The sequence below is a fragment of the Paraburkholderia phytofirmans OLGA172 genome (genome assembly GCF_001634365.1).
In the GTDB taxonomy this organism is placed as follows: Bacteria; Pseudomonadota; Gammaproteobacteria; order Burkholderiales; family Burkholderiaceae; genus Paraburkholderia.
The window spans coordinates 2,470,568-2,698,651 of the sequence record NZ_CP014579.1 but is presented as its reverse complement, the minus strand read 5'-3'; the positions used below and the strand labels follow the sequence as shown (position 1 = coordinate 2,698,651).

The following is a 228,084-nucleotide window of genomic DNA, read 5'->3' as shown; positions in this document are numbered from 1 at the left end:
ATACGCGGCGCCGGCCAGTTTGATCGCAAGAAAGAACCACTCGGATGCGTGCAGCACGACGGCAAGGCCGGTCGCAGCCAACACCAGCATCAACGCGAACGCGACAAGCCGGCCGGTGCCGCCGACGAAGGCTGTCATGAAGCCGTGACGCGCGGCGACGTTGATCGATAGAAGATTGTTTGGGCCGGGCGCGAGGTTGATCGCGAAGCAGGCGGGCAGGAAGAACAGCCAGGTGGTGATGGACATGACGGCTCGCACGGAGAAGGGGACGTGGCTGCAACGAATCGGGCGCGCGAGACGGCAGGCGTCAATGACGCCTCGATTCTGCGCGATTCAGCTTTTCCCGATATTTCCCCGATTGTAGCGAATCGGCGGAACGCGCCGATTGAACCCATCCGCTCAATTCACCGATTTAACGAAGCCCGGGTCGCTGATCAGCGCATCGACGCTCAGCCTGACCGTGTCTTCGATGGCAATGGTGTTACTGGTGAATTTAGGCGACTTCTGCCGGACCGTCTTGACGGTTGAGAACACCACTTTCTGGGTCGCGGCATCGGTCACGATGTAGCGCATTTTCAGCGTCCAGAATGCCGGCGACCGCGCATCGTCGACCGTGAACGTCTCGATGCTGCCGCTCAGAACCTTCCCGCCTTCAGTGAGATGGAAACCGGCGATCCGCAAACTGCTTGCGACGCCGTTGCGCACGGCCTCGTTGATATCGGTTTTTAGCACGATGCCGGTCATCGCGGTGTTTTCGATCCGGTTCGGCGAAACCTGGCCGTTGCGAGCCGGCATGTACACGAAATCGCTTGCGGGGGCGACGCTGAGCCAGCCGGTGGAATGCGCGGCCGCGCGCGGCGGGCTATTCAGGCCGAACCACGACCAGGAGCAGGCGGACAGCATCAACGGCAGTGCGACGGCGCCGCAACCCTTGAGCACAGCGGATCTCAGGGCCGGGCGCAGGGGGCCGAGCGATTGCCGCAGAGACTGACGCTGTTGCGGCGACTCGGGCGCTGTGCTGGAAAAAGCGTCGGTCGAGGTCAGAGGAGTTGCCTTTCAAGTTGAGTCATCGCGGTACAGAGCATCATGGTAACAGCGAGCCGATCCTGTGCGTTTCCTGAACCGGATCAGGGGCCGGAATTTTCGAACGATTGAAACAGCCTCGCCCTTCGCGGGGAGGGCCGCACGATCAAAAGAAACCGGCTTTGCCCTGAGTCATATCCACCAAGGCTAGCCGGGCATCGTCTACTGCGGTGACGGGCAGCCGGACAGTCATCTTCACCAGCATCCCGTAGGCGCTGTCCACGAGTCCGTAACCTTCAGCCTCGATCCATCTGCGCACTTTCGCTTCATCGGCGTAACTCACTTCGACGATCAGCGTAACCTGAGCAATCCGTTCCACCCGCGGCGCGTCCAGCAGAGCCGAGGCAATCGCGTCGGTATACGCTCGCACCAGCCCACCGGCGCCCAGCTTCACGCCGCCGTAATATCGCACGACGGCCGCCAGCACGCCGTCCAGATCGTGATGCCGCAGCACTTCGAGAATGGGCCGGCCCGCGGTTCCGGACGGCTCGCCGTCGTCGGACATGCCTGACTGGCCACCTGCCAGCAGCGCCCAGCACACATGCGTCGCGCCAGGATGCTCGTTGCGCAGACGCCGCAATTCGGCCATCGCGGCATCGCGGTCGGCGACCGGTATCGCATGCGCGATGAAACGGCTCTTGCGAATCTCGAGTTCCGCGCAAAGCGGCGCGGGCAAGGTATAGGTGGGCAAGGCAAAGACTTCAGTGAATGAAAAATGCGGGCCTCATGCAGGTCTCATGTGGCCCTGTGCCCACCATGGTAACGGATCGCCGATGGGCGATCCGCGAATGTCTATAATCGTCCGCTAAACGCGTGCCGGTCTGCTGAATCGGGCGCGCCACTCAGGAGACGACATGCTTGATCTTTCTACGCTAGGAGCGTTCGTTGCCGTTGTTTTAGGGCTCTTTCTGATTCCCGGTCCGGCCGTGCTGCTGGTTTTGACTCGCACGGTGCATGGTGGGCGCAAGGCCGGCATTCTCACGGGTCTTGGTGTCGCAGTTGGCGATTTCATACACACGTTAGGCGCATCGGTCGGGCTGTCGGCCTTGCTGATGACGTCGGCACTCGCCTTCAATGCGGTGAAATTCGTCGGCGCCGCGTACCTCGTCTATCTGGGCATTCGCGCGTTGCGAGAAAAGCAGGCGAGCGCGCATCTGTCGGCGGTCGCGCCGGTTTCCGCTTCTAAAGCCTTTTTTCAGGCGATCCCTGCCGAAGTGTTGAATCCCAAGACCGCGCTGTTTTTCCTCGCGTTCCTGCCGCAGTTCGTTCGCCCTGAGCACGGCTCCTCATTCCTGCAGTTCACAACACTCGGGCTGATCTTCGTCGGCATGAGCGCGCTTTATACAACGCTGATCGTGCTGACCATTCGTCCGCTGGGCAAACTCGTCAGGCGCCTGACATGGCTTAGCCGCTGGCAAAACAAGTTCATCGGCGTGCTGTTCATTTCGCTCGGCCTGCGCGTAGCGACGCAAACGCGCTGACCCAGCGGTACTGACTCAACCGCGCGCTGTATTTTCGTTCGGACGCGCGGCGATACGCTGGCCTGCCCGCGCTAGATATTCCGGCGCTGCCGCCTCAGGCGGCCTTCGCGTGCGTATTCCATCTGGCCCTGGGTGCGCACGGCGAGCCTTTCCTGTTCGGCGCGGCTTATCTGCCGCGTATCGTCGATATCGCCAACACGCAGCACTTCCTGCGCAATCCGTATGCGTAGCGTCATTAATGGTTCGCCGCGCTCCACTAGTGTGCGGTCGGTGGCACGCGCCTGCTGGACGCCGCTGTCGATCAGGTTGCGCAGTTCAAGCAGCGTGAGCCGCTGGCGTTGGATCTCGAGGATGAGCCGCTGGATGGCCTGCTCGTCGCGCGTGCGCCACCAGGCGCGCAGTTCGGCGAGCGTGGGAGGGTCGAAGGGAGGAAGGCGCATTGTTCAGACGAAAAATACCTGTATATATGTACAGTATATCCCGTCCTTTTACGGAAACGCGTAGAGCGCGTTGACCGGCTTGCCCCCCTGCAACAGAGGAAACCGAACGGCGCGGGCGAAACACCTTCCGCCTAGCGTCCACGTCCCTTCGCTGCGGCTTTGCCCGTTGCAGGCACAGGCGACGCGCCCGCACTGCCGCATATCAACGCCCCCCCGCAACCGCTGTCGCCCGCAGTGATGCGCGCGAGTCGCCCGCGCGAGCGCGCAACGCGAGGTTGTGCAGAATCGCCGACGCGAGTTTCGCGAGGAGCGGCGCTTGCGCATCGGCGGCCAGTTCGCCCGTGGCTTGCGCCAGCAGGCGGGGGCGCAGGCTGGGTACATTCAGGTCGACACGAAGTCGAAACAGTTGTCGGATGGATCGGACTTCCAGGCGTTCTGCAAGATCATCTGGCGCGAAGCGAGTATCTGCTCGACGCGTTCAGTGTGGGCGACGCCTATCTGGTCACCGTGCTGAACTGGGCGTCGTATGGCGGCATCGATCTGTCGCAATGGCCGGCAGTTGCTGAGTACTACAAGCGATTGATGCAGCGCCCGAGTGTCGCAAAAGCCGCTGCGGAAGAATTCGCGTTGTTTGAGGAAGAAGTGGCAAAGCGCGCGCAAAGCCGAGAGCAGGTTGCCGGCTGCGCGATTAGTCGTCGCCTTGCTGGCAGAAGCGGCGCCCCGGAATGTGCGACACCACTGCCTGTGCGATTTCGAGTGGCGTGCTTTCAGCGGGCACCACGCGGCGGCTCGATTCGGGGGTGTGTTTCATGGTCCATTCGACGAGTCTGTACGAGCGTCCCCAAAGGGGTTGTAAGGGGGCCGAGACCTTGCACGAGTGGATCTGGCGCACCCATTCGTTGCCGGGCATCGCGCGCAAATGCTCGAATACCGTGTCTTCCACCATCGTTTGACTCCTTCTTCGCAGGCATGCTGTCCATCTATCGGCGCGTCGGCGACATCCCTCGAAAAAAAGCGCCGCCAATGTTCTGGCGGCTCAACAGGGGATGTTGTGCGGCATAGTTACAGGTAAGAATTAAGCCAAACTTAAGACCCCGCTCAAAATCCCCGCGTTGGGTCGCACTGCCTGATCGCTTCGTTGAGCTGCTGTTTTGCATGCCCGGCGATCCAACCCTCAAGACCTCGCGGAATTGGCCGTTATTACAGCGATTGGGGCTGCCGACCCCGCTCCGCCTCCGCGCCCGCATCGATAACGTGACGAATCTCGCTCAAACGCCGCTTTCAGACCGCCTTCGCGCGCTCGTCGATACTGTGCAGCACAACGAGCGCACGCTGCGCCGCTTCCAGAACGTCGAGTTGAGGTTGATCGGCGCACGGGATTTCGCGTCGTTTCTCGACACGCTGTTCAGCCATCTGCCGCAAGCATTCTCGCTGGCGAGCGTGGTGTTGTGGCTCGACGACCGCGCGCCGATGTTGCTCGAACTGCTCGAGCCGGGCGCGTTGGATGCGATCGACCAGCCCAATCTGAGAACGTCGCGCGAGGGTGGTCTCGCCGCCCAGGGGCTATGCGACGAGGGACGGCCGTGGCTGGGCAAGCTGGGCAAGCTCAATGAAACGGCGCGCCGCGCGTTCTTCGGCGACGCTGACACGCCGGGGAGCGCGATCTTGCTGCCGCTTGCCGCCGGCGACACCGTCAGCGGCTATCTATGCCTCTGCAGCGACGATCCGGGGCGTTTCGCTGAAGGCATGGCCACGGATATTCTGGAGCGCTTTGCGAGCATCGTGACAGCGAGTCTCGACAATGTCGCGCATCGCGAGCGGCTCAAGCAACTCGGTATGACCGATTCGCTGACCGGCCTTGCCAATCGCCGCTACTTCGATGAACGGTTGCGCGAGGAGCTCATGCGCGCCGTCCGGTATGGCGTACCGGTCGCGTGTCTGTTCATCGATGTCGACAGTTTCAAGCGTATCAACGACACCTACGGACATCAGACCGGCGACCGCGCTCTGGCGGCGGTGGCGGCCTGTGTGCGACAGCAGGTGCGGCTGGGCGATACCGTGGCGCGCTATGGCGGCGAAGAGTTCACCGCGCTGCTGCAAGGCGATCGGACCGATGCGCTGACGGTGGCCGAGCGCGTGCGGTGGGCTGTCGAAAAGCTGGATTTGCAGGACGACCACGGCGAACGCATCGCGTTGACCGTGTCGATCGGCGTAGCAGCGCGCACGATTGCCGGTACACCGTCCGACGCGGCCGTGCAGGGCCGCGCGATGATGGAAGAAGCCGACCGGGCGATGTACCAGGCCAAACGCAATGGCCGCAACCGCATCGAGGCGCTGGTGAAAGCGGGCAGCAATAACGCGCCACGCTAAACCTGCGCTGCTGGAACAGTGCAGCGTGATTAACGGAGCAGCGGGGCCTTCTCACGCATCCGGCGGCACCCCCAGCAGTTGCAGCGCTCCACCCGTCACCGCTCCGAACACCGGCCCGGCCACCGTCCCGCCATAGAACGCCTTGCCGGCCGGGTCGTCGATCATGACGGCGACGATCAGCCGTGGGTCGCTCATGGGCGCCATGCCGACAAACAGCGCGCGGTAACGGTTTTTCGCGTAAGTCGCGCCGACCTGTTTGCGTGCTGTGCCGGTTTTGCCGCCGATCCGGTAGCCTTCCACTGCCGCGGCTCGCCCTGTGCCGCCAGGGCCGGTGGCCATTTCCAGCATCGAGCGGATCGCGCGCGCGGTGGCGGGCGTGGTGACCGCATGGCCCTTGCCGGTGGCCTGCGCCGCGCCACTTGCACCCGCGTTCCCGTCCGCGTTCCCGTCCGCGTTTTTGTCCGCTTCTTTGTCCGCTTCTTTGTCTGTACGCAGCAGACTCACGCGATGCAGGGTGCCGTCGCCGGCATAAGCGGTGTAGACCTGCGCGATCTGCAGCAGCGAAGTGGACAGACCGTAGCCATACGCCATGGTTGCCTGTTCGATCGGGCGCCAGCGTCTGAACGGGCGCACCTTGCCCGACGCGACACCCGGAAAGGTCAGTTCGGGCCTCAACCCGAGCCCGTATTCCTGATACTTGTTCCAGATCTTTTCGGCGGGCAGATTCAGTGCGAGCTTGGCGAGCGCGATATTGCTCGACTTCTGCACGGCTTCGGCAACTGTCATCGCGCCATGATTCGACGTGTCGTGAATCACGGCCGGGCCGATCTTGTACCAGCCCGGTGCAGTATCGATGACGCTTTGCGGCCGCACCTTGCCCTCGTCGATCGACAGCGCGACGACGACCGGCTTGATGGTCGAGCCCGGCTCGAAGGTGTCGACGACCGCGCGATTGCGCAGCTGCCGGCCGGTCAGACGCGCGCGGTCGTTCGGATCGAAACTCGGATAGTTGGCGAGCGCGAGAATCTCGCCGTTGCGCGCATCGAGCACGACCACGCTGCCGGCTTCGGCGTGATGTTTGGCGATGGCGTCCTTCAGTTGGGCGTAGGCGAGTTGCTGAATGCGCCGGTCGATCGTTAGATGAACGGTGTCGCCGTTCTGCGCGGGCACGAGCGGCCGGGTCTCGGACACCACCCGGCCCAGACGGTCACGGATCACTTCGCGCTGGCCCGGCACGCCGAGCAGTTGTTCGTTGGCAGCGAGCTCGACGCCTTCCTGGCCGTTGTCCTCGATATCCGTGAAGCCGACCACGTGCGCCGCCGATTCGCCTTCGGGATAAAAGCGCTTCGAGTCCGCGATCTGTGTGATGCCGGCGAGGCCCAGTTTGTTCACGTGATCGGCGGTGCCGGCATCCACCTGGCGCTTGAGCAGCACGAAGGTCTTGTCGCCGCTCAGACGCCGGCGCAGTTCCGCCAGCGGCAGGTCGAGCAGCTTCGAAAGTGGCGCGAACGCCGCTTCGTCGAGTAGCTTCGGGGAGGCCCAGATCTCATAGGTCGCGAGGCTGACGGCGAGCATCGAGCCATTTCGGTCGACGATGCGCCCGCGCGTCGCATCGAGTTCTAGCGTGCGCTGATAGCGTTTTTGCCCCTGATCGACGTAGAAGTCCTGATTGACCACCTGGACCCAGAACGCGCGTCCCGCCAGCGACGCGAACGCGCCGAACACCAGCAGGACGACAAGTTTCGAGCGCCACATTGGCAGGCGCGCGGCCAGCAACGGGTTCTTCGCGACGGGCGCGTACGGATCGTGCGACTGCGATTTCTTCTTTTGGATCATGAGTGCGGGTAACGAACAGCAGTGCGAGGGCGAAAAACCGGCGGCGCCGGTGGCCTGTTGCGCGTGACTGTCGAGCGTGCTCCTCGAACGAAAGCCACACGCGCGTGGCGTGCAGTGGGATTAGCTGGCGCCGCTCGAATCGGCGGCGGTGAATATCTTGAGTTGCCGGTGACGCAGCCATTTGGCGCTGGCCGCGGCAATCGACGCTGCCCCGATTGTAATGAGAACGTAATCTGGATGCGAGATCCATGCAAGGGGATCGTGGCCGGGCGGCACGTCGTGCACGGTGTCGCCCGCCGAGCACGGTGACGGTGCCGGCGAAACACAGGCCGAATTCGGCGATGCCTGATCTGGCTTAATCGGGTTGCGGGATCGGGTAGGGCAAGCGGTTGCTGAACGGCGCGGCTTCGCCTTCGCGGCGCAGACGGGCTGTGGCCGTAACCGCAAGGCGTAGTCACAGCCACAGGCGGCCACAAAAAAGCCGCGCGGAGTTGAAAAATCCGCGCGGCTGGTTCGTTCGATTGATGCGTCGACTCCGACGCGGCGTGTTAAAGAGGCGCTCTCTGCCTGTAGAGCGCCTTCTCTTTCTCTGCCTTTCCTCTCCTCGCGCCTCGCTGCCTGAATCGAGGAGCCTGCGGCCTCAGGCCGGCAGCGCAAAGCTCGAGATCGCCTCGCGCAACACGCCCACCTGATCCTTTAGCGAATGGGCCGCGGCAGCGGCTTCTTCGACGACGGCATTGAGCGCCAGGAGGTTGGTCTGGAACGCGATGCCGTCGATTACGCCGATGATGTCGCCGATCGGCTGGTGATTTCGCCCATCGTGCGGACCACGTCGCCGACGAAGCCGCCGCCGTCCTTGCCGCCGTCCTTGCCGTAGAGCTAGCCCATTCTCAAAGCCCGTAAAACCGAAACCCCGTGCACACCATGTAACCAGACATGCTCACCAATAAACCAGGCCGCAACCCACGAAGCCGCAACAACGATCAAATCACAGTGCCCGCTATTCCAAAGATTCAAGGAATGCCGTCCGGCAACCCACGGCACCCCCAAAGGATTGGGCCAATCGGCCAACAGATGCATCAGCCCACCACAAGCAAAACCAAACCCCGGCGCAGCATAAACAGACCGCCCAAGCCAATGATAAGAAACCGCGAGCAACGCGACCCACCCCACCCCCCAATGCGTCAACGTACGATGCGTGATCCACAGCCTTCGCGCGCGCGACCACCAAGCCACCTCCAGCCAGTCCGGCGCCGTACTCCCTGCCACCCCGGCGATGAAACTCAAGAACACGCCGATATGAAACGAACCGCCGCCGCCGACGCGCGCGACAACAGCCGCGGCGATGACGCCGGCTGCGAACCCAGTCGCGTGATGTGCTTTGTTGGATGCCATCGAACCTCACGACGCAGCGCGCCGGATAGAAGCTAAAGGGCGGCTATGTTCGCAGATGAACAGATAAAAAAATAGCCGACACGCGATATAAAAAATCGCGCATCGGCGTGGCCTTCAGTGTTGTTCTCAAAACGCAGCCGCGCGACCAAAAACTCAGGTCGCGCAGCGCGCAATATCGAAGCGCATTTCCGATTCAGGCGGGTCGTCTGGTGCATTCGCGGGATGTATCACCTTGATGACCGAGCCGGCGTTGAGCGGCGTCAGCGTAACGAAATATGAGTTGTTCGAATCGGAGCCGACGGCGATCTCGGTCGCGTCGCCTACGCGCGACATCCGCACGCGTGACAGCTTGCTTTCAAGGCAATCGGCGATATAGGCAGGGGCGCGCTGCGAAGACACGTACATCATCGGTTGGGATGCATCGTGGGCGGGGCCGCCGGAGGAACCGCAGGCAGCGAGAAAAGCGGTAACGGCAGCAGCGGGAGCAAGCAGAAGAAGTCGTTTCATGGTCAGATCGTCGGCGTCCCCGGTCGTGCGCGGGAACTTGGGGCGCGGGCGAAGCGCGACGCGATTGAACGCAACGCCATGCTTCGCGACGAAGCCGCCGTTCGACCGCAACGACGTTACGGCAAGGAAGGCAGCCGGCCTTAGTATACCCACGGCGCGCTTGCGCCGTCACTATGACTACGTCGAGCGTGCTGGTACGCGCCTTCCACGTACACGTCGGTACGCCTGCTCAGCGAGTAGTCGCCTTGTAGCGACGCCATGTGCCACTTCGGATCGCCCGAGCCATTCGAACCTGCCGTCAGGCAATCTTCCATTCATTCAGTTTTCTGCAATGCACTCTTCCAATTCGGATGGTCTATCTCGGCGAATTACGGTTCTACAATTCACTTCACACCCCTGACCAAGGGTGTCTTTTTCATTTCTTCTTTATACGCGGCTTTCGGGCCGCGTTTTTTTGCGCTTTTATAATCGATTTGTAAGTTCCCGCGCATAACGAAATACATCACTCCGATTGGCGAGGAGCTTGCCCCGGCTTGTCCGTTCGTCAGGGGGCCGCATTCGGCGTGTGCGGGACGGGTAGAATCGCAGGCTTGAGATGTGTTTCCGCCCCGCGAACGTGAGTAAACCTGTAATGACCGATACCCCCCTTCCATCGTCCGACACCGCTGCTGACTCCACGACGGAAGGTGCGCCCGAAATCCACGAAACCCCGCACGAGCACCTGGACGAAGCGCAGCCCGAAATTCAGCACGAAGCGCGTCTGTGGCGCGACGACGGCTGGACCGCGCGCGTCATCAAGAACGAAGACGACGAAGGCTGGGCCGTCGCAATGATCAAGGACGGCGAAGCGGAACCGGCGCTCGTCGGTCCGTGGACGATGGGCCGCAACAAGAAAGATCCGAAGCCGCTCGACACGTCGGCGTTCAACACACTGGTGAAAACCGCCTCTGAGGTGCTGCGCCGCCATGAGCAGCAACTGCGCGCCCAGTTGCATAAAGAAGTGCGCGTGGCCAGCGCGGACGGCAATGACGAACTCGACATCACGCTCGACATCGTCCCAGACGAAGACGAACCGTACGCGCTGCTGACCGCGCTCGACACATTTGGCGAACAGCTCGCGCAAGTGCAGGTCGCGCCGAACTTCAAGCTGAGCAAGGCGAGTGCCGCCGCGTGGGTCGAAAACGAATTCCGCCGTCCGGGCTAGACCGGTGATGCCTGGTTTAGCTAGCGAAATGCTAAACACAATCTTGCTAAAGCCTGCCAATTTGCTTTCGCACTCGCTGCACAGAATCCTCGCAGGACCGCTTCGGCACGACGGTCGGGTATCTGACGGGGGGCCGGCGGGGATCAAACTGTAGGGGCGGCGTGGGGCAGCGCGGCCGGCCGTCTCAACTCCGCTTGCAGAAAATCGCCGTCACGAGCGGCGCCACCCGATGGACGATCGCTGTGCTGCCGGCCGCGGTGACCGCGTTCTGGACCTTTGATTCGCTACCAAACACCACGACACCATAGGCCGAGCGGGCCAATGGTTCACCTTTGCCGACGCGAAACATCGGATCGTCTTTTTCGTAGCCGACCACCGCGAAAACGTGAAAGCCGAATGCGGTCAGGTCGGCGCCCTGCGTCGGCGAAAACGCATTGATGGAGTTGCTTTCGACCCGCGTCGGTTTCGGGTCGATCAATTGTTGCTCGACGAGGTCGGCAATGAACTGATGACCGCTCTCATTGCAGACCAGCGGCGCATCGAGGGCTGCGGCGTGGCTAGTGAGCGGCAGTGCCGCGATGGCCAGAGCAAGGAGTACAGAAGAAAACAAGCATTTCATAGGCGTGAATAGCGACCCGCGTTCGATGTAGTGTGTTCGCAACGGGCGGCGGCCGGGTGTCGCGACCCGAAGGACGTTGCGTATCGAAAGGATCTGGCGTGACAGGCGCAACTGGGTTCGCACTTTAACGTGATTTGGCATATTTTGCGCGGCGCCTGGCACGCAGCGGCAACGACGGATCCTTAAGAAAGCGTTAAGGAAGGAAGCAAGCTTTCACGATCCCGTATATATTTCCGGGTTATGAATTCGCGACAACAAATTCCATTGAACGTTCCGACCCCCAGAACATGGGACGCGAGGCTCGCCCGCCGGCTTGTCACGCCGCTCGTCAACACCTGGGTCACGCCGAACCACTTGACCACGCTGCGCCTGCTGATTGGTCTGGCTGGCGCACTGTGCCTTGCTCACGGCGGATTTGCCTGGGCCAATGCGGGCGCCTTTCTGATCGTCCTGTCGAATTTCGTCGACCACACGGATGGCGAACTCGCACGCATCGGCGGCAAGTCGAGCCGGATCGGTCATTTTTACGATCTGGCTTGCGACGCGCTCGTGACCGTCATGTTGTTCGTCGGCATGGGCATCGGTACGACGCATGTCGGCTCGTTGAAAGTTGCACCCGGATGGCTCGGTGCCGTGGCGGGCGTTGCAGTCGCATTGATTTTCTTCCTGCGCATGCGCATCGAGGATATGGCGGGCAAGGCGGGTACAAAGCAGGCGTCGGTCGGCGGTTTCGAAACCGAAGACGTGCTGTATCTGCTACCCATCGTCACGCTGACGGGCGTCGTCATGCCGTTCATCGTCGTTGCGTCGATCGGCGCGCCGCTCTTTGCCGCCTGGGTCGTGGTCGACTACTGGCGCGTCGCGCACCTGGCGGCCGCTCCCGCCAAGGCGTCGGAAACCAGTCAAATGTGGGCCAGCAAATGAGTATGCACGCCGAAGACGACGTGATCGCGCCAATCTCAGTTGAACGTTCGTCGGCCTCTTTGTCGGCCATGCCGGTCGCGCCTGCGCCGAATGCCGGGCGTGCCGTTGCGAGCCGCACGCGCACGTTCGACACCCCGCGTCTCGTCAGGGATTTCGCCGCTCAGGACGCGTTCCTGTATCTGGAAGATTTCCTCGCGCCTGAAGTCACCGCCCAGCTCGTCCAGAGCGCGCGGGGTCTGCTCGACGAAGTGAACCGCAACTATCTGCCGGGCCACAAGCAGGGCGGCAGCGTAAGCCGTCATACGATCGACCGCCTCGCGCCGTTCATCGCCGAGCTGTATCGCTCGAAGGAACTGATCGGCTGGCTCGAGCAGCTCAGCGGCGACAAGCTGCAGGTTTCGCCCGCGGACGATCCGCACGCGTATGCGCTGTATTACTACACGCGTGCCGGCGACCACATCGGCTGGCACTACGATACTTCCTACTATGACGGCCGCCGCTACACGCTGCTGCTCGGCGTGATCGACGAATCGTCGTGCCGGCTCGATTACGAATTGCACACGCGCAATCCGGACGTGCCGGACCAGCCGGGCTCGGTACAGATTCCGCCAGGCGGCCTGGTGTTCTTCGACGGCGACAAGCTGCGTCATCGCATCACGCCCGCTGGCGCGAATGAAATGCGCGTGTCGCTGACTTTCGAATACGTCACCAACCCGAACATGCGGCCGTGGCGCCGTTTCATCTCGAACATGAAGGACGCCATCGCGTACTTCGGTTTCCGCCAGGTTTTCCGTCAGATGACCAGGCGCGGCAAGGACCTCGCATGACACGCGCGGCCCTGATTCTGCTGTCGATCGGGACGGCGCTTTTTGTCGGCCTGCTCGCGTGGCAGGGTTTCGGTTCCGTCGCCGCGGCGCTGGCTGCGGCAGGCTGGGGGCTCATGCTGGTCGCGGCGTTCCACCTCGTGCCGCTGGTGCTCGACGCCGGCGCCATCGCGCTGCTGTTCCAGCGCCGGCGCGACGGCGTGCATCACGCTGTGACGCTGCGCGATGCATTGTTTGCACGCTGGATCGGCGAATCGGTGAATAGCCTGTTGCCGGCCGGCCAGATCGGCGGCCCCGTGGTGATGGTGCGGCAACTGTCCCAGCGCGGTATGCGCATGCGCGATGCGGCCGCCGCCATCACCGTCAGCACCACGATGCAGGCGCTCGCGCAAATCGTTTTCGCACTGTTCGGGCTGCTGCTGTTCGGCGCTTACGCCGCGCACGGCGCGCTTCACGATCTGCGAATCGCTACGCTTATTGCCACTGGCGTGCTGGGCGCGATGATCGCTGGCTTCTATTACGCACAGCGGCGTGGCCTGTTTGGCCGTCTGCTGGGCGTGGTCTCCAAGGTGTTCGGCAAGCGCGACTGGTCGTCGCTGATGACGCGCGCCGAAGCCGTCGACGCCGCCGTGCAGGCGATGTACCGCGAGCGCGGTCGCGTTGCGGCGAGCTTCGCACTGAGTCTGGTGGGCTGGATCGTCGGCACGGTCGAAGTGTGGCTCGCGCTGCGTTTTCTCGGCCATCCGGTCGGCTGGGTCGATGCACTCCTGCTCGAAAGTCTCGGGCAGGCGATTCGTGGCGCAGCGTTCATGATCCCGGGCTCGCTCGGCGTGCAGGAGGGTGGGTATCTGCTGCTTGCGCCGCTCGTGGGTCTGCCGCCGGATGCGGCGCTGGCATTGTCGCTCGCCAAGCGCGCGCGTGAAATCCTGCTGGGTTTGCCGGGGCTGCTGGTTTTGCACTTCAGCGAACGAAGCTGGCAACGGCGGCGCGCCACGGCGCGCGTGCCGGTTGCCGATTAGGCTGACGCTTAGGTTATCAATTAATTTCCGAATTTTTTCAAAGGACCGCGCATGCGTGCCATCATCCTCGCAGCGGGCCTCGGCCTGCGTCTCCAGCAACCGCCGCAGGCACAGTTTCCGAAGTGCCTGTTGCAGTTCGACGGTATGAGCCTGCTCGAACGGCATCTGCAAATGCTTGACGCTGCCGGCGTGACTGATGTCGTGCTGGCGCTCGGTTTTCAGCCGGAATCGGTGCAGGCGGAACTGGAGCGGATCAACTGGCCGCATAAGGTGGAAACCGTCCTGAACCCGCGTTACGACCTGGGCAGCGTGCTGACGGTGCACACGGTGGCCGAGGCGCTGACGCGCGGCGGCGACGTGCTGTTGATGGACGCCGACGTGCTTTACGATGAGCGCATTCTGAGCGCGCTGGTGGCGGGCGAGACGATCAACCGTCTGCTGATCGACCGTGATTTCGAAGCGGGCGACGAGCCCGTCAAGCTCTGCCTGAAAGACGGCGTGCCGGTCGAATTGCGCAAGCAGCTCGCCGTCAATCTCGCGTACGACACCATTGGTGAATCGGTCGGCTTCTTCCGCTTCCGCCAGGAAACCGCGCAACGTTTCACGCAGATCGTCGCGGGCTACGTGGATAGCGGCCGGGCCAACATGCCGCACGAAGAAGCGGTGCGCGACCTGTTGCTGGAGCGCAGCCAGGTGTTCGACACGGCCGACGTGACCGGCTTGCCGTGGATCGAGATCGACTTCCCGAACGACGTCGCTCGCGCCAGCACCGAGATCCTGCCGCAGCTGCAACCGCTGGTCAGCGCCTCGCGCTAAGTCTCGCTCCCGAATCGCTGCTGTATTGCATGGTGAGCCGGCTGTATGCCGGCTCGCCATCGCGTCGTTTTTTCGCTTCTTTTTCACTCCTGTTTTTCCTGGTCCTTGCAGTCTCGTTGCGCGCTCAACTATCGGGCGGCGGATAATAGCGCGTCATTCGCGTGAATACGGCAACGCTTCGTTTGGCAACATCTGTTGTCGATGCGGTGCGATAATTGCCCCTTTATACCGGTGGCCTTGCAACCCGCCGTCATGCCAATGCCTCTCGCTTTAGGCACTTTTATTGTTCCGCTGATCGTCGCGTGTGCCATGTTCATGGAAAACGTGGACGGCACGGTCATCGTGACGTCGCTGCCAGTTCTGGCGCGCGACCTTGGCCAGGACCCCATCACCCTCAAGCTTGCCGTGACGGCTTATGTCATCGGCCTCGGTGTCTTCATTCCCATTTGCGGCTGGGTCGCCGACCGCTTCGGTTCGCGCACGGTGTTTCGCACGGCAATCGGCATCTTCATGGCGGGCTCGCTGATGTGCGCGGCGTCCACTTCGCTCGGCACCTTCGTGGTTGCTCGCTTCGTGCAAGGCATCGGCGGCGCGATGATGGTGCCGGTGGGTCGCATCATTATTTTTCGTTCGGTGCCCAAGTCGGACTTCATCCGCGCCGTCAACTATCTGACGGTGCCTGCGCTGCTCGGTCCCGTGGTCGGGCCGCCGCTCGGCGGTTTCATTACGACCTATCTGCACTGGCGCCTGATCTTCTTCATCAACATTCCGATTGGCCTGCTGGGCATCTGGCTCGCGAACAAGCACATTGCCAACGTGCGCGAAGCGCATCCCGGCCGGCTCGACTGGACCGGTTTCGCGTTGTCGGCGAGCGGGGCGTCACTATTCATGCTGGGGCTCTCGCTGGTAGGCGGCGAACTCGTCCCCAACACGGTATCGGTCAGCATGTGCGTGATCGGCGTGGTGCTGCTCGCGATGTACGTGCTGTACGCGAACCGCGTCGAGTTGCCGGTGCTCGATTTGCGGCTGTTGCGCATTCCGAGTTTTCACGCGAGCGTGGTGGGCGGCTCGCTGTTTCGCATCGGCCTCGGCGCGGTGCCGTTTCTGTTGCCGCTTGCATTGCAGGAGGGACTTGGCATGACGGCGTTCAAGTCGGGGTCGATCACCTGCGCGTCCGCGTTCGGCTCGATTTTCATGAAGGCGGCCGCGTCGCGCATTCTCGGCCGTTTCGGTTTCCGCACGGTGCTGATGTTCAACGCGGGCTGCGCGGGCCTCGCGATCGCTGTCTACGGGTTGTTCTTTCCCGGCACGCCGCACTGGCTGATCTGGTGTGTGGTGCTGTTCGGCGGCTTCTTCCCGTCGTTGCAGTTCACCTCGTTGAATACCTTGGCGTATGCGGATATTCCGAGCCGCGACGTCGGCCGTGCGACGAGTGTCGCGAGCGTGATCCAGCAGATTTCGTTGGGGCTCGGCGTGACGATCGCCGGCATCGTGCTGCAAATCTCGCATAACGTGCAGGGTCATTCGAGCATCGTGTTCTCCGACTTCTGGCCGGCGTTCCTCGTGGTCGGCCTGTTCTCGTTCCTGTCGATTCCGGTGACCGCGCGCTTGCCGCAAGGCGCCGGCGATGAAATCGCACGCGGCAGCAGAGGGAATGCTTGAGTGTTCAATGCGCGGTGCGCCGCGCCTTGTGACGCGGTGCATCAACCGCGTGCGATGCCGATTCGAATACCGCTATCCGCAACAATTAGCGTCATGAAGGGGGCGTTTTTGTGTACTGCAGCATGCACCCTAAGCGTGTAACGGCTTCGCATATGCCGGATCGGCATGTTATAAGCCCAAGGCAGCTTTCATTATCGTCAGATGAAGAAGTCGTCTTGGGGGATATCCAATGAAGTTGTTTCACAACGCCAAGTCGTCCGTTAGCGGACTTGCGCTAGTCGCACTCGTCTCTGTTTCAAGCGGTTTTCTCGAAGTCACCCCGGCCTTTGCTAAAGCGCCCGCGAAAGCGCAACCGGCAATTCTCACGGCGTCCGCCATTGCGGTCGCCGACAAGTACAGCGCCGATGCCGCAGAACAGATTTTCAAGGAAGGCGGCAACGCCGTCGACGCGGCAGTCGCGATTGCCTTTACGCTTGCCGTGACGTATCCGGAAGCGGGCAATATCGGCGGCGGCGGTTTCATGACGCTGTATGTCGACGGCAAGCCGTACTTCCTCGACTATCGCGAGCGCGCGCCACTGGCTGCGACGAAGAACATGTACCTCGACGACAAGGGCGAGGTCATCAAGGACATGAGTCTGTTCGGTTATCGCGCGGTGGGCGTGCCGGGCACCGTCGACGGCATGTGGCAAGCGCAGCGCCGCTTCGGCAAGCTCAAATGGAAGCAGGTGCTCGCACCGGCCATTCATTACGCACGCGACGGCTTCGAGGTCAGCGAGCAATTGCAGCAACGCCGCGACGACGCCGCGAAAGACTTTGCCGGCAAGACCAACTTCGATACCTACTTTGGCAACCTGAAGCAGGGCGTCAACTTCAAGCAACCGGATCTCGCCGCCGTGCTGCAACGCATTTCGGATCAGGGCGCGAAAGACTTCTACCAGGGCAAGACGGCTGATCTGATCGCGGCGTCCATGCGCGGTCACGGTCTGATTACGAAGGCCGATCTGCAGCAGTACAAGGCGGTGTGGCGTCATCCGATCCAGGCCAACTGGAACGGCTATCGCGTGATTACCGCGCCACCCCCGAGCTCGGGCGGTATCGGTCTCGTGCAGTTGTTGAAGATGAAGGCCGACATTGCGCCCGACTTCAAGGACGTCAGGCTTAACTCCGCGCAATACGTGCACCTGATCGCTGAAATCGAGAAGCGCGTGTTCGCCGATCGTGCGCAGTATCTCGGCGATCCGGATTTCTACAAGGTGCCGGTCGCGCAACTGACCGACGACGCATACATCGCCAAGCGTGCCGCGGAAGTGAACCCGAATACGCCGTCGGATACGAAGAGCGTGCAGCCGGGTCTGGGCACAACGATGCCGGAGAAAGCGGAAACCACGCACTTCTCGGTGATCGACAAGTGGGGTAACGCCGTGTCGAACACGTACACCATCAACGGCTACTTTGGCTCGGGGGTGGTGGCGGATCGCACGGGCATCGTGCTGAACGACGAGATGGACGACTTCTCCGCGAAGCCGGGTGTCGCGAACATGTTTGGTGTGGTGGGCAGCGACGCGAATTCGATTGCACCGAAGAAGCGCCCGTTGTCGTCGATGAGCCCGACGATTCTGACGAAGGACGGCAAGGTGTCGCTCGTGATCGGCACGCCCGGTGGCTCGCGCATCTTCACGTCGATCTTCCAGGTGATCAACAACATCTACGACTTCAACATGCCGTTGCCGGAAGCTGTCGGCGCGATGCGCTTCCATCACCAGCTGTTGCCGCCGAACACGATTTTCTGGGAGCCGTACAAGCCGATCGACGGCGAGCTCGCCAAGCAGATCGAAGCCAAGGGCTACACGCTGAAGGGGCAGGATTTCAGCGGCGACATCCAGGCGATCAAGGTCAATGGCGATACGCCGGAAGCCGCAGCCGATCCGCGCGGCCGTGGTGTCACGCGGGTGATTCAGTGAGCGTTTGATTTAACTTGTTTCAGTGCACCTGAGCGGCGCATCTTTGCAGATGCGCCGCAGGCAGAAGAAAGGCCTCGCACTCCATTGAGTGTGAGGCCTTTTTTTTCTGCGTGATTAATGGCGCGTCAGGCACGGAGCGAAAAGGCACGGAGCGAAAAGAGGAGCGCGAAACTTCTTTGAGCCGCTGTGCAGCCACTCAGTCAGCTTGTCTGCTCGACCGGCGTCAAGGTCAATTCGAGCCGTTGCGCACCACGCAGCACGGTCACGTTGACCGGCTTGTCGATACGCGAGGCGTCGAGCGTGCGTTGCAGGCTATCGACGTCTTGGACGGCAAGCGCATCAATCGCGACGATCGTGTCGTCGGTGCGCAGACCGCCGAGCGCGGCCGGGCTGCCTTTGACGATTTCCATGACGTGTACGCCGCTTTCCGAACTCAGCGCGAAATAGCGCTGCACGCGGCGCGACAGCGGCCTCGTGGTGCCGGCCACGCCGATGTACGCGCGCCGCACGCGGCCGTGCGCGAAGATCTGCATGATGACCCACTTGGCCGTATCGATCGCGGTGGCGAAGCAGATCGCCTGCGCGCCGGGAATGATCGCGGTGTTCACGCCGATCACCTGACCGGCCGAATTGATCAGCGGGCCGCCCGAATTGCCGGGATTGAGCGCGGCATCCGTCTGAATTACGTCGTAGATCATGCGGCCCGAATTCGAACGCAGCGAACGGCCAAGCGCCGAGACCACGCCAGTCGTCACGGTTTGCGCGAGGCCGAGCGGATTGCCGACCGCGATCGCAATCTGGCCGGCCCGCAGCTTCGACGATTCGCCGAGTTCGACGTGCGGCAACGGCTCCGGCGAGCCGATGCGCAGCACGGCGAGATCGCTGCCGGGATCGTCGCCGACCAGATCGGCGTCGAATTTCGCGCCGTCGGCGAGCGTCACCTTGATGTGCGTGGCGCCATGCACGACGTGGCTGTTGGTGAGCAAATAGCCGTCGGGCGTGAACAGAAAACCCGAGCCGGTGCCGCCGCGCGCGCCGCGGCTCTCGCGCCCGGAGGGGGCGCCGGGCAGCCGGCGTTCGACTGAAACGAAGGCGACCGCCTGCTGTACGCGTTCCAGCGCGCCGATTACGGTGCGGGAATAGGCGTCGAGCAGAGCGTCGTCGGATAAAGCGTTGAGTGGATCGGGCCCGGGGGCGTTGGATGCGGCGCGCGGCAGGTCATCGATGAAGCGTGGACGGCTTCCCATGGCGATGCTCCGGATAAGCGGGAGTCGAGATGCGGGGCGGTGGACGGGTTTTCAAGTGTGGGCGCGGCAGGGTACGCGACACACGCCATACAAGCCGATCAGGCGCTACCATGCCAACAAGGAGACAGCCGCCATGAACTCACCCGCCACCTCAGCCGCAGCCTCTGCCTCGTCGGGCGCGCCGACCGACCCGACTGACCCGGGCGAGCCGCACATCGAGTCGCTCAGCGCCATCACGCTCGCCACCCGCGACATGCCGCGCGCAGTGCTGTTTTACGAAGCGCTTGGTTTTCCGATCAAATTCGGCGGTTCGCACGAAGCGTTTACGTCGTTTGCATTCGGCGGTTCGTATCTGAACCTGATCGTCGATACGCGCGCCCCAGTCAACTGGTGGGGCCGCGTGATCATTTATGTCTCGGACGTCGATGCGCTCTACCGGAAGGCGCTGGCGGCGGGTTTGACGCCGTCGCTCGAACCGTCCGATGCGCCTTGGGGCGAGCGCTATTTCCACATTAGCGATCCCGACGGTCACGAACTCAGCTTTGCGAAGCCATTGCGTTAGCGCCGGGCGACCGGGCAAAACTCGCTATGATGAGTATCCAAAAAGCGCGTAAGCCGCTGGAGAACGCGCCGCGCCCCAACGCGCGGCTGCCGCGCTGGTAACACGGCTGACACTTCGCGCTTCGATAATCGAGCGCGTTCGCGACGCGCATGCGCCGCGCGCCTAACCATTTCCGTTGCCAGGAGAGTCGCAATGAAAGAGCTGGATCCGAGACCCGAGGCCGAAGTCATGGCAGAGCGGCAACGCCGTTTCGAGGAAGACCTTATCGATGCGTACGACGAGGAGCTCGAAATGGAGGTCGACGACCGCATCATCGACGGTGCGGGAGGCTTCACGCCCGAGCTTCGCGAGGCGCGCAAAGTGTACTTCCGCGAGCTGTTCCGGTTGCAGGGCGAGCTCGTCAAACTGCAGGACTGGATCGTGCAGACCGGCCATCGCCTGGTGGTGATTTTCGAAGGGCGCGATGCGGCCGGCAAGGGCGGCGCGATCAAACGCATCACGCAGCGGCTCAATCCGCGCGTGTGCCGCGTGGCGGCGTTGCCGGCGCCGAACAACCGCGAACGCACGCAATGGTATTTCCAGCGTTACGCGTCGCATCTGCCGGCCGGCGGCGAGATGGTGCTGTTCGACCGCAGCTGGTACAACCGCGCGGGTGTCGAACGTGTGATGAATTTTTGCAGCGACGACGAATACGAAGAATTTTTCCGCTCGGTTCCGGAATTCGAAAAGATGCTGGTGCGAAGCGGCGTGCAGATTCTCAAATACTGGTTTTCGATCACGGACGAAGAACAGGAGATCCGCTTTCAGAACCGCATCCACGATCCGCTGAAGCAGTGGAAGCTGAGCCCGATGGACCTGGAAAGCCGGCGCCGCTGGGAAGCCTATACGCAGGCGAAAGAAGTCATGCTGCAGCGCTCGCACATTCCCGAAGCGCCCTGGTGGGTCGTGCAGGCGGTCGACAAGAAACGCGCGCGCCTGAACTGCATTCACCATCTGCTGAGCCAGGTGCCGTATCACGAGATCGAGCACCCGCGTGTCGAATTGCCGGCACGGGTCTATCACGACGAATACAGCCGCCAGCCGGTGCCGCCGTCGATGATCGTGCCGGAAGTGTATTGATTGAGTCTCGGGCTTCGGCTCGGTGGAATGAAAAAAAGCGCGGCAGATACCGCGCTTTTCTTGTCTTCGCTGTGGCCGGACTTGCGAGCGGCACCCGCGGTTTCAGCCGTTTCAGAACACCAGCCTGAAGAACCAGTACAAGCCCCCTGCCAGCGCGATTGAAACCGGCAGCGTCAGCACCCACGCGAGGATCAGGCTGCGCACGGTGCCCCATTGCAAGCCGGAGCCGTTAGCCGCCATGGTGCCGGCCACGCCGGACGACAGCACGTGCGTTGTCGAGACCGGCAAGCCGTACATGTCGGCCGCGCCGATCGTCAACATCGCCACCACTTCAGCCGACGCACCCTGTCCATAGGTCAGATGCTGCTTGCCGATCTTCTCGCCGACTGTGACGACGATGCGCTTCCAGCCGACCATCGTGCCGAGACCCAAGGCGATGGCCACGGCGACCTTGACCCACGTCGGGATGAACTTGGTGGCGTGATCGGTTTGCACCTTGAAGTTGTCGATGGCCTTGGCGTCTGCCGGTGCGAAGGCCGGCTGTTTGGTCTTCTCCATCAGGCGAATAGCTTCGGACGCAACATACATGTTGTTGCGCACGTTATCGACGATGCTTTGCGGCACAGTTGCTATCGATCCGGACTCGGTGACCTGCCTGCCGATCATATCGGTCAGTTGCTGCAAGGCCGGCAATGTGGCGGGCGTCAACTGGCGCGTGCGCACGTACGCTTCGACATCGGCGCGCGGATCGGTGGACGGCGCCGCGCCCTGGGCGTACTTGGCGAACGTGGCCGAGGCCTGTTGCGCGACCGCGAGGTAGGTCTGCGTTTCCGCCGGCGTGACCGCCTTGTTCAGCGCGTAGGCCGTCGGCACCGTGCCGATCAGGATCAGCATGATGAGACCCATGCCTTTCTGCCCGTCGTTCGAACCGTGCGCGAACGAAACGCCCGTACAGGTCAGAATCAGCAGGGCGCGAATCCAGAACGGCGGCGGCTCCTTCCCCTTCGGCTCCGCATACAACGCGGGAACGCGTACCACGGCCTTGAGGATCAACAGCAGCAAGGCGGAAGCAAGAAAGCCGACCAGTGGCGACAACAGTAACGACTTGCCCACGCCGAGCGCCTGATTCCAGTCCACGCCGCTCGTGCCGTTCGCGCCGTGCATCAGTTGATTCATCAGGCCGACGCCGATGATCGAACCGATCAGCGTATGCGAGCTCGAGGACGGCAGTCCGAAATACCAGGTGCCCAGATTCCAGATGATCGCCGCGATCAACAGTGCGAAGACCATCGCAAAGCCCGCGCTGCTGCCCACTTGCAGAATCAATTCGACGGGCAGGAGTTGCAGAATGCCGAACGCGACCGCGCCCGTTGAAGTAAGCACACCGAGGAAATTCCATCCCCCTGACCAGACCACCGCAATGTTCGGCGCAAGCGAATGCGTGTAGATCACCGTGGCGACAGCGTTGGCCGTGTCATGAAAGCCGTTGACGAATTCGAAGCCGAGCGCGATCACGAGCGCAATGCCGAGCAGCAGGTAGGGCAAAAACGAGGCTTCGCGAACCGGTTGCAGATCGTCCGCCAGATGCATGGCGCAATAAGCAGCGCCGATCGCAATCACAACGAGGAAGATGATCAGGCCAATATTGCGTCCCTTTCCACTTGCAGCGCCCGGTTGTGGGTACGAAAGTTCCGGCATGGCGTGAGCCCCAAAAAAGTTTGTCGCGGAACTGCCGATCCTGCGGTGCCTGTGTGTCGTAATGATGACAGTTGCGTGACGGCTATGCGGAACGGATGTTCGCGGAAAGTGCGTGGAGGTTGGCGCTACGGATAGACCGCCGCCTGCGCGGCGCGCAATAATGATAAGTGGTCCGAAAATAACTATGCACGAGAAGTGCACTCTGTGCGGTGGAACGGATTTTCCAGTTCAACTGCCGCCAAGGTCGCATACAGACTCGCGCGACCCAAGGGCCTCCACGACTTGCGGCGGATTGCGACTCATGCAACGCGGATTTTCTTGCGGCCATCCTCGTGCAGTTTAGGTGACGCGCCGGCGGATATCCACCGGGCCCCTTTTTTGCTGGGCTGACATGAAAGGGACTTTTGAAGGACGTCCGATGAAGGGAGCAAGCCGGAAAATCGACAAACGGGCTTCGGATAGCAAGCCGTCCGGCGCTGAGTCCTCGGCGGAGACGGCCTTCGTGTCGTACGCGTCGCCCCTTGTCGACGAGGCCATCGAACACGCCAATGCGGTGCGCGAAGACGCGTCGCCCGAAACGCTGCACAAACTGCGGGTGTCGCTGCGGCGGTTGCGCTCATTGTGGTGGGCGTTCGAACCCTTGCTGGACAAAGGTGAGAACACGCGCCAACGGGCGCTGTTCAAGTATCTGGCGACGGCAGCCGGCAAGACGCGCGATTGGGACATTCTGATCGAACTGATTGCCCAGCACGAGCGCGTGGCGCGCGAGATGACACCGATGCTTGAGGAGGCGCGCGGCGGCGCGTTGGCGACGAGCCGTGAAACGCTTTCGAACGCGGACGTCAAACATCTGCTGCAAGACGCCCTGACCAGTGCCAGTAAGGAATTGAACACGGCCCATGAGCGCGTGCCGCTGCAAGCGTTCGTCGATCGGCGCGTGGCCGCTTCTGAACGTTCGCTGAAAAAGCGCATAAAACGCGCGTCTCACGCAAAGCGCTCCGACTACACCGCGTTTCATGAAGTCAGAAAGGCGGGAAAAAAAGTGCGCTATCTGCTCGAGTTTTTCGAGCCGGTGCTGAGCGGTAGCCACAAACGTGTCCTGAAGCGGTTAAAGCAGATTCAGAAGCGTTTCGGTACGCTGAACGATATTGTCGCGAGCGAGATGCTGCTGCGCGACAACCTGGGCTTGCTAGCCGGATCCGGCGACACCGGTGCAGCGCTTGATTGGCTCAGGAAGGAGCGCAAACGGCGGATGCGTGCGGCAGCGGGACTGCTGCGCAAACTGTGATACGGCGGAAGGTGCGAATGCGCTTGATCTGCTGGCCGCTGCCAACCGGCACCAGGCCGAGTGGTTACTCAGGGACTTGCCCAGGCGCTTTTTCTGCGCCGAGGGGCGAACCCGCGCAGCGTCACCGCGCCGCTTGCTTCGCCGTAAGTCTCCGGCGTGCGTTTGGCGGTGGTCGATTCGTCCGTCGGCGAGAGAGGTTCGACCGCAAACCCGCGCTTTTGCCAGGCGTCGAGGCCGCCCCTCAGCGCGCGAATTCGCGTGTAGCCGTTCTGGCGCATCCGTTGCGTGATCTCCACGGCGGTCGCGCTGTCCGGGCAAATGCAGTAAATCACCATGTCGTAGGCGAGCAGCGCACTGTCGACCTGTTCAGGCGAGTGCGGGTCGAGCGTCAGCACGCCGGGAAAAGGGCACAGCGCTTCACTGGCCGATGCGGGTGGGCGGGCATCCAGGACCTTGGGGGGCGTGATGTGGCGCCATCCGCCGGGCGTCGCTTGCGACGCGCTCGCGCCGGCGGCGTCGGCGCAACGGCGCCGTTCGCGGCGTCGCTGCAGCAGGCGGTACAGCAGATAGGTCAACGCGGCGGCCAGCAGGATGTCGATCACCGTGCCGCCGCGCGCTCTGACGAAGGCGAGCAGCATATGCAATTGCCGTTCCGCCGCGGCGCCGCCGAGTAGCCAGAAGGTGGCCCACGCCAGCGCGCCGGCAAGGTCCCACACCGCGTAGATGCGGCTATCCACGGCGGTCGTGCCCATGAGCGGCGGCGTGATGAGTCCGAGTCCAGGGACGAACTTCGAGATCGACACGAGCGGCACGCCGAAGCGCTCGAATAGCGAGCGAGCCATGTCGACCCTGGAATCGACCGCCGGGGAGATCCGGCTCAAGGCGGCGATCAATTTGCGTCCGTAGATGCGGCCGGCGGCGAACCATGTGCCGTCGCCGATGAGCGCGCCGAGTACGGCGGCGAACAGGATCGGCCAGAAAGACAGGGTGCCGGCGGCAATCGCGGAGCCCGCGAAGAGCAGCACGGGGACCGCAGGAATCGGCACGCCGAGGCGCGTCAACAGGACGTTGACGAAGACGAACGCGCCGCCCCAGGTTGAAACCGCCGACGACGGAAACTCTACCAATTGCAGAACTCCTGTTTTGCGCGCTGGCGATGACGGGGTCGGCAGCACGGTTGTCGTCAGCAAGTCGATTGCAGGCGGACTTCGCGTTGGCCGCTGCCGTGTTGCGGGAACCGGTCAGCGCGGCGCGACCGGATCGCGATTCAGGTATTGGCGACCGCCACTACACCAGGATTGCCCACGATCGACAAAAACTCGCGGCGCGTCGACGGATCGGTACGGAACGTGCCCAGCATGCGCGAGGTGACCATCGTGACACCGGCCTTGTGCACGCCCCGTGTGGACATGCATTGATGCGCCGCTTCGAGAATCACGCCGACGCCCTCTGGTTGCAGCACGTCGTTCAACGTATCGGCGATTTGCACGGTCATCTTTTCCTGGATCTGCAGACGCTTGGCGAATGCATCGACGAGTCGCGCCAGCTTCGAAATGCCGACCACCCGATGCCCAGGGAGATACGCGACGTGCGCCCGCCCGATGATCGGCACCATGTGGTGTTCGCAATAGCTTTCGAAGCGGATATCTTTCAGCACGATCATTTCGTCGTAGCCGTCCACCTCGGAGAAGGTGCGGGCGAGGATCTCGCGCGGATCGACCTGATAACCCGCGTAGAACTCCTCATAGGAGCGCACCACGCGCGCTGGCGTATCGATCAGGCCTTCGCGCTCGGGATCGTCGCCGGCCCAACGCAGCAGCACGCGTACGGCTGCTTCGGCTTCCTCGCGGCTGGGGCGGCCTACCGCGGCCGCGGGTTTGATTTTCTTGGGTTTGCTGCTGGCCATCCGTCGCTCCTCTGGGATCGCGCGTCGACGCTGGACGGAGCGCGCGGGTTCAATGAGTGCGGCCATTGTTCCATGTTTTGCGTCGCATCGTGCCGATGTCCCTTTCGCGGGCGGGGTGCGAGCTCACTTTGGCCACTCGTCCATCTCGTCGTTGAAGAGCTCGGCGACGATACTGCGCAGCCAGCTCGCCCGCGGATCGTTATGAAACTTGCGATGCCAGTGCTGCCGCAGATCGAAGCGCGGCAATGGCAGCGGCGGCTCGACCAGCGTGATCGATGCATGTTCCGACACGTACGCGAAGCCGATGGCGTGCGGCACTGTCGCGAGCAGATCGGTGCGCGCGAGGATGAACGGCAGGCTCATGAAGTGCGGCGTTTCGAGTACGGCGCGGCGCTTGATACGTTTCTTTTCCAGGTAATGTTCGAGGATTTCCTGGCTGCGTCCTTCGGCACGCACGACTGCGTGGCCCGACGCCACGTACTGGGGCAGCGTGAGGGGCGCCTTCGACAGGGGATGCCCCGTGCGCATCAGGCAGATGAACCGATGGGTGAAGAGCCGTTGCTGGAAGAAGTTGTTGCCCGACAGATCGGGAAAATAACCCACGGCGAGGTCGACGTCCCCCGATTCGAGTCCGCGTTCCACCTGCGAGGGCGAGAGCGACACCGAGCGCAGATTCGCATTGGGCGCGCGTTCGGCGAAGAGTTGCAGGAGCCGTGGCAGGAAGACGATTTCGCCGACGTCGGAGAGGGCGATGGAGAAGGTATGAGTGCTCGTGGCCGGATCGAAGTCCTGCACGTCGAGCATGCCTTTCTCGATACGCAGAAGCGCGTCGCGGGCGGCGGGGAGGATGGCGAGCGCGCGCGGCGTGGGCTCCATGCCTTTCGATGTCCGCACGAAGAGCGGATCGTCGAAGTATTCCCGCAGGCGGCCTAGCGCGGTGCTGACGCGGGGTTGGCTGACGCCGAGTTGTTCCGCTGCGCGGCTCACGTTGCGGGTGTCTTCCATCGCTACCAGGTAGGGGATCAGGTTTAGATCCAGGGTTGTGTCGGACATGCTGGTTGTTGCCTGCGGCGCTTGGGGTTTGGGTATTTGCTATCTCGATAGAGGGTAGTTTAGTTATTTTGATTTGGGATAGTGGTTTTTTCGCCGCGCAGGCAAACAATTCAGGGAAAGCCGCCAAAAGCCAGGCACTCGTACAGCAACGACCCCCCGCCGGGCAGGCAAAAAACCTATGATTAAGGGGAATCTCCAGCCTTGACAACCCGCCCGGAGGGCAACCATAATCGCTGAGTGGTTCGCTAACCGAATCCGTGTTCACATATAGAACAAATCGACCGCGAACAAACCAACGGCGCCAGCCCGCATCTCCATCCGGCGAGCCGCCGCCAGCCCAGGCCCGGAGACCGTCCCGCACAAGCCTATGCCTGCCAAGGCAACAAGCCCAGCGGCACGCAGCGCCGCAAAAGGAAATTCGACATGATCAACAAGATTTTCGAGTCACTTCAATCGGCGGTCGCCGATGTCCACGACGGTGCGACTGTCATGATCGGCGGCTTCGGCACGGCCGGCATGCCGTCCGAGCTGATCGACGCGCTCATCGAACAAGGCGCGCGCGAACTCACCATCGTCAACAACAATGCCGGTAACGGCGATATCGGCCTCGCGGCGCTGCTCAAAGCCAAACGCGTGCGCAAGATCATCTGCTCGTTCCCGCGCCAAAGCGATTCGTATGTGTTCGACGCGCTCTATCGCGCCGGCGAAATCGAACTCGAACTGGTGCCCCAAGGCAACCTCGCGGAACGCATTCGCGCCGCGGGCGCAGGCATCGGCGGGTTCTTCACGCCTACTGGCTATGGCACCAAGCTCGCGGAAGGCAAGGAAACCCGTCTGATCGACGGCAGGCATTACGTGCTGGAGTCGCCGCTGCATGCGGACTTCGCGCTGATCAAGGCATTCAAGGGCGACCGTTGGGGCAATCTGGTCTATCGCAAGACCGCGCGCAACTTCGGGCCGATCATGGCAAGCGCGGCGAAAACGGCCATCGTGCAGGTGTCGAAAGTGGTGCCGCTCGGTGAGCTCGATCCGGAAAATATCGTCACGCCTGGCATCTTCGTGCAACGCGTGATCGAAGTGCCGCAAGCCGTGCACCAAGCCGAGCTTGCATCCGCGACCGCCGCCTGAGGAGACCGACATGAAAAAACTGACCCGCGATGAAATGGCCAAGCGCGTTGCCCAGGATATCCCTGAAGGCGCTTTCGTGAACCTCGGCATCGGCGTGCCCACGCTGGTGGCCAACCACCTCGCTGCCGACAAGGAAATCTTCCTGCATAGCGAAAACGGCTTGCTCGGCATGGGCCCGGCGCCCGCAAAGGGTGAGGAAGACGACGAACTGATCAACGCCGGCAAGCAGCACGTCACGCTGCTCACGGGCGGCGCCTACTTCCATCACGCAGATTCGTTCGCGATGATGCGCGGCGGCCATCTGGATTTCTGCGTGCTCGGCGCGTTCCAGGTGTCGGCGAAAGGCGATCTGGCGAACTGGCACACCGGCGCGCCCGACGCGATTCCGGCAGTCGGCGGCGCCATGGATCTCGCCATCGGCGCGAAGCAGGTCTACGTGATGATGGAGCACCTGACCAAGCAGGGCGAAAGCAAGATCGCGGCGGAATGCACGTACCCGGTCACGGGCGTGAATTGCGTCAACCGCATCTATACGGATCTGGCGATGATCGACGTCACCGACCAGGGCCTCGTCGTGCGCGAGATCTTCTCGGACATCGACTTCGATGCGCTGCACAAACTGACCGGCGTGCCGCTGATCGACGGCACTCAGGCGGCTCGCGCGGCCTGAGCCCAGGCGAACGCGGCAGGCGTCTTCGCGTTTGCCTCGCAGAGAAGCCGAAACGCTGGCGAGGCAAGCGAAACCGTGCACGCCGCGCCAGCATCCCGCCGCATTGTCCGGAACGCGCATGAGGCCCGCTTCCTGCACGTCATCCGGCATCACGGCGCATACCGCATATAGGGCACATCCAGCGTATACGGCACATACGACACGTCCGGCCCGCTGTCGCGGCGATGTTCGGCGCACGACGCATCCTGCCCCGCCGTCGCGGCGATATTCGGTACTCAATGCGCGGCGACGCCGGGTGCGGTACGCTCTCGATAGACAGCGCCTGGGGGCGCGCCTCGCAGCGCATCCAGATAGCCCCGGCGAAACCTTCACTTTCGATTTCCTCTCATCGACGCCATCATGCTCGACTCCAGCGCCCGTCTGACTGGCCTTCTTTGCGGCACGCAGCCGATGAACGATGTCTGGGCGCCGCGTGCCACGCTGCAACGGATGCTCGATGTCGAAGCAGCGCTTGCGCGCGCTTCGGCTGCGTATAACGTGATTCCGCACAGCGCCGTGGCCGCGATCGAGGGCGCCTGTCAGGCCGATCAACTCGACGCCGACGCACTTGCGCGCGACGCGGCGCTCGGCGGCAACCTCGCGATTCCCCTCGTCAAACAACTCACCGCGCGCGTCAAGGCGGCGGATGCGGAAGCGTCGAAGTACGTCCATTGGGGCGCGACGAGCCAGGACATCATCGATACGGCGACGGTGCTGCAATTGCGCGACACCTTCGATCTGCTCGACAGCGGCTTGCAAACCACGTGCGATGCACTGGCGAAACTCGCGGCCACTCATCGCACGACGCCAATGATCGGCCGCACCTGGTTGCAGCAGGCGCTGCCCATCACGCTCGGCCTGAAATTCGCGCAATGGCTCGACGCGTTGCTGCGTCATCGCGAGCGGCTCGATGCGTTGCGTGCGCGTGTGCTGGTGCTGCAATTCGGCGGCGCGGCGGGCACGCTGGCGAGCCTGCGCGACGCGGCGCCACAAGTCACGCAATCGCTGGCTCAAGAACTCAAGCTCGCCGTGCCCACCTTGCCGTGGCACACGCAGCGCGATCGCATCGCCGAAACTGCGGCACTGTTCGGCATGCTGATCGGCACGCTCGGCAAAATCGCGCGCGATATCTCCCTGCAGATGCAAACCGAAATCGACGAACTGGCCGAGCCCGCCGCGGCAGGCAAGGGCGGTTCGTCGACGATGCCGCACAAGCGCAACCCGGTCGGCTGCGCGGCGGTGCTGACGGCGGCGACACGCGCGCCGGGCCTGGTGGCCACGGTGTTTGCCGGCATGGTGCAGGAGCACGAGCGCGCGCTTGGCGGCTGGCAAGCCGAGTGGGACGCGCTGCCGGAGCTCGCGCGCCTCGCAGGCGGCGCGCTCGCCAACATCGAGCAGATTGCTGTGGGGCTCAACGTGAATGTGCCGCGCCTTGCCGCCAATCTCGACGTCACGCACGGATTGATTCTCGGCGAAGCGGTAATGCTCGCCCTCGGCGACAGCATCGGCCGGCTCGATGCGCATCATCTCGTCGAGCGCGCATCGAAAGCGGCGATCGCCGAGCGCAAGACGCTCTTCGACGTGCTCTCGGCGGACCCCGCCGTGACCGAACATCTTTCGCTCGAGCGCCTCACGCAACTGCTCGATCCCGCTCAATACGTCGGCCAGGCGCACGCTTATGTGGACGCCGCGCTGGCACTTCATCACACGCGCGCCAAACGCGTCACTTCCAAGGAGTAACCGGCATGCCCTACGCAGCAGTCAACGGTACCGAGCTTCATTATCGAATCGACGGTGACCGTCACGGCAGTGCGCCGTGGATTGTGTTGTCGAATTCGCTCGGCAGTGATCTGTCGATGTGGACGCCGCAAGTCGCGGCGCTGTCTAAACACTTCCGCGTGCTGCGCTACGACACGCGCGGTCATGGTCACTCGGAAGCGCCGAAAGGTCCGTACACGATAGAACAACTGACCGGCGACGTGCTCGGTCTGCTGGACACGCTGAAGATCGCGCGCGCGAATTTCTGCGGTCTGTCGATGGGCGGCCTCACCGGCGTCGCGTTGGCCGCGCGTCACGCGGATCGTCTCGAACGCGTCGTGCTGTGCAATACGGCAGCACGCATCGGTTCGCCGGAAGTGTGGGTGCCGCGCGCCGCACGAGCCCGCACTGAAGGCATGCTCGCACTGGCCGACATGGTTCTGCCGCGCTGGTTCACCGCCGACTTTATCGAACGTGAACCGGTGGTGTTTGCCATGATCCGCGACGTGTTCGTGCATACCGACAAGGAGGGCTACGCATCCAATTGCGACGCCATCGACGCCACCGATCTGCGCCCTGAAGCCCCCGGCATCAAGGTGCCTGCGCTGGTGATCAGCGGTACGCACGATCTGGCCGCAACGCCGGCGCAAGGCCGCGAACTGGCGCAAGCGATTCCGGGCGCGCGCTATGTCGAACTGGATGCCTCGCATATTTCCAACATCGAGAAAGCCGAGGCCTTCACGAAGACCGTGCTCGACTTCCTGGCGGAGCAGAAATGAACGATGAAGACCGTTACGAAGCCGGACTCGATGTGCGCCGCGCGGTGCTGGGCAGCGCGCACGTCGACCGGTCGCTCGCGAATCGCACCGAGTTGACCGACGAGTTCCAGAATCTGATCACCCGCTATGCGTGGGGCGAAATCTGGACGCGCGAAGGTTTGCCGCGTCACACGCGCAGCCTGCTGACCATCGCCATGATGGTCGCGCTCAATCGCAGCGAAGAACTCGCGTTGCATTTGCGCGCTGCGAAAAACAACGGCGTGACGCGCGAGCAGATCAAGGAAGTGCTGCTGCAAACCGCGATCTATTGCGGCGTGCCGGCAGCCAATTCGGCGTTTCATCTGGCCGATAAACTGTTTCGCGAAGACGACGCTGCCGCGGCAAAGCCGTAACGACGCTGCAATACTGGCGCGGCGTGTGGCCGCGCCGGCACTCGCCGCGTGCTGCGCCGTCGCGCTGTCTCGCGGGTCCTGCCCCTTGCCTCCCGTCTTCTGCCTCTCGCCGCGATGATGCGGCGCAAAACGTGATGCGGAGCCTGAAGCGTACGTCAGACGAACCCCGCTTCAGGCAATCCTGCTCTCGTTCATCACGGCAGTTTCAGCCGGCAACTGCGAGCGCACCGCGCGCAACACCGTATCCTTGATGACCTCGCACCAATGCGCGAGTGCGTCTTTTTCCATCAGCGATTCACCGAGAAACGCACCCAGTGTGTACTGATTGGCGTTATAGAAATAACCGAGCGACGCGATCATCAAGTACACGTCACGCGCTTTGACGTCGGTACGAAAGACGTTTTGCGCCTTGCCCGCATCCAATAACTTCTGCACGACCGAAATCGCATAGCCGGAAATCTCCTTCAGCTTTGACGATTTATTCGCGTGCTTGCCCTGGTGCAGATTCTCGCTCGACAGCAGCGTGACGAACTCGGGATGATCGAGGTAGTACTGCCAGACGAATTCGACCATCTGCTCGAGGCCATGCAGCGGATCGTCCAGATCGAGATCGAGCCTGCTTTCGGCCTCGTTGAACTGCGTGTAGATCGTCTCCAGGACTTCGACAAACAACTGTTCCTTGCTGCCGAAGTAGTAATAGATCATCCGGTCGTGCGAACGCGCGGCCTTCGAAATACTTTCGACTCGGCCGCTTGCATAGCCTTGCTTTGCGAAGACCTTGATTGCCGCTTTGAGAATCTTGGCGCGCGTATCTTGCGCCTGCTTCGCTCGGATGCCGATAGCGCCCGGCTTGCGGGCGGCGGTGGGACTCATGACGGTCTCGGATCTCTTTGTTAGCGTAGGATGATTGAACGGCATGCGCCGTAGCCGCCGAGGCACGCTTAGGTGCGCTCGAGCATGGCGCGCCTTCATCATACAGCCCATATTGCGCGCGGCGAAATGCTCTGCACGATCACGTGCTTTCGGCGTAGATTGAATCGGGATTCGTGCCGCGATGCCGCGCCGCAGCATTCGGATGTCCGCCGGGAAACTCGTTGCGCAGTCTATTTTGATCGAGTAGATTTCAAGCAAGTTTGGTGTAGCGCATACTACACGAACGGTGAGTGGCCGCAACATGGAAAAATGCGGATCACGCGAAAGACCCTTTAAACAGGGGCTATTCGTCAGCCGGACAGGACCGATTGTAATGTCGTCGTATGGGAACCCCACCATGACAGAACATACGAAGGTCGATTTCGGTGTGGACGGCGTCGACGGCGAAACCGCCTCGACGCCAGGTCCGACCGTGCTCGAGAAAGCGGTGCCGCGCAGCGAGCGGATGGCGTCGAACAAGATCGAATGCAACGCGTGTCCGGTGTTGTGCCAGATATCGGAAGGCCGCACCGGCGCGTGCGATCGTTATGCGAATGCGGATGGGCGGCTGATTCGTGTCGACCCCGTGGTGTTTCTGTCGCGCGCCGCTTTACCCGAAGCAAGCACGAGCAGTGCGGAGGCCACGGTCGAATTTGGTGCATCTTCTGAAGCACACGATCCTGTTGCGGACCAGGCGCTGTTCGTTACGGGCATTGGCGCATCGTCCACGTATCCCGACTACAAGCCTGCGCCTTTCATTGTTTCCTCGAAGCTCGACGATGTCGACATGATTACCGTCGTCACCGAGGGCATTTTCAGCTATTGCAGTTTCAAGGTGAAGATCGACACCGACCGCTTTCTCGGGCCGGAGCAATCGAACGTGCGTTGCCATGGCGAGATCGTTGGGCATGTGACCACGGCGGAGTATGGCTCGCAGATGCTGAGCCTCGGCGGTGTTCATCATCTGACGGGCGGCAGCAAGAAAGAAGGCCGCGTGACGTGCGACATGATGCTCGCGCTCGGCAACAAGGAAGCGGTGGAGCTGAGCATCGACGGCGGTGCAAGTCTGGTGATTCGCGCGGGCGCGGCGCCGATTGTCGACGGCGTCGAAGAGCAACGTATGCGGGTGGGCTGCGGGTCGGCCACCATCGGCATCTTTGCGAAGCAATGGTTCGGTCACGCCGACGAAGTGGTGGTGGTCGACGATCACATCACCGGCGTGCTGACTGAACACCAGGCCGGCCGCTGTCTCGGCATGACGCGCTCAGGTCTGAAGATTCGCGGGCGCAAATCGACTCCGGGCCGCTATTTCCAGGTCGCGAATCCCGGCACCGGGTGGGGCGGCACCGACATTCAGGACCCGCTCGCGATTGTCGAAGGTTTCGATCCCGCCGTGGCGAAGCCGGGCATGCGCTTGCTGATGGTGTCGACCACCGGCGAACACGCGCAGTGGTATGAACTCGATCAGGACCTCGTGCCGCGTATCGCAGCCATGCCGGATGCCGTGCGCCGCACGGTCGAACGGATCGGCGAGAACTGCGAGCCGTCGCTTGCGACGGTGCTATTTCTTGGCGGCGCGGGCGGCAGCTTGCGAGCGGGAGCAACGGAGAATCCGGTCCTGCTTACACGCGCCATCAAACAGAAACTGGTCAACGTAACATGTGGCGGGGCGCCCGCCTATGTATGGCCGGGTGGCGGCATCACGGTGATGGTGGATGTTTCGCGCATGCCCGATCGATCGTTTGGCACTGTGCCGACGCCCGCAATCGTCGCGCCGATCGAATTCACCATGACGTATGACGCATATCGCGACCTCGGCGGCCATCTCGACGCGGTGCGTTCGCTGGAAAGCGTACTGGCGAACGGGCCGGAGCATACGGAAGGGGCGCCGCTCGCGCGCAGAACACTGGCGAGCAATCCCGACAACCCGTGGCCGCCCGCCATGCCGCCGATGCTCGGCTAACGGCGACACCATGAGCGACACAACGAGCACAACGAGCGCGACGAGCACAATGAACAACGCAACCCGCACCCCACTCGACGTGGCCCGCTGGCATTGGCAGCATGGGCCGATCGATCTGATCCTCGGCGCGGACGGCGAGCCCTCGGCGGTGCAGGCCGCGTACGAGGTTTGCTGGGCGCGCTTTGTAGACGTATTGCCTGAGTTGGTCGGCGAGTTGGCGCTGCTTCGGCAACCTGTGCCGAGCAACGCGGCGCAGGGTGACTGCGCGCTGAAAGGCCCAGTTGGCCGCCGCATGTGGAGCGCATGTCATCCTCACCGCGCGCGTTACATCACGCCGATGGCGGCCGTTGCAGGCAGCGTCGCGGACGAATTGATCACGGCGTTCGCGCGTGAAGGCATATCGCGCGCCTTTATCAACAACGGCGGCGACATCGCACTCTATTTGACCGAAAGACAGCAGTACCGCGTAGGCGTGTTCGCCGATCTGGCGGCATTGTCCGGCGCAAGGCTGTCAGGCGATCAAACTTTAGACGCAAACCTGACGCTCGACGCCGTCATGCCAACTCGCGGCGTCGCGACGAGCGGCTGGCGCGGGCGCAGCTTCAGCCTCGGCATTGCCGACAGCGTGACGGTGCTCGCCCGCAACGCCGCCACCGCCGATGCTGCCGCGACGATGATCGCCAACGCCGTCGATCTGGACCATGCGGGCATCGTACGCAGGCCGGCTTCCTCGTTGAAGGACGATAGCGATCTTGGTGACATGCTCGTGACCGTCGACGTGCCGTCCTTGCCGCAACCGTTGATTGATTTCGCGCTGGCGCGTGGTGTCGACGCGGCGCAGCGATTACAGGAACAAGGTTTGATCGAAGGCGCCGCGCTGTTCCTGCAAGGGCGGGTGCGTGTGGCCGGTGGTACCTGTCGGAATGGCGCGTTGTTTGCGCAGCGCGCCCAGATAACAACGGAGGCCCCGTGTTCGAGATACGCCGCGTGCTGACGCACGTCGAGGACATTTTCCACGAGTTCGGCCCCGCGCCCGCCCAGCCACTGCGGCGCGGCGCGATTGCCGCGGTGATGACGAATCCGTTCGCCGGCCGCTACGAAGCCAGAATCGAACACGCCATGGAAGCGCTCAAGCCGATCGGCTTCGACATGGCGCAACGGCTGCTGGCGGCGATGGCCGTACCGCACGCGTCGATCGAAAGCTACGGCAAGGGCGCCATCGTCGGCTCGCGTGGCGAACTCGAGCATGGCGCGCTGTGGCATGTCCCCGGCGGCTATGCGATGCGCGAATTGCTGGAGAAAAATGGCGTGCCGACCCATGCGATCGTGCCGTCGACCAAGAAAGTCGGTGCGCCGTCCACCGCGCTCGATGTGCCGCTGACGCATGTCAACGCGAGCTACGTGCGCAGCCATTTCGACGCGATCGAAGTGCGTGTGCCCGGTGCGCCCGCCGCGGACGAACTGGTGTATATCCTCGTGATGAGCACCGGACAGCGCGTGCATGCGCGTGTCGGCGGGCTGGCGAAAGAGGCGATTGTCGGCAAGGACGGCTTGCGCTGAGCGGCGCTTGAGCCACGCAATGCGCTGAAGCATTGCAACGAAACAATGAGTCGAAGCGCGGAGCTGAAGCATTGCGTTGCGGCGAGTAAGTAGAACACTAAGCAGAACATGCATCGAAACACGGAGATCGAAATGGCAATCAAGCTTCGCAAGCTGGTCGTGCAGGTCGATGAAACGCGCATCGAAATGGGGCAGACTATCGAGCCGCCGGCACGCCGTGCAGTCGCGATTGCGGTGATCGACAATCCCTATGCGGGCCGTTACGAGGCCAGGCTGGACGCGCTGATCGAAGCCGGTGAGGAACTGGGTGCGTTGCTCGGCAGCAAATGCGTAGAAGCGCTAGGCATCAAACCGGGCGACGCGCAAAGCTACGGCAAGGCGGCGATCGTCGGCGAAGCAGGTGAACTCGAGCATGCGGCGGCGATTCTGCACCCCAAGCTCGGCGCTCCGCTGCGGGTAGCAGTCGAGAAGGGCGCGGCGCTGGTGCCGTCGGCGAAAAAAATGGGTACGCTCGGCACCGCGATCGATGTCCCGCTGGGTCACAAGGACGCCGCTTTCGTGCGCAGCCATTTCGACGCCATCGAGGCGCGGGTATCGGACGCGCCGCGCGCGAATGAAATTGTCGTAGCCGTCGCGGTGACGGCCTCGGGCCGGCCGCTGCCGCGCATCGGCGGGTTGCAGGTGAATGAGATCAAGGGTGAAGACGGTTTGCGCTGAGTTATTTCAAGGGTCGCGATGCTTTCGAATTTGCTGGTACAGCTGGTCAACGGACTCGCCGACGCGTCGACGCTGTTTCTCGTCGCCGCCGGTTTGTCGCTGATCTTCGGCGTGACGCGCATTGTCAACTTCGCGCACGGCTCGTTCTATATGTTCGGCATCTATGTCGCGTATAGCATCGCGAGCCGTTTCGGCCATACGGCGGGTGGATTCTGGCTGTCGGTGCTGGCTGCCGCTCTGGTGGTTGCGGTGCTCGGCGCGCTGGTCGAAATGATCGTGTTACGGCGCATCTACCAGGCTCCCGAGTTGTTTCACCTGCTGGCGACATTCGCGCTGGTGCTGATCTTTCGCGACGCCGCGCTGTGGTTGTGGGGTCCGGAAGACCTGTTCGGACCGCGTGCGCCGCATCTGGCAGGCGCGGTCGATTTTCTCGGCCATCCGCTGCCGACCTACGATATCGCACTGATCGTGATCGGGCCGGTGGTGTTGCTGCTGCTCTGGTACGCGTTGACGCGTACGCGTTGGGGCACGCTAGTGCGCGCCGCGACCCAGGATCGCGAGATGCTCGGCGCACTCGGCATCAATCAGGCATGGCTGTTCACCGGCGTGTTTTTCGTCGGCGCGTTTCTCGCCGGTTTGGGCGGTGCGCTGCAAGGTCCGCGGATGTCGGCGAATCTGTCGCTGGATCTGGAGACCATCGGCAATGCGTTCGTCGTCGTGGTGGTCGGCGGCATGGGGTCGATTCCGGGCGCGTTCGTCGCGGCCTTGCTGATCGCCGAGATCAAGGCGCTATGCATCGGCATCGGCCATGTGTCGGTGTTCGGTATCGACTTGTCGTTGAGCCGCTTTACGCTCGTTGCAGAATTCGTCGTGATGGCAGTCGTGCTGGTGGTGCGGCCCTGGGGCTTGTTAGGGAAGGCGAGTGCCGCGGTGCGTGGCATGGCTGCGCCTGAAGCGCCATTGAGGCCTGCAGGCAAGCGTCTGAAGTGGCTGGCGGCAATCGCTTTGTTGGTGCTGCTACTCGCGCCGCTGGCGGCCAATGCGTTTCCCTACATGCCTGTGCTGCTGGTTGAAATCCTGATCGCCGTGTTGTTCGCGACGAGTCTGCATTTCATCATGGGCCCCGGCGGGATGCATTCGTTCGGCCACGCGGCGTACTTTGGGCTGGGCGCATACGGCGCCGCATTGTTTCTCAAAGTCCTCAATCTGCCGATGGAAGCCGCGTTGCTGCTCGGCCCCTTGCTCGCGGTGGCGGGCGCGCTGGTGTTCGGCTGGTTTTGCGTGCGGCTCTCGGGTGTCTACCTCGCGATGCTAACCCTCGCGTTCGCGCAGATCGTCTGGTCGGTGGTGTTCCAGTGGGACGACGTGACGGGCGGCAGTAACGGCATTCTTGGCTTGTGGCCGTCGAACTGGTTGTCGTCGCCAGTGGCTTTTTATTATCTGACGCTCGCCTGCGCTGTGGCCGGTGTGGGGCTGTTGCGCAAGATGCTGTTCTCGCCGCTTGGCTACGCAATGCGGGCCTCGCGCGATTCGGTGCTGCGCGCCGAGGCGATCGGCATCGACGTGAAACGGGTGCAGTGGGCGGCCTTCGTCGTGGCGTCGCTGTTTTGCGGGCTTGCCGGATCGCTCTATGCCTTCTCCAAGGGGACGATTTCGCCGGAGGTGATCAGCGTGAGCCGCTCGGTGGATGGCCTCGTGATGGTGCTGCTCGGCGGCTTGCAGACGTTGACCGGCCCGATCGTCGGCGCCGCCGTGTTCACCTGGCTGCAGGACACCGTCGCGCGGCAAACCGATTATTGGCAGGCGTTGCTGGGTTTCGCGATTCTGCTGCTGGTGATTGCGTTTCCGCAGGGCATCGTCGGTTTCATTCGCGAGCGTTTTGGCGACGATACGGTGGATAAGGCTGAAGAGCGCACTCCATCGCCATCGCAGGGCACGGCGATCAAGGAGGGGCTATGAGCTTGCTGCGCGTCTCCGGCCTCTCCAAGTCGTTCGGCGGGCTGAAAGCGGTCGACGATGTCTCCTTCGATCTCGAAGCGGGTCAACTGCTGGCCCTGCTGGGTCCGAATGGCGCTGGCAAGTCGACCTGCTTCAACATGGTCAACGGGCAACTGCGGCCGTCGTCCGGTTCGATTCGTCTCGACGATCACGAACTGGTCGGCATGCGGCCACGCGACATCTGGCGGCTGGGCGTCGGCCGCACGTTTCAGATTGCCGCGACCTTCAATTCGATGACCGTGCGCGAGAACGTGCAGATGGCGCTCGTCTCGCGCGAACGCAAGACCTTCGGTCTGTGGAAACCCGCGGGTTCGCGCTACGCCGATGAAGCCATGGCGCTGCTCGAACAGGTCGGCATGGGCGCCGACGCGCACCGCGCCTGCGGCGTGCTCGCATACGGTGACGTCAAACGCGTTGAACTCGCGATCGCGCTGGCAAACCGCCCGAAGCTGCTGCTGATGGACGAGCCCACGGCCGGCATGGCGCCAAAGGAGCGCAACGCGCTGATGGCGCTGACCAGGCGTCTCGTCACCGAGCACAAAATCGGCGTGCTCTTTACCGAGCACAGCATGGACGTTGTATTCGCGTACGCCGATCGCATGATCGTGCTCGCGCGTGGCAAGCTGATCGCCGGGGGCGACGCCGAAGCGATCCGCAACGACGCACGCGTGCAGGAGGTCTATTTCGGCACCGGCAAGACGTTCCAGCCACGCGCGCCGCTGCACGAAGCGGCCGGCGGCCATCAAGGACAAGGAGCGCTGCAATGAGCGAGCCGATGCTGAAAGTCTCGGGCCTCAATGCGTTCTATGGCCGCGCGCACATCCTGTTCGACGTGGGCCTCGAAGTCGGCCGCGGCGAAGTCGTCGCGCTGATGGGCCGCAACGGCGCCGGCAAATCGACGACGATGAAAGCGGTAATGGGGTTGCTGCCGCGCCGTCAAGGAGAGGTACATTTTCGCGGGCAAAACATTACGGCTTTGCAGCCGTATCGAATTGCGCGCATGGGCATGGGTTTCGTTCCCGAGGACCGTCGCGTGTTCTCGGATCTGACGGTGATGGAAAACCTCGATACAGGCCGCCAGCCGCCACGCGAAGGCGCGCCGCAATGGACGCCGGAAAAGCTGTTCCGCCTGTTCCCCAATCTTGGCGAAATGCCGAAACGCCCAGGCGGCCAGATGAGCGGCGGTGAGCAGCAGATGCTTACGGTCTCGCGCACGCTAATGGGCAATCCGTATCTGGTGCTGCTCGACGAACCGTCCGAGGGCGTCGCACCCGTGATTGTCGAGCAGATGGCGAACATGATTCTCGAACTCAAGCGCGAAGGGCTGTCGATTCTGTTGTCCGAACAAAATCTGCATTTCGCCGAGCTGGTCAGCGACCGCGCGTACGTCCTCGAGAAAGGACAGATCCGCTTTAGCGGCACGATCGGCGAACTCGCAAAGAACGAAACAGTGAGGCGCGCTTATCTGAGTGTGTGATTCCACCGGCGCACGAGGCGTGCAGGGTACGCACACACACGGCGCCGGGCAGTCGTTGCGAACCGTTGCGAAAGGAGAGGCAGATGGCAGCAGAGACGTTGACAGGCTTGTCGGGCAAGGTCGCCGTAACGAACATCGGTCTGCTGTTATCCGGCGACATCGACCAGCCGATTCTCGACGCCGACACGCTGGTGATCGACGACGGCGTGATCGTCGCGATCGGCAAGGAGGCGGATTGCGACCTCGAAGGCGCGCGGACGACCGTTGACTGCAAAGGCACCACGGTCGCCCCGGGCCTGATCGATTCGCACGTGCATCCGGTGTTCGGCGACTGGACGCCGCGGCAGAATCAGATGGGCTGGATCGAATCGAACCTGAACGGCGGCGTGACGACCATGATCTCTGCCGGCGAAGTGCATTTGCCCGGCCGTCCGAAAGACGTGCTCGGTGTAAAGGCGCTTGCTATTACCGCTCAACGTTCGTTTGAAGGAATGCGTGGCGCGGGTGTCGGTGGCGGTGTGAAAGTCATGGCGGGTGCGCCGGTGATCGAGAAGGGCATGGTCGAGGAGGACTTCAAGGAGCTCTCGGAAGCGGGCGTGAAGCTGCTCGGCGAAGTGGGGCTCGGCAGCGTGAAGGGCGGCGAGGAAGCGGCGCAGATGGTCGCGTGGGCGCGCAAGTACGGTATTCAAAGCACGATTCACACGGGCGGCCCGTCGATTCCCGGCTCGGGTCTGATCGATAGGGACGTGGTGCTCGCCGCCGATGCGGACGTGATCGGCCATATCAACGGCGGCCACACGTCGCTTTCCTATCGGCATGTATGCGATCTGTGCGAGCAATCGAGCCGCGCGCTGGAGATCGTTCACAACGGCAACGAACGGATCGCCTTGCTCACCGCACGTCATGCGGTCGAATTGAAGTGCCCGCATCGCATCATTCTCGGCACCGATAGCCCGGCGGGCTCCGGCGTGCAACCGCTCGGGATTCTGCGGATGATCGCGCTGATCTCCAGTCTCGCCGATGTCCCCGCGGAAATCGCTTTCTGCTTCGCGACCGGCAATACCGCGCGGCAGCGCAATCTGCGGCAAGGGCTGATCGAAGTGGGCCGTCCCGCCGACCTCGTCTTCATGGACCGTGCACAGCACACGGCGGCCGATACGTTGCTGGAAAGCGTGCAGCTCGGCGATATTCCCGGCGTCGGCATGGTGATGATCGACGGTTTGATCCGCTGCCGGCGCAGCCGCAATACGCCACCGGCGACTGAAGTGCCGGTGGTGTTTTGAACGCGCGCCGTGCCGCGTGGCCGGCATTGCCATGAACCGCCCGGCGCCTCTTACGCTGCACGTCAACGGCGCGACGCATCTTGTCAGCGCCGCCGCCGACACGCCACTGCTTTATCTGCTGCGTAACGACCTCGCGTTGAACGGTCCCAAATTCGGCTGCGGCCTTGGCGAATGCGGGGCGTGTACGGTGTTGCTCGACGGCATGCCGACGCGTTCGTGCGTAACGACAGCGAAGGTTGCCTTGGGACGTGAGATCACCACGCTCGAAGGACTGGGTGCGCGTGCTGCGCTGCATCCGGTGCAACAGGCCTTTATCGAAGAGCAGGCCGCCCAGTGCGGCTATTGCCTGAACGGCATGATCATGACCGCCAAAGCGTTGCTCGATCGCGATCCGCATCCGAGTGTCGAGACGATTCGGCGGGAATTGTCGCGCAACCTCTGCCGGTGCGGCACGCATGTCGAGATCGTGCGCGCGGTGCAGCGCGCAGCGGTTTTGCTTGCCGAGCAACCGGTGCTGGATCAAGGAGCGCGCGCATGACGGGACCCGATTTGAGTGTCGATCGCCGGGCCGCGCCGCCGTCGAGGCGGCAGTTCCATGACGCGCAGAATGTGCTGATCGTCACGCGGCCGCCACAAGCGCCGGTGCGAGCCGCGGTTGGGCAGCCGGGATCGCGGTCCACGTTCGTGCCGACGGAAGCGGACCTGTTTCTCGTCGTGCGCGACGACGGCAGTGTGGTCGCGTTCAACGGCCACGTCGATCTCGGTACCGGCATCGGCACGGCGCTCGCGCAGATCGTCGCGGAAGAACTCGACGTGCCGTTGACGCGCGTATCGATCGTGCTTGGACACACGAACGAAGCGCCGAATCAGGGGCCCACGATTGCAAGCGCGACGATCCAGATGTCGGCCGTGCCGTTACGGCATGCAGCGGCGCAAGCGCGGCAGTTTCTGCTGGCGGAAGCGGCCGCGCGTCTGAACGTAAGCGCAGAGCAACTCGACGTGCGAGACGGTGTGGTCTTTCAGCGCGACGACGCCAAAAAGGGCATTGGCTACGGCGAGTTGATCGCCGGGCGGCGCATCGAATTGACGCTCTCCCATGACGCGCCTTTGAAATCGCCGGACGCGTACAAGATTGTCGGCAAGAGTTCGCCGCGTGTCGATATCCCCGCGAAAGCCACGGGCGAATTGAGTTTCGTGCACGACGTGCGCGTGCCGGGCATGCTGCACGGCCGCGTCGTGCGGCCGCCTTATGCGGGTGTCGCGCAGGGCGAGTTCATCGGCAATAGCCTGCTGCATGTCGATGAACATTCCATCGGCGATTTGCCAGGCATCGTCAAGGTCGTGGTGATCCGCGATTTCGTCGGCATCGTGGCTGAGCGCGAAGAGGTCGCGCAGCAGGCGGTGAAGCGGTTGAATGTGCAGTGGAAAGCAGTCGAGGGTTTGCCTCCGCTCGAAACCAGCGCGGAAGTGGAAGCCGCGCTAAGAGCCAATCCGGCTAAACGGCGCGATCTGGTGATCGAGGGCGATATCGACGCCGCCCTCGCGAAAGACCCTGCTCGAACGCTGGAACGCACCTATGTATGGCCGTTTCAGATGCATGCGTCGATTGGACCCTCGTGCGCGGTGGCCGACTACCGGGATGCGAAGCTGAAGGTCTGGTCGGGCACGCAGAATCCCCATTCGCTGCGTGCCGACCTCGCCTTGCTGCTGGCGCTGGATGAAGCGCACATCGAAATCGTGCGCATGGACGCGGCAGGTTGCTATGGCCGCAATTGCGCGGACGATGTCGCCGCCGACGCCGCGTTGCTATCGCGCGCCACCGGCAGTCCGGTGCGCGTGCAACTATCGCGCGAAGACGAGCATGCATGGGAGCCCAAAGGCGCTGCGCAATTGATGGATGTGCGCGGCGCTTTAGATGCAGAGGGCGGGCTCGCGGCATACGACTTCGCGACGCGCTATCCATCGAACGACGCCCCGACGTTGGCGTTGCTGCTCACCGGAACCATTTCCGCGCAGCCGCAAGTATTCGAAATGGGCGATCGCACGTCCGTGCCGCCGTACGACTACCGAAGCATGCGCATTGTCTGCGACGACACGCCGCCGATCGTGCGCGCGTCCTGGCTAAGAGGCGTGTCCGCCTTGCCGAACACGTTCGCGCACGAGTCCTTCATCGACGAACTCGCGGCGCAAGCGGGCGTCGATCCCGTTGAGTTTCGGCTGAAACATCTCACTGATCCGCGCGCGATCGATCTCGTCAAGGCAGTGGCTGAAAAAGCCGGCTGGCAACCTCGTACTGTCGCTTTGAAAGAGGCGGCTCAGGAAGACGGCGACGTCGCGCGCGGCAGAGGCTTCGCTTACGCCCGCTACGTGCACAGCAAGTTTCCCGGCTTCGGCGCGGCATGGTCCGCGTGGATCGCCGACGTCGAAGTCAATCGCAAGAGCGGCGAGCTTGCCGTGACGCGCGTGGTGGTCGGGCAGGACACCGGCACGATGGTGAATCCCGACGGCGTACGTCATCAGATTCACGGCAATGTGATTCAGGCAACCAGCCGCGCACTGAAAGAGCGCGTGACGTTCGGCGAGAACGCGGTGACGAGCCAGGAGTGGGGCGCGTATCCGATCCTGACGTTTCGCGAAGTGCCGGTGATCGACGTCGTGATGATGCCGCGCCACGGCGAGCCGCCAATGGGCACTGGCGAATCGGCGTCGCTGCCTGGCGCCGCCGCGATCGCCAACGCGTTGTATGACGCGACCGGTGTGCGTTTTCGCAGGCCGCCGTTCACGCCGGAGACGATTCGCGCCGCGCTCGCCGATGCGCAAGCGGAAGAGGCGGCTGCGCGCAAAAAGAAGCGCTGGCGGCTCGGCTTTCTCGGCGCAATCGCCGCAGGCGCGGCCGGCTGGCTGGGCGCAGTGGCCATGGCGCCGCAAGCCATGGCGCCGATTGCGCCACTTCGCGCGAGCGCGTTCGCGCCCGAACTGGTGGCACGCGGCAAACTGCTCGCGTCGCTGGGCAATTGCGCGGTTTGCCATACCGCGCACAACGGCGTGCCGAACGCGGGCGGCAAAGCGCTCGATACGCCATTCGGCACCGTCTACAGCACCAACATCACACCCGATGGACAGACGGGCATCGGCACATGGTCGCTCGACGCATTCGTGCGGGCGATGCGGCGAGGTATCAGCCGCGACGGGCATCGTCTGTATCCCGTGTTTCCATACACGTCGTTCAAAAACACCTCCGACGACGATCTGAAAGCGCTCTACGCGTACCTGATGGCGCAGACGCCGGTGCGTTCCCGTCCACCGGAAACGAAGCTTGCGTATCCGTTCAGGGTGCGTCCGTTGATGGCCGCATGGAACGGGCTCTTCCTCGGACGCAATACGTTTGCCGCGAGCGCGACCCAGAGTGCGCAATGGAATCGCGGGGCGTATCTCGTGAACGGCCTCGGCCATTGCAGCGCATGCCATACCCCGCGCAATGCATTCGGCGCCGAGAAAACCGGTCCCGCATTCATGGGTGGCGGCATGGCGGAAGGGTGGGAAGCGCCTGCGCTGTCGACGCTTTCCAACGCGCCCGTCCCCTGGAGCGAAGACGAACTCTTCAGCTATCTGCGCTACGGTCACGCGCCGCTGCATGGTGTCGCGGCCGGGCCGATGGCGCCGGTCGTCAGCGATCTGACGGCATTGCCCGACAGCGATATTCGCGCGATGGCGACGTATCTGGCGTCTTTGAGTCCCCTGGAGGCCAACGCGGATCCGGTGGCGACGGCGCGTCAATACGAGCAGGCCAGCACGATGACGGGTACGGCAACAGGCTTGGGTGCACGTCTCTTCGACGGCGCGTGTGCCGTCTGTCATCACACTGGCAGCGGGCCGCAATTGTTTGGTGCGCATCCGTCGCTGGCGCTTAACACGAATCTGCACAGCACGACACCTGATAATCTGATTCGCGTGATTCTCGATGGTATCGGCTCGCCTGCGCGCCCCGAACTCGGTACGATGCCGGCTTACCGCGACAGTTTCAACGACGCCCAGGTCGCCGAACTCGTGTCATACCTGCGTCAGCAATTCGCCGGCGGCAAGCCGGCATGGCAGGACGTCGCGGCGAGCGTCGCCAGAATCCGCGCGACGTCGCGGGCCGAGTGAAATTGCAACACGCATTGCGGCACGGTTTGCCGCATCGCTCGCAGCACCACTTGCAGCACAATTCGCAGCACGGATCGCAACACGGCTTGCAACACAACTCGCAGCACAACTCGCAGCACGGCTCGCCGAACGAATCGCGAGACGCTTGAACGCTCGATAAGAACGACCGCATTCCCGCAATCCTTTTGATAACGGAGAAACGCATGACCACGCGCGCAGGATGGATCTCTCGCCTTACGGTTTCAACGGTTCTATCGCTTGCTGCCTTCGGTGCGAGCGCCCAGCAGACCATCAAGATCGGTGAAATCAACAGCTACAAGGCGCAACCTGCCTTTCTCGGGCCTTACAAGAACGGCTGGAATCTTGCGCTCGACCAGGTGAACGCGGCGGGTGGCGTACTCGGCAAACAGCTCGAAGTGGTGTCGCGCGACGACAACGGCAATCCGGGCGACACGATCCGCGTCGCGCAGGAGTTGATTGCACGCGAGCAGGTGCAATTGCTATTCGGCGGTTTCCTGTCGAACACGGGTCTCGCGCTGACCGACTTCGCGAAGCAGAAGAAGATTTTCTTCCTTGCTGCCGAGCCGTTGACTGACAAGATCGTTTGGGCCGACGGCAACAAATACACGTACCGTCTGCGTCCTTCGACGTATATGCAGGTGGCGATGCTGGTGCCCGAGGCGGTGAAATTGAAGAAGAAGCGCTGGGCGCTCGTGTATCCGAACTACGAGTACGGGCAATCGGCGGTGGCGACGTTCAAGAAGCTGATGACGGCGGCGCAGCCTGATGTGCAGTTTGTCGCCGAGCAGGCGACGCCGCTGGGCAATGTCGATGCGGGCGCGGTGTCGCAGGCGATTGCCGATGCGAAGCCGGATGCGATTTTCAACGTGCTGTTCGGCGCCGATCTTGGCAAGTTTGTGCGCGAGGGGAATACACGCGGGTTGTTCAAGGATCGCAGCGTGGTGTCGTTGCTGACGGGCGAGCCGGACTATCTCGATCCGCTGGGGGCGGAGGCGCCGACTGGCTGGATCGTCACGGGTTACCCGTGGTATTCGATCGATACGGCGGCGAACAAGAAGTTTGTGGATGCGTATCAGGCGAAGTATCACGACTATCCGCGGCTTGGGTCGGTGGTGGGATATTCGGCACTGATGTCGATTGCGGCGGGGATCAGGAAGGCGGGGTCGACGGATTCGGATAAATTGGCGGTCGCGTTCAAGGGGCTTGGGGTGGAGACGCCCTTCGGGACGATTACCTATCGCGCGCAGGACAATCAGTCGACGATGGGGGCTTTTGTCGGTGTCACCGGTCTCAAGGATGGGAAGGGGGTGATGACTTCCTATCGGTATATTGACGGGGCTAGTGTGCAGCCGTCGGATGCGGAGGTTAGGAAGTTGAGGCCTGCTGACTAAGTTTTTTTTCCTTTTGCGGCGGCATTGGGGTGGTTTTGTGGTTTTGGCTTTGATGGTTTTTTGCCTGCCTGGCGTTTTTACAAAACGCCAGGCAGGCAAAAGGCTTACTCCTCCGCATCATGCTCAATCACAAACCGCCTCAAATAAGCCAGCACGGCGGCTTCGACAGCCCGATGATCAGCGGTACTCTTCGACCCTGCATTTTCCTCATCGCCAAACAACGTGGACGGCGCATTATGCACATCCACTTCCTGGCCTTCGCGAAACACGCGAATCTCGTGAACGTCTTCGGCGTACTCGGCGATCCAATGCACGCCTTCAATATGCGCGCCTGCGCGAACGGTAGGTATCTTCATGGACGTCTCCCGTCAGGTCGGACCACGGCGCCGACCCTTGCCATCACCATACGCCGTCCAGGCGGCAGGCGCGAGCGTTGTAGGGCAATTTCCTGAGGTTCGCTGCGCTGCAACGGGCGTCCCTGACGCTTAACCATGCTACTGGTGGCGCCCTCGCAACGGGGAATTCGTCAAGGAACAGATCGATAAGGTGCGCGCCGGCAAGCGCGGCGTCAGATCGGCAAAGCAGGCGATTGCAATCGGCCTGTCGGAAGCGCGCCGGGCGGGCGTCGCCGTGAAGCCGCCGAAGAAGGCAGCGCACACCAGAGCGACCCGAGCGCGCCACTGACGGTAGCGCCCGAGCGGGCGTGCGGCAGGTAACGCGGCTAGGCTCGCGCACTTCTCGTACGCATCGCTGTCCCGAGTGGCAATGCGGCGCGCGCAACATCCACGCGCGCCGCATCTTTCCAGCCGTCTTACTGCACCGTCGCCAGCACGTCGCCCACGGTCTTGAAGATGTGTCCGATCTGCTCTTCGTCGATGATGAGCGGCGGCGAGAACGCGAGGATGTCGCCGGTAAAGCGCACCAGCACGCCCGCCTCGAAGCACTTCACGAACGCTTCGTAAGCACGCGCGCCCGGCGCGCCGTCGCGTGGCTCGAGTTCTACGCCCGCGATCATGCCGAGGTTGCGAACGTCCTTCACATGCTTGGCACCGCGCAGCGAGTGAGCGGCGGCTTCGAACTTCGGCGCCATCGTCGCCGCGCGCTCGAACAGGCCTTCGCGGCGATACAGGTCGAGCGTCGCAACCGTCGCGGCCGCCGCGGCCGGGTGGGCCGAATACGTGTAGCCGTGGAACAGCTCGATTGCGCCCTGCGCGCCGCTGTTGACGATCGTGTCGTGGATCGTGCGGCTTGCGGCCACCGCGCCCATCGGGATCGCGGCGTTGTTGATCGCCTTGGCCATCGTGATCAGGTCCGGCGTCACGCCGAAGTATTCGCTAGCGGTCGCTTTGCCGACCCGGCCGAAACCGGTAATCACTTCGTCGAAAATCAGCAGGATGCCGTGCTTCGTGCAAATCTCGCGCAGCTTCTGCAGATAGCCTTGCGGCGGAATCAGCACGCCCGTCGAGCCGGCCACCGGTTCGACGATCACGGCGGCGATCGTCGAGGCGTCGTGCAGCGTGACAATGCGCTCGAGTTCGTCGGCGAGATGCGCGCCCCATGCGGGCTGGCCCTTCGAAAACGCGTTGTGTTCAAGGTTATGCGTGTGCGGCAGGTGGTCGACCGCCGGCAGCAGCGCGCCGGAAAACGTCTTGCGGTTCGGCGCGATGCCGCCGACCGAAATGCCGCCGAAGCCCACGCCGTGATAGCCGCGCTCGCGGCCGATCAGCCGTGTGCGCTGAGCTTCGCCACGCGAACGGTGGTACGCCAGCGCGATTTTCAGGGCGGTGTCGACCGATTCCGAGCCGGAGTTCGTGAAGAAGATCCGGTCGAGGCCGTTCGGCATCAGTTCGGCGACTTTCGTGGCCGCTTCGAATGCCAGCGGATGGCCCATCTGGAAGGTCGGCGCGAAGTCGAGCGTCGACAGTTGCTGGGTGATCGCAGCGACAATCTCGTCGCGGCCGTGGCCGGCGTTCACGCACCAGAGGCCGGCGCAGCCGTCGAGCACTTCACGCCCGTCCGTGGTGCGGTAGTACATACCCTTGGCCGATTCCAGCAGGCGCGGCGCGGCCTTGAACTGGCGGTTGGCGGTAAAGGGCATCCAGAAAGACGACAGGTCGTCGATGACGGGGCGCGAAGTCATGGTTTTTTCCTCGAAGTGGTCCCCCAAGGGGACTTCCTTCGGGGCGTAGCCAAAACTGTAGCGTTCGCGGTTTAATGGCGGCATAAACAGTTGACGCAGTGTGGTGCTAACTGTGTTGGTGGAATTGCGATAACTGTGTCGATCGCACAATGACGCAATTCGATGCTTTATCGGGCCATCTATTTGGCAACCTAGCCGGCCGTCGCGACCGGCCTCTCAGTCCAAACCATGATCGAACTACAACTTGAGCGCGACCGGCGCGCCGCTCCCACGCTCGTCGAGCAGGTCGTGCAGGGTTTCACGCGCGCTATCGAGGCGCAGTCGCTGCGCGCCGGCGCGCTGTTGCCGTCGGTGCGGCAGTTGGCGCAAAGCCACGAACTGAGCACCTTCACCGTCACCGAGGCGTACAACCGTCTTGTTTCGATGGGCCTCGTGGTGGCGCGGCGCGGATCCGGTTATCGCGTGGCGGCACGCTCGCAGTCCGCGCGGGCCGCCCCGACCGACTGGCAGCCGCCCAGCCTGACCGCGACCTGGCTGCTGTCCGACGTGTTCGCCGACCATTCGGTGCCGATCAAGGCGGGCGGCGGCTGGCTGCCGAACGAATGGATCAACGAGACGGGCTTGCAGCATGCGCTGCGTGCAATGAGCCGGGTGCCGGCGGCGCGGCTCGGCGACTACGGGCATCCGTACGGTTTCGCGCCGCTGCGCGAGCGGATCGCCGAGCAACTCGACCGGCGCGGTTTGCCGGTCGACGTCTCCAACGTGCTGCTCACGCAGGGCGCGACCCAAGGGCTGGATCTGATCGTCCGCACGTTGCTGCGCGCGGGCGACGCCGTGATCGTCGAAGATCCCGGTTATTGCAATCTGCTGCAGATTCTCAAGCTGGCGGGGCTGGTGGTGCATGGGGTGCCGCGCACGCCGGCCGGCGTCGATACCGACGTGCTCGAAGCGCTGGTCGCACAGCACAAGCCGAAGGCGATTTTCGTCAACACCACGCTGCAGAATCCGACCGGCGCGACCTTCGGCATGGCGGCGGCGTTCCGTCTGTTGCAGATCGCCGAGCGTCAGCGCATGTGGGTGATCGAAGACGATGTCAGCCGCGAACTGGCGCCACCCGGCGCGCCTCTGTTTGCCGCCATGGAAGGCTTGCAGCGCGTGCTCTACGTTGGCGGCTTTTCGAAGACGGTGACGCCGGGCCTGCGCTGCGGCTATGTGGTTGCCGAGCGGGCGGTGTTGCGCGAGCTGGCGCGCACGAAGATGGCGGTGGGCCTGACCTCGTCGGAAGCGATCGAGCGGATTGTCGACAAGGTGCTGCTCGAAGGGCGCTATGCGCGTCACGTCGAAGCCGTGAACGAGCGGCTCAAGCTCGCGCATGCGGCGGTCGAAGAACGGCTCGATTCGCTCGGCCTCGAACTGTTTCATCGGCCGCGAGCGGGCCTGTTCCTGTGGGCGCGGCTGCCGATCGAAGCGGAGCGCGCCGGTGAAGTGGCGACCGCCGCGCTTGCGCATGGCATCTGGCTCGCGCCCGGCTCCTACTTCCGTCCCGACGATGCCCCGAGCGCCTGGTTCCGTTTCAACGCGCCGTACTCGACCGACGACGCGTTGTGGCGCTTCATCGAGCGAGTCGGGCAGGGCGCGAGCTAGCTGTGCTCAATGTCAAACGGCTTGGCCGAGCAGCTTTAGTGCGATCGGATACAGCGAAAGCACCAGCAGCAGCGCCATCGCCACATTGAAAATGCGCAGCCGCTTCGGGTCCGACAGCACGCGCCGCATCGCGGTGCCGAAACCGGCCCACAGGCAGATGCACGGAAAACCGATCACGTAAAAGACTACCGCCATTGCGATGGCGTTCATGCTGGTGCTCTCGCTCAGGTGGATCGTCGTGGCGGCGGTCAGCACCATCATCCACGCTTTCGGATTGATCCACTGAAACGCGATGGCTTCATGAAACTTCATGGGCCGGCGATCGCCTTTCCTGACCTTCAGTTCGCCCGAGGTGCCGATTTTCCACGCGAGATACAGCAGATACGCGACGCTCGCGACTTCGAGCACCGTGTACAGCACGGGAAAGTGCACGAAGGCTTCGCCCAGGCCAATCCCCACCGACAGCATCAACAGGACGACCCCGGCGCTGATGCCGGAAACATGGGGCAGCGTACGGCGAAAGCCGAAGTTGACGCCCGAGGCCAGCAACATCGTGTTGTTCGGACCGGGCGTGATCGTCGTGACGAGCGCGAACAGAATGCCGGCGGGCAGCGCACTGAGGCTGAGGTAAGACATAGGTGGCTCCGGTGGCGGTCGGTAGGACCTTGGGAGCATTCTAGCGAACCATGCCGGTACAGTACCTGTACGGATTATGGGATGGTGTCCGGTACAGGTGCGCGCATGAGGTTCGCATTGGACGCGCCCAGCGGCCTTCGGACGACAGTAATAGTGGGATTCGCGCCACTATTACTGAGATTTACGACACTATTAATGAGACTATTTAGTCCGCGTTGGGTTAGGGGAGGTCAGTGTGCCCACCGCAACGAATTTATGATGCTGGGTTCGGTGGGCAATTGCGAGGCCAGACAGTGGCACGTGTTGTGACTCGTAAGGAAGTCGGCAACCTGAAAAAGCGTCGATATCATTTTCCGTGGTTCTGGTGCAAATAGGCTCATTGGACCGGTCACAATAGCGATCGAATCAATTACCTGTCATGGGATAGCCGTCAAATGCAGCACCTGGCTGACCAGGTAGTTCACATTGAGCCAGTTGATTGCAAGGTTACTGACGTTGACCGTCCCGATACCCGTGGCAAAATTCCAGCCGGTGCTGGCGCCATAGGCTTTTGCGTAGCTGGTACCACTCGTTGAGAGCACACCGTAGGTGCCACTCGGGAGAAAGCAATTGTTCGAACCTGAGCAATTCACGTCCATGTCGCCAGAGGTGACGTTATAAAAGATGCAGTTGCTGGCGTCGCGATTGCCAAGACTCGAATTGCAGACACTGCTACCCAGCAGGACATTCTGAACCGCGGCCAGTTCGTAATAGACGGGGCTTGGATTGCCTTGGCGGGCTTCGCCGGTGTACTGGTTCACCAGGGCCTGAAAACCGGCCCAGATCGGCGCGGAAAACGATGTCCCGCCACCGCCGGACCATCCGCTTGGCGCGCCTGTACAGGCGACACCGCCGTTGGACGTGTCGGTGTCGCAGACAACGTAGTAATGGCCCCAAACGCCGCTGGCCGCAAACAGAGAGACATCGGGAATATCACGTACCCCATCGGGCGGATTGCCCGTTGCCAGCGGCTGCCAGGCCGGCTTGGCGTATCCCTTACATGTTCCGCTGACCACCCCGCCTAGTGATGGACTTCCTGTGGCACAACCGCTCGGTCCGCCGCTGCCGGCGGATATCGTCAAAAACGCGGCCTTGCCCGTTGGGCTGTTGCAAAACCCGTTTGCGCCATAAGTCGTGCTATAGCCGTAGGCCTTAGCAATCAGCACGCTGGCGCACGAATTGTTCCACGGGATTTCAGGAATATAAGATATCGCGGAACCATAGGTCGACGTATTGCCTGAATTCCAATAGGAACTGGTGACGCCTGCCGAGGCATCGCCGAAATCCGTACCCCCCACAGCAACATTGTAGGGTGTCGAGGCAAGGCCGCTGACGCCGATTCCATGTGTCGAAATTGACTGCCCTGCGTCACAGCTCGTAGCGCCCTGATCACCCGCTGCGACAAAGACAGAGATGCCGAGTGCGGCTGCCTGCTGATAAATGGTCGCGTACGCCGCATTGGCCGCCGCCCCGTTTTTCGCCTCGCACTCCCCGTAGCTAACGCTGATGATCGCAGGTGGGTTGATACCGTTCACCACGTTCTGCAGTGCGATCAGACCGCCAAATGTCGTGCTGGTATCGCCACAGGACGCCAGCACAATGGATGCGCCAGGGGCGGCGGCGCTCGCCCATTCTGCATCGAGCACGGCTTCTCTTTCGCTAGCTGCGACGACACCGGGATTAGAACAATTGTTAGCACTGCTCGCGGCTGCCGGGTGAACCTGCGTGAATGCACCGCTTGTATAGCCAGATAAACCGAAGGTCGAGCGGAATGTGGTCCAGTCAGCTGTGTTGTAAACGTTTGTATTCTCTATGACGACGATCGTCTGCCCTTGGCCAGAGACGCCTGAACGAAACAGCGGATTCACATTGTAGATGGTCGCGAGATCGGCCGGCACAACCGCATGGCGCGTTGCGTTGCCACTGGTGTAGGTGTAATCGGAGCGCGGGATGAAATTTGTATGCGGCTTGAAATCGCTCAGCGATACTATCCCGCGTACGGCGTCCGCAAGCGCAACCGGGATCCGTGGATTGCTTACGTTTGCTATATGCGTCACTCCATTTGACACGATATGATGGATTTCGGTCCGAAACGCGTCGCGGATCTGCCCCGCTGTTCCCGAGAAATCGATCACCATCCCGCCTGACTCAACGCCGTTTACCGTTAGTCCGTGCCGGGAAAGCCAATCGCTGACCGCGTTGACATCCGCGTCCGCCGGGCCGAACTCCGAGCGGAACTGTGCTGCCGTGAGCCATTGATGGAAATGTGCGGATTTTGGATCCTGAAGACTTGTAATGAATCTGGCGAGATCTGCGTCCCTCTCTGCCGGCCTCTTCAGAAGAAGCTGAACATGGTAAAGCACTAGCGCGTCGTCCACCCGGCCGCCCTCATTGAGAGCGTTCAACTCCGGACGAGTATTGCCTGGCAACTCCACCGTCTTGCTCTCGTCGACGACCTGCGTGACAAGCTGCCTTGCGGACTGCGCCAATGCTACGGATACCTTGCCGAATATTACGATCGGTATAAGCAGGCTCACCACGAAGACTGGATTAGGTCTTTTGAACATAGCGTATCTCCCGACGCGCCCGACCAGTATTGACTGCTGGAATCGAGCATACGAAATTCAACAATCGTTGATTCCGGACCCGCGCAGAACAGCACTCCGTCATCGAACCGTTGCTGCATTGGGCATGCTTTGACGACCTTCAGTAAAGCCAGACACCTGCGCGACACAATCGTCGTCGTGTTGAAGACGCGATTCATCTCGCCCCCTGAATTTCCGGCCACCGACAGAACGAGAAGCAAGCTTTACGCCATTCGTAAAAAGTCGTCTCCACATCTCCGCTAACTCAGCTCAGGCGGGGCAGTGGGCAAATTCCCGAGACTTGTCGGAGAACCACGGGTATCAACGTGTCGTAGAACACGCTGCGATCCAACGCGCGCGTAACGTAACGTGACGTAACGTCAGATCCGCCATTCCGTGCGGTGCAACCTCACGATCCCAGCGAAACGTTTCGAGAGACCGCTTCTGGGATCTCTCCCGCGAGGAAGTTCACGCCTTGTTGGGGGCACCCGATTCGGGTACGTGGCTCGGACGGCGCGATCGTGTATTGCTCACGCTGCTTTACAACACTGGCGCCCGAGTGTCAGAACTGATCGGAATTCGGGTGGCCGATGTAAAGCTCGCCACGACGCCGTGGGTACCGGTATCTGCCTGATCGAATGAAGCGTGTACGCGAATGAGGAGCGCAGCGTGCAGGCACTGGTTGATATCGTGCGTCGTTCGTCTGGGCGCGAACATCCGCGTATGACCCTGGCAAGACTTCTGATGTCAAACGAAAAGGTGAGAGCGCGCGCAATGGAAGCTTTGTCAAAGGTGAGGGTTTCAGGCGCGCCCGATCCTCCAAAGGACCCGCGCGGGGAACCGGTCCCTTGGGATGTCGCAAAGGCTGCGTTGGGCGCCCGATCCGACGGAGAACTAAACGAGATTTGAAAGTTATGCCTCGAACGCGCTGACAGTCGAGAAAACAAGCATGTCTTTACCCGAGCGAGTGCGCCTACTCCCATCCCTGATATCCGACAGGCTGTGCCGAATTGCCGTAACCGGCGGGGTACGGCCGCCGCAGTTCAGGTGGCGTGTACATCTCGTTATATGCCGGATAGGCAGGCGGGCGGCCCACTATGATGACCTGCGGCGCCGCCGCTTGAGCGGGCGGCCGAGGTACGTAGGCGGACTGCGCGTCAGCCGGCTGGTACCGGGCGGGCGGATACGGAGCGGGCGCGTACTGGTAAGCCTGAACGGTTCGAGGCGGCGGGGGCGGCGGCGCGTATTCCCGCCAGGCGTACCCACCTGACTCCTGAGACTCTGTTGACATCTGGTTATAGGCCGGCGCCGCCGCGTATTGCTGGGGCTGCTGGTTCTGATATTGCCGAGGTTGCCGGTTGTGCGCCGCTTGAGACGGTAGAGGCGCTTGAGTTCCTTGCTCCACGGCGTATTGCGGTTCCTCATCGGCCTGCCGATATCGCGGCACCGCCCGCTGAGCGTTCTGGAAATCGCGCCTCTGCGTCACCTGCGCGTCGTCATCATTGTCCGACTTTGCTTCCGGCAATGCCGTCACGGCTTGCGTCGGAATCAGTATCGGAGGCTCGGACTCGGTGGCAAACAGCTTCGGCGACGTAGTCCGCGTAGAAACCTGCTTCAGAGGCACAGGTTGCATTTCAGCCCGCTCAGGCGGCGTAACCCGCGCTGAGGCCTGCTTCAACGACGCGACCGGTGCATAGACCCGCCTCGGCGGCGCAGACGCGACTTGCGCGGGACCGTGCTTCAGCTGCACAGGCTCGGCTTGCGCGGGACCGTGCTTCACCGGCACAGGCTCGGCCTGCGCGACGACCAGCCTGGACGGCGTAGCTCGCGCAGCAGCATCCCGTTTCGGCGATGTGACCGGCGCGGTTACATGCCTCAGCGACACGGCTTGCGCTACAACCCGCCTTGGGGGGGCCACCCGCTCGGCAACCGGCTTCGGCGATGCGGGCATGGCCGGCGCAGCAAGCTGCTTTTGCCGATGCTTCACCTCGTCGCCCAAGGTCGCATAGGATTTCGAGTCTTCCCTGGCGCGCGCGTTATAGCCGATGAAATACGCATAGCGCAGGTCTGCAAGGCGCGCCTGAATGTCGGCTTCGGCGGAGACGCGTTTTTCGCCGGGATCGAGAGATGCGTCGACGGTCGAGTCTTCGAAGGCCGAGGCTTCAGCATCAGCGGCACGGGCGGATCCGGGATGCAGCGCGCCCACAGAAGACATAAGCGCAGCGGCTACCGCGACGAGCACTTTTTTTTCCATACTTTCACCTCGGAATTCCGTGCGACAGACCGCGTGGGATTCTCCAATCTCCGGACCGGACTTCCAGGCGCGCTTCCGGGATATCGGCTCCTTTTAACACGTCCTTAAGGGCCCAGGATAGTGTTTCCGGGTATAACCTGGGCGAATGACTATATGCCGTACAACCATAGTCATACCGACGTTGTCGGTCCGGAAATTCTTGCCTGCTCCGGCGGCCATAGCACGCATCAGCTCGCGCCGCGGTCGGTGGAAAAGTTCGGCCTCGAGAACACTCGCAAGGCCGTTCGCCAAAGCATCGAAAGCCTCCCACCCGCTGACAGCGCGCGCAGCGGGCAGCCTGTTCATGCTCGTAACCGACGAGCATGTCATCGATCAGGGGCATGCCGGCGACCGCCGTCACCTTGAGTCCCGCGAGACTTGCCTTACAACGGAACGCCCAACAACTCGCCTCCCCAAAAATAGGTGCCGACCCCTCTCATGCCGTGCTGACAGCATCTGATTATTTCCATTCATGAAGAAGACTATTTGTTTGAATGGCACGTGACGGCACGCGCAGGATCCCCGACAATACGAGTCGCGACGGGGCGTAGCACTGGCTGGTGCGACACTGGATTCCTCATCCGGTCCCCGCCGTACTCCTGCATTCGCGCTAGTAGCAGGGCGGAAGGGCCTTGAGAGTTGCACAAATGGAGTCGCGCACGGATCGACTGCTGCGAAGCAGCTCGACAGCTAACCCCGTCAGTTGGAGGCTTGCTTCAGAGCAGGACCGGCGCCTAATTTGCGGTGTCAACGCCCTCTCGCGGCCATCAACCCCTGCGACATTGCTCTCTCAACTGACGTGCGTCGCATCAGGTTGACTTTGGCGTTTCGCATTACAGCCGAGCGTGCCATTCAGAACGATGATGAACATCTGGCCGAAGAATGCGAACGGGTAGTTTCACTGCAGGGCGTTGCGCATCCGTGTCAGGTTTTTCATGGTCCTTGGCGGAACAACCGTCTAAGGGCCAATATTTCATAACGTTTAGGAGAGTTTATGGCTTTCGAACATCGTGGCTTTCGGGTGACTGCCGATGCTGTGGCTGATGAGCTTGGCGTTCAGTGGGTATGTCATGCCCTTATTGAACGTACCGATGGCGATGCGAAGAAAGGCGCGCCCGCAGGCATCGAACTAACTATTCCCAGGGCTAAGATTGATCCTTTGATGGCAATCAGCGCACTGGAGCACAAATCCCGGGCCGCCATCGATGATTGGCATGAGGCAGGGCAAGCATAGAGGCAGGTCTTCATTCACTTTGAGCTGCCCTGCGCCGGCGCGAGACCCGCGGGTTCCAGCTCAAATACGCACCGATTGATGTTCTTGCTAAAGCCACGCGCCGTTGGCGCTGGCGTCCAGTTCGCAACCAAGGTTGCGCATTTAGTTCCGTTTATGACTAGCCGAAACGCATGCGCGGTGCTTTGTCAAGTTGGCGTGCGTAGGCTATCTGTGTAGAGAGCAAGCGTAGTTATCCTTATCAGATAACTTTCTCGACGAATCCAGCGCCGGTTTTGTCGCACCGGCAACGGATCGTTTCGTCCCACAAGGGGACTTCCTTCGGGGCGTATGAGACCACGCCACCACGCTCGAGCAACAACTCCTCAATGTCGCGCAGGTTCAGGTTGAACCGGAAATACCAGCGAACCGCCAAACTGATGACGACCGCAGGGAAGCGGTGACCGTGATAAAGCGATTTCAGCGCTTTCGTTTTCTTCATCGCCTCATTTACCGCCGCCTTATCATCAACCTGACAAAGCCTTCGGGGCATGTATAAACGGTATATACTGTTTATACAGTTATTAACGCGGAGAAGCACATGGCAGCGCCCGTCACTAAAGAGCACACCAAGAAGGCATTCCATTTCCCTAAGAGCTCGCCCAGGCACGCGGTCAATGGCGCGGAGCCGGCAGTCGCGCTGGAACAGCCGGCGCAAGCGGCGCCTGTAGTCAAGAAAGCGGCCAAAAAGGCGAAGCGCTCGGCAACGGTTGAAGCAAAGCCTGTCGCTAGGAAAGCAGCCAAAGCGAAGCGCTCGGCAGCTGCGGATTCGAAGCCCGCCGTTAAGAAAGCGGCCAAAGCGAAGCGCTCGGCAACCACGGAAGCAGTGCCTGCGGCTAGGAAGGCAACCAAAGCGAAGCGTGCCGCAACTGCGGAAGCCGCGCCGGTCAGCGCATCTGAAGCAAAAAAAACCAAGCAGCCGAAGAAAGAAAAAGTCGTGCGCGACAGCTTCACGATGCCGAAATCGGACTACGACAAGATTGCGTCTCTCAAGCAGAAGTGCCTCGACGCCGGCGTGTCGGTCAAGAAGAGCGAGCTGTTGCGAGCAGGGTTGATGATGCTGGAGTCGGCGGCGCCGCAGCGCCTGCTTGCCGCGGTGTCGTCGCTCGAGACGGTGAAGACGGGGCGTCCCGCGAAGCTCTAACCCGGCATCGTGGTCCGATGCGAGGTTTTAATCAATTAGTGCCCGCCCCGGCGATGTCGGACTGCAGCGCATCCGGCTGCAAGTGCTCGAGCCGCTGGGGCGGCTACGAGGCATCATCATTACATCGCCATATTGCTGGAAAGTGACGGACAGATTACGTCGAGCCGCCGCAGCAGCGGCGTGACGCTCGAAGTGACGCTGATCAAGCCTGCCGCGGGGTGCTTATCCTTTGATGTGCTCCGTCGAGAGCCAGCCCCCGCTTACGCCGATCTGCGCCACCTGTTTCGCCACCGCGTCGGCGAGACGCTTCGCATCCGCTGAAACACCGGCCTTCCTGGTTTCGGATACGGCGTGCAAGCCGCCGCCCACGGCCGCGGAGGTCGCGATGCTCCCGGCTGCTGCGCCCACGCCGGCTGTTTCGGCCATGCCGGGGGCCTTGCCGCTGTCGCCGGTGGCATTGAAACTTTGCACCAGGCGCGCGGTGCCGCCCGCCGGTTTGTACAGAATCTGCACGGAACTGCTCACCTCGCTCTTGCCTGCGCCCAGGCCGATCAGCACGCGGCGGCGGCGATTGCCCGCGTCGATCGTGTCGAAGCGGCCTTGCACGAGCAGCACGTTCTGATCGGCGGGGGCGGGGATGTCGGAGCGAATTGCGCGCAACCCCATCGATTGCAATTGATGCACGATTTCGTTGGCGACCTGCTCACGTACGGCGATCGCATCGGCTGATTGCTTATCGGCGGCGGACGAGCCGTCGAGGTGCGATTTCAATTTCTGCAGCATGCCGCCGTTGTCCAGTTTCACCTGATCCGGATTGCTGTCGAAGGTGTAGACATAAATGTTGTCCGGGCGCACTTGCGGCTCTGCGCTGCTCTGGGTCGCGTTGTTGATGCTGCCGCCGGCGCAGCCGGTCAGGAGCGTGCCGCAGCAGACCATTGCGACGCATGCAAATCGAGCGGCATTCTTTTTGAGGAAACTCACTGAAGTCAACATGTTCATCCTGTCGTCGGCACGCGGTGCCGTGATGGTCGAATGCACATTCCGATGATCGGGCAACCGTGGGATCGTTGATCATCGGGATCGCATTCGCACATAAAACACCCTTGATCTCATGCGTCTTTTTTCTTACGCACCGGCAGCGAAACGAAGTATGGGTGAGTCACTTCCCAAACTCCATTCAACAATTATTTCGCGCTATGTCACGGCGAAACATGCAGTCGCGGGGCGTGGTTCGGCGTGGGATGAAAGCGACGGTGAGCGCATCAGACCAAGGCGAGCTTGATGATGCAGAAAAGAACGAAGACGAGTAGCGCGGCGGCGACGGCCATATTCAGCGGATAGCGCATTATTCACCAGGCACTAGCGATGCGGTGCTCTCATCCTAATCAACTGAGGGAAGATGAAAAGTGGCCAGACAGGCTGCTATGTACGAAAGCGAACGTAGCGCACCGAACGGCCGCGCTGTTTTTTTGCGGAAACGTTTCCAGTTGATTTTGCATCGTGCGCCAGGGTGTGCCCGCTGGCGCAATGTTGGCGGATAGCGCATGATTGCAGCAATGTGCCGTCCGACCCCAGATGCAGCAAGCCTTTGCGGGCGGTGCGGCGCACACGACGCCACGGGTGCATCTGTCGGAGAAACCCATTGCGGCGATGCACCGCGGGCGAGTATTCAATCGTTAAGGAGGATTTCGCATGGACCGACCTGACGCCGCCAATCCGTTTGGCGATTTCACCAAAATGCTGGAGCAGTTCAAGCTTCCCGGCTTCGACGTGCCCGCCATCATGGAAGCGCGACGCAAGGACATGGAAGCACTGGCTCAGGCGAATCAGACGGCATTCCAGGGCATGCAGTCGCTCGCGCAAAAACAAACCGAGATGCTGCGCACCACGCTGGGCGAATTGCAGTCGCTCACGGGGCAGTTGTCGGCCGGCGGCGCCGCGCCTCCAGCGAAGGCCGCCGAACTGATTCAGCAAAGCCTGCATAAGTCGCTAGCGGATATGCAGCAGTTGGCGCAAGCCGCATATCAAACGCAGGCTGAGTCGTACGCGGTGATCGCAAAACGCGTAGAAGAAAATGTGCAGGAGCTCAAATCGCTCTTGCAGCAGCAGAAAAAGTAATGGACGCAACCGCGTCGAATCGCTCGATCGAGAATCCGGATTTGGCGCGGCTCGCAGAAGTCGCAATGAATTAGCAGGAAAGTTGGGACGAAACACCCGGTGCCGCGGATGACGACCAAGTTATCCGCGGCATTTTTTTTCGCCTCGAATCGTGCTCATCGCGTGATTTTATCTTCACACAAAAGCAGTCTGGCCGCGCCGCAATAATCAGAAGAAATAGGCCCATGCACACGAGTTATTCAGCGTGCGCTTACATTGACTGCCACATGCCGCACGCATTGATATTTTTCTGCTGTGGCCCCGTTATTTCATGTGTGTGTTCGCTTTAAACAGGCCATATCGGAAAAATCTGCGTCGAAGCGCCGTCCCTTGGTGATCCTGTCCTCAAATATCAAACGGATTCGAACGGCACAGCACCCGCATTGGGTTTAAATCGGCCCGCAAACGATTGCCATGCCCCTTCGCGATGGCTAAAGTTTCGCGCCGCCACTCCGTAGACGCATTCACACAACCCAACCGGTGTGAATGCAATACCGGCACCGCCGGTCTGGAGTGCCCACCTGAATTCCCGTTCGTGATCGGCCTACGCGCCGGTCACGAGCGTTTCACCGCGAAGGAAATCTTTTGAAACCGATGCTCTCTACAAGCATTGCTCGCGCAATGCTAGGGGCCAGTTGCGCGCTGTCGTTTGCCGCGCATGCCACGCTCGGCCAGAACGCCAACACTGTCGACAGCGATCTGACGCGCCTTCACGCAGTGGCTCACACGTCCACTACGCAAAGCGCGTATTCGGTACACCTGATTACGATGCCGTCCGGCACGCTGGTGCGCGAGTACGTCGCGCCCAACGGCATCGTCTTCGGTGTCGCGTGGCAAGGCCCGACGCTGCCGGATCTGAAATCCATGCTGGGCACGTCGTTCGACCAATACGTCGCCGCTACCGCGACGCGCCGTGGCACGCCGCTGGCGGTGTCCAACAACGATCTGGTCGTATTCTCCGGCGGGCATCTGCGCGCGTTTGCCGGCCATGCCTATCTGCCGCAAGCGGTGCCCGCGGGCGTCGATGTCGGCATCATTCAATAACGGAGCGGATCATGCGTCATACGTCTTCGTTCGTTACCTTGTTGGGGGCGGCGCTGCTCGCGGTGCTCGTCAGCGCCTGCGGCGGCGGGGGCGGCGGTTCCAGCGGTTCCGGCTCCTCCGCGAATTCCAGCAACTCGACGAGCGTTTCGGCCGGTCCCACCGTCACCAATACGTCGCCTTCGCCGCAAGTGGTGGCTGCCAACGCAGTGCGCGTGACAGTCGACTCCGGTGTGAGCAACGTGCCGAACATGCCGTTCGTCAGCATCACGATTTGCGCGCCCGGCACCAGCCAGTGCCAAACCATCGATCACATCCTGGTGGATACCGGTTCGTGGGGCGTGCGTGTGTTCGCCTCGCAATTGCCCGCGTCGATGGCGCTGCCGCAACAGAAGGACGGCTCGGGCAATCTGGTTGCCGAATGCATGCAGTTCTTCGACGGCTACACGTGGGGTTCGGTGAAGCTTGCCGACGTGCAGATCGCCGGTGAAAAAGCGGCCTCGCTGCCGGTTCAGGTGATCGACCCGAACTACGCTTCGCTGCCGTCCGATTGCGCGAGCCTTGGCGCGTCGCGCAACACGCCGGGCACGTTGCAGGCCAATGGCATTCTGGGCATCGGCGTGTTCAAGCACGACTGCGGCGCGAACTGTGTGCAGAAGGCGGTGGCCGGCACGTATTACGGGTGCAGCGGCACGGCATGCACGTCGATTCCGCTCGCCGAGGCGCTGCAGGTCGCCAATCCGATTCCGTACTTCGCTACCGACAACAACGGTTCGATGCTGAGCCTGCCAACGGTGTCGGGCGGCGCGCAGTCGGTCAGCGGGCAACTGGTGTTCGGCATCGGCACGCAGAGCAACAATTCGCTAGGCAGCGCGCAGGTGATCGGCGTGAGTCCGTCGAATGGCACCTTTACCACGGTGCAGAACGGCACGACGTATTCGAGCAGTATTCTGGACAGCGGCTCGACTGGCCTGTTCTTCCAGACCAGTGCGTTGCCGGTATGCGCGAGCCCCAATAGCGCGTACTACTGCCCGGTGTCGGCCCAGTCGTTGAGTGCAATGATCCAGGGCGCGAACGGTACGACGAGCACGGTGAACTTCACCGTTGGCAATGCCAACACGATTGCGCAGACGTACAGCGGCGATGCGGCGTTGCCGTTGCTGGCGGGACCGGCCTTTGTGACGTCGTCGATTTTTGACTGGGGCCTGCCGTTCTTCTACGGCCGTAACGTATACGCCGCCGTCGAGCAGCAGGCGACGCCCGGCGGTACGGGGCCTTATGTCGCGTATTGAGCGATAGCCAGGTTAGGCTCCGATGGAAGCAAGCCCGCTGCCGGTTTATTCGGCAGCGGGCTTTTTTGTGGGTTCGCAGAGCTGTGTTTTATCGGCAGCCGCCGCAATCACCCGATGCACGAACCGCAGCTTGTCCACCACCGGCGAGGCTAGCGTGAACGGATAGCCGTCGGGCATGCCGAGACTGCGGTTCAGGCTGTTCAACGCATACGTGAGCGGAAACCAGCGCTTCATCAGATTCTCGAAGCTCGCGTCTTCCACGGGTGTGCGGTCGGTCAGCGTCGGCTCGCTCGGGTCGTCGGGCAACAAGGCGAGGCCGTACGAGGTCGCTGTATCCAGCACGTCGACGATCAGCATGTAGTGCGCCCACGTCTCAGCCCAATCCTCCCAGGGATGCATCGTCGCATAGGCGCTGATCGTCGAGGCCTGCCAGTCCTTCGGTGCCCCGTCGCGGTAGTATGCCGTCAGCGCCTCGCCGTAGTCCGCGCGCTCGTCGCCGAACAGCTTGCGGTAGGGCCCGAGCCAGCGCCGGTTGTTCGCCACCAACTGGTTGAAGTAGTAATGGCCCGTCTCGTGGCGGAAGTGGCCGAGCAGTGTGCGGTAGGGCTCGCCCATCGCGCTGCGCACCTTTTCGCGGTAGGCGTCTTCGGCTTCGGCGATGTTCAGCGTGATGAGGCCGTTATCGTGGCCGGTCATGACCGATGAACCGTCGCCGCCGTCCTCGAGGAATTCGAAGGCCAGGCCGGATTCGGGATCGGCCTGGCGTGACGGCACGTCGAGGCCGAGCGCGGCCAGCGTGTACAGCAGACGCCGCTTCGCCGTCTCCAGCCGGTACCAGTAGAGCCGGTTGTCAGGCATGCTCAGATTCGGAATCGTGCGCGTAAGCTGGCAGGCGCGGCACAGCGTGTCGGGCGAGTCGGCGGGGATCATCCAGTTGCAGACGTTTTCGACCGCGTAGTTGTGGCACTGCCGGAACAGCGCGCCCTCGGCACGTGGATGCAGACTGCGCCAGAGCCCTTTATCGGCTTCTTCGAAGGCGCTGATTTCGGCCAGTTCGGGCACATATCCGAGCAATGACTCGCACCGTTCACATCGAACGTTCTCGTAGAACACAAGGTGCGCGCAACGATTGCAGTGGAAGGTTTTCATCGATCGAACCCGGGTGGTGGGGGCAGTCATGGGGCGAAGCTGACGCGCAATCTTCATGCCGCATTTGCCAGACGTCACTGGTTTAACGCACATTACGTACATGATCGTGCATCGGCGCTGCGCCGCCTTGGTGCGCGGCAGCCGAAACGGCGGTGGAAAGGCGTGCTGATCGATCGACCGGACGGCCGGCAGACGCGGCAAACTTCGCAACAGGCGGTAATCCGGGCGGGTCGGGCAGTTCACGCGGTTTTTCGCGCTTGTTCTATAAACGGCATGAAGCTTGCTTTTTTGGCGGGCTGCCATCCTTTGTCAAGGAGTCCGGTGTGTCCATACGCGTCGCGTTGAATCACGTCACACATTACCGTTACGACAGGCTGGTTGCGCTGTCACCCCAGGTCGTGCGTCTCAGGCCTGCGCCGCATTGCCGGACCCCGATTCTGTCTTATTCGATGCGGGTCGAACCGGCCGAAAACTTCATCAACTGGCAGCAGGACGCGTTCGCCAATTATCAGGCGCGTCTGGTGTTTCCCGAGAAGACGCGCGAATTCAAGGTGACCGTGGATCTGGTCGCCGAGATGGCGGTCTATAACCCGTTCGACTTCTTTCTCGAACCGTCGGCCGAACAGTTTCCGTTCGAGTATGCGCCCGGCCTTGCGCTGGAACTTGCGCCGTACCGCGTCAAACGCTCAATGACGCCGCGCTTTGCCGAGTTCGTTGCGAGTATCGACCGCACGCCGATGGGCACCGCCGACTTCCTCGTCGGACTGAATCAGCGGCTGCAACGCGAGATCCGCTACCTGATCCGTATGGAGCCAGGCGTGCAGACGCCCGAGGAAACGCTGGTGAGCGCCGCGGGCTCGTGCCGCGATTCGGGTTGGCTGCTGGTCGAGACGCTCCGGCAACTGGGGCTGGCGGCGCGCTTTGTCTCCGGCTATCTGCTGCAACTCGCGCCCGATGTCAAATCGATCGACGGCCCGAGCGGCACCGAAGTCGACTTCACCGACCTGCACGCCTGGTGCGAGGTGTACCTGCCGGGCGCGGGCTGGATCGGCCTCGATCCGACTTCCGGCTTGCTCGCCGGGGAGGGCCATATTCCGGTTGCCTGCACACCCGAACCCGGCAGCGCGGCGCCGATCTCCGGCGCGGTCGACGAATCCGAAGTCGAGTTCGAGCACACCATGTCGATTGAACGGGTGGTAGAGACGCCGCGCGTCACCAAGCCGTTCAGCGAGGCGGTGTGGAACGACGTGCTAAAAATGGGCGCGCAGGTCGACCAGCGCCTGACCGAGATGGACGTGCGCCTGACGATGGGCGGCGAGCCGACCTTCGTGTCGGTACGCGATCGCGACGCCGCCGAATGGAACACCGACGCGCTCGGTCCCACCAAACGCGGCTACGCGGTCGCGCTGATGGACAAGCTGCGCTCGCGCTACGGCGCGAACGGCTTTCTGCACATCGGCCAGGGTAAGTGGTATCCCGGCGAGCAGTTGCCGCGCTGGGCGATGTCGCTTTACTGGCGCGCCGACGGCGAGCCGTGCTGGCACGACCCCACGCTCTTCGCCGACGAACGCGAGCCGGGCACCTACACGGCCGGCGACGCGCAACGTTTCCTCTCTCATCTGGCGACAAAGCTATCGCTCGACACGGACTGTATCCAGCCCGGCTTCGAAGACGTCTGGTACTACCTGTGGCGCGAGCGCCGCCTGCCGGTCAACGTCGATCCGCTCGATGCGCGCCTTGACGACGAACTGGAGCGCGTGCGTCTGCGGCGCGTGTTCGATGCGGGCCTGGGCGGCGCGACCGGTTATGTCTTGCCGCTCGCGCGCGAACGCGACGTGCCGAACGAGGCGCCGAAGTGGGTCAGCGGCCGCTGGTTTTTCCGCGACAAACGCATGTTCCTGATTCCCGGCGATTCGCCGATGGGTTATCGCTTGCCGCTCGACTCGCTGCCGTGGGTGTCGAAGACCGACTATCCGTATCAGCATGCGCACGATCCGTTTGCGCCGCCGGTGCCGTTGCGCCCGGCCGCGCAATTGCGCATGCAATACGACGGCGACGGCGAGTCCCGCCGCACCATGAGCACCACCGATGCGCGGCATGCGGCCGCGTTGTCGTCGTCAGCGGCGGATTTGCTGAGCGGCATGGCGGGCAGCGGCGTGCTGGCCTTTGCGCCTCAACCGGGCGACGAACAGGCGCCGGCGCGCGGGCAGTCGTCGAAGGAAACGCTGCGTACGGCGATCTGCGTCGAAGCGCGCGACCCGAAACGGGCCGCCGGTCCGAAGGCGGAAACCCAGGCGTTCGGCAGCGGCCGCTCGCTGCTGCATGTGTTCATGCCGCCGCTCACCGAACTCGACGACTACCTCGATCTGCTCGCGGCCATTGAAGCGACTGCCGCCGAATTGCGGATGCAGGTGGTGCTCGAAGGCTATCCGCCGCCGCGCGATCCACGGCTGAACGTCCTGCAGGTGACGCCGGACCCGGGTGTGATCGAGGTGAACATTCATCCGGCTTCGAGCTGGGCGCAACTGGTCGACAACACGGAGTACCTGTATCAATCCGCGGCCGAGAGCTATCTGAGCAGCGAGAAGTTCATGACCGATGGCCGGCATACCGGAACCGGCGGCGGCAATCACTTCGTGCTCGGCGGCGCGACGCCGGCGGATAGTCCCTTCCTGCGGCGTCCCGATCTGCTGGCGAGCCTGATCGCGTATTGGCACAACCATCCGTCGCTGTCGTATCTGTTTTCCGGGCTCTTCATTGGCCCGACGAGCCAGGCGCCGCGCGTCGACGAGGCGCGCAACGACCAGGTGTATGAATTGGAGGTGGCGTTCCGCGAGTTGCAGCGGCAGATCGATCTGCTCGGCGGCCGCGAAAGCGCGAACCTCCCAGCGTGGATGATCGACCGCTCGTTGCGCAACATCCTGATCGACGTGACGGGCAATACGCACCGTGCCGAGTTTTGCATCGACAAACTCTATTCGCCCGATGGTCCGACTGGCCGCCTCGGCCTGCTCGAATTGCGCGGTTTCGAAATGCCGCCGCATGCGCGCATGAGTCTCGTGCAGCAGTTGCTGCTGCGCGCGCTGGTGGCGCGTTTCTGGCACGCGCCGTATACGCAGCGGCTCACGCGCTGGGGCACGGAACTGCACGACCGCTTCCTGCTCGGCACCTTCGCGAAGCTGGATTTCGACGACGTGCTCGGCGAACTCAACCAGGCGGGCTTCGCCTTCGAGAGCAGCTGGTTCGCGCCGCACTTCGAATTCCGCTTCCCGCTGGTCGGCGCGACCACGGTGAACGGCGTTTCGCTGACCATCCGCAGCGCGCTCGAACCCTGGCACGTGATGGGCGAGGAGGGCTCGCCGGGCGGCACGGTGCGCTACGTGGATTCGTCGGTGGAAAGGCTCGAAGTGCGTGCGCTCGGTTTGAATGACAACCGTCATGTGGTGACGGTCAACGGTGTGCCGGTGCCGCTTCAGCCGACGGGCCGCGTCAGCGAATATGTGGCCGGCGTGCGCTTTCGCGCCTGGTCGCAGCCGTCGGCGCTGCATCCGACCATCGGCGTGGATGCGCCGCTCACCTTCGATCTGGTCGATACATGGACTGGCCGCTCGGTCGGGGGATGCCAGTATCATGTCGCTCATCCGGGCGGGCGCAACTATCAGACCTTCCCGGTCAACGCCTACGAGGCGGAAAGCCGGCGGCGCGCGCGCTTTTTCGCCTCCGGCCATACGCCGGGGCTGCTCGCGGTCGACATGCCGCAGCGCAGCCTCGAGTTTCCGTTCACGTTGGACCTGCGCTACTGGTAACCTGGTAGACTAACAGCGGCGGCAGACCTTTAAGAACGACACGACCTTGGCCTTTCAATCGACTTTTCCCTTCGAAGCGTCCGCGGCTCGCGCGGACGCTTCATCCTCATTGCGGCTGTTGCCCGCCTACGAAGGACATTGGGACGAGTTACGCGACGCCTCAGGCGCGTTGCGCGAACCGTGGCGGCAATTCTTCGAGCGGCTGGGCGAAGACGGCATCGCGCGATTGGAGGATCACTACGCCTCGGTCGCGCAGCAGATCCGCGACAACGACATCAGCTACAACGTCTATGCGGATAACGGCGAGCCGCGGGCCTGGGCGCTCGACCTGCTGCCATTCCTGATCAGCGAGGCCGAGTGGGCGCATATCGAGCGTGGCGTGACGCAGCGCGCGCATCTGCTCAATGCGATCGTCGCCGACGTCTATGGGCCGCAGACCTTGCTCGAACGTGGGCAGCTGCCGCCCGCGCTGGTGTTCGGGCATCCCGGTTATCTGCGCTCCGTGAAGGGCTTTACGCCGCCTGGCGGACAATATCTGCAGGTGGTTGCCGTCGATCTGGCGCGTACGCCCGACGGTGACTGGACCGTCATGGCGCATCGCACCGAGGCGCCTTCCGGCCTGGGTTATGCGCTGGAAAACCGGTTGATCGTGTCGACGCTGTTTGCCGATCCGTTCCGCGCGATGCGCGTGAGCCGCCTCGCGCCGACCTATTCGCAGCTGATTGCTACGCTCGCACAGGCCGCGCAGGCCACAATGCAGCACGACAGGTCGGGTGCCGATGGCTCGACGCATATCGCGTTGCTCACGCCCGGGCCATTTAGCGAGACCTACTTCGAGCACGTGTTTCTGGCGCGGTATCTCGGCGTCACGCTGGTCGAAGGCAAGGATCTGACCGTGCGCGACGACATGCTGTATCTGAAGACGCTCGCCGGTCTCGAACGGGTGCACGTCGTGCTGCGCCGTCTGGACGATGCGTTCTGCGATCCGGTCGAACTGCGCGCGGATTCGAGCATCGGCGTGCCGGGCCTGCTGCAGGTGATGCGCGCGGGCAATGTGATCGTGTCGAATGTGCCGGGTTCGGGCTTTGTCGAATCGCCGGCCTTGCATGGTTTTTTGCCGGGCATCGCCGAAGTGCTGCTCGATGAAGACCTTGTGCTGCCGAGCGTGGCGACGTGGTGGTGCGGCGAAAAGGCGGCGCGCGAGCACGCGTTCGGGCGTCTGGACGAAGCGTTCATTGTGCCGACCTGGCCGGTCGCGCCACGCGATGCGCCGCCCGGGATCGAACAGGGCAGGCAGCGGCTCTCGCCATGGCGTGAGCGCATCGAAGCGATGCCCGACACCTATACGATCCAGCAGCCGCTGCGCTTTTCCTGCACGCCGCGTTACGAAGACGGCACCATTGGCCGCCGTCCATCGGTGCTGCGCGTCTTTGCGATTGCCGACGTCGACGGGGGCTGGCATGTGATGCCCGGCGGCTTCACGCGGATGGCCGCCGAGCGTCAGGCGACGGTGTCGATGCAATACGGCGGCAGCAGTGTCGATACGTGGGTGTTGTCGAGTCAGCCGACCTCGACCTTCACGCTGCTGCCTTCGCCGATGCAACCCGCCGACCTCGCGCGCAAGCATCGCACCGTCTCGAGCCGCGCGGCTGAAAATCTGTTCTGGGCCGGACGTTATGGCGAACGCGCCGAAAACAACGTGCGGCTGTTGCGGCTGATTCTCGGCTCGCTGGAAGGCAACGACGCCGACGCGATGTTCCCGACGCTGGTCGAACTCGCCATGCATTGCGGTCTCGTGCAATCCGGCGATATGTTCTCGCCGGTTTCGCCGCCAGCATTCGAGCGCGCGCTGGTCGCGAATCTGAGCGAGAGCACCGGCGTTGCGAGCATTGGCCAGAACCTCAACTATCAGGCGCGTGCGAACGGCGAAGTGCGTGGGCGTTTGTCGAACGATCACTGGCGTACGATTCTCGCGGCGCGCAACGATTTCCGCGATGCACTGCAGACCGAGCGTAACGATCGTTATGACCGCGTGACGCTGATGAACGCGCTCGAACGCTTGTCGGTGCAACTGTCGGCGATCAGCGGCGCGCAAGGCGACCGCATGACTCGCGACGAAGCGTGGCGTCTGTTATTCGTCGGGCGGCACATCGAACGCGTGTCGGCGATGACATCGTTCTTGCGCGTGATCGCCGATAACGGCCAACTCGCGAAACCGGCCGGGTTCGATCTGCTGCTGCAATTGTTCGACAGCACGCTGACGTATCGCTCGCTGTATCCAGGCCGTTTCGAAGTGCCGGCTTTGCTCGATCTGCTGGTGATCGAGCCTACCAATCCGCGCGGAATCTACGGCGTCTATGACCGCCTGCGCACAAAACTCGACGAGATCGCCGTGGCCGCGGGCAGCATGCGGCATCGTCCGTTTGCGGAATTGATGCTGCCTGCCGATTCGTTGCCGACGCTCGAATCGCTGTGTTGCATCGACGAAAACGATTCATACGCCGACCTGATGGCGGTGTGCGATCAGATCGGCGGTTATGTCGGCGCGGCGGCGCATGAGATCAGCGCACGCTATTTCAGTCATGCCAGTACGGTGGCTTCGCAGGTTTGGTCATGAAGAACGCGCCGACCGTGTTGTCCGTCTCGCATCGCACGACCTACCACTACTCCACGTATGTGGAGACCGCCCAGCATCTCGCGACGATCAGGCCGATCGCCTGTGCGTGGCAGCGAGTGGTTTCGCATAGCGAAAAGATCGAACCGGAGCCGTCGTATCAGACTAGCCGTATCGACGCATTCGGCAACGACGTACTGTACTTCGCGTTGGACGCCCCGCACGAGCGCTTGCAACTCGTTAGCGAAACCACGGTGGCGGTCATGCCGCGCTGGACCGATCTCGATCCCGATGAAACGCCGGAATGGGAAGACGTGGTGGATGCGTTGCGTTTTTGGGTCGGCGGCGAGTTCCGGCCCGAGGTGGAGTTCTGCTTTGCGTCGCCGAACATCGTGCCGCGGCCGTCGTTGCGCGCTTATGCGCTGCCGAGCTTTCCTCCCGGCATGCCGATTGTGGCGGGGGCGATCGATCTGATGCACCGAATTCACGAAGACTTCGCGTATAAACCCTCGGCGACGATGTTCGACACGCCCGCCGAGCGCGCTTTCGAAATGAAGAGCGGGGTATGCCAGGACTTTGCGCAGGTGATGATCGGCTGTTTGCGTTCGCTGGGTTTGCCGGCGCGTTACGTGAGCGGTTATCTGCGCAACGATCCGCCGCCTGGGCAGCCACGCTTGATCGGTGCGGATGCCTCGCATGCGTGGGTGTCCGTGTATTGCCCGGAGAGTGGCTGGATCGATCTCGACCCCACCAATGACGTGTTCGCCGATAGGGACCACGTGACGCTCGCGATCGGCCGCGATTACAGCGACGTGTCCTTGCTGCGCGGGATGATCCTGGGGGGCGGGGCGCATCGGGTGGAAGTGGGGGTGACGGTGCTGGCGCTTTAACCTGCCGCCTTTTGTTCTGGCATTCTGATTCCGCTATTCATTGCGGGTAGTTTTCATCGTGAACGCGGAACAGAGGGTGACAGGGGCTGAGCGGGTGCTGCTGGTGCCGGCGCCGGATCGTCGGTCATGACCGGCTGATTGTTCCCTTTCAGGAGCAGACCGCACACCGATCCGACGATTTTTGCGAGGCACTTCCTGCGCGAAAGTGAGCTTGACTATGTGTGTATGCACATATACACTGCCCACCATGACCCGTCCTCTCTCTTACGACGAATGCAACTGTTTCGCGCTGCGCCAGGCGGCCCGGCACGTCACGCAAATCTACGAGCGCCATCTGGGCCAGGTGGGGTTAACGGCTGCGCAGTTCACGATTCTCGCCAAGCTCGCGCGCACGCCGAACCTGCCGATGGTGGACCTAGCGGACGCCATGGTCATGGAGCGCACCACGCTGCTCCGCGCCATGAAGCCATTGCAGCGTGACGGGCTGGTGGTCGCCGAATCGGCGGAGCATGACGGCCGCACGTTTCTGTTCAGTCTCACGGAGAAGGGCGCAACGACCTTCGATCAGGCCACCATCGCATGGCGTGCCGCGCAGGACGAGTTCGAGGAAAAGTTCGGTCACGCGCGCGCCAAGGCGCTGCGCTCCGAGCTCTTCAGCATCACCGGATAGACAACGCGTATGCGCTCGTTCCGACGAGCTTTGGCACGTCTGATTATGTGCATACGCACACGCAAAAAGGAGGCGCAGCGATGGAAGGGCTCTTCGACGACGACTGCTTTGCGATCCGCCAGGCCGCACGTTATATGTCGCAGCTTTACGACCGCCATCTGGAGAAAGTTGGCCTCACCATCACGCAGTATTCGCTGATGGGGCGCCTGGAGCGCACCGGTCTGATGACCATGAAGCAGCTGGCCGAAGCCATGCACATGCAGCGCACCACGCTGGTCCGCACGATCCAGCCGCTGCGGCGCAACGGACTGGTGTCGAGCGAGGCCCTCGGGGCGGACGCGCGGGCGTTGTCGATTGCGCTGACGGCAGCCGGCGAAGCGCGTTTGCAAGCAGGGCGCAAGCATTGGCATGCGGCACAAGCCGAATTCGAGGATCGCTTCGGCGAGCAGCGCGCGGCGGCAATGCGTTCCGAGTTGTTCGCCATCACAAGCGATTCCATTTGAATCAGCCCGCATGGAGCGGGTCAAGTCCGGCGCAGTACAACGCGCCATTGTTTTTTGCTCAGCTAGTGCATACGCACATACGAACATCATGTCCACTACACTCTCGACTATTGCACCGCCTAGCGTGGCAAACGCTGCCAAACCGGCGCGGCGCATTCCGTGGATGCTGCTCGCGATCATCACGGTGCTCGCCGTGCTGGCGCTTGCCGCGTCGTACTGGTTCTTCGTCGGCCGCTTTGTCGAAACGACGGACGATGCCTACGTCGGCGGGGATGTGACCGTGATGTCGCCGAAGGTGAACGGCTTCGTCACGGACGTGCTGGTGCACGACAACCAGTTCGTCCACGCGAATCAGGTGTTGATCCGGCTCGATGCGCGCGATTACGACGCTCGCCTCGCCCAAGCGAGTGCGGAGGTGGAGAGCGCGCAAGCCGCTGTCACCGAGTTGCGGGCGAAAAAGTCCTTGCAGCTCGCCACGATCAACGAGCAGGCCGCCGAGGTTCGCGCGTCCGGCGCGGAGTTGACGCGCAGCGCCGCCGATCAGACGCGCTATCGCGAACTGGTGAAGGACGACGCGGTATCGAACCAGGTCGTGGAACGCGCGGACGCCGATTTCTCGAAGGCGCATGCCGCGGTCGACCGCAGCAGCGCAGCGTTGATTGCCGCACAACGGCAGATCGCCGTGCTCGACGCGCAGATCGGCGATGCCGAGGCGCGCATCGCCACCGCACAGGCGGCGCAGCGGGTCGCGGCATTGAATGTGGAGTACACCACGATCCGCTCGCCGATCGACGGTTACGTCGGCAATCGCACCGCGCGCGTCGGCCTGCTGGCGAACACGGGCGTGTCGCTGCTGACCGTGGTGCCGTCGAGCGGGCTGTGGATCGATGCCAACTTCAAGGAAGACCAGCTGAAGAAGATGCACGTTGGCGACGGCGTCGACGTGGATCTCGATGCGTCGAGCAAACGGATTCACGGCGTGGTTGAGAGTCTCGCGCCGGCGACCGGCGCGACCTTCAGCGTGTTACCGGCGGAGAACGCCACCGGCAACTTCACGAAGATCGTGCAGCGCGTGCCGGTGCGCGTGCGTCTCGACGTGCCGAAGGACATGCAAGGCGTTCTGCGCCCGGGGCTCTCGGCGACGGTGAAGGTGCATGTCGAAGCCGACAACGCGCCGCCCCAGGGATAAACCCGTCATGGCTCAAGCCCCCGCCCATTTCGCCGATCCCGCCGACCAGCCGACGCGCACCAAATTCTTCGCGTTCGCCCTGATGTGCCTCGGCTTTTTCATGGCGACGCTCGATATCCAGATCGTTGCGTCCTCGCTCAAAGACATCGGCGGTGGTTTGTCCGCAAGCCAGGACGAGCTCTCGTGGGTACAGACGTCCTATCTGATCGCCGAAATTCTCGTCATTCCGATGTCGGGCTGGCTTACTCGGGTGTTTTCCACGCGCTGGCTGTTTGCGTTCTCCGCACTCGGCTTTACGATCACCAGCATGCTGTGCGGTCTCGCATGGGACATCAATTCGATGATCCTGTTTCGCGGTCTGCAGGGTGCGCTCGGCGCGGCGATGATCCCGACCGTTTTCACCACCGCGTTCGTGCTGTTTCCGGGCAAACAGCGCCTGATTGCGTCCACCACTATCGGCGCGCTGGCCACGCTCGCGCCGACCATCGGTCCGGTGATAGGCGGCTGGATCACGGCGCAATGGTCCTGGCATTGGCTGTTTTATCTGAACCTCGTGCCGGGTCTCGCCGTGACGCTGATGGTGCCGAAATACGTTCGCATCGACGAGGCCGATCTTTCGCTGCTGAAAAAAGGCGACTACCTCGGCATCCTGCTGATGTCCGGCTTTCTCGGCTGCCTCGAATATGTGCTGGAAGAAGGCCCGCGCAAGAACTGGTTCGGCGACGACGTGATCGTGCTGTGCACGTGGGTGTCGGCGATCTGCGGTTTTCTGTTCCTCGTGCATGCATTCACCGCGAAAGACCCGATCGTCGATTTGCGCGCGCTGGCGATTCGCAACTTCGGCATCGGCAGTCTGCTGTCGTTCATCACCGGGATCGGGATTTTCTGCACGGTGTTTTTGACGCCGGTGTTCCTGTCGCGTGTGCGTGGTTTCGATTCGCTGCAGATCGGCTTGGCGCTGCTATCGGTCGGCTGCTTTCAGTTGCTTGCGCTGGCGGCGTACTCGACGCTGGCTCGTGTCATCGATATGCGCTTGCTGATGGTGTTCGGACTTGTTCTGTTCGGTGTCGGGTGCTATCTCTACGTGCCGTTGACCAGTCAGTGGGGCTGGAAGGAACTGCTGGTACCGCAAGCGTTGCGCGGCATCGGCCAGCAGTTTTGTATTCCGCCTATCGTCACGATGGCGCTCGGCTCTTTGCCGACTTCGCGGCTGCGCTCGGCGAGCGGCCTGTTCAATCTGATGCGCAATCTGGGCGGTGCGATTGGCATCGCAGTGAGCAGCACGATGCTCAACGATCGTTTGAATCTCCACTATGAGCGGCTCGACGAGCATTTGAGCGCGGGCCGGCCGGTGGTCGAATCGATTTTGCGGCAGCAAAGCGCGCACTTCGCGGCAGTCGGCGGCGATGCGCTGAATGCGGCTAACGCAGGACTCGGAGAGTTGCATGCGCTGCTGATGCGTGAAGCGCTCGTGCTCACGTTCTCGGACACGTTTTTTGTGCTGTCGCTCTGCTTTGTCGCCGGTTTGTTGAGCGTGCTGTTCTCGCATCCGTTTGGCAATACCGCACCGCCGCCCGATGCTCATTGAGGAATTCAGCGTGAAACCAATCGTTATCAAAGTACTCGCAAGCGCGGCGCTACTGACGCTCGCGGCATGCGCCGTGCAACCCGAAACACATGCGGACCTGCAGCATACGGTGCAGGCCGTCGCACCGACCGCGTGGAATGTCGATGCTCCTCAGGACAGCGTAAGCGCCGATACATGGTGGGCGCAATTCGGCGATCCTGTCATGCATCGGCTGGTGGAGTCGGTGCTGACAGGCAATCTCGACGTGCAGGCCGCCGTGGAGCGCGTCAAGCAGGCGCAGGATCTCGCGACGCAAAATCGCGCGGCATTGCTGCCGGAGTTGAACGCCAGCGCGACCGCTTCCGACTCTCGCCAGAACACGCCGCCGCCGCTCGGCTATGTGCGTCAGGCCGGTGTTGGCCTGACGGCTAGCTGGATGCCGGATGTCTTCGGCGGCGAACGTCTTGCTGTTCTCGCAGCACAGGCGCAAGTGTCGGGTCGGCAGGCGGCCTTGAACCAGCTGCGCCTCGCACTCGCGGCGAACACAGCGGCGGCATATATCGACCTGCGCTGGGCGCAATCGCAATTGCAGATTCTCAGCGACAACGAACAGATCCGCGCCCGCGCTTTGAAACTCACGCAGGAGCGCTTGCATTACGGACTGTCGACGCAACTCGACGTCGCACGGGCACAGAACCAGCTAGAGGACTTGCAGGCGCAGATCCCACGCGTGCAGTCGGCCGTGCAGCATCAACTGAGTCTGATCGCGGTGTATTCGGGGCGCACGCCGGAGAGCGTCGACGGCTTGCTGCTGGCCAATGCACGCGACATCCCGGTGCCTGCGCAAAGCGTGCCGCAGACGCTGCCGTCCGAGGCACTGTTGCAGCGGCCCGACGTGCGCAATGCCTACGCCACGGTCGAACAGCGCGCGGCGGAAGTGGGGGTGTCAAAAGCGCAGCGCTATCCGCAGTTCAGGCTCAATCTCGCCGACGGCCTGCTGGCCTCGTCCTACCTTGGCTTGCCGACGCTGACGGATAACCTCTTCAGCGCGGCATTGAACGCGACGAGTCCGATCTTCAACGCCGGCCGGATCACCGCGAACATCGACGCGAGCGAGAGCCGGATGCGCGAATCGCAACTCGGCCTGCAGCAAGCCATGCTGCAGGCGCTCAAGGAAATCGAGGATAACCGTAGCGACCTGGTGAATGGCGCGGTGCAGGTGCAACGCCTGGGCGGTGCGCTCGATGCATCGGACCATGCGCTGCATCTGTCGAGCGAGCTCTACAAGGGCGGCGCGACGGATTTCCTTGATGTGCTCGCCGCGCAGGAGGCGTATCTGCGCGATGCGGAATCGTTGAATCAGGCCAAACGCGAGCATGCGCTCGCGGCGGTGGCGTTGTACCGCTCGCTGGGCGGTGGGTGGGATGTCCCCGCCACGATCACGGCGGCATCGGCGAATTGATGCGAGTGGATGTGGCGACGAAAGTAGTAGTCCAACTGGAGATGAACGATGAGTAAGCGAGAAGTGGTGATTTGCAATCCGGTGAGAACGCCGATCGGCGCATTCGGCGGATCGCTGAAAGAGGTGCCCGCAACGGAACTCGGCGCGGTCGCGGTGCGTGAGACGTTGCGGCGCAGCGGCCTCGATCCGGCCGCGTTGGCCTCGGTGGTGATGGGCAACGTGATTCAGGCCGGCAACAGGATGAATCCGGCGCGCCAGGCATCGATTGGCGGCGGCGTGCCGGTAGCCGTGCCAGCATTGACGGTCAATCGGGTGTGCGGTTCGGGCGCGCAGGCGATTGCGTCCGCGGCCCAGGAAATCTGGCTTGGCCTCGGCGATGCAGCCGTGGCCGGCGGCATGGAAAACATGGACCGCGCGCCGTATCTGCTCGACGGCGGCCGCTGGGGCTACCGCATGGGCAACGCGCAAATCCATGACAGCCTGCTGCGCGACGGCCTGAACGACGCGTTTTCCGGCGAGCATTCCGGCTGGCACACCGAAGACCTCGTCACGCAGTTCGACCTCACGCGCGAAACGCAGGACCGTTGGGCCGCGCGTTCGCAACAGCGGTTTGCCGAAGCGCAGGCGCGCGGCGATTTCAACGCTGAACTGGCCGCGGTCGAAGTCCAGGGGCGCAAAGGTCCGCAGCATTTTACGAGCGATGAACAGCCGCGCCCGGATACCACCGTCGAAACGCTCGCCAGACTGCGTCCGGCATTCCGTCCGGACGGCACGATTACCGCAGGCAACGCGCCGGGCTTGAACAGCGGAGCCGCCGCCATGCTGGTCGCTGAACGCGGGTTCGCCGAGGCGCGCGGCATCGAGCCATTCGCGCGGCTGGTGGCGTATGGCGTCGCGGCCGTGGAGCCGGGCATGTTCGGTCTCGGTCCGGTGCCGGCTGTGCAAATGGCCTTGGCCCGCGCAGGTTGGCAACTCGAGGACGTCGAACGCTTCGAGATCAATGAAGCCTTCGCCGCCGTGCCGCTCGCGGTGGCGCGCAAACTCGGCATCGCGGAAGAACTGATCAACGTGCAAGGCGGTGCGATCGCGCACGGTCATCCGATCGGCGCAACCGGTGCGGTATTGACGACGCGCCTGCTGCATTCGATGCGCCGCGACGGCCTGAAGCGCGGCGTCGTCACGTTGTGTATCGGCGGTGGGCAGGGGATCGCGCTGGCGCTGGAAGTGATCTGAGATCGGCTGCTGTGGCGCGTTGCGGTGCCGGGCATCGCAGCGCGCTGCTGCCATTCTGATGTGAGCGCGGCCGGCCTGCAGGCACTCGATCCGTGTACCCTTGCTATCCTGTCGAAGGGAGGATCGTTGCATGAACATGGAACAACTGCTGGAACGTGCGAGGGCCGCGCGAGAAAAGGCCTATGCGCCGTATTCGAAGTTCAAGGTCGGCGCCGCGCTGCTGACCCGGGACGGCACCGTGTTCGACGGCTGCAACGTGGAGAACGCCTCGTACGGACTGTGTAATTGCGCTGAACGTACGGCGTTTTTCAGCGCGATTGCCGCGGGCTATCAGCGCGACCAGTTCGCCGCGCTTGCCGTGATCGGCGATACGGATGGACCGATCGCACCCTGCGGCGCGTGCCGCCAGGTGATCATCGAACTGGGCGGTCCTGAATTGCCGATCCGGCTCGGCAATCTGCAGGGCGCCACCCGCGACACCACCGCGCGTGAACAATTGCCGGACGCGTTCTATTTGTGAGCAAGCACAAGGTTATCTCCGACACCGCCCCCGGTGTGGACGATGCAGGACGGCTGGTGGCGCGCCAATTGATCTGACATAAGAACAATACGGAAATAACGCGGCCACGGTGCGTCGCAGCAAACCGGCCCGACAGGTATGGCCGATGCACATCGTCAATCTTTGCTACATTTCTGCAAGCGTGCTGCGTACGCAGTCCTCGAAGCCTTTTGCTTCTCGACCCGGCGCGTGTGACCCAAATTTATCAAGAGGCAAAAGATGCGAATTCTAGTCGTAGGGGCGGGTGCCGTGGGCGGCTACTTCGGTGGACGTCTTGCAGCGGCGGGCCAGGACGTGACCTTTCTCGTGCGCCCAGGCCGCGCGGAAAAACTCGCGCGTGACGGTCTCGTCATCAACAGCGTGCGCGGCAATCTCACGTTGCACGACGTCAAGACGATACTCGCCGGTGTTGGCGCGGAGCCGTTCGATCTGGTGCTGCTCAGTTGCAAAGCCTACAGTCTCGACGATGCGATCGATTCGTTTGCACCGCTGGTCGGCGAATCGACGCTGATTCTGCCGATGCTCAATGGCATGCGCCATCTCGACGTGCTCAAGGAAAAGTTCGGTGCGTCACGCGTACTGGGCGGTCAATGCGTCATTGCAGCGACGCTCAGCCCCGAGCAGCAGATCATGCATCTGAACGACATTCACGCGATTACTTTCGGTGAACTGGAAGGCGGCACGTCCGAGCGTGTAGAGGCGATTGCGGACGCGATGGCCGGCGCGAATTTCGATACCGTGGTCAGCGACAACATCCTGCTGCGCATGTGGGAAAAGTGGGTGTTCCTGGCCACGCTGGCGGCCAGTACGTGCCTGATGCGCGGTTCGGTTGGCGATATTCTGGCTGCGCCGGATGGCAAGCGTATCATCGAAAACCTGCTCGGCGAGTGCCGTGGCGTCGCGGAGCACAACGGCTTCTCGATGGACCTGGACTTCGACGCTCGCGCTACCCAAACGCTCTTTACACCGTCGCCGCTGACGGCTTCGATGTTGCGCGACGTGGAAAGCCACTCGCATACCGAGGCGGATCACATCCTCGGCGATCTGATCTCGCGCGGCGGCGATGCGCAAAAGGGCGAGCACGGCTTGTCGCTGCTGCGGATTGCCTATAGTCATCTGAAGACGTATGAAACGAGGCAGGCCCGTACGTCCTGAATGACCTGAACGCGGGCGATGGGGACGGCCACAGCAGCCTAACGTTTCGGAGGTGAAGCATGCCGAGTCCAATCGGATCCGTACCCGCGCTCAGTGCCGCCTCGGCGACGATCTTCTCGATTGGCATCGTCTTTCTCGGCTACTGGGGCCTGCACGATCAGGCGAAATGGCGAGTCTCCGACGTCTTTGTCTTCGTGTTTTCGATGATTGGCTTCGGCTGCCTCGGGCTCGTGCCGTGGATGGCGACGAGCCCGGTCGAGCCGGAAACCAGTGACGCCCGCATCCGTATTGCGCGGCACATGTTTCTTGTCGGCGTCGTGTCAATCTGGCTGAGCGTGGCGATTTCGGTGATTTTCTGACTAAACACGGCAGTGAGGCTTAAAATTCGCTTCGGCTGTATGGTCGAACTGCGCTGACGACGCCATCTGTCTTCAGGACGTAAAGGAAGCTCGTCATCCGGCGCGTGCAGGTGTGCCCCCGCCACACCTGCACAAGAAAGAGAACGGTTTCAATGCGCTTACGCACAGGACCTGGAACCCCGCGGCTCAGAACACCTTCACCGGCACATTCACCACCAGCCGGTACTCCATATTGTTGCCGTCGGAGTAATAGCGCGAGGCGTTGTGCCACATCGCGATGAACGTGACCTTCGTGTCCTTGAAACGCCCGCTTTGCAGCGTATAGCTCGGAATGAAACCGAACTCGTGATGGTGCCCGTGCACCGGTTCGCCGTTCTTCCAGTACAGATCGTGCAGCGGCGCCGACGCCGAAGCATTATCCGCGGCGCCGGCCGACGCATCCGCCCCCCACCCATACTCGCCCCAGAACATCGCCTTGAGCCCCGGCACGCCGGCGTATTTGCCGTCGAACGTGTAGCGCAATTGCAGCGACTGCTCATGCGGCGCGTTGTAGTCGACGTCCATCGAGTTGGTCAGGTAGATACCGTTGGTCTCGTTGACGTAGTCGAAGAACTGGTCGCCGAGCACCTGCTGGTAGCCGAGCAGCAGTGCGTGCGGGCCGTGCTGTGCGGAGACCGACAGGCTGTACGCGTTGTTGTTGATATGCCCCTGGCGCGATGCGCCGGTGTCGTGCGTCGAATAGATGTTCGCGAGACCGCTCCACTTGATGGTGGTGGGGTCGCCGAACGACTGCGCTACCGAGCCGTAGTACTGACGCCAGACGTCGTCGGCCTGGTCGACATACAGCGCCATTTCGCCGTTCTTCGCGTAGTGCCACGTGCCGCCGACGTAGGTCAGGCGGTCGATGCGCGTGCCGCCGTACGAGGTGGTCAGATTGGTCAGGTTCGTGTGGCCGCGTGCGTCGACTTTGGTGAAACTGCCGGCCTCCAGCGTCGTATGAACCAGATCGTTGCTGACCATCGACACACCGAGGAAAGTCGGCGGCAACGCGCGGTTGTCGTGCGGTTCGAGGAAGGGGTTGGTGACGGACTGCAGGCCGTACTTCACGACCGTTTCCGAAATGCGCCCCTTGATGTCATACATGCCGGGATAGGCCCACGCGAGCTGTTGCGAGCCGCCGCCGTCCTTGCCCACGTGCACCATGTTGCCCGCGCCGTTGCCGCCGTCGAGTTTGAGAGCGGCGAACAGTGACGCGTCAACGCCAAACCCTACCGGGCCTTGCGTGAAGCCGGATTCATAGTTGGCTTGCGCGCCCTGAACCCACGCGTGGCGATAGATCGCGGTGGGCGCCTGGAAGTAGTCGGCGTAGTTGCGCAACTGCAGGTTGAGATGGCTATCGGCGATAAAGCCCTTACTCGCCGCCTGGCTCGATGGCGGCGTGGGCGGCGTGACTGTCTGGTCGGCCTCCGCGTTGACGACGGCGTTGGTGGTGTCGGGTTGATCGTTGCGCACCTGGCCGCCCTGGTCCGCTCTGCGCTTGCCGGATGGATTGGATTGCGAATCTTGCGACGCGGGCGTTGCTTGCGACCGTTGCGTAGGAGAGGGAAACGTTTGCGCGAGTGTTTGAGTTTTCGTCGCATCGGAGGTGGGCTCCAATACGGCGTCATCGGCGTAGGCGCTCGCGCCGATGGTCAGCGCGGGCAGCGTGAAGGCGCAGTAAAAGAAGGTGGCTGCGCTAGATTTTTTTGACCGCTTTTTTGTTCGGCTATCTTTCATGGCGTACGTCTCTGTTATTTTGGTGAATCTTTGGCTGGCGGTTAGCCAGTCCACGCTTATCGTTCGTCCCGCTGATGGCGGGACGAACGAATCCAACGGCGCGACGACCCGCCGCGCCGGGGAATTCGGTTTTAAATTTCCAGACTGGTTTCTTTAGCGTTGCCCCAAGGGGACTTCCTACAGGGCGCCCCCCGAGGGGACTTCCTTCGGTGCGCCCCCCAGGAGAACTTCCTGCGGGGCGCCATTCACGCGAATGCACGCGACGCGTGTTGCGCTCGCACCGTGCGTGACTGGCTGCGGAATCTCGCTGGCGCAGGCCTCGATCGCATCCGGGCAGCGCGTGCGAAACGCGCAACCGGAGGGTGGGCTGAGCGGCGACGCAATCTCGCCGCGCAACAGCAGATGACGGCGTGCGCGTTCAACCGCCGGATCGGGCACCGGTACCGCCGACAGCAACGCGCGGGTGTACGGATGACGCGGCGTGCCATACACGTCGCGCTTGTCGCCGAACTCCATCACACGACCCAGATACATCACCAGCACGCGGTGGCTGATCGCCTTGACGACCGCGAGGTCGTGCGCGACGAACAGCAGCGACAGCGACAACTCGCGCTGCAGATCGCGCAACAGGTTGACGATTTGCGCCTGGATCGAGACGTCGAGCGCCGACACAGGCTCGTCGCAGATCACGAGTTGCGGTTCGCCGATCAACGCGCGTGCAATCCCGACGCGCTGACACTGGCCGCCGGAAAACTCATGCGGATAGCGGCGCAGATGCTGCGCGTTGAGGCCGACGCGTTCGAGCATTGTCAGAACGCGCCGTTGCACGTCGGCGCGGGCGATGTCCTGGCCATGCGTGAGCAAGGGTTCGGCGACGATCTGTTCGATCGTCATGCGCGGATCGAGCGAGGCGAGCGGGTCCTGGAAAATCATCTGCACGTCGCGGCGCAAGCGCGAGGTATCGCGGCGCGCGTCCGGCCGCACGGTTTCCTGGTCGAGCCAGCGCACGCTGCCGCTCGCCACTGGCGCGAGGCCGATGATGGCGCGTGCGAGCGTGGATTTGCCACAACCCGATTCGCCGACGAGGCCCACGGTTTCGCCGCGCCGCACGCTGAAGGACACCCCGTCCACCGCGCGCAGCGTGGCCTTGCCGGACCACGGAAAACCACCGCGCGGCACACCGAATTGCACCTTGAGATTGTCGACCGACAACAGTGTCGCCGGACCTTGACCCTGGCCTCGGCTTGCAATGGAAGCGGCATTCATACGTGTTGTACCTCCATGATTTCCTGCACCGGCCGGTGGCAAGCGCGCAACGCGCCGGCAGCGGCCGGCGACGCCGTGAGCGCAGGCCGCGACTCGCGGCACCGATCGCTGCAATATGTGCAGCGCGGTGCGAATGCGCAACCCTGGCCGATTTCGCCGGGCAACGGCGGGTTGCCGGGAATGGTTTGCAGCGGACGGTCATCGTCGTCGGTCAGGCGCGGCAGCGCGTTCAGCAGACCGATCGTGTACGGATGCGTCGGCGCGGCGAACAGCGTGGCGGCGCTCGCCTGCTCGACGGTCTGGCCGGCGTACATCACCATCACGTCGTCGCACAAGCCGGCCACGACGCCCATGTCGTGCGTGATCAGAATGATCGCGGTGCCGCGTTCGCGATTCAGTTCGCGCAGCAACTCGATGATCTGCGCCTGCACGGTCACGTCGAGCGCGGTGGTCGGCTCGTCGGCGATCAGGATTTCCGGCTCGGAGAGCAGGGCCATGGCGATCATCACGCGTTGCCGCATGCCGCCGGAAAACTCGTGCGGATACATGTTGATGCGCCGTGCGGCATCGGGAATGCGCACGGTTTCGAGCGTTTCGATGGCGCGGCGGCGTGCTTCGCGGCGCGACATCTTGCGATGCAGTTGCAGCGTCTCGGTCATCTGCCGTTCGATCGTCAGGAACGGGTTGAGCGAGGTCATCGGGTCCTGAAAGATCATGCCGATGCGGTCGCCGCGGATCCTGTTCAACGCGGCTTCGTTCATCGTCAGCAGGTTTTCGCCGCGATAGGTCGCAGCGCCCGACACCTTGCCGTTGCCGGCCAGCAGGCCGAGCAGCGCCATCACCGTCTGGCTCTTGCCCGAGCCCGATTCGCCGACGATGCCGAGCGTGCGGCCCGCTTCGAGCGAAAACGATACGCGCTGCACCGCGTCGACGGGTGCGCCCTCGCGGCGCGTGAAGCGCACGCTCAGGTCTTTGACTTCGAGTAGCGGCATATCAGCGGTCCTTCGGATCGAATGCGTCGCGCAGACCGTCGCCGACGAAATTCACGCAATACAAGGTGACGCACAGCATCACCGCCGGGCACAGCAGCAGCCAGGGCATCGACTCGAGCTTCTGCGCGCCGTCCTGAATCAGCACGCCCCAGCTCGTCATGGGTTCCTGCACGCCGAGGCCAAGGAACGACAGCACCGATTCGGTCAGCACGATGTTGGGCACCGTCACGCTGGCATACACCACCACCACGCCGAGCAGATTCGGCACGATGTGGCGCGCAATGATCGACGGCGAACGGACGCCGATTGCCCGGGCGGCGTCGATGAATTCGCGCGAGCGCAGCGACAGTGTCTGGCCGCGCACCACGCGCGCCATGTCGAGCCACGAGAACGCGCTAATCGTCAGCACGACCAGATAGAACGCGCGGCCGAACATCGTCATCATCAGAATCGCGATCAGCATGTAGGGGATCGCATACATCATGTCGACGATGCGCATCATCACCGCATCGGCACGGCCGCCCAGATAGCCGGCGGTGGCGCCATACGCCACGCCGATCAACCCGGACACCAGCGTGCCGAGCAGGCCCACTTCCAGCGACACGCGTCCGCCTTGCAGCGTGCGCGCGAGCAGGTCGCGGCCGAGCTCGTCGGTGCCGAACCAGTGCATGTTTTGCAGCGTTGGCGCGAGGCTGATTGCGCTCCAGTCGCTATCGATCGGATTGTTCGGCAGGAACCACGGACCGGCCACGCAGGCAATCACGATCAGCAGCAAGATGACAAAGCCGGAAAACGCCGCGCGATTGCGCACGAAGCGCAGCGCGGCGGTGGCGAGCGGTCCGCGCGAGCGCGGCGCCCTTGCGATGGCCGCGAGCGGATCGAGCGCCGCGGCAGTCGATTGAATTGAGCGGGGCATGGATCAGTACCGGATGCGCGGATCGAGCCAGGCGTATGCCAGATCGACCAGCAGATTGAACAGGACGGCGACCGCGGTGGTTAGCACGACGAGGCCGAGCACGAGGGTGTAGTCGCGGTTGATCGCGCCGTTGACGACCAGTTGGCCGAGGCCGGGCAGGGCGAACACCGACTCGGTGACCACCGCCGCCGTGATCGACGAGATGCAGATCGAGCCGAGCAGCGAAACCACCGGCATCAGCGCGGGCTTCAACGCATGGCGCAACACGATCGTGCGTCCCGGCAGGCCCTTGGCGCGCGCGGTGCGGATGAAGTTGCCCGACAGCACTTCGATCATGCTGCCGCGCATCACGCGAGCGATCGCGGCGACGTTGATGATGGTGAGCAGCACGATCGGCAGCACGCGGTAGCGCCACTCGCCTTCGCCCCAGCCGCCGGCCGGCAGCCAGCCGTGGCCTTCGGAGGTCTTCAGCAGGATCGCGAAGATCCACACCAGCACCGGGCCGAGCACGAACGGCGGCACCACGTTGCCGATGTTGCCGAGCACCATGACCAGGTGATCGATGAAACGGTCGCGCCGCACGGCGGCCAGCGTGCCGAGCGTCACGCCGATCACGACCGCGATCGGCACCGATACGCCGCCGACGCCGAGACTCACCGGTAAGGCCTTCCATACCAGATCGTTGACCGACCAGTCGGCGTAGCGGAACGACGGACCGAGATCGCCGTGCAGCAGCGAGCCGAGGTAGTGGAGGTACTGCAGCCACAACGGTTCGTCGAGGTGATACTTGGCGTTGAGGTTCGCGAGCACGGCCGCCGACAGGTGTTTCTCCGTGTCGAACGGGCCGCCGGGGGTGAGGTGCAGCAGCAGATAGCACGCGGTGATCACGGCGAGAATCGTCGGGATCGCCCAGAGCGTGCGGCGCAGCGTATAGGCCAGCATGACGGTGCTCCCGCGCTTAGTGCTTGATCAGATACATGTCTTGCGTGGCGCGCTGGTCGACGTAATTGGTCGATGTGTAGCCGCCCACATACGACTTGACCAGCCGGTCCGCCGAGTACTGGAAGAGCGATACCAGCGGGTAGTCGTTCATGGCCAGATCGTGCGCCTGCGAGAGCAGGGCGGTGCGCTTCGCGTCGTCGAGCTGCTGGTTGCCTTCATCGACGAGCTTGTCGACTTGCGGGTTGCAGTAGCGCTGATCGTTCTGCACGCTGTTGCAGCGGATCAGATCGAAAAACGAGTTGGCGTCGTTGTAATCGACAAACCAGCCGTCGCGCGAGGCCTGCACCTTGCCGTCGTGGCGTTGCTTGAGCAGCACTTTGTATTCGACGTTTTCGAGTTTGGCGGTCACGCCGAGCTTGGTGCGCCATTCCGACGTGGCAAACAGCGCGACCTTCTTGTGCAGGTCGTTGGTGTTGTAGGTGAGCGTGAACGTCAGCGGCTTCGCGTCCGAATAGCCTGCGGCCTTCAGCAGGTTGCGCGCGTAATCGACGCGCTTGGGCATCGGCCAGCTTGCCCACTCCGGCGTGAAGACGTTCGCGCCTTCCGTACCCTTGGCGATCAGGCCGTACATTGGCACCTCGCCGTCGGCCGTTAGACGTTTGGTCAGCAGGTCGCGGTCCAGCACCATCGCTAGCGCCTGGCGCACGCGCTTGTCCTTGAATGCCGGGTCTTCGTTGTTCAGGCTGTAGTAGTAAGTGGCGATCTGCAGGCCGGTTTTCAGTTCGGAGCCGAACTGTTTGCTCACCTGCGTGTAGATGCCCGACGGAATCGAGTACGTGTAGTCGAACTGGCCGGCCTGATACATGCGCATGGCTGTTTCGTCGTTTTCGATCGGCAGATAGGTCACTTTCGTGATCACGACCTTGCCGGCATTCCAGTACGTGCTGCTTTTGGTCGCCACCAGCCGGTTGTTCGGCTGCCAGTCGGTCAGCGTATACGGGCCGTTACCGACGAAGTTGCCCGGGCGGGTCCAGTCTCCGCCGAATTTGGTCACGGTCTCACGATTGACCGGGGCCATGGCCGGCATCGCGGTCAGTTGCGGGAAGAAGGCGGCGGGCACTTCGGTGGTGACTTCGAGCGTGTACGGATCGACGGCGCGCGCGGCGAGACTCGAGAGCGATGCCTTGCCGGCGAGAATTGCCTTGGCGTTCTTCACGAACTCGACCAGCACCGTGTATTTCGAACCCGTCTTCGGATCGAGCACGCGTTGCCACGCATAGATGAAGTCAGCCGCCGTGACCGGCTGGCCATTGCTCCAGCGCGCGTCGTGGCGCAGCTTGAAAACCCACGTAGTGGGCCCGGTGCGTGTCCACGATTGCGCGACGCCTGGCACGATCGCGCCGGCCGCGTCGATGCGCGTCAGACCTTCGAACATGTCGAGCGCGATCGTGTCGCCGGTCCAGGATTCGATATGCGCGGGGTCGAGCGATTCGGTTTCGGCCGGCACCTGGCGGGTCATCTCCTGGCTGGCAGCGAGCGTGACACCCGCGGGTACGTTGACGGCGAAGGCGGAGGGCTGAAACGTAAGGACGAGCGCGGTCAGCGCCGTCGCGTAGACGAACGGGGTTTTCATCGGTTGAGATCGCAGGAAAGGTCTAGAGAAGAACGCGCTGGCGCGCCAGGGCGCCCGGTTATCTGCGGTGCTCGGGCCGGGGCGGCCCTTGTTGCCCGTGTTGGTTGCTCGACATGCAGGATTCCTTACATTTCGTAATTCTGGCAAACCCTGACCGGATCAACCGGAAAAGGTGCCTGCCTCTTAGAACAGTCTTGGTGTGCCGACCCAGACGACTACCGACTCTTTGCGTGCGGTATTCACCCAGCTGTGCGGCACCGTCGATTCGTAATGCGCGCTGTCTCCCGCGTGCAACACGAACGTCTTGCCTTCCAGCGTCAACGACACTTCGCCGTCGATCAAATAAACAAACTCTTCCCCGGCATGCGTGGTGACTTCGGAGCGTTTCTGCCCGGGCGGCATCCTCACGAGGATCGCTTCGAGCTGACGGCCACCTGTCAGATTGGTCAGCCGTGCAAACAGATTGGCCGAGTCCGCAAAACCGAAAAACTTCAACTGATCGCCGCGGCACACCGAGCGTTCTTCGCTTGGCGTGTCGACGAAATACTGCACCGTCACCCCAAGTGCGTGGGCGATCCCGGCCAGCGAAGTGATGGACGGTGACGCCAGACCCCGTTCGACTTGTGACAAAAACGGTTTGGAAATACCTGCCGCTGTTGCCGTGTCATCCAGCGTGCGCTTGAGCCGTTGCCGCAGCGCGCGGATCTTACTGCCGAGTTCGAGTGCCGGGTTGTTCTTTTGAATTGTCGTGACCATAGCAGGAGGAAATTAGCCCGTCAAAATTTGTTTGATATAAGTAAATATGGTTTGATTGCGGTCCAGGCCGGGGCGGGGGGGCCGTTCAGCACCCGGTCGTGCAAGGGGCCGCATTTTCGGGACAACGCCCTATGTTGCCAGAACCGAAATACTCACCAGCCGTTTTGACCGGTAATCGACAAGACACTGAGAAAGTGGATGCGGTAAAGCCTGTGTATGCACAAGGGTGTCCGCATTGATGCAAGTTGCGTATCGGGAGACCTTAAAGGCATGACATTAAAGACTATTTTCAGCCACCCTCGACTTCGTAACGAAGCAATTTGGCGTGTAATAACAGGTAATTGGCGTGGTATCAGTGAATTCCCTGAGTGACGAACCGTGTTTCTATTTGCAGAATCTGCCCCGCTTGGCGGAAGGGCTCGTGTGTTTGTACTCCACACGGTGCTGGCCGCTGTTTTTCATTCCGCTTGCAGTGATCCTGCTCGACGGAGCGCTGTCCGGCACGTTCCATCCGAACGCTGGCCGGCATAAGGACATGACTATCACTGCCGATTTTTCCTGCCGCGGGCTCGGCGCCCGCCGCCCGGCGCGGCCATCTGCCGCTTGCCGGACAGCCGGCCGCCGGACAGCCGGCCGCCGGATCGCCGGTTCCCGCAATGCTTTATCATTGCGCCTGTTCCGCCTGTTCCGCCTGTTCCGCCTGCCGGAGCCGGAGTCCGGTGTGGCGCAGCATCCCCCCATCCCCCAATCCCCCAAGGGGACTTCCTGCGGGGCGGGGGACTTCCTGCGGAGCGGAGGACTGCCTGCGGGGCGTCCCCCGAGGAGAGTTCCTGCGGGGCGCATCGCGTGGCGGGCCTCTATCCCATCCCCTGGTTTTTCTGCTGTTATTGGCGCCTCAGTTTGCAGTTGAGCGCGCAACTCAGTTTCCAGATGAACGTGTAGATGAACGCGCCGCTGACTACGCGCAGGCCTAGGCCAATGCGTGCGCCGCGCCCGGTCCGCCGGCCGTTTTCAGATCCAGTTTTTCGCGCCGCGTGGCCAGCCTACGCGGCGCCGCAACCGTAAGCACAAGAGGTACATGATGAATTCGTCCAATCCCGCCAGCGCACCGGTCTCGCAGACCCGTTCGTTCTCGACGGTTTTTCTGATCGAGATGTGGGAGCGCTTTGGTTACTACGGGATGGCCGCGCTGCTGGTCCTGTTCATGATCGACAAGCTGAACTTCACCGACAGCCACGCCACCCTCACGTGGGGCGCGTTCACGGCGCTGGTGTACGCATCGCCGTCGATCGGCGGCTGGATCGGCGACAAGATTCTCGGCGCGCGCCGCACGATGATCTTCGGCGCCGGCGTGCTGGCGGCCGGCTATCTGATGCTGGCGCTGCCGAACGACCAATTGAGCTACATGTACGCATCGCTCGGCGTGATCGTGGTGGGCAACGGGCTTTTCAAGGCGAATGCCGCGAATCTCGTGCGCCGCATCTATGAAGGCGACGACGCGCGCATCGACAGCGCATTCACGATCTATTACATGGCGGTCAATATCGGCTCGACGGCGTCGATGCTCGCGACGCCGTGGATCAAGGACCATTGGGGCTGGCACACGGCATTCGCGGTCTGCTGCGCGGGCATGCTGCTGTCGGTGCTGAACTACTTCATCATGTTCCGCACGCTCGCGCATATCGGCTCCGCGCCGGACGCTGAACCGATCCGCTGGAAACGCGTCGGCGCGGTCGCGCTGGGCGGTATCGCGCTCGGCACGGCAACCATGTTTGTGCTGCAGCACAAGGCGATCGCGGTGGCCTGCGTGTACACGGCGGGCGTCGCGATTCTGGCGATCTTCGGCTACATGCTGGTGAAGTGCGAACGCTCGGAGCGCTCGGGTCTGGTTGCCGCGCTGATCCTGACCGCGCAGGTGATCCTGTTCTTCGTGTTCTACGTGCAGATGTCGACGTCGCTCACGCTGTTCGCGCTGCGCAACGTCGATCCGCGCTTCATTCTGTTCGGCCAGACGTGGTTCACGTGGAGCGCCGCGCAGTTCCAGGCGCTCAATCCGATCTGGATCATGTTGCTGAGCCCGGTGCTCGCGCTGCTCTATACGAAGCTCGCGAAGAGCGGCAAGGACGTGCCGGTGGCGGTCAAGTACGCGTTCGGCTTCGCGGTGGTGGCGGCCGGCTTCTTCGTGTATGCGGCGAGCGGCAACTACGCGGTGAACGGACGCGTGTCGTCGTGGTTCATGGTGGGCGGCTACGGCTTGTATTCGCTCGGCGAATTGCTGGTGAGCGGGCTGGGTCTCGCGATGATCGCGCGCTACGTGCCGGCGCGGATGAGCGGCTTCATGATGGGCGCTTACTTCGTGGCAACCGGCGTGTCGCAGTATCTGGGCAGCGTGGTGGCGAACTTCGCGCAGATGCCGGCGGGCAATCTGGATCCGCTCGAATCGCTGCCGTTGTACACCAAGCTGTTTAACGGCTTGGGCTGGCTCGCGGCGTTGGGCGCGCTGATTGCCGTGCTGCTGTTGCCGCTGATGCGCAAGCTCTCGCGTGAGCATCAGCGTTGCAGCGACGAAGCGCGTGAGACCGTGCGGCAAGCGGCTGCATTGAGTGGGGTGATGGTGGAGTAATCTGCCGCGACGTGTAAAGCGGCGCCACGGCGCCGCTCACCGGCCACCGGCCGCAAGAAAGTACGCGCTGGCCGTTTGTCACCATGCGTCTGCCACTCTCGGCGGCGCAACAAAAATGGCGCGCCTCATATTATGGAGGCGCGCCATTTTGCGTTTTATGCGCCAGGCTCTCTTGCGAGGTAATCGCTCCTGCTCCGCGCATTTACTCCGGCATTTTCCGGAACGAAACCGCAATCCGGTTCCAGCCGTTGATCGCAATGATCAGCAAGGTCAGGTCGCTCATCTCCTGCTCGGTGAAATGCGGCTTTACCGCTTCCCACACTTCGTCCGGTACACGCGTTTGCGCGACCAGCGTGACCGATTCGGTCCATTCGAGCGCCGCGCGTTCGCGCTCGGTGAAGAACGGCGCTTCGCGCCATGCCGCTACCGTTGCCAGACGCCGCTCGGTTTCGCCGTGCTTGCGTGCGTCCGCCACGTGCATATCGAGGCAGAACGCACAGCCGTTCAGCTGCGACGCGCGGATCCGCACGAGTTCCGCGAGTGATTTGTCGAGCGTGCTTTTGCCGATGGTTTCTTCGAGCGCGAGCATCGCGCGGGTGCCGCTCGGGCTGGCCTTGTAGAAGTCGAGACGGGGTTGCATGAGCTGCTCCTTATCGAAAGTGTCCGCTCCGATGGCGGCGACGGAGGTAAGCTTACGGTCAGTACTGGTATTTCGGAATAACCATTTCTCGGATATTTCAGGTAACCACTCGGATGGATATCCATATCGCGGTCGAAGGGCGTCACGATCTGTCCGGACAGATCTACCGGCAGTTGCGTGCCGGCATACTCGAAGGGCGCCTCGCCGGCGGCACGCGTTTGCCGTCCACGCGCGATCTCGCCACGCAATTGGGTGTTTCGCGCAAAACCACGCTCGACGTGTTCGAACGGCTCCTCTCCGAAGGCTATCTGAGCGCACGCGCCGGTTCGGGCACCTTCGTCGCCGATGGTCTGGAGCGTCTGCCGGTGGAGCGCTCGTCGCATGCACTGGCCGCTGAGCCAGCGCGCGAACGGGCGAAGGCGAAACTGAAAGCCGCAGCGCGTGCCCAGCCGCTGTGGGAGCAGATGCCAGAGACCTTGCCGTTGCCGCGGTCTACGGTGGCCTCGCCGCACGATTTCGTCGGCGGCGCGACCGACAAGTCGTTGTTTCCCTTCGACGTCTGGCGCCGCTGCGTGAACCACGCATTGCGTGTGCAAGCGCGCGGCCCTGGCACATATCGCGACGTGGCCGGCGAGCAGGCGTTGCGCCTCGCGATTTCGCGCTACCTGGCGTTCAACCGCGCGGTCACGAGCAACTGGGACGACGTGATCGTCACGCAGGGCGCACAGCACGCGCTCGATCTGATCGCGCGCATCACGTTGCGGCCTGGCGAGATCGCGGCGCTCGAAGACCCAGGCTATCCGCCGGTCCAGGCATGCTTCACGGCCACGGGCGCACGCGTGGTGCCAGTGCCGGTGGACAATGAAGGCCTGATCGTGAGCAAGCTCCCGGACGCGGCGCGGCTCGTCTATGTGACACCCTCGCATCAGTTCCCGCTCGGCATGCCGATGAGTCTGGAGCGGCGCGTCGAGTTGCTGGAATGGGCGCAGAAACGCGGCGCCGTGATCATCGAGGACGACTACGACTGCGAGTTCCGTTTCGAAGGCCGGCCGATGGAGCCGCTGAAAAGTCTCGACCGCGCCGGTCTCGTCGCGTATGTGGGCACGTTTTCGAAGACGATTTTCCCGGAGCTACGGGTCGGCTACGTGGTGCCGCCGGTTTCCCTTTATGGGCCGCTCATCAAGGTCCGCCAGATCGCAGACTGCCATGGCTGCACGCTCACGCAAACCGCGCTTGCGACCTTCATGCTCAACGGCGACTTTGCCAAGCACCTGCGGCGCATGCACAAGACCTATGCGGCGCGCCGCGCGATGCTGCTGAAGCATCTGCAAGGCGATCTCGCGCCGTGGTTCGATCCGATCGTGCCGACCGCCGGCATCCATATGGCAACGCGGCTGAAGGCGCCGTTGACCGAGGCGGCGCTGGTGAGCGCCGCGCGTGAAGCCGCGATCGGTTTGTATGGACTCGCGCCGTTTTATCAGCGCGCGAAGCCGCAGCCCGGCTTGATGTTTGGTTACGGCAGCATCGCCGTCGAACATATCGACGCGGCGCTTACCAGGCTCGCTGACATTCTGCCGCGGCTCGCCCGCTGACGACTCAAAACACGCTCGAATATTACCTAAGCCTATCCTTGAAACGGCCTGCGATTTTCTGTCGCAGAACAACGTTAGCCGCCCCCCGGCAGAGACTTTCGCTGCAGGGGGCGTGTTTTTTCCGTCGCGTGAATCGGCGTGGCGAACGCGTCGTCGGCGAGCCACCGTTTCTGCATCGAGTCGCGATCCGTCGACGATCGCCCGGTACCGAAAGTGCCTCTATTCAGGCGTCGAAATGGCTTGTAACGCACGTTACGTGTTCGTGTTGCAGACCTCGCCGACGGACGTCGACGCACGTTTACCCGCTAAAACAAGGATCAAAATGTGTTGCGCAGTCTGCGCCGCGCAACAAACCTTCGCTGTTATACACAAAAGAGTCGCGCAAATCGTATTAGCGCTTGTAGAATCCGGCGTTGAAGCGCGCACATACCGTGTGCGCTTCGTGCAATTCACTGACCACTACAGGTAGGAGAAACATGCCGACTTCCGCAAAAAAGGTGGCCAAGAAGGCTGCTGCCCCGGTACCGACCAAGAAGGTTGCTGCAAAGAAAGTCCCTGCGAAGAAAGCCGTCGCAGCTAAGAAGGTCGCCGTGAAGGCGTCCAGCGCTCCGTCGCCGATCAAGGACACCTTCACGAAGGCCTCGCTGGCTGCACACGTCGCTGAACGCGCGGCTGTGGAACCGAAGACCGCCAAGGCCGTGCTGGCCGCGCTCGAAGACACGATCCTCGGCGCTGTGCACAAGAAGGGCGCTGGCGAATTCACGCTGTCGGGTCTTCTGAAGATCGTCGTGCAAGCTGTGCCGGCGAAGAAGAAGCGCTTCGGCAAAGACCCGTTCTCGGGCGAAGAGCGTTGGTTCCCGGCCAAGCCGGCTAGCGTGCGCATCAAGGCACGTCCGCTGAAGAAGCTGAAAGACGCAGCAGCAGGCTGATCGTGCTTCATGCGTTACCGCGGTTTTTGAGCGTGGGTTTTAGCGGTGCGTTTTTAGCCGTGTGCTGTTAACCGTGCGCCTTTAACTGTCGTTAACGTTTAAGCCGACCTGCAGTGCGAGTTGTCCGAATCCCCGTGGATGTGAATCCGCGGGGATTTTTTATGTGCGTCCGCCGTGGTGATGCGAACGCGCCGCCGCCCGCCACGGTGCCCCTTATGCACTGTACTAGCGCATCATGAGCGGTCGCAGTACGATGGCAGCGAGGCCATGCCGGTCAGGATGCGCTCTTGGCGTGCATGCACCGTGTTTAGCACGCGAAAAGCTCAATGGCATAGCGCTTGCTTGAACGATTGTCGAACACCGAATGCGCAGCGCATTCGCCTTCTATCCGACAACAAGAGCGGGGCGTGACATGCGATGCTATGACGAGATGCGTCATCATGACGATTCCGTGCGGCCACACTACGCGCGCTTTGAGCGGTGGCTGGTGCAGCAGGGCAATGAGGCGATCGCACGCAAGCGTGCGGAAGCCGACCTGCTGTTTCGCCGGGTCGGCATCACCTTCGCGGTGAATGGCGATTTGTCCGGCACCGAGCGGCTGATTCCCTTCGATCTGATTCCGCGCATCATTCCGCGCAGCGAATGGCAGACGCTGGAGGCCGGATTGCGCCAGCGGGTGCAGGCGCTCAATCTGTTTATCCACGACGTCTATCACGATCGCAACATCGTGCGCGCCGGTATCGTGCCGGCCGGACAGGTCTATACCAACGCGCAATACCGGCCTGAAATGCAGGGCGTCAATGTGCCGCTCGGTGTTTACGCGCATATCGCCGGGGTCGACGTGGTGCGCGCGGGCGACGAGGGCGACTTCTACGTGCTCGAAGACAACTTGCGGGTGCCGTCGGGCGTGTCCTATATGTTGGAAAACCGCAAGATGATGATGCGGCTTTTCCCCGAGTTGTTCGTGCAGAACCGCATTGCGCCGGTCGCGCATTATCCCGATCTGCTGCTCGACACACTGCGCTCGGTGGCGCCCGAAGGCGTCGACGATCCGGTCGTGGTGGTGCTCACGCCAGGCATGTACAACTCCGCGTATTTCGAGCACACGTTCCTCGCGCAGCAGATGGGCGTCGAACTGGTGGAAGGCAAGGATCTGTTCGTCGACGATAACTATGTGTTCATGCGCACCACGCAGGGGCCGAAGCGCGTCGACGTGATCTACCGCCGCGTCGACGACGATTTTCTCGACCCGCTCGCCTTCCGCAACGATTCGGCGCTGGGCGTGCCGGGTCTGTTGACCGCATATCGCGCCGGACGTGTCGCGCTTGCGAACGCCATGGGCACCGGCATCGCCGACGACAAATCGATCTACCCGTATGTGCCGGAAATGATCGAGTTTTACTTAGGCGAGAAGCCGATCCTCAACAACGTACCCACGTTCCAGTGCCGCAAGCCCGACGATCTCGCCTACACGCTCGCGCATCTGCCGGAGCTGGTCGTGAAGGAAGTGCACGGCGCGGGTGGCTACGGGATGCTGGTGGGACCGGCGTCGACGAAAGCCGAAATCGAATCGTTTCGCGAGCGCCTGATTGCGCGGCCCGCGGGTTATATCGCGCAGCCCACGCTGGCGCTCTCCGCGTGTCCGACCTTTGTCGAAGCGGGCATCGCGCCGCGCCATATCGACTTGCGGCCCTTCGTGCTGTCCGGCAAGAGTGTGACGATGTGCGCGGGCGGTCTGACGCGCGTGGCGTTGCAGGAGGGCTCGCTCGTCGTCAATTCGTCGCAGGGAGGCGGGACTAAAGACACGTGGATGGTCGACTGACGCAGTTGCCAATACGGTTGCCCATGCCGCAGCTGATGCAGCAACTCCTGTAGACATGCAGGCAACCGCGCCCGCAACCTAACGCGCCGGCAGATGAGTCAGACAGTCGCCGGCGCACACGGATAACCCGCGCGGACCTTTTACTTTCGCAAAGGTCTCGCGTCACCAGATACGGAATGCCGTCATGCTAAGCCGAACCGCCGATCACCTCTTCTGGATGGCCCGCTACATGGAGCGCGCGGAGAACACCGCCCGCATGCTCGATATCAACCTGAAGGCCTTGCTGTTGCCGCAAACGCCAGAACAGGAGTCGCGCGCGCAACGTTCGGTGCTGCGCATCTCCGAACTCGAATCTGCTTTCGCGCAAAGCTACGACGAACCGACCCGCGAACACGTGCTCGATTTCATGGTGGCAGATGCGACCAATCCGTCGAGCATTCACTCGTGCTTGCACGCCGCACGCGAAAACGCCCGCGCCGTGCGCGGCACCTTGACGACCGAATGGTGGGAAACCATCAACGACACCTGGCTCGAGTTCAACGAACTCGCCTCGTCCGGCCAGACGTCGAGCAATCCAGGCGCGCTATTCGAGTGGGTGAAGTTCCGTTCGCATCTGTCGCGCGGCGTGACGATCGGCACCGCGTTGCAGGACGATGCGTTCTTCTTCACGCAGCTCGGCACCTTTCTCGAACGCGCCGACAACACCGCGCGGATTCTCGATGTGCGCTTTGCCGACGTCGAGCCGAATTCACGCGATGCCGCGCGCCAGCTCGAAGACTTCTACTACTGGACCTCGATTCTCAGTTCGGTGTCGGCGCTGGAGATTTATCGCAAGGTGTATCGCGACGTCGTCACGCCGGCGCGAGTGGTCGAATTGATGATCCTGAACCAGCAGATGCCGCGCTCGCTGCTTGCTTCGCTCGAAGGCGTCTGCACGAATCTGGCGATGCTGCGCACGCCGGGCTCGAACCAGTGCGAACGGTTTGCCGGCAAGCTGCGCGCCGAGCTGGTGTACTCCGACATCCGGCAGATTTTCGAAGCCGGCCTGCACGCCTATCTGACGCAGTTCCTTGCTCGCGTGTTCGAGCTCGGCAATCTGGTTGCGCGTACCTATCTGATGCTGCCAGTCGCCTGACGGAGTTTTATTTATGTACCTGACGATCCGCCACGACACGTCCTATCGATACGAAGCGACGGTCCATTATTCGATCCAGCAACTGCGTCTGACACCGTCGAGCGGTGCCTCGCAGGTGGTGCGGCGCTGGAGCATCGACGCGCCCGGCAAGCTCGACGCTACCGTCGACGCCTACGGCAATGTGCTGCATACACTCGTCATCAACAAGCCGCATGGCGAGATTCGTCTGCATGTAGCAGGCGAAGTGGACACGATTCCGCTGATCGATGGCCGATTACCCGACGCCGTCGGCCCGATTCCGCTCGAGCATTTCACCTGCTCAACGCGTCTCACGGAGGCCGACGCGGCGATTCGCGAGCTGGCCGAATCGGTGCCGAGCCTCGCGAGCTCAAGCAATCTGATCGAGTTGTCCGAGCAGATCTTGCAGCGCGTGAAATACAACTCCGGCATCACCGAAGTCACCAGCACGGCTGCCCAGGCGCTCGCGCTCGGCAACGGCGTGTGCCAGGACCATGCGCACCTGATGCTGGCCTGCTGCCGCGCGCGCGGCATCCCGGCGCGTTACGTGAGCGGCTACATCGAACCCGGCGACGTCGGTCCCGAAGGACTTCCCCTTGGCGGAGAGCACGGCGCGAGTCACGCATGGGTCGACGTGTGGCTCGACGGCAAGGGCTGGATTTCCGTCGACGTCACGCACGCCGCGTTTGCCAGCGAGATTTACTGCCGGCTCGCTGTGGCGCGCGACTACGAAGCCGCCGCGCCGGTGCGCGGCCGGCGTATCGGCGGGCTGGAGGAGCAACTGAAGGTGTCCGTCACGGTCAGTGGGCAGATGCCGCAATAGCGGCGGGGGACGCGGCCAGCGGGGTGCCAGGGCCGCCCTTGACGGGTATCGCCTGGAGGGCGGCTCGGCGGCGGCCTGGCGGGGGGTTTGAATGAGCGTTAGCCCGCATAGCTGTTCAGATCGGGCCCGCGGCCACCGTAATGCGGATTAAGGCGCGTGCGCGCCGCATTACAATAGCGCAGTTCTGTCGTTTTTCGCGGGTACTTTTCCTTATGACTTACTGTGTCGCGATGTCCGTCGACGAAGGGCTCGTGTTCCTGGCGGACACGCGTACCAATGCGGGCGTCGATCACATCAGCACCGCGCGCAAGATGTCGGTGTTCGAGCAGCCAGGCGAGCGCATGCTCGTGCTGCTGGGCGCCGGCAATCTGTCGATCACGCAAGCGGTGCTGCACGAGTTGTCCGAGCCCGCCGATCCGTCGCAACCCACGCTCTGGAGCGCGCCCACCATGGCCGATGCGGCCCGCGTGATCGGCCGCGCGGTGCGCCGCGTGCATCAACGCGAGGCCGAAGCGTTGCAGGAATTCGGCGTCGACTTCAATTGCAGCTTCATTCTCGGCGGCCAGATCGCGGGCAACCGGCCGCGCCTGTTCATGATCTACGCGGCGGGGAATTTCATCGAAGCGTCGGCCGTGAACCCGTATTTCCAGATCGGCGAGGCAAAATACGGCAAGCCGATCATCGATCGCGTGCTGACACCGTCGACGCCACTCGACGAAGCGGCCAAGTGCGCGCTCATTTCAATGGATTCGACGCTGCGTTCGAATCTTTCGGTCGGGCTGCCGCTCGATCTGCTGGTTTACGAGAAAGATTCGCTGCGCGTCACGCGTTTCGTGTCGATCGATCACGACAATGCGTACTTCGAGATGATTCACAGCACGTGGGGGGAGCGGCTGCGTCAGGTATTCGGCGAGATTCCCGATCCGGACTGGCAGGATTCGCCCAATGTGCCGCTACTGCAGCGCGAGCGTGCGCTGGTGCTGCATCGTGCGCCGGTGGGGGCGGACGGCGTGGAGCATGAGTTCGATGCGAAGCCGGCGCAGACATTGGCGCAGGCGGAGAAGGGAAAGGCCCAGCGCCGCTAGGCAGTTCAGCGTGGATCTACGGCTACGGGCCGGGAGCATCGCAGCAAGGTCGTCGCGAGCCTGTTAAAGGCTTGCCGGCGGCCTTTTTCATTGGTTCCATCGGTTGAGTTGATCGCGATGAACGCTTGCGGTGCGCGTCGAACTCTCCATCGATCTGCGGTCTGGTCTCCACATGACAGGGGTCGCCGCGTGCGCCAGAACCGGCAGGCGAAAAAAAACCAGCCACAGGCTTGCGCCCGTGGCTGGTTTTCGAACTGCGTGTTGCTTCAGCAGTCCGTTAAGCTTGATTAGAACTTGTGGCGGATGCCCAGGCTAACCATTTCTTGCGAGTTGGAAGCCGAGTTGTAGCCGTACGAACCGATCGATGCGCCAGCCGAGACCAGTTGGCCGCTCGAGTTACGCTGTTCGCCGCTTGCGTGTTGCCATGCGCCGACCAGGTAGACGTCCGTGCGCTTCGACAGGTTGTAGTCGCCGCCCAGGGAAACCTGGTTGTACTTTGCGCTCGAGTCGCCCGTGCCCTTCGTGTAGATGTAGCCCACGCCCACCAGCATAGCCGGCGTTGCCTGGTAGCCAAAGTACACGCCGCCGACGTTGTACTTCTCGGTCGAACCGAAGCCCGAATTCGCATCCGGCTTGTATTGCGCATTGCTGTAGCGCAGGTTGACCGTGAACGGGCCTGTCACGTATTGCGCTGCGACCGAAGCGATGCCGATCGACTTGGCTGCAGCGTAGGCCGAGTTGACCTGGCCGTCGAACGTACCGTCCGACGTGCTGCCGTTCCAGCCTGCCGTCGGCGGCGTGCCAGCCGTGCGGCTAGCCAGCGTGTTGCCGTTGTCGGCGCGGAAGTAGCCTGCAGCCACGCTGAACGGACCCGTTGCGTACGTTGCAGCGCCCGACCACGTTTGACCCGAACCCGTTTGACCCGCCACGCCACCCAGCGCGTACATGCCTTCGAACTGGAGGCCGCCCCACACCGGCGAGGTGTACTTGATGGCGCTGTTCGTGCGCGAGGAGTTGTCGTTGTTATCGACGTCGCCCGGCGTTGTGAAGGTGGAACCGAAGTAGTTGTCACCCGTCAGCGGCTGAACCAGGTCGACCAGCGGGTCGTACTGACGACCCAGCGTGACCGTGCCCCACTGGTCGCCCGTCAGGCCGACGTAGGCTTGACGACCGAACATCCGGCCGCCTTGATTCAGCTTGCCGGTGTTCACGTCAAAGCCGTTTTCCAACTGGAAGATTGCCTTCAGGCCACCGCCGAGGTCTTCCGTGCCCTTCAGGCCAAAACGATCGCCTTGCAGGTTGCCGGCGACCATCGCGACCAGATTCTTATTCTTACCAGCTGCGTCTTGTGTGTTGTGAACGTACTGGATCGATTCATCGATCAGGCCGTAAAGGGTAACGCTGCTTTGAGCATGCGCCATGCCGGTGACGCCGAGAAGCGCCAGCGAGAGGGTAGACAGTGCGACTCGTTTCATCCATTTCTCCACGCAGATGATTAGTTTGTTGTTGCGAAAAGGAGAATAGCTCACTGCCTCAACCGATAAGAACTGGAAAAAAAAGACTGTCTCCAAAAACCGACAGAAGGTGCAAAGCCTTGTATTTAAAGCCCGTTAACGATTGTTGCTATTTTCGCAATATTGAATCACTGACTGCGCATTATTGTTGTTTGGTTGACAGTGACGGCTTCGGTACCTGCGATTTGGACACTTGTTTGAATGGTCTTTGTAACCTAGTCGTCTAACTGTTGCAGCCGTTGTGCAGCGCCCGTATAAAAATGGAGCCGCGTCGCGCTTGACGGGCGCGCTAGACAGAATTTATGCGTTGTGAGCATTGCAATCACTGTGATTGCAATTTTTGGCCGAGCCGCCGCACTTCCTACTCGCGCCGGCTGTTGTCGTCCCCGCTGCGGCGCGCCATGGCAGCGGCTGCCAGGCCGGCCGCTGCCGCAAACAGCACCGAGGTCCACGGATGCCGTTTGACATAGCGATCGGCCGCAACGGCGGTGCGGCCCGCTTCTACGAGCGTGACGGCGGCGAAGTGTGTCGCCTGCGCTTCGGCAAGGACGACGGTCCGGCCGAGCTTGACCGCGGCCGCTCGTGCGGAAGTCTTCTTCCGCCTTTGCATCCGTGACAAAGCTGACGCCGGAGCAGCGGTGGCAAGCGCAGAAGCGGCTGCTCCAGTTGCAGGCGCAAACCTGGCAGCACGGGCTTCGCGATCTTCCATGCGAGGCACAGCATCCGCCGATACCGTCGATGCCGCCAGCACCGAAGCGAGCTTGGCACGGCTGCCCGGCGGCGACTCTTCCTGCATGCCCCAGCCGCCGCGCGGATCGTGCATGCGCCCGCGCGCCGCCGAAAACTCCGCGCCGAGCAGGAGCACGGCGGCCGAGAAGTACAGCCACATCAGCAGCACCGCCAGCGAGCCGGCCGCGCCGAACGAGCTCGCCATCCCCGCGTGCGCGATATATAGCGCAAACAGCTTCTTGCCGGCCGAGAACAGCACGGCCGCGACGATCCCGCCGACGAGCGCATCGACCCAGCGCACCTTGGCGTCCGGCAGAAACTTCAGCAGGCCGGCAAAGGCGAAGGCCAGCACCAGCAAGCCGACGCCGAGTTGCAGCAGATTGCCGATCACCACGTACGGCGAGTCGCCCCACAGCCATTTGCCGACGAACGTGATGACCGTATCGAGCACCAGCGAGACGATCAGCAGGAACGCGACACCGAGCACCAGGCCGAACGAAATCAGCCGCACGCGCACCATCGCGATCACGCTCGACGAGCGTGGGCCGGTATATGGCCACACCAGATTGAGTGCGCTATTGAGCGACGAGAAGGTCGCCGAGGCGCCGATCGCCAGCATCGAGAACGAAATGATCGCCGCGATGCCACCGGCGCTGCCGCTGTGATGGGCGTTCTCAACGATGGTTTGCACGCCCGCGGCGGCCTGGTCGCCGAGCAGGCCGTGAATGTGGGTGAACAGTTCGCCGCGCGCGGCTGCGGCGCCGAAGAACCAGCCTGCCACGGCGATCACCATGACCAGCGTGGGCGCGAGCGAGAATGCCGCATAGAAGGCGATGCTGGCGGCCATGGCCGCGCAGCGGTCGTCGGCAAACTGCTTGAATGCGCCGATTGCCCAATTGGCCTGCTTGCGGGCCACCAATCGGAGCTTCTCGGCGGAAAGCGTGTCGATGTCCATGGTCGTTCTTCTCAATGGGATGGTGGCGCCGGATACGCCACGCGCGTGCCGTTGAGGTGGCCTGAGGCGGCGTCAACGCAGGCTTGGCATCGACGCCTTCCGCAAAGTGTGTGCCTGTCACTATAACAAGCGCTGCATGCATGTGCGCGCGATACGCCGCAGGCACGGGTGCCGTTAGAATGCCGCTGGACCTTCACACTCTTATCACCATGCACTCGCACGAACTCGTCAAGCAACTGGATGTCATTCCCGCGGAACAACTGAGCGCGCATTTGCCGGCGCATGTCGTCGAGAATCTGCCGGCCCAGGGCGTGACCGTATTTGCCGTTAGCGACGACGCTTCGGACACCGCCGAATTCAGTGCGCGCTACGGCTTCGGCCTCGAGGACTGCGCCAACACGATCGTGATCCGCTACAAGAAGGCGGGCGCCGAGCATTACGCGGCGCTGGTCTCGCTGGGTTCGCTGCGTCTGGACATCAATGGTGCGGTAAAAGCTGCGCTGGGCGCGCAGCGCCTTTCGTTCGCCAAACGGGAGGCCGCCGTGGAGCATAGCGGGATGGAGTTCGGCGGAATTACTGCCTTCGGCTTGCCGGAAGACTGGCGTATTCTCGTCGACGCCGCAGTCATGGAGCGTACTCAGATCGTGATGGGGGCAGGGGTGCGAGCGGCCAAGCTACTGTTGGCGCCCGAGGTGCTGCAGCAGTGGCCGCGCTGTGAAGTTGCCTCGCTTGCGCTGCCGGAAGGGCAGTGATCGAGCCAGTTGCGCTCATATTCGATGTTTCGGCGCGCATGGTGCGCGTGACGCCGCAAGCGGTGTCACGCAGCCGGTTGCGTGACTGCGTGACTGTGCCTCGCATGCGCGTTTGCTCAGATGATCAGTCGTGAGACCTTGGTGCCTTCGAGCGATATACCGGCCATCAGGCCGCCATTCGTCAGCACAAAAGCTTCCACCGGGCTGGTGGCGGTCGAGGTATCCACCGCGCCGTTCGCGCCGACCTTCAGCACGGCGACCGTTGCATCGGCGCCTGCTGCCCACCCCTGGCTGCTGAGGAATGTGTCGAACGCGTCTTGCGTCATGAACAGGAAGATGAGCGCTTTGGACTGCGCGCCGATCTGCAAACCGAACGAACCCGCAACGGTGCTGTAGTAGCCCGTCGTGCGGCCGGCCACGCGCAACGCGCCTTCGCCGTATTGCCCGCCGACCCAGAAGCCCGCCGAAATCACCGACGGGAACACGAGCACGCCGCGCGCTTTGTCGACCAGTTCATGCGACCCTGTGACGTTCGCGTAGAGCCGTGACAGGGTGGAATCGACGCCGGCGTTGATCGTGTCGCGCTTGCCGGCGTTCGCCGAAGACGACGTGCTCGAGGATGGCGACGTGGTCGTGCAGCCGGCGAGGCCAAGACCCGCCGTAGCCAAAGCGGCGCTCGTGGTCATGATGAATTGTCGTCTGCGCATGATGGTTCTCCTTGTGCATGATGAAGGTTGCGTTTTTTGTTCGACGTTGCGTGCCGCGGCGCCGGTAAGTCCGTATGCCGCCAGCCCGCACGCCTGCTAACCAGCATTTGGCGTGCCTGACGCCGCGGGTTGTGCATCAGACAGCCGTCATGCGCTGACGTTCGCGCGGGGATTCACGGCGTTCAACGCCGCATCCCCGTCGATCCCTACGCCGCCGGGCGGATATTCTGATTGTGGCGGAACAGGTTTTGCGGGTCGTAGCGGTTCTTCGCGGCGACGAGGCGCTCGTAGTTCGGCCCATACGCGTCAGCCACCCGGCCGCCTTCCTCCTGTGTCATGAAGTTGACGTACACGCTGCCTAGCGCGAACGGTGCGGCCGCGTCGAAGAAAGCGCGAGCCCAGGCTATGCAGCGCTCGTCGTCGCTCGCGTCGTCCCAACGGCCGTGCACGTTCATCGCATACTGCGTGTCGCGGCTCGAATAGGCTGTGGCTTCGACCGGCACCCGGGTCGTCTGTGCGCCGATCTGCCCGAAGAAAATTTCGCATTGAGGCGACGGCAGCCTGTTGATCGCATCGAGCAGCGCATCGATGAGGCCGTCCGGTATGCCGTCGAGGTTGTGCGACTTCCAGTAGTTACGAGCGCCCGGTGTAAGCAGGGGATCGAACGCCTGTTGCCACATGGCGTACGGCATCGGCCCAAGATGTTCGCCGAGCGGCGTGCCGAAGCCGCGCACGGCCTCCACCACGGACGGTCCGTTTTCGACGGGGCCCGTGTAGCACATCGCGAATACGATGACCGGCTTGCCGTGCGCCTCGGGCGGCAGGAACGGCAGCGGTGGCGCGAGCCGCAAAACGGCCCATACGCTCAACTCGTCCGGCATCTGTTCCGCAGCCGTGCGGTACTGGTGCAGGGCATGCTTCGCCTGATCCAGCGGCAGCACGACGAGGCCGCCGTATACGAGTGGCCCTACGGGATGCAGCGCGAACTCGAAGCGCGTCACCACGCCAAAATTGCCGCCGCCGCCGCGAATCGCCCAGAACAGATCTTCATGCGAGTCGGCGCTTGCGTGCAGCAACTCGCCGTCGGCGGTGACCACGTCCGCTGAAATCAGATTGTCGACGGTCATGCCATATCTGCGGCTCAGCCAGCCGAACCCGCCACCCAGCGTCAGACCTGCTACGCCGGTGGTCGAGTTGATGCCAAGCGGCGTGGCGAGCCCGAACGCTTGCGCTTCGTGGTCGAAATCGCCGAGCGTAGCGCCAGGCTCGACATGCGCGCGCCGCGCTGCCGAATCGATATAGACCGATTTCATCGGCGACAGGTCGATCACGAGACCTTCGTCGCACAGCGCGGTGCCGGCGATGTTATGGCCGCCGCTGTGCACCGCCAGCGGCAGACCGTTGTCGCGCGCGAATGCTACGCCGCGGCGCACGTCGGCCACGCCGGCGCAGCGCAGGATCATCGCCGGATGCCGGTCGATCATTGCATTCCAGATGCTGCGGGCCTCGTCGAAACCCGCGTCGCCGGGCAGCAACAATTCGCCTCGGATCGCGGCCTTGAGTTCTTCAGCGGCGCTGCTGGACACGCTAACCATGACACACCTCCAGACATAGTGGGAGACGCTCTCGCAACACCGTTGAACTGAACAAAGTAAATTGAAAGCGTCTGGACAGGTTCAATTTGCGTCCAGTAAACGGCTCTGCTTCCGTAAGTCAAACAAAGGTAAACCCGTGTCTGCGATCGAGGCCGCGCGAAAGCGCGTGCGGCAAGTGTCCGGCGTCGCGGCGCGGGTCATGGCTGTTGCCGCCGCAACATATGGTGGAAATGCTTCGAGAAAAGGCCGCGAGAAGAAGTGTTGGTTGCGCGCCGCGGTGGTGGCTGCGCGGCGACACTTTTGTGCCCGAAAGCTGGCATTTTCGTTTGCGCGCATTTGCGGGCAGGGCAAACGGTGCTCGTCCATGGCGGGGCGGGCGGTGTCGGATACGTCTCAGTGGAGTTGGCGCTCGCGCCCGGCGCGAAAGTCTTTGCGACAGTTAGCGAACGCGAACGCGAACGCGGCGTGGTCGAGGCGCTCGGTGCTACGCCGATCGATTACCGTGCGCAGCCGGTTGAGCGATATGTCCGGTCGGCGACGGACGGCGTGGGTTTCGACCTGGTCGTCGTGAAGACGCCGTCCACGATCAGATTTTGGCCAGTGATTTGCATTGTCTGTGTGATTGCCCTCACTTCCATTTTTGCAAATTCTCTTTTGTGTCCGGACAAACGCTTATATGAAACGTTTATTCGCGTCACGGTCTACTTCTCTCCTCGGATGCTGCGCATCCTGCGGGTGATAGGTCAGTTTGCGGCTGTTCTATTCATCTGATGAAGAGATCCACTCGTTAAATGGCTGTAATAGTTTGGACTGCGTATCTAAAGGCAGAAGTTGCCGGCGTTTCAGAAGCGCGGAAATTGACGTTCTTTGACAGACGCGCAACGAAATTAATCGGCAAAAGGCCATCAATATCGCATTGCGTGGGCTAGCGCACGGTCACTGGAGGGCGCTCCGCATAACTTCAACGTCAATCGGGTCCTGCTGTGCTCTTTTCAAGGCTTTGTTCGCGCGCAGCGAGTCGTTCGTCCCGGATCACTTCAATTCGGATCGGGATTATTCGTGGGAGAGAAGTCGAGCGTCACGCTATGTTCGTGCGGCGCGCGGCAATGTCGACCGGGCTTTGAAGTTTCATTTTTTAACAGCGAACAGAGATTCACTCCTTATCTGGATCCGTATTTCGAGATATATGTTTAGGAGAATGAAATGAAGAAGCAGAGCGGGGACGCGCGGGCGTTGGGGACAGGCAAAGCAGTATTGGCGGTTGCTGTGAGTCTTTATGCGGCGATGGCGGGCGCTCAAACGAGTCCGGCGGTACCTGAGGCGCCGTCGGCAGATTCGACGAAGCTGATGGTTGCGCAAGCATCGCCGATCGGTTGTGCACTATCCGGTGCGCCTGCCTGCAAGAAGGAGGACGGTGGATCGCGGGCGGCCGGCGGCGGTGGCGTGTCAGCGGCCGCGGGTCCGGGGTCGACGTCGGGTTCGGGTTCGAATTCGGGTTCGAATTCGGGTTCGAATTCGGGTTCGAATTCGGGCTCACAGAGCAGCAACGGCAGCGGAAGTTCGGCGACTGGGTCGAGCGCGGCTGGACTAGGTGCAGGGGGCGCGGGGAGTGACAGTGGGGGGAAGGGCGGGGCAGGCAGTGGCGGGGAGGGAAGTGGCGGGACTGGTAGTGGCGGGACGGGAAGCGGTGGGACGGACGGCAATGGCGACGGCGGTGGTAACGGCGGACACCACGGCGGAGATGGTGGCCATGGCGATGGTGGTCATGGCGATGGTGGTCATGGCGATGGCGGTCATGGCGACGGTGGCCATGGCGATAGTGGTCATGGCGATGGCGGTCATGGCGACGGCGGTCATGGTGACGGCGGCCACGGCGATGGCGGTCATGGCGACGGCGGTCATGGTGATGGCGGTCATGGTGATGGCGGTCATGGCGATGGCGGTCATGGCGATGGCGGTCATGGCGACGGCGGTCATGGCGACGGCGGTTATGGTGATGGCGGTCATGGCGATGGTGGTCGTGGTGACGGCGGCCATGGCGACGGCGGTCATGGCGATGGCGGCCACGGCGATGGCGGTCATGGTGACGGCGGTCATGGCGACGGTGGTCGTGGTGACGGCGGCCATGGCGATGGCGGTCATGGTGACGGCGGCCATGGCGATGGCGGTCATGGTGCCGGCGGCCACGGCGATGGCGGTCATGGCGATGGCGGTCGTGGTGACGGCGGCCATGGCGATGGTGGTCGTGGTGACGGCGGCCATGGCGATGGAGGTCATGGAGACGGCGGTCACGGCGATGGCGGCCACGGCGATGGCGGTCATGGTGATGGCGGTCATGGCGATGGCGGTCGTGGTGACGGCGGCCATGGCGATGGTGGTCGTGGTGACGGCGGCCATGGCGATGGAGGTCATGGAGACGGCGGTCATGGCGATGGCGGCCACGGCGATGGCGGTCATGGTGATGGCGGTCATGGCGATGGCGGTCATGGCGACGGTGGCCACGGTGCCGGCGGCCATGGCGATGGTGGTCGTGGCGACGGCGGTCATGGTGATGGCGGTCATGGTGACGGTGGCCACGGTGCCGGCGGCCATGGCGACGGCGGTCATGGCGACGGTGGCCACGGTGCCGGCGGCCATGGCGATGGTGGCCGTGGCGACGGCGGTCATGGTGATGGCGGTCATGGCAATGGCGGCCATGGTGACGGCGGCCATGGTGATGGCGGCCATGGCGATGGCGGTCATGGTGATGGTGGTCATGGCGACGGTGGCCACGGTGCCGGCGGCCATGGCGATGGTGGTCGTGGCGACGGCGGTCATGGCGACGGTGGCCATGGCGATGGTGGTCGAGGCGATGGCGGCCACGGCGACGGCGGTCATGGTGGTCACGGCGACGGCGGCAAAGGCAGCAGCGGCCAGGGCCACGGCGGCGGCTTCGGCAGCGGCGGCAATGGCGGTGGTTACGGCGGTGGCCGCGGCCACTGACGCAGCGGGCGCTCCTCAGCGCGCGGGCAGCCGGCAGCCGGCAAACGGCTTCCCGCGCTGACGTCCCGGCCGGGATCACGTGAGCGGATAGCCCACCATCCGCTCACCCTCACGCCCGCCAATCCCGCGCAAAAGAGAAACAGAAAGAAACAGAGAAACCAATGCGGGATATTTCAGAAAGTAAAAAATCCCATCGACGGATTCGCCTTCAACCCAAAGGCAACTCCGCCGGTGCGATGAACCCCTACACCCTGCACATCTTCCCGAGCAGGAAAGCCAACCGCTACCCCGAGCCCCTTGTCGCACCGCTTCAGTCACCTACCTTCTCAAGTTCGGCAAGCATTCGCTCGACGCGATCCGCGGGATCGGAGTCGGCTCGACAACGTTTGAGCGCGCGGCATCACACAGGTACTCGCAAGAATCGGCTTGTGCAATGACAACCGCCTCGGCAAAACGCGTTGGCCAGTCGAGCGCTCGATTGCATGGATTCACACGTCTCGACGTCTGAAGACTCGCTGCGAAAGCTATGCTGATGTTGAAGATGTCTTCCTGTCTCACTACTCAATTCCTCAATATATTTAGTTATACATGCTATTGCGCGTGCGGCGGCGCAAGCCGCAGTACCGGTGACCCGAGAAGTGCCGCCGCAAACGCCTTCGACCTCGATAGAGATGGCCGATGTCGCCAGCCATCCGGCGTCAGTTAGCGGCACAGCGATTCGCCCTGCCATTCGATCGACGATTTTCGTCGGGCGCAATCAGGTCGGCCAGAACATGCCGAGCGCAGCGAGCCCCATTGCCGCGGTCGCAATCCAGCCGAGCCAGCGCAACCAGCCGGTTACCACGAACTGGCCCATGACCTTGGGGCTCGCCGCCATCACCATGACCAGCGCCATGATTGGCACGGCCGCGACGCCGTTGATCACCGCACTCCAATACAGTGCTTTGATTGGGTCGAGCCGCATGAACGTGAGCGCAATGCCGCCGAGAATCGCTACGGCGATCACGCCATAGAACCGCTTCGCCAGATTCACCTGCAACGCCAGGCTGTTGCGCCATTTCATCGTGCCCGCAGCCGCGTAAGCGGCCGAACCCGCCAGCACCGGCAACGCTAGCAGGCCCGTGCCGATGATGCCGAGACTGAACAGCGCAAACGCCATGTTGCCGGCAATCGGCTTGAGCGCGCTGGCGGCATCGGCGGTGGTTTTTACTTCAATGTGGTGCGCGTGCAGCGTGGCGGCGGCGGTGAGCATGATGAAAAATGCCACGCCGTTCGACACGGCCATCCCGACCCACGTGTCCGTATTGATTCGCTTCAGTTGTGCGGACGCCTGTAGCGGCGCGCGCAATAGCGGTTGCTCAGCCGGTTTCGAGCGGATCTCCTCGACTTCCTGCGACGCTTGCCAGAAGAAGAGATAGGGGCTGATCGTCGTCCCGAGCACTGCGACCACGGTGGTCAAATAGTCACTCGACAATTGGACTGGCGGTTTCACGATGCTCAGGCCGACGGCTTTCCAATCGATCGGAATCACGAAGATGATGGCGACATAGGCGAACAACGCGAGCGTCAGCCATTTCAGAATGTTCGCGTAGCGTTCGTATGGAATGAATACCTGCATTAGCAGCGATGCTGTGCCGAACAACGCGACGTAGAGTTGGACCGGGCCGCCGATCACCAGTTTGGCGGCGGCGCCCATTGCCGCGAGATCGGCCGCGATATTGATGGTGTTGGCCACCAGCAGAACCAGTACCGCGAGATACAGGAGCGGAGCGGGGTAGTGGCGGCGCAGATTGGTTGCGAGTCCGCTACCCGTCACCCGCCCCATGCGCGCACTGACCAGCTGTATCGACACCATCAGCGGGTAAGTAATCAGCAACGTCCATAGCAGTCCAAAGCCGAATTGCGCGCCGGCCTGCGAATAGGTGGCGATACCGCTCGGGTCGTCGTCCGCGGCGCCGGTGATCAGGCCAGGGCCTAGCCGCTTCATCCAGGAGCGTTCGTCGATGTCTTCAACGACAAGTTCCGGTTCCAGGTTTTCAGTGGTCATCGTCATCCGCCTGCAAAGGGAACCGGTGTTGAGCTGCCGCTCATATAGAAGCGCGTGTGCGCGTCTGGTGGCAACGGTACGCGTCGCTCATCGAGAAGTAGCATTCTCTATGCCTGCACCTGCACCCCCGGCCTTGCGGCGCAATTGCCCCCGCGTCCGGGATTGTTTGCAGCGCTGGGCGACGGCATAGGACATGTCATCCGCTACAATGACGCGCACCACCCACCTGGAGACTTGCCTTGAAATCTATCGTTGCTTTGGTCGCCGCGGCTGTTCTTTCTTCCACGGCGATGGCCGCTTCCACTACTGAAAAATTGCCTTCTGGCGTAATCGTTGAGCATCTTACGCAAGGCACGGGTGCCCAGCCGGCCGCTGACGATGTCGTGAAGGTCAACTACCGCGGCACGCTCGCTGACGGCACCGAGTTCGATAGCTCGGCGAAGCATGGCGGCCCGGCAACCTTCCCGCTCAATCGCGTGATTCCGTGCTGGACGCAAGGTGTGCAAAAAATGAAAGTCGGCGGCAAGGCCAAGCTGACCTGCCCGGCGGCCACTGCCTATGGCGAGCGCGGCGTCGGCGCGATTCCGCCGAATAGCGATCTGACGTTTGAAGTCGAACTCGTTGGAATCGTCAAGTAATACGGCGCCAAACGCGCTGAGACTGAACCCTGCTCCGAGATCGAAGTGGGGTTTTTCTTTTTCAGGGCAATGCATTTGCCCGCTGAAATCTATCCGTGACGAAGCTCGAGGTGCTCGCGCGGCGATCGGCGCTGACGTCTATTCGATCGCGTGGTTTTTCTAAAAGAAAAGAAGTTCTGATCTTACTCGGCCGGCGCGCATAGCATCGACACATACACAATAGTGGAAACGACGATCATGCCGACGCCGACTACAGAAGAAAAAACAAACCGGATAATTCAGCGTCCGATTGTCGCAGCGCTAATCGGCAGCGCAACCCACATCGCATGGGCCACGGGGACCGCCCCCGGTGGAGCGAAGTCTTTGAGAAAAGTGATTGCCGGCGCTTCCGCGACGCCGTCAAGGAGCGCCGTTTTGTGACGACACAGGAGATTCTGCCGGCGTGCGGACTGCGGATTGCGTGAACAGTGCACGCTATTCCGCCCTCACTTGCTGATGTTGCACGGCCCGTTCTTCCGCTTGCTTCTTCGCGATCTGTTTTCCCACCAGGCAGCCGCCCACCGCGCCAACCACCGCTGCAAGATTGGTAACACGGGATTACCAGCAAAAAAATGGACTGCCGCCCTTTGAATCTCCGAATGCTTGCCTATAGTAGAAGCGGTTATTGCCGTAATGCACTGCGGCCGGCTTCTCTTGACGTGGGTGACGGGGAAACAGAAATGACGCCATCGAATGCTGCGATCTATCAGGTCCAGACTAGCACGCCGGATTCATTACGAACGCTTGCCGGCTATCTCGAATTGGCGCTCGACGAAGGGGAGAGCGTGGTTCTGATGCGGATCGGCACGCAGGTGCGCAGTGTTTATGTCGGCAATCCGTCCGGCGCTCTGGAGGATTTGACGGATCACGGCGTAGTGGCCGCCTTTCAGGCCGACGAGATGCTGGCATTGACGCAGTTGGGACTCAACCGGATAACCGCCGACGATCAACAGTACCGATTCATGCGCAGTGTGAGATATATAGCCGACCGCCAGGTTGTCGTTTTTACGCCGACTTAAGTGGTTGGGCAGCAATCGAAAAGACTAAAGAATGGGACTATCGGGTAGTGGACTCGAAAGGTTCGTACTCCACTGGATGCGTTCCAGTGTAAAACCGGTTGCCTTTATAGCCGCGTAGATCTGCCTTTCTGGCGCTATTCGTGGCATAGTTCGATCGATTACCACATAAGGAGCAATCAAATGCCCACGTTAGAGCAAATCCAGGCAAAGCTTAAGAAGCTCCAGGCGCAAGCTGACACGCTTATTGCCAGGAAAGCACAAGTCGCGGTCAACCAGATTCGCGAATTGATGCTCAAGCATGGCCTGACTACCGCAGATATCGAAGCAAAGGCACAGGCGAAACGCGCCGCGCACGCCTTGAATGGGCATGCTGCAGGTGCCAAGGCAAAAGCCGCCGGCGCAGGCAAGTCGATTCCGAAGTACCGCAATAACAAAACGGGCGCGACCTGGACGGGCCACGGGCGTGCACCCGCCTGGATTGCCGCCGTGAAAGACCGGACTCAATTCCTGATTGAAGGCGCTAGCGAATTGAAGCCCGCGGCAAATGCGGCAGTCACTCGCGCCAAAGCCGGAAGTAAAGGTCAGCCTAAAGGCGCGCAACCGCCCAAGTACCTCGATCCGAAAACCGGCGCCACCTGGAGCGGGCGCGGTCCGGCGCCGGCATGGCTCGCAACGGTCAAAGACCGAACCAGGTTTCTGATCGATAGCGCGGCGGCCAGCAATGTCGCCGCCGGCAAAGTAGTAACGGCGAAAAAGGCGGTGGCGTCCAAAACGGCCGCCAGGAAGGGCACTGCGGCAACTAAAAAAGCCGCGGCAAAGAAAAGCGCCGCCAAGCCGGCTGTGAAAAAAGCCACCGCAAAGAAGGCTGCCGTGAAGAAAACCGCGGCGGCAAAGAAAGTGCCGGGTCGCAAGACGGTGAGCAAAGGCAATGCCGGCGCGACGAGCGCTGCCGCAGCGCCGCAAACCTCGACGGTGCAAGCCGGCGCGTGAGCGCAATGGAGTCGCGAAGTAGATGATTAGCACGCTCGAGTCACCCCAGCAGGAAGACCATGTCGTCCTGCTGGACTCCGTTCCTCATCCGGCAGCCGACGCCGCCGAACCATTCATTGTCACCAGCGACCGCCGGGTGATTTTGGCCTATCCAATTGCTGAATCCGACTTTGAACAGTTCGGACCATTCGATTCCGATGACGATCCGTTTTGCACGGTGCTATTTCCCGACGCCGTGTTTCATCGACTGGGGCCGCCCGGCGATATCGATCTCGAGATCCATCCGCTCGCTTCGCTTGGGCTCACCGGGTACTCGGTTCACGAAGTGATGAACTCGTCGCTGGCCGCCGAGATTTCGGCCGTCACTTCGCCCGGTCCTGCGCAGCGCCATTTTGTCATCACGTTTCAGGGCTCGACGTTCGAATGCGTGGCGTCGGACTATACGGTGGTCGGCGTGTACGGCGCCGGCGAGATCGCCTGCCGGGAAGCATTCTCGCTGGTCCGGTAGTGTCTTGAGTAGCGTGGCGCAATGGCTGCGGAACTCAATGCCATTTCCTTTCAATAACATTTTCCCTGCCAATTTCGAACATATCCTCAGTGACATTTTCAGCTTTTATTTTTGAAATATGTTAAAAAGCTTTCCGTCATCGCGTATTGACATCAAGTCTTCACGCAGCAAGAGCAGACTGGTGTCAACGAATGGCGTGCGGCAGAGATTGAAGCAACGCTTTCCAAATTACATATAAAAACATTACGAGGCATCGAACGCTCGATTGAAGCGAACCTGAGTTCAGGCGCGCGTCAAAGAGAGCCGGCAGGGATCACGTTGAGTGAACCTGTTTTCGGTGCAGCAGCGGTCGTCGCGGATCGGATTTGCCGGCGTCAAGGCAAGTCACATGGGCCTGATCCCCGGTAGTCCGGCCGCAAGGCGTCCGCGAGTGCGGGCGCGGTATCGGTACGCATTTGCCTGGCGCAAGTGCATGCGAATACGCCATGCCCATCGAAAAACTCCTTGTTCCGCTACCGGCGGGCCTGAAAGTCTACGTTGAACGTCACGTATTCGATCCGGCCTTCGAGAGTGTCATTCTGATCAACGGCGCGCTGGCCACCACGGCGTCGTTCGGACAGACAATCAAATACCTCGGCGAACGCTATAACCCAATTTGTTTCGATTTACCTTATGCGGGTCAATCGAAAGCGCATAACGTTTGCGACTTCGTTCTGACAAAAGACGATGAAGTCGACATTCTGCTGCATCTAATAGGCTTATTCGAGCCGAGCTTCCTGTTGTCGGTGTCGTGGGGCGGGGTGGCGTCGCTGCTGGCGCTCTCGCGGGCGCGCACTAGTGTGAGGCGCGCGGTGATTGCTTCGTTCTCGCCGCGGCTCAACGCGGCGATGACCGCGTATGTAACCGCGGCACGCGACCACATCGCCGCCGGCGAAAATCTGAAGGCCGCGCAACTGCTCAACGATACTGTTGGCCGGCATCTGCCGCGCATCATGAAGCTCTATAACTACCGCTACCTCTCTACACTGCCGCGCGATGAGCAGGACCAGGTGGCGTTTCACGTCGACCAGATTCTGGCCATCCGCCCCGAGGACTATCTGCACGAGTTCCGCAACATCGATTGCGGATTGAAATTTCTCAACGGCGAGCTCGACGACTACACCACGCCTGAGGACGCCCGCTCGCTCAGCGCGCATCTGAAGCGCGCCGAGTTTCTCACGATCGAGCAGGCCGGGCATTTCCTCGATCTCGAAGGACGGCCCGCGCTGCGCCAGGTCAGGACGGCGATTTTCGATTACTTCGGTGCCGCTCGGGTGCCGGCGGCAGGCCGTGAGCTCGACTGCTTCGACGCATTTACCGCCCGCTCGCCCATCATGCCGGTGCAGCAAGCCGCCATTGCAAACGTCGCGAACGTCGTGTTGCAGGCCACCGCCGATCACTCGTTCCAACAGGTCGAACTACCGTGAATATCGCTCAGAGCATTGCCATTGTCGTACCGTGGGCGCTGTGGCTGCTGTATTGGGTCGCGACGTCGAACCGCGTCAAGGAGACCGCGCGCAAGGAGGCGTCACGATCGCGCACGTTGCAGTCGATTCCATTGATTGGCGGTGGCGCGCTGATCGTGCTGCCGGACTTCAACACAGCGGCGTTGTCTGCTGATCCACATGCGGTCGGGCCGCTGCAACTGGCCGGCTTCGCGGTGCTGCTGGCCGGCCTTGCGTTTTCCGTGTGGGCGCGGCTGCATCTCGGCACCAACTGGAGCGTGTCGGTCACGCTGAAGGAAGGGCATGAGCTGGTGCGCAGCGGGCCCTATGGACTGGTTCGTCATCCGATCTATACCGGCTGCCTGCTGGCGCTTCTGGGGGCGGTGCTGATCGGCGCGCAATGGCGTGGCGTGGCTGGGCTATTGCTGATTTTCGCGTCGCTGGCGTACAAGGTGCGGGTCGAGGAGAGCTGGCTGACCGGTCACTTTGGCCGTGCGTATGCGCAGTATCGTCGCGACGTCGCCGCGCTGATTCCCGGTCTCTTCTGAGCTGCCTGAATGACGAAAGTCATCATCACCGCGATCGGCTCGGCGGGCGACGTGCATCCTTTGCTCGGTATCGGCGCGGCGTTGGCTGCGCGCGGCCACCAGATCGTCTTCTGCACGCATCCGCCGTTCGCTGAGGCTGTCGCGCGCCAGGGTTTCGCATTCGTGCCGATCGGCACCGCCGCCGAATATGAGGCGGCCATGGCGAACCCGGCGCTATGGCATCCGCGCACGTCGTTCCGCACGCTGTGGGCGGTGATTGCACCGACGCTGCGGCCGCATTTCGACACACTGGCTGCGTTGACCGATAGCGACACCGTGCTGGTCGGCACGTTGTGGGCCTTTTCCGCGCGGCTGATGCAGGAACTGTATCGCGTGCCGTTCGTGTCGGTGCAGGTGTCGCCGTCGACCCTGCTCTCCGCGCATGCGCCGCCGACACACCCGCGGCTGACGATTCCGCGCGGCTTGCCGCTGGCTGTAAAAACCGCGCTGCTGCGGCTGATCGAGCGGCAGGCGCTCGACAAGGTCTGTGGCCCCACATTGAACGCGGTACGCGCGGAATTGGGGCTCGCACCGGCGCGGCGCATTTTCGGCGAGTGGCTGCATTCGACCGACGGCGTGCTGTGTCTCTTTCCGGAATGGTTCGCGCAAGCTCAGCCGGATTGGCCGGCGCCGCGCTGCCTCAGCGGCTTTCCGCTGTTCAACGACACGGCTGCGCCTGCGCCCGATCCGCAACTCGACGCTTTTCTCGCTGCGGGCGAGCGGCCCGTGATTTTCACAGCGGGCTCGACCTTGATCGATCAGGATCGCTATGCGAGCGCAGTGAGCGCGGCGCTGATGGAAGGCGGGCTGCGCGGCATTCTTTTGACGCCGGATGCGCCTCGAGCCGAAGCGGCCGCCGCTCGGGCGGATATGCATGCAGCCTCGCGAGGCGTGCTGCTCAGGCGGCGTTATGTGCCGCTGCAGACGCTGTTGCCGCGCTGCCGGGCGCTGGTGCATCACGGCGGCATCGGCACGGCAGCACTTGCGTATGCCGCCGGGATTCCGCAAGTCCTGACGCCATTCGCACACGACCAGTTCGACAATGCGCAGCGGGTCGTCGCGAGCGGTTGTGGTGTTCGGCTCGATAGGGCGCTGCAGCCGCAGGCTCTCGCGCGCGCATTGAAGCAAGTGCTCGGCAGCCCAGCAATCGCGACGCAGTGCGGACGCGTGCAGGACCGGCTCGGGGCGTCGCCGGATGGTTGCGAGGCAGCCGCACGCTATGTCGAAGATTTCATGCGGACCAGGGTGTGCGCGCAAACCGTCGGCCGCGCGTCTTTGCTGGCATTGGCAGCCAGCGGACACAGCGTATGAGCGCCGCCACGCCGTTGCCGAAGCGCGCCGCGCCGGCCGGCGCGGCGCATGGCCCCGGCCCCGGCCCGGATTCTGCCGCCGGGCGCAGCGTACCCGGCATGCGCGGTGCGCAGCTCGCCTTGCTGACGTTCGCGCTGTCGCTGGCCACCTTCATCGAAGTCCTGGATTCGACGGTAACCAACGTCGCGGTACCGGCTATTTCCGGCGGCCTCGGCGTGTCCAACAGTCAGGGCACATGGGTGATCAGCTCGTACTCCGTGGCCGCAGCCATCGCCGTGCCCTTGACGGGCTGGCTCTCGCGCCGGCTCGGCGAAACGCGGCTGTTCCTCGGAGCGGTGATCCTCTTCACGTTGACGTCGCTGCTATGCGGCGTGGCCGGCGACTTCCACCTTCTGGTGGTATGCCGGGCATTGCAGGGGCTCTTTTCCGGACCGATGGTGCCGCTTTCGCAAACTATCCTGCTGCGTACCTTTCCGCCGGATAAGCGCGTTGTGGCACTCGCTCTGTGGGCGATGACGGTGCTGCTCGCGCCGATCTTCGGCCCGGTGGTCGGCGGCTGGATCATCGACAGTTTCTCGTGGCCGTGGATCTTTCTGATCAATCTGCCGATCGGCATCTTCTCGTTCGCGGTGTGCATGACGCTGCTGCGCCCCGACGCATCCGCTGGCAAGGCTGCGCCGATCGATCTGCCGGGCATTCTCTTGCTGGTCATCGGCGTCGGCTCGCTGCAAACGGTGTTGGATCTCGGTCACGATCGTGGCTGGTTCGATTCACCTTTGATCCTCACGCTGGCGATTGTCGCCGGTTTGGCGATCGTGTCGCTGTTGATCTGGGAGGCGGGTGAACGGCATCCGGTGATCGATCTGAGCCTGTTCCGCGACCGCACGTTTTCGTTTTGTATGCTGATCATTTCGCTTGGCATGATGAGCTTTTCGGTGGTCGGCGTGATCTTTCCGCTCTGGCTGCAGGCCGTGATGGGCTACACGGCGTACCAGGCCGGGCTCGCCACCGCACCGCTCGGGGTGCTCGCGCTGGTGTTCTCGATTCTGGTCGGCGTGTATGCGGCGCGTTTCGACGCGCGCGTGCTCGCGACGTTCGGCTTTCTCCTGTTTGCGGCCGTGTTGTGGTGGGACGCGCATTTCACGCTGACCATGACCTTTACGCAGATCATCACGCCGGGTCTGATCCAGGGCATCGGCTTGCCGTGCTTCTTCATTCCGTTGACCGCGGCGACGCTTTCGCGCGTGTCCGACGACAAGCTCGCCGCGGCCTCCAGCCTGTCGAACTTTTTGCGCACGCTATCGGCGGCGTTCGGCACGGCCATGAGCGTCACGCTATGGGATAACCGCGCGCTGTATCACTACGACGTCGTCGCGCAGTCGGTGACGAAATCGTCCGGCAACACGCAGCGCTTCGTTCAGAGTCTGCATGGCATGGGTATCGACGGCGCGCGCGAACTCACCACCTTGCATCACGTCGTGCAGCAACAGGCTTACATGATGGCGACCGGCGACATGTTCTACATGGCAAGCATCACCTGCCTCGTGCTCGCCGCGATGATGTGGCTTACGCGTCCGAAGCGCGGCGCGGCGATGGCTTTAGGTCACTGAGGAGCTTCGCATGACGATTCTGGGCGCATTGATCATTCTGTTTCATCCGAGTGAAGAGCAGCTCGCGCGCGCGGTGGCGATGCGCTCGGCGTCTGATCGTTTGCTGGTGGTCGACAATTCGCCCTTGCCGGACGCGCGCGCCGCGATGATGCTGCGCGAGGCGGGCGTCGCTGTGCTGCATCACGGAAATCGCAACGGCATTGCCGGCGCCTTCAATTGTGGATTGAGTGCGCTGTTTGACGAAGGCGTGGATGCGGTCGCACTGTTCGACCAGGATTCCGAGGCGCCAGCCAGCTACTTCGCGGTGATGCGCGACCGGTGCGCGTCGATGAGCGGCCGGGCGTTTTTGGTCGGCCCGCGCATCTTCGATGAAAACGATCAACGCTTCCTGCCCGAGCTCGCGACGAGCGGCCTGGCGGTGCAGAGGCTGCCGATACAGGCCGACGCCGCGCTGCAGCGCTGCGCCTTTCTGATTTCGTCCGGCTGTGTCGTTTCGCGCGAGGCGTTCGCCCAGCTCGGCCGCTTCGACGAAGCGCTTTTTATCGACCACGTCGATACCGAGTACTGTTTGCGTGCACTGCTGCGCAATGTGCCGGTGTACGTGGTGCCGTCACTCGTACTGCTGCATCGGATCGGCTCGCGGCGCCGTCACAAACTGGGTTCCCTGGAATTGACGACGATGAATCATCCCAGCTTCCGCCGCTATTACAGCGCGCGAAACGCGATGCAGCTGGCGCTGCAATATGGCATGCGCCTGCCGGTCGCAATCGTGCCGAACGTGCTGACGCTCTGGCAAATCGTGCAGATCGTGCTGCTGGAAAAAGACAAGCTGGCGAAGCTCAAGGCGATTGCGCTGGGTCTTTTCGATGGGTTCTTCGGACGAATGGGGCCACTCGAACGGACGCGTCCGCGCCTCGCGGCCAACGTAGCTAAGACCGCTAAGGCGGCAAATGCGGCAAATGCGGCCGACTCGGCGAGGCTTGGCGAAATGAATACGCCGGTGGCAGGAGCGCGCGCGATGCCTCGTACCCGGCACTCATGAGGCGGCCTATGCGATTCCCTATGCCACGCGCTTTGCCGCTGTTGCTGCCATTGCTGCTGATTGCAGCGGCGCTGACAGGGTGCGTGAGCGATGCGGGCCTGCACGCAAACGTCCAGCCGCTCAAGCCATCCGCCGACGCGCTCGCACAGACCATCGGGCCAGGCGCGAACGGCGCATGGCCCGCGCCCGATTGGGTCAAGCGTTACCGCGATCCGCAACTGGATGAATTGTCCGCCGAAGCGTTGCAGAACAATCCCGATCTGCAGATCGCCAGGGCGAGGGTGGGCGCCGCGCAGGCGCAACTCGAACAGTTTGCTTCGCTCACCGGCCTCACCGGCACGGCGGGGGCGGCAGTGAGCAAGGCCCGTTTGCCGCAGCCGGACGAAGCGGCCAACGTATCCGTCGGCGGCCAGCAGATTCCGGTGCAGTTGTTCAACGATCCGGTGGTTTCGCCGGCCGCGCTGTTCGCGGGCTTGAGCTACCAGCTCGACTTGTGGGGCAAGAATGCCGCGCTGACTGGCAGCCTGCTGTCCGCGCGGGACGCGGCACGCATCGATGCGGAGCAGGCGCGGCTCACGCTAACGGTCGCGCTCGTGACGCTTTACTGCGAGCTCGACCGCGCCTTTGCGACGCAGGACATTCTGCTGCAAAAGCAACAGGCCGGGGATAGCGTCGATGCGGTGTTGCGCGAGCGTGGTGCGCGCGGCATCGATAACGCGTACGACTCGGCCGACGCCGCACTCAAGCGAAGCCGGCTCGCCTCGCAACAGGCGCTCAATGACGAACGCATCAAACTGACCGAGTTGCAGATCGGCGTACTCACGGGGCGCGGCGCGGAGCGGGGTTTGTCGCTGCATCGTCCGCACCTGGCCGCGGCTGCCGATGCGCCGATGCCTGCACAACTGCCGGTCGACCTGCTGGGCCGCCGGCCCGACATCGTGGCAGCGCGGTTGCGGGCCGAAGCCGCGCTTGCCAACATCGACGCTACGCGGGCGCAGTTCTATCCCGACGTGAACCTGGTGGCCTTTGCCGGGCTGACAGCCTTGACGCCCGCCGCGCTTTTCTCGCGCGCGGCGCTGACCGGTTCGGTGGGACCGGCGATCTCCTTGCCGGTTTTCGACCGGACCCGGTTGCGCGCGCAACTCGGCGGCGATTACGCCAACGTCGACGCCGCGATAAGCCTTTACAACAAGACCGTCGACGAGGCGCTCGGCGAGGTCGCGCGCCAGCTGACCTCGTTGCGTACGGTCGATACGCTCGCTAGCGAGCAGACTCGCGCGGTGGAGGCGGCCTCACGCATCGTCGCGATCGCCGAGGAACGGCATCGTCGCGGTATCGGCATGCAGAAGGACGTGACGCTGGCGGACCTGTCCCTGCTCGACGAACGTGCGCAGCAAATCGATTTGCAGGGCCGCCGCAGAATGCTGCAGGTCGCGCTGGTCGGTGCGCTCGGCGGTGGTTTCGACGTACGCAAGGTGGCCGGCGCGCCGATCTCTCACTATCAGCCGACCTTTCCCTCTCACGCACGCATCACGGATACGCACTTCGATTGAATGCACAACGATAAACAGGCACAGCATGCCGCCGGCTGGACCCAGGGGCAGGCAAATCCGGCAAACATGGCAAACGTGGCAGGCGCGGCAAGCAGAGCGAGCGACGCGCACGATTCGAAACGGGCGGTGCGCCGGCGCCGCTTTGCCGTTTTCTTCGGCGTGGTGGCGCTCGCCGGCGTGGTGTGGCTGACGTATTGGGGTTTGAGCGCGCGCTTCTACGAAGAGACCGACGACGCCTACGTGGCCGGCAACATCGTGCAGATCGCCGCGCAGATACCTGGCACGGTCACCGATATTCTGGTGGACAACACGCGGCAGGTGCGCGCGGGCCAGCCGCTCGTCAAACTCGACGATGCCGAAGCGGCCGCCGCGTTCGCGCAGGCCAAAGCGCAACTGACGCTCGCCGTGCGGCAGGTGGCGAACGCGACGATCTCGCGCAAGCTCTACGTGCAATCGATCGACGCGCGCCGCGCCGAACTCGCGTTGGCGCAACGTGCGCTGGCGGCGCGCGATCACGCGTCGGTGGAAGTGGTGTCGCCGGAGGAATTGGCGCGCGCCCGCGAAGCGGTGGCCGTCGCGCAAGCGAACCTCGCCTCGGCGCAAGTCCAGCTCGACGCCGCCCGCGCGCTCGGCGGAAAATTTCCGGTCGAAGCCAGCCCGCCGGTTCTGCAAGCCGCCGCGCAAGTGCGGCTTGCTTATCGGAATCTGCAGCGCACCACCGTCGTTTCTCCCGTCGACGGCACGGTCGGGCAGCGTTCGGTGCAGATCGGCCAGCAGGTCGGGCCGGGGCTCGCACTCATGTCGATCGTTCCGCTCGAGCGCCTGTGGGTCGAGGCGAACTTCAAGGAGGGCCAGATTCGCAGCATGCGCGTGGGGCAGCCGGTGCGCATCGTGTCGGATGTGTACGGCTCGCAAGTGGTGTATCAGGGGCACGTGGAGGGTTTCTCGGCCGGCACCGGCAGCGCATTTTCGATGCTGCCCTCGCAGAATGCGGCCGGTAACTGGATCAAGGTCGTGCAGCGCGTGCCGATCGTGATTTCGCTCGACCCAGTCGAACTCGCTGCGCATCCATTGCGGCTCGGCCTGTCGATGCAGGTGTCGGTGGATACGCATGTGCGCAGCGGCCAGTTGATTGGCAACGACACGCCGGCGGCCAGCCAAAGTACCCGCGTCCACGATAACGTTTCGCGTGACGCCGATGCGTTGATCGCGCAGATCATTCGGGACAACAGTGATCGCGGCGGTGCTGCTGATTAGATCGGCGCTTCGCGCCACGGACATACTTTGGCTAGTTGCCCGGATCGATCACGGGTTTGTCCGGGTCGGCGAGCGTTTTATAGGGTAGTGAGGCTGCGTGCGGGTCGCTTGTGGTGTCGTCGATCACACGATCGGCGTCCGCGGTTTTCGCGAGTTCCGCGAGGAAGGTCTGTTTGTCGAACCCCGGCGCGACACAGCCTTGCACGTAAATGAAGCGGCGTTGCAGTGTGAGCCACAGCGTCGACTGTTCACGCCAGTGAGTGGCGTAGTTGATGTTGGCGAGACGCCGTTGGACCGCGTCGGCGATTTCCGCGTCGTAGAGGTACGCGTTCGACAGACGGCAACGGCCTTCCACCCAGCAGCTATTGCCGCGCTCGATCCGGTAATGGCTGTCGTCGAGCCATTCCTGCTCGGTTTCGAGCGGGCCTAAGGGCACCGGGCAGTCGCTGATTGCTTTGGATATCTGAAAGAACGGGTCGTGGCCGCGGTTGATGCGCTGCGCCTCGGCATAGGCATGCGTCGCGGCCATGCAGATCAGCAGACTCGCCAGTGGCGGTTGGATCAGGCGTTTCATCGTCTTGGGCTCCGGGATTGTGAGCGTAGGGTAGCCGGATCGACCGGTTTGATTCTCGACTGCATAGTGGAGATTATGCAGCGGTGGCTCAGGCCCTCACTGGCGCTTGCGACGATATTCGACGGCGAACTTGATCAATTCGGCCTGACCTTCGATATCGAGCTTGCGTTTCAGATTCAGCCGGTGCGTCTCTACTGTGCGCACCGACAGGTCGTTGCGTTGAGCGATCTGCTTGCTCGAGAGACCTTCCGCGAGCGCATCGAGAATATCTCGCTCGCGTGGCGTGAGCCGTTCGATGGGCGATTGCGTCGCCGATGCCTGAATCAATCGCGCGCCCAGTCCCGCGCTGAAAAACGTCTTGCCTTCCAGCACCGCGCCGATCGCCTGAATGATTTCGGTGGCGGGCGAGTCCTTGAGCACGTAACCGCTGGCCCCGGCGCGCACTGCCTGGGTCACGTACTCGAGATTGTCGTGCATGGACAGCATCAGCACGCGAATCGCCGGGAAGCGCTCATGAAACAGGCCGGCCAGCGCGATGCCGTTCATCCCGTTCATGCCGACGTCCATCAGCACCAGATGAGGCTCGTGGGTGGCGGCGAGCGCAAGCGCTTCCTGTGCATTGCCGGCTTCACCGACGATCTCGATGTTGCGCACGGCTTCGAGCCGGGCGCGCAAACCGTCGCGCACAAGCGGGTGGTCGTCGATCAGAATCAAACGTGCGACGGCGAGTGACATGTCGTTCATAGTCAGATTTCCTGCATGGCCGGCGATTGAAGCGCAGACGCGACCATTGGCACGCGCGCGGTCACGATCGTATGACCGGCTTGCGAGCTGAGCGACAGCTTGCCGCCCAGTGCGTCGAGCCGTTCGCGCATATTGCGCAGGCCTACACCCGCGCGCGGACTGACGAGTGCGTGCGCCACGTCGAAACCGCGCCCGTTGTCCGAGATTGTCAGCGTGACGGCGTCGTTCGACACCTCCAGCGATAGCGCCGCGCTGGATGCATGCGCGTGTCGCACGATATTCGTCAGCGCTTCCTGAGCGATACGGAACAGCACGGTGTTCACGGCTTCCGGTAAGGACGCTGCATGCGTGTGGGCGATCTGCGTAAATCCGATCTGAATGCCGGACTCGTCGCTCAACTCGCGCGTGAGCTGCTCCAAAGCGGCGGCTACGCCGAGGTCATCGAGCATCGACGGACGCAGTGCGTGAGAAATGCGGCGCACTTCACGCAAGGTATCGCCGATGCGCGCAATGCTCGTGGATAGCGCGGCTTCCGCTGCAGGCACGCGCACGTCGCTGCGTTCGAAGCGCGCCAACGCCGATTCGAGCAGCAGCTTCACGGAGACCATCATCTGGCTGATGCCGTCGTGCAATTCACGCGACAGGCGCGCCCGTTCGTTTTCCTGCGATTCGACCACCTGCTGCGCGAGCCGCTTCAGCTTCGCATCGGCGCTGCGGTATTCGGTGACGTTGAGCACCAGCGCACACAAGGCGATCACGGCGAGCCCGGCGAGCGCGATGGCATCGATCCACTGCATGGTGCGATCGATGTTGGCCGCCGCGCCCTGATCGATGTGAGCGAGTGTGGTGTCGACATCGTCGAGATAGATGCCGGTGCCGATCATCCAGCCCCAGCGTTCGAGCGGCACCACATAGCCCAATTTCGATGCGAGCTTGCCTGTCGACGGGCGATGCCATACGTAGCGCACATAACCGCCGCCGCCCGAGGCCGCGGCGAGCAGTTGCTGGATCGTCGGCGCGCCTTGCGGATCGCGCAGCGCCCAGAGGTCGCGTCCGACGAGGTCCGGCTCGCGCGGATGCATCAGCGAACGGCCGTGCATGTCGTAGACGAAGAAGTAGCCGTCCTTGCCGAAATCCATTTTCTGGAGGATGTCGAGCGCACGGGTGCGCAGCATCGTATCGTCGCGCGCGTTGTCGCGGCCGGCGTTGTAGAGCGGGGCGATCGCCGTGGTCGCGAGCTCGACGTAGTGTTTGAGTTCGATTTCCTTGCTGGCCATGTATGCGGCCTGAGTGGTCGCGTGCTGCGTTGCGGCGAGCGCCGTGGCTTCCCGGCGCACGCCGGTTTCAATACTGGCGATGGCCGCCAGGAAGGGCACGATCGCCAGCAGGACAATCTTTGCTTTGAGTTTCATCGTAGACAGGACGGCCGACGGGCTACGTAGTATTACGTAGCCGGCTTACGTAGTTGCGCGCTTGTGAGGAGGCTTACGAAGGCGAATACTACATCCCCGCGGCGTAGCGCGCCTTCTGGCGTGCGTTGTTGCGGCGCGCATTGCAAAAAGCAAACTCCGGTTTTGCCGTCTAATATCAGGTAACCGGTGTTCCGCGTGTCCGGCTACAAGTCATAGCGCGCGGTTTCAATAATAGACTTAGGAGAAGTTCATGGAGACCTCCCCATCTTCCGGCCGTTCTTGGCTATGGCTGATCTTGCTGATCCCGTACATCGCGTTACTGTGGTTGCCGTTCTATAACGACACGCGCCCCTCGTTCGCCGGTTTTCCGTTCTTCTACTGGTATCAGTTCTTGTGGGTTCCGTTGACCTCGCTACTGATTTACGTTGTGTACCGAGGTGTCAAATGAGCGATGTCAATCCTGTGAACCCGGTCGCAATGACCGTCTTTATCGCGTTCTTTGTTCTCGTCACCGTGATCGGTTTCTTTGCCGCGCGCTGGAAGCGGGGCGACCTGACGCAATTGCATGAGTGGGGCCTGGGCGGCCGCCAGTTCGGCACGGTGATTTCGTGGTTCCTCGTGGGTGGCGACTTCTATACCGCCTATACCGTGATCGCGGTCCCCGCACTGGTTTATTCCGTGGGCGCGTATGGTTTCTTTGCGCTGCCGTATACGATCATTGTCTATCCGTTCGTGTTCGCGGTGATGCCGAAGCTATGGAAGATCGCCAACGCGAAGAACCACATCACGGCAGCGGACTATGTGCAGGGTGAATACGGCGGCAAGTGGCTTCCTGCTGCGGTCGCAATCACGGGTATCGTCGCGACAATGCCGTATATCGCGCTGCAGCTCGTGGGGATGCAGGTGGTGATCAAGGGGCTCGGCGTGACCGGTGAAATGCCGCTGATCGTCGCCTTCGTGATTCTTGCGTTGTACACCTATGCAAGCGGCTTGCGGGCGCCGGCGATGATCGCGTTCGTCAAGGACATCATGATCTATATCGTCGTGATCGCGGCGATCTGGCTGATTCCGGTGAAGCTTGGCGGCTATGCGCATGTGTTCGATGCGGCCGATACGTATTTCAAGGCCAAGGGCGGCGCAACCGGGATCATTCTGAAACCGACGCAGTTCACGGCGTATGCATCGCTTGCTTTGGGTTCGGCGCTGGCGGCGTTCATGTATCCGCATACGATGACGGCGGTGTTGTCGTCCTCGTCGGCTAACACAGTGCGCAAGAATGCGATTTTTCTGCCGGCGTATACGTTGTTGCTGGGGCTGATCGCGTTGCTCGGCTATATGGCGATTGCGGCTGGCGTGCATGTGAAGTCGGCGTCCGATATGGTGCCGGCGCTGTTCAACACGCTGTTCCCGTCGTGGTTCGTCGGTTTTGCGGCCGCGGCAATCGCGATTAGCGCGTTGGTGCCCGCCGCGATCATGTCGATTGGCGCGGCTAATCTGTTCACGCGGAATTTGTGGCGGCCTCTCGTTTCGCCGGATATTACGCCTGAGGCTGAGGCTTCGACCGCGAAGATCGTTTCGCTGGTTGTGAAGTTTGGTGCGCTGTTGTTTATTGTGTTTCTGCCGACGCAGTATGCGATTGATTTGCAATTGCTGGGTGGGGTGTGGATTTTGCAGATTTTCCCGGCTATTGTGTTTTCTTTGTACACGCGACGGCTGAATACGACGGGGCTGTTTCTCGGGTGGCTTGTCGGGATCGTGTTAGGGACCGGGCTGGCTATTTCGCAAGGGCTCAAGCCGGTGTTCGCTTTGCATATCGGTGATGCTGTCTATCCGCTGTATATCGGACTGATCGCGTTGGCCGCTAATATTGTGATTAGTTTTGTTGTGTCGGTTTTGTCACCGCGGAGGGTTGTGGCTGCTGTTTGACGTTGGTGTCTGGATGGCTGGCGCCGTATGTCTGTATGCCTGCGGCGCTGGCCTTTCCTTGATCTGGCTCTTTGGCCTTTCCTTGATTTCTTATTGGTCTATTAGTGTCGCCCCTGTGCGGGGCGGGCACCTACTTTTCTTTGCCTGCCGCAAAGAAAAGTAGGCAAAAGAAAGCGGCTCGAACCCCCTGCTAAGCGGGTCCCCCGCACAGTTGCGGTAGTGGAGCATCTGGAATCCGTGTTCTCGCACATTCGGCGCGAGTGACAAGGCAGTCATACCTCCGGCGGCGCTGCGCGCGCCGACTTCAACAGTCCGTGGAAAAGCAAATATTCGCCAACTGGTTAGTCCATCGAATTGAGTTCCGGTAGTTCTTTATCCATTGTGGTCAGTCGTTGCGGCTGCAACTAGTCGTGGGCATTTGCGGATTGCGTAATCGAGGAAATCGCTGTGTGACCGGCCTATTCAAAATGCATGGAGTGACATTTTTTCCAAGCGGTCTGCTAGCATGGCAATCAATTTGTAACTGTAAAGACTGCCGGTTCGGGCGCCCCAAGCTGTGAACCGGCTTCTCGTCAGTTCATGAATCCCAGCAGCGACAGCGACTCATCCGGAGATGCAAGGAGCATGCGGAACCTGAATTTTGCTGTGACCGGTAGGCTGGCAATCCAGGCCGCCTCCTGCATTGCCGGTCTCGGACTTCTGTTCGCGTCCAACGCGGCTCACGCTCAGGAGTTTTCGCTTTTCGGAGGTGGTTCGCGCGCGGGCAACACAAACACCTATACGTGGGCGTTCAATTATCAGGAAGGGCTCGGGCAATACTTTGCCGCGAGCTTCACGTGGCTCAATGAAGGACACATCCCCGACCATCATCGCGACGGCCAGATGATCCAGCTATGGGGCCGCATTCCCGTTGGGAGCCCGCAGTTCATCCTGCAGGCGGGCATCGGCCCATACCGTTACTTCGACACCACCACGGCCGTGCAAGGCGGAAGTTATTCGGACACGCACGGCTGGGGTGCCGTGTACAGCGTGCGCGCCGCGTACTACGCGTCGAGCCGGTGGATCACCCAGTTGCAGTTGAATCGCGTGCATGTGCAACGCGGGCCGGATGCGACAAGCGTGATGTTCGGCGTCGGCTATCAGCTCGATGCCCCGGGCACCCCCGGTCCGCGCGACTGGGCGAGCGGCAGCACGCACAAGGTCACCAACAACGAAGTGGCGGTCTACCTCGGCGAAACCATCATCAATTCCACCAGCTCGCCTACCGCGCCGGGCGGCGCGATCGAGTACCGGCGCGGCCTCGCGAAATACCTCGACGTGACGCTCGGCTATCTGCACGAAGGCAGCAGCAAGGTGTCGCGCCGCGACGGTATCACAAGCCAATTGTGGGCGACCCGCGCGTTCCTCGATGACAAAGTCACGCTGGCGCTCGGCGTCGGCACCTACTACGCGATCAACGAAAACGAGAACAGTCTTACGCCGGGGCCAGGTGCCGGGAAATTTTCGGGCCTCGTCACGATCGCGGGCTCGTATCGCCTGACCGATCGTTGGGATGCGCGGATCGAATGGAACCGTGTCGTGACACGCTATGATCGCGATTCAGATGTGATTTTCGGCGGTGTGGGCTACCGTTGGTGACGGCTCACCGTGCCCGCAGAAGCAGTCTTCTAGAACCGATAGTAAAGATTCATACAAAAACCGGAGAAGAGCATGAAAGCCAGCACCATCGCCGAACGGGAGGCCCGTGGCCGTGCCGCCCGTGAGCACTCGAAACGTTCGAGCCATCGCACGGTAGGCGAATTGCATCGCAACCCAATCGAGTTGCTTAAGCGAAGCAGCGAGGGGCGGGTCGAAAGGCTCGTGCCGCTGCGCTACGGGCGCATGTCGGTGTCGCCGTTCACGTTCTTTCGCGGGACCGCGATCATTCAGGCCCATGACCTGAGCCAGATTCCCGACACCGGCCTCACCATGCCGATTTGCGGCGACGGCCATCTGATGAATTTCGGTGGATTCGCGACGCCCGAGCGTCAACTCGTATTCGATCTGAACGACTTCGACGAAGTTGCAACGGGTCCTTTCGAATGGGACCTGAAACGCCTGACCGCGAGCCTCGTGGTCGCCGCGCGCCACATGCGCTTGAGCCGCGGCACGGCGGAGCATCTGGTGATGACCGCCGTCACCGAATACCGCGACCGCATGGCGCAGTATGCGCAGTGCGGCGCGCTCGAGCTCTGGTACGACCGCATCACCTTCGACCGCATGGCGGAAACCGCACTGAGCCCCGAACGCCGCCGCATCGTGCGGCGCGGCATGGAAAAGGCCGCGAGCCGTACTCACGAAAACCTGATGGAAAAGATGGCCGATTTCGACGGCGACCGCTGGACGATCCGCGACGCGCCGCCGGCGCTGTTTCACGTGCTGGGCGCGAACACGCTGTTCACGCCGGAAGAAACCGAAGCATTCAGGGGCGCCAACTGGCGCAAGATGCTCGAACGCATGTGGGGCGAGTATCTGAAGACGATGCCGCACGACCGGCGCGAGTTGCTCGCCCATTTCACCGTGCAGGATATCGTGTTCAAAGTGGTGGGCGTTGGCAGCGTCGGCACTCGCTGTATGGTTGTGCTAAGCGTGGATCACATGGGCAAGCCTTTGTTTCTGCAACTCAAGGAGGCGCGGCCGTCGGTGATCTCCCAGTACTACAAGTCGCCGGCCATCAAGCACGAGGGCGAGCGCGTCGTGCAAGGGCAGCGCGTGTTGCAAGCCGCGAGCGACATCTTTCTCGGCTGGGCGAACGGTCCGTTAGGGCGCCATTTCTACTTCCGGCAACTGCGCGACATGAAACTGTCGGCGAACATCGAGTTGTTCGATACCGACCTGCTGGAAGGTTACGCGAAACTTTGCGGCTGGATCATGGCGCGCGCGCATGGCAAGGCGAGCGGCCAGGCGATCGAAGTCAGCGCGTATATCGGCCGCGGCGATCAGTTCGCGGAATCGCTCACCGGCTATGCCTGCAGCTACGCGGACCAGGTGGAACGTGACTACGACGTGTTCCTGAAAGCTTGCCGAAACGGCGAGCTCGAGGCGCGCACGGACGAAGACATGGCGGCGGATTTCCGCGTGTAACAGTTAGTCGCGCTTGAGCTGCGTTTGAGTTGCGCTTAAACCGCGTTTGAGCCGCGTTCGAGTTGCGTGAGCAATGTTTGCGTGGCTCGCCGAGTGCCGGGCGGGGTGGCCGGCACTCGCGGGAAGGGGGGCGGCTCAGTCGTCGATACGTGCTTCACGCAGCGTAACGAAGCGCAAGTGCTGCCGGCGGGCCGCGTCGATCACGCGCGGCAGGACGGCAAGGATCAGCGGTTTGCCCTCGATGGTGAGCGCGGCATTGCCGTCGTGCAGCAGCAGAATGTCGCGCGGCGCAAGGCCGTTAAGCAGCCGATGCGCGACCAATTGCGGATCGCGCTCGCGCGTGTCGTAGCCGCGCCGCGTCCACGCCGCGAGCCGCAAATCGAGTTTGCGCAGCACGGGCTCGAGAAAGAGGTTGCGCAACCCCGCCGGGGCGCGGAAGAACAGCGGCCGCTCGCCGCTCACTGCTTCGAAGGTGCGCTGCGCCGCGTCGATCTCGCGCGTGAGCGCGCCCGGAAACGTGACCGAAAACGTGTGCACGTGAACCTGCGAATGGTTTTCCAGCGCATGCCCGCGTGCGACGATTTCGCGTGTGAGCTCCGGATAACGTTGCGCTTTCGCGCCGATACAGAAGAAGGTGGCGCGCACGTCGAAGGCGTCGAGCAGATCGAGCACCTGTGGTGTGACGACCGGATCGGGACCGTCGTCGATGGTCAGTGCGATCGCGTCTGCGTTGTGCGCGCCAACAGGCAGGCGTGTCCAGTTCGGGCCTAGCAGCGTGGTGCGCGGCAACAGTCCGGCTACCGTGAAAATAGCGTGATTCGCGAAGATCGCGGCCAGCCACCACGGCCACGCGGCGGGCGCCAGCAGCCATCCGGCCAGCACGAATACGTGCCAGGCGGCGGTCGCGGGGAGCATCGCGGGATAGCCGGTGCGCGGCCAGCGGCGCGGCGGCGCGGCGTCACCGCCTTGTGGCGGCGTGGAGAGTTCGTTCATTAAGCGTGCTTCCTGTCTTCCTTCCTCCGTCCTGGGAAGGTCTTGAATCGCGCGCGCGACGCGCAACGGCAAACGATACCATTGATGCGTCGTTCGACGCGGCCGCGGACATGAACGGTAAATGCTGAAAGCAGATTGAAAGACGTCATGCCTGGCGACGGTCGCGCCTTTGCATTTGTGGTGGACAATCCGCTGTTGTATGGTGCTAAGGCCAAAGAAACGGAGCAGGAGACGCGCTGTGACAGGAACGGGAACCAAGAAAGTGGCGCTGGTGACGGGCGCGGGCAGCGGCATCGGCCGGGCTTGCGCGCTCAAGATGCTGGAACATGGCTATAGCGTTGTCCTCGCCGGCCGTCGCCAGGCGCCGCTCGACGCCGTGGTCGAAGAAGCGCAGCAACTGGGTGGCGACGCGCTCGCCGTGGCCTGCGACGTGACGGATGCCGGCAGCGTCGCCGCGCTGTTCGACACGATCCGTGCGCGGCGCGGCCGGCTCGACGTGCTGTTCAATAACGCAGGCCGCAACGGCTCCCCAGTCGATATCGACGAACTCGATATCGACGAATGGCGCTCGGTGGTCGACACCAATCTCACCGGCGTGTTTCTTTGCACACGTGCCGCATTCGGTCTGATGAAAACGCAGACGCCGCGAGGCGGCCGCATCATCAACAACGGCTCGATTTCCGCGCATGCACCGCGGCCGAACAGCATTGCCTACACGGCGACCAAGCACGCGATTACCGGCATCACGAAAGCCGTTTCGCTCGACGGCCGCCAATACGACATCGTGTGCGGGCAGATCGACATCGGCAATGCCGCAACGGAAATGGCGGAGCGGATGGCGCGCGGCGTGCCGCAGGCGAACGGCGAAATTGCGGTCGAGCCGTTGATGGACGTGCAGCACGTTGCCGACGCGGTGCTGCATATGGCGGAATTGCCGCTGTCGGCGAATGTGCAGTTCATGACTATCATGGCGAGCAAGATGCCGTTCGTCGGCAGGGGCTGAGCACGGCGCAGCGTTCACGGCGAGAGCGGGTTGAAGGAAAGGGCTTGGGGCGTGAATTGAAGGCGCGGATTCAGGTCGCGGGTTGATGTCGAACCGCTGCAGCGCGCATCGCGGGAGATCAACTTATACTGAGCGCTTCCCGCCTTTCGAAAAAGCGATTCGCCGTGCCCCGTGCCTCGCCCAAGGACGACCTGCAGCCGGTGCCGCCCGTGCAGCCCGACCTCGACGATTGTTGTCATAGTGGCTGCAATCCGTGCATCTTCGACCTCTACGATGAAGCGTTCGAGCGCTATCGATCAGCGCTCGCCGAGTGGCAGGCGCGGCAGGTGGCGCGAGCGGTGCAAACGGTGCAAACGGTGCGCACGGCACATGCGCGGCAGAGCAAATCGCGCACGCGCCGCTGAACGGTCGACCTCGTCGGACCTTGCAGTTTACGAACCTTGTTGAAACACTGGGTGTTGCAATGACCGGTCGAATCCGCAGCCATACCCTATCCCCGTCATGACCAACCCTCAACCCACGCACATCGAACCGTTCAACGAATCGCACACGCTGGACGACCTGCATACCTTCGTGCAGCGTTATCCGCGTCTGTTCGTGCTGACCGGCGCGGGCATCAGCACCGACTCCGGCATTCCCGGCTATCGCGACGACAATGGCGCGTGGAAGCGTTCGCCGCCGATCACGCTGCAGGAATTTCTCGGCACGGCCGCGATGCGCCAGCGCTATTGGGCACGCAGCATGGTCGGCTGGCCGGTGGTGGCCGACGCGCAGCCGAATGCCGCGCATACCGCATTGGCCCGGCTCGAAGCCGCGGGACATGTGCCGACGCTCGTCACGCAGAACGTCGACGGTTTGCATCAACGGGCGGGCAGCCGCGAGGTGATCGAACTGCATGGCGGCATCGACGCCGTGACGTGTCTGGACTGCGGGTTGCAGCATTCGCGCGCGTCGATCCAGCAGACGCTCGAAGCCGACAATCCCGCGTTGCTGAACGTCACCGCCGAAACCGCCGCCGACGGCGACGCGCATCTGGAGTGGCACGATATCGAATCATTCCGCATTCCGGCGTGCACGAACTGCGGCGGTTTGCTGAAGCCCGCGGTGGTGTTCTTCGGCGAAAGCGTGCCGCGCGAGCGTGTCGAAGCGGCTTCGCAGGCGCTCGATGCGGCGGACGCAGTGCTGGTGGTCGGCTCGTCGCTGATGGTTTATTCGGGCTACCGTTTCTGCGTGTGGGCGCAGAAGCAGGGCAAGCCGATCGTCGCGATCAATCTCGGGCGCACGCGCGCCGATGCGCTGCTGTCGCTGAAAATCGCCGCACCCTGCGCCGATACCCTGACCGCGCTCGCGGGCCGTCTGGCGCTGGACTGAACACGCCACCTACAGCCGTGAACGCGCCGAACGCGTGTGCACGGCCTCATATTGAAACAGGGTGAACATGACTGATTTTCATGCGGCGTTGCGGCAACGTTCGCCGTCCGCCGAACGCAATCGCGAACCGATTCTTGCTGTATTGCGCGAGGTGCTGCCCGCCACCGGCCGCGTGCTGGAAATCGCGAGCGGCACGGGCCAGCACGCTGTCTGCTTCGCCCGCGCGTTGCCTGGGCTTGACTGGCAGCCGAGCGATCTCGATGCGGATGCGCGTGCGTCGATTGCGGCGTGGGTTGCGCACGAAGGGCTGGCGAACGTGCGCGCACCGCTCGCCCTCGACGTGCATCAGGCGGATTGGGGCGTGGATAAGCACGACAAGCCCGATACGCACGACAAGCCCGATACGCACGACAAGCTCGACAAGCTCGACAAGCTCGACAAGCTCGACAAGCTCGACAAGCTCGACGCCGTAGTCTGTATCAACATGATTCACATCTCGCCGTGGAGCGCGACGCAAGCGCTATTCGCCGGCGCGAGCCGCCGTCTGGCCGATGGCGGTGTACTGTATCTGTACGGTCCTTATAAACGCGGCGGCGCGCATATCTCGCCGAGCAACGATGCGTTCGATCAGCAGTTGCGCAGCCGCGACCCCGCGTGGGGCGTGCGCGATATGGAGGCCGTGGTAGCGTTGGGCGCATCGGTCGGACTCGTGTGCGACGAGCCGATCGCGATGCCGGCCAACAATTTCAGTCTCGTGTTCAGGAAACGCCAGGACGTGGCGCGGGTCTGACAGACGTTCGACGTGTGGGTGCCTGATCGGCGTCGTGACGTGCGCCATAAAGCGCGTCACGAGGCAAAGGGCGAGCTGTCTCGTGAGGCAGCCACACGTAGCGGAAAAGGTTCGCTCGCTGAGCGTCAATGTGCGCCAACGAGCGGCAAGCCGGCATTTCTTTTATCCTTTCACCCTCGACGTCCCGCCGATGTTCCTTCCGGCGCGGCGTCTCGACATAATTGGACTCTGGAGAATTCACATGGGCAAACAGGCAATCGGCGTGGTGGGGCTAGCGGTCATGGGCCGCAATCTGGCGCTCAACATCGAAAGCCGCGGCCATGCGGTGTCGGTGTACAATCGCAGCCGCGAGAAAACCGACGAACTCATCGCCGAATATCCGGACAAGAAGCTGGTGCCGGCCTTCACGTTGGAAGAGTTCGTGGAGTCGTTGGAAAAACCGCGCCGCATTCTGCTGATGGTCAAGGCAGGCGAGCCGACCGACGCCACGATCGCGCAGCTCAAGCCGCTGCTGGACAAGGGCGACATCCTGATCGACGGCGGCAATACGCATTTCACCGACACCATCCGCCGCAATCAGGAACTCGCAAAAGCCGGCCTGCATTTCATCGGCACGGGGGTGTCGGGCGGCGAAGAGGGCGCATTGAAAGGCCCGTCGATCATGCCTGGCGGCCAGCGCGACGCCTATGACCTGGTCGCCCCGATTCTCACCGAAATCGCCGCCAAGGCGCCGGACGGCGAGCCCTGCGTCGCGTACATGGGACCGGACGGCGCGGGCCACTTCGTGAAGATGGTGCACAACGGCATCGAATACGGCGACATGCAACTCATCGCCGAGAGCTACGCGGTGCTCAAGCAGGTGGTCGGTTTGTCGAACGAGGAACTGGCCAAGGTCTACACCGAATGGAATGAGGGCGAGCTCGATAGCTATCTGATCGAAATCACCTCGAAGATCTTCAAGAAGAAAGACGAAGAAACCGGCAAGGATCTGGTCGACGTGATCCTCGACCGCGCCGCACAGAAGGGCACCGGCAAGTGGACCAGCCAGAATGCGCTCGACCTCGGCGCGCCCCTGCCGCTGATTACGGAAGCCGTGTTCGCGCGCGTGCTGTCGTCGCTGAAAGATCAGCGCGTGGCCGCGAGCAAGGTGCTGGAAGGACCGGTGGCGAAGCCGCTCGGTGCCGGGCGTGACGCATTCATCGAGTCAGTGCGCCGCGCGTTGTACTTCAGCAAGGTGATTTCGTATGCGCAAGGTTTCGCGCAACTGCGGGCGGCGTCGGAAGAGTACAAGTGGGATCTGGATTACGGCGGAATCGCGAAGATTTTCCGCGCCGGCTGTATCATCCGCGCCCGCTTCCTGCAGAAAATCACCGACGCCTATGCGAAAGACAAGGCGATCGCCAATCTGCTGCTCGACCCGTACTTCCGCGACATCGCGAAGAACTATCAGTCGGCGTTGCGCGAAGTGGTGATTGCCGCCATCAATGCGGGCGTGCCGGTGCCGGCGTTCGCGTCGGCCGTGGCCTATTTCGACGCGTATCGCTCGGAACGCCTGCCGGCGAACCTGGTGCAGGCACAGCGCGATTTCTTCGGCGCGCATACGTTCGAACGTATCGACAAGCCGGGCAGCTTCCACGCGAACTGGGGTTAAGTGTTTGAATTGCGGCCCGGCGCGCGCGTGCAGTAAGGCGCGCCGGGCCGCGCGACCGAATGAAATCGAGCAGGCAATTATTGCTGAAGGCTATCAGACAAATAGCGTGCCGACTCGGCAGCTTGTCTATTATTGTGAAATTCGAAATAGAGTTTCGTCGTTTTAGGGGTTTCCCCTAGGTGTCAACGCTCCTAAACTTGTACTTAAGCGCTACGGGACAACGAGCCCAAAGCACATTAAATACAAGTTCTGGAGGTTTACATCATGAAGACTCTTATCTCTGCAGTTGTCGTCGCTGCCGCTCTGGTCGCTCCTGTTGCTTCGTTTGCTCAATCGAACCAGCCGGTGACGCGCGCTGAAGTACGCGCTCAACTGGTGCAACTCGAAAAGGCGGGTTACAACCCGAGCGGCGATCAAATCAACTACCCGGCTAACCTGCAAGCCGCACAGGCACGCGTCGACGCACAGAACGGCACCGCTCAAGCAGTGAACAGCGGCTACGGCGCACCGATCGCAGGCAGCTCGCAAGCGGGTCGTCCGGTGAGCAGCAATGACCGCAACTCGGTCTACTTCGGCAACTAATTCGCGCCGAAGCCGATGGAAACGCCGCCTTGCTGATTGGCGGCGGGCAATAACGAAAACGCCGACCGGATTGCCGGGCGGCGTTTTGTCGTTTACGGCCCAGGCTTCGCCGTCAGATCGGTTTCGAAGCACGCATCAACGGTTCGGCAAATGCGGAATCCCTTCATTGCTGGTCAGATTGAGCTGATGAATCTGCCGATGCGCCTTGATGCGCCTTGTTCAGATGCGCCTGCGCGGCCACGCGTTGCGCTTCGAGTTGCGCGCGGCGCGTTTCGCCGTCCGAGCGCAGCTTTAATGCACGGTGCGTTGCCGACGGCCTATTTCGTCGAACAACGCGCGGCTTGGCTCCAGGGCAAGCAACCAGGATTCGTCGTAGCCGCTGAGATTGTCGAGCGCCTCGCGCAGCCGTTCGATCGCTAGAGCCGGAATCTCGACGCTGGCTTCGACACCGCTCGACAATCCCGCGATGCTGGCCAACTGGACCAGCGCGTCGGCGGCTTCGGCGACGTCTGCCGCGAAAACCAGATGCGTGTTCAGCAACTCGACCAAACCGGGCGACGCCGCAACATCGTCGACGTTGAATTGCACGGCCAGAAACGTGGCTTTGTTCATCCCCAACTCCTCGCAGGATTCAGGCGTTTTGCTTACGGTACGCTGCGGCAGCATGACTGAGTATAGGCGAGGGCTGAAAGGATTCAATGATCATACGAATGTGCTCGGGCGGTCTCCTGCCGGCGGTCGTGCCTGCCGCAACACCTATAATGGGCCCAGTCGAAACGCGTGATCCCGCCGGCCGGGTGGTCCCGTATGCGGCACGGATAACGCGCCGGCAGCGTCTGATTCTCGAGCCGCTATCCGCCCTGAAGATCATTCGCAGCAAGCGCTTCACTGCGGCGCGTCCATGGGGCGCGCTCGATATCGCCAGCATATGCGGGCGGCATAATGGATACACGCCGCAGCGCCTGCACCCAGAGGCACGGCAAATGCTTGGGGGCTGATTGAATCCGATTGAATCAAAGTGTCGAGGAAATTTACATGACAAGACAATGGCAATTCACGGCGACCCGGTTGCTGATCTCGGCGACACTCGGCGTGATGTTCAGCGGCTGTACCACGATGCCGTGGGAAAGCACGCCGTTCTACAGCAGCGCGCCGTCCCGTCCGACTACCCTTGCCACTGTCCCTGTGCCGGCCGGTTACTACCGCGCCAATCCGGGCGACACGCTGGCGGGCATCGCGTCGGCGTACGGCCGTAAGCCGCAGGAGGTTGCGGCGTGGAACGGTCTCGCGTCGAATGCGGCCGTCAATCCAGGCCAGGTGCTGCGGGTGGCTCCGCCGATGGCGTCGGGTAGCGTGGTGACCCCCCCGGTCAATGTTGCCGGCCGGAATGATTCGGCTACGACGCTTGGCGCGCCCGGTGTTGCGCAGCAAGGCGTGCTGCTGTGGCCGTTGCGTGGGCCCATCCTGAAAGCCTTTGCGCCGGGCAAGTCGAACGGCATCGTGATCGGCGGCCATCCGGGCGATCCGGTCAAGGCGGCCGCCACCGGACGGGTGGTGTACGCGGGCACGGGGATCGAAGCCTACGGTCCGCTCATCATCATCAAGCACGACGACTCGCTGATCACCGCCTACGGGCAGAACAGCACGCTGCTGGTCAAGGAAGGCGACGCTGTCGCGCAAGGTCAGACCATCGGCGAAGTCGGCGTGGATAGCCGGGGCGTGGCGTCGATCCAGTTCGAAGTGCGCCAGAACGGCCAGCCGGTCGATCCGCTTGCGTGGCTGCCGAAGTCGGGCGGGTAAGCTGCTTTTAGCGCGGTTTTCAGCGCCGCGTTAATTGAATACACTGTGTGGCTCAACGGCAGGAGCCGCGTCCCTCCATCGGAGCAGATGAAGCGGCACGCGGGCCGCCTGTCGCAGGCTGTCATGCATTGACACAAACAGGGACACACAAGGCTCTCACCATGATCGATTTGCGCAGCGACACCGTAACCCGTCCGACTCCGGCCATGCTCGCGGCGATGTCAGCCGCCGAAGTGGGCGACGACGTCTGGGGCGACGACCCAACCGTGCTGCGCCTGCAAGCAGCGGTCGCGGAGAGCGCCGGCAAGGAAGCAGGCCTGTTCTTCCCGAGCGGCACGCAAAGCAATCTGGCGGCGTTGATGGCGCATTGCGCGCGCGGCGACGAATATATCGTCGGCCAGTTGGCGCACACCTATAAGTACGAAGGCGGCGGCGCAGCGGTGCTCGGCAGCATTCAGCCGCAGCCGCTCGAGAATGCCGCCGACGGTTCGATCCCGCTCGAGAAGATCGCCGCAGCGATCAAGCCGATCGACAACCACTTCGCGCGCACCCGGCTGCTGGCGTTGGAAAATACCATCGGCGGCAAGGTGCTGCCGGCGGCATATGTCGACGAGGCGGTGCAGTTGGCGCGTCAGCGCGGGTTGTCGGCGCACCTCGACGGCGCGCGGGTCTACAACGCGGCGGTTGCTTCGGGTAAGCCGGTCGCGGCGCTGTGCGAACCGTTCGATTCGATCTCGATCTGTTTTTCGAAGGGCCTGGGCGCGCCGGTCGGCTCGGTATTGGTCGGCAGCCAGACGCTGATCGAGGTGGCGCATCGCTGGCGCAAGGTGCTGGGCGGCGGGATGCGCCAGGCCGGCGTGCTGGCGGCGGCTTGCCTGTACGCGCTGGATCACAACGTCGAGCGTCTTGCCGACGATCACGCGAATGCCGCGCATCTGGCGGCCGGTCTGGAAGCGATCGACCCGGTCAAGGTGCAGTCGATCGCGACCAACATGGTGTTCGCGCAGTTTCCGCAGCAGCATTGCGCGCCGCTCGAAGCGTGGCTCAAGGAGCGCGGCATCCTCACGCAGATGCTCTATGCGTCGCGCTTCGTCACGCATAAGGATGTGTCGCGTGCGGATATCGATACGTTTATCGCCGCGGTGAAGGGGTATTTCGCCGCGCGGTGATCGATCGCTCAGGCGGGATGGCAGGACTGGGATTGAAATGCCAGGTTTGAGCGGCTTGGAGAGAAACGCCTGAATCGACATGGCGGGATCGAAAATACCGCGACTCAGGCAGTTTAGAAAAACGGGCGCACAGCCACTGCAGTGCGCCCGTTTCTTTTATTCCGCCGACGCTTTCGCGTGCACGCCCGCGCGGTGCGACGGCGCGAACAGACGCAGTCCGCTCGCGAGGCTCGCCGCGCCGGCAAAGAAGGCGCCGGCGCTGAGCGCGAGTGTCGGTCCGTGCCGGCCGGCGATGCCAAAGCTCAGCGCGACCAGCGCAGCGCCGGTGGTCTGTCCGAGCAGCCGGGCCGTCGCGACGATGCCGCTGGCGCCGCCGCTGCGCTCGGGTGGCGCGCTCGCCATCAATGCCTTCAGGTTGGGAGACTGAAAGAAGCCGAAGCCCGCGCCGCAAATCGCCATGCGGATGCCGATGTCGAGCACATGCGGATGCACCGGCAGCAATGCCAGCGACGCCATCCCTGCCGACATCACCGCAAGGCCGATCGCACCAAGCAAGCCCGGCGGATAGCGATCGGACAGACTGCCCGCCAGCGGCGCGGCCAACGCGACCACCACGGGCCACGGCGTCATCAGAAAACCTGTCTCGACCTGGCTGCGATGCAGCACATCCTCGAAGTAGAAAGGCAGCGACACGAACGCCAGCGCTTGCGCGGCGAACGAACACACCGCGGTCACCGCCGACAACGCGAACACCGGCCGCTTGAACAGATCGACCGGCAGCATCGGCGCCGGGTGACCGGCTTCACGGCGAATCAGCAATACGCCGAACACCACGGCGACCGCGGCCGCACTCAGCACCCGTTGCGTCGAAGCGCGCTGGGCCGCCTCGCCGAGCGCGAAGATCAGCGCGGCGAAGGTGATCACGTTGAGGAGCGCCGCAACCGGGTCGAAGTTGTGCTTGCCGCGCTCGGTGTGCGGCAGCGCAGGCCACGCGAAGGCCAGCGCCAGCAGGCCGAGCGGCACGTTGACCGCGAACAGCCACGGCCATGCGGCAACGGACAGAATCAGCGACGCCACCGTCGGCCCGACCGCAAACGACACGCCGACGATCAGTGCGTTAGTGCCGAGGCCGCGTCCGAGGCGATGCGGCGGATACAGATAGCGGATCAGCGCCGTGTTGACGCTCATGATCGCGCTCGCGCCGAGACCTTGCAGCACGCGCGCGGCGGCCAGCATTGGCAGCGTCGACGCGAGCGAGCACGCTAGCGACGCCAGCGTGAACAGCGCAATGCCGCCGATATAAATCCTGCGATGCCCGACGATGTCGCCGAGCGCGGCGAGCGGCAGCAGTGTTGCGACCATCGCGAGCTGGTAGGCGTTGATGATCCACACCGACGCCGCGGGCGCGGCGTGCAGATCCCCGGCGATGGCGGGCAGGGCAGTGTTGGCGATCGCGGTATCGAGCGTGGCGAGCGCGACCGCGAGCATGATCGCGGCCATCGCGCGGCGGTTGGCGGCGCTCATTGGGCCGTCCGCTGGAAGGGTTTGGTCGAGCGTGGCGCCACGGGTGGCGCTGGGGTGATCGGGCAAGGCGTGGCTCGTCGGTTATGCATGCCGTGGCGCCGGGCGCGTCGGAGGGACAGCGCGGCGCGCAAGCGGCAGGATTGCGTGGCGTGAAGCGCGCGGGGCCTGAGTCGAGCAGTCAGGTCGGCTCGCGCGGCGAATGGTGCGATTGTTACAGAGACGTGGAAATCGTGCTGGCCGGTCAGCGGGTGGGGCGCTTTGTCGAGCGCTTGCAATGCAACTAACGGTCAAGCCCGGGCGGCATCTTCGAACTGGTGCGCCTCGGCATTGTCACGCACTACTTCAGCACCACCGTTCAGCAGACGAGGCGCTCCGATTTGATCACATATAGAGCCGGTCAACGCATTCATCGGCAAGTCACACGTTGGAAAAATAATCGTGCTGCCTCTCCCATGCAGGCGGCTTTCACCGCTCGCCATCGTTTGCCTGTTTTGCGGGCCGATGCACGCGCGCAGTGCCGCGCACCGGCTGCGTCTGCACCGGGTACGTGCGCGAAAGCCGTGAAGCAGCGTGTGTCGGCGGGCATGGCATGTGCATGAACACCCGCTTGCGCTCGCCGATGTTCGCGGGCCGTAAAATGTCGTACTCTGTTTGTTAACCCGCCTGACCGGCACGCGCCTCCCGTCCGTCACCTATGCGGTTCGCGCATGTCGCGTCGTCATTTCCCGGAGGCTTCGATGACAGCCGTCGATCTGGAATTCGACCAGCTCAACAGTACCGTCGACGCGCTACGGCGCTCAATTTCCAATCGCATGATGTATGGCGTCGGCAAGGACGCCGTCACCGCTCACCCGCATGACTGGCTGCATGCCGCGGCGCTCGCCGTGCGCGACCGGCTGGTCGCGCGCTGGATGAAGACCACGCGCCTGCAGTACGAACAGGACGTCAAACGCGTCTACTACCTGTCGATGGAATTCCTGATCGGCCGCACGTTTACGAACGCGTTGCTCGCGCTCGGCATCCACGATCAGATGAAGGAGGCGCTCGCCAGTCTCGGCGTCGATATGGACACGCTGGTCAATATCGAGCCGGACGCGGCCCTCGGCAACGGCGGTCTCGGGCGGCTCGCCGCCTGTTTTCTCGATTCGATGGCGACCCTCGGCATTCCGGGCTTCGGCTACGGTATCCGTTATGAATACGGCATGTTCCGTCAGGAGATCGTCGACGGCGAGCAGGTCGAAGCGCCGGACTATTGGCTGCGCGCAGGCAATCCGTGGGAGTTTCCGCGGCCCGAGATCAAGTACATGGTGCATTTCGGCGGGCGCACGGTACAACGCGGCGAGCATGTCGAGTGGATCGACACCGAGCATGTGAACGCCACCGCCTACGACACGGTGATTCCGGGTTACGCGACCAGTGCGACGAACACGCTGCGCCTGTGGTCCGCGCGCGCAACCGAAGAGCTCGATCTCGGCGCCTTCAACCGCGGCGATTACCGCAACGCGGTCGACACCAAGAACATGTCTGAGAACGTCTCGCGGCTGCTCTATCCGGACGATTCGACGCCGGCGGGCCGCGAGTTGCGGCTGCGTCAGGAGTACTTCTTTGTTTCAGCGACGATGCAGGACCTGATTCGCCGCTATCAGCGCACACACAGCACGTTCGGGCGCTTCTCCGAAAAAGTCGCGGTGCATTTGAACGATACGCACCCGGTGCTGGCGATTCCGGAGCTGATGCGTTTGCTGGTGGACGTTCATCATCAACCGTGGGACAAGGCATGGCAGCACGTCACAAGGATCTTCTCGTACACGAACCACACCTTGATGCCCGAAGCGCTCGAAACGTGGGACGTCGAGATGCTTGCTCGCCTTTTGCCGCGGCATCTGGAGATCATCTTCGAGATCAATGCGGGGTTTCTCAAGCATGTCAGCGAACAATTGGGACATGACGGCGAGATGATCCGCCGCATTTCGCTCGTCGACGAATATGGCCAGCGGCGTGTGCGGATGGCGTATCTGGCGATCGTCGCGAGTCACAAGGTGAATGGCGTATCGAAGCTGCACTCGCAACTGATGACGCGCGATATTTTCGCCGACTTCGCACGCCTCTATCCGGACCGTTTCACCAACGTCACCAACGGCATCACGCCGCGGCGCTGGCTGGCGCAGGCGAGTCCGTCGCTGTCGTCGCTGATCGATCAGCAGATCGGCACGCATTGGCGCAGCAATCTGTTCGAGCTGGAACAACTGCGCAATCTGCGCAACGATGGCGCGTTCCTTGAGGCCTTTCGTGAAGCGAAGCGGCAGAACAAACTGCGGCTCGTGCAGCGGCTCGCGCATCACACCAAACTGCACTTCGATCCCGATGCGTTGTTCGACCTCCAGGTCAAGCGCATTCACGAATACAAGCGGCAGTTGCTGAACGTGCTGCACGTGATCGTGCGCTATAACCAGATTCGCGCGAATCCGGAGCGCGATTGGGTGCCGCGCGTGGTGATGTTCGCCGGCAAGGCCGCGTCCGCGTATCGCATGGCGAAGACGATCATCAAGCTGATCGGCGACGTCAGCGAGAAGGTCAATCACGATCCGTTGATCGGCGATCGCCTCAAGGTAGTGTTCGTGCCGAACTACGGCGTGAGCGTGGCCGAGTTGATCATTCCGGCGGCCGATCTGTCGGAGCAGATTTCAATGGCCGGCACTGAAGCATCAGGCACGGGCAACATGAAACTCGCCCTGAACGGCGCGTTGACGATCGGCACAATGGACGGCGCCAACATCGAAATCTGCGACGCGGTGGGGCGCGAGAACATCTTTATCTTCGGCCATACCGCTGACGAAGTGGACGACCTGCGCGCCACCGGTTACCGGCCGCGGCATGTGTACGAGGAGAATCCGGAACTGCGCATGGCCCTCGACCAGATTCGCACGGGCTTCTTCTCGCCGGACGATCCGCTGCGCTTCTCGGACATCTTCCACACGTTGGTGGATTGGGGCGATCACTATATGGTGCTCGCCGATTTTGCCGCGTTTGCGAAAGCGCAGGACGAGGTGGATGCGCGTTTCGTCGACAAGCGCGCGTGGGCCGAGAGCGCGATCGAGAATGTCGCGGGCATGGGGCAGTTTTCATCGGACCGCACCATCGGCGAATATGCGCGCAACATCTGGCATGTGAATCCGCTCAGTATGGAGTGACGCGGGCGTGTTGCGGCGCTTGCTAAAATGCGTGCTCAAATAAGAAAAGGCCGTGCGAAATGAACTGCACCCCAAAAGTTGGACACCGATCCAACCTTTGGGGTGCAGTTCACAGTACATTTATTCGCACGGCCTTTTCTATCGACCCATGAACATCACGGAGCGAATCGTTCGCTCTCTTGCGCGGCATGCAGACCTAACTGCCCGCGCGGGAAATCGAACAGCACGTCGATATTCTGCATCGCCATCAAACCGACCACGATCCGGCTAGCGTCCGGCTTCGCCTTGACGATCGTGACTTGCGCCTTCTCGTAACGGTGCACCCACGAACCCGTGCCGATGGCCGTCGCATAGTTGCCCTGGTCGAGCACATTGCCGACATCGCCGTCACCGGTCCAGTTGGGCGCTTTGTCCATTTCGATGCGGATCATGCCGGTGCTGCCGGTGGCGAACACCAGCGGCGCGCAGAAGGTCATCTTGTCGCCCACATTCACGCAGCCTCGCGGCCATTGCGCCGTGCCGTCTTTCGACACCGTCATCGGCACCATCGTGTAGTCCTTTGTAATCGCGTTCGAGGGGCTCAACACCATGTACGGCTTCGCGAAATTCGAGTGCACCAGATAACGTTGGCCGATGTTGCCGGGCAACGCACGCAATGGTTGGGTGCAGCAGCTATCGTCCGGCTGCGCGGCGCCGACGCCGACGATGCCGGAAAACGCCCAGCCGAATTCACCGGTGTAGCCGTCCATCCCGACGCACTTCCGCGCATTCGGCAGGCAGCGCACGACGTCCACCGCTTGTGTGGCGATCGGCGTTGGCGTCGTGCCGGCGAGGCTGAACGGCACCTTAACGGCCGCCCCGAGAATTTCTACGCCGTTCGCGAATGACAACGACGTCACGCCGCCGGCACTCGCATAGCTCGAACCCGGCAGCACCGACTTCAACACTCGCGTGCCTTGCGTGCCTGTGTCGAGCGCCATGTATACCGGCTTGCCGTCGAGTTGGACCGGCAGGCCGAGGCGTGCGTGATCTTCGTCGGCACGCTCCACGTGCAGCGGAATCAGCAGGCCATCGTTGCCGCCGTTGATCAGCGCGGCGTTGGCGGCCGGCGGCGTGGGGGTGGGGAAGGTGACGGAGCAGCCGGTCAACGCGGCGAGCGCACCGGCTGCGACCAGCGCCGCTGCGGCAGAACGACGAAATTGAAGGCGAAATTGAAGGCGGAAATGAGGACGGAAATGAAAACCGACATGCCGGCGCGCGGCATCGAGATACGACAGGGACATAGGATCACGCTTTGCAAAAAGGCGGGTCCCTGGCGAAGGCGATGCATCGTGAGCTGCCGGTTGGGCAACTCGAACAGCACTGGCGGCAATCTCACTGGATTGCTGCGGCGTGGGCGGGGGAAACCGGGACGCTTGCGGGGGCCTGCGGGAGGGAACACGCGATAACAGGAGCGGCGACTCTACACGGCCACCCGCGGACAATTGCAAAGATGTGTAAAGATTTGAGGGGCAGCTAGCAAGTTGCCCGTGCAAGCATTGATCTATGTCAATAGTCGCGCGGACGGCGGATCACGGTGGCTTGCGCGCGGCCGAGCGTGGCGCGATTGCGGATGGCGGTTGCTCAAGCCCCGGGCGCCGAGGTGGCAGCCTTTGCATCGTGCACGGCTGCGGCGACCCGCTCGACGAACTCGCGGTCGGTGCTCATGAGCGCTTCACGCGGGCCATTCGCGGTCTGCACCATCAAACGATGCGTGATGTCCTGAGTCGCCCACGTGAGCCAGCCGACCACGATCAGCATCGTGCCGCATACCATGCCGACGGGGGAGCGCAATATCCCGCCGGCAATAGCGCCGACGAGTCCGGCGAGCGAGATCGCGCGCGGCAGAACTTTGTTCTTCTGCACGGTGACGACCTGCACGTCGACGATGTCGCGCAGCGGAAAGACCTGGCCGGCCGACGAGAGTGCGTTGCGCGTGACCGACACACCGCGGTCATTGAAAGGGGTTTCCATCGAGTCCAATGCAAGCGGTAGCGAAGGGCGCAGCGTACCAGATGCGGCGGCAGCGCTGGAAGTGGCCAGGTGGCGCAAGACGCTGCTGATCGATTCGCTCAGTGCCACACTTCAGCCTGACGCTTGAAAAATGGTATCACTAATGGCACCATTGATTCATGACGGAGAAAATTCTTGGCCAGATGCGCCGCGAGCCGACCAATGTCCGTTTCTCGGCGTTACTTAAGGTGTGCACGCAATATTTCGGCGAACCACGCCGCTCGGGCACGAGCCACGCAGTGTTCAAAACGCCGTGGCCGGGAGATCCTCGCGTCAATATTCAAAACGATAACGGCAAAGCCAAGGCGTATCAGGTACGTCAGGTATTACAAGCCATAGAAAAGCTCACGGAGAGTCAACATGCCCGCTGATCACTACACCTATCGCGTTACCTGGTCGCCCGAGGACGGCGAACATGTCGGCTTGTGCGCGGAGTTTCCGTCATTATCGTGGCTCGCGCGCACGCCGGATGCCGCGCTGAAGGGCATTCGCGCAGCTGTCGCCGAAGCAGTCGCGGATATGCAGGAAAGCGGCGAGGCGGCACCCGAACCATTGGCCGAGAAGCGCTATAGCGGCGAGTTCAGAGTTCGGATACCGCCGGAGCAGCATCGCGCGCTCGCAATGCAAGCGGCTGAGCAGGGCGTCAGTCTGAATCGGCTAGTGAGTATGAAGCTCGCGGCGTAAGTGTCGGCGTGGGCGCGCAGAGTGCGTCGCATGGCACTCGAACCACCCCCCAAAAAGAAAAACGCCCCGCAGGGCGTTTTCCAGAACCTCGGGACAGCAAGGAACTCGCGCTCCTCGCCGGCAACACCCGATCAGAACTTGTGACGCAGGCCTACGCGAACCGCCAGTTGCGTGCTTGCGCCTGCGGCCGGCAGGTAGCTGCTCGCGCTAGAGCCAATCTGCGCTTGCAGATCGGTATTCTTCGACGTCTTGCCCGCAGCTTGCTGATAGACGCCCAGCAGGTACACGTCGGTGCGCTTGCTCAGTGCGTAGTCGGCGCTGGCATCGATCTGATTCCAGTGACCGTTGGTCAGATCCCTGGACTGCATGTACGTGTAGCCCAGCGCGCCCGTCAGTGCCGGCGTGAATGCGTATTTGCCGCCTGCTTCGTACGCGTTGAACGTCGTCATGTGCCCGGTGATCTGCTCGATGTTCGTGTGCGTCCAGAGAGCCCACATCGTAGCTGCGCCGATCGAGTACCTGGTGCCGACGCCGACCGTCGACAGGTCCTTAGCCGTACCGCTGATCGCCGAGTTAGCGAGCGTCGTCGAGAAGGTCGTCGGCGATGCCGAACCCGGGTAGCGGATGTCCGTATACGCCGCGCCGATGCCGAACGGACCGTTCGCATAGTTCAGGCCGAAGCTGTAAGCCGACGACGAACCGGTAGCGCCCGGCGCGCCAGCAAATGCACCCGCCTGGTTCGAGAAGCCGTACATCGCGCCGAACGTCAGGCCCGCGAAGTTCTCGCTGGTGAACTTGACCGAGTTGCTGATGCGGCTCGACGTGAGCTGGTCGATATCGTTGATGTGGTAGGCGTAGTTGCCCGCGACGGTCTGGCCGCCGTTGGCGTACGAGCCGCCCAGATAGTCGGTCGAGAACGAGTATTGACGGCCGAACGTGAGCGAGCCGATGCCGTTCTTCGAAAGGCCGACGAATGCCTGGCGGCCGAACAGCGAACTGCCTTGGCCCAGCGCGCCGGTGCCGGAGTTAAAGCCGTTTTCCAACAGGAAGAGCGCCTTCAGGCCACCGCCGAGGTCTTCAGAACCACGCAGGCCCCAACGGCTGCCTTGCGAGACGCCGTCGCCGTATTGGTAGAGGTGCTGGCCTTTGGGGCCGGCGTGATTGACATACGTGAAACCGGCATCGATCAGGCCATACAGCGTGACACTGCTTTGTGCGTGGGCGGCGCTGGCGAAGACTGCGAGAGTAGCGGCGGCAAATACTTTCTTGTTCAAAACAATTCTCCGATTAAAAAATAAGCGATCGCCACACCGTGCTCTTTGGCGAGGTCGTGCGATGGCCCGAAATTTAAGGGAGCGCCGAGTAAGGTCTGTGACAGCTTTGTTTATTTTTGGAATCTGTCGCGCCGGCGCGACACTCCGGGCGCGTAAACGCAGATCGCCCGCTGAAACAGCGGGCGATCTGCTTGGCCGGCACCGCTCCCGCATGCAAAAACAGGGGAGCGTCGCCGCAGGTGTTCCTCAAAGGCGCCTTAGTTGCTCAACAACGACCCGCTTCTGAACGCTTTCGCACCGGCAATGCGCGCGAATTCCAGCCCGGCCGTCGCGAAGCGCGTCAAATGCCGCGCGTACAGCACGCCGGCCACGTTGCTCTTCAGCGTCACGACGCGATCGGTCAACGGATCGACGATATCGGCGATCTCCTGGCCGACATCGACCCAGGTACCGACTTCGCAGCGATAGACAAGAACACCGCTGATCGGCGCGACGATCGGCTCGGCGCCGGCCAGAGGCGTCGCGGCGAATTCGAGCGCCGGCAGCGGCGCCGGCGTGCCGTCGATCACGCCACGCGCGGTCAGGTACTCGATGATCGCCTGGGCGTCGCGCTCGGCGTACTCGTACGACACTTCGCGTTGACCGCGCAGTTCGATCGTGACCGAGATCGAGCCGTTCGGAATCGGGAAACGGTCGCCGTAACGGCCGCGCAGATCCGACCAGCAGAAGCTGTGGATTTCGTCGAACGGATTGCCCACCGAATTCAGCGCCAGCAGCGACGCCTTGGCGTCGAGATAGCGGGCAAGCGGCTCGACTTCCGGCCACAGGTCCGGATTCGTGTACAGATGCATCGCGGCTTCCCAGTCGCAGTGCAGATCGAGCACGACATCGGCGTCACACGAGAGCTTTTGCAGTGCCAGCCGTTGCGATTCGAGTTCGGTTTCGGGCTTTTGCGCGTCGAGCGCTTCGCGCATCGCCGCGCGAATTGCTGTGCGATTGGCGTCGGCGTTGTCGGTCAGACGCGCTTCGATGCCGGGCTTGATCAGCGCCGCCAGTTCGTAGAAATTGCGGTTGAAGTTCTGCGCACTGTTGGTCTCGAAGCGGCCCGTCAAATGGCCGAGAAAGTGCTGATTCAGACCGATCGGATTGGCCACCGGCACGATCACGACTTCGCCGCGCAGCTTGCCGGCGCCTTCCAGCGCCGCGAGCTTGCGACGCAACGCCCACGAGACCAGCATGCCGGGCAACTCGTCGGCATGCAGCGACGACTGGATGTAAATCTTCTGCCCGCCGCCGGGGCCATAGTGAAAACTCGTCAAATCACGGGCGGTGCCGAGCGTCGGGGCAATCAGCGGATGGGTTTGGGTTTGCATGGTTTTCAAATCCGCGGGCAAGTGGGGCATGCCGCGCTTTGTCGTTGATTACAGGGGGAAAGGGTGTCTCAAGGCCGGTCTTCGGCGGGCTGGTTTGGCGCGCCTCTATCGCACGATCTTAGCCGATATGACGCAACGCGTGGTCTTTTGCGGCGTCGTGCGGATCGTGCGCGGCATGCGGGCAGGCCTGTCCGGTTCGATCGCAGTCCGGGTGGCGCGGCAAAGCGGCCCTGCAAACGAAACGGGCTCCGCATGGTGCGGAGCCCGTTCCTCGCAAGCCGGCAAGCGCGTCGTTAGACGCGCGTGGCTGGCTTAGCCGCCGTACACGTCGAAGTCGAAGTACTTCTTCTCGAGCTTCTTGTACGTACCGTCCTTGATGATGTCGGCGATCGCCTTGTCGACCTTCGCCTTCAGATCGGTGTCTTCCTTGCGCATGCCGATGCCCGCGCCGTTGCCGAGGATCTTCTCGTCGACGATATCCTTGCCCGCGAACTCATAGCCCGCGCCGCGCGGCGTCTTCAGGAAGCCGATTTCAGCTTCAACCGCGTCCTGCAGCGATGCGTCAAGACGACCCGACAGCAAGTCCGCGTAGACCTGGTCCTGGTTCTGATACGGCACGACCTTCGCGCCCTTCGGTTCCCAGTACGTCTTCGCGTAGGTTTCCTGGATCGTGCCTTGCTCGACGCCAACCGCCTTGCCCTTCAGCGAATCGGCGGTCGGCAGGATGCCCGAACCCTTCTTCGTGACGAGGCGCGTCGGCGTGTTGAACAGCTTCGACGAGAAGGCGATCTGTTCAGCGCGTTGCGGCGTCATGGACATCGACGACAGCACGCCGTCGAACTTCTTCGCTTTCAGGGCCGGGATCATGCCGTCGAAGTCGTTTTCGATCCACACGCACTTGGCCTTCAGGCGCGCGCAGATTTCATTGCCGAGGTCGATGTCGAAGCCCGCGAGCTTGCCGTCCGAACCCTTGGACTCAAACGGGGGGTAGCTGGCGTCAACGCCGAAACGGATAGTCGACCAATCTTTAGCGTGTGCGCCAATCGAGACGGTTGCAAGCAGAGCAACCGTCAAAGCCGCTAGCAGTTTTTTCACTGTTTAACTCCTCGGTGTAGTTCAAATACTCCCGCATGCGGTTGTGCCGCTGCGGGACGCCCGGCGCGACTTACGACCAGGCCTGGGTTGAGGCTGCCAGCCGGGGCGGCCAAGCAGCGCGCGCAAAGCTTATCAGTTCAAAAAGATTGGGTAGCTAGTGAAACACCGGATAGCGCATGGCCATAGCTTTTGAAGCTGGAATGTGGTGGGGATTCGGCGGCGCCCGCCATGCGTATTTTCGGTGCGCGGCGTGTTGCCCTGTAAAGACGGCGTAATGAAGTTAGCTAATGGCGGAGCTTTGCCCGAATGCTCCGCAAGATGCGGTGTGCCGGCAAAACCAGTCTCGAGAATAGCGCTATATACCGCCGCTTATTGCGAATTATTACAGCGCTCGCGATTGTTTCAAATGGCTGTCGATGAATTAAAGATTTCGCGGGAACTACCGTTAAATACAGATGAGTGCATTTGTTAAATCATGGCTGACAGGTTGTTTTTCTCGATCGGGACGGGGCCTGAACCAAAAATGCATTGCCTGGCGCTATCATCAACCGTTTGCACGCCTGCCTTCGCGGCGTGCGAATGTATCGGTATCTGTCTGAACAAACTGATCGGGCACGACGTCCGCGGTTAAATACCGCGCGCCTGTTTGCGTTCGTAATAACGGCCTTCTGCGAAGCGGTGTTGTATATGCACACGATTTCGATGGCAGACGAAATGCGCTGTTTCAAACCATCGCTCCGACGCCGAATTGCAGTCGCGGCAGCACGCGCGAATTCGCTGCGCTGCTGCGGGTTTTGCGGGTTTTTGACACTGCTGATAAACGCCGCTTTCTGCTGCAGCCTTTTGTCGTCAGCACCCGCCGTGGCCGCCGACAAAGTTCTGCGTGTACTGGCGTGGCCCGGTTATGCGGACGCCGATGTCGTCGAGACTTTCGAAGCGCGCTACCACGCGAAGGTCGAAGTCACCTTGGTCGATTCCGACGAGGCGCTATGGGCGCAGATGCATGCCCAGGGTATGCCGCAGTTCGATGTGCTCGCTGCGAATACGGCTGAAATCGAGCGCTATACCCGCGCGAATCTGCTGGCGCCGCTCGATCTGGCCAGTTTGCCGAATACGAAAAAACAGTTGCCGCGGTTTCAGGCGCTGTCGTCGATTGAAGGGCTGACTTCGGCAGGCAATGTGTACGCCATTCCATTCACGTATTCGTCGATGGGGCTGATCTATGATCGTACGCAGATCGCCGTTGCGCCGCGCTCGATGCGCGAATTGTGGAATCCGCGTTACCGCGGCAAGGTTCTGGACTTCAATAGCGCCCCGCATAATTTCTCGTTCACCGCGCTGGCGCTGGGCTATTCCCGTCCCTTCCAGCTCGACGCCACGCAGATGCGCGTGATCGCTCACAAACTCGTCGATCTGCGCCGCAACCTGCTGACCTATTACACGCTGCCGGAAGAAGCGACCGCGTTCTTCATCCAGCATAAAGTTGCCTTGATGTTCGGCAACTATGGCACCCAGCAGGTTGAATCGTTGCGGCGCGCCGGCGCCGACGTGGGCTACGTGATTCCCGACGAAGGGGCGCTCGCCTGGCTGGACTGCTGGTCGATGACGCGTTCCGCCAAGGATCGCCCGCTCGCGCTTGCGTGGATCAACTACATGCTCGAACCGGGCGTCAGTGGGTTGTTGACGCAACGTCAGGGGCTCGCCAACACGCTGACGGCGCCGGCGGAAGACAGCGACAAAGCGCACATTATCTGGATCGGCCCAGTGGAAGATATTCAGCGGCGTGAAGAACTGTGGAACAGAATCGTGTCCGGCGACAGGTCGGAGCGTTTTTGATGATGCGCCCCGGCTTGACATTCAAGTTATCGGTTCTGCTGGCGTGCATTGGCGTGCTCGCGTCGGGCGCGACCGGCTACTACACGTATCGTGCCAACCGTACGATGCTGGTGAACGAAGCCGAACGCAGCCTGCTGACTTCAACGGAACTGCTGGGCCAGCGCTTTTCCGTGGCGATCGACGATGTCGGCGCAGACGCGCTGGTGCTCGCGAGCTTGCCGTCTTCGGTGGACGTCTTGCGGACCGATAACGGCATGGGTGCGAATGCGCCACGCGAACAGCTGGCACAGGTGTATGCCAGCTTCATGGTTCACCACCCCGAGTACCTGCAAATCCGCCTGATCACCCGCAAGCACTACGGACTCGAACTGGTCCGTTTCGATCGTGATGCGGACGGCCTGGTGCGGGTCGCGGGGAACAGCTTGCAGGAAAAAGGCCAGTTCGCGTATGTGTTCGACACGCTGGCGTTCTCGCCCGGGCGCATTTACACCTCGCCGATCTCGGTGAATCACGAGTACGGCACGCATGCCGCCGAGGGCAAGCCGACGCTGCGGCTCGGCACACCGGTGGCGGACGCGAGTGGGGCAGTGGCGGGCGTCGTGATTATCGACATCGATCTGGCCGGCCTGCTCAACCGTTTGCAAAACGATTTGCCGAGCGACTACCAGGTCTATCTCGCCAACGAATGGGGCGATTTCCTGGTCCATCCGGATGCCTCGAAAACGTTCGGCTTCGACAGAGGGCGCCGTGTTCTGATGCAGGACAGCTTTTCCGCCACCAGGCCGCTCTTCGATCAGTCGGAAGGCGAAGTTCTGCTGAACGGTCTCATGCGGCCGCGGCAGGCGGCGGGTCAAGTGCTGGCTTTCGTGCGCCGGCCGTTCGGCGCGTCCGAGGGCAACCGCTTTATCGTGCTCGGCCTCGCCAAGCCGCTCAAGGATGTATTGTCCGGCGCTACCGAGCTGGGTAACAGAATCATTCACATGGTGTTGATCTCTAGCGTGTTGGCGCTGTTCCTGGCGGTTCTGTTTGCGCGTGCCCTGACCAAGCCTTTGCACATTCTCGCGTTCGCAGCGACGCATCTGTTCGCCGAGCACGCGATGGAAACGCTGCCGCTCAAACGTACCGACGAGATCGGCATATTGGCGCACTGCTTCGATCGTCTGCGCCGGGAAATCAAGTCGCAGATGGATGTGCTGCATAACAAGCAACGTGAGCTCGTGCATCTCGCCACGCACGACGGGCTGACCGGCCTGCCGAACCGCATGCTGTTCATGCAGAAGCTCGAGGTGGCGATCAAGGAAGCGGCACTGCGTCAGGAAGGGCTCGCCGTGCTGTTCGTCGACCTCGACCGCTTCAAGCAGATCAACGACCATTTCGGCCATTCGATTGGGGACAAGGTGCTCGCCGCGGTGGCGCACCGGCTGAAGCAGGTGCTTGGCACGGCGGATGTTGCCGCGCGCCTCGGCGGTGACGAGTTCATCGTGTTGATCGAGGGGCCGCGTTCTGCCGAGGCCGAACCGGGGATTGCGTCGCGGATCATGGCCGCGTTGAACGAAGCATTGCGGATCGACGGACAAAGCGTGACGGTGGGCGCGAGCATCGGCATCAGTCAGTTTCCGGACGATGGCGCTACGGCAGAGGAGCTGCTGCTCAACGCCGACGCGGCGATGTATGGGGCCAAATCCGATGGACGGTGTGGGTATCTGCGCTACCAGGATGTGCTGGCGGCGCGGAGGCACGCGCTGGAGCAGACGGGCGAAGGGGCAACGGAAGGCCGTGAAGCGGAGCCGACTGCCTGAAGCGCCGATAGCCGGTCTCATAATCCTCATACGAATAACCCGCCCGAAACGCGAGGCAACTTCGCCTCGTTCGGCGCTTCATCGAGCGCCGAAGCAATCGTTTGCGCCGATCTTGAGATAACTCTTTTTGATTTTCGCGGGCGCGTTTTCGGCCTATCAACTTTTCCCGCCGGCCTGCCGAAAACATCGCTATAGCAACGGGATTGACTGGAGATGGGTGTGAAGCGACAAGTGTGGTTTTTGGTGACCGTTCTCGCGTTGGCCGGCTGCGCTCAGATGTCTGCGCAGAATGCCGCGCATACTGACAAGGCGCCCAACGAAGTCATCAGCTTCGAGATTCCGCCGGATGCGCTCGGGGCGCATGACCCGCAACTCACCACCGTGCTTGCCAAGGCAGGCGCCTTGGCTGCCGCGCAGCAGCAGTCCACGGTCGTGCAGGTCACCGCGCTGGGTCAGGATTTCGCGTACCTGAACCAGGCGGTATGGAAGGGCGTGCCTGTGCAACGCATGTCGAAGGTGAGCTTCGAAAATCGAACCGCCGGTCTTGGTCAGCCGTATAGCGTGTCGATCAGGACGGTGCAATGAGGGGGGCCATCGCGATGCTTCGAATCACCTTACTGACGGTGGCCACGCTGCTCGCCGCGCCTGCCTTTGCAGGCCAGCCGGGAACGGATCTGCAGTCGGCCGCCGCATTTCCCGCCGCGGCGGACAAGGTTTATCCGCCGTTGCCATCGCTTGCGATGCTGCCGCCGTCGAGTGGCAGTGACGATGACTTGCCTGTGAAGCCGGCGCTGCATCGAAAGAAATCACATGCGCCGGTACAGATGCAGGAGCGCAAGGCGCCGCCGATGCCGACTGTCCGGCTCGTCGTGTCCGATGCTTCACATGCGTACCTCGACTCCGTGCAACGGCAAATCGATCAGGCTCTCGCCAAGTGATTCGGCCAGCGGTCCGCTGCCTCCAATTTTTATCGCGATCAAGCGGAAGGATGAATCGTGTCCTTGAAAAACTTCTGTATTGCGCTGGCGTGGCTGTCGATGTGCGGTGTGGCACGCGCGGCGGATGATTGCTTCAATGAGGCCGCAGCTTACCAGGGCGTCAATCCATGGATATTGCGGGCCGTCGCATGGTACGAGTCGAAGGGGGACCCGGGCGCGATACACCGGAACGCGGACGGTTCGATCGACGTCGGTCAGTTGCAGATCAATTCGATTCATTTCGGCGATCTCGCGCGTGAGGGTGTGCCGCATCGTGCGCTGACCGACCCGTGCGTGAACGTCTATGTGGCGGCCTGGCTGCTCAAGCAGAAGATGGTCAAGCACGGCAATACCTGGCGCGCGATCGGCGCGTACCACTCGGAAACGCCGAAGCAGCGCGACGCCTACGCACGCAGCATTCAGCAGGTGCTGGTCGCCTGGGGGCAGTTGCCGTCCGCCCGTGAGTCGCTGGCCGCTAGCCGCTAGTCACGAAAACGCAGCGTCGGGTGGTTATCATGAGGCCCCGGACGGCCCCGGTTTCACCCGCGAAGCAGCGCTTCCATGCCGCATCGCGCGGAGAAAGCAGGGCCACGCTGTACTTGCTGAGGCCCTCGTTGATCAGATCACATACGCGTAAAGCGGCGGTGTTGGTGGCGCTTGCCGGTATCGGCCTCGCCGTCGGCGCGCCTTTCGTTCTCAATTCGTGCAGGCGCTCGCCCTGCATGCTGCACTGTGGACCGGGGTGCCCGCAGGAGGCGGCACCGGCGACATCGCGCTCGCGGCCGCGTTCGCTAGCTGGGTGCCCCGGGCGAGCATCGCGACGGCGCTGGTACTGTGGCGCTTCGCGACGCTTTACTGTCCGTTGATGCTCGGCGCGGCGAGTTTCGTTGCGCTCGCCGCGAGGGGGCGCAACGCATTGCCGGCGGCGGAATGAGTCGTCGAGGCCGGGCGCGGGCGGCTGGCCCGGCACCGTGAGCGCTTCAGCGCGGACTATCGGACACTTTTCTCATCCGTGCCGCAAAACTCGCCCGTGGGCCGTGGTCGATGCGTAAGCGGAGTAATTGAAAGGTCTGCGAAATCAGCGCAAGCGGATAAACAGCCTTGAAGAGGTCCGCGATCATGCGCCATTCCGCGCGCAAGCCTCTCCAGTAGCCGAGCTTCTCGGTTTTGCGAGCCTGCGTGACGCGCGGCCAGTGAGTCACTGCAATAGGCAGGCGGCGTTCGATGATGCGGCGGTTCATGAACACTTCGACCCCGAAGCGCGGCAAGCCGTGAACCTCCTGCAGGACTTCGCTCAGAAACGCTTTTGTGACGACCCGTTCGCCGGAGACAAAATCGAGGCCGATGGCGCGAAACGCCAGCAGGCTGTTCTGGCGCAGGCTCAGGCTGACTTGCGCCTTGCCTTGCAAAACGGGAAGGGCGAGCGCGCCGATGCACTCGGCGGTCAGCCCTTTCAGATCGGCGTCGAGCAGCATCAGCAACTCGCCTGTCGCTGCGGCGATTCCGGCTGCCATGGCAGCGCTTTTGCCACGGTTCTCGACGCATCGAATCAGCCGCACGGACGCGAAGCGTTCGACTATTTCAGCGGTGCCGTCGCTCGAACCGTCGTCCACCACGATGATTTCGCCGAGCAAAGGGTGGGCACAGGCCACGGCGAGCACCGTGCCGATGCGGGGCGCTTCGTTATAGGCACAGATGACGCAAGACATGCGTGGGAAATGACGGTTTGGCGCGCGAGCAGTCATAGGAATGGGCGTAGTGAGCAGACAATGGTGCGGTGCAGCAGGATACTGATTTTTCAGCTATAGTCGCGATACGGCTTATGCCCAGAGAGGTACAAAAAATGTACGACGCCGAAATCGCCGCCACCCTCCTGAACCGTTGGGCCACACGTTCGTCAACAACCGACTTCGACGCTTATCTCGACTTGTTGCGCGAAGGCAACCTCAGTTTCACCTATCAATCCGGTCACGTGCGCGAAGCCGGCCTCGAAGAGGGGGGCGCATTCAATATCGAATCTCTCGTTTTCGGTGACGGCTCGCGCACCCTGCGTGTCGAAGCGCCCGACCAGACACCCCGCTGGACGCGTTGGGCCGCGATTGAACCGCTGCTGCCCGTAACCAGCGAGGCCTGAACACCATCGTCAGACGATCCGCGCGCCGGCGCGATACGTCGCGCGAGGCACCGGCAGTGTGTCGAGCATCGTGACGCGCACGAAGTCCGCGCGCAAACCCGCTTCGATCGCCCCGCGGTCACGCAGGCCCGCCGTGCGGGCCGGTGCGGCGGAGACCGTCGCCATCGCGCGCGGCAGGGTCCAGCCGGCCTTGTTGACGAGTTCGAACACGGCGGTCATCAAACTGGACGGCACGTAATCCGAGGACAGGATATCGAGCAGGTCAGCCTTCGCCAGTTCGAGGGCCGACACGTTGCCGGAATGCGAGCCGCCGCGCACGATATTCGGCGCCCCCATGATGGTCGAAATACCGTGCTCGCGTGCGGCCTCGGCGGCGATGCGGGTGGTCGGAAATTCCGCCAGCACGATGCCTTCGGCCTTGGCCTGTTCGACGTGCTCGATCAGCGTGTCGTCATGGCTGGCCACCGGAATGCCGAGCCGCTTGCAGCGCGTCACGATCTCGCGACGGTGCGCGTCGGCGTAACGTTCCTGTTCGACGGACAGTTCGACCAGCGCGGTTGCTACGTGTTCGTCAGTCAGTTTGCCGTTGCGCTCCTGGAAGCGGCGCCATTGTTCGCGGTCGTGCCATTGACGTTGGCCGGGCGTGTGATCCATGACCGAGGCGAGCCGCAGCAACGGATGCGCGCACAACGAATCGAACAACTCGACCACGTCGGCGGTGGCGATTTCGCAGCGCAGATGCAGAAAGTGTTCAGCGCGCAGCAGCTCGCGCTCGGAGAAGCGCGTAAGGGATGCGGCACATTGCATTTGCATCTCGCGGCCGCGCAGCCCGACGTTCGAGCGCGAACCGATCGCGAGGGCATCGAACACCGTGGTGATGCCGGCCGCCGCCACCTGCGCGTCGTGGATCACGAAGGCGGCGTCGGTATTCCATTGCACGCCCGGACGCGGCACCAGATGCTTCTCGAGGTTGTCCGTGTGCAGTTCGATCAGACCCGGCAACAGATAGTCGCCTTCCCAATCTTCCGCTTCGCGCGCTGAGGTCGTGCCACGCTCGACGTCGCGAATCGCGCCGTCTTCGATGCGCATCACACCGGTAAATACTTCGTCTCGCGTCACGATGCGAGCGTTCCTGATCAACATCGACTTGCTCCGTAGTCTGTCTTGAGTGCCGCAGCTCAGCGCTTCGACTCAGCGCTTCGACTCAATGTTTCAGCTCAGTGGTTTAGTTTAGTGCCGTTTCGTGTCAATTAATGGCGTAGCGGCGGCTGGAGTTCGAGGCGGCGCGTGGCCACCTTGTTGCGGGTATCTTCGTCGTGAAAGATGCCGACGATCGCCGCGCCACGCTCGCGTGCTTCAACGATCAGTTCGGCGACCACGTCGCGGTTCTCCGCATCGAGCGAGGCCGTGGGTTCGTCGAGCAGCAGCAGCGGATGCCCGGCGATCAAGCCGCGGGCGATGTTCACGCGCTGCTGTTCGCCGCCGGAGAAGGTGGCGGGCGCGAGCGACCACAGCCGCTCGGGCACGTTCAACCGCGCCAGCAGGGCAGCAGCACGCGCACGGGCTTCGTCTTCCGCGACGCCGCGCGACAGCAGCGGTTCGGCGACGAGCGTGAGCGTCGGCACGCGTGGAATCACGCGCAAAAACTGGCTGACGTAGCCGACCACGCCGCGGCGCAGACGCAGCACGTCGTGCGGCTCGGCGCCGGTGATCGACACCGGCGGCGCGTCATCCGCCGCCGCAGCGCGAATCGCAATGGAGCCCGTACTGGCCAGATAGTTGCCGTACAAACAGCGCAGCAGCGTACTCTTGCCAGCGCCTGAAGGCCCGACCAGCACGACACACTCGCCGCGTTCGACATCGAGCGACACGTCCGCGAGCGCTTCGATCTGCACGCCGCCCTGACCGTGCAGCGTGAAGGTTTTACCGATGCCGACCGCGCGCAGCATTAGTGCGTTGTTCTCGCTGAACGCGCGTTCAGTAGCGTGTGATTCCTTGCTTGTTTCAATGGATCGCATTGTGAGCCTCAAACCGGCAGAACCGAGGAAACCAGCGTTTGCGTGTACGGGTGCTGCGGATCGTCGAGCACCTGGTCCGTCAGGCCGGCCTCGACCACTTCGCCGCCTTGCATGACCATCAAGCGATGCGCAAGCAGACGCGCCACGCCGATATCGTGCGTCACGATCAGCACCGACAGATGCAGCGTGGACGTCAATGTGCGCAGCAGATCGAGCAGACGCGCCTGCACCGATACGTCGAGACCGGCGGTCGGCTCGTCCATGAAGACGAGCCGCGGACCGGTGACGAGATTGCGCGCGATCTGCAAACGCTGCTGCATGCCGCCGGAAAACGCCGCCGGAAATTCGTCGATGCGGGTGGCGTCGAGTTCGACGCGCTCCATCCATTGCGTTGCCGTGTGGCGAATATCGCCATAGTGGCGAGCGCCGACGGCCATCAACGGCTCGCCGATATTCGCGCCGGCGGAGACGCCGCTGCGCAGGCCGTCGCGCGGATTCTGCTGCACGAAGCCCCACTCGGTGCGCATCAACAGACGCCGGCGCGGTTCGGACAAAGCGCGCAGATCGAGCTTTTCGCCATGCGTGGCCGTGTAGTGGAGCGAGCCGCTATCGGCTTCGGTTTTCAGGGCGAGTGCATTCAGCAGCGTGGTCTTGCCCGAGCCGGATTCGCCGACGATGCACAACACTTCGCCCGGATAAAGATCGAAGTTGACGTTCCTGCAACCGTTGCGGCCGCCAAATTGTTTGGTGAGCGAACGGGCGCTCAACAGCGGCGTCATGCGGTTTCTCCTTTGCGCGCTTCGTAAGACGGCAGCTCCAGGTCCTGATCGCCGCGGCGTTCATGGCAGTAGTCGCTATCCGAGCAAACGAACATGCGCTTGCCGGCGTCGTCGACGATCATTTCGTCGAGGAAGCTCTCCGTCGATCCGCATAGCGCACACGCGTGCTGCCACTTCTGCACTTCGAACGGATGATCGTCGAAGTCGAGACTGCGTACGGCGGTGTACGGCGGTATGGCATAAATGCGCCGTTCGCGGCCAGCGCCGAACAATTGCAGCGCGGGGTTCATATGCATCTTCGGGTTGTCGAACTTCGGAATCGGCGACGGCGAGCTCAGATAGCGGTGGTTGACGATCACCGGGTAGTCGTACGTGGTGGCGATGCTGCCGTGATGGACGATGTCCTCGTACAGCTTCACACTGATCAAGCCGTAATCAGCCAGCGCGTGCAGCTTCTTGCATTCGGCGACGCGCGGCTCCAGCCGGTATAACGGTTCGGGCATCGGCACCTGATAGACCAGGATCTGCTTATCGGTGAGCGGCGCTTCGGGAATCCGGTGACGTGTCTGGACGATCGTCGCTTCGGTGGTGCGGCGCGTGGTCGCCACGCCCGTGGTGCGCGCGAAGAAGCGGCGGATATTGACCGCGTTGGTGGTTTCGTCGGAGCCCTGATCGATGACCTTCAGCGTATCGTTCTTGCCGATGATCGCCGCGGTCACCTGAATGCCGCCCGTGCCCCAGCCGTACGGCAAGGGCATTTCCCGCGAGCCGAACGGCACCTGATAGCCCGGCACGGCGACCGCCTTGAGCAACGCGCGGCGCAGCATGCGCTTGGTCTGTTCGTCGAGGTAGGCGAAGTTGTAGCCGTCCGCTGCACTGTCGTACGAAGCGGTGGTGAGGGGTGCGTCCGGCGCGTTCATGCGGCTTGCTCCTGCTGATCCTGATCTTTGCTTTCTATGCTGTGTTGCGCCCGCAGGCGCCGCACGAGTTCCAGTTCGGACTGGAAGTCGACGTAGTGCGGCAATTTCAGATGCTGAACGAAGCCGGACGCTTCGACGTTATCGCTATGCGAGAGCATGAATTCGATATCTTGCGTCGGCGAGGCGAGCGTTTCACCGAGCTCCTCGGCGCGCAACGCGCGGTCCACCAGTGCCATCGCCATCGCTTTGCGTTCCGAGTTTCCGAACGCGAGGCCATAGCCTTGCGTGAAAGCAGGCGGCACATCGCCGCTGCCGGCGAACTGGTTGATCATCTGGCATTCGGTGACATCGATGTCGCCGATTTCGACCGCCTCACCCAACTCGTCGAGTTCCATTTCGATGGCGATCGTGCCGAAGCGGATCTCGCCGGCAAACGGATGCGAATGCGCGTAGCCGCGTTGCGTGGCGTAGCCCATCGCGAGCAGGAAGCCTTCGTCGCCGCGAGCGAGATTCTGCAAACGCGTGGCGCGGCTCGCGGGAAACGCGAGCGGCTCGCGCGAGAGGTCGCCGGGTTCAGGTGCTTCCGGTGCGGGGCGTTCCTGCTCGATCAGACCTTCCTTGTCGAGCAGCGCGACCACGCGTGGCATGGCTTCTGCTGCAGACTGGGCGGCTTGATTGGACGATGGGGCTGCGGCCGCATCGGTTCCGGCATCGCCTTCGGCGAGCAGCGCGAAATCCAGCAGACGCTGCGTGTAATCGTAAGTCGCGCCAAGCAGCTGCCCGCCGGGCACGTCCTTGAACGTCGCCGAAATGCGGCGCTGCACCTGCATGGCTTCCGTGTCGATTGCCTGCGTATAACCGAAACGCGGCAACGTCGTGCGATACGCACGCAACAAAAAGATCGCCTCGACCAGGTCGCCCGCGGCCTGTTTGATCGCGAGCGCGGCGAGTTCTTCGTCGTAGACCGAGCCTTCGGTCATCACCCGAGCGACGGCGAGGCGCAATTGCTCGCGAATCTGCGCGACGCTGAGTTCGGCCAGCCGTGTATCGCCACGGCGCGCCTTGTCGAGCAGACGCCACGACGCTCCGATCGCGCGTTCTCCACCCTTGACGGCAACGTACATCAGTTCACCTTCGCTTGAGTTGTGCGCGGCAGGCCGATCAACGAGCTGCCGCAGACGAGATAACAATCGATGCCGCACGGGAAGAGCGGCGCGAGGGCGGCGCGTTCGCGCCAGAAATGCCCGGGCAGGCCGGCCGGCGCGATCGTCGTGGTGTGCGCAATGCCGGGGCCGCTCAGCACGACCGGCGTGCCGCCCGTCAGTGCTTCGACGCGGATCAGCAACGTCACCGAGTGCTCAGAGGACTCCGCTTCGCCAAGCGGAAAGCTTTCCAGCGCCGGCATTGCGCTTGCGTCGTGGATATAGGCGAAGGCGGCAAGTCCCGGTTCGTCGACGAGCGGCGCGCCGGTATGAAACCGCAGTGCCGAAGCCAGCGCGGTGTCGGCTTGTGCGAGCCAGACGGGCGTGGCGTAGTCGCACAGTGTCAGCAGCGCGGCGAATGCGGCGAGCTCGGCGCGGGTGGCCCGTACTTTGGGCAAACCGCTTTCGACGACGCCCACCGTGCCGGGACGCGATAGCGCGTCGAGCAAGGTACGGAATACCGCCTGGGTGTCGTGCACCGGGTCTGCGAAACCGGGCGTCAATGTAGCCAATGAACTGGACAACGAAGTAGACAATGCAATCGGCGAGTTTTCCATTAGTCGCCCCGGACCATCGTGAAGAATTCGACTCGCGTGGCTGCAGCGTCCTGTCTGCGCTCGGCGCGTTGCGCGGCCTGCCGTGCGGCAAACGGCTCGATCAATTGCTGATGCAAGGCAGCGTGATGCTCGGGCATTTGCAGCAGCGCGTCGGCCAGCGCCGCCAGTTCGGCGCGGCGGCGGTCGCGGCCTAGATGACATGCAACACCGACGGCTGCGGTTGCGTCAGCGGTGACGCGCAAACGCAACGTGGCGCGCGTGACGGTGGCTTCGCCGAGATTGAACGGGTCGCCGCTGCCGCCAACGCGGCCGCGCACCATTGCGAGCCCGATTTCGGGTGGCCGCAGCCAGTCGTAAGCGGGGGGCGGGACGCCTTGCAGCGCGAGATCCAGTGCGGCTTGGAGATCGGCGCGCGGCGTGCGGGCCAGCACGGCTATCCATGCGCGCCGCATGGCAGAGGAAGGCGAGGCGGAAGTGGCACTCATCGGAATTCCTGTTGATCCAGCGAATGGACATTTGACCATCTATTCATCTAAACGTCTAGACGTTTAGGGGTATGCTTGTCGAGCGTTGTCGCGCATGGCCGCCGTTTCACATTTCCATCACGGCTTGCGCACTACAATGCATGGCATAGCGAATATTTGAACCCAAGGGAATGACAGCACCATGACATCGAACGACAACGCGACGCCGGGCACGCTGCTCGAACGCGGCGCGGGCGTTGCCGTCTGGCGGCAGATCGAGCGGATTCTGGCGGCGGAAATCGCCGCGAGCGGCTTCGGCGAAGAAGGCCGTTTGCCGAGCGAAGGCGAACTGGCCAAGCGCTTCGACGTGAACCGGCATACCGTGCGCCGCGCCATGCTCGGTCTGGCCGCACTGGGTCTCGTCAGCGTCGAGCAGGGGCGTGGCACGTTCGTGCAACCCGGCGCGATCGACTATACGATTGGCCGGCGCACGCGGTTTACGGAAAACTTGCGTCAGCAGCATCATGCGGCGGCGGGCACGATGTTGTCGGCCGCACGCGTGAAGGCCGAGCCGAATGTCGCGAAGGCGCTCAGCCTGCGGGCGGGTGCGCCGGTCTACCGGATCGAGACGCTGCATGAATCGGATGGCGTGCCGCTCACGTTCGCGCGCAACTGGTATCCGGCTGCGCGTTTTCCGGACTTGCCGGAGGTGCTGCGGCGCACCGGCAGCATTACGAAGTCGATGGCTGAATTGGGCGTGACCGATTATTTGCGCAAGTGGAGCCGTATTGGCAGCGTCTTGCCTGAGCCGGAGGTGGCACGGCGTTTGAATATCAACCGGCAGCAGCCGGTGTTGTGGGTCGAAAACGTCGACGTCGATCTGGAAGGCACGCCGGTTAAATACGGCTTTACGCATTTTGCGGCGGACCGCGTGCAGTTGCTCGTGGAGCATGACGTATGAGCGGCGCCGTATGGGGCGCCGGGGCACGTTTCGCGGTGTATTACGCGCCGTCGCGCGAGTCGGCGTGGTGGCGGGCGGGTTCGGCGTGGTTGGGCCGTGATGCGGAAAGCGGCGAGCGATGCGTGTCGCCGCAGCCGGAAGCGCTGGCACGCCCTCTGGCCGATCTGACCGAAGCGCCGCGCCGCTATGGCTGGCACGGCACGCTGGTTGCACCATTCCGTCTTGCTGAAGGCGTTACCCAGCAGGATCTGCTGGAAGCGGCGCGCAAATGGGCCGGCGCGCAAAGTCCATTCGCGCTGCCTGTCGAAGCCGCGACGCTCGGCGATTTCGTCGCACTGCGTCCTGCCGATCCGGATGGCGAAGCGAACATTCGTCACGTTGCATCCAGTGCGCTGCAAACGCTCGATGCACTGCGCGCCAGGCCGTCCGCTGCAGACGTCGCACGCCGTCTCGCCACGCCGTTGAGTGAACGGCAGCGTGCATTGCTGATCGAATGGGGTTATCCGTACGTCTTCGACGAGTTCCGTTTTCACATGACGCTTTCCAGTTCGCTCGCCGATGCCGATGAGCGCGCGACGCTGGTGGCGTGGTGGCAGGCGCAAACGCCCGCGCTCGGACCGCTCGCTCTCGATCACGCGGCGCTCTTTGTCGAGCCCGCGCCCGGTGAGCCGTTCGTCCTGTGGCAGCGCATGCCGTTTCAGATCCGCGAGGTGAAGTAACAATGGCAGGTCGATTGATCTATGTAATGGGGCCGTCCGGCGCAGGCAAGGATTCATTGCTGAGTTTTGCGCGCCGCCGCCTGATGGGCGAGCCGATTGTCTTTGCGCATCGCTACGTCACGCGGCCGAGCGGCAACGGCGAAGAGCATGTTGCGTTGAGCGTCGAAGAATTCGCGGCGCGCTCGGTGCTCGGTCTGTTCGCGCTCGAATGGTCGAGCCACTCACTGCGTTACGGCATCGGTATCGAGCTCGATGCATGGCTTGCACGCGGTTGCACGGTCGTCGTCAATGGCTCGCGTCAGCATTTGCAGCATACATTGGCGCGTTATCCGCACACGGAAGTCGTGCATGTGGACGCAGCGCCGCATATTCTCGAAGCCCGGCTCGGCGCACGGGCGCGTGAGTCGGCGGAACAGGTCGCGGCCAGGCTCGCGCGGCGGGTGCCGTTTTCGCTGCCGGAAGGGCTTCGGTGCACGACGATCGATAACTCCGGGGCATTGGAAGAAGCCGGGCATGCGCTGATTGCGTTTTTGCAGACGGAAGCCGACGTTCCCGACGTTCGATAAGCTCGACTACTCCGCCACCGCCACCGCCACCGCCACCGCCACCGCCACCGCCACCGCCACCGCCACCGCCACCGCCGCTCGCTGGTCGTTTCCTGCAAGCACGACACGAACTGCAACACCGCCGGTGTCGGCAGCAACTCAGGCCGCGAAATGATGCTGGGATCGTAATTCGGCAGCGCTTCTTCAATTTGCGCGACACGACAACGCGGCGTGGTTATAGTGCTTGCCTGTTTGCCGCGTTAAGCGGCGTGAATTCCATGGAGCGATAGATGAGCGAAGCCGCGCGTTTTACTGAAGTGTCCGACCTGGTGCCTGCCGCCGAAAGCCTGCGCGAGATCCGCCATCACATCCATCACCACCCGGAACTGGCCTACGAGGAAGTGCAAACCGGCGCACTGGTGGCTGAGAAGCTCGAACAATGGGGCTGGCAGGTCACGCGCGGCGTCGGTCGAACGGGTGTGGTGGGCACGCTCAAGGTGGGCAGCGGCACGCGCAGCATCGGCATTCGCGCTGACATGGATGCGCTGCCGATCATCGAGCAGACCGGTCTGCCTTATGCGAGCGGCAGCCACGGCAAGATGCACGCATGCGGCCACGACGGCCACACGACGATGCTGCTCGGCGCCGCGCAGCGCCTTGCCGCCACGCGCAATTTCTCGGGCACTGTGCTTCTGTACTTCCAGCCGGCCGAAGAAAGCGGCATCGACAGCGGTGCCTTGAAGATGATCGACGACGGCCTGTTCGAGCGCTTCCCGTGCGACGCGGTGTTCGGCCTGCACAACCATCCGGGCGAGGAACCGGGGGTGATGTTGTTCCGCAAGGGGCCGTTCATGTCGGCGGGCGACAAGGCGATCATCACGATCGAAGGCGTCGGCGGTCATGCGGCGCGTCCGCATCTGACGGTCGATCCGGTGGTGGTGGCGGCGAGCATCGTGATGGCTTTGCAGACGGTCGTCGCGCGTAACGTCGATCCGTCTCAGCCGGCGGTGGTGACGGTCGGCTCGATGCATGCGGGCACCGCGAACAATGTGATTTCCAGCAGCGCGAGGCTGGAATTGAGCGTGCGTTCGTTCAGCCCCGAAGTGCGCGCATTGCTGAAAAAGCGCATCACCGAACTCGCCGAAAGCCAGGCCGCGAGCTATGGCGGCAAGGCGGTGGTGGAGTACATCGAAGGCTATCCGGTGGTGATCAATTCGGATGCCGAAACGGATTTCGCGGTGCAGGTGGCGCGCGAACTGGTCGGCGACGACAACGTGGTCGAGCAGACCGATATGCTGATGGGCAGCGAAGACTTCGCCTTCATGCTGCAGAAACGGCCCGGCACGTTCCTGCGGATCGGTAACGGCGCGGGCGAAGACGGCTGCATGGTGCACAACCCCCATTACGACTTCAACGATCGCAATCTGCCGGTCGGGGCGGCATTCTGGGCGCGGCTGGTGGAGCGGTATCTGGGGCAATGAGGGGTCTGAGGCGCGCCGTCCGTCGCGGCGCGATTGCCGCGACGATGATCGGCAACTGGCTCGAATTTTCCGGTTTCACCGCGTCTCAACCGCGCCGCGCGACCATCTCCGAGACAGCCTGCGCGGCCTGCTGCAGGGGCTCCAGAAACGCTTTCACCATCTGCCTGGCCGAATTGCGCTGAGCGTTGCCGCTGATATTCATCGCCGCGATCACGCGCCCCTGGCGGTTGCGAATCGGCGCGGACAATGAGATCAGACCGCCTTCCAGCTCCTGATCGACGATTGCCCAACCTTGCTGGCGCACCTGCGCGATCAGCTTTTTCAACTCCTCCTTGTCGGTCACCGTGCGCGGCGTGTGCGCGTAGAGCGGCGACGAACCCAGCGTCGCTTCGAGCGTTTCGTCGTCGAGCGCGGCCAGCAGCACGCGGCCCATCGACGTGCAATACGCCGGCAAGCGGCTGCCGATCGACAGGTTGATGGTCATGATCTTGTGAGTCGGCACGCGCAGCACGTAGACGATCTCGGTGCGGTCGAGCACGGCCGCCGAGCAACTCTCGTGAACCTGCGCCGACAGACTTTCCATCACAGGTTCGGCGAGATTCCAGAACGGCATCGAGGTCAGGTACGCGAAACCGAGGTCGAGAATCTTCGGCGTGAGGCGGAAAAGCCGGCCTTCGGCCTCCACGTAGCCGAGCGTCTGCAGGGTCAGCAGGATGCGGCGTGCGCCGGCGCGTGTCAGGCCGGTGGCGGCCGCGACGTCGGTGAGCGTCTGTTCGGGGCGGTCTGCACTGAACGCGCGGATCACCGAGAGGCCTCGTGCGAACGACTGCACATATGAGTCGCCCGGTTTGTCCGCGGCCGGTTCGGCGCTGACAGGATCGGCAGAAGACGGCGGCAGGGCTTTGCTCATGGACCTTGAAAGATGCGTTCGAAGAGGGGCGCACAGCGCCGGCACGGTTCAGCCGGCGCAATGCTGGGCAAAGGCGTGACGATAGCTTAAGCCTTCTGTTTCGCCAACTTTGGCCGCTTTTGCCAAAAAGAACTCAGGGTTTGCATGGATGCCTCCGCGGTCTCAAATTTGTATGATGACCCGACAACATGCATCGAGGCACCCATGTTCGAGAAGATTCCTGCCCGCGCGCTGAGCGATACCGTTGCGCAGCAGTTGCTCAAGCAGATCGACAAAGGCACCTTTGCCCGCGGCGGCAAACTGCCGACCGAGGCGGTGCTGGCGCAGCAGTTCGGCGTGAGCCGCACGGTGATCCGCGAGGCGATTTCCCGGCTGAAGAACGAAGGCGTGGTCGAGCCGCGCCAGGGCAGCGGTGTGTTCATCGCCGCGCACGGCGCGATCCGGCCGCTGCGGATCGACTACGCGGAAGCGGTTGAAACGGGCTCGGTGCTGCAAATCCTCGCGCTGCGGCGGGCGATCGAGGCGGAAGTTGCCTCGGAAGCCGCCATGCGCCGCAGCGAAACGGACATGATGTCGATTGACGCCGCCCTCGCCAGAATTGACGAAGCGGTGGCCGAAGGCGAGAACGGCGTCGCCGAAGACGTCGCTTTCCACCGCGCCATTGCCGTGGCCACCGGCAATCCCTATTTTCTCAAGACGCTTAGCTTCCTGAATCAGTACCTCGAAGCCGGCACCGTGGTCACCCGCCGCAACGAAGCGTTGCGCGATGACTTCTCACGCCAGGTGCGCAAAGAACATGCGGCCATCGTCGCGGCGATCCGGGCGGGCGATCCGCTGGCGGCGCGTAACGCGGCGAGCACCCATATGAACAACGCGGCACGGCGGCTCGCGGAAGCGGGTATTTGCTGAACTGAATCGAGCCGGCCCGGGTTGGGCCGGGTTGGGCTCCATCGGGGCGCTTGCGGCTAATCAATGTAGAGGTCAGGCATGTCCAGTCGTGAACGCCGCTCAAACCGAAACGGTGCTACCTTGCCCTTGTCGGCGGCGGCGCATCAGATGTTCATGATGGCGTCGGCCGCAGGGTACGGCGGCGAGGACGATGCCGTCGAAGCCGACGCGTTAGTCGTCGCGCTGAAATCGCGCACGATTCCCGCCGCCGATGCGGTCGCGCAATCGCTTGCCGCACTCAACTGGTTGCGCGCGCAAGGATGCCGTCAGTTCTTTTTCAAATACTGTTCGACGTTCGATTCGACCGACGCCGGCAACATCGGCCCGGTCACGGATGCCTTGCTCGATGCCTTGTCCGCCGAGGTTGGCGCAATGGCTTTCACGATTGCCTGCCCGGCGTTTTCTGAGAACGGCCGCACGATCTATCGCGGTTATCTGTTCGTCGGCGATACGTTGCTGAACGAATCGGGCATGGAAAACCATCCGCTGACGCCGATGCGCGATGCGAACCTCGTGCGCGTGCTCCAGCGGCAGACCGGATCGAAAGTTGGCCTCGTGCGTTACGACACAGTGGCGAAGGGCGTGTCGACCCTGCGCGAATCGTTCGATGCGCTGCGCGGCGACGGCGTGCGAATGGCGATCGCCGATGCCGTATCGGACGCGGACCTCTACGTACTCGGCGAGGCGTGTGCCGACCTTACGCTGATCACGGGCGGCTCTGGGGTTGCGCTAGGCCTGCCCGGCAACTTTCCGCCGTGGCGCAGGCGCTCGACGTGCGCAGGTTGCGGATCGGCGCGCAGATCGATCCGGGCGTGCCCGCCACCGCAACGATCTTCCGGGCTGAACCAAACCGTTTCCAAGGAGTTGCCGTCATGCCTCGCTTCGCCGCTAACCTGACCATGATGTACAACGAGCACGCTTTCCTCGACCGTTTTGCCGCTGCCGCAAAAGACGGCTTCAAGGCGGTCGAGTTTCTGTTTCCGTACGATTTTCCCGCTGCGGATATCAAGGCGCGGCTCGACGACAACGCGCTGACCCAGGCGCTCTACAACGCGCTGACCCAGGCGCTCTACAACGCGCCACCTGGCGACTGGGCCGCGGGCGAACGCGGCATTGCTTCGCTGCCGGGCCGCGAAGACGAATTTCGCCGCAGCATCGAGACCGCACTCGATTACACGCGCGTGCTCGGCAATCGCAAGCTGCATGTCATGGCCGGCTTGATCGGCGCGGATCAGCCGCGGGCGAAGCATCGCGAGGTGTATCTGAAGAATCTCGCCTATGCCGCCAAGGCCGCGCAAGAGGAGGGCCTCACCGTCGTGATCGAGCCGATCAATACGCGCGATATGCCGGGCTTCTTTCTGAACCGCCAGGACGACGCGCAGGCGATTTGCGCGGAAGTGGGCGCGCCGAATCTCAAGGTGCAGTTCGACTGCTATCACTGCCAGATCGTCGAAGGCGATCTGGCAGTGAAGCTCAAACGCGATATGGCAGGCATCGGCCACATTCAGGTTGCGGGTGTGCCGGAACGCCACGAGCCCGATATCGGCGAGCTGAATTATCCGTACCTGTTCGAGCTGATCGACACGCTGGGCTATGACGGCTACATCGGTTGCGAATACCGGCCGCGAGCCGGCACATCGGCAGGGCTCGGCTGGCTCAAACCGTATCTGAACGCCACCGGCCAATAAGGGCAAAGCAAGGACAAAGCACATCATGAAAGTACTGGTTACCGGCGGTGCGGGTTTTCTCGGCCAGCGTCTCGCGCGCGAACTATTGGCACGCGGTGCCGTGAAGGACGAGCATGGCAAGCCGCAAGCGATTACCGAACTGGTGCTGCTCGACGTGGTGCACGGAAGCGATTTCGGCGACAGCCGCGTGCTGAATCTGCCGGGGATTTCGGTGAGCGTCGACGAGATGGTGGCGGCGTTGCGCGAGGTGGCGGGCGAAGAGGCCGTGAAGCGAATCGTATGGGCGCCGGATGCGCGGGTGGAGAAGATTGTCGGCAGTTGGCCGGGGCAGTGGGATTCCGCGCGTGCCGAACGGCTCGGGCTGAGCGGCGACCGCAGCTTCGCCGATGTGATTCGGGGCTATATCGCCGACGAACAGATTCCGATCAGCTGATTGCGCGCAGGTCGGGGCTGGTGTTTCAAGGACACCGAGCACAGCAGAACGCTCCAAAGCCTCATGCCGGCAGGCGCGGAAGCACGTTTGCCGGCACGAGCGCGTCAATCTTCAGACCCTTTGCATAGCCATTGCAACAAGGCCGCCAGCCTGCGCGTATTCCCTGATTCGGGACGGGCTTTGCTTGACATGGTTTCGGGCGCGCGCCTATTATTGAGCCTAGTTGTTCGATACATGACCGCATGTTCGTATATAGAACAAATGGCCGCAATTTCAGGCCCCTCGCTCACCATCCTGCGCTAAGCTGATCTGAAGTAACGGCTGCTATGCGGCCGTTTCCCATTGCACTAGCCGGGTCGATGCTGTGGAGCAGCCGGCTCGCGCCAGGCTGCAAGCGGCCCGCGCGGCTAGCGGATATCCGCTAGCCGCGCAGCGCACGTAGCACACCAACTGGAGACATCACATGACCGAAGCATTCCTGTGCGACGCGATTCGCACCCCGATCGGCCGCTATGCGGGTTCGCTGTCGTCGGTGCGCGCCGACGATCTGGGCGCCGTGCCGCTCAAAGCGCTGATGGAGCGCAATAAAGACGTCGACTGGAACGCGATCGACGACGTGATCTACGGCTGCGCGAACCAGGCCGGTGAAGACAACCGCAATGTGGCGCGCATGTCGCTGCTGCTGGCCGGTTTGCCGCAAGGCGTGCCGGGCTCCACGGTGAACCGCCTGTGCGGCTCGGGCATGGACGCCGTCGGCATCGCCGCGCGCGCGATCAAGTCGGGCGAGGCCGCGTTGATGGTGGCGGGCGGAGTCGAAAGCATGAGCCGTGCGCCGTTCGTGATGGGCAAGGCGACCAGCGCGTTTTCGCGCCAGGCCGATATGTTCGACACGACGATCGGCTGGCGTTTCGTGAACCCGTTGATGAAGCAGATGTACGGCGTCGATTCGATGCCCGAGACCGGCGAAAACGTCGCAACCGACTACAAGATCAGCCGTGCCGATCAGGACGCGTTTGCGCTGCGCAGTCAGCAGAAAGCTGCACGCGCGCAACGCGATGGCACGCTCGCGCAGGAAATCGTCGGCGTGACGATCGCGCAGAAGAAGGGCGATCCGATCACCGTGTTGCAAGACGAACACCCGCGCGAAACCAGCCTTGAAGCGCTGGCCAAACTGAAGGGCGTGGTGCGCCCGGACGGCACGGTCACGGCAGGCAACGCATCGGGCGTGAACGACGGCGCAGTGGCTTTGCTGCTCGCCAACGAAGCAACCGCGAAACGCTTCGGCCTCACGCCGCGTGCACGCGTGCTGGGTATCGCAACGGCAGGTGTTGCACCGCGCGTGATGGGCATCGGCCCGGTGGCCGCCACGCAGAAGTTGCTGGCTCGCCTGAACATGACCATCGACCAGTTCGACGTGATCGAATTGAACGAAGCATTCGCCTCGCAAGGTCTTGCCGTGCTGCGCACGCTCGGCGTCGCGGATGACGACGCACGCGTGAATCCGAACGGCGGCGCCATCGCGCTCGGCCACCCGCTCGGCATGAGCGGCGCGCGTCTGGTCACGACCGCGATGTATCAACTGCACCGCACGCAAGGCCGTTTTGCACTGTGCACGATGTGTATCGGCGTCGGCCAAGGCATCGCGATCGCTATTGAACGCGTGTAATGGTCTGGAGCCTGGGCAGGGAAGCGCTGCAGCGTCGTTAGCGTTGAGGCGACGCGCCTGGCGCTCCTCTGGCCGTATCATGAACAGCCCCTTCGCTCAGGCGACGGGGCTGTTTTATTTGGTGCCGCGCATGGATTAACCGGCTATTCAATTGATGTTCAATCCATGCTAATGACGGCTTTTGATTGCATCGCGGCGAATGCCGTCGATAAAAATAATAATGAGCCGTCTGGCAGTCATGCAGTATGAGTTTAATGCTGTATGCATATAAAATATTGTCGCTTTATATGGATGGTCCGCAAGATTAAAGCAGTGTTGTCAACCGGCAAGATGCCGCTGCGACGCCGTGTGGCGGCATTTTGCATCATGCCGCCCACTGATTTTAAAATCGCAATATAAACAATCGTAGCTTCTTGTAAGGCATGTACAATCGTTGCGCCGTACCCATTTAGTAATGGTCACCCTGAAGCTGTATGCATTCGTGGCGTTAATCGGCATTCTGCGGTTTCAGATCGCCGTAACGCCAGATCGAACAATTTCTCGAGGAGAGCGTAAATGAAGGCAGCGACGATTGGAGCAGCGTTGATGGTAGCGGCTTTCGCCGCGGCGCAACCGGCGTGGGCGCAAGATGCAATGGCCAGTGCCGCGCAAGGCATCGTCAGTTCGGTGCAGCCGGTGCATGTGAAGGCGCAGATCGTCGGTATCGATCCGGGCAGCCGCACGCTCACGCTCAAAGGGCCGGGCGGCAATGCGGTGGTCGTGCTGGTGAGCCAGCAGGTGGCCAGCTTCGATCAACTCAAGGTCGGCGATCGGGTGGACGTGCTGTACAAGAATGCGTTGCTGGTGAAGGCCGACAAGGTCACCGGCGCAGACAAGGGCATTCGTGAACGTGTCGATACGCAGGTGTATGCCCCGGCTTCGGGTGGCTTTGAATCCGCGCGTCAGATCGAAGTGCTCGCCACCGTGCAGAAGATCGATCACAAGAAGCGCCTCGTCACGCTGCGCGGTGCGTATCAGACGCAAACGCTCGCAGTCGGACCGGACGTGGATCTGAAGGGCGTCAAGGTCGGCGATACGATCCACGCGGTATTCGTTTCGGCAGCGGCCGTGCAGGTGACACCGCAATAATTGGCGCAGTCCATGCCGCGCCGGTATGAGGCACGCGTTCAGGCAGCCCGCGTTTCAGCAGTCCGTGCTTGAGCAATCCGCATTTAAGCCACATCAAGCAGCTGCGCAACACGGCATGCCGGGCGCCTCGGAGCTGGCTTGGCTGATCAGCAGACGCCTCGAGCCGGTGGACGGCGGCACCCACAAAACCAAAGGCCAGGCCCCTGCCGTTACCGGCGGGGCCTTTGGGTCCTGTTTTGCAGATACAGACTGCTAACGTGCACATGCGTCCAAATGCCTGCCGATCGTGGCATGCATTGTTGGGTTTTTAATCGCGAAGTCCCGCCGCTAGCGGTGTACCAAAGCACGCACCGCTCTCGCCGCCATCGGGTGCCCCATGTCCGCCGCAACGAAATGAGCCATTTTGCGCTCGGCGAGGTTGACCGTCACGTAATCGTTCGGCGCTTTCGTGTTGAGGCCGTCGGACGCCGAGTGATACTCGATACGTAACTGCGCGGCGGTGACGACTATGCGCAGATAGCCGTAGTTGGTGTCATCGTAGTTTTCCAGCACGACCTGATCGGCGGTGGCCGACGCTGCCTGCATGATTTGCGGCGCGCGGATGGCAGGTGCTCCCTGTGCGGCGAGCTTGATCAAACCGTGTCCGCCGTTGCCGCAGACGAGGTAGGGAATCTGCGTGCCGTCCGCATTTCGCGTGCGCGTGAAGCGCTGATAGTTGTGGGCATGGCCGGAAAGAAACGCATGCGGCCAGACGTCGTTGGCTTCGCAGACTTTGTCGATCTGCGCCAGCATATCGACGCTCGATCCGTGTCCGCCCGCGCTGTACGGCGGATGATGATCCGCGATCAGCAGTGCGCCGGTGAACTTCTCGGCTTTGACGCGCTTGAGCGCGGCGTCGAGAAAGTCGAGCTGAGTACTCCCGATCTTCGGGTCTGAAATCACACCGGGATCTTCGAGCGTATTGCTGTAAATCACCAGTACGCGCACGAACGGCGCATCGAACGTGAAGGACACGCCCGGCTGGATTTGCGCGGTGCGCGACAATCCGCCCGCTTCGGGCGTCACGGCGAAGGTCTCCGCGCAAAAATTTCGCAGGAACGCGGCGAGACTCGCGGCGTGCGCTTCCGGCGAAACCATTCCGTCGTGATTGCCGGCGCAGGCGAGGATCGGCGCCGGATAGTCTCGATACGGTTCGTAAAACTGATCGTAATAGTACTGGCCCTCGCCAAAGCTATAGACGACATCGCCGAGCAACAACGCGAACTGCGGCACTTCGGCGGCGTTGGCTTCGTTGAAGTCGGCGGTCAATTTGTCGGCCACTTCGTTTTGGGTCGCCGGGCCTTTCGTATTGCCGCAATCGCCTAGCGCGTGAAATACCAGTTGTCCGGCGGCTGTGAGTCTGTCGATGGCGGTTGCGTTGCCGCCCATGACATCGGCCAGGGTGAACTGGGGCTCCGCGCCGCCCCTCGGCGCGGGAAACGGCAACGGAAACAGTTTGTGCTCCGCATTGAGCTTGTCGATTTCCTGATAGGCCGCATCGTCCGATGGATGGGGCACACGAAACACTGTGGGGTCCGCGGTCGGCTGAGGTTGTGCGAACACGGGCTTGTCCAGCATCCGCGGACTGAGCGCTGTCGGGGTGGCAGTCCCGGCAGGCTGGTTTGAGCCGCTGGCGAGCGCAGTGGCCCTTTTGCCGGATGCGGCGGCCTTGCTGGCCGGCTTTCGTTTGTCTTCTGCTTTCGCCGTGCTTTCTTTCGTCCTGGCTTTGGATTTCGACTCGCGTTTTGTCGACATGAGCGCCTCTTGAAGGAAGAGTAAGCGGGGTGACAGGTAAGCGGCTTTCGCCGTTGCGTTCATCGAACCGTACGACATGAGTATTTCGGAAAAGTGTCGCGGTGGTGTCAAACCTGGTTCGCTGTCGCGTTTGACCCTTCGCGCGGCCGGGGAGGGGCCCAGCCTGTGGCAATGTATGTCGACCTATGTCACGGCCCGTTCGAAACGTTCGCAAACCCTTGTCCAGCGGACCTCTGTCGCGGTGAAACAGGGTGACATATCTTCGCTGCTGATTAATGGAAGGCGTCCCTCTATAGTCCGTTTGTCGCCACGCCGCAGTGCGCAGAAGTGGCCCGAAATCAAGAAGGACATATCGTGAAGAACTGTTCGTTCGTCGTCCCAGCCACCGCCACCGCCACCGCCGCCTCCGCCTCCGCCTCCGCCTCCGCCGCTTCAGCTGCCTCCATGACGCCCTCCGCGTCCGTGCGCCGCGCGCTGCGCAAGCTCGCGCTTACCGCAACCGTCACCGTACTCTCGCTCGGCAGCGCTTCAGCTTTCGCCTGGTCGCAGCACGGCACCGCGTACACCTCCCGTGGCACCTACAACGGCGCGCGTTACGGCTCGTGTGGCGGCGGCAGTTGTTCGCATGCTGGCGGCGTGGCCGGCCCCTACGGTGGCGTGGCGACCAACACCGGCACGGTGACCCGCAATGCCCCCGGGCAGTTCTCGAATTCAGGCACGGCGACGGGACGCTACGGCAACCAGGTCCAGCACGCCGGCGACACCAATTGCGCGGGTGGCACCTGCTCGCATACCGGCACCCTCACCGGACCGGACGGCAAAACCGCCACCACCTCAGGCGATGTGACCAAAACCGCGCCTGGCCAGTATTCGTCGTCCGGGTCGATCACGGGCTCGAACGGCAACACGGTCAACCATTCTGCATCGACCAGCTGTGCGGGGGCTTCGTGTTCACGTTCGGGCACGGTGACGGGGTCTGACGGTGGCACCGTCAATCACTCCGGTACGGCCACGCGTGTTGCACCAGGTGTCGTGACGACGTCGACGAGCACGACGGGGACACACGGCAACACGGTGACGACAAGCGGAACGGTTACGACCACCGGCGTCGTCACGACGGGCGGCACGACGGTCGTGGTTGCACCGAAGCCGGTTGTCGTCGTACCGCCGCCGGTTGCGTATGTGCCGCCGCCTCCGGTTGTTGTCGCACCGCCGCCGGCGGTGTACGTTCCGCCGCCTCCAGTTGTCTACGTTCCGCCGCCACCCCCGCCGCCTGCTGTGTATGTCGCACCGCGCGTTGTCTATGTGGCGCCTGCGCCGCGCCCAGTGGTGTGGGTGCCGGGGCACTGGGTGGGCAATGTCTGGGTGCCGGCGCACTGGTCATGAGTGAAAACACGCAAGTGAGAGCCGGCGACGAGGCCGGGCACATTGGTCGGCCTCGTCGCCGGCAGGGACGTGCGCAGGCGGTCCGGTCACGTTTCAACGCGATCCGCACGCGGACGTGCTGCAAGGTAGTTGCGTTGGCAACGATGATCGTTGCTGCAGGTGTGGCGATTGCAGTGGGTGAGGGCGTCACAAACACTGAAACGCATGCCGTGCGCCGAACGATCGAACCCCAGCAGGACTGTTCGGCGAAATACGCGGCGTTGCTCGACCTCGCCGAATTGGCGAGACGTGATGGCAAATCGTCCGAGGTCGTGGTGCGGGGGCTGAGCGACCGCGGCGGCGCAATGAGCGGATGTTTGCCGGCCGGCAGAAACGCCCAGGCGGGGTAGACGCGCGATTGGCCGGAGTGGCCATTCGCGCTTGTCAAACGACCCGAGCCGCAGCAAGCGTTCCGTTTATTCGGTTTCAGCCAGCACCAGCGGGAACCGGATTTCGAACGTGGTCCCCACGCCTTCGCGTGACACGAAATCGATCTGACCGTTCAACACGTGGCAAAGCTCCTTGACGATCGCGAGACCGAGGCCCGTGCCGGGAATACCTTCGCCCGCAGCGCGTTCGAATTCGTCGAACACCCGGTCCGCATCCGAAGGCGCAATGCCCACGCCAGTATCCGATACGCGAATCAGCCAGTGGTCCGCGCCGGCCGTTGCGAAGGCAAGTTCGATCTCGCCGGACTTCGTGTACTTTGTCGCGTTGGAGAGCAGATTGACGGCAATCTGCTTAAGTTTGAGACGATTGGACGTAACCACGGATAGCGCCGGATCGAACGCTGCACGCAACTTCAGTCCTTTGGCCTCGATTGCCGGACGCGAGGAGTCAACGAGTTCATCGTAAAGCTCACGCAGCTCGACCCGGTCGCGGGCGAGCGGAGCGTCGTCGCCGAGCACGACCGAGTACTCGACCATCTGGTCGACGAGTTGTTTCATGTCCGAGGCCTGCCGGTTGGCCAGCGTCAACGCCATATCGGCCTTTGAAGGCGCTCGTCCGATCAATTGCAACGCAATCGAAAACGCGTTCAGAAAATTGCGCAGATCGTGGACCACGCTGCGGGTGATCTGCATGCGTGACTCGTAAAGATCGCCGACCAGCCGCTGCTTGAGCGTCAACTCGTGATTGGCGCGCTCGAGCCTGCCGGTGTACTCATCGATCTTGCGGTCCCGTTCGCTGACCGCCTCCTTGATCGACGTGAACGTCACCATGCTGAGTGTTTCGGCGATCAGGCGCCGCGCCCGGCCTTCGTGACGGCGCGTGAACGTGCTGTCCTGGCCGGCGAATTCTTCCAGCGCGTCGGCGAGCAGCTGATGAAACAGGTCGAGCTCGCGCACGAGTTCCTCGATCCGGTAGCCCTGGCGCCAGCGGACCATGCCGTGTTTTCTCGCATTGCGTTCGATGGCCGGCTCGACGCGTTCGAGATCTTCGACGTCGAGCGCAAGGCACAGTCCTTCGAGAATGTCCGGCAGGTGATCGGCGAGCTGCTGATAGGTGAGCTTGTCCGCTTCGACGAGGTCGACATCGCCGAACACCGCTTTCATCCATTGCGCGGTCAGGCGCGTCCGTTGCTCGCGAACGAAATCGGCAAATTTGCGCAGCGGGCTAACGTGTGTTTCGGTCATATTGGGTGCATCGGGGTGAAGTTGCTGCCCCATTATCGCCGCAATTGCTGATCGTGGAACACGTATCGCGTAACCCGCGAGCAAGAATCCTCGCAAGTGTGGGAGGCGTTGACGCAAGCGTGGCGGTAGGAGGGTGAGCCGTTGACTCTTGATGCGGCACGTCGCCTGAACGTGCCATTCGAGTTTCACTACAACGTTGCCGACGTAGGCCACTCGTGTTCTTTTGGCAACACGTCATTTTATTTTTGACGCGCTATTTATTTTCGAAGCCATATCATCGCACTGTTCGTTTCCGGCAGCGCTCGCAAGACGCGCCTGCGTAACCTGATTGAAAACCATACTGTAGTCAGTACGCGCCATTCGTAAGTCATTGGAATGCACTACACGCAATAATCAGCAAGCGATATCGAATGTTTCCGCAATTCGCGTAGCACCAGCGTGCGAATGCGTTGCCCGTCCATTGGTAGAACTTGTTGGCGCTCAACACGCTCGCCAGTAAGTATCGAACACACACAACTGATTACACCATCACCGCTAAATCACGGAGCCAACAGGTATGAAAAAATCTTTACTCGTGGTCGCGCTTTCCGGCGCCTTTGCTATGTCGGCGCATGCGCAAAGCAGCGTGACTCTCTATGGTCTTATCGATGCGGGATTGATCTACACGAACAATCAAGGCGGCCATAGCAACTGGCAGGAAGTGACCAGCTCGACGCAAAACACGGTCTTCGGCCTCAAAGGCACGGAGGATCTCGGTGGCGGCTTGCATGCGGTCTTCAAACTGGAGCAGGGATTCCTGCTGAATAACGGCGCGCAGGCCTTCTCCGGCGACGGTTTCGGCTCTCAGGCGTGGGTCGGTTTGCAGAGCGATCCCTACGGCACCTTGACGTTCGGCCGCCAGTTTGACGTGATGAACGACCTCGTCGGACCGCTCACGGCAGGGACCAACACGTGGGGCGGCAACATGGCTGCGCATCCGTTCGAAAACGACAACCTTGCTGCGGACTCGGTCGTTGTCAACAATATGGTCAAGTACGCCAGCCCGACATATCGTGGCGTTACGTTCGAAACGATGTACGCCTTCAGCAACAAGGCAGGCAGCTTCGCGAACAACCGCTCGTACGGCTTCGGCGTTTCCTATACGGAAGGGCCTGTCAATCTTGCCGCCGGATACCTGCAGTTCAACAACGCAGGCGGCGCAGGGAGTGCCGTTACCACGGGTGACACCAGCGCGAACTTCCTTGCACAACGCCAGCGCATCTGGTCGCTTGGCGGTAACTACACGTTCGGGCCGGCTACCGTTGGCCTGGTCTGGAGCCATACGCAACTGGACAACGCGTCGGGTGTCTTTTCGTTCGGAACCGGCACTTACCTCGGTGCAAACGACCCTTCCGCCGGAAGCCTGACTGGCTCGCTGCGCCTCGACAACTACGAAGCGAACGTAAAGTACGCGCTCACGCCTGCGTTGAGCGTATCGGGCGCGTATACGTACACGCATGGCGCCTATAACGGCTCGTCGCCGGGATGGAATACGGGGATGCTTCAGGCCGATTATTCGCTCAGCAAGCGCACCGACTTCTATCTTGAAGGCGTCTATCAGAACGTGCACGGCGCACCTGCGGACTCCGTGCTCTCGCATGCCATGATCAACACGCTCTCGCCTTCGTCGTCGAACACGCAAGTGGCGGTCACGGTGGGGATGCGTCACGCATTCTGATCGGACTCGCGATACGCGACCCGTAACGACGGATGCCCGCATTCTGGTGGGCATCCGTCGGCACCGTACCCGCCTAACCACCCGTCTTCAGGAAATCGACAAATACGCGCAGCGGTGCGGGCAAATGACGACGGCCGGGATAGTAAAGAAACGGCCCCGAAAAGCGCTGCCACCACGGCTCCAGGATCGGCTCCAGGGCGCCGCTGTCGAGATGCAGGCGCAGCATGTCCTCGAAAAGGTGAATCACCCCCACGCCTGCGACAGCGGCACTGACTGCAAGGTCGATTGCTGCGCCAGGCCTGACGAGGAGCGGTCCCGACGGATTCAACTGGACCACCTCGCCGTCGCGCTCGAAATACCAGGTCGGCGTAGCGCCGCCGGCAAATTGACCACGCAAGCACGCATGAGAGAGCAGGTCGCGCGGATGCTCGGGTCTGCCGTGCGTGTCGAGATACTCCGGCGCCGCGGCCGTAGCGAAACGCTGCACGCGCGGACCGACTTCAGCTTTTCGATCAGACGCAGTCCCGCTTCGGTCGGGGCCACGCTGCGCGTGGTTCGGTTGAGCAAGCGCAACCCGAGCTTCGACTCGAGGCGACGCACGGCAATGCTTAGGCTGGAGGCGGAGACACCGCTGATGCGCGCGGCGTCGCGAAAGCCCCCGGCGCGAGCGACCGAAACGAATGCGGCAAGATCGTTGAATTCCATGGTCGTTGTTCAAAATGTTCAACAACCCGTCCAATTTTGGCTGGATTATCGAACAACGCAATCCGCGCCATACTGCCGCTCAACACCTCACATCAAGGAGCGCGCTATGTCGAACTTCACCTCCGTGGACACATTTTTGCTGGCTGGCCACCCCGTGCAACGCATGGGCTATGGCGCCATGCAACTGGCCGGACCCGGCGTATTCGGGCCACCGAAAGATCGTGACGTCGCCATCGCCGTGCTGCGCGAAGCGGTGGCGTCGGGCGTCAATCACATCGATACGAGCGACTTCTACGGGCCTCACATCACCAACCAGCTGATTCGCGAAGCACTGCATCCTTATCCGGACGACCTCGTGATCGTCACCAAGGTTGGCGCGGTCCGCGGTAACGACGGTTCGTGGCTGCCGGCACTCGAGCCGGAAGACATCGCGCGCGGCGTTCATGACAATCTTCGCAATCTCGGTGTCGACGCGCTCGACGTCGTCAATATGCGAATCATGGGCAGTGTGCATGCACCTGCCGAAGGATCGATTGAAAAGCAGGTCGCCGCGCTCGCCGAACTTCAACAGCAAGGGCTGGTTCGCCATATCGGTTTGAGCAACGTGACCGCGGCCCAGGTCGCCGAGGCGCAAGGCATCGCGGAAATTGTCTGCGTCCAGAATCACTACAACCTGGTTCATCGGGAAGACGATGCGCTGGTCGATGAATTGGCGGGGAAGGGGATCGCTTATGTACCGTTCTTCCCGCTTGGCGGATTCACGCCGATCCAGTCATCAGCGCTGTCCACGGTCGCGCAAACGATCGGCGCGACGCCGATGCAGGTGGCGCTCGCCTGGCTGCTGCATCGCGCGCCTAACATTCTGCTGATTCCGGGCACTTCTTCGCTAGGGCATCTGTGTGAAAACCTGCAGGCAGCACGCCTGAGCCTGAGCGACGAGGTGCGCGCGGAACTGGATGCGATCGGCGCAGGGAATGGGGAAGCGTGATCGCGCACGCGGCAACGCACGTATTTTTTCAACCGTTCATTGCGTTGATGTCGACCTCGGTCCCGGAATGCATTCACGTGCGGGGCGTAGTCGTTCAATAGCGTTGAAGGGAGGCTCGGTTTGGGCCGGTCCGGCTCCCTCTGGAGCGGCGCCAAGCTGACGAGACCGTATGCTTCGCTGAAATTTGGCTGTAAGTCGCCGTTGTTAGAGTCCTCGTCAGAATTTTGCCGCCAGATGCCAGACAGTGTTCTTCGGACACAAAGAAAGGGGAGAGCGACAAACCATGAAAATGAATCGTGCGTTCTGGCTCATTCTGACGCTGCTGTTCACGAACCCGGTCTGGGCGTTTCAGTCCAGGGTCGTCACCATTCCCAGCGCGGCCATGCATAAGTCGTTCGAGGCGACTGTGGTGCTGCCCGACCAGTACACGCACGGCAAAGCGGCCGATCGCTTCCCCGTCGTCTACTTGCTGCACGGTTCAGGCGGCGATTACACCGACTGGACCGCGAATTCGCATATTGCCAAGCTCGCCGACCGTTATCACGTGATCCTCGTCATGCCTGACGGCGGTCACGAGAGCTGGTATATCGACAGCCCTGTCGACCCACGCAGCCGTTACGAAACCTATGTCGGTACAGAAGTCGTCGGGTATGTCGACACGCATTTCCGCACGATTGCGACGCGCCAGGCGCGCGCGATTACGGGCTTGAGCATGGGCGGGTTCGGGGCGTTGCATATCGCGCTGGACCGGCCGGACGAATTCGGCGCCGCGGGAAGTATTAGCGGAGCGGTCGATCCACGCGGGTGCGAGGACGAGCCTGGGATCGATCAGGTGTTTGGGGATCCGGCTCGTCACGCCGACTTCTGGAACGACGAGGCGATTGTTGAGAACGCTCGTAGTTTGGGCAATGCGCATATTGCGCTGACGATCGATTGCGGGGTGAATGATTCGCTTGTTCAGTCGAACCGGATGCTGCATGCGCGGCTTGTCGAGTTGGGCGTGCCGCATGATTATGCGGAGCGGCCTGGCGGGCATACGTGGACGTATTGGGCGAATGCAGTGCAATACCAGGTGCTATTTTTTGCCAGTTCGTTCAAGCGGAGTGGGGGAACGGCGCAGACGTGAAGGGATTGATACGCCAATGGCATCACGCGACGGCGGAATGCGCGTCTAGAATCTGGCACACAGTGCGATGCAACGCACTTCGGCTACATCGGGGGTAAAGGCGGCGTGAGCGCCGCCGCATAGCGCTCGCAAATTGCATCCTCCCCCTCGCTTGCCTAACTTCCGTTGCGCGGCGTCTTGACCGGCAATCCAATTACGCGGCCCGCAAACCTGGCTGGCGGCAACACAGCATGCGCTTGCGCGAGCGCCCGAACGCGCGCCTCGACATCAGGGTCGAAGGCAACAGCGCGCGGGCCACCGGTATCGACGTGCAGCAGCATCTGTTCGCCTGCGGCCACCGGTTCGACGCCATCATCGGCAAACATCTCGAGGTAAAGATGCAGCCGCTTCGCGTCATGCCCAAGCACGCGCATATCGACGCGAACCTGCACGCCTTCCTTGATTTCATGCAGGTAGTTGATATGCGCTTCGAGCGTATAGATCGAGCGGCCGCGTTCTTTGCGCACCGGATCAGGCAGCCCGATTACATCAATCAGCGCGTCAGTCGCGAAGCTAAAAATCAGCATGTAGAACGCGTCGCGCAAGTGGCCGTTGTAATCGACCCATTCCGCGCGTACGGAATCGCGATAGCAGGGTAGCGTTGCGTGGTCCGGCATATGCATGGTCTCCGTCATAAGTATGGGCTGCATCGGCTGCATCGGCCGCTTCGGGAACGCGTCGGGCCCATGCAGCGGTGCGCTTGCCCGCACACTGCGGCATCACTCCGCGGGAAGCAGGCCATGCCGCGCCTTGGCTTCCCCGATCGCCGCCAGCGCACTCGTAATGCAAATGTGATTGTGCCGATTCTAGCAACAGTGAATTCGTTGCTTAGGCGTTTACCCTAAATTAATTGACTCCTAGACTGCTTCCACTGGCTGCAAACAAACGGGTTTGCAGCACGGCAAAAAACAAACTCTGGAGGTAGTCGTCATGAAATCCCTGATCGAAGCTGTTGTTATCGCCGCTCTCATCACCGCGCCGCTCGCTGCGTTTGCCCAATCCAACCAGCCGGTGACCCGCGCCCAGGTGCGCGCTGAGCTGGTCCAACTGGAAAAGGCCGGCTACAACCCGTCAACAGCGAATGTGGACGACTACCCGGAAAACCTTCAGGCCGCCGAAGCACGCGTTGCGGCACAAAACGGCACCGCTCAAGCCAGCGGTTACGGAACGGCTACCAACGGTTCGTCGCAAGCAGGCGGCCACACCGAAACGACGTCGAGCTCCTATTCAGTTCCGGTCGCCAGCTTCGGTCATTAATAGGCGGCGGTGTGAGCGATAGTCTCGCACCCGCCTGATTCCCATCTTTGCGCAGCGGCCTTGCATTCACGTCGACGTGAATGCAAGGCCGCTTTGCGATTGAGCGTTGAACGAAACACGTAGCTTGCAGCGTAAGGCCTATATTCGACCCTTTACAGTAAAGGCTCAGATTCCGCCGACGCACATGTACTTGATCACGACGTAATCGTCGATACCGTAATGCGAGCCCTCGCGGCCAAGACCGGATTGCTTGACGCCGCCGAACGGCGCGACCTCGTTGGAAATCAACCCGGTGTTGATCCCCACCATGCCGTATTCGAGCGCTTCCGCGACACGCCAGACGCGGCCGATATCGCGGCTATAGAAGTACGACGCGAGGCCGAATTCCGTATCGTTGGCGAGGCGGATCACTTCTTCATCCGACGAGAAGCGGAACAGCGGCGCGAGCGGCCCGAAGGTTTCGTCGTGTGCGACCTTCATGGCCGGCGTGACATCCGCGAGCACGGTCGGCTCGAAGAAGCCGTGACCGAGGGCATGGCGCTTGCCGCCGGTGACGATGCGCGCACCTTTGGCGAGGGCGTCTTCGATATGCGATTCGACCTTGAGCACGGCGGCTTCGTTGATCAGCGGACCTTGTGTGACGCCGTCTTCGGTGCCGCGGCCGACTTTGAGTTGTTCGACGGCGACGCGCAGTTTTTCGGCGAATGCGTCGTAGACCTTATCGTGCACGTAGAAGCGATTCGTGCAAACGCAGGTTTGGCCGCTATTGCGATATTTCGACGCGATGGCGCCCTCGACGGCCGCATCCAGATCCGCGTCGTCGAAGACGATGAACGGCGCGTTGCCGCCGAGTTCGAGCGACACTTTCTTGATTGTCGGCGCGCACTGCGCCATCAGTAGACGGCCCACTGGCGTCGAGCCGGTGAACGACAGTTTGCGCACGATCGGATTGCCGGTCATTTCGGCGCCGATGGTTTTCGGCTCGCCGGTGATGACGTTGAACACGCCGCGCGGCACGCCGGCGCGTTCGGCCAGCACGGCGAGGGCGAATGCCGACAGGGGGGTGGCTTCCGCCGGTTTGACGATGATCGGGCAGCCGGCGGCGAGCGCTGGGCCGACCTTGCGAGTGATCATTGCTGCCGGGAAATTCCACGGCGTGATGGCTGCGCAGACGCCGACCGGTTCTTTCGTCACGACGATGCGTTTGTCGTTTGCCGGCGTGGGGATGGTGTCGCCGCTGACGCGTTTGCCTTCTTCTGCGAACCATTCCAGGAACGAGGCGGCGTAGAGGATTTCGCCTTTGGCTTCGGCGAGGGGCTTGCCTTGTTCGGTGGTCAGGATCGTTGCCAGATCGTCGACGTTTTCCAGCATCAGGTCATGCCATTTGCGCAGGATCGTGGCGCGTTGTTTGGCGGTGCTTGCTCGCCATGCTGGCCATGCGGCGTTTGCTGTATCGATTGCCCGGCGGGTTTCGGTTGTGCCCATGCGGGGCACTGTGGCGATTGTTTCGCCTGTGGCGGGGTTTTTTACTTCGAAGGTTGCGCCGTCGTCGGCGGGTTGCCATTCGCCTGCTATGTAGGCTTGTGTTTTTAGGAGGGAGGGGTCTTTTAGGACTAGCGTCGGCATTTTTGGTTTGCTCCTGGGTCTTTAAATATCGGTCTTTGCCCGCGCGGCGATGGTTTCTGTGCACGTACGGCGTTGGCCTTTCATTCGGTCTGCGAGTTTGCACTTTCATTCACTTGCGAAACTCGTCACTGGGACACTAGGGCACCTCGCCGAGGCGAAGCCGCTGGCTCCCACAGACTAGAACCGAAGCCCCTGGTTTCCCATGCAGACCCATCCGCGACGCACGTAGTGCGGAGTGGGAGCTGATGAATCCTTTGTCACTAGCGCCTGAAGGTGCGAGGGCCCGGATTCCAGATGCACCACTACCCGGTGCAGGCCACGGGACCCGCTTAGCATTAGCGGTTTGAGCCGCTTTCTTTGCTTACTTTCTTTGCGGCGGCAAAGAAAGTGAGTGCCGCCCCGCATAGGGGCGACGCTAATAGACCACGAACAATTCAAGGAAAGGCCAACGCCGCAGGCAGACAGACAAACCAGCGCCGCGCAGACAAACAAATCAAGGAAAGGCCAACGCCGCAGGCAAACAACAACCGCAGCGCAGGCCAAAACACCATCAAACAGCTACAGAAACAGTTTCCTTAAGCACAGCTTCCAGAATCCCCATCGCCTCATCAAAGACGGAGTCTTGAATCGTAAGCGGGAACAGGAACCGAACCACGTTCGAATAAACACCACAAACCAGCAGCAACAACCCGCGCTCAAGCGCCAGCGTGTGCACCCGCTTGGTGAAGTCGGCATCCGGCTCCGTCCCGCCTGCCTTGCAGAACTCAACAGCCACCATCCCGCCCGGCCCGCGCACATCGGCGATCTGCGGAACTTCGCCCTGAAGCGCGATCAGCTTCGCCTTGACACGGTCACCCAAAACCGTAGCCCGCTCGCAGAGCTTCTCTTCATCGATGATATCGAGCACGGCATGCGCGGAAGCCACCGCCAGCGGGTTACCCGCATAGGTGCCACCCAGGCCGCCAGGCGCCGCCGCATCCATCAAGTCAGCACGGCCAACCACACCCGACAACGGCATCCCGCCCGCCAGACTCTTGGCCATCGTCATCAGATCAGGCACCACGTCATAGTGATGCATCGCGAACAACTTGCCGGTACGGGCAAAACCCGTCTGCACTTCATCGGCAATCAGCAAAATGCCATGCTCGTTGCACAGCTTGCGCAAGGCGCGCACGAACTCGGCCGGCGCCGGATAGAAACCGCCTTCGCCCTGAACCGGTTCGAAAATAATCGCCGCGACGCGCTTCGGATCGATGTCGGCCTTGAACAGAAACTCGATCGCCTTCAGCGAATCAGCCGTCGTCACGCCATGCAGCGGATTCGGGAACGGGGCGTGGAACACGTCCGCCGGGAACGGCCCAAAGCCGATCTTGTACGGCGCAACCTTGCCAGTCAGCGCCATGCCCATCATCGTGCGGCCATGGAAACCGCCGGTGAATGCGATCACGCCCGGACGGCCAGTCGCGGCACGCGCGATCTTGATCGCGTTTTCAACGGCTTCGGCGCCCGTCGTGAAGAAGGTGGTTTTCTTCGGATAGTCGCCCGGCGCACGCGCGTTGATCTTCTCAGCCAGCTCGACGTACGACGCGTACGGCACGATCTGATACGCGGTGTGTGTGAAATGATCGAGCTGGTCGCGGATCGCCGCCAGAATCTTCGGGTGACGGTGGCCCGTATTGCACACCGCAATACCCGCGGCGAAATCGATGAAACGGCGGCCTTCGACGTCCCACAACTCGGCGTTCTCCGCGCGCTCGGCGTAGAAATCGCACATCACCCCGACGCCGCGCGGCGTGGCAGCGTCTTTGCGGCTCTTCAGTTCAGCATTCTTCATGGATATCTCCTTCGCTCCTCGGTTTGGCGGGGTCCGCGCGCTCAGCGCAGCACATGCAGCGACTATAATGAGATTTGGCTCTTAACTTCAGAGCCATTTCAATAAAAATGTAGGAGCCAATCATGCGCGCGAGCGTGTTGTCCGACTGGCTGGCACAGCGCCTCGACCGCGGTAACGGCCAGCCGATCTATCGTCAGCTGCATCGGCTGTTGCAGCAGGCGATCCTGTCGCGCGAATTGCCGGCGGGCAGCAAGGTGCCGTCATCGCGTCTATTGGCGCAGGAACTGGGCATCGGGCGCAATACCGTCACGCAAGTGTACGAGCAGTTGGTGCTTGAGGGCTATGTGAGTTCGGCGACCGGTCGCGGCACGTTCGTCGCCGATAGCGCGCCGGACGAGATCGTCGGCGTGTCCGATGCCGAGGTGCTGGCCGCGCCGCTCGAGTCGTTGCCGCCGCCGCTGCCGGTGCAGGGCAACCGCGCGTTGTCGACGCGCGGCGCGCGGCTCATCGCGGGGGCAGGTGTGTCGAAGCGCCAATGGGGCGCGTTTATGCCCGGGGTGCCGGATGTCACGAAGTTTCCAGCGCGTGTGTGGAGCCGCCTGCACAACAAGTATTGGCGCCGGCTGCGCCCGGACCTGCTGACCTACGCGCCGGGCGGCGGGCTGGCCTCGTTGCGGCACGCGTTGGCCGACTATTTGCGCACGTCGCGTTCGGTGCGTTGCACGCCCGAGCAGATCATCATCACGACCGGGATCCACCAGTCGGTCGACCTGGCCGTGCGCCTGCTGTCCGATCCAGGCGATCTGATCTGGACCGAAGACCCTTGCTATTGGGGCGTGCGCAGCGTGCTGCACGTGTCCGGCCTGGAATCGCGGCCGATCGCCGTCGACGAAGAGGGCATCAATCCCTCCGCTGACGATCTCGCGCAACCGCCGAAGCTGATGCTCGTCACGCCATCGCACCAATATCCGCTCGGCATGGTGATGAGCCTCGCGCGGCGGCGCATGCTGCTCGAGTACGCGCGGCAGAACCAGTGCTGGATCATCGAGGACGACTACGACAGCGAATACCGCTACGGCAGCCGGCCGCTGGCATCGCTGCAGGGGCTGGACAGGTCCGGGCAGGTGATTTACGTGGGCAGCTTCGGCAAGACGCTGTTTCCGGGGTTGCGCATCGGCTATCTGGTCGTGCCTGAAGCGCTGGCCGAGAGCTTTGCGACCGCGAGCGCGGAGTTATATCGGGAAGGGCAGTTGTTGCAGCAGGCGATGCTCGCGGAGTTCATCGCGGAAGGGCATTTCACGTCGCATATCCGCAAGATGCGCACGCTTTACGGGCAGCGTCGCCAGACCCTGCTGGATGCCGCCGCGCACCGTTATGGCGATGCGCTGCCGGCCGTGGGCGGCGATGCCGGTTTGCATCTGGTGATGCAATTGCCTGAAGGCAGCGACGACCGCGCGGTGGCGGCTGCCGCACTGCAGCGCAATATTGTCGTGCGGCCTTTGTCGGGGTATTACGCGCAACCGGCGCTGGCGCCGTCGGGTCTGCTGATCGGCTACGCGTGCGTGCCGGACGAGGAGATTGCGCCTGCTTTCAATACGCTGGCCGACGCGATCGACGCGACTCTTGTGCAGTTCGCTTGAGCGGGGGGGCTTTACGGCCTCAAGGCGGCTTCAGAGCAGAGCAGCGAGGCGGCAATGACGTGGCATCAACATAACGCCACTGTGCGTCAAATCCGGATCAACACAGCCCCCAGCGTCACCAGTGCGCATGCCACGATACGCCGCGTCGTCAGCTTCTCCTGCATGAACAGCCAGCCGATCAGCACCGCGAAGATCGAACTCAGCTCGCGCAGCGCGGAAACCATCGCAATCGGCAGATAGCGGTAGGCTTCGATGATCAGGCAATAGGCGGTGAGGGCGAGCGCGCCGGACGCGATGCCCTTGAGCACCTCCGTGCGGCCGATGAACAGCCCCTTGGCGCCGCCGCGCCAATGCCAGGCGAGCAGAAACTGCGGGATGTTCCAGATCAGATAGACCCACATGATGTAGCTCAGGCCGTTGCCCGCCACGCGCGCGCCGATTCCGTCGACCACCGAATACGTCGCGATGAAGAAGCCGGTTAGCAGCGCGAACGGCACGCTTTCGCCGGAGAGCCGCATGCCGCGCCGGAACGCCAGCGAGACGATGCCAAGCGACACCAGCCCCACGCCGATCACCGCCAGCGGCTTGAGCGTTTCGTGCGCGAACACCAGCGCGCCGACGAACACGAGCATTGGCGAAAGACCGCGCGCAATCGGATAGATCTGGCCGAAGTCGCCGCTCCTGTACGCGCGGATCAGCGCCAGCAGGTAGCCGAATTCGAGTACTACCGACGCGAAGATGTAAGGCCAGGCCGCCGGTGCAGGCAAAGGCAGCACGATTACGCCGACCGCGCTGACGGCGATATACGGAATCGCCATCATGCCGAGCAGCCATACACGGTCTTCGGATAGATGCAAAAACGCGTTCCAGGTGGCGTGAAGCAGCGCGGAGAGCAGCACCAGCAAGACAAAGAGCGTTTGCATCTGAGGCGAGGACTCGGATTAAAGGTAGGAAGCGTGCGGCCGCAACCGTATGATTATTCCACTAGAACATTTGCGTCGGCAATTGACGTACGAGTCCCGAAGGGTTTTAAAGATTCACGTTCGGTCCGGCAGGGGGGGCTGAACAGGCAGCTGGGAAACGCTCTCAACCCGCGACCGGACGGCATCGTGCGAGGCTGGCGGTTGGAATTGTGGACCCTCGCGTTCGTCAAGGGGAAAGAAGCCGGCGAGTCATCCTCGCCTGCTCACCCCTCGAATCGCCGCTTCCAGGATCAGGTACCGTTTGTGTGGCTTCCAGAATTGGCTACGACTTGCAGAGCCGACAACACCACGTCACGGCCGCCCGAGTTTCTGAAACTCGATGTCGGTCACCGCGACTTTGCCGATTGCCTTGGGAAACGTTAGCTTCAGTTGCGACAGACTACCCGAGTCAACCCCGGGGAAGGCCGCCAGCGGGATCGCGATCATGTTGAGTAACTGTGCGACTCCGCCTGCGGCAAAAGGGGCGTCGGTTGGATCGTCCGTCATCGGGCGGCCGTCCGCTTTTGGCTGTGGTCCGAGGTATAAAGCATCACTGAAATCACTTGCATTGACCGTAGCCGAATGGCCCGTGGTATCAGTCATGGTGACCAGCACCTCCTGGCCAGCAGGACGCACAATTGCGATGCGGAAAGTCAGTGAATCGTATGCGGAGGCGGACATGCCGCCCAAAACGGTAATGAGCGTAGCATTCGGCTTGAACCATGATAGCTCGAGGTGATCGGCAATCGAGAGGAGTCCCTTGGTATGCGGGCCTGAATACTCAAAGGCTGGGAGTCTTTCTGGAGTGCATATCCCAACTGTGTCCGAGTCGCCGAATGGCATCCGGCAATTCGCAATGGAGTCGAATCCTGATAGTGCAATAGCGCCACCCAGATCATTGCGTCTTAGACTGTCATTCCGCTCGAAACGCTGAACTAATGTGCGATACGCCGCACTTTTCTGAACGGAGAGCACCGTGCGTGAGTCGCATGGACCTTTCCCCTCTGGACATGCCGCCTCAGGTAGTTGTGCCGTGCCATTCCAGTAAGCGGCAAATTGCTGCTCATCTCCTACGAAGCGGCGCATGAATGAATTGACAAGAAACTGCCCTCCGCGCCGCTGATCCTGCGCGCTTAGACGGATACCGTCAGGTCGATTGGCGCAGTAGTCGGTTGCATTGGTCGACGGGTAGTCGTCGTCAGTCCAGATTGTGTTGAAGAAGTTGTGGTTTGCGCCTCGCACCAGAATCTGGAAGCGCGGTGCCATGTCGCTATCGAAGCCAAAGCGATTGTGGTCGAACGTGCGCGCACCTTCGAGGTCCGCCATGTCGCCGTCGCAGGATGGAAGCAGCACGGCGAGTGCTACGTTGTTCAAGCCGAGATTGCCGCTGAAATCCGTCGGTGCCAGCATGAGCGCTGCTTTGAAGTTATACGGGGGAGTCGATTCCGCGCCGGCGGCGCCGAAGATGTTGTATTCCCAGAGGGCAGCCTGGAATCTGGGCGTGTCGATAGTCCGCGTGCCGGGGGCCGTATCAATGACGGCAGCGGCAAGGTCGGGATAATCTGTGTTGAACGACGAGGGGTCGGCGAGAAGTGCGGCTTTCAGGTCGTCGTCGGTGACACCAACTCGGGTGATGTTGTATTTTAGTGTGTTTGCAACACCTTGCCCGCCGCGCGAATGGCCCATGATTCCAACTCGGGTGAAATCCAGTTTGTCTTTCAGTTGGTCCAGCATGCCAGGGCCGCCACGCTTGTCGATATCTCGAAGCCGATCCAAGGTGCCCAGCACTAACTGGGCGCGCGACCTGCTCGATGCGTCTCCGTTGCCCGCACTACCGTTGATGGCATTCGCGTCGATTGAGATTGCGACATAGCCTTGGGTCGCCAGATCCTGCGCCAGGTAGTCGTAGCCTTGATAGCTCGGCACGGTTGGATCGTGTTGTCCGTGCAAAAAAATGACGATCGGAAATCGAGTGCTGGTTTTCGTCACGGAAGTGCTCGCGAGGGGATAGCGCACCCAGCCTCTTACCGGTGTAATGAAAACGTGATTGTCTATGCCCGACTGCGCCGCGAGGTTGCCAAGGTCGTAGGCGATTGCTGGCGATGACTGAAATGCTGCCTGTTCCGTCGTTGCCGGGGCCACGCTGGTGAAGCGCGCTGCATTGGAAGCGGGGGCCAGCCCTGCCGATTCTGGAATGTTGGTGCTTCCATTGCTTGGAGCGACAGCAGGAACAACGTCAGTGCCGGGTACGGGGGTTGCGGTTCCTGGCACCGCCGCGTTCGGACTTGGCGCAGGGGAAACAGGAACTCCGGGGTCTTTGCCGCCGCATCCATTCAGTACTATGGCCGCGAGAAAAAATGCCAATAAATTAATTGCACAACTAATCAATGATTGTTTCATACGAGCCTCGCTTGAAAACAGTGGCCCCGATGGGTTTTGAGATTTATCTTTGTTTGAGACGTCTTTAATACGGGCTTCCATCTTTTCGATGGAGCTAAAGCAGTTGGCTAGAAGCCAGCCTTGTTGATCAATTACTAAGCTTCGTGAGCTTCGGTTTTGTGGGTAGGTAGATAAGTGATTGAGTGCGTGGGTGCTGCAGCGCCCTTCAACGCGGAGTCACCGTTTCTCGGAGGAGGCGTCTGACTATTGTGACAATCATCAGACTAAAGCCGATGCGCTAGAAACCAGGGGAAGCCCGATACGAAATTAGGACTTATCCGATATCTAAAGATCGATTAGTTCGCTCACCTGAATGTGAAAAATATAGGGTTCGCTTTAATCTGCCGTCGCTCTTATCGGTTGTGAGTGCGGTAGGCTTGCAGGGCTATGCGATACGCCTGTCTTGAAAAGTACTAAAGATGGTTTAGGTGGTGCGGGCAGCCGGAGACGGGCGGCGATGTTGAAATAAAATTATGGTCTGGTAAAAATTTTTTATAACTGGATTTTTTATAAAAATGGGCGGTTTCAAATGCCAGGTGCAACAGCGGGGTCGATAGCAATACCTTGCTTTGCGCAGTTTCAATGAAGACCTTGCCCGGCCGGCGCCATTCAAGTGTTTCTCGAGGGCGTCAATTCAGGTTCGCTTGTCCTACGGTCCTCGAATTTCATCGCAAAGATCACACCGCGCTCTTCGGCGCTCAGATGTTCTTATATTTTTCCCATGCAACGTATCCTAGCTGATGCTGTTGCACTTGTATTTTGAAACCGCCATGTAAAAAAAGATGCACGAATTTATCAACGCTGGACGCTACGTTTTGCCGGCTGAGTTCGCTCTCGTCAGCGCACGGCCACGCGCGTCAGCGTGCTAGTCGCCTTCGGGCGGGCAGTGCGCACTTTGCCCATGGAATGGGGCGCAGAGAGCGTGGGTGATTCGAGGGCGAAGACGGCGCTGGACCACGAGCCCTGCGACGCCTTCTCGCCGAAACTCAGCATTCCGCTTTGAGCGCCGCGCGTTCGACCGTCCGTCACGTCACCCGTTCGCGCAGCCACGCGGACGCCAGATCGATCGCCGTCACGACGACGATCACCATGATCATCACCGCGGCTGTCTGCGCGTAATTGAACGAGCGGATCGCCTCGTACAGCACCACACCGATCCCGCCCGCGCCGACCATGCCGACCACCATCGCCGAGCGCACGTTCGATTCGAAGCGATATAACGCGTACGAGATCCACAACGGCAGCACTTGCGGCAGCACGCCGTAAATGATTTCGTCGAGACTGGTCGCGCCGGTGGCGCGCACGCCTTCGGCCGGACGCGGATCGATGGCCTCGACCGCTTCGGCGAAGAGCTTGGCGAGCACGCCGGTGGTGTGCACCCACAGCGCCAGCACGCCGGCGAACGGACCGAGTCCCACCGCGACGATGAACAGCATCGCGAAGACCATTTCATTGATCGCGCGGCAAGCGTCCATCATGCGGCGCATGGGCTGCACGATCCACATTGGCGCCATGTTATGTGCGGACATGAGTCCGCACGGCACCGCGCATACCAGTGAGAGGGCCGTGCCCCACACCGCTACCGACAGCGTCACAACCATCTCATGAAGATAGCTGCGCCATTCGGTGAAGTCCGGCGGGAAGAAGTCCCGGGCGAACTGGCCCATGTTGCCGGAGTCGGAGAACAGGTCGAGCGGACGCATATCGGCGCCATGCCATGCGCCACCCAGCACGGCAAGCACGGCGATCCAGCCGATCAGCGACAGCCAGCTGCGCTTGCCCGCAGCGGGGCTGGCACGGCGCGCCGCCTGCGCGGCGAGCGCTTCGCTCGCACGCGTGGGCGACGTGATCAGATCAACGGTGTTCATTGCCTGGCTACGGCGCTGTTGAGTGCGCTCAGCTTCGCATCGAGCGCGGCCAGCTGGGTCTTGCGGTCGTCGTCGGAAAGATGCGTGTCGCTCTCGATCTTCTGCTTCTGCTGGAACAACGCGACCTGGCGAATCGGCAGCAGCTGCGCATCCGACGATGCCGCGAAACCGGCGTAACCCGTAATCGCCGCCATGACCGCTTTTTCATGCGGATCGGTCTTTCCGTAGTTCAGGAAGAAGTTGCGGATCTTGTCCTTGGTGGCTTGCGGCAGATCCTTGCGCCAAACGAGCGGGTCCGACGGAATCAGCGGCGAGGTCCACAGCACGCGTACTTGCGCGAATTTGTCCGGATGCTGCTGTTTCAGCGTGTCGAGCATTTCGGTGTTGTTGGTCGCGATGTCGATCTTGTTGTTCACCACGGCCAGCAGATTCGCTTCGTGGCTCGACGGCAGCACGGCCTTGAACGACGTGTTGACCGGCGTGTTGTGCTTGGCGAACAGGTAGTAGCCGGGGATCAGCGTGCCTGAGGTGGAGTTCGGATCGCCGAAGCCGAGCGTGACGTCCTTCGTGTTTTTGAACACGTCGTCGAGCGTTTTGAAGCGGCTGTTGACGTTGGTGATGAGCACCGATTTATAGCCGGCGTCGCCGTTCGCATACTGGACCTTCGCGAACACTTCGCCTTGCGAGCGATCCACCGCTTCGATCGCCGACGCATTGCCGAAATAGCCGACCTGTACCTTGTTGAAGCGCATGCCTTCGATGATGCCGGCGTAGTCGGTCGCGAAGAACGCTTTGACGTTCAGGCCGGTTTGCTTGTTCATGTCTACGATCAGCGGCTCCCAGCGCTGTTTCAGCACGGAGGACGAATCGGTCGAGATGATGCCGAGGCTGATGTCTTCGGCTTGAGCGCTGGCGACGCAAGCGAATGCGGCGGCGCCGACGGTCAGCGTGATCAATGAACGCAGGAATTTCATCGCTTTGAGGTCCGGTTGAGTGAACAGAATGGGTGGGCGCGCTCAGTTCGAGTGCGCCGGATTGAGGGCGAACGCATAACGCGTCGAGGTGGGTGCGGCGTCTTGCGCCGCTGCGCCGGCGTTTTCCTCGTTAGCGTTGTGGTCCGCATGATTGGCCGGGCTATTGGCGCTGGCCTCGTCGAGCAGTTCGCAAGCGTCGTCGCCATAGAGCTTCTTGAGCAGGGCAGGGCTCAGCGCGGCAGAGGGGCCGTCGTAGACCACCTTGCCGCGACGCAGCGCAACGGTGCGCGGGCAAAACTGCATGGCGATGTCGACCTGATGCAGCGACACCAGCACCGTCAGTCGATGCTCGACGTTGAGCGTGCGCAGCATCTCCATGACGCGGCGCGACGATTCGGGGTCGAGCGAGGCGATCGGTTCGTCGGCGAGCACGATGCGCGCGCGCTGCACCAGCGCTCGCGCCAATGCCGCGCGTTGCTGCTGACCGCCGGAGAGGTTGGCCGCGCGTTCGCGCGCGTGCTCGCCGATGCCGACTTCATTGAGCGCGGCCATCGACAACACCCGCTCCGCGTTCGGAAAGCACCCGCTCAAACGGCGCCACAAAGGCAGCCGCGCCAGCGCGCCGATCAGCACGTTGCTTTCCACGGAAAGCCGGTTCACCAGATTGAATTGCTGGAACACGAAGCCGATATCGCGGCGAATGCTGCGCACTTCTCGCACGATGCGGCCGTTCTGCTGGATCGGCCGGCCCAGAATCGCGATCTGCGACGGCTGCGCATCCGAGGCCGTGAAGCCCGCGATGTGCCGCAGCAGCGTCGACTTGCCCGAACCCGAGGCGCCGATCAAGGCAACCATTTCGCCCGGCTCGATTCGCAGATCGATTTCGTCCAACGCCTTGCGGCCGTTGCTGAACGTCTTGCTCAACCGTTCGATACGAATTGCTTCCCGAATTGCGTCCATAAGTACCCCTTGATGCATCCGGCCATTACCGGCATGTGTGGGGCTCATTCTAGGAAGCGTCTGTGACGGTTGAGTGAAGGCATCGCAACGTCTAGACGACTATATCTTTATATGTCTTTTTTGCGTCGCCAGAAAGACAGGCAGAAGTCATTCGTTCGAATAAAAAATGACACCCGTATGACACGATTTGCATTGGGTCGGGTCCGCTGCGCATGATCGCCCGCAGCCAGGCTATATTGCGTCAATCGGCGTGCCGTCCCCAATAACCTTGCAGTTCCTTTCGACGTCGTCATGCAGCCTTTGAGCTTTCTTCCCGACAGTTTTGCGGAGTACGAAGATCTCAAGGCGATCCTCGACCAGGGCAGCGCCAGTTTCGAGATCTGCACCGTCTGCGAGACGACGGTGCGGGGCCGGCAATTTGCCGTGCACACCGCGAGTATTGGTTCGACCGATCCACTCGCACCGGCAATCGGCTTTTTTGGCGGCATTCACGGGCTCGAGCGGATTGGCTCGCAACTCGTGCTCGACTACATGCGCGCGCTGCTCGCCCGGCTGGAATGGGACGAACTGCTGGTGCGGCAATTGCAGTCGATTCGTCTGATCTTTATGCCGATCGTCAATCCGGGCGGCATGTGGGCCGCCACGCGCGCCAACCCCAACGGTGTCGATCTGATGCGCAACGCGCCGCAGAATGCGGACGAACGCGTGCCGCTGCTCGCCGGCGGCCAGCGGGTGGGGGCATGGCTGCCCTGGTATCGCGGCCGGCAGGGCGATCCCATGGAGCCGGAGGCGGCGGCGCTTCTGCGGGTGGTCGAAACTGAAATGGCCGCGCGGCCCCTGAGTTTTGCGCTCGATTGCCACTCGGGTTACGGCTGGAGGGATAGCATCTGGTTTCCTTACGCGCGCACGCGCAAGCTGATGCCGCATCTGCCTGAAATGTACCTGCTGAAAACCATGTTCGAGCGTGCGCATCCGCATCATGGCTATGCGTTCGAACCGCAGAGCCACCAGTATCTGTTGCACGGCGATCTGTGGGACTTCGCGTACGACCGTGCGCCGCCGCCGAACGTGTTCCTGCCGATGACGCTCGAACTCGGTTCGTGGCTGTGGATCAAGAAGAATCCGCGCCAACTGTTTTCGCGTCAGGGCATGTTCAATCCGGTGAAGGCGCATCGCACCGCGCGCGTGCTGCGGCGTCACGCGAATCTGCTCGATTTTCTCGCGCGCGCGGCGTTCTCGTCGCAACGCTGGCTGCCGCAGGGTAATCGTCGCGAGCAATTGCTGCAAAGCGCGATCGACCATTGGACCAAACCGGAAGCGTCATGAGCACGTGGATTCTATTGCGGGGCCTGACGCGCGAAACACGCCACTGGGGCCGTTTGCCCGGCTTGCTGCGCGAGGTGGTCGGCACGGATCGCCTGTTGCTGCTCGATCTGCCCGGCAACGGCGAGTTCGCTAACTTGCGCGCGCCGGCGGCGGTAGAGGACATGGTGGGCTTCGTGCGAATTGCTGCGCTGCAAACCGGAGCGCCAAGCCCCTATCGCGTGCTGGCGATGTCGCTTGGCGGCATGGTGGCGACCGACTGGGCGCAACGGCATCCCGGCGAGATCGAGCGGCTTGTGCTGATCAATACCAGCATGCGGCCGTTCAGCCGCATGCATGAACGCTTGCGTCCATCCGCCTGGCCGGGCCTTCTGGGTGTCGCAGCACACTGGCGCGACGCGCCGCGCGCGGAAAGCGGCATTCATCGGCTGACGTGCAATAACGTCGAAACGCTCGGCGCGGATCTCGATGCATGGAGCGAAATCCGCCGGAGCGCACCAGTGAGCCGGGGCAATGCCTTACGGCAACTGTGGGCCGCCGCGCGTTTTAGTGCGGCGGCAACGAAACCGCGTTGCCCGTTGCTGATTCTTTCTTCGCGCGCCGATCGGCTAGTCAACCCGGTGTGTTCGGCGAAGCTCGCGGCGGCGTGGAGCGCCACGCATTGCGAGCATCAATGGGCCGGTCACGACCTGCCTCACGACGACCCGGCGTGGATCAGCGAACAGGTTCATGCATGGCTGAAGCAAGAGGCAGGGGGACTGAAAGCCGCGCTTTAAACAGAGGCCGCACGCTCACCGGCAGCGGGTATAACCTAAGTGAGCTCACGCATCGCTTTTCGGGCGGCAGGTGCATAATTCCCGTTCAGACGATGCATGCGAATCAAGCGATACTCGCTATTGCCGCCCGCCAGGGGAGTTGATCATGCAAGCAAAGAATGAAGAAGCCGTCACGCACCTGCTGAACGATGTCGTCGAGTTTGCACGCGGGCGCTTGCCGGAGCCGACCTTCAAAGTCGTCGAGCCTTTCCTGCGGCACTACTACGATTTCGTCGACGCCGACGATCTGCAGAGCCGCTCGATCGCCGATCTTTACGGCGCGGCGCTCGCGCACTGGCAAACCGCGCAGCGCTTCGTGCCAGGCAGCGAACGGCTGCGCGTCTACAACCCGATACTCGAACAGCACGGCTGGCATTCCGATCACACGGTGATCGAGATCGTCAACGACGACATGCCGTTTCTGGTCGATTCGGTCTCGATGGCGGTCAACCGCCTCGGACTCGCGCTGCATTCCGTCGTGCATCCGGTGTTTCGCATCTGGCGTGGGCCGGATGGCAGCATCGTGCGCGTGGGCCAAGGCGCGGAGGACGCAGCCGATACGCGCTCGCAGCTCGCCTCGTTCATTCACTTTGAAGTCGACCGTTGCGGCGACGCAGCGAAGCTCGACGCATTGCGTGACGAGATCGCCAGAGTGCTGCACGACGTGCGCGCCGCGGTGGAAGACTGGCCGAAGATCGTCGAACTCGCGCGTGTCACCGTCAAAGGCATGAAGGCCGGCGAGGCAGGGCCCGAAGGTGTCGAGGCTCGCGCGTTCCTCGAATGGATGGTGGCCGATCATTTCACGTTTCTCGGCCAGCGCGACTACGAACTGGTGCAGCACGATATCGGCTTTGGCCTGCGCGCGGTGCCCGGCTCCGGGCTCGGCATCCTGCGTGACGCGCCGCGTCCCGAGGGCGCGGCCGAAGTCACGCCGTTGCCACCGGCGGCCGCGGAGATCATCTCCGGCTCGTCGCCCATTTTCCTGACCAAGGCCAACTCGCGCGCGACGGTGCATCGGCCGGGCTATCTGGATTATGTCGGCATCAAGCTGACCGGGGCGGACGGCAAGGTGACCGGCGAGCGGCGCTTTATCGGCCTGTATACGTCTACCGCATATCTGGTGTCGGCCTCGGAGATTCCGATCGTGCGGCGCAAATGCGCGAACATCGTGCGGCGGGCCGGTTTCCTGCCGAAGGGCCATCTGGCCAAATCGCTGGTGACGGTGCTCGAAACCTATCCGCGCGACGAACTCTTTCAGGCCGAGGAAAACCAGCTCTACGATATCGCGCTGGGTGTGCTGCGTTTGCAGGAGCATCAGCGCACGCGCCTGTTCGTGCGGCGTGACCGGTTCGACCGCTTCGTGTCGTGCCTCGTATTCGTCCCGCGCGACAAGTACAACACCGATCTGCGGCAGCGCATTGCCAACCTGCTGGCCGATGCATTCAATGGCGAAAGTGTCGAATTCACGCCGCTGTTGTCCGAGTCGACCCTCGCGCGTATTCATTTCGTCGTGCATGCGAAGCCGGGTGGCATGCCCCGTGTCGATACGCGCGAACTCGAAGCGCGGCTCGTGCAGGTCACGCGCCGCTGGCAGGACGATCTCGCTGACGCATTGATCGACGCGTTCGGCGAGGAGCAGGGCAACCGTCTCTTGCAACACTATGCGGATTCGTTTCCCCCAGGCTATCGCGACGACTATCCGGCCCGCACCGCGGTGCGTGATATCGAGCTGATCGAGCGCGTGCAGGGCAGCGAGCGGCTCGCCATGAACCTGTACCGCCCGATCGAAGCAGGGCCGCGCGCGTTTCGTTTCAAGGTTTATCGTGCGGGCTTGCCCATTGCGTTGTCGCGCAGCTTGCCGATGCTCGAGCATCTCGGCGTGCGTGTCGATGAAGAGCGGCCTTATCTGATCGAAGCGCTCGACGCCACGCCAGCCTGGATTCACGACTTCGGCCTCGAACTCGCGGACGATGCGGAGTTCGATATCGAACGCGTGAAGGATCTTTTCGAAGATGCGTTCGAACAGGTGTGGACCGGCGGCATCGAAAGCGACGATTTCAACCGCCTCGTGCTGCGCGCGCAACTGAGCGCGCGCGAGGTGACGATTCTGCGTGCTTATGCCAAGTACCTGAGGCAAGTGGGTTCGACCTTCAGCGACGCGTATATCGAACGCGCGGTCACCGGCAATCCGGCGATCGCCCGCATGCTCGTGGAGTTGTTCATTGCGCGCTTCGATCCGGTGCTCGGCGATACGCGCGAGATCCGCGTCGCCAGCTTGTTGAAGACGATCGACAGCGCGCTCGATCAGGTGCCGAATCTCGACGAGGACCGGATACTCCGGCAATTCCTCGGCGTCATCAAGGCGACGCAACGCACGAATTACTATCGCTTCAATGCCGACGGCCATCCGAAGCCGTATCTGTCGTTCAAATTCGATCCCGCGCATGTGCCCGGTTTGCCTGAACCGAAACCGATGTTCGAAATCTGGGTGTACTCGCCGCGAGTGGAGGGTGTGCATTTGCGCGGCGGCCGTGTCGCGCGCGGCGGGCTGCGCTGGTCGGATCGGCGTGAGGACTTCCGCACGGAAGTGCTCGGCTTGATGAAGGCGCAGATGGTGAAGAACGTGGTGATCGTGCCGGTCGGCTCCAAAGGCGGTTTCGTCGTGAAGAATCCGCCGCCGCAGACCGAGCGCGACGCATGGATGCGTGAAGGCATCGCCTGCTATCAGACGTTCCTGCGCGGCCTGCTCGATTTGACCGACAACCTCGCCGGTACGGCAGTGGTGCCGCCGCCCGATGTGGTGCGGCATGATCCCGACGATCCCTATCTGGTGGTCGCCGCCGACAAGGGCACGGCCACCTTCTCCGACTACGCGAACGCGATTTCACAGGAATACGGCTTCTGGCTCGACGACGCCTTTGCGTCGGGCGGTTCGGTCGGCTATGACCACAAAAAAATGGCGATCACGGCGCGCGGCGCGTGGGAGTCGGTCAAGCGGCACTTCCGGGAAATGGGCGTCGATACGCAGGCGGCTGATTTCACCGTGGTGGGCGTCGGCGATATGTCGGGCGACGTGTTCGGCAATGGCATGCTGTTGTCGCCGCATATCAAGCTGGTGGCCGCGTTCGACCACCGGCATATTTTCCTCGATCCGAATCCCGATCCAGCGATAAGCCTTGCGGAACGTGGGCGCCTGTTCGTTCTCGACCGGTCGAGTTGGGCCGACTACGATCCGTCGCTGATCTCGGCCGGCGGGGGGGTGTTTCCCCGCACCGCCAAGACGATTCCGTTGTCTGCGGCGGTGCAGTCGGTACTTGGCATCAGCGCGCCGGCGCTCGCACCCGCTGAATTGATGCGCGCCATTCTGCAGGCGCCGGTCGATCTGCTCTACAACGGCGGCATCGGCACCTATGTGAAGGCGACCGGTGAAACGCATCTGCAGGTCGGCGACCGCGCCAATGATGCGATCCGCGTCAACGGCGCCGATCTGCACTGCAAAGTCGTCGCGGAAGGCGGCAATCTCGGCCTCACGCAACTCGGGCGTATTGAATTTGCGCAGCGCGGCGGCCGCATCAATACCGATGCGATCGACAACTCCGCCGGCGTCGACTGTTCGGACCACGAGGTCAACATCAAGATTCTGCTGGGGCTGGTCGTCTCCGACGGTGAAATGACTGAGAAACAGCGCAATGCACTGCTCGCGGAAATGACCGATGAAGTCGGCTTGCTCGTCTTGCAGGACAACTATTACCAGACCCAGGCGCTCTCGATTGCGGGCCGCTACGGCGTCGAATTGCTCGATGCCGAAGCGCGCCTGATGCGTTACCTGGAACGCGCGGGCCGCCTGAACCGCGTGATCGAGTTCTTGCCGACTGACGAAGAAGTCGCCGAACGCCAGGCGGCGAAACAAGGGCTGACCACGCCCGAGCGCGCGGTGCTGCTTGCCTATAGCAAGATGTGGCTGTACGACGCACTGCTCGAATCGTCGATGCCGGAAGACCCGCTCGTCAGCGACATGCTGATCGAATACTTTCCGAAGCCGTTGCGGCAGCGCTTTAGCGAACCGATGCAACGTCACCCTTTGCGGCGCGAAATCCTCGCAACGCATCTGACCAATGCGTTGGTGAATCGCGTGGGCTGCGAGTTCGTGCATCGCCTGATGGAAGAGACCGATGCGAAGCCCGGCGACATCGTGCGGGCCTGCATCATGGCGCGCGACGTGTTCGATCTCGACGACGTGTGGCGCAGTATCGACGCGCTGGATAACCGTGTCGCCGACGATGTGCAGGCACGCATGTTCGTCGAAGTGGCGCGGCTCGTCGAACGCTCTGCGCTGTGGTTTCTGCGGCAGTTGCAATCGGGGGCGGTCAGCGACGGCGACGTCGCCGGCTTGCTTGCACGTTGTCGCGACGCGGCGCAACGCCTCGCGCCGCAATGGCCCGCGCTGCTGCCGGGCGCCGATCTCGACACGCTGTCCGAGCGGCAACGCGCGCTCGTGGACGCCGGTGTCGATAGCGAACTGGCGGTGCGAATCGCCAGCGGCGAGATCTCGGCGGCTTTGCTCGACATCGCCGAGGTGTCGTCGACCTGCGGGCGCAGTCTCGAACTCGTGGCTGGCGTCTACTTCGCGCTCGGTACGCTGCTGAACTACAGCTGGATCAGCGAGCGCGCGGCCGCACTGCCGGCGCCCACGCACTGGGACATGCTGGCGCGCGCGACGGCGCTGGCGGAACTCGCCCGCCTGAAACGTGCGCTGACCACGAGCGCACTGGCCGACGCCGACGAGGCTTCGACGCCGGACCTATTGGTTCACGCGTGGCGCGAGAAGCGCACCGCGCAACTCGAGCGTTACGCGCGCCTGCTGGCCGATCTGCGGGCCACGGGCGGCGCGAGCCTGTCGATGCTGCTGGTGATCGTGCGGGAGATGGCTGCGCTCGAAAGGGCATAGCGCGAGGGACCGCGAGCGAAGGTAGAGGCACTGCATGCGTCACGGAACCCGGCACAAAACAGCGCCGGGGTTGGACGCATGCAGTCTGGCATGTCCATAATACGAACTATTGCCAACCGAAAGCGCTCTGTAAACTCCCGGACGCCCTCCACGACGATGAACGAAGAATCGCCGAAAGCCATTTTCTATGCGCTTGCCGCCAACCTCGGCATTGCCGTCTGCAAGTTCGCTGCTGCCACGTTTACCGGTTCCGGCTCGATGTTCGCCGAAGCCATTCACTCGACCGCCGACTGCGGTAACCAACTGCTGCTGCTATTCGGCTTGCGTGAAGCGCGCAAGCCCGCGAGCCCGTTGCATCCCATGGGCGGCGGCCGCGAGATCAATTTCTATTCGCTGCTGGTGGCGTTGCTGCTGTTCTTTGTCGGCGGCGCGTTTTCGGTGTACGAGGGCGTGCATCGTCTGTTTGCGCGCGAGCCTTTGCAGCATGCCTATGTGGCGCTCGTCGTACTCGGCGTTTCGGTGGTGCTCGAAGCGCTTTCGTTGTGGGGCGCGGTTAAGGAAATCCGCAAGACGCATCCCGACAAAAGCCTATGGCGCTGGTTTCGCGAAACGCGCGAGTCCGAGCTGCTGGTGGTGGCCGGCGAGGACATTGCCGCGTTGGTGGGTCTTGCGATGGCCTTCGTCGCCGTGCTGCTGACGATGGTGACCGGTAATCCCGTCTACGACGCGTTGGGCTCGATCGGCGTTGGTTTGCTGCTGATGGTGATTGCGTGGCTGGTGGCGCGCGAAGTGAAGTCGATGATCGTCGGCGAATCGGCGGGCCCGGAAGTGCGTCGCGCGATCGAGTCGCATCTGCGCGCCCGGTCGGAGATTCGCAGCATCATCAACATGATTACGCTGCAGTGGGGCCGTCATGTAGTGGTGGCCGTGCAGGCCGAAATGATCGACTACGCGAGCGGCCGAGCGATGGTCGATGCGATCAACGTGATCGAAGCGGACCTGCAGGCGGCATTTCCGCAAGTGCGCTGGGTGTTTTTTGAACCGGATGTGCCGCGGGTTTGATGCATTGTCTGATACCGCGATACGTAGTGGAAAATAAATTCTTCGCATCTATACTTCATTCGGCTTGAAAGCAGCCCATTAGCCAATCTGCATCACAAGCAAAAGGAAGGATCACGATGCTGACGCGCGCACTCGGTGCAATCTCCGTCATTACCCTCGCGGCTTGCGCCGCCTTCACATCCGGCCCTGCCAGCGCGGACGGCAACGATGGCTTCTCGCAAGGCGACGGCGGCTCGCACGGGCAACCGGTCAAGGTGATGATCATTTCGATGTTCGGACCGGAGGGGCAAGTGTGGCTCGATCGGCTTGGGCCATGGCGCGAGATTGCGGTCGAAGGTTTATCGCCCGACTACCCGACGGTTCATTGCAATAAGCAGGACGTGTGTGTCATGACCACTGGCATGGGGCATAGCAACGCTGCCGCGTCGATCATGGCGTTGACCTTCTCGCCGCGCTTCGATTTGCGGCATACGTACTTTATGGTGGCGGGTATTGCCGGGATCGATCCGCAGCAGGGCACGGTCGGGTCTGCCGCGTGGGCGAAGTATCTCGTCGATTTTGGAATTCAGTGGGAGATCGATGGGCGGGAGATTCCGGCCGGCTGGAATACCGGCTACCTTGGAATCAACACCAGGAGCCCTGCGGATAAGCCGCCGCTCGACTATCGGACGGAGGTGTTTCAGTTGAATACCCAGTTGGCCGATACTGCGTTTGCTTTGTCCCGTAGAGTTGTGCTGTCCGATAACGCTCAGGCGCAGGCTGCGCGGGCCAAGTATTCGTATGCGCCTGCGAATCGGCCACCTACTGTCATTCAATGCGATACGTTGGCAGGGGATACCTGGTGGTCAGGGACGCTGCTTGGGCAGCGGGCTCGGGATTGGACCAGAATCTTGACGGAGGGCAACGGTGTCTATTGCACTACGCAGCAGGAGGATAACGCTACGTATGAGGCGCTTAAGCGCGCGGCCTCCGTGCATAAGGTCGATTTGAATCGCGTTGCCGTGCTGCGGGCTGGGTCTGATTTTGATCGGCCATACGATGGGCAGACTAGTGCGGATAATCTGCTTGACTATGCTGCGCAAGGGGGTTTTACGATTGCTATTGAGAACCTGTACAGGTCGGGGAATCCGCTTGTGCAGGAAATTGTTGCCCATTGGGGCGAGTGGCGGGAGGGGGTGCCGAAGAAGTAGATTTTTTGCCTTTGGCAGCGCTTGTTTGTCTGTGTTTTTATGGCACAAGCGCACAGAAAAAAACGCCGCACAGACAAGCAAAAAAAGACCAACCCAGCAGGCATACAGAAAAACCGCGCGCCGCGCAGGCAAAAAAACAAACCGAACCTTTATCGCTGCGGCGCCCGATAAGGCGTCCACACCGGCGCATCCATATCCCAATGATCAAGTTCAGACGGTGTCATAACATGCTCCTTTGTAAAGAGTGAAAAAATCCCACCGCGATGAAAATTTCTTTTGGAAACCGAATCATCGCGGCGTATTCGCCTTACTGCCCGTTGGCGACGCGGGTGACGTCACCGCCGGTGCCTTCCTGCAATGCAATCCGCGCAGCCTGCGTCTGACCAATCAGACCTTTATTCGGATACGACGTACGATTCAGCGCAGGCAGCGAACCATCGCGATACGCCGCGACCAATTCGGCATTCACCTCTGCACGGGTCTTGCCGCCCACAGTCGGCGTCGGTTGCGTTTCGTATGTGCCTGCACGGCCAATGCCGCCGCCGTTGCTTTGAGCGAACACCGGTGCGCTGGCAAGCAGCGAAAGAACCAGACCTGCTAAGAGTTTGCGTTTCATGATTCACTCCTGTCGATTCATTGGCAGCGCAAGCAGCGCTGCGACAGGGTGAAATGTAGACTTCGAAGCGGTGTGGATAAATCGCACTTTCGCGAAATGAATTGTCGCGATTCTGGAACAATCGCGGCAACGCGCGTGTCACCCGGTTACTGTCGGGCAACCGCGGCATTAGAGCCGCGGTTGAAATTCACTGTTCCAGATTTTGTACTTCAAATAACCCGCGTTAAGCAACCCACTCCGTTATCACCGGCGTATCGAGCATTGGAGCAGATTCGCGTTCTTCGAAAGTACGCTTCGTGCACGTCGCGTCCAGACCGCCGCGTCCGCTCAGCAACGGGCAGCGGTCAAACAGCTCGGCAATCCAGTCTACGAAAACGCGGACTTTAGGCGACAGATGCCGACTGTGCGGATAAACCGCGGAAATCGGCATCGGCAAAGGCTTCAGCTCCGGCAGCACTTCAACCAGCTGGCCCGAACGCAGATGCGGCAGCACCATGAAGAGCGCCGGCTGAATCAGGCCAAAGCCTTCCAGTCCGCAAGTTACGTAGGCATCGGCGTCGTTCACCGACACAATGCCCTTCATCTTTACTTCGATCTCTTTGCCATCAACCATGAAGGCCCAATCGATCGTGCGCCCCGTGCGGCTCGAAAAGTAATTGACTGCTTTGTGATTGTCGAGGTCGTCGAGCGAAGCCGGCATGCCCGCGCGCTCGATGTAGCCGGGGGCCGCGCATGTCACGCCCTCGAACAAACCGATACGCCGCGCTACCAGCGAAGAATCCTGTAGCGCACCCACACGCACCACGCAATCCACGCCTTCCTGCAGCAGATCGACGGGCCGGTCCGTCAATCCGAGCTGCAGGTCGATGTCCGGGTAACGCGTGTGGAATTCGCACAGCGAAGGAATCACCAGCAAGCGCCCGATCGATCCCGGCATGTCGATGCGCAGCTTGCCGTGTGGTTTCTTATTGCCGCTCTGGAAGCTGGCCTCGGTCTCTTCGACGTCCGCAAGGATGCGCACGCAGCGCTCGTAATACGCAGCACCGTCCGGCGTCAGCGACAAACGCCGCGTGGTCCGGTGCATCAGACGCGTGCCGAGGAACGCTTCGAGGTTCTGAATGATGGTGGTAACCGATGCGCGCGGCAGGTCGAGCGTTTCCGCCGCACGGGTAAAGCTGTTGGTGTCGACGACGCGCGTGAACACTTGCATGGCCTGAAGCCGGTCCATTGCAAACCTCCTAAAAGGGGCCGGCGCTCCAGGCAGGGTTCGAATCTGCAGCGAATCCACAGAGTAATCCCGTCCGATTGTTCGGGGACGCCGAATTGTGTTGCCGGATTATAGGCATTTATTTAGGAATCTGCCGAACCCACAATTCGCACCATTGAAGTTCTATGCGCATTGCGCGGCTCGACATGGATGCATTTAAACCGCCGTACGCCTTTGTGCCCGCCGGCAGCGGCCCGGCACAGGCCAACAGCACGGCACTCGAGATCACTGACGTGCAGATCGAAGGGCACGCACAGGACATTACGCTGCGTTTGTACCGGCCGTCACAGAAAACCGCACTGCCGGTACTGCTTTATTTCCACGGCGGCGGTTTTACCAAGGGCTCGATCGATCAGGCCGACTACGCCGCGCGTTATTTCGCAGAACACTTACCGGCTTTGGTCGTTTCGGTCGGTTATTCGCTGGCGCCGCAATTTCCGTTTCCGGCGGCGCCTGAAGACGCACATCGCGCGGCGCTGTGGGTGCGGACAAGAGCACGCGCGTTTGGCGGGAATAGCAAGAAGATCGCCGTGGCGGGCCACGATGCGGGCGGGCAGTTGGCCAATTGCCTCGCTTTCATCGCGCGCGATCGCGGCGACGTGCGCATCGCCGCGCAGGCGCTGTTCGGGCCGATGCTCGATCCGAGCCTCACGCGTCTGGGGGACGAGCAGCGCTTAGGTTCGGACATCACCGCGAAGGAATGCGCGGCGTGTTATCGCGCGTATCTGCCGCAAGCGTCGCAACGCATGCATCCGTATGCCGCGCCGCTCGAATCGTCACGCCTCGCGGGGCTGCCGGCCACGCTGATCGTGACGGCGCAAAACGACGTGCTGCATGTGGAAGCGGAGAAGTACGCGAGCAGTCTGATCGACGCGGGTGTGCTGACCCTCGTGGTCCGCTGTCCCAGCATCTCGCACGCCGCGTTGGCCGACCATCCGCCCGCCTTGCAGGAAGCGGTGCGATTTTTTCAGTGGCGCTTCGACGCGCGCGCTCATCGCTGAGACACAAACAAATAAGCAGAACTTTAATCAACGATACCGGGAGCTTCTCATGACTATCCTTCCTCTTTCCCGTCGCCGTGTGGCGATTGCCGCGCTAGCCGTCATCGTCGTGGCCGGGCTGGGCACGTTCGGCGCGATTCGTGTCGACGCGAGCTCGCCCGCTGCGCCCACCATCGTGCCGGAAGTCGATGTGGCCACCGTGGTGCAAAAGACCATCACCGACTGGCAAAGCTATTCGGGCCGCCTCGAAGCGGTCGAAAAAGTGGACGTCCGCTCGCAGGTGCCGGGCACGATCGTGTCCGTCAACTTCAAGGACGGCGCGCTCGTGAAGAAGGGCGACACGCTGTTCGTGATCGATCCGCGTCCGTACGCAGCCGAAGTCGATCGCGCCGAAGCGCAACTCGCGGCGGCGCAAGCGCGGACGGGCTACACGCAAAGCGATTGGGAACGCGCGCAACGCCTGATCACCGACAACGCGATCGCCCGGCGCGATTACGACGAGAAGCAGAACGCCGCGCGCGAAGCGAGCGCCAACCTGAAGGCCGCGCAAGCCGCCGTCGAAACCGCACGCATCAATCTCGGCTACACGAAGATCGTCGCGCCGGTGTCGGGCCGCGTCTCGCGTGCGGAAATCACGGTGGGCAATGTGGTGTCGGCGGGCGCAAGCTCGGCGCCCCTAACCACGCTGGTGTCGGTTTCGCCGATCTATGCATCGTTCGACGTCGACGAACAAACCTACCTGCAATACCTGAGCCGCGCGAAGGATGGCAGCAAGGTGCCGGTGGGTCTGGGTCTGGCGGATGAAAGCGGCTACTCGCGCAGCGGCACGATCGAATCCGTCGACAACCGGCTGGATACGTCGTCCGGCACGATCCGGGTGCGCGCGCGCTTCGACAACCAGGATGGGGCATTGATCCCAGGCCTGTATGCACGCGTGAAGGTCGGCGGCAGCGAGCCGCATCCCGCACTGCTGATCGACGACGCCGCGGTGGGCACCGATCAGGACAAGAAGTTCGTGCTGGTGCTCGACCAGAGCAACCACGTCGTGTACCGGGAAATCGCGGTGGGCGACATGCAGGGCAACCTGCGCGTCGTCAAGGGCGGTTTGCAGGCGACCGACCGGATCGTCGTGAACGGTATCCAGCGCGTGCGTCCGGGCGATGCAGTACGCGCTCACATGGTGCCGATGAGCGCCGATCAGGATCCGAACAGCGCGCCGCTCGCGCAGACACGAGCGAAACCAGCGGACAAGAATTCGTGAGCCTCGTGCGCCGCGCTTATCCGGTCTTGGTACCTGGCCGTAGCTGGCACATGCTCCAACGTTAAGAGCTTCCCATGAACATATCCAAATTCTTCATCGATCGACCGATCTTTGCCGGCGTGCTCTCGGTATTGATCCTGCTGGGGGGCATCATTGCGCTCTTCAAGCTGCCGATTTCGGAGTACCCGGAAGTCGTGCCGCCTTCGGTGGTGGTGCACGCGCAATATCCGGGCGCCAATCCGAAAGTGATCGCCGAGGCCGTCGCCGCGCCGCTCGAAGAGCAGATCAACGGCGTCGAGAACATGCTGTACATGCAGTCGCAAGCCAATAGCGACGGCAATCTCACGCTGACGGTGACCTTCAAGCTCGGCACCAATCCGGACCTTGCGACGCAGCTGGTGCAGAACCGCGTCAACCAGGCGCTGCCGCGCTTGCCGGAAGACGTGCAGCGCCTCGGCATCACGACCATCAAGAGTTCGCCCACGCTGACAATGGTGGTCCACCTGATCTCGCCGAACAACCGCTACGACATGACGTATCTGCGCAACTACGCACTGCTCAACGTCAAGGACCGGCTGGCGCGGATTCAGGGCGTCGGCGAAGTACAGTTGTGGGGTTCGGGCGACTACTCGATGCGCATCTGGCTCGATCCGCAGAAGGTCGCACAGCGCGGTTTGACGGCGACCGAAGTGGTCAACGCAATCCGCGAGCAGAACATTCAGGTGGCAGCCGGTGTGATCGGCGCATCGCCTTCGGTGCCGGGCACGCAATTGCAGTTGTCGGTGAATGCGCGTGGCCGTTTGAAGACTGAGGGCGAATTCGGTGACATCATCGTCAAAACCGCGCCGGACGGCGGCGTGACGTACCTGCGTGATATCGCGCGTATCGAACTGGCGGCGTCGGAATACGGCCTGCGTTCGCTGCTCGACAACAAGCCGGCGGTTGCGCTCGCCATCAATCAGGCGCCGGGGGCGAACTCGCTGGCGATTTCCGATCAGGTTCGTACAACGATGAAAGAGCTGGCGGAAGACATGCCGCCGGGCGTCGAATACAAGATCGTCTATGACCCGACACAGTTCGTGCGCGCGAGTATCGAAGCGGTGATCCACACGCTGCTCGAAGCGATTGCCCTGGTGGTGATCGTGGTGATCGTGTTCCTGCAGACGTGGCGTGCGTCGATCATTCCGTTGATTGCGGTACCGGTGTCGATCGTCGGAACGTTCTCGTTGCTGCTTGCGTTCGGCTTCTCGATCAATGCGTTGTCATTGTTTGGGATGGTGCTGGCCATCGGGATCGTGGTGGACGATGCGATCGTGGTGGTGGAGAACGTCGAACGGAACATCGAAAACGGACTCAGTGCGCGCGATGCGACCTATAAGGCCATGCAGGAAGTGAGTGGGCCGATTATCGCCATCGCGCTGACGCTGGTCGCCGTGTTCGTGCCGCTCGCTTTCATGACCGGCTTGACGGGCCAGTTCTACAAGCAGTTCGCGATGACCATCGCGATCTCGACGGTGATCTCGGCATTCAATTCGCTGACCTTGTCGCCGGCTTTGTCCGCGATGCTGTTGCGTGGCCATGGCGCCAAGGAAGACTTCCTGACGCGGGTGATGAATCGCGTGCTGGGCCGCTTCTTCAAGGGCTTCAACAAGGTGTTCCAGCGCGGCTCGACGGAATATGGCCGCGGCGTGACGGGCGTGCTGCGCCGTAAGGGCGCGATGCTCGCGGTCTACGCGATCCTGCTGGGCGCAACGGTGCTGATCTCGCGTGTCGTGCCGGGTGGCTTCGTGCCGGCGCAAGACAAGGAGTATCTGATCGCGTTTGCGCAACTGCCGAACGGTGCATCGCTGGATCGCACGGAAAAAGTGATCCGCGACATGAGCGCGATTGCGCTGAAGCAGCCGGGCGTTGAAAGCGCGGTGGCATTCCCGGGTTTGTCGGTGAACGGTTTCACCAATAGCTCGAGCGCCGGCATCGTGTTCGTGACGTTGAAGCCTTTCAAGGAACGCGGCAGCAAGAAGCTCTCGGCCGGTGCGATTGCCGGCGCGTTGAACCAGCAGTACGGCGCAATCAAGGATTCGTTCGTCGCGGTGTTCCCACCGCCGCCCGTTCTCGGCCTCGGTACGTTGGGCGGCTTCAAGATGCAGTTGGAGGACCACGGCGCGGTCGGCTATGCGGAGTTGAACAAGGCGGCGGAAGCGTTCGTGAAAAAAGCAGCGCAAACGCCTGAACTTGGACCGACGTTCTCGAGCTACCAGATCAATGTGCCGCAACTGAACGTCGATCTGGATCGCGTGAAGGCCAAGCAACTCGGCGTGCCGGTCACGGACGTGTTCAACACGATGCAGATCTATCTGGGCTCGCTGTATGTCAACGACTTCAACCGCTTCGGCCGTGTGTATCAGGTGCGGGTGCAGGCAGATGCGCCGTTCCGTCAACGTGCGGACGACATCCTGCAACTGAAGACACGCAATGCTGCGGGCGACATGGTGCCTTTGTCGTCGCTGGTGACGGTGACGCCTACATACGGTCCGGAAATGGTGGTGCGTTACAACGGCTATACGGCTGCCGACATCAATGGTGGTCCGGCGCCGGGCTACTCGTCGGGCCAGGCGCAAGCCGCGGCCGAACGCGTGGCGGCCGAAATCTTGCCGCACGGTGTGAAGCTCGAATGGACCGACCTGACGTATCAGCAAATCATCGCCGGCAACGCGGGCTTGTGGGTATTCCCAATCAGCGTGCTGCTCGTGTTTCTCGTGCTGGCAGCGTTGTACGAAAGCCTGACCCTGCCGCTCGCGGTGATCCTGATCGTGCCGATGAGCGTGCTGTCCGCGCTCACCGGTGTGTGGCTCACGGGTGGCGACAACAACATCTTCACGCAGATCGGTTTGATGGTGCTGGTGGGGCTGTCCGCGAAGAACGCGATTCTGATCGTCGAGTTCGCCCGGGAGTTGGAGCATGACGGGCGTACGCCGCTGGCGGCGGCGATCGAGGCGAGCCGTTTGCGTCTGCGTCCCATTCTGATGACGTCGATCGCTTTCATCATGGGTGTGGTGCCGCTGGTGATCTCGAGCGGTGCGGGTTCGGAGATGCGTCACGCGATGGGTATCGCGGTGTTCTTCGGCATGCTCGGCGTGACGCTGTTCGGCCTGATGCTGACCCCCGTGTTCTATGTGGTGCTGCGTTCGTTGGCGGGCGGGACGATTCACGTCGCGCAGAAAGACGCACCGCACCTTGGGGCGCCGGTGACGGACGCCTGAGGAGAAAACAATAATGAAGCGTTTTGAATCTTTAAGCGGGTGGGGCGGAGCGGCTGCCAGCGGCTTGCTGGTGGCGCTGCTTGCAGCCTGCTCCGTGGAGCCCACGTATAAGCGCCCGGAGGTGGATACGCCGGTTGCGTTCAAGGAAGCGCCTGCTGCTGCGTCGGGTGCGTCGGCTACATCGGCTACGTCCGCCGCATCGCCGCAGGACACGGGCACCTGGAAGCAGGCTCAACCCGCGGACGACGCGCATCGCGGCGCATGGTGGACGGTTTTCGGCGACCCGCAGCTCAATGCGCTGGAAGAGCAGGCTGCTGCTGCGAATCAGGACCTGAAGGCGGCCGCGGCGCGTGTGCAACAGGCGCGCGCGGTGACCCAGGCGGCGAAATCGGACTGGTTCCCTAAGCTCGACGGGGGCTTTGGGCCGACGCGCGAACGTGCGTCGGCGGCCTCGCAATTCCAGCCGGATAGCGCGGGCGGCACGACGGGCACGATCTGGCGCGCCCAGGTGGGCGCGTCGTATGAGACCGATCTGTTCGGGCGAATCGGGTCGAATGTGAATGCGACGCGTGCCGACGAGCAGCAAACCGAGGCACTGTTCCGATCGGTGCAGTTGTCGCTGCAGGCTGACGTCGCGCAGAACTACTTCCAGTTGCGCGAGCTCGACACGGATCAGGACCTGTACCGCCGTACCGTGGCGTTGCGCGAGGACACGCTGAAACTGGTCGAGCGCCGTTTCAGGGAAGGCGATATCGGCGAGCTGGATGTTTCTCGCGCTCGCAACGAACTGGCGAGTGCGCGTGCGGATGCAGTGGGCGTGGCGCGTCAGCGCGCGGCCTCCGAGCATAGCCTTGCAATTCTGCTCGGCAAGCCGCCGGCGGACTTCTCGTTCGCGGAAGCGCCGCTCGTGCCGGTGACGGTGCGCGTGCCGCCAGGTTTGCCTTCGGCGCTGCTCGAACGTCGGCCGGACATTTCGGCGGCAGAGCGGGCGATGATGGCGGCGAATGCGCGGGTCGGCCTGGCGAAGTCGGCGTTTTTCCCGAAGCTCGACATCACGGGCGCGCTTGGGTTCGAGTCGGCGACGCTCGGCGATCTGTTCATGTGGTCGAGCCGTGCGTTCATTCTCGGGCCGTTTGCCGGTACCGCGTTGACCGTGCCGCTGTTCGACGGCGGCCGTCGCAAGGCAAACCTCGCGCAGGCTCGCTCGAAGTACGACGAGGATGTGGCCCAGTATCGTCAGCAGGTGCTCGTGGCGTTCCGTGAGGTCGAGGACAATCTGGCCGATCTGCGTTTGCTCGACGATCAGATTCGCGAGCAGAACGATGCGGTCGTGGCCTCGCAACGTGCGGCGCATCTGTCGCGCACGCAGTACACGGAAGGCGCGGTCAGTTATCTGGATGTGATCGACGGCGAGCGGCAGGTGCTGACTTCGCAATTGCAGGCGAGTCACCTGTCGGGCACGCAGGCGGTGGCGACCGTGAATCTGATTCGCGCGCTGGGCGGCGGCTGGGGCGATGTGAAGCCTGCGGGCGATGAGGCGGTGGGGGCGGTTGCGCCGGCTTCGGGTGCGGCTCGGGCTTCTGCTGATGCAACTGCTTCTGTGCCGGTGGATCAGGTCGCGACGCGCTAGGGTTTGCTTTTAGCTGGTTGGCTGGTGAAGAACGCCGGGTTGCGCAAAAGCGCGGCCCGGGTTTTTTTGGGCGGACCTTTTTCCTGGGTGCTTCGGTTCGAATCAGGCTGGACCGGCCCTCATCGATTCAACTCAACTCAGGCGGCTTGCGCAATCTGCGCTGCTTCGAGCGCTTCCTGGCGAGCCGCGGCGGCCTTCTTGGTCTTGCCGGCGCGCGACGGCGGCTGGCAGGCGCCACACACCACGTTGTGTTGCAGGTCGTGCTTGTGCGCGACGAACTTACCGGTGCAACGGCAGCATTTGGTCAGCTGCAGGATGTTGGCGTCGAAGAAACGCACCAGCGTCCATGCACGCGTCAGATCCAGCACCGGTTCGGTTTCGCTGTGCTGGCAATGTTCCAGATACAGCCGATACCCTTTGGTCAGCGCATCCAGGTGCGAGCAACGTGCTTCGTTCTTCAGGAACAGGTACGTGTTGTAGAACAACGACGCGTGGATGTTCGCCAGCCATGTCATGTACCAATCCGCCGAGAACGGCAGCATGCCCTTGGGCGGCGATACACCTTTGACCTCGCGGTACAGGCGGATCATGCGGTCGCGCGAAAGCGTCAACTCGCTTTCTAGCACCTGCATGCGCGCGCCAAGTTCAATCAGCGCGATGGCACGGAATACTTCTTGTGCGTCTTCCGTCAGGCTACGCTTGAGCATCGCGGTCACCTCGATTAAGCAAACTGCTCAGCGGGCTGGCCTGCAAGCAGGATCGCCGCGTGAGTTGGTGCAACTGCTGCATGCTTCGTCGTTTGTGTCAACGCCGACAACATGGCGTGGTCGTTGAAGCGGAAGAAGCATAAAAGCTGATCGGAAGCGGCCAGCTTGACGATCTGCGCGAGCGACAGCCCGGCAAGCAAATCAGCCAGTTCCGACGACAGTCCCAGCCGGAACATGCCGACCGGTTTGTCCTCACGCAACATACGTTGCGCGAGCATGATGTAAGACAAGTTGATCTCGCGGATTGAATCCAGCGTCTCGCTGCTACGGTCCATTTTCTGTGTTTCCGAAGCCCCGAATTACTATGTCGGCATTTTTTGCCGTTATGTCTTTTGTGCCTCGCCGGAAATGTTGTCCTCCGGCTACATGTCACCACCTGATACAGACAGCGACTCTTTGATACATAGCGTTACATCTCGTAACAGCTTGGGACGAATTGTATGAAGGGTAAAACAAGAAATCAATCCCTTCTAAAAAAAATATCCCGAAAAGATACGTCAAATTTCGGTAACTATTTCACGGTCCTGTAATAGAGGGTGCTTAGCAGATTTTTTGTCGCCTGTGAATTTTGTCTGATCCATGAAAACCCTTGTGTGGTGGGATATAGAGTCTTTCATCTGAACAATGATGGGTGCCCGGTCGAGAACCGGAAAATCAGTATGGAATCGGAAAGGAAATAGAAAGCGGAGCCGATTAAAAGTAATAAATACCGCTCACTTGCACGGCTGTGGGGGACAAATCAGAGGTGTAACAGGTCGATGTGGCCCCGGTTACAAATGAGGCGGCATTTGTAACTTCTAGCAACCGTTTGCGCGGACCCGTTCGACTTCGAGTACGAACGCCGGACGCAGGCGGGTGACGAGTACGAGTACGTTGCGCGAAGGCGGCGACCAGCCACAGCCAGCCGCGTAAGCTGTCTGACACGATGCCGCTGAAATAGGCTCCGATGTGACAACCGTAGGCCAGACGGGTTCTGCAGCCGAGCATCAGGCTGCCGGCCAGCGCCGTAATCAGCGAGCGGACCGGCATCTTCCAGAGCGATGCGTAACGATCGGTGCGCGCTGCGCCGCGGGCCGCACGCCCTGAGGGCAGGATTGGTCACCGATAGCTGTTACATGAAGCGCGCCATCAGATCGGCGTCGTGAAACACGCCGTTGACGTTCAACGCGCCGATCTCGCAGCCATATTTGCGAAAGCCAAGCGACTCATAGAGTTTGCGTGCCGCCTCGTTCCGGCTACCCACCATCAACTGGATTTGCCGCAGGCCTTCTATTTGCGCCGCTCGCGCCAGCAACTCGTCAAGCAACCCGCGCCCGACCCCACGGCCCGCAGCTTCCGGAGCGACATACATGCCGACGACGGAGGCCTTGTGCCGTTCCTTGTCGCGCTGGCTGCGCAGTAATCCGACCACGCCGATCAACGGCGCATTGGCTGATGCGAAAGCACCGAGCAAAAAGTCGCCTTCGGCTGCGCGCGCGCCCTGCAACATTGCGTCATGTCGCGCGGCGCCTTTGGCCACTGCTTCCTCGTAGCTTTGACCGAACGACTCCGGATGTGCCTTCAGTCCGCGCAGACGAAGCTGGAAGTAGGCGTCGCGGTCGGCCGGACCGAGTTGGCGGATCAGTGGGGCGCTGTTGATCAAATGGGTCTCTCTGTGTGGTTCGAATGGCGCTGCAGACTGTAACAACGCAGTGTTCGATGATGCCCTGCGTTCTGCGTTCTGCGTTCTGCGTTCTGCGTTCTGCCTTCTGCAGTTCTGCAGTTCTGCAGTTCGGCGGTCCTGCTATGGCTTCACGGCTTCAGCCTTTTGCCCCTCTGCGCGTTGGCTTTCGGCGAACTCGCGCAAGGCCGCTGCGGTTTGCTGATCGGCGGGAAAGAACGCTTCGATGGCAAGTTCCGACAGTGTCACATCCACCGGTGTGCCGAATACCGTGGTCGTGCTGAGGAACGATAGCTCGCCGATCGGCGTGCGCAGCCGCAGCGGCACGGCGACTTGATGACTTGCGGTGTCGTCGTGGCCGGCCACTTCCGCGCCGGGCGGAGCAGGATACGCGGCTAGCTCGTCGCGCAATGCGCTCAACGTGCCGTCACCACTTACGTCGATTTGCCGCTGGAGTCGGGACAGCGCGTGCGCACGCCAGGCATGCCAATTGACGATCGACGCTGCGATGCCGTCCGGATGCAAGCTCAGTCGCATCGCATTGACCGGCGGTTTCAGCAGTTCCGGGCTTGCGCCCGCGAGCAGCGGCGCGAGCGCATTGTTCGCTGCAACGATGGTCCAGTGGCGGTCGATCGCGAGTGCCGGATACGGCTCGTGACCTTTGAGCACCAACTCGACTGCCTCGCGCGCAGCGGCCAGCTGCGGATCCGTCAAGGGACGTTCGCGGAACAGCGGCGCATAACCCGCCGCGATCAGCAGTGCATTGCGCGCACGCAGTGGCACGTCGAGCCGCTCGGCGAGGTGCATGACCATTTCCCGGCTGGGCACTGCACGGCCTGATTCGACGAAGCTCAGATGCCGCGTTGAAATATCGGCTTCGGCGGCGAGCAATAACTGGCTCATTCTTCGCCGTTGCCGCCATTCGCGCAGCAGATCGCCGACCGTGCGGCTTGCCGTCGGCCCGTTCGACGGGATGGTTTGCGCAAGAGAGAGTGTGTTCATACTGCCGATGATAGCCAAAGCGCGGTAGCGATCCATTACCTGGCGGGTAATGGAATACCCCGGAATACCCCGGAGCACCCGAGAAAGCGTAGGAGCGCCCACGAATACGCAGCCCATTCAGAGCGTTGCCCCAAGCGACAACGAGGCAAGCGCGAATCAGGCGTGCGCCACACCTTCCGGCACGGCGTTGAGTTTGACGCCCAGCGCCCGAAGCAGTTTGAACACCGTATCCATGCGCGGTTTGGAGCCCGGCGCGAGTGTTTTATAGAGGCTTTCGCGCCCGAGCCCGGCGTCAGCCGCGACCTTCGCGATGCCGCGTGCTTTTGCGATGTCGGCGATCGCGGCGAGGAGGAGGTCGGCGTCGCCTTCTTCCAGTGCAGCGTTGAGATATTCAGCGATCATTTCCTCGCTATCGAGGTAGTGCGATGCGTCGAACCGTGCGGTTTTGACTTTGCTCATGACAGTTCCTTTCTGATTGCTGCCCACATTGATTTGGCATGCTTGATGTCGGCCGGCTGCGTGGACTTGTCGCCACCGCAGAGCAGCAGGTACACCATGCGCCCTTCGCGCGCGAAGTAGACCCGATAGCCGGGACCGCAATCGATGCGCATCTCGGACACACCGTCTTCCAGCAGCTTTACGTCGCCGAAATGACCTCGCTCCGCACGCCGGACCCGCACCAGGATTTTTGCCCTCGCTCTTAAGTCTGCGAGGCCGGCAAGCCAGCTGTCGAATTCCTCGGTGCGGTTGACCGTGTACACAGGCGGTGAACCGATCTGCTGACGAGTGTATCCTTCTAGATACGATCTTGCAAGTGTAAAAACCATATTGAAAAAGCGGCTCGTGTCCGCACCCGTTCAGTTCGTCACATGCCGCGCGTCAACGTTGCGCGGCCCCCATTTGCCCCACGAGGTTAGCGGCTGACGCAGCGCGTGACGATTCGGCCGGATGGCCAATCCGGCGGGAAACAGGGCGCAGTTTTTCATCTCGATGCATCCGGATGCTTACCTCCCACGTAATCGACGCGCTGCGCTCGAGCCGCCAATCTTCACTCCGAGCCCGCCGCATACAACGTGTCTGCCGAGCGTAGTGCTCAGTCATGCCAATCAAGGAGTCTGAGATGAATGCGCATACCGATCTGATCGACCGTTATTTCGACGCATGGAATGAAACCGATGCAGCGCGCCGCCGCGAACTGATCGCCGCGACGTGGGCCGCCGATGCCGACTATCGCGATCCGTTGCTGGCTGGCGTGGGCCATGACGGCATCGACGCGATGATCCGTGCGGTGCATGAGCGCTTCCCGCACCACACGTTTCACCGCACGACCGAGGTCGACGGCTTTGCGAACCGGCTGCGCTTTTCGTGGGCACTCACCACGCCGGCAGGTGAAGCGATCGTCAAGGGTTCCGACTTCGGCGTGCTCGACGCACGCGGCCGCCTGCAGGCGGTGACCGGCTTCCTCGACCAGGTGCCTGCCGCCAGCTGACAACTCGCAACTCGCAGTTTTTCACGGAGACGATCATGCACGAGTCCGTTGTTTCTACGACTGCTGGTACCGTCCTCACGTTCGCGCGTCTGTCGGGCGCCGTCGACGCGCTTTCCAGCGCGATCGCCGGCTTCGCGCTGCTGGCTGGCACGCGCGCGTTCACCTTCACTGCGTTGCTGGCCTGGCGCGAACCGGTGGTGGGTGGCGCGGGACTCGTGCTGCTCGCGTTGGTCGGATGGCTGCGGTGGCAATGCCGCCAGAAAGCCGCTTGCCGCACCGTGCGGAAAAGCAGATTGACGATGAGCCGCCGGCAACGGACGGTGCGCGACCGTCTTGCTACAATCGATCGCGATGTGCGACAGGGACAAACCGTTCGAACCTCGGCGGCCAGCCGTCAACCAGACCTCAAGGAGACACCGTGCTGAAGAATCTGGACCCGCTGCTGAATGCCGATGTGCTGCATGCACTACGCTCGATGGGGCATGGCGACGAACTGGTGGTTTGCGACGCCAACTTCCCGGGCGCGTCCGTCGCGCAGGAGACGGTGTTGGGCAAGCTGCTGCGCCTCGATGGCGTGAACGCACCGCGCGCGATTCTGTCGGTGATGCCGCTGGATACATTCATCGAGCGGCCTGCGTCGCGGATGGAAGTGGTGGGCGAGCCGAATACGATTCCGGCGGTTCAGCGCGAAGCGCAGATCGAGATCAATGCGGCGGAAGGGCGCGAGGTGCCGTTTGCTTCGGTCGAACGTTTCGCATTCTATGAGCGGGCGCGCAAAGCCTATTGCGTGATCGCTACCGGCGAAGAGCGCGGTTACGGCTGCTTCGTTTTTACAAAGGGTGTTTTGCTCGCGCCGGATGCGCCGCAGCAATAGTCCCTCACCACGGTGGCGAAACCCATGAGCTTCTCTCATCCTCGCGCATAAGCACGGCGGCGATACCGGCCGTGCCGTGCAGAATCGGACATGCGCCGAGTGCTCGGTCGCCTTTTTCCTTCCCTCGAGACCGCGCGAGCTGCGCCCTTCACATCGGCCGGCGCTTGGAAAAGGCGGGCAACGCACCTATTCTCAGATGCAAAGTGGGGAACTGCGGCCACCTGGCCGGGTCTGCTGCTTATTCATTACAGGAGCCCCCCATGACGCGTCCCGTCGATTCCGGCGTAATCCTCATTGCGCGTATCGCTCTTGCCGTGCTGTTTTTGTGGGGCGGCGTGATGAAATTGCTGGGTTATGCGGGCTTGGTCGGCTATCTGCATTCGAAGGGGGTGCCGTTCGTCCAGGTCGCCGCACCGATTGCAACAGTGGTCGAAGCACTCGGCGGTCTGCTGCTGATCGTCGGCTTCAAGGTACGGCCGCTCGCGCTCATCATGGCCGTCTACACCGTGGCAACCGCGGTGCTGGGCCATGACTTCTGGAACGTTGCCGATCCCGCTTTGCAACGCGATATGGTGATCCACTTCTGGAAGAACATGGGTATCGCCGGTGGTTTCCTGCTGTTGTTCGTGACCGGAGCGGGCCGTATCAGTATCGACGGCGCGCGCGCGCCACGCGGTGGGCTGAATCTCTGATCACGCTGTTGAAGTAGTCTGTGCAGGTCGTTTTTTGACTCTGGCTGCAATCAAGGGAGCAAATAATGATTCAAAGTTTTGAGCAAACCATTGGTGGCAAGGTCACTCAGTTGTGCGCAAGTCTCGGTGAAGGGCCTACGCCGCATCGCGTCATCATCAGCCTTGCCGATTCGGCGAAAACATTGGTGGTTCTGGATGCATCCGGCCTCATTGGCACGATCAAGGCCGAAATCGAACAGCCGGAAAAGCTGATCGCCGACGCGATCGCCAAGGCGCAAAACGAAGGGCTGATCGAGCGCGCGATTGACACCGGCACGATTCAGGAAGCGCCGCTGTAAGCCGTGCGGTGACAGCGTGAGTTGAGTTGCAGCGTGCACTGCTAGTGCCGACTCGCCGGTTCGTGCCTGGCAAATCGATGAGGCGATCAGCGCGATTCACGAACTTGCCCGGGGCCAGTCTTGTGCGGCCTGGAGGCAGACGCGTGCGGTTCCGGATGTACAAGGCAGCCCATGACGCCGGCGACCACTAGCAGACCGACCGAGATCGCCGTCGCGGCTTGCAACCCCGAGACGATCTGCGTGGCGGCTGCGCCGCTCGCCAACGCGCCGAAGGCGGCTACACCCACCGCGCCGCCTGCTTGCCGGGCGGTATTGAGTACGGCGGACGCGGTGCCTGCGCGCTGCGCTTCGACGGAGGCCAGCACGGCGGTTGTCATCGCTGGGACCGCGAGACCCATCCCCGAGGGAATGAGCAGGAACGGCAACAGCAAACCGACGAGCGGCGTAGACGCGTCGAGGAGATGCAGCAGGCCATAGCCGAGCCCCGCAGTGATCGCACCGGCGATCATCGGCACGCGCACGCCGAAGCGCCCGACCACCCATCCGCTCGCCACGTTCGAGAGCAGAAAGCCGCCGGTCAACGGCAGGAAAGCGAGGCCCGCCTGCAGCGGTGTATAGCCGCGTACGCGCTGCAAATACAGGCTCAGCACGAACACCATGCCGTAGTACGTCAGATTCACGCAGATGCCGAACAGCACCGCCGCATTGAAGGTGCGCTTGCTGAATAGCGAGAGCGGCAGCATCGGTGCCGCGACACGCGATTCCACGGCGATAAAAGCGGCGGTCGCGATTAGCGCGAGTATGAAACCGCCGGCTACCAGCGGATGGCTCAGCCCCAGCGGCCGCATTTCGATCACAGCGGCGACGAAGGCGGTGAGCGCGACGATCGCAAGGGACTGACCGCTCAGATCGATACCACGCAGGCTTGCCCCGGCCTTGGCCGATGCCGTTGCTGTCGCTCCAGTTCCAGCTGCAGTCACCGCAGTCGCGCCAGCACCAGCGCCAGCGCCCGTCCCTGTCCCAGTCGTGGTCGTGGTCGGAGCCGCTCCTTGCGCGCTTTTCTGCGCGAATTCAGGCTGCGGCACCCACACCAACGTCGCCGCCAAACCGGCTATGCAAATCGGCAGATTGACGAGAAAGATACTGCGCCAGCCGAACGCCGCAATCAGCAGACCGCCAAGCACCGGGCCGGCCGCGATCGAAATCGCGCCGGCGGCGGTCCACAGCCCGACTGCACGCGCCCGGAGCTTCGGGTCGTGACCGTACGACTGATTGAGCAGCGCCAGCGAGTTCGGCAGCATGGCGGCCGCGCCGATGCCCTGCACCGCGCGCGCCGCGACCAGCATAGCGGCATCGAGCGCCAATCCGCAGGCGAGTGAGGCGAGCGCGAACAGCACGATACCTGCCGCGTACATGCGCCATGTGCCGAGCCGGTCGCCGAGTGCGCCCGCCGACAGCATCAGCACGGCGAACGCGAGCGTGTATGCGTCGACGACCCATTGCAGCCCCGCGACATTCGCGTGCAGGTCCGCACCGATCTTCGGCAGCGCGATGTTGACGATGGTCACGTCGAGTTGCGTGACGACGAAGCCGACGCTGACGGTCGCGAGAATGCGGCCAAGGGTGGGCGAATGGGAGTAGTTTGGCGTTTTCATGCGATACATCGTAGGTCCGATGCAGCGCACGATGTTTCGGGCTGACGTGAAGTGTGAATGTCGCCGAAACTGCCGGAAAGGCGGGGCATGGAGCCGATGGAACAACGGCGCACCACGCGTGCGCCGTTGCGGAACAGTTCGCTTAGCGCGCTTGCGGCGCGTTTTTGATCAACAGCGTAGTCAATGTCCCGACAATGCAGATCGCGCCGACATAGAGCGGCGCGGCCATCGGGTTCGACTTCATCATCAGCGAAACGGCGATCGGCGTAAGACCGCCGAACACCGCATACGCGACGTTATACGAGAACGAGATGCCCGAGAATCGCACGGCGGCTGGAAACGCCTTGACCAGCACGAACGGAATCGCGCCGATCACGCCGACGAAAAGGCCGGCCACGGCATACAGCGGCACGAGCGCCGACGTATCGACAGCGAGCTGCTGGAACATTACGTAGTACGTCACCGCCAGCGCAAGGCCGCCGATGAAAATCGTGCGCCCCGCGCCGATCCGGCCGGCGATCGAACCCGCCATCACGCAGCCGATCGTCAGGCACAGCGTCGCCACGCAGTTCGCCAGCAGCGCGGTGGCCGGCGCGATATGAAACTGCTTCTGCAGCAGCGTCGGCGTCATCAGAATGACCACGACGATCGCGGCCGACAGCATCCACGTGAGCAGCATCGACACGATCACGGCGCGGCCGTGGTCGCGCAACACGGCCTTGAGCGGCACTTCCGCGGCGATCGCCTTGCGTTGCTTGAGCTCGGCGAATACCGGCGTCTCATGCAGCCAGCGGCGCAGATAAACCGAGAACATGCCGAACACGCCACCCACCAGGAACGGAATGCGCCACGCGTAAGCGGAGATTTCCGCGGGCGCGAAGTTGCGGTTTACCGCCGACGCAATCAGCGAGCCGAGCAGAATGCCTGCCGTGAGCCCGGCCGTCAGCGTGCCGCATGCATAGCCGACGTGCCGCTGCGGCACGTGTTCCGAGACGAACACCCATGCGCCCGGCACTTCGCCGCCGACCGCCGCACCCTGCATCACGCGGAACAGCAGCAGCAATACCGGCGCCATCACGCCGATGCTGGCGTAGGTGGGCAGCAGACCCATCATCAGCGTCGGCACCGACATCAGCAGCACGCTCAGCGTGAACATGCGCTTGCGGCCGAACAGATCGCCGAAGTGCGCCATGATGATTCCGCCGAGCGGCCGTGCCAGATAGCCTGCCGCGAAGATGCCGAAAGTCTGCACTTGACGCAGCCAGTCCGGCATCGCGGCGGGGAAGAACAACTGGCCGATCGCCGGCGCAAAGAATACGAAGATGATGAAGTCGTAGAACTCCAGTGCCCCGCCGAGCGCGGCGAGGCCGAGCGTCTTGTAATCGCTTCGCCCAAGAGGGCGTGGGGTGACAGCCTGTGCTCCACCCAGATTTGTCGCTTGCATTGCTTGTGTCTTGTCTTGAATTGGGAGCCACACGTAGCGCGTGGAAATAGGGCGGTTGTCGGGCGAGAAGTGTGGCAAGCGCTGGGTAGAGCACGGGACACCGGCGCGCCGGCCCGGGTAGGGCAAGCGCGATGACGACTAGGGCCAGACCGGGATTTTACAGGATGAAAGTCGTGCCTTTCGGGAAGCACTTAATTAGATTGGAAAAAGTTCCCGAAGACGTGCCTTTTCGGCGGCGAGCAGGGCCGCGAGGTTTGCGCGTCGTGCGAGCCGCAGCCCTCGAGTGTAGGAATGCTGCGCGCACCTGTCGGAGCGGGGTGATTGGTGCGCAAATTAGGAATGCTCCTATGGGATGACTTGGGCGTCTCTCTGAGAATCGCGTCCGAGCTATCAGTTAAGAGTTATCCCATGCGCATTGCCATTCTTCAGCGTGACCCCCTCATGCGCCAGTCGATCGAAAAGGTCCTCATGAGCGCCAGCCATACGTGCATCGTCTATGACGACGGCCTGACCATGTCGAAAGCGCTCGCTCGTTCCACTGTGGATATGCTGGTGCTGGACTGGCAAGGCAGCCGCCTGTCAGGCGCCGAAGTCCTGAGGTCGGTGCGCGCGGTTGGCGGCGACCGCCTGCCGGTCCTGTTCGCTTCGACGGAGACGTCGGAGGACAGCGTGGTGCGTGCGTTTGCCAGCGGTGCCGACGACTATGTCGCGCTGCCGTTGCGCCCGGGAGAGTTCCGCGAACGTGTTACGGCGTTGCTGCGCCGCGCCTATCCAGACCGTTTCAACGCGGCGAGCTTCGATATCGGCCCCTACCATTTCGATACGCATCGCCAGCTCGTCATGCTGCGCGGCCAGCCGGTGCAGCTATCGGGTACGCAATACCGGTTGGCGTCGCTGTTCTTTTCCAATATCGGCCGCGTGATGTCGCGCGACCATATCTTTGCGATGGTGTGGGGACGTGAATTCCGCGAGTTCACCCGCACGATCGACAGCCATGTGTCGCGCCTGCGGTTGCTGCTCGAGATCGAGCCGCAAAACGAATTCCGGCTGCAACCGGTCTACAAGAGCGGCTATCGCCTGCTGCATCTGCGGCAAGGCGAAGCGGGCGCGCAGAAGCAGGCGGCCTGAACTTGCCGCAACTCAAACTTGCGGCAGCGCCGGCCGGGTTTCAATCGCCCGGCGGATCAACGCTTCAACAGCTTTGCGTTCATCCCCGGCCAACGGCAGGCGCGGCGGCCGCACCGGCTCCGTGCCAAGCCCGACGATCGTCTCTGCCAGCTTGATGTTTTGCACCAGCTTCGACGAGACGTCGAGCGCGAGCAGGGGCGCGAACCAGCGATAGATCGCGCGCGCTTCTTCAAGACGGCCCGCCTTCAGCAACTTGTAAATCACCACCGTCTCGCGCGGAAACGCGCATACGAGACCGGCCACCCAGCCATGCGCGCCCATCAATATCGCTTCCATCGCGAGATTGTCGACCCCGCACAGAATCGCGAAGCGGTCGCCGACCACGTTGATCAGATCGGTCACGCGCCGCACATCGCCGCATGATTCCTTGATCGCGACGATCTTCTTTTCGTCGGCGATTTCCGCGAACATCTCGGGCGTCATGTCGACGCCATAGGCAAGCGGATTGTTATAGATCATCAGCGGCAGCGCGCTTGCATTGGCGACGCTGCGAAAGTGGTGGAGCGTTTCGCGCCGGTCCGACAGATAGCGCAGGCCAGGCAGCACCATGAAACCAGCCGCGCCGTGCTCACTGCCGGCTTCGGCCTGGCGGCATGCGTCGAGCGTGCTGTTCTCGGCGATCGTCAGCAAAACCGGCACACGGCCGTGCGAGGCCTCGACGGCGATGTCGAGGACTTGCAGCTTCTCGTCCAGCGAGAGCGTCGACGCTTCGCCGAGCGATCCGCATACGATGATGCCGTTCACACCCGCGTCGATCTGCGCCTCGATATTCTTCCCGGTCGATTCGCGATCTATGCTGAAATCCGCGTGAAACTTGGTGGTCACCGCGGGCCATACGCCTTCCCAGATATGCGCCACGACTGCTCTCCTGAGTGTGTTGAGTCGAAGCGCAGTGTAAGCAGGGAAAATGCCGCCGTCTTGCGTGATTCGCGCGTGGCGGATGACGATTTCAGCATAGTGGCGATGCCTGTAAGCTTAGCGAGATCGGGCAAGCAGACTATTTCAGGACCACATGAAAAGTGCGTCGAAGTCGCATGGGCGGCGCTTTACGTGTGTTGTCGAGTGCGGTTGCCATGCGTTGTTCGGGTGTGGATTTTGCCTGTTTTCAAAGATCGAAGCGTGCGGGAACTGGCGCAAATACTATGCCGAAATCGTCACAATCCACGCTTAAGCACACCAAGACTCCACGGGCCGGCATTCCTAC

The 228,084-nt window shown here is 62.3% G+C and carries 197 protein-coding genes and 11 pseudogenes (1 of these 208 running past the window's edge); 125 read left to right on the top strand and 83 right to left on the bottom strand.

Annotation, left to right across the window (positions count from 1 at the left end):
- The 3 genes from AYM40_RS32030 to AYM40_RS32020 all read right to left on the bottom strand — a co-directional run.
- A protein-coding gene (locus AYM40_RS32030; RefSeq protein ID WP_063500002.1) for a LysE family translocator crosses the window boundary here: on the bottom strand, positions 1–246 show its 5' portion. Its footprint begins 375 nt before the window's first position; only the first 246 of its 621 coding nucleotides appear in the window; the start codon lies at positions 244–246; the stop codon falls past the left edge of the window.
- Between the two features lie 153 nt (positions 247–399).
- A complete protein-coding gene (locus tag AYM40_RS32025) occupies positions 400–939 on the bottom strand; it encodes a hypothetical protein (RefSeq protein WP_063500001.1) in 540 nt (179 codons plus the stop codon).
- A gap of 250 nt (positions 940–1,189) precedes the next feature.
- On the bottom strand, positions 1,190–1,774 hold the full coding sequence (locus tag AYM40_RS32020; RefSeq protein ID WP_063500000.1) for an IMPACT family protein: 585 nt from the start codon (positions 1,772–1,774) through the stop codon (positions 1,190–1,192).
- A gap of 163 nt (positions 1,775–1,937) precedes the next feature.
- Between AYM40_RS32020 and AYM40_RS32015 the strand changes: the two genes are divergently transcribed.
- Entirely contained in the window at positions 1,938–2,564 is a 627-nt protein-coding gene (locus AYM40_RS32015; RefSeq protein ID WP_063499999.1) for a LysE family translocator, read from the top strand.
- A 71-nt stretch (positions 2,565–2,635) separates the two neighbouring features.
- Here AYM40_RS32015 and AYM40_RS32010 read toward each other — a convergent pair whose 3' ends face one another.
- The gene (locus AYM40_RS32010; RefSeq protein WP_063499998.1) at positions 2,636–3,004 is read right to left on the bottom strand and encodes a hypothetical protein; all 369 of its coding nucleotides are present in this window, start codon (positions 3,002–3,004) and stop codon (positions 2,636–2,638) included.
- A gap of 277 nt (positions 3,005–3,281) precedes the next feature.
- Between AYM40_RS32010 and AYM40_RS32005 the strand changes: the two genes are divergently transcribed.
- Complete coding sequence (locus tag AYM40_RS32005; RefSeq protein ID WP_063499997.1) at positions 3,282–3,518, top strand: hypothetical protein; 237 nt, start codon at positions 3,282–3,284, stop codon at positions 3,516–3,518.
- Positions 3,519–3,692: 174 nt separating this feature from the next.
- Here the strand turns inward: AYM40_RS32005 and AYM40_RS32000 are convergent, their stop codons facing one another.
- Positions 3,693–3,950 (bottom strand): DUF2866 domain-containing protein, encoded by a 258-nt coding sequence (locus AYM40_RS32000; RefSeq protein WP_063499996.1) that lies wholly within the window; start codon positions 3,948–3,950, stop codon positions 3,693–3,695.
- Between the two features lie 308 nt (positions 3,951–4,258).
- Here AYM40_RS32000 and AYM40_RS31995 point away from each other — a divergent pair, with 308 nt between their 5' ends.
- Positions 4,259–5,374, top strand: coding sequence for a sensor domain-containing diguanylate cyclase (locus tag AYM40_RS31995; protein ID WP_063500844.1), 1,116 nt, complete (start codon positions 4,259–4,261; stop codon positions 5,372–5,374).
- Between the two features lie 51 nt (positions 5,375–5,425).
- Here AYM40_RS31995 and AYM40_RS31990 read toward each other — a convergent pair whose 3' ends face one another.
- The 5 genes and pseudogenes from AYM40_RS31990 to AYM40_RS41620 all read right to left on the bottom strand — a co-directional run.
- Positions 5,426–7,210 carry a peptidoglycan D,D-transpeptidase FtsI family protein gene (locus AYM40_RS31990; protein WP_063499995.1) on the bottom strand — a complete coding sequence of 595 codons (1,785 nt, stop codon included), beginning with the start codon at positions 7,208–7,210 and terminating at the stop codon, positions 5,426–5,428.
- A gap of 712 nt (positions 7,211–7,922) precedes the next feature.
- Positions 7,923–8,009, bottom strand: a pseudogene (locus tag AYM40_RS43925) (methyl-accepting chemotaxis protein); the annotation flags it as partial.
- Between the two features lie 80 nt (positions 8,010–8,089).
- Positions 8,090–8,605, bottom strand: coding sequence for a metal-dependent hydrolase (locus tag AYM40_RS31985; protein WP_063499994.1), 516 nt, complete (start codon positions 8,603–8,605; stop codon positions 8,090–8,092).
- A 153-nt stretch (positions 8,606–8,758) separates the two neighbouring features.
- Complete coding sequence (locus AYM40_RS31980; protein WP_181448444.1) at positions 8,759–9,112, bottom strand: sugar ABC transporter ATPase; 354 nt, start codon at positions 9,110–9,112, stop codon at positions 8,759–8,761.
- Positions 9,113–9,297: 185 nt separating this feature from the next.
- A pseudogene (locus AYM40_RS41620) lies at positions 9,298–9,420 on the bottom strand (porin); the annotation flags it as partial.
- 323 nt (positions 9,421–9,743) lie between these two features.
- Here AYM40_RS41620 and AYM40_RS31975 point away from each other — a divergent pair.
- Positions 9,744–10,316: a hypothetical protein gene (locus AYM40_RS31975; protein WP_063499992.1), complete on the top strand. Its 573-nt coding sequence runs from the start codon at positions 9,744–9,746 to the stop codon at positions 10,314–10,316.
- Positions 10,317–10,500: 184 nt separating this feature from the next.
- Here the strand turns inward: AYM40_RS31975 and AYM40_RS31970 are convergent, their stop codons facing one another.
- Positions 10,501–10,935, bottom strand: a complete 435-nt coding sequence (locus tag AYM40_RS31970) for a hypothetical protein (protein ID WP_063499991.1) — start codon at positions 10,933–10,935, stop codon at positions 10,501–10,503.
- 240 nt (positions 10,936–11,175) lie between these two features.
- On the opposite strand from AYM40_RS31970, the gene AYM40_RS31965 reads away from it, so the two are divergent.
- The 6 genes from AYM40_RS31965 to ggt all read left to right on the top strand — a co-directional run bounded on the left by AYM40_RS31965 (position 11,176) and on the right by ggt (position 18,143).
- A complete protein-coding gene (locus tag AYM40_RS31965) occupies positions 11,176–11,859 on the top strand; it encodes a CDP-alcohol phosphatidyltransferase family protein (RefSeq protein ID WP_063499990.1) in 684 nt (227 codons plus the stop codon).
- A complete protein-coding gene (locus tag AYM40_RS31960) occupies positions 11,856–12,686 on the top strand; it encodes a hypothetical protein (RefSeq protein WP_063499989.1) in 831 nt (276 codons plus the stop codon). Before AYM40_RS31965 ends, AYM40_RS31960 begins: the two co-directional genes overlap by 4 nt.
- On the top strand, positions 12,683–13,702 hold the full coding sequence (locus AYM40_RS31955; RefSeq protein ID WP_063499988.1) for a flippase-like domain-containing protein: 1,020 nt from the start codon (positions 12,683–12,685) through the stop codon (positions 13,700–13,702). Before AYM40_RS31960 ends, AYM40_RS31955 begins: the two co-directional genes overlap by 4 nt.
- 51 nt (positions 13,703–13,753) lie before the next feature.
- Positions 13,754–14,518: an NTP transferase domain-containing protein gene (locus AYM40_RS31950; RefSeq protein ID WP_063499987.1), complete on the top strand. Its 765-nt coding sequence runs from the start codon at positions 13,754–13,756 to the stop codon at positions 14,516–14,518.
- Between the two features lie 258 nt (positions 14,519–14,776).
- Positions 14,777–16,180 carry an MFS transporter gene (locus AYM40_RS31945; RefSeq protein ID WP_063499986.1) on the top strand — a complete coding sequence of 468 codons (1,404 nt, stop codon included), beginning with the start codon at positions 14,777–14,779 and terminating at the stop codon, positions 16,178–16,180.
- Between the two features lie 229 nt (positions 16,181–16,409).
- Positions 16,410–18,143: a gamma-glutamyltransferase gene (gene ggt / locus AYM40_RS31940; protein WP_063499985.1), complete on the top strand. Its 1,734-nt coding sequence runs from the start codon at positions 16,410–16,412 to the stop codon at positions 18,141–18,143.
- 200 nt (positions 18,144–18,343) lie between these two features.
- Here ggt and AYM40_RS31935 read toward each other — a convergent pair whose 3' ends face one another.
- Positions 18,344–19,390: a S1C family serine protease gene (locus tag AYM40_RS31935; protein ID WP_063499984.1), complete on the bottom strand. Its 1,047-nt coding sequence runs from the start codon at positions 19,388–19,390 to the stop codon at positions 18,344–18,346.
- Between the two features lie 133 nt (positions 19,391–19,523).
- Here AYM40_RS31935 and AYM40_RS31930 point away from each other — a divergent pair, with 133 nt between their 5' ends.
- Both AYM40_RS31930 and ppk2 read left to right on the top strand, forming a co-directional pair.
- Positions 19,524–19,952 carry a VOC family protein gene (locus AYM40_RS31930; protein ID WP_063499983.1) on the top strand — a complete coding sequence of 143 codons (429 nt, stop codon included), beginning with the start codon at positions 19,524–19,526 and terminating at the stop codon, positions 19,950–19,952.
- 192 nt (positions 19,953–20,144) lie between these two features.
- Positions 20,145–21,071, top strand: a complete 927-nt coding sequence (ppk2, locus tag AYM40_RS31925) for a polyphosphate kinase 2 (protein WP_063499982.1) — start codon at positions 20,145–20,147, stop codon at positions 21,069–21,071.
- A 111-nt stretch (positions 21,072–21,182) separates the two neighbouring features.
- Here the strand turns inward: ppk2 and AYM40_RS31920 are convergent, their stop codons facing one another.
- A complete protein-coding gene (locus AYM40_RS31920; protein WP_063499981.1) occupies positions 21,183–22,769 on the bottom strand; it encodes an inorganic phosphate transporter in 1,587 nt (528 codons plus the stop codon).
- 418 nt (positions 22,770–23,187) lie between these two features.
- Between AYM40_RS31920 and AYM40_RS31915 the strand changes: the two genes are divergently transcribed.
- Positions 23,188–24,057, top strand: coding sequence for a CHAD domain-containing protein (locus tag AYM40_RS31915; protein ID WP_063499980.1), 870 nt, complete (start codon positions 23,188–23,190; stop codon positions 24,055–24,057).
- A gap of 68 nt (positions 24,058–24,125) precedes the next feature.
- On the opposite strand, the gene AYM40_RS31910 is transcribed toward AYM40_RS31915, so the two are convergent.
- From AYM40_RS31910 to AYM40_RS31900, 3 genes are all read right to left on the bottom strand, one after another.
- On the bottom strand, positions 24,126–25,184 hold the full coding sequence (locus AYM40_RS31910) for a VTT domain-containing protein (RefSeq protein ID WP_063499979.1): 1,059 nt from the start codon (positions 25,182–25,184) through the stop codon (positions 24,126–24,128).
- Between the two features lie 140 nt (positions 25,185–25,324).
- On the bottom strand, positions 25,325–25,963 hold the full coding sequence (gene folE / locus AYM40_RS31905; protein WP_063499978.1) for a GTP cyclohydrolase I FolE: 639 nt from the start codon (positions 25,961–25,963) through the stop codon (positions 25,325–25,327).
- A 123-nt stretch (positions 25,964–26,086) separates the two neighbouring features.
- Entirely contained in the window at positions 26,087–27,016 is a 930-nt protein-coding gene (locus AYM40_RS31900; RefSeq protein WP_063499977.1) for a LysR family transcriptional regulator, read from the bottom strand.
- A gap of 423 nt (positions 27,017–27,439) precedes the next feature.
- On the opposite strand from AYM40_RS31900, the gene AYM40_RS31895 reads away from it, so the two are divergent.
- From AYM40_RS31895 to pcaC, 5 genes are all read left to right on the top strand, one after another.
- A complete protein-coding gene (locus tag AYM40_RS31895) occupies positions 27,440–28,144 on the top strand; it encodes a 3-oxoacid CoA-transferase subunit A (protein ID WP_063499976.1) in 705 nt (234 codons plus the stop codon).
- Positions 28,145–28,154: 10 nt separating this feature from the next.
- Positions 28,155–28,814 (top strand): 3-oxoacid CoA-transferase subunit B, encoded by a 660-nt coding sequence (locus tag AYM40_RS31890; protein ID WP_063499975.1) that lies wholly within the window; start codon positions 28,155–28,157, stop codon positions 28,812–28,814.
- A gap of 399 nt (positions 28,815–29,213) precedes the next feature.
- Positions 29,214–30,593, top strand: coding sequence for a 3-carboxy-cis,cis-muconate cycloisomerase (locus AYM40_RS31885; RefSeq protein WP_063499974.1), 1,380 nt, complete (start codon positions 29,214–29,216; stop codon positions 30,591–30,593).
- A gap of 5 nt (positions 30,594–30,598) precedes the next feature.
- On the top strand, positions 30,599–31,390 hold the full coding sequence (gene pcaD / locus AYM40_RS31880) for a 3-oxoadipate enol-lactonase (RefSeq protein WP_063499973.1): 792 nt from the start codon (positions 30,599–30,601) through the stop codon (positions 31,388–31,390).
- On the top strand, positions 31,387–31,782 hold the full coding sequence (pcaC, locus tag AYM40_RS31875; protein WP_063499972.1) for a 4-carboxymuconolactone decarboxylase: 396 nt from the start codon (positions 31,387–31,389) through the stop codon (positions 31,780–31,782). Before pcaD ends, pcaC begins: the two co-directional genes overlap by 4 nt.
- A gap of 171 nt (positions 31,783–31,953) precedes the next feature.
- Here the strand turns inward: pcaC and AYM40_RS31870 are convergent, their stop codons facing one another.
- On the bottom strand, positions 31,954–32,655 hold the full coding sequence (locus AYM40_RS31870) for a TetR/AcrR family transcriptional regulator (protein WP_063499971.1): 702 nt from the start codon (positions 32,653–32,655) through the stop codon (positions 31,954–31,956).
- A 397-nt stretch (positions 32,656–33,052) separates the two neighbouring features.
- On the opposite strand from AYM40_RS31870, the gene AYM40_RS31865 reads away from it, so the two are divergent.
- From AYM40_RS31865 to AYM40_RS31815, 11 genes are all read left to right on the top strand, one after another.
- Positions 33,053–34,657, top strand: a complete 1,605-nt coding sequence (locus AYM40_RS31865) for a hypothetical protein (RefSeq protein WP_063499970.1) — start codon at positions 33,053–33,055, stop codon at positions 34,655–34,657.
- Between the two features lie 10 nt (positions 34,658–34,667).
- Positions 34,668–35,651, top strand: coding sequence for a UPF0280 family protein (locus AYM40_RS31860; RefSeq protein ID WP_236721010.1), 984 nt, complete (start codon positions 34,668–34,670; stop codon positions 35,649–35,651).
- A complete protein-coding gene (locus AYM40_RS31855; protein ID WP_063499968.1) occupies positions 35,627–36,217 on the top strand; it encodes an amino acid synthesis family protein in 591 nt (196 codons plus the stop codon). The genes AYM40_RS31860 and AYM40_RS31855 overlap by 25 nt, the downstream gene beginning before the upstream one ends.
- A 132-nt stretch (positions 36,218–36,349) precedes the next feature.
- The gene (locus AYM40_RS31850) at positions 36,350–36,934 is read left to right on the top strand and encodes an amino acid synthesis family protein (RefSeq protein WP_063499967.1); all 585 of its coding nucleotides are present in this window, start codon (positions 36,350–36,352) and stop codon (positions 36,932–36,934) included.
- An 18-nt stretch (positions 36,935–36,952) separates the two neighbouring features.
- Positions 36,953–38,893 (top strand): ABC transporter permease, encoded by a 1,941-nt coding sequence (locus tag AYM40_RS31845; RefSeq protein ID WP_063499966.1) that lies wholly within the window; start codon positions 36,953–36,955, stop codon positions 38,891–38,893.
- A complete protein-coding gene (locus tag AYM40_RS31840) occupies positions 38,890–39,699 on the top strand; it encodes an ABC transporter ATP-binding protein (protein ID WP_063499965.1) in 810 nt (269 codons plus the stop codon). Before AYM40_RS31845 ends, AYM40_RS31840 begins: the two co-directional genes overlap by 4 nt.
- A complete protein-coding gene (locus AYM40_RS31835) occupies positions 39,696–40,409 on the top strand; it encodes an ABC transporter ATP-binding protein (RefSeq protein ID WP_063499964.1) in 714 nt (237 codons plus the stop codon). Before AYM40_RS31840 ends, AYM40_RS31835 begins: the two co-directional genes overlap by 4 nt.
- Positions 40,410–40,492: 83 nt before the next feature.
- Entirely contained in the window at positions 40,493–41,692 is a 1,200-nt protein-coding gene (locus tag AYM40_RS31830; RefSeq protein ID WP_063499963.1) for an amidohydrolase family protein, read from the top strand.
- A gap of 31 nt (positions 41,693–41,723) precedes the next feature.
- Positions 41,724–42,230 (top strand): (2Fe-2S)-binding protein, encoded by a 507-nt coding sequence (locus AYM40_RS31825; protein WP_063500843.1) that lies wholly within the window; start codon positions 41,724–41,726, stop codon positions 42,228–42,230.
- Positions 42,227–45,838 (top strand): molybdopterin cofactor-binding domain-containing protein, encoded by a 3,612-nt coding sequence (locus AYM40_RS31820; protein WP_063499962.1) that lies wholly within the window; start codon positions 42,227–42,229, stop codon positions 45,836–45,838. Before AYM40_RS31825 ends, AYM40_RS31820 begins: the two co-directional genes overlap by 4 nt.
- Positions 45,839–46,041: 203 nt before the next feature.
- A complete protein-coding gene (locus tag AYM40_RS31815) occupies positions 46,042–47,250 on the top strand; it encodes an ABC transporter substrate-binding protein (protein WP_063499961.1) in 1,209 nt (402 codons plus the stop codon).
- 104 nt (positions 47,251–47,354) lie between these two features.
- On the opposite strand, the gene AYM40_RS31810 is transcribed toward AYM40_RS31815, so the two are convergent.
- Positions 47,355–47,606 carry a hypothetical protein gene (locus AYM40_RS31810; protein WP_063499960.1) on the bottom strand — a complete coding sequence of 84 codons (252 nt, stop codon included), beginning with the start codon at positions 47,604–47,606 and terminating at the stop codon, positions 47,355–47,357.
- A gap of 160 nt (positions 47,607–47,766) precedes the next feature.
- Here AYM40_RS31810 and AYM40_RS42940 point away from each other — a divergent pair.
- Positions 47,767–47,928 (top strand): annotated as a pseudogene (locus AYM40_RS42940) (DUF6496 domain-containing protein); the annotation flags it as partial.
- 133 nt (positions 47,929–48,061) lie between these two features.
- Here the strand turns inward: AYM40_RS42940 and AYM40_RS31805 are convergent.
- Positions 48,062–49,390 (bottom strand): aspartate aminotransferase family protein, encoded by a 1,329-nt coding sequence (locus AYM40_RS31805; protein WP_063500842.1) that lies wholly within the window; start codon positions 49,388–49,390, stop codon positions 48,062–48,064.
- A gap of 228 nt (positions 49,391–49,618) precedes the next feature.
- Between AYM40_RS31805 and AYM40_RS31800 the strand changes: the two genes are divergently transcribed.
- Positions 49,619–51,034 carry a PLP-dependent aminotransferase family protein gene (locus AYM40_RS31800; RefSeq protein WP_063499959.1) on the top strand — a complete coding sequence of 472 codons (1,416 nt, stop codon included), beginning with the start codon at positions 49,619–49,621 and terminating at the stop codon, positions 51,032–51,034.
- 12 nt (positions 51,035–51,046) lie between these two features.
- Here AYM40_RS31800 and AYM40_RS31795 read toward each other — a convergent pair whose 3' ends face one another.
- Together AYM40_RS31795 and AYM40_RS31790 are read right to left on the bottom strand one after the other, a co-directional pair.
- Positions 51,047–51,670: a LysE family translocator gene (locus AYM40_RS31795; RefSeq protein ID WP_063499958.1), complete on the bottom strand. Its 624-nt coding sequence runs from the start codon at positions 51,668–51,670 to the stop codon at positions 51,047–51,049.
- A 416-nt stretch (positions 51,671–52,086) separates the two neighbouring features.
- Positions 52,087–54,276, bottom strand: coding sequence for a S53 family peptidase (locus AYM40_RS31790; protein WP_063499957.1), 2,190 nt, complete (start codon positions 54,274–54,276; stop codon positions 52,087–52,089).
- Positions 54,277–54,769: 493 nt separating this feature from the next.
- Here AYM40_RS31790 and AYM40_RS39405 point away from each other — a divergent pair, with 493 nt between their 5' ends.
- On the top strand, positions 54,770–54,928 hold the full coding sequence (locus AYM40_RS39405) for a hypothetical protein (RefSeq protein WP_420488491.1): 159 nt from the start codon (positions 54,770–54,772) through the stop codon (positions 54,926–54,928).
- A 339-nt stretch (positions 54,929–55,267) separates the two neighbouring features.
- Here the strand turns inward: AYM40_RS39405 and AYM40_RS31785 are convergent, their stop codons facing one another.
- Positions 55,268–56,548: a hypothetical protein gene (locus tag AYM40_RS31785; protein WP_063499956.1), complete on the bottom strand. Its 1,281-nt coding sequence runs from the start codon at positions 56,546–56,548 to the stop codon at positions 55,268–55,270.
- A gap of 1,033 nt (positions 56,549–57,581) precedes the next feature.
- Here AYM40_RS31785 and AYM40_RS31780 point away from each other — a divergent pair.
- Positions 57,582–57,821, top strand: a complete 240-nt coding sequence (locus tag AYM40_RS31780) for a hypothetical protein (RefSeq protein WP_063499955.1) — start codon at positions 57,582–57,584, stop codon at positions 57,819–57,821.
- A gap of 265 nt (positions 57,822–58,086) precedes the next feature.
- Here the strand turns inward: AYM40_RS31780 and AYM40_RS42935 are convergent.
- Positions 58,087–58,299: pseudogene (locus AYM40_RS42935) on the bottom strand (hypothetical protein); the annotation flags it as partial.
- 99 nt (positions 58,300–58,398) lie between these two features.
- Here AYM40_RS42935 and AYM40_RS31770 point away from each other — a divergent pair.
- On the top strand, positions 58,399–59,001 hold the full coding sequence (locus AYM40_RS31770; RefSeq protein ID WP_063499953.1) for a hypothetical protein: 603 nt from the start codon (positions 58,399–58,401) through the stop codon (positions 58,999–59,001).
- Between the two features lie 222 nt (positions 59,002–59,223).
- On the opposite strand, the gene AYM40_RS31765 is transcribed toward AYM40_RS31770, so the two are convergent.
- On the bottom strand, positions 59,224–59,994 hold the full coding sequence (locus tag AYM40_RS31765; protein ID WP_063500841.1) for a DUF4410 domain-containing protein: 771 nt from the start codon (positions 59,992–59,994) through the stop codon (positions 59,224–59,226).
- 699 nt (positions 59,995–60,693) lie between these two features.
- Between AYM40_RS31765 and phaP the strand changes: the two genes are divergently transcribed.
- The 3 genes from phaP (at position 60,694) to AYM40_RS31750 (ending at position 63,491) form a co-directional block, all read left to right on the top strand.
- Positions 60,694–61,119 carry a phasin family protein gene (phaP, locus tag AYM40_RS31760; protein ID WP_063499952.1) on the top strand — a complete coding sequence of 142 codons (426 nt, stop codon included), beginning with the start codon at positions 60,694–60,696 and terminating at the stop codon, positions 61,117–61,119.
- A 633-nt stretch (positions 61,120–61,752) separates the two neighbouring features.
- A complete protein-coding gene (locus AYM40_RS31755; RefSeq protein WP_082855526.1) occupies positions 61,753–62,202 on the top strand; it encodes a DUF2844 domain-containing protein in 450 nt (149 codons plus the stop codon).
- Between the two features lie 11 nt (positions 62,203–62,213).
- Positions 62,214–63,491 (top strand): DUF3443 domain-containing protein, encoded by a 1,278-nt coding sequence (locus tag AYM40_RS31750; protein WP_063499950.1) that lies wholly within the window; start codon positions 62,214–62,216, stop codon positions 63,489–63,491.
- Positions 63,492–63,536: 45 nt separating this feature from the next.
- Here AYM40_RS31750 and AYM40_RS31745 read toward each other — a convergent pair whose 3' ends face one another.
- Entirely contained in the window at positions 63,537–64,640 is a 1,104-nt protein-coding gene (locus tag AYM40_RS31745; protein WP_063500840.1) for a zinc-binding metallopeptidase family protein, read from the bottom strand.
- 323 nt (positions 64,641–64,963) lie between these two features.
- Here AYM40_RS31745 and AYM40_RS31740 point away from each other — a divergent pair, with 323 nt between their 5' ends.
- From AYM40_RS31740 to AYM40_RS31685, 12 genes are all read left to right on the top strand, one after another.
- Positions 64,964–68,446 carry a DUF2126 domain-containing protein gene (locus AYM40_RS31740; protein ID WP_063499949.1) on the top strand — a complete coding sequence of 1,161 codons (3,483 nt, stop codon included), beginning with the start codon at positions 64,964–64,966 and terminating at the stop codon, positions 68,444–68,446.
- A 46-nt stretch (positions 68,447–68,492) separates the two neighbouring features.
- Positions 68,493–71,063 carry a circularly permuted type 2 ATP-grasp protein gene (locus AYM40_RS31735; protein WP_063499948.1) on the top strand — a complete coding sequence of 857 codons (2,571 nt, stop codon included), beginning with the start codon at positions 68,493–68,495 and terminating at the stop codon, positions 71,061–71,063.
- Entirely contained in the window at positions 71,060–71,950 is an 891-nt protein-coding gene (locus AYM40_RS31730) for a transglutaminase family protein (protein WP_063499947.1), read from the top strand. Before AYM40_RS31735 ends, AYM40_RS31730 begins: the two co-directional genes overlap by 4 nt.
- A gap of 247 nt (positions 71,951–72,197) precedes the next feature.
- Positions 72,198–72,620: a MarR family winged helix-turn-helix transcriptional regulator gene (locus tag AYM40_RS31725; protein ID WP_063499946.1), complete on the top strand. Its 423-nt coding sequence runs from the start codon at positions 72,198–72,200 to the stop codon at positions 72,618–72,620.
- Positions 72,621–72,700: 80 nt separating this feature from the next.
- A complete protein-coding gene (locus AYM40_RS31720) occupies positions 72,701–73,123 on the top strand; it encodes a MarR family winged helix-turn-helix transcriptional regulator (protein WP_063499945.1) in 423 nt (140 codons plus the stop codon).
- Positions 73,124–73,211: 88 nt separating this feature from the next.
- Positions 73,212–74,312 carry an HlyD family secretion protein gene (locus tag AYM40_RS31715; RefSeq protein ID WP_181448443.1) on the top strand — a complete coding sequence of 367 codons (1,101 nt, stop codon included), beginning with the start codon at positions 73,212–73,214 and terminating at the stop codon, positions 74,310–74,312.
- A gap of 7 nt (positions 74,313–74,319) precedes the next feature.
- Positions 74,320–75,900: a DHA2 family efflux MFS transporter permease subunit gene (locus AYM40_RS31710; RefSeq protein WP_063499944.1), complete on the top strand. Its 1,581-nt coding sequence runs from the start codon at positions 74,320–74,322 to the stop codon at positions 75,898–75,900.
- Between the two features lie 10 nt (positions 75,901–75,910).
- Positions 75,911–77,341, top strand: a complete 1,431-nt coding sequence (locus AYM40_RS31705) for an efflux transporter outer membrane subunit (protein WP_063500838.1) — start codon at positions 75,911–75,913, stop codon at positions 77,339–77,341.
- A gap of 48 nt (positions 77,342–77,389) precedes the next feature.
- Positions 77,390–78,574, top strand: a complete 1,185-nt coding sequence (locus tag AYM40_RS31700; protein WP_063499943.1) for a thiolase family protein — start codon at positions 77,390–77,392, stop codon at positions 78,572–78,574.
- A gap of 130 nt (positions 78,575–78,704) precedes the next feature.
- Positions 78,705–79,094 carry a cytidine deaminase gene (locus AYM40_RS31695; RefSeq protein ID WP_063499942.1) on the top strand — a complete coding sequence of 130 codons (390 nt, stop codon included), beginning with the start codon at positions 78,705–78,707 and terminating at the stop codon, positions 79,092–79,094.
- A gap of 258 nt (positions 79,095–79,352) precedes the next feature.
- Positions 79,353–80,288 carry a 2-dehydropantoate 2-reductase gene (panE, locus tag AYM40_RS31690; RefSeq protein WP_063499941.1) on the top strand — a complete coding sequence of 312 codons (936 nt, stop codon included), beginning with the start codon at positions 79,353–79,355 and terminating at the stop codon, positions 80,286–80,288.
- Positions 80,289–80,347: 59 nt separating this feature from the next.
- Positions 80,348–80,647 carry a hypothetical protein gene (locus AYM40_RS31685; RefSeq protein ID WP_063499940.1) on the top strand — a complete coding sequence of 100 codons (300 nt, stop codon included), beginning with the start codon at positions 80,348–80,350 and terminating at the stop codon, positions 80,645–80,647.
- 186 nt (positions 80,648–80,833) lie between these two features.
- On the opposite strand, the gene AYM40_RS31680 is transcribed toward AYM40_RS31685, so the two are convergent.
- The 7 genes from AYM40_RS31680 to AYM40_RS31650 all read right to left on the bottom strand — a co-directional run bounded on the left by AYM40_RS31680 (position 80,834) and on the right by AYM40_RS31650 (position 88,928).
- Positions 80,834–82,423 carry an OprD family outer membrane porin gene (locus AYM40_RS31680; RefSeq protein ID WP_063499939.1) on the bottom strand — a complete coding sequence of 530 codons (1,590 nt, stop codon included), beginning with the start codon at positions 82,421–82,423 and terminating at the stop codon, positions 80,834–80,836.
- A 177-nt stretch (positions 82,424–82,600) separates the two neighbouring features.
- A complete protein-coding gene (locus AYM40_RS31675) occupies positions 82,601–83,689 on the bottom strand; it encodes an ABC transporter ATP-binding protein (RefSeq protein ID WP_063499938.1) in 1,089 nt (362 codons plus the stop codon).
- Positions 83,686–84,681, bottom strand: a complete 996-nt coding sequence (locus tag AYM40_RS31670; RefSeq protein ID WP_063499937.1) for an ABC transporter ATP-binding protein — start codon at positions 84,679–84,681, stop codon at positions 83,686–83,688. The genes AYM40_RS31675 and AYM40_RS31670 overlap by 4 nt, the downstream gene beginning before the upstream one ends.
- 1 nt (position 84,682) lies before the next feature.
- Positions 84,683–85,597: an ABC transporter permease gene (locus AYM40_RS31665; protein ID WP_063499936.1), complete on the bottom strand. Its 915-nt coding sequence runs from the start codon at positions 85,595–85,597 to the stop codon at positions 84,683–84,685.
- A gap of 3 nt (positions 85,598–85,600) precedes the next feature.
- Entirely contained in the window at positions 85,601–86,539 is a 939-nt protein-coding gene (locus AYM40_RS31660) for an ABC transporter permease subunit (protein WP_063499935.1), read from the bottom strand.
- Positions 86,540–86,555: 16 nt separating this feature from the next.
- Positions 86,556–88,172: a peptide ABC transporter substrate-binding protein gene (locus AYM40_RS31655; protein WP_063499934.1), complete on the bottom strand. Its 1,617-nt coding sequence runs from the start codon at positions 88,170–88,172 to the stop codon at positions 86,556–86,558.
- A gap of 183 nt (positions 88,173–88,355) precedes the next feature.
- Positions 88,356–88,928: a cupin domain-containing protein gene (locus tag AYM40_RS31650; RefSeq protein WP_063499933.1), complete on the bottom strand. Its 573-nt coding sequence runs from the start codon at positions 88,926–88,928 to the stop codon at positions 88,356–88,358.
- Positions 88,929–90,009: 1,081 nt separating this feature from the next.
- Here AYM40_RS31650 and AYM40_RS31645 point away from each other — a divergent pair.
- Positions 90,010–91,551 carry a peptide MFS transporter gene (locus AYM40_RS31645; protein ID WP_063500837.1) on the top strand — a complete coding sequence of 514 codons (1,542 nt, stop codon included), beginning with the start codon at positions 90,010–90,012 and terminating at the stop codon, positions 91,549–91,551.
- Positions 91,552–91,753: 202 nt separating this feature from the next.
- Here AYM40_RS31645 and AYM40_RS31640 read toward each other — a convergent pair whose 3' ends face one another.
- The gene (locus AYM40_RS31640; RefSeq protein ID WP_063499932.1) at positions 91,754–92,191 is read right to left on the bottom strand and encodes a carboxymuconolactone decarboxylase family protein; all 438 of its coding nucleotides are present in this window, start codon (positions 92,189–92,191) and stop codon (positions 91,754–91,756) included.
- Between the two features lie 113 nt (positions 92,192–92,304).
- Between AYM40_RS31640 and AYM40_RS31635 the strand changes: the two genes are divergently transcribed.
- The 6 genes from AYM40_RS31635 to AYM40_RS31610 all read left to right on the top strand — a co-directional run bounded on the left by AYM40_RS31635 (position 92,305) and on the right by AYM40_RS31610 (position 99,595).
- Positions 92,305–93,783, top strand: coding sequence for a PLP-dependent aminotransferase family protein (locus AYM40_RS31635; RefSeq protein WP_063499931.1), 1,479 nt, complete (start codon positions 92,305–92,307; stop codon positions 93,781–93,783).
- 476 nt (positions 93,784–94,259) lie between these two features.
- Positions 94,260–94,712, top strand: coding sequence for an HU family DNA-binding protein (locus tag AYM40_RS31630; RefSeq protein WP_007177969.1), 453 nt, complete (start codon positions 94,260–94,262; stop codon positions 94,710–94,712).
- 412 nt (positions 94,713–95,124) lie between these two features.
- Positions 95,125–96,534, top strand: a complete 1,410-nt coding sequence (locus tag AYM40_RS31625) for a circularly permuted type 2 ATP-grasp protein (RefSeq protein WP_063500836.1) — start codon at positions 95,125–95,127, stop codon at positions 96,532–96,534.
- 184 nt (positions 96,535–96,718) lie between these two features.
- Positions 96,719–97,669, top strand: a complete 951-nt coding sequence (locus AYM40_RS31620) for an alpha-E domain-containing protein (RefSeq protein ID WP_063499930.1) — start codon at positions 96,719–96,721, stop codon at positions 97,667–97,669.
- Positions 97,670–97,682: 13 nt separating this feature from the next.
- Positions 97,683–98,510 carry a transglutaminase family protein gene (locus AYM40_RS31615; RefSeq protein WP_063499929.1) on the top strand — a complete coding sequence of 276 codons (828 nt, stop codon included), beginning with the start codon at positions 97,683–97,685 and terminating at the stop codon, positions 98,508–98,510.
- A gap of 212 nt (positions 98,511–98,722) precedes the next feature.
- Entirely contained in the window at positions 98,723–99,595 is an 873-nt protein-coding gene (locus AYM40_RS31610) for a proteasome-type protease (protein WP_063499928.1), read from the top strand.
- 287 nt (positions 99,596–99,882) lie between these two features.
- Here the strand turns inward: AYM40_RS31610 and AYM40_RS31605 are convergent, their stop codons facing one another.
- Positions 99,883–101,070, bottom strand: coding sequence for a porin (locus tag AYM40_RS31605; protein WP_063499927.1), 1,188 nt, complete (start codon positions 101,068–101,070; stop codon positions 99,883–99,885).
- 400 nt (positions 101,071–101,470) lie between these two features.
- A complete protein-coding gene (locus AYM40_RS31600; RefSeq protein WP_063499926.1) occupies positions 101,471–102,793 on the bottom strand; it encodes a YihY/virulence factor BrkB family protein in 1,323 nt (440 codons plus the stop codon).
- Between the two features lie 209 nt (positions 102,794–103,002).
- On the opposite strand from AYM40_RS31600, the gene AYM40_RS31595 reads away from it, so the two are divergent.
- The gene (locus AYM40_RS31595) at positions 103,003–103,545 is read left to right on the top strand and encodes a YbaK/EbsC family protein (RefSeq protein WP_063500835.1); all 543 of its coding nucleotides are present in this window, start codon (positions 103,003–103,005) and stop codon (positions 103,543–103,545) included.
- A gap of 116 nt (positions 103,546–103,661) precedes the next feature.
- Here the strand turns inward: AYM40_RS31595 and AYM40_RS31590 are convergent, their stop codons facing one another.
- The gene (locus AYM40_RS31590) at positions 103,662–104,252 is read right to left on the bottom strand and encodes a YSC84-related protein (RefSeq protein WP_063499925.1); all 591 of its coding nucleotides are present in this window, start codon (positions 104,250–104,252) and stop codon (positions 103,662–103,664) included.
- A 206-nt stretch (positions 104,253–104,458) separates the two neighbouring features.
- On the bottom strand, positions 104,459–105,847 hold the full coding sequence (locus tag AYM40_RS31585) for an FAD-binding oxidoreductase (RefSeq protein ID WP_063499924.1): 1,389 nt from the start codon (positions 105,845–105,847) through the stop codon (positions 104,459–104,461).
- Positions 105,848–106,243: 396 nt separating this feature from the next.
- Between AYM40_RS31585 and AYM40_RS43920 the strand changes: the two genes are divergently transcribed.
- A complete protein-coding gene (locus AYM40_RS43920) occupies positions 106,244–106,618 on the top strand; it encodes a hypothetical protein (protein WP_148662368.1) in 375 nt (124 codons plus the stop codon).
- A gap of 816 nt (positions 106,619–107,434) precedes the next feature.
- Here AYM40_RS43920 and AYM40_RS43315 read toward each other — a convergent pair.
- The gene (locus tag AYM40_RS43315; RefSeq protein ID WP_158515365.1) at positions 107,435–108,826 is read right to left on the bottom strand and encodes a hypothetical protein; all 1,392 of its coding nucleotides are present in this window, start codon (positions 108,824–108,826) and stop codon (positions 107,435–107,437) included.
- Positions 108,827–109,586: 760 nt separating this feature from the next.
- Positions 109,587–110,876, bottom strand: a complete 1,290-nt coding sequence (locus AYM40_RS31560) for an NRAMP family divalent metal transporter (protein WP_063500834.1) — start codon at positions 110,874–110,876, stop codon at positions 109,587–109,589.
- 290 nt (positions 110,877–111,166) lie between these two features.
- On the opposite strand from AYM40_RS31560, the gene AYM40_RS31555 reads away from it, so the two are divergent.
- From AYM40_RS31555 to AYM40_RS31505, 11 genes and pseudogenes are all read left to right on the top strand, one after another.
- Positions 111,167–111,514: an FKBP-type peptidyl-prolyl cis-trans isomerase gene (locus AYM40_RS31555; protein ID WP_236721126.1), complete on the top strand. Its 348-nt coding sequence runs from the start codon at positions 111,167–111,169 to the stop codon at positions 111,512–111,514.
- 719 nt (positions 111,515–112,233) lie between these two features.
- Entirely contained in the window at positions 112,234–112,572 is a 339-nt protein-coding gene (locus AYM40_RS31550) for a hypothetical protein (RefSeq protein ID WP_063499919.1), read from the top strand.
- A 180-nt stretch (positions 112,573–112,752) separates the two neighbouring features.
- On the top strand, positions 112,753–113,562 hold the full coding sequence (locus tag AYM40_RS31545; protein ID WP_063499918.1) for an H-NS family nucleoid-associated regulatory protein: 810 nt from the start codon (positions 112,753–112,755) through the stop codon (positions 113,560–113,562).
- A 22-nt stretch (positions 113,563–113,584) separates the two neighbouring features.
- Complete coding sequence (locus AYM40_RS31540; RefSeq protein ID WP_063499917.1) at positions 113,585–114,070, top strand: hypothetical protein; 486 nt, start codon at positions 113,585–113,587, stop codon at positions 114,068–114,070.
- A 485-nt stretch (positions 114,071–114,555) separates the two neighbouring features.
- Positions 114,556–115,395 (top strand): annotated as a pseudogene (locus tag AYM40_RS31535) (alpha/beta fold hydrolase); the annotation flags it as partial.
- Between the two features lie 137 nt (positions 115,396–115,532).
- A complete protein-coding gene (locus AYM40_RS31530; RefSeq protein WP_063499916.1) occupies positions 115,533–116,102 on the top strand; it encodes a methyltransferase family protein in 570 nt (189 codons plus the stop codon).
- A gap of 9 nt (positions 116,103–116,111) precedes the next feature.
- Positions 116,112–117,452: a glycosyltransferase gene (locus AYM40_RS31525; protein WP_082855416.1), complete on the top strand. Its 1,341-nt coding sequence runs from the start codon at positions 116,112–116,114 to the stop codon at positions 117,450–117,452.
- Positions 117,449–119,062 (top strand): DHA2 family efflux MFS transporter permease subunit, encoded by a 1,614-nt coding sequence (locus tag AYM40_RS31520; RefSeq protein ID WP_063499915.1) that lies wholly within the window; start codon positions 117,449–117,451, stop codon positions 119,060–119,062. The genes AYM40_RS31525 and AYM40_RS31520 overlap by 4 nt, the downstream gene beginning before the upstream one ends.
- Positions 119,063–119,072: 10 nt before the next feature.
- Positions 119,073–119,969, top strand: a pseudogene (locus AYM40_RS31515) (glycosyltransferase family 2 protein); the annotation flags it as partial.
- 155 nt (positions 119,970–120,124) lie between these two features.
- Complete coding sequence (locus AYM40_RS31510) at positions 120,125–121,657, top strand: efflux transporter outer membrane subunit (RefSeq protein ID WP_236721009.1); 1,533 nt, start codon at positions 120,125–120,127, stop codon at positions 121,655–121,657.
- Between the two features lie 66 nt (positions 121,658–121,723).
- A complete protein-coding gene (locus tag AYM40_RS31505; protein WP_063500833.1) occupies positions 121,724–122,914 on the top strand; it encodes an HlyD family efflux transporter periplasmic adaptor subunit in 1,191 nt (396 codons plus the stop codon).
- A 31-nt stretch (positions 122,915–122,945) separates the two neighbouring features.
- On the opposite strand, the gene AYM40_RS31500 is transcribed toward AYM40_RS31505, so the two are convergent.
- From AYM40_RS31500 to AYM40_RS31490, 3 genes are all read right to left on the bottom strand, one after another.
- Entirely contained in the window at positions 122,946–123,488 is a 543-nt protein-coding gene (locus AYM40_RS31500) for a hypothetical protein (protein WP_063499913.1), read from the bottom strand.
- A 96-nt stretch (positions 123,489–123,584) separates the two neighbouring features.
- Entirely contained in the window at positions 123,585–124,232 is a 648-nt protein-coding gene (locus tag AYM40_RS31495) for a response regulator (RefSeq protein ID WP_063499912.1), read from the bottom strand.
- A 2-nt stretch (positions 124,233–124,234) separates the two neighbouring features.
- Positions 124,235–125,644: a cache domain-containing protein gene (locus AYM40_RS31490; RefSeq protein WP_063499911.1), complete on the bottom strand. Its 1,410-nt coding sequence runs from the start codon at positions 125,642–125,644 to the stop codon at positions 124,235–124,237.
- A gap of 250 nt (positions 125,645–125,894) precedes the next feature.
- Between AYM40_RS31490 and AYM40_RS31485 the strand changes: the two genes are divergently transcribed.
- The 4 genes from AYM40_RS31485 to AYM40_RS31470 all read left to right on the top strand — a co-directional run bounded on the left by AYM40_RS31485 (position 125,895) and on the right by AYM40_RS31470 (position 130,693).
- Entirely contained in the window at positions 125,895–126,092 is a 198-nt protein-coding gene (locus AYM40_RS31485; RefSeq protein ID WP_063499910.1) for a DUF3311 domain-containing protein, read from the top strand.
- The gene (mctP, locus tag AYM40_RS31480) at positions 126,089–127,570 is read left to right on the top strand and encodes a monocarboxylate uptake permease MctP (RefSeq protein WP_063499909.1); all 1,482 of its coding nucleotides are present in this window, start codon (positions 126,089–126,091) and stop codon (positions 127,568–127,570) included. The genes AYM40_RS31485 and mctP overlap by 4 nt, the downstream gene beginning before the upstream one ends.
- A gap of 624 nt (positions 127,571–128,194) precedes the next feature.
- Positions 128,195–129,208: a hypothetical protein gene (locus AYM40_RS31475; RefSeq protein WP_063499908.1), complete on the top strand. Its 1,014-nt coding sequence runs from the start codon at positions 128,195–128,197 to the stop codon at positions 129,206–129,208.
- A 72-nt stretch (positions 129,209–129,280) separates the two neighbouring features.
- A complete protein-coding gene (locus tag AYM40_RS31470; RefSeq protein ID WP_063499907.1) occupies positions 129,281–130,693 on the top strand; it encodes a DUF2252 domain-containing protein in 1,413 nt (470 codons plus the stop codon).
- Between the two features lie 135 nt (positions 130,694–130,828).
- Here AYM40_RS31470 and AYM40_RS31465 read toward each other — a convergent pair whose 3' ends face one another.
- Positions 130,829–131,686, bottom strand: coding sequence for a polysaccharide deacetylase family protein (locus AYM40_RS31465; RefSeq protein WP_063499906.1), 858 nt, complete (start codon positions 131,684–131,686; stop codon positions 130,829–130,831).
- Between the two features lie 238 nt (positions 131,687–131,924).
- On the opposite strand from AYM40_RS31465, the gene AYM40_RS31460 reads away from it, so the two are divergent.
- From AYM40_RS31460 to AYM40_RS31435, 6 genes are all read left to right on the top strand, one after another.
- Positions 131,925–132,689 (top strand): SDR family oxidoreductase, encoded by a 765-nt coding sequence (locus tag AYM40_RS31460; RefSeq protein ID WP_148662366.1) that lies wholly within the window; start codon positions 131,925–131,927, stop codon positions 132,687–132,689.
- A 164-nt stretch (positions 132,690–132,853) separates the two neighbouring features.
- On the top strand, positions 132,854–133,093 hold the full coding sequence (locus tag AYM40_RS31455) for an oxidoreductase-like domain-containing protein (protein WP_063499904.1): 240 nt from the start codon (positions 132,854–132,856) through the stop codon (positions 133,091–133,093).
- A 97-nt stretch (positions 133,094–133,190) separates the two neighbouring features.
- A complete protein-coding gene (locus tag AYM40_RS31450; RefSeq protein ID WP_063499903.1) occupies positions 133,191–134,060 on the top strand; it encodes an NAD-dependent protein deacetylase in 870 nt (289 codons plus the stop codon).
- 67 nt (positions 134,061–134,127) lie between these two features.
- Positions 134,128–134,850: a DUF938 domain-containing protein gene (locus AYM40_RS31445; protein ID WP_063499902.1), complete on the top strand. Its 723-nt coding sequence runs from the start codon at positions 134,128–134,130 to the stop codon at positions 134,848–134,850.
- A gap of 241 nt (positions 134,851–135,091) precedes the next feature.
- Positions 135,092–136,501 (top strand): NADP-dependent phosphogluconate dehydrogenase, encoded by a 1,410-nt coding sequence (gene gndA, locus AYM40_RS31440; protein WP_063499901.1) that lies wholly within the window; start codon positions 135,092–135,094, stop codon positions 136,499–136,501.
- Between the two features lie 264 nt (positions 136,502–136,765).
- Entirely contained in the window at positions 136,766–137,083 is a 318-nt protein-coding gene (locus AYM40_RS31435; protein ID WP_063499900.1) for a DUF4148 domain-containing protein, read from the top strand.
- Between the two features lie 291 nt (positions 137,084–137,374).
- Here AYM40_RS31435 and AYM40_RS31430 read toward each other — a convergent pair whose 3' ends face one another.
- Positions 137,375–137,695 (bottom strand): hypothetical protein, encoded by a 321-nt coding sequence (locus AYM40_RS31430; RefSeq protein ID WP_063499899.1) that lies wholly within the window; start codon positions 137,693–137,695, stop codon positions 137,375–137,377.
- 423 nt (positions 137,696–138,118) lie between these two features.
- Here AYM40_RS31430 and AYM40_RS31420 point away from each other — a divergent pair, with 423 nt between their 5' ends.
- Both AYM40_RS31420 and ltaE read left to right on the top strand, forming a co-directional pair.
- Entirely contained in the window at positions 138,119–138,883 is a 765-nt protein-coding gene (locus tag AYM40_RS31420; protein WP_063500832.1) for a peptidoglycan DD-metalloendopeptidase family protein, read from the top strand.
- A gap of 161 nt (positions 138,884–139,044) precedes the next feature.
- On the top strand, positions 139,045–140,052 hold the full coding sequence (gene ltaE, locus AYM40_RS31415; protein WP_063499897.1) for a low-specificity L-threonine aldolase: 1,008 nt from the start codon (positions 139,045–139,047) through the stop codon (positions 140,050–140,052).
- 156 nt (positions 140,053–140,208) lie between these two features.
- Here the strand turns inward: ltaE and AYM40_RS31410 are convergent, their stop codons facing one another.
- Complete coding sequence (locus AYM40_RS31410; RefSeq protein ID WP_063499896.1) at positions 140,209–141,576, bottom strand: MFS transporter; 1,368 nt, start codon at positions 141,574–141,576, stop codon at positions 140,209–140,211.
- Positions 141,577–141,659: 83 nt separating this feature from the next.
- Between AYM40_RS31410 and AYM40_RS31405 the strand changes: the two genes are divergently transcribed.
- Together AYM40_RS31405 and AYM40_RS31400 are read left to right on the top strand one after the other, a co-directional pair.
- Positions 141,660–141,860: a hypothetical protein gene (locus AYM40_RS31405; protein WP_063499895.1), complete on the top strand. Its 201-nt coding sequence runs from the start codon at positions 141,660–141,662 to the stop codon at positions 141,858–141,860.
- Between the two features lie 453 nt (positions 141,861–142,313).
- Positions 142,314–144,767: a glycogen/starch/alpha-glucan phosphorylase gene (locus AYM40_RS31400; protein ID WP_063499894.1), complete on the top strand. Its 2,454-nt coding sequence runs from the start codon at positions 142,314–142,316 to the stop codon at positions 144,765–144,767.
- A 155-nt stretch (positions 144,768–144,922) separates the two neighbouring features.
- Here AYM40_RS31400 and AYM40_RS31395 read toward each other — a convergent pair whose 3' ends face one another.
- Positions 144,923–146,050 (bottom strand): hypothetical protein, encoded by a 1,128-nt coding sequence (locus AYM40_RS31395; protein ID WP_063499893.1) that lies wholly within the window; start codon positions 146,048–146,050, stop codon positions 144,923–144,925.
- 340 nt (positions 146,051–146,390) lie between these two features.
- Positions 146,391–146,780 carry a DUF6232 family protein gene (locus AYM40_RS31390; RefSeq protein WP_063500831.1) on the bottom strand — a complete coding sequence of 130 codons (390 nt, stop codon included), beginning with the start codon at positions 146,778–146,780 and terminating at the stop codon, positions 146,391–146,393.
- 158 nt (positions 146,781–146,938) lie between these two features.
- Here AYM40_RS31390 and AYM40_RS31385 point away from each other — a divergent pair, with 158 nt between their 5' ends.
- Positions 146,939–147,190, top strand: coding sequence for a hypothetical protein (locus AYM40_RS31385; protein WP_063499892.1), 252 nt, complete (start codon positions 146,939–146,941; stop codon positions 147,188–147,190).
- Positions 147,180–147,503 carry a type II toxin-antitoxin system HicB family antitoxin gene (locus tag AYM40_RS31380; RefSeq protein ID WP_063499891.1) on the top strand — a complete coding sequence of 108 codons (324 nt, stop codon included), beginning with the start codon at positions 147,180–147,182 and terminating at the stop codon, positions 147,501–147,503. Before AYM40_RS31385 ends, AYM40_RS31380 begins: the two co-directional genes overlap by 11 nt.
- 131 nt (positions 147,504–147,634) lie before the next feature.
- Here AYM40_RS31380 and AYM40_RS31375 read toward each other — a convergent pair whose 3' ends face one another.
- From AYM40_RS31375 to AYM40_RS31360, 3 genes are all read right to left on the bottom strand, one after another.
- The gene (locus tag AYM40_RS31375) at positions 147,635–148,777 is read right to left on the bottom strand and encodes a porin (protein WP_063499890.1); all 1,143 of its coding nucleotides are present in this window, start codon (positions 148,775–148,777) and stop codon (positions 147,635–147,637) included.
- 257 nt (positions 148,778–149,034) lie between these two features.
- A complete protein-coding gene (locus tag AYM40_RS31370; protein WP_063499889.1) occupies positions 149,035–150,150 on the bottom strand; it encodes a succinylglutamate desuccinylase/aspartoacylase family protein in 1,116 nt (371 codons plus the stop codon).
- Between the two features lie 312 nt (positions 150,151–150,462).
- Positions 150,463–151,245, bottom strand: a complete 783-nt coding sequence (locus AYM40_RS31360; RefSeq protein WP_063499887.1) for an ABC transporter substrate-binding protein — start codon at positions 151,243–151,245, stop codon at positions 150,463–150,465.
- Between the two features lie 687 nt (positions 151,246–151,932).
- Here AYM40_RS31360 and AYM40_RS31355 point away from each other — a divergent pair.
- From AYM40_RS31355 to AYM40_RS31330, 6 genes are all read left to right on the top strand, one after another.
- Positions 151,933–153,081, top strand: coding sequence for an ABC transporter substrate-binding protein (locus AYM40_RS31355; protein WP_063500830.1), 1,149 nt, complete (start codon positions 151,933–151,935; stop codon positions 153,079–153,081).
- Positions 153,081–154,880, top strand: a complete 1,800-nt coding sequence (locus tag AYM40_RS31350; RefSeq protein ID WP_063499886.1) for a diguanylate cyclase domain-containing protein — start codon at positions 153,081–153,083, stop codon at positions 154,878–154,880. The genes AYM40_RS31355 and AYM40_RS31350 overlap by 1 nt, the downstream gene beginning before the upstream one ends.
- Positions 154,881–155,156: 276 nt before the next feature.
- On the top strand, positions 155,157–155,465 hold the full coding sequence (locus tag AYM40_RS31345; RefSeq protein WP_236721124.1) for a hypothetical protein: 309 nt from the start codon (positions 155,157–155,159) through the stop codon (positions 155,463–155,465).
- Positions 155,466–155,479: 14 nt separating this feature from the next.
- Positions 155,480–155,818, top strand: a complete 339-nt coding sequence (locus AYM40_RS31340; protein WP_063499884.1) for a hypothetical protein — start codon at positions 155,480–155,482, stop codon at positions 155,816–155,818.
- 99 nt (positions 155,819–155,917) lie between these two features.
- Positions 155,918–156,343, top strand: coding sequence for a lytic transglycosylase domain-containing protein (locus AYM40_RS31335; RefSeq protein ID WP_082855525.1), 426 nt, complete (start codon positions 155,918–155,920; stop codon positions 156,341–156,343).
- 256 nt (positions 156,344–156,599) lie between these two features.
- Positions 156,600–156,791 carry a hypothetical protein gene (locus AYM40_RS31330; RefSeq protein WP_158515363.1) on the top strand — a complete coding sequence of 64 codons (192 nt, stop codon included), beginning with the start codon at positions 156,600–156,602 and terminating at the stop codon, positions 156,789–156,791.
- Between the two features lie 46 nt (positions 156,792–156,837).
- Here the strand turns inward: AYM40_RS31330 and AYM40_RS31325 are convergent, their stop codons facing one another.
- The gene (locus AYM40_RS31325) at positions 156,838–157,566 is read right to left on the bottom strand and encodes a glycosyltransferase family 2 protein (protein ID WP_063499881.1); all 729 of its coding nucleotides are present in this window, start codon (positions 157,564–157,566) and stop codon (positions 156,838–156,840) included.
- 134 nt (positions 157,567–157,700) lie between these two features.
- Here AYM40_RS31325 and AYM40_RS31320 point away from each other — a divergent pair, with 134 nt between their 5' ends.
- Positions 157,701–157,991: a hypothetical protein gene (locus tag AYM40_RS31320; RefSeq protein ID WP_063499880.1), complete on the top strand. Its 291-nt coding sequence runs from the start codon at positions 157,701–157,703 to the stop codon at positions 157,989–157,991.
- 9 nt (positions 157,992–158,000) lie between these two features.
- On the opposite strand, the gene AYM40_RS31315 is transcribed toward AYM40_RS31320, so the two are convergent.
- From AYM40_RS31315 to phnG, 7 genes are all read right to left on the bottom strand, one after another.
- On the bottom strand, positions 158,001–159,134 hold the full coding sequence (locus AYM40_RS31315; protein ID WP_063499879.1) for an alpha-D-ribose 1-methylphosphonate 5-triphosphate diphosphatase: 1,134 nt from the start codon (positions 159,132–159,134) through the stop codon (positions 158,001–158,003).
- 107 nt (positions 159,135–159,241) lie between these two features.
- Positions 159,242–160,009 carry a phosphonate C-P lyase system protein PhnL gene (gene phnL / locus AYM40_RS31310; protein ID WP_063499878.1) on the bottom strand — a complete coding sequence of 256 codons (768 nt, stop codon included), beginning with the start codon at positions 160,007–160,009 and terminating at the stop codon, positions 159,242–159,244.
- A gap of 8 nt (positions 160,010–160,017) precedes the next feature.
- Positions 160,018–160,788 (bottom strand): phosphonate C-P lyase system protein PhnK, encoded by a 771-nt coding sequence (phnK, locus tag AYM40_RS31305; protein ID WP_063499877.1) that lies wholly within the window; start codon positions 160,786–160,788, stop codon positions 160,018–160,020.
- Positions 160,785–161,708, bottom strand: a complete 924-nt coding sequence (locus AYM40_RS31300; protein ID WP_063499876.1) for an alpha-D-ribose 1-methylphosphonate 5-phosphate C-P-lyase PhnJ — start codon at positions 161,706–161,708, stop codon at positions 160,785–160,787. The genes phnK and AYM40_RS31300 overlap by 4 nt, the downstream gene beginning before the upstream one ends.
- A complete protein-coding gene (locus AYM40_RS31295) occupies positions 161,705–162,832 on the bottom strand; it encodes a carbon-phosphorus lyase complex subunit PhnI (protein WP_063499875.1) in 1,128 nt (375 codons plus the stop codon). The genes AYM40_RS31300 and AYM40_RS31295 overlap by 4 nt, the downstream gene beginning before the upstream one ends.
- Positions 162,832–163,467 (bottom strand): phosphonate C-P lyase system protein PhnH, encoded by a 636-nt coding sequence (gene phnH, locus AYM40_RS31290; protein ID WP_063499874.1) that lies wholly within the window; start codon positions 163,465–163,467, stop codon positions 162,832–162,834. The genes AYM40_RS31295 and phnH overlap by 1 nt, the downstream gene beginning before the upstream one ends.
- Positions 163,467–163,952: a phosphonate C-P lyase system protein PhnG gene (gene phnG / locus AYM40_RS31285; RefSeq protein ID WP_063499873.1), complete on the bottom strand. Its 486-nt coding sequence runs from the start codon at positions 163,950–163,952 to the stop codon at positions 163,467–163,469. Before phnG ends, phnH begins: the two co-directional genes overlap by 1 nt.
- A 181-nt stretch (positions 163,953–164,133) precedes the next feature.
- On the opposite strand from phnG, the gene phnF reads away from it, so the two are divergent.
- The 3 genes from phnF to phnN are packed head-to-tail and all read left to right on the top strand — an operon-like array spanning position 164,134 to position 166,177.
- Entirely contained in the window at positions 164,134–164,892 is a 759-nt protein-coding gene (phnF, locus tag AYM40_RS31280) for a phosphonate metabolism transcriptional regulator PhnF (RefSeq protein WP_063499872.1), read from the top strand.
- Entirely contained in the window at positions 164,889–165,611 is a 723-nt protein-coding gene (locus AYM40_RS31275; RefSeq protein WP_063499871.1) for a DUF1045 domain-containing protein, read from the top strand. Before phnF ends, AYM40_RS31275 begins: the two co-directional genes overlap by 4 nt.
- A gap of 2 nt (positions 165,612–165,613) precedes the next feature.
- Entirely contained in the window at positions 165,614–166,177 is a 564-nt protein-coding gene (phnN, locus tag AYM40_RS31270; RefSeq protein WP_063499870.1) for a phosphonate metabolism protein/1,5-bisphosphokinase (PRPP-forming) PhnN, read from the top strand.
- Between the two features lie 77 nt (positions 166,178–166,254).
- Here phnN and AYM40_RS43545 read toward each other — a convergent pair.
- Positions 166,255–166,377: pseudogene (locus AYM40_RS43545) on the bottom strand (LysR family transcriptional regulator); the annotation flags it as partial.
- Positions 166,378–166,446: 69 nt separating this feature from the next.
- Between AYM40_RS43545 and AYM40_RS31265 the strand changes: the two are divergent.
- Positions 166,447–167,637, top strand: a complete 1,191-nt coding sequence (locus AYM40_RS31265) for a M20 aminoacylase family protein (protein ID WP_063499869.1) — start codon at positions 166,447–166,449, stop codon at positions 167,635–167,637.
- Positions 167,638–167,722: 85 nt separating this feature from the next.
- Here AYM40_RS31265 and AYM40_RS31260 read toward each other — a convergent pair whose 3' ends face one another.
- On the bottom strand, positions 167,723–168,547 hold the full coding sequence (locus AYM40_RS31260; RefSeq protein WP_063499868.1) for an IclR family transcriptional regulator: 825 nt from the start codon (positions 168,545–168,547) through the stop codon (positions 167,723–167,725).
- 204 nt (positions 168,548–168,751) lie between these two features.
- On the opposite strand from AYM40_RS31260, the gene AYM40_RS31255 reads away from it, so the two are divergent.
- From AYM40_RS31255 to AYM40_RS31230, 6 genes and pseudogenes are all read left to right on the top strand, one after another.
- On the top strand, positions 168,752–169,456 hold the full coding sequence (locus tag AYM40_RS31255) for a FadR/GntR family transcriptional regulator (RefSeq protein WP_063499867.1): 705 nt from the start codon (positions 168,752–168,754) through the stop codon (positions 169,454–169,456).
- Between the two features lie 195 nt (positions 169,457–169,651).
- Positions 169,652–170,245 (top strand): annotated as a pseudogene (locus AYM40_RS31250) (four-carbon acid sugar kinase family protein); the annotation flags it as partial.
- Between the two features lie 122 nt (positions 170,246–170,367).
- Complete coding sequence (otnI, locus tag AYM40_RS31245; protein ID WP_063499866.1) at positions 170,368–171,183, top strand: 2-oxo-tetronate isomerase; 816 nt, start codon at positions 170,368–170,370, stop codon at positions 171,181–171,183.
- Between the two features lie 127 nt (positions 171,184–171,310).
- Positions 171,311–171,616 (top strand): annotated as a pseudogene (locus AYM40_RS31240) (NAD-dependent epimerase); the annotation flags it as partial.
- A 463-nt stretch (positions 171,617–172,079) separates the two neighbouring features.
- A complete protein-coding gene (gene pcaF / locus AYM40_RS31235) occupies positions 172,080–173,282 on the top strand; it encodes a 3-oxoadipyl-CoA thiolase (protein WP_063499864.1) in 1,203 nt (400 codons plus the stop codon).
- 555 nt (positions 173,283–173,837) lie between these two features.
- Positions 173,838–174,410, top strand: coding sequence for a hypothetical protein (locus AYM40_RS31230; RefSeq protein ID WP_063499863.1), 573 nt, complete (start codon positions 173,838–173,840; stop codon positions 174,408–174,410).
- Positions 174,411–174,737: 327 nt separating this feature from the next.
- Here AYM40_RS31230 and AYM40_RS31220 read toward each other — a convergent pair whose 3' ends face one another.
- Positions 174,738–176,012 (bottom strand): metallophosphoesterase family protein, encoded by a 1,275-nt coding sequence (locus tag AYM40_RS31220; RefSeq protein WP_236721007.1) that lies wholly within the window; start codon positions 176,010–176,012, stop codon positions 174,738–174,740.
- Between the two features lie 4 nt (positions 176,013–176,016).
- Between AYM40_RS31220 and AYM40_RS42910 the strand changes: the two genes are divergently transcribed.
- From AYM40_RS42910 to AYM40_RS31210, 3 genes are all read left to right on the top strand, one after another.
- Entirely contained in the window at positions 176,017–176,217 is a 201-nt protein-coding gene (locus tag AYM40_RS42910; RefSeq protein WP_236721006.1) for a hypothetical protein, read from the top strand.
- Positions 176,218–176,558: 341 nt separating this feature from the next.
- Complete coding sequence (locus AYM40_RS31215) at positions 176,559–177,590, top strand: hypothetical protein (protein ID WP_063499861.1); 1,032 nt, start codon at positions 176,559–176,561, stop codon at positions 177,588–177,590.
- A 134-nt stretch (positions 177,591–177,724) separates the two neighbouring features.
- A complete protein-coding gene (locus AYM40_RS31210) occupies positions 177,725–177,979 on the top strand; it encodes a hypothetical protein (protein ID WP_420488490.1) in 255 nt (84 codons plus the stop codon).
- A gap of 66 nt (positions 177,980–178,045) precedes the next feature.
- Here the strand turns inward: AYM40_RS31210 and AYM40_RS31205 are convergent, their stop codons facing one another.
- Entirely contained in the window at positions 178,046–179,263 is a 1,218-nt protein-coding gene (locus AYM40_RS31205; protein ID WP_063500827.1) for a sensor histidine kinase, read from the bottom strand.
- Positions 179,264–179,819: 556 nt separating this feature from the next.
- Here AYM40_RS31205 and AYM40_RS31200 point away from each other — a divergent pair.
- Positions 179,820–180,980 carry a porin gene (locus tag AYM40_RS31200; RefSeq protein ID WP_063499860.1) on the top strand — a complete coding sequence of 387 codons (1,161 nt, stop codon included), beginning with the start codon at positions 179,820–179,822 and terminating at the stop codon, positions 180,978–180,980.
- 73 nt (positions 180,981–181,053) lie between these two features.
- On the opposite strand, the pseudogene AYM40_RS31195 reads toward AYM40_RS31200, so the two are convergent.
- Positions 181,054–181,685, bottom strand: a pseudogene (locus AYM40_RS31195) (LysR family transcriptional regulator).
- 106 nt (positions 181,686–181,791) lie between these two features.
- Here AYM40_RS31195 and AYM40_RS31190 point away from each other — a divergent pair.
- Positions 181,792–182,673: an aldo/keto reductase family oxidoreductase gene (locus AYM40_RS31190; protein WP_063499859.1), complete on the top strand. Its 882-nt coding sequence runs from the start codon at positions 181,792–181,794 to the stop codon at positions 182,671–182,673.
- Positions 182,674–182,956: 283 nt separating this feature from the next.
- Complete coding sequence (locus AYM40_RS31185; protein ID WP_063499858.1) at positions 182,957–183,799, top strand: alpha/beta hydrolase; 843 nt, start codon at positions 182,957–182,959, stop codon at positions 183,797–183,799.
- Between the two features lie 155 nt (positions 183,800–183,954).
- Here the strand turns inward: AYM40_RS31185 and AYM40_RS31180 are convergent, their stop codons facing one another.
- A complete protein-coding gene (locus AYM40_RS31180; protein ID WP_063500826.1) occupies positions 183,955–184,455 on the bottom strand; it encodes a thioesterase family protein in 501 nt (166 codons plus the stop codon).
- 313 nt (positions 184,456–184,768) lie between these two features.
- Between AYM40_RS31180 and AYM40_RS31175 the strand changes: the two genes are divergently transcribed.
- The gene (locus AYM40_RS31175) at positions 184,769–185,095 is read left to right on the top strand and encodes a DUF4148 domain-containing protein (protein WP_063499857.1); all 327 of its coding nucleotides are present in this window, start codon (positions 184,769–184,771) and stop codon (positions 185,093–185,095) included.
- 165 nt (positions 185,096–185,260) lie between these two features.
- Here the strand turns inward: AYM40_RS31175 and gabD are convergent, their stop codons facing one another.
- Both gabD and AYM40_RS31165 read right to left on the bottom strand, forming a co-directional pair.
- Positions 185,261–186,721 carry an NADP-dependent succinate-semialdehyde dehydrogenase gene (gene gabD, locus AYM40_RS31170; protein ID WP_063499856.1) on the bottom strand — a complete coding sequence of 487 codons (1,461 nt, stop codon included), beginning with the start codon at positions 186,719–186,721 and terminating at the stop codon, positions 185,261–185,263.
- Between the two features lie 550 nt (positions 186,722–187,271).
- Positions 187,272–188,555: a 4-aminobutyrate--2-oxoglutarate transaminase gene (locus tag AYM40_RS31165; RefSeq protein ID WP_063499855.1), complete on the bottom strand. Its 1,284-nt coding sequence runs from the start codon at positions 188,553–188,555 to the stop codon at positions 187,272–187,274.
- Positions 188,556–188,677: 122 nt separating this feature from the next.
- Here AYM40_RS31165 and AYM40_RS31160 point away from each other — a divergent pair, with 122 nt between their 5' ends.
- A complete protein-coding gene (locus tag AYM40_RS31160; RefSeq protein WP_063499854.1) occupies positions 188,678–190,195 on the top strand; it encodes a PLP-dependent aminotransferase family protein in 1,518 nt (505 codons plus the stop codon).
- 86 nt (positions 190,196–190,281) lie between these two features.
- Here AYM40_RS31160 and AYM40_RS31155 read toward each other — a convergent pair whose 3' ends face one another.
- The 5 genes from AYM40_RS31155 to phnC all read right to left on the bottom strand — a co-directional run bounded on the left by AYM40_RS31155 (position 190,282) and on the right by phnC (position 197,398).
- Positions 190,282–191,118 (bottom strand): DMT family transporter, encoded by an 837-nt coding sequence (locus AYM40_RS31155; protein WP_063499853.1) that lies wholly within the window; start codon positions 191,116–191,118, stop codon positions 190,282–190,284.
- A gap of 351 nt (positions 191,119–191,469) precedes the next feature.
- Positions 191,470–193,557, bottom strand: a complete 2,088-nt coding sequence (locus AYM40_RS31150; RefSeq protein WP_158515362.1) for a hypothetical protein — start codon at positions 193,555–193,557, stop codon at positions 191,470–191,472.
- 1,064 nt (positions 193,558–194,621) lie between these two features.
- Positions 194,622–195,464 (bottom strand): phosphonate ABC transporter, permease protein PhnE, encoded by an 843-nt coding sequence (gene phnE, locus AYM40_RS31145; RefSeq protein WP_063499852.1) that lies wholly within the window; start codon positions 195,462–195,464, stop codon positions 194,622–194,624.
- A complete protein-coding gene (phnD, locus tag AYM40_RS31140) occupies positions 195,461–196,438 on the bottom strand; it encodes a phosphonate ABC transporter substrate-binding protein (RefSeq protein ID WP_063499851.1) in 978 nt (325 codons plus the stop codon). Before phnD ends, phnE begins: the two co-directional genes overlap by 4 nt.
- Positions 196,439–196,480: 42 nt before the next feature.
- Positions 196,481–197,398, bottom strand: coding sequence for a phosphonate ABC transporter ATP-binding protein (gene phnC / locus AYM40_RS31135; RefSeq protein WP_063499850.1), 918 nt, complete (start codon positions 197,396–197,398; stop codon positions 196,481–196,483).
- A 291-nt stretch (positions 197,399–197,689) separates the two neighbouring features.
- Between phnC and AYM40_RS31130 the strand changes: the two genes are divergently transcribed.
- The 5 genes from AYM40_RS31130 to AYM40_RS31110 all read left to right on the top strand — a co-directional run bounded on the left by AYM40_RS31130 (position 197,690) and on the right by AYM40_RS31110 (position 206,736).
- Positions 197,690–198,724: a M14 family zinc carboxypeptidase gene (locus AYM40_RS31130; RefSeq protein WP_063499849.1), complete on the top strand. Its 1,035-nt coding sequence runs from the start codon at positions 197,690–197,692 to the stop codon at positions 198,722–198,724.
- Positions 198,721–199,497 carry an alpha/beta fold hydrolase gene (locus AYM40_RS31125; RefSeq protein WP_063499848.1) on the top strand — a complete coding sequence of 259 codons (777 nt, stop codon included), beginning with the start codon at positions 198,721–198,723 and terminating at the stop codon, positions 199,495–199,497. The genes AYM40_RS31130 and AYM40_RS31125 overlap by 4 nt, the downstream gene beginning before the upstream one ends.
- A 145-nt stretch (positions 199,498–199,642) precedes the next feature.
- Positions 199,643–204,484, top strand: a complete 4,842-nt coding sequence (locus tag AYM40_RS31120) for an NAD-glutamate dehydrogenase (protein WP_063499847.1) — start codon at positions 199,643–199,645, stop codon at positions 204,482–204,484.
- Between the two features lie 156 nt (positions 204,485–204,640).
- Positions 204,641–205,546: a cation diffusion facilitator family transporter gene (locus AYM40_RS31115; protein WP_063499846.1), complete on the top strand. Its 906-nt coding sequence runs from the start codon at positions 204,641–204,643 to the stop codon at positions 205,544–205,546.
- A gap of 116 nt (positions 205,547–205,662) precedes the next feature.
- Complete coding sequence (locus tag AYM40_RS31110; RefSeq protein ID WP_063499845.1) at positions 205,663–206,736, top strand: purine-nucleoside phosphorylase; 1,074 nt, start codon at positions 205,663–205,665, stop codon at positions 206,734–206,736.
- Positions 206,737–207,043: 307 nt separating this feature from the next.
- Here AYM40_RS31110 and AYM40_RS31105 read toward each other — a convergent pair whose 3' ends face one another.
- Together AYM40_RS31105 and AYM40_RS31100 are read right to left on the bottom strand one after the other, a co-directional pair.
- Entirely contained in the window at positions 207,044–207,352 is a 309-nt protein-coding gene (locus tag AYM40_RS31105; RefSeq protein WP_063499844.1) for a DUF4148 domain-containing protein, read from the bottom strand.
- A 223-nt stretch (positions 207,353–207,575) separates the two neighbouring features.
- Entirely contained in the window at positions 207,576–208,580 is a 1,005-nt protein-coding gene (locus AYM40_RS31100; protein WP_063499843.1) for a LysR family transcriptional regulator, read from the bottom strand.
- 185 nt (positions 208,581–208,765) lie between these two features.
- Between AYM40_RS31100 and AYM40_RS31095 the strand changes: the two genes are divergently transcribed.
- The 4 genes from AYM40_RS31095 to AYM40_RS31080 all read left to right on the top strand — a co-directional run bounded on the left by AYM40_RS31095 (position 208,766) and on the right by AYM40_RS31080 (position 215,771).
- Positions 208,766–209,620: an alpha/beta hydrolase gene (locus AYM40_RS31095; RefSeq protein ID WP_063500824.1), complete on the top strand. Its 855-nt coding sequence runs from the start codon at positions 208,766–208,768 to the stop codon at positions 209,618–209,620.
- 49 nt (positions 209,621–209,669) lie between these two features.
- A complete protein-coding gene (locus AYM40_RS31090; protein WP_063499842.1) occupies positions 209,670–210,881 on the top strand; it encodes an efflux RND transporter periplasmic adaptor subunit in 1,212 nt (403 codons plus the stop codon).
- Positions 210,882–210,955: 74 nt separating this feature from the next.
- Complete coding sequence (locus AYM40_RS31085; protein WP_063499841.1) at positions 210,956–214,141, top strand: efflux RND transporter permease subunit; 3,186 nt, start codon at positions 210,956–210,958, stop codon at positions 214,139–214,141.
- A 13-nt stretch (positions 214,142–214,154) separates the two neighbouring features.
- Positions 214,155–215,771 carry an efflux transporter outer membrane subunit gene (locus AYM40_RS31080; protein ID WP_063499840.1) on the top strand — a complete coding sequence of 539 codons (1,617 nt, stop codon included), beginning with the start codon at positions 214,155–214,157 and terminating at the stop codon, positions 215,769–215,771.
- Positions 215,772–215,908: 137 nt separating this feature from the next.
- Here the strand turns inward: AYM40_RS31080 and flhC are convergent, their stop codons facing one another.
- The 7 genes and pseudogenes from flhC to AYM40_RS31050 all read right to left on the bottom strand — a co-directional run bounded on the left by flhC (position 215,909) and on the right by AYM40_RS31050 (position 220,027).
- On the bottom strand, positions 215,909–216,478 hold the full coding sequence (gene flhC, locus AYM40_RS31075; protein WP_028194931.1) for a flagellar transcriptional regulator FlhC: 570 nt from the start codon (positions 216,476–216,478) through the stop codon (positions 215,909–215,911).
- Between the two features lie 14 nt (positions 216,479–216,492).
- Positions 216,493–216,813, bottom strand: coding sequence for a flagellar transcriptional regulator FlhD (flhD, locus tag AYM40_RS31070; RefSeq protein ID WP_035558891.1), 321 nt, complete (start codon positions 216,811–216,813; stop codon positions 216,493–216,495).
- 522 nt (positions 216,814–217,335) lie between these two features.
- A pseudogene (locus AYM40_RS39390) lies at positions 217,336–217,603 on the bottom strand (YeeE/YedE thiosulfate transporter family protein); the annotation flags it as partial.
- A gap of 46 nt (positions 217,604–217,649) precedes the next feature.
- On the bottom strand, positions 217,650–218,180 hold the full coding sequence (locus AYM40_RS31065) for a GNAT family N-acetyltransferase (RefSeq protein ID WP_063499839.1): 531 nt from the start codon (positions 218,178–218,180) through the stop codon (positions 217,650–217,652).
- 141 nt (positions 218,181–218,321) lie between these two features.
- Entirely contained in the window at positions 218,322–219,236 is a 915-nt protein-coding gene (locus tag AYM40_RS31060; RefSeq protein ID WP_063499838.1) for a helix-turn-helix domain-containing protein, read from the bottom strand.
- A 120-nt stretch (positions 219,237–219,356) separates the two neighbouring features.
- On the bottom strand, positions 219,357–219,659 hold the full coding sequence (locus tag AYM40_RS31055) for an addiction module antidote protein (protein ID WP_063499837.1): 303 nt from the start codon (positions 219,657–219,659) through the stop codon (positions 219,357–219,359).
- Positions 219,656–220,027: a type II toxin-antitoxin system RelE/ParE family toxin gene (locus tag AYM40_RS31050; protein WP_063499836.1), complete on the bottom strand. Its 372-nt coding sequence runs from the start codon at positions 220,025–220,027 to the stop codon at positions 219,656–219,658. The genes AYM40_RS31055 and AYM40_RS31050 overlap by 4 nt, the downstream gene beginning before the upstream one ends.
- A gap of 293 nt (positions 220,028–220,320) precedes the next feature.
- On the opposite strand from AYM40_RS31050, the gene AYM40_RS31045 reads away from it, so the two are divergent.
- The 5 genes from AYM40_RS31045 (at position 220,321) to AYM40_RS31025 (ending at position 222,593) form a co-directional block, all read left to right on the top strand.
- Positions 220,321–220,689: a nuclear transport factor 2 family protein gene (locus AYM40_RS31045; RefSeq protein WP_063499835.1), complete on the top strand. Its 369-nt coding sequence runs from the start codon at positions 220,321–220,323 to the stop codon at positions 220,687–220,689.
- A 35-nt stretch (positions 220,690–220,724) separates the two neighbouring features.
- Positions 220,725–221,114 (top strand): hypothetical protein, encoded by a 390-nt coding sequence (locus tag AYM40_RS43915; protein ID WP_236721005.1) that lies wholly within the window; start codon positions 220,725–220,727, stop codon positions 221,112–221,114.
- Positions 221,108–221,563 carry an RbsD/FucU family protein gene (locus AYM40_RS31035; protein ID WP_063499834.1) on the top strand — a complete coding sequence of 152 codons (456 nt, stop codon included), beginning with the start codon at positions 221,108–221,110 and terminating at the stop codon, positions 221,561–221,563. The genes AYM40_RS43915 and AYM40_RS31035 overlap by 7 nt, the downstream gene beginning before the upstream one ends.
- Positions 221,564–221,823: 260 nt before the next feature.
- Positions 221,824–222,255: a DoxX family protein gene (locus AYM40_RS31030; RefSeq protein ID WP_063499833.1), complete on the top strand. Its 432-nt coding sequence runs from the start codon at positions 221,824–221,826 to the stop codon at positions 222,253–222,255.
- A 65-nt stretch (positions 222,256–222,320) separates the two neighbouring features.
- Positions 222,321–222,593, top strand: coding sequence for a hypothetical protein (locus AYM40_RS31025; RefSeq protein ID WP_063499832.1), 273 nt, complete (start codon positions 222,321–222,323; stop codon positions 222,591–222,593).
- Positions 222,594–222,679: 86 nt separating this feature from the next.
- Here the strand turns inward: AYM40_RS31025 and AYM40_RS31020 are convergent, their stop codons facing one another.
- Both AYM40_RS31020 and AYM40_RS31015 read right to left on the bottom strand, forming a co-directional pair.
- On the bottom strand, positions 222,680–224,257 hold the full coding sequence (locus AYM40_RS31020) for an MFS transporter (protein ID WP_148662364.1): 1,578 nt from the start codon (positions 224,255–224,257) through the stop codon (positions 222,680–222,682).
- A gap of 133 nt (positions 224,258–224,390) precedes the next feature.
- Positions 224,391–225,692 (bottom strand): MFS transporter, encoded by a 1,302-nt coding sequence (locus AYM40_RS31015; RefSeq protein WP_063499831.1) that lies wholly within the window; start codon positions 225,690–225,692, stop codon positions 224,391–224,393.
- 408 nt (positions 225,693–226,100) lie between these two features.
- On the opposite strand from AYM40_RS31015, the gene AYM40_RS31010 reads away from it, so the two are divergent.
- Positions 226,101–226,820: a response regulator transcription factor gene (locus tag AYM40_RS31010; protein ID WP_063499830.1), complete on the top strand. Its 720-nt coding sequence runs from the start codon at positions 226,101–226,103 to the stop codon at positions 226,818–226,820.
- 12 nt (positions 226,821–226,832) lie between these two features.
- Here the strand turns inward: AYM40_RS31010 and AYM40_RS31005 are convergent, their stop codons facing one another.
- Positions 226,833–227,738, bottom strand: coding sequence for a dihydrodipicolinate synthase family protein (locus tag AYM40_RS31005; protein ID WP_063499829.1), 906 nt, complete (start codon positions 227,736–227,738; stop codon positions 226,833–226,835).
- Positions 227,739–228,084: the final 346 nt, after the last annotated feature.

What these genes read in the sequence shown, in the direction of transcription:
- AYM40_RS32015 (WP_063499999.1), top strand. Translation starts at nt 1,938, where the DNA reads ATGCTTGATCTTTCTACGCTAGGAGCGTTCGTTGCCGTTGTTTTAGGG.
- AYM40_RS32010 (WP_063499998.1), bottom strand. Translation starts at nt 3,004, where the DNA reads ATGCGCCTTCCTCCCTTCGACCCTCCCACGCTCGCCGAACTGCGCGCC.
- AYM40_RS32000 (WP_063499996.1), bottom strand. Translation starts at nt 3,950, where the DNA reads ATGGTGGAAGACACGGTATTCGAGCATTTGCGCGCGATGCCCGGCAAC.
- AYM40_RS31990 (WP_063499995.1), bottom strand. Translation starts at nt 7,210, where the DNA reads ATGATCCAAAAGAAGAAATCGCAGTCGCACGATCCGTACGCGCCCGTC.
- AYM40_RS31985 (WP_063499994.1), bottom strand. Translation starts at nt 8,605, where the DNA reads ATGGCATCCAACAAAGCACATCACGCGACTGGGTTCGCAGCCGGCGTC.
- AYM40_RS31980 (WP_181448444.1), bottom strand. Translation starts at nt 9,112, where the DNA reads ATGAAACGACTTCTTCTGCTTGCTCCCGCTGCTGCCGTTACCGCTTTT.
- AYM40_RS31975 (WP_063499992.1), top strand. Translation starts at nt 9,744, where the DNA reads ATGACCGATACCCCCCTTCCATCGTCCGACACCGCTGCTGACTCCACG.
- AYM40_RS31970 (WP_063499991.1), bottom strand. Translation starts at nt 10,935, where the DNA reads ATGAAATGCTTGTTTTCTTCTGTACTCCTTGCTCTGGCCATCGCGGCA.
- AYM40_RS31965 (WP_063499990.1), top strand. Translation starts at nt 11,176, where the DNA reads ATGAATTCGCGACAACAAATTCCATTGAACGTTCCGACCCCCAGAACA.
- AYM40_RS31960 (WP_063499989.1), top strand. Translation starts at nt 11,856, where the DNA reads ATGAGTATGCACGCCGAAGACGACGTGATCGCGCCAATCTCAGTTGAA.
- AYM40_RS31955 (WP_063499988.1), top strand. Translation starts at nt 12,683, where the DNA reads ATGACACGCGCGGCCCTGATTCTGCTGTCGATCGGGACGGCGCTTTTT.
- AYM40_RS31950 (WP_063499987.1), top strand. Translation starts at nt 13,754, where the DNA reads ATGCGTGCCATCATCCTCGCAGCGGGCCTCGGCCTGCGTCTCCAGCAA.
- AYM40_RS31945 (WP_063499986.1), top strand. Translation starts at nt 14,777, where the DNA reads ATGCCTCTCGCTTTAGGCACTTTTATTGTTCCGCTGATCGTCGCGTGT.
- ggt (WP_063499985.1), top strand. Translation starts at nt 16,410, where the DNA reads ATGAAGTTGTTTCACAACGCCAAGTCGTCCGTTAGCGGACTTGCGCTA.
- AYM40_RS31935 (WP_063499984.1), bottom strand. Translation starts at nt 19,390, where the DNA reads ATGGGAAGCCGTCCACGCTTCATCGATGACCTGCCGCGCGCCGCATCC.
- AYM40_RS31930 (WP_063499983.1), top strand. Translation starts at nt 19,524, where the DNA reads ATGAACTCACCCGCCACCTCAGCCGCAGCCTCTGCCTCGTCGGGCGCG.
- ppk2 (WP_063499982.1), top strand. Translation starts at nt 20,145, where the DNA reads ATGAAAGAGCTGGATCCGAGACCCGAGGCCGAAGTCATGGCAGAGCGG.
- AYM40_RS31920 (WP_063499981.1), bottom strand. Translation starts at nt 22,769, where the DNA reads ATGCCGGAACTTTCGTACCCACAACCGGGCGCTGCAAGTGGAAAGGGA.
- AYM40_RS31915 (WP_063499980.1), top strand. Translation starts at nt 23,188, where the DNA reads ATGAAGGGAGCAAGCCGGAAAATCGACAAACGGGCTTCGGATAGCAAG.
- folE (WP_063499978.1), bottom strand. Translation starts at nt 25,963, where the DNA reads ATGGCCAGCAGCAAACCCAAGAAAATCAAACCCGCGGCCGCGGTAGGC.
- AYM40_RS31900 (WP_063499977.1), bottom strand. Translation starts at nt 27,016, where the DNA reads ATGTCCGACACAACCCTGGATCTAAACCTGATCCCCTACCTGGTAGCG.
- AYM40_RS31895 (WP_063499976.1), top strand. Translation starts at nt 27,440, where the DNA reads ATGATCAACAAGATTTTCGAGTCACTTCAATCGGCGGTCGCCGATGTC.
- AYM40_RS31890 (WP_063499975.1), top strand. Translation starts at nt 28,155, where the DNA reads ATGAAAAAACTGACCCGCGATGAAATGGCCAAGCGCGTTGCCCAGGAT.
- AYM40_RS31885 (WP_063499974.1), top strand. Translation starts at nt 29,214, where the DNA reads ATGCTCGACTCCAGCGCCCGTCTGACTGGCCTTCTTTGCGGCACGCAG.
- pcaD (WP_063499973.1), top strand. Translation starts at nt 30,599, where the DNA reads ATGCCCTACGCAGCAGTCAACGGTACCGAGCTTCATTATCGAATCGAC.
- pcaC (WP_063499972.1), top strand. Translation starts at nt 31,387, where the DNA reads ATGAACGATGAAGACCGTTACGAAGCCGGACTCGATGTGCGCCGCGCG.
- AYM40_RS31870 (WP_063499971.1), bottom strand. Translation starts at nt 32,655, where the DNA reads ATGAGTCCCACCGCCGCCCGCAAGCCGGGCGCTATCGGCATCCGAGCG.
- AYM40_RS31865 (WP_063499970.1), top strand. Translation starts at nt 33,053, where the DNA reads ATGACAGAACATACGAAGGTCGATTTCGGTGTGGACGGCGTCGACGGC.
- AYM40_RS31860 (WP_236721010.1), top strand. Translation starts at nt 34,668, where the DNA reads ATGAGCGACACAACGAGCACAACGAGCGCGACGAGCACAATGAACAAC.
- AYM40_RS31850 (WP_063499967.1), top strand. Translation starts at nt 36,350, where the DNA reads ATGGCAATCAAGCTTCGCAAGCTGGTCGTGCAGGTCGATGAAACGCGC.
- AYM40_RS31845 (WP_063499966.1), top strand. Translation starts at nt 36,953, where the DNA reads ATGCTTTCGAATTTGCTGGTACAGCTGGTCAACGGACTCGCCGACGCG.
- AYM40_RS31840 (WP_063499965.1), top strand. Translation starts at nt 38,890, where the DNA reads ATGAGCTTGCTGCGCGTCTCCGGCCTCTCCAAGTCGTTCGGCGGGCTG.
- AYM40_RS31835 (WP_063499964.1), top strand. Translation starts at nt 39,696, where the DNA reads ATGAGCGAGCCGATGCTGAAAGTCTCGGGCCTCAATGCGTTCTATGGC.
- AYM40_RS31830 (WP_063499963.1), top strand. Translation starts at nt 40,493, where the DNA reads ATGGCAGCAGAGACGTTGACAGGCTTGTCGGGCAAGGTCGCCGTAACG.
- AYM40_RS31825 (WP_063500843.1), top strand. Translation starts at nt 41,724, where the DNA reads ATGAACCGCCCGGCGCCTCTTACGCTGCACGTCAACGGCGCGACGCAT.
- AYM40_RS31820 (WP_063499962.1), top strand. Translation starts at nt 42,227, where the DNA reads ATGACGGGACCCGATTTGAGTGTCGATCGCCGGGCCGCGCCGCCGTCG.
- AYM40_RS31815 (WP_063499961.1), top strand. Translation starts at nt 46,042, where the DNA reads ATGACCACGCGCGCAGGATGGATCTCTCGCCTTACGGTTTCAACGGTT.
- AYM40_RS31810 (WP_063499960.1), bottom strand. Translation starts at nt 47,606, where the DNA reads ATGAAGATACCTACCGTTCGCGCAGGCGCGCATATTGAAGGCGTGCAT.
- AYM40_RS31805 (WP_063500842.1), bottom strand. Translation starts at nt 49,390, where the DNA reads ATGACTTCGCGCCCCGTCATCGACGACCTGTCGTCTTTCTGGATGCCC.
- AYM40_RS31800 (WP_063499959.1), top strand. Translation starts at nt 49,619, where the DNA reads ATGATCGAACTACAACTTGAGCGCGACCGGCGCGCCGCTCCCACGCTC.
- AYM40_RS31795 (WP_063499958.1), bottom strand. Translation starts at nt 51,670, where the DNA reads ATGTCTTACCTCAGCCTCAGTGCGCTGCCCGCCGGCATTCTGTTCGCG.
- AYM40_RS31790 (WP_063499957.1), bottom strand. Translation starts at nt 54,276, where the DNA reads ATGTTCAAAAGACCTAATCCAGTCTTCGTGGTGAGCCTGCTTATACCG.
- AYM40_RS31785 (WP_063499956.1), bottom strand. Translation starts at nt 56,548, where the DNA reads ATGGAAAAAAAAGTGCTCGTCGCGGTAGCCGCTGCGCTTATGTCTTCT.
- AYM40_RS31780 (WP_063499955.1), top strand. Translation starts at nt 57,582, where the DNA reads ATGGCTTTCGAACATCGTGGCTTTCGGGTGACTGCCGATGCTGTGGCT.
- AYM40_RS31770 (WP_063499953.1), top strand. Translation starts at nt 58,399, where the DNA reads ATGGCAGCGCCCGTCACTAAAGAGCACACCAAGAAGGCATTCCATTTC.
- AYM40_RS31765 (WP_063500841.1), bottom strand. Translation starts at nt 59,994, where the DNA reads ATGTTGACTTCAGTGAGTTTCCTCAAAAAGAATGCCGCTCGATTTGCA.
- phaP (WP_063499952.1), top strand. Translation starts at nt 60,694, where the DNA reads ATGGACCGACCTGACGCCGCCAATCCGTTTGGCGATTTCACCAAAATG.
- AYM40_RS31755 (WP_082855526.1), top strand. Translation starts at nt 61,753, where the DNA reads ATGCTCTCTACAAGCATTGCTCGCGCAATGCTAGGGGCCAGTTGCGCG.
- AYM40_RS31750 (WP_063499950.1), top strand. Translation starts at nt 62,214, where the DNA reads ATGCGTCATACGTCTTCGTTCGTTACCTTGTTGGGGGCGGCGCTGCTC.
- AYM40_RS31745 (WP_063500840.1), bottom strand. Translation starts at nt 64,640, where the DNA reads ATGAAAACCTTCCACTGCAATCGTTGCGCGCACCTTGTGTTCTACGAG.
- AYM40_RS31730 (WP_063499947.1), top strand. Translation starts at nt 71,060, where the DNA reads ATGAAGAACGCGCCGACCGTGTTGTCCGTCTCGCATCGCACGACCTAC.
- AYM40_RS31725 (WP_063499946.1), top strand. Translation starts at nt 72,198, where the DNA reads ATGACCCGTCCTCTCTCTTACGACGAATGCAACTGTTTCGCGCTGCGC.
- AYM40_RS31720 (WP_063499945.1), top strand. Translation starts at nt 72,701, where the DNA reads ATGGAAGGGCTCTTCGACGACGACTGCTTTGCGATCCGCCAGGCCGCA.
- AYM40_RS31715 (WP_181448443.1), top strand. Translation starts at nt 73,212, where the DNA reads ATGTCCACTACACTCTCGACTATTGCACCGCCTAGCGTGGCAAACGCT.
- AYM40_RS31710 (WP_063499944.1), top strand. Translation starts at nt 74,320, where the DNA reads ATGGCTCAAGCCCCCGCCCATTTCGCCGATCCCGCCGACCAGCCGACG.
- AYM40_RS31700 (WP_063499943.1), top strand. Translation starts at nt 77,390, where the DNA reads ATGAGTAAGCGAGAAGTGGTGATTTGCAATCCGGTGAGAACGCCGATC.
- AYM40_RS31695 (WP_063499942.1), top strand. Translation starts at nt 78,705, where the DNA reads ATGAACATGGAACAACTGCTGGAACGTGCGAGGGCCGCGCGAGAAAAG.
- panE (WP_063499941.1), top strand. Translation starts at nt 79,353, where the DNA reads ATGCGAATTCTAGTCGTAGGGGCGGGTGCCGTGGGCGGCTACTTCGGT.
- AYM40_RS31685 (WP_063499940.1), top strand. Translation starts at nt 80,348, where the DNA reads ATGCCGAGTCCAATCGGATCCGTACCCGCGCTCAGTGCCGCCTCGGCG.
- AYM40_RS31680 (WP_063499939.1), bottom strand. Translation starts at nt 82,423, where the DNA reads ATGAAAGATAGCCGAACAAAAAAGCGGTCAAAAAAATCTAGCGCAGCC.
- AYM40_RS31675 (WP_063499938.1), bottom strand. Translation starts at nt 83,689, where the DNA reads ATGAATGCCGCTTCCATTGCAAGCCGAGGCCAGGGTCAAGGTCCGGCG.
- AYM40_RS31670 (WP_063499937.1), bottom strand. Translation starts at nt 84,681, where the DNA reads ATGCCGCTACTCGAAGTCAAAGACCTGAGCGTGCGCTTCACGCGCCGC.
- AYM40_RS31665 (WP_063499936.1), bottom strand. Translation starts at nt 85,597, where the DNA reads ATGCCCCGCTCAATTCAATCGACTGCCGCGGCGCTCGATCCGCTCGCG.
- AYM40_RS31660 (WP_063499935.1), bottom strand. Translation starts at nt 86,539, where the DNA reads ATGCTGGCCTATACGCTGCGCCGCACGCTCTGGGCGATCCCGACGATT.
- AYM40_RS31655 (WP_063499934.1), bottom strand. Translation starts at nt 88,172, where the DNA reads ATGAAAACCCCGTTCGTCTACGCGACGGCGCTGACCGCGCTCGTCCTT.
- AYM40_RS31650 (WP_063499933.1), bottom strand. Translation starts at nt 88,928, where the DNA reads ATGGTCACGACAATTCAAAAGAACAACCCGGCACTCGAACTCGGCAGT.
- AYM40_RS31645 (WP_063500837.1), top strand. Translation starts at nt 90,010, where the DNA reads ATGAATTCGTCCAATCCCGCCAGCGCACCGGTCTCGCAGACCCGTTCG.
- AYM40_RS31640 (WP_063499932.1), bottom strand. Translation starts at nt 92,191, where the DNA reads ATGCAACCCCGTCTCGACTTCTACAAGGCCAGCCCGAGCGGCACCCGC.
- AYM40_RS31635 (WP_063499931.1), top strand. Translation starts at nt 92,305, where the DNA reads ATGGATATCCATATCGCGGTCGAAGGGCGTCACGATCTGTCCGGACAG.
- AYM40_RS31630 (WP_007177969.1), top strand. Translation starts at nt 94,260, where the DNA reads ATGCCGACTTCCGCAAAAAAGGTGGCCAAGAAGGCTGCTGCCCCGGTA.
- AYM40_RS31625 (WP_063500836.1), top strand. Translation starts at nt 95,125, where the DNA reads ATGCGATGCTATGACGAGATGCGTCATCATGACGATTCCGTGCGGCCA.
- AYM40_RS31620 (WP_063499930.1), top strand. Translation starts at nt 96,719, where the DNA reads ATGCTAAGCCGAACCGCCGATCACCTCTTCTGGATGGCCCGCTACATG.
- AYM40_RS31615 (WP_063499929.1), top strand. Translation starts at nt 97,683, where the DNA reads ATGTACCTGACGATCCGCCACGACACGTCCTATCGATACGAAGCGACG.
- AYM40_RS31610 (WP_063499928.1), top strand. Translation starts at nt 98,723, where the DNA reads ATGACTTACTGTGTCGCGATGTCCGTCGACGAAGGGCTCGTGTTCCTG.
- AYM40_RS31605 (WP_063499927.1), bottom strand. Translation starts at nt 101,070, where the DNA reads ATGAAACGAGTCGCACTGTCTACCCTCTCGCTGGCGCTTCTCGGCGTC.
- AYM40_RS31600 (WP_063499926.1), bottom strand. Translation starts at nt 102,793, where the DNA reads ATGGACATCGACACGCTTTCCGCCGAGAAGCTCCGATTGGTGGCCCGC.
- AYM40_RS31595 (WP_063500835.1), top strand. Translation starts at nt 103,003, where the DNA reads ATGCACTCGCACGAACTCGTCAAGCAACTGGATGTCATTCCCGCGGAA.
- AYM40_RS31590 (WP_063499925.1), bottom strand. Translation starts at nt 104,252, where the DNA reads ATGCGCAGACGACAATTCATCATGACCACGAGCGCCGCTTTGGCTACG.
- AYM40_RS31585 (WP_063499924.1), bottom strand. Translation starts at nt 105,847, where the DNA reads ATGGTTAGCGTGTCCAGCAGCGCCGCTGAAGAACTCAAGGCCGCGATC.
- AYM40_RS31560 (WP_063500834.1), bottom strand. Translation starts at nt 110,876, where the DNA reads ATGACCACTGAAAACCTGGAACCGGAACTTGTCGTTGAAGACATCGAC.
- AYM40_RS31555 (WP_236721126.1), top strand. Translation starts at nt 111,167, where the DNA reads ATGGCCGCTTCCACTACTGAAAAATTGCCTTCTGGCGTAATCGTTGAG.
- AYM40_RS31550 (WP_063499919.1), top strand. Translation starts at nt 112,234, where the DNA reads ATGACGCCATCGAATGCTGCGATCTATCAGGTCCAGACTAGCACGCCG.
- AYM40_RS31545 (WP_063499918.1), top strand. Translation starts at nt 112,753, where the DNA reads ATGCCCACGTTAGAGCAAATCCAGGCAAAGCTTAAGAAGCTCCAGGCG.
- AYM40_RS31540 (WP_063499917.1), top strand. Translation starts at nt 113,585, where the DNA reads ATGATTAGCACGCTCGAGTCACCCCAGCAGGAAGACCATGTCGTCCTG.
- AYM40_RS31525 (WP_082855416.1), top strand. Translation starts at nt 116,112, where the DNA reads ATGACGAAAGTCATCATCACCGCGATCGGCTCGGCGGGCGACGTGCAT.
- AYM40_RS31520 (WP_063499915.1), top strand. Translation starts at nt 117,449, where the DNA reads ATGAGCGCCGCCACGCCGTTGCCGAAGCGCGCCGCGCCGGCCGGCGCG.
- AYM40_RS31510 (WP_236721009.1), top strand. Translation starts at nt 120,125, where the DNA reads ATGCCACGCGCTTTGCCGCTGTTGCTGCCATTGCTGCTGATTGCAGCG.
- AYM40_RS31505 (WP_063500833.1), top strand. Translation starts at nt 121,724, where the DNA reads ATGGCAAACGTGGCAGGCGCGGCAAGCAGAGCGAGCGACGCGCACGAT.
- AYM40_RS31500 (WP_063499913.1), bottom strand. Translation starts at nt 123,488, where the DNA reads ATGAAACGCCTGATCCAACCGCCACTGGCGAGTCTGCTGATCTGCATG.
- AYM40_RS31495 (WP_063499912.1), bottom strand. Translation starts at nt 124,232, where the DNA reads ATGAACGACATGTCACTCGCCGTCGCACGTTTGATTCTGATCGACGAC.
- AYM40_RS31490 (WP_063499911.1), bottom strand. Translation starts at nt 125,644, where the DNA reads ATGAAACTCAAAGCAAAGATTGTCCTGCTGGCGATCGTGCCCTTCCTG.
- AYM40_RS31485 (WP_063499910.1), top strand. Translation starts at nt 125,895, where the DNA reads ATGGAGACCTCCCCATCTTCCGGCCGTTCTTGGCTATGGCTGATCTTG.
- mctP (WP_063499909.1), top strand. Translation starts at nt 126,089, where the DNA reads ATGAGCGATGTCAATCCTGTGAACCCGGTCGCAATGACCGTCTTTATC.
- AYM40_RS31475 (WP_063499908.1), top strand. Translation starts at nt 128,195, where the DNA reads ATGCGGAACCTGAATTTTGCTGTGACCGGTAGGCTGGCAATCCAGGCC.
- AYM40_RS31470 (WP_063499907.1), top strand. Translation starts at nt 129,281, where the DNA reads ATGAAAGCCAGCACCATCGCCGAACGGGAGGCCCGTGGCCGTGCCGCC.
- AYM40_RS31465 (WP_063499906.1), bottom strand. Translation starts at nt 131,686, where the DNA reads ATGAACGAACTCTCCACGCCGCCACAAGGCGGTGACGCCGCGCCGCCG.
- AYM40_RS31450 (WP_063499903.1), top strand. Translation starts at nt 133,191, where the DNA reads ATGACCAACCCTCAACCCACGCACATCGAACCGTTCAACGAATCGCAC.
- AYM40_RS31445 (WP_063499902.1), top strand. Translation starts at nt 134,128, where the DNA reads ATGACTGATTTTCATGCGGCGTTGCGGCAACGTTCGCCGTCCGCCGAA.
- gndA (WP_063499901.1), top strand. Translation starts at nt 135,092, where the DNA reads ATGGGCAAACAGGCAATCGGCGTGGTGGGGCTAGCGGTCATGGGCCGC.
- AYM40_RS31435 (WP_063499900.1), top strand. Translation starts at nt 136,766, where the DNA reads ATGAAGACTCTTATCTCTGCAGTTGTCGTCGCTGCCGCTCTGGTCGCT.
- AYM40_RS31430 (WP_063499899.1), bottom strand. Translation starts at nt 137,695, where the DNA reads ATGAACAAAGCCACGTTTCTGGCCGTGCAATTCAACGTCGACGATGTT.
- AYM40_RS31420 (WP_063500832.1), top strand. Translation starts at nt 138,119, where the DNA reads ATGACAAGACAATGGCAATTCACGGCGACCCGGTTGCTGATCTCGGCG.
- ltaE (WP_063499897.1), top strand. Translation starts at nt 139,045, where the DNA reads ATGATCGATTTGCGCAGCGACACCGTAACCCGTCCGACTCCGGCCATG.
- AYM40_RS31410 (WP_063499896.1), bottom strand. Translation starts at nt 141,576, where the DNA reads ATGAGCGCCGCCAACCGCCGCGCGATGGCCGCGATCATGCTCGCGGTC.
- AYM40_RS31405 (WP_063499895.1), top strand. Translation starts at nt 141,660, where the DNA reads ATGCATGCCGTGGCGCCGGGCGCGTCGGAGGGACAGCGCGGCGCGCAA.
- AYM40_RS31400 (WP_063499894.1), top strand. Translation starts at nt 142,314, where the DNA reads ATGACAGCCGTCGATCTGGAATTCGACCAGCTCAACAGTACCGTCGAC.
- AYM40_RS31395 (WP_063499893.1), bottom strand. Translation starts at nt 146,050, where the DNA reads ATGTCCCTGTCGTATCTCGATGCCGCGCGCCGGCATGTCGGTTTTCAT.
- AYM40_RS31390 (WP_063500831.1), bottom strand. Translation starts at nt 146,780, where the DNA reads ATGGAAACCCCTTTCAATGACCGCGGTGTGTCGGTCACGCGCAACGCA.
- AYM40_RS31385 (WP_063499892.1), top strand. Translation starts at nt 146,939, where the DNA reads ATGACGGAGAAAATTCTTGGCCAGATGCGCCGCGAGCCGACCAATGTC.
- AYM40_RS31380 (WP_063499891.1), top strand. Translation starts at nt 147,180, where the DNA reads ATGCCCGCTGATCACTACACCTATCGCGTTACCTGGTCGCCCGAGGAC.
- AYM40_RS31370 (WP_063499889.1), bottom strand. Translation starts at nt 150,150, where the DNA reads ATGCAAACCCAAACCCATCCGCTGATTGCCCCGACGCTCGGCACCGCC.
- AYM40_RS31355 (WP_063500830.1), top strand. Translation starts at nt 151,933, where the DNA reads ATGCACACGATTTCGATGGCAGACGAAATGCGCTGTTTCAAACCATCG.
- AYM40_RS31350 (WP_063499886.1), top strand. Translation starts at nt 153,081, where the DNA reads ATGATGCGCCCCGGCTTGACATTCAAGTTATCGGTTCTGCTGGCGTGC.
- AYM40_RS31345 (WP_236721124.1), top strand. Translation starts at nt 155,157, where the DNA reads ATGTCTGCGCAGAATGCCGCGCATACTGACAAGGCGCCCAACGAAGTC.
- AYM40_RS31340 (WP_063499884.1), top strand. Translation starts at nt 155,480, where the DNA reads ATGCTTCGAATCACCTTACTGACGGTGGCCACGCTGCTCGCCGCGCCT.
- AYM40_RS31335 (WP_082855525.1), top strand. Translation starts at nt 155,918, where the DNA reads ATGTGCGGTGTGGCACGCGCGGCGGATGATTGCTTCAATGAGGCCGCA.
- AYM40_RS31325 (WP_063499881.1), bottom strand. Translation starts at nt 157,566, where the DNA reads ATGTCTTGCGTCATCTGTGCCTATAACGAAGCGCCCCGCATCGGCACG.
- AYM40_RS31320 (WP_063499880.1), top strand. Translation starts at nt 157,701, where the DNA reads ATGTACGACGCCGAAATCGCCGCCACCCTCCTGAACCGTTGGGCCACA.
- AYM40_RS31315 (WP_063499879.1), bottom strand. Translation starts at nt 159,134, where the DNA reads ATGTTGATCAGGAACGCTCGCATCGTGACGCGAGACGAAGTATTTACC.
- phnL (WP_063499878.1), bottom strand. Translation starts at nt 160,009, where the DNA reads ATGCGATCCATTGAAACAAGCAAGGAATCACACGCTACTGAACGCGCG.
- phnK (WP_063499877.1), bottom strand. Translation starts at nt 160,788, where the DNA reads ATGACGCCGCTGTTGAGCGCCCGTTCGCTCACCAAACAATTTGGCGGC.
- AYM40_RS31300 (WP_063499876.1), bottom strand. Translation starts at nt 161,708, where the DNA reads ATGAACGCGCCGGACGCACCCCTCACCACCGCTTCGTACGACAGTGCA.
- AYM40_RS31295 (WP_063499875.1), bottom strand. Translation starts at nt 162,832, where the DNA reads ATGTACGTTGCCGTCAAGGGTGGAGAACGCGCGATCGGAGCGTCGTGG.
- phnH (WP_063499874.1), bottom strand. Translation starts at nt 163,467, where the DNA reads ATGGAAAACTCGCCGATTGCATTGTCTACTTCGTTGTCCAGTTCATTG.
- phnG (WP_063499873.1), bottom strand. Translation starts at nt 163,952, where the DNA reads ATGAGTGCCACTTCCGCCTCGCCTTCCTCTGCCATGCGGCGCGCATGG.
- phnF (WP_063499872.1), top strand. Translation starts at nt 164,134, where the DNA reads ATGACATCGAACGACAACGCGACGCCGGGCACGCTGCTCGAACGCGGC.
- AYM40_RS31275 (WP_063499871.1), top strand. Translation starts at nt 164,889, where the DNA reads ATGAGCGGCGCCGTATGGGGCGCCGGGGCACGTTTCGCGGTGTATTAC.
- phnN (WP_063499870.1), top strand. Translation starts at nt 165,614, where the DNA reads ATGGCAGGTCGATTGATCTATGTAATGGGGCCGTCCGGCGCAGGCAAG.
- AYM40_RS31265 (WP_063499869.1), top strand. Translation starts at nt 166,447, where the DNA reads ATGAGCGAAGCCGCGCGTTTTACTGAAGTGTCCGACCTGGTGCCTGCC.
- AYM40_RS31260 (WP_063499868.1), bottom strand. Translation starts at nt 168,547, where the DNA reads ATGAGCAAAGCCCTGCCGCCGTCTTCTGCCGATCCTGTCAGCGCCGAA.
- AYM40_RS31255 (WP_063499867.1), top strand. Translation starts at nt 168,752, where the DNA reads ATGTTCGAGAAGATTCCTGCCCGCGCGCTGAGCGATACCGTTGCGCAG.
- otnI (WP_063499866.1), top strand. Translation starts at nt 170,368, where the DNA reads ATGCCTCGCTTCGCCGCTAACCTGACCATGATGTACAACGAGCACGCT.
- pcaF (WP_063499864.1), top strand. Translation starts at nt 172,080, where the DNA reads ATGACCGAAGCATTCCTGTGCGACGCGATTCGCACCCCGATCGGCCGC.
- AYM40_RS31230 (WP_063499863.1), top strand. Translation starts at nt 173,838, where the DNA reads ATGAAGGCAGCGACGATTGGAGCAGCGTTGATGGTAGCGGCTTTCGCC.
- AYM40_RS31205 (WP_063500827.1), bottom strand. Translation starts at nt 179,263, where the DNA reads ATGACCGAAACACACGTTAGCCCGCTGCGCAAATTTGCCGATTTCGTT.
- AYM40_RS31200 (WP_063499860.1), top strand. Translation starts at nt 179,820, where the DNA reads ATGAAAAAATCTTTACTCGTGGTCGCGCTTTCCGGCGCCTTTGCTATG.
- AYM40_RS31190 (WP_063499859.1), top strand. Translation starts at nt 181,792, where the DNA reads ATGTCGAACTTCACCTCCGTGGACACATTTTTGCTGGCTGGCCACCCC.
- AYM40_RS31185 (WP_063499858.1), top strand. Translation starts at nt 182,957, where the DNA reads ATGAAAATGAATCGTGCGTTCTGGCTCATTCTGACGCTGCTGTTCACG.
- AYM40_RS31180 (WP_063500826.1), bottom strand. Translation starts at nt 184,455, where the DNA reads ATGCCGGACCACGCAACGCTACCCTGCTATCGCGATTCCGTACGCGCG.
- AYM40_RS31175 (WP_063499857.1), top strand. Translation starts at nt 184,769, where the DNA reads ATGAAATCCCTGATCGAAGCTGTTGTTATCGCCGCTCTCATCACCGCG.
- gabD (WP_063499856.1), bottom strand. Translation starts at nt 186,721, where the DNA reads ATGCCGACGCTAGTCCTAAAAGACCCCTCCCTCCTAAAAACACAAGCC.
- AYM40_RS31165 (WP_063499855.1), bottom strand. Translation starts at nt 188,555, where the DNA reads ATGAAGAATGCTGAACTGAAGAGCCGCAAAGACGCTGCCACGCCGCGC.
- AYM40_RS31160 (WP_063499854.1), top strand. Translation starts at nt 188,678, where the DNA reads ATGCGCGCGAGCGTGTTGTCCGACTGGCTGGCACAGCGCCTCGACCGC.
- AYM40_RS31155 (WP_063499853.1), bottom strand. Translation starts at nt 191,118, where the DNA reads ATGCAAACGCTCTTTGTCTTGCTGGTGCTGCTCTCCGCGCTGCTTCAC.
- AYM40_RS31150 (WP_158515362.1), bottom strand. Translation starts at nt 193,557, where the DNA reads ATGAAACAATCATTGATTAGTTGTGCAATTAATTTATTGGCATTTTTT.
- phnE (WP_063499852.1), bottom strand. Translation starts at nt 195,464, where the DNA reads ATGAACACCGTTGATCTGATCACGTCGCCCACGCGTGCGAGCGAAGCG.
- phnD (WP_063499851.1), bottom strand. Translation starts at nt 196,438, where the DNA reads ATGAAATTCCTGCGTTCATTGATCACGCTGACCGTCGGCGCCGCCGCA.
- phnC (WP_063499850.1), bottom strand. Translation starts at nt 197,398, where the DNA reads ATGGACGCAATTCGGGAAGCAATTCGTATCGAACGGTTGAGCAAGACG.
- AYM40_RS31130 (WP_063499849.1), top strand. Translation starts at nt 197,690, where the DNA reads ATGCAGCCTTTGAGCTTTCTTCCCGACAGTTTTGCGGAGTACGAAGAT.
- AYM40_RS31125 (WP_063499848.1), top strand. Translation starts at nt 198,721, where the DNA reads ATGAGCACGTGGATTCTATTGCGGGGCCTGACGCGCGAAACACGCCAC.
- AYM40_RS31120 (WP_063499847.1), top strand. Translation starts at nt 199,643, where the DNA reads ATGCAAGCAAAGAATGAAGAAGCCGTCACGCACCTGCTGAACGATGTC.
- AYM40_RS31115 (WP_063499846.1), top strand. Translation starts at nt 204,641, where the DNA reads ATGAACGAAGAATCGCCGAAAGCCATTTTCTATGCGCTTGCCGCCAAC.
- AYM40_RS31110 (WP_063499845.1), top strand. Translation starts at nt 205,663, where the DNA reads ATGCTGACGCGCGCACTCGGTGCAATCTCCGTCATTACCCTCGCGGCT.
- AYM40_RS31105 (WP_063499844.1), bottom strand. Translation starts at nt 207,352, where the DNA reads ATGAAACGCAAACTCTTAGCAGGTCTGGTTCTTTCGCTGCTTGCCAGC.
- AYM40_RS31100 (WP_063499843.1), bottom strand. Translation starts at nt 208,580, where the DNA reads ATGGACCGGCTTCAGGCCATGCAAGTGTTCACGCGCGTCGTCGACACC.
- AYM40_RS31095 (WP_063500824.1), top strand. Translation starts at nt 208,766, where the DNA reads ATGGATGCATTTAAACCGCCGTACGCCTTTGTGCCCGCCGGCAGCGGC.
- AYM40_RS31090 (WP_063499842.1), top strand. Translation starts at nt 209,670, where the DNA reads ATGACTATCCTTCCTCTTTCCCGTCGCCGTGTGGCGATTGCCGCGCTA.
- AYM40_RS31085 (WP_063499841.1), top strand. Translation starts at nt 210,956, where the DNA reads ATGAACATATCCAAATTCTTCATCGATCGACCGATCTTTGCCGGCGTG.
- AYM40_RS31080 (WP_063499840.1), top strand. Translation starts at nt 214,155, where the DNA reads ATGAAGCGTTTTGAATCTTTAAGCGGGTGGGGCGGAGCGGCTGCCAGC.
- flhC (WP_028194931.1), bottom strand. Translation starts at nt 216,478, where the DNA reads ATGCTCAAGCGTAGCCTGACGGAAGACGCACAAGAAGTATTCCGTGCC.
- flhD (WP_035558891.1), bottom strand. Translation starts at nt 216,813, where the DNA reads ATGGACCGTAGCAGCGAGACGCTGGATTCAATCCGCGAGATCAACTTG.
- AYM40_RS31060 (WP_063499838.1), bottom strand. Translation starts at nt 219,236, where the DNA reads ATGGATCGCTACCGCGCTTTGGCTATCATCGGCAGTATGAACACACTC.
- AYM40_RS31055 (WP_063499837.1), bottom strand. Translation starts at nt 219,659, where the DNA reads ATGAGCAAAGTCAAAACCGCACGGTTCGACGCATCGCACTACCTCGAT.
- AYM40_RS31050 (WP_063499836.1), bottom strand. Translation starts at nt 220,027, where the DNA reads ATGGTTTTTACACTTGCAAGATCGTATCTAGAAGGATACACTCGTCAG.
- AYM40_RS31045 (WP_063499835.1), top strand. Translation starts at nt 220,321, where the DNA reads ATGAATGCGCATACCGATCTGATCGACCGTTATTTCGACGCATGGAAT.
- AYM40_RS43915 (WP_236721005.1), top strand. Translation starts at nt 220,725, where the DNA reads ATGCACGAGTCCGTTGTTTCTACGACTGCTGGTACCGTCCTCACGTTC.
- AYM40_RS31030 (WP_063499833.1), top strand. Translation starts at nt 221,824, where the DNA reads ATGACGCGTCCCGTCGATTCCGGCGTAATCCTCATTGCGCGTATCGCT.
- AYM40_RS31025 (WP_063499832.1), top strand. Translation starts at nt 222,321, where the DNA reads ATGATTCAAAGTTTTGAGCAAACCATTGGTGGCAAGGTCACTCAGTTG.
- AYM40_RS31020 (WP_148662364.1), bottom strand. Translation starts at nt 224,257, where the DNA reads ATGTATCGCATGAAAACGCCAAACTACTCCCATTCGCCCACCCTTGGC.
- AYM40_RS31015 (WP_063499831.1), bottom strand. Translation starts at nt 225,692, where the DNA reads ATGCAAGCGACAAATCTGGGTGGAGCACAGGCTGTCACCCCACGCCCT.
- AYM40_RS31010 (WP_063499830.1), top strand. Translation starts at nt 226,101, where the DNA reads ATGCGCATTGCCATTCTTCAGCGTGACCCCCTCATGCGCCAGTCGATC.